The organism is Segetibacter sp. 3557_3 (assembly GCF_004354985.1).
Classification (GTDB): Bacteria; Bacteroidota; Bacteroidia; order Chitinophagales; family Chitinophagaceae; genus Segetibacter.
This window is the reverse complement of the sequence record NZ_SMSK01000004.1, coordinates 173,014-403,699: the sequence shown is the minus strand read 5'-3', so window position 1 is coordinate 403,699 and position 230,686 is coordinate 173,014. Positions and strand designations below refer to the sequence as shown.

180 protein-coding genes, 1 tRNA gene and 1 pseudogene (2 of these 182 running past the window's edge) are annotated in these 230,686 nt (G+C 44.9%); 64 read left to right on the top strand and 118 right to left on the bottom strand.

Annotated features, from left to right (window positions below):
* A protein-coding gene (locus EXU57_RS09600; protein ID WP_165958091.1) for an RNA polymerase sigma factor crosses the window boundary here: on the bottom strand, nucleotides 1-401 show its 5' portion. It extends 190 nt beyond the left edge of the window; only the first 401 of its 591 coding nucleotides appear in the window; the start codon lies at nucleotides 399-401; the stop codon falls past the left edge of the window.
* A 248-nt stretch (nucleotides 402-649) separates the two neighbouring features.
* Here EXU57_RS09600 and EXU57_RS09595 point away from each other — a divergent pair, with 248 nt between their 5' ends.
* A complete protein-coding gene (locus tag EXU57_RS09595; RefSeq protein WP_133267970.1) occupies nucleotides 650-1,249 on the top strand; it encodes an NTP transferase domain-containing protein in 600 nt (199 codons plus the stop codon).
* 20 nt (nucleotides 1,250-1,269) lie between these two features.
* Here EXU57_RS09595 and EXU57_RS09590 read toward each other — a convergent pair whose 3' ends face one another.
* Both EXU57_RS09590 and EXU57_RS09585 read right to left on the bottom strand, forming a co-directional pair.
* Nucleotides 1,270-1,503 (bottom strand): hypothetical protein, encoded by a 234-nt coding sequence (locus tag EXU57_RS09590; RefSeq protein WP_133267969.1) that lies wholly within the window; start codon nucleotides 1,501-1,503, stop codon nucleotides 1,270-1,272.
* Nucleotides 1,504-1,581: 78 nt separating this feature from the next.
* Nucleotides 1,582-2,574 (bottom strand): ROK family protein, encoded by a 993-nt coding sequence (locus EXU57_RS09585; RefSeq protein WP_133267968.1) that lies wholly within the window; start codon nucleotides 2,572-2,574, stop codon nucleotides 1,582-1,584.
* Nucleotides 2,575-2,877: 303 nt separating this feature from the next.
* Between EXU57_RS09585 and EXU57_RS09580 the strand changes: the two genes are divergently transcribed.
* A complete protein-coding gene (locus EXU57_RS09580) occupies nucleotides 2,878-3,243 on the top strand; it encodes a methionine-R-sulfoxide reductase (protein ID WP_133267967.1) in 366 nt (121 codons plus the stop codon).
* A 137-nt stretch (nucleotides 3,244-3,380) separates the two neighbouring features.
* Here the strand turns inward: EXU57_RS09580 and EXU57_RS09575 are convergent, their stop codons facing one another.
* The 3 genes from EXU57_RS09575 to EXU57_RS09565 form a co-directional block, all read right to left on the bottom strand.
* Nucleotides 3,381-4,007 (bottom strand): chloramphenicol acetyltransferase, encoded by a 627-nt coding sequence (locus EXU57_RS09575; protein ID WP_133267966.1) that lies wholly within the window; start codon nucleotides 4,005-4,007, stop codon nucleotides 3,381-3,383.
* Entirely contained in the window at nucleotides 4,004-4,693 is a 690-nt protein-coding gene (locus tag EXU57_RS09570; RefSeq protein WP_133267965.1) for an HAD family hydrolase, read from the bottom strand. The genes EXU57_RS09575 and EXU57_RS09570 overlap by 4 nt, the downstream gene beginning before the upstream one ends.
* A gap of 323 nt (nucleotides 4,694-5,016) precedes the next feature.
* Nucleotides 5,017-6,174: a metallophosphoesterase family protein gene (locus tag EXU57_RS09565; protein WP_133267964.1), complete on the bottom strand. Its 1,158-nt coding sequence runs from the start codon at nucleotides 6,172-6,174 to the stop codon at nucleotides 5,017-5,019.
* A 336-nt stretch (nucleotides 6,175-6,510) separates the two neighbouring features.
* Between EXU57_RS09565 and EXU57_RS09560 the strand changes: the two genes are divergently transcribed.
* From EXU57_RS09560 to EXU57_RS09550, 3 genes are all read left to right on the top strand, one after another.
* Nucleotides 6,511-6,810 (top strand): hypothetical protein, encoded by a 300-nt coding sequence (locus EXU57_RS09560; protein ID WP_133267963.1) that lies wholly within the window; start codon nucleotides 6,511-6,513, stop codon nucleotides 6,808-6,810.
* A gap of 368 nt (nucleotides 6,811-7,178) precedes the next feature.
* Nucleotides 7,179-8,144 carry an ABC transporter ATP-binding protein gene (locus tag EXU57_RS09555; protein WP_243745556.1) on the top strand — a complete coding sequence of 322 codons (966 nt, stop codon included), beginning with the start codon at nucleotides 7,179-7,181 and terminating at the stop codon, nucleotides 8,142-8,144.
* 527 nt (nucleotides 8,145-8,671) lie between these two features.
* Entirely contained in the window at nucleotides 8,672-10,327 is a 1,656-nt protein-coding gene (locus tag EXU57_RS09550; RefSeq protein WP_133267962.1) for a serine hydrolase, read from the top strand.
* A gap of 154 nt (nucleotides 10,328-10,481) precedes the next feature.
* Here EXU57_RS09550 and EXU57_RS09545 read toward each other — a convergent pair whose 3' ends face one another.
* The 3 genes from EXU57_RS09545 to EXU57_RS25585 form a co-directional block, all read right to left on the bottom strand.
* Complete coding sequence (locus EXU57_RS09545; protein ID WP_133267961.1) at nucleotides 10,482-11,381, bottom strand: DUF1186 domain-containing protein; 900 nt, start codon at nucleotides 11,379-11,381, stop codon at nucleotides 10,482-10,484.
* 317 nt (nucleotides 11,382-11,698) lie between these two features.
* Nucleotides 11,699-12,829, bottom strand: coding sequence for an MFS transporter (locus EXU57_RS09540; protein WP_243745558.1), 1,131 nt, complete (start codon nucleotides 12,827-12,829; stop codon nucleotides 11,699-11,701).
* 32 nt (nucleotides 12,830-12,861) lie between these two features.
* Complete coding sequence (locus EXU57_RS25585; protein WP_243745559.1) at nucleotides 12,862-13,029, bottom strand: hypothetical protein; 168 nt, start codon at nucleotides 13,027-13,029, stop codon at nucleotides 12,862-12,864.
* Between the two features lie 437 nt (nucleotides 13,030-13,466).
* On the opposite strand from EXU57_RS25585, the gene EXU57_RS09535 reads away from it, so the two are divergent.
* Both EXU57_RS09535 and EXU57_RS09530 read left to right on the top strand, forming a co-directional pair.
* Nucleotides 13,467-14,732, top strand: coding sequence for a PAS domain-containing sensor histidine kinase (locus EXU57_RS09535; RefSeq protein WP_133267960.1), 1,266 nt, complete (start codon nucleotides 13,467-13,469; stop codon nucleotides 14,730-14,732).
* The gene (locus EXU57_RS09530; protein WP_133267959.1) at nucleotides 14,729-15,787 is read left to right on the top strand and encodes a response regulator; all 1,059 of its coding nucleotides are present in this window, start codon (nucleotides 14,729-14,731) and stop codon (nucleotides 15,785-15,787) included. Before EXU57_RS09535 ends, EXU57_RS09530 begins: the two co-directional genes overlap by 4 nt.
* A gap of 85 nt (nucleotides 15,788-15,872) precedes the next feature.
* Here EXU57_RS09530 and EXU57_RS09525 read toward each other — a convergent pair whose 3' ends face one another.
* The 3 genes from EXU57_RS09525 to EXU57_RS09515 form a co-directional block, all read right to left on the bottom strand.
* Nucleotides 15,873-16,385, bottom strand: a complete 513-nt coding sequence (locus EXU57_RS09525; RefSeq protein WP_133267958.1) for a hemerythrin domain-containing protein — start codon at nucleotides 16,383-16,385, stop codon at nucleotides 15,873-15,875.
* A 96-nt stretch (nucleotides 16,386-16,481) separates the two neighbouring features.
* Complete coding sequence (locus EXU57_RS09520) at nucleotides 16,482-16,883, bottom strand: hypothetical protein (protein ID WP_133267957.1); 402 nt, start codon at nucleotides 16,881-16,883, stop codon at nucleotides 16,482-16,484.
* Between the two features lie 47 nt (nucleotides 16,884-16,930).
* Complete coding sequence (locus tag EXU57_RS09515) at nucleotides 16,931-17,143, bottom strand: hypothetical protein (RefSeq protein WP_133267956.1); 213 nt, start codon at nucleotides 17,141-17,143, stop codon at nucleotides 16,931-16,933.
* 213 nt (nucleotides 17,144-17,356) lie between these two features.
* Here EXU57_RS09515 and mscL point away from each other — a divergent pair, with 213 nt between their 5' ends.
* On the top strand, nucleotides 17,357-17,752 hold the full coding sequence (mscL, locus tag EXU57_RS09510; RefSeq protein WP_133267955.1) for a large conductance mechanosensitive channel protein MscL: 396 nt from the start codon (nucleotides 17,357-17,359) through the stop codon (nucleotides 17,750-17,752).
* 91 nt (nucleotides 17,753-17,843) lie between these two features.
* On the opposite strand, the gene EXU57_RS09505 is transcribed toward mscL, so the two are convergent.
* Both EXU57_RS09505 and EXU57_RS09500 read right to left on the bottom strand, forming a co-directional pair.
* A complete protein-coding gene (locus tag EXU57_RS09505) occupies nucleotides 17,844-19,076 on the bottom strand; it encodes a PQQ-dependent sugar dehydrogenase (protein WP_133267954.1) in 1,233 nt (410 codons plus the stop codon).
* Nucleotides 19,077-19,322: 246 nt separating this feature from the next.
* The gene (locus tag EXU57_RS09500) at nucleotides 19,323-20,306 is read right to left on the bottom strand and encodes a DUF1028 domain-containing protein (RefSeq protein WP_133267953.1); all 984 of its coding nucleotides are present in this window, start codon (nucleotides 20,304-20,306) and stop codon (nucleotides 19,323-19,325) included.
* A gap of 346 nt (nucleotides 20,307-20,652) precedes the next feature.
* On the opposite strand from EXU57_RS09500, the gene EXU57_RS09495 reads away from it, so the two are divergent.
* From EXU57_RS09495 to EXU57_RS09485, 3 genes are all read left to right on the top strand, one after another.
* Entirely contained in the window at nucleotides 20,653-21,102 is a 450-nt protein-coding gene (locus EXU57_RS09495; RefSeq protein WP_133267952.1) for a (2Fe-2S)-binding protein, read from the top strand.
* A gap of 11 nt (nucleotides 21,103-21,113) precedes the next feature.
* Entirely contained in the window at nucleotides 21,114-23,267 is a 2,154-nt protein-coding gene (locus EXU57_RS09490; RefSeq protein WP_207955445.1) for a xanthine dehydrogenase family protein molybdopterin-binding subunit, read from the top strand.
* 331 nt (nucleotides 23,268-23,598) lie between these two features.
* Nucleotides 23,599-24,474: an FkbM family methyltransferase gene (locus EXU57_RS09485; RefSeq protein ID WP_133267951.1), complete on the top strand. Its 876-nt coding sequence runs from the start codon at nucleotides 23,599-23,601 to the stop codon at nucleotides 24,472-24,474.
* A 179-nt stretch (nucleotides 24,475-24,653) separates the two neighbouring features.
* Here EXU57_RS09485 and EXU57_RS09480 read toward each other — a convergent pair whose 3' ends face one another.
* The 3 genes from EXU57_RS09480 to EXU57_RS09470 form a co-directional block, all read right to left on the bottom strand.
* On the bottom strand, nucleotides 24,654-25,148 hold the full coding sequence (locus EXU57_RS09480) for a ferritin-like domain-containing protein (RefSeq protein ID WP_207955444.1): 495 nt from the start codon (nucleotides 25,146-25,148) through the stop codon (nucleotides 24,654-24,656).
* 405 nt (nucleotides 25,149-25,553) lie between these two features.
* Entirely contained in the window at nucleotides 25,554-28,553 is a 3,000-nt protein-coding gene (locus EXU57_RS09475; protein ID WP_133267950.1) for a glycosyl hydrolase 115 family protein, read from the bottom strand.
* Nucleotides 28,554-28,745: 192 nt separating this feature from the next.
* Nucleotides 28,746-29,921: a T9SS type A sorting domain-containing protein gene (locus EXU57_RS09470; protein WP_133267949.1), complete on the bottom strand. Its 1,176-nt coding sequence runs from the start codon at nucleotides 29,919-29,921 to the stop codon at nucleotides 28,746-28,748.
* 880 nt (nucleotides 29,922-30,801) lie between these two features.
* On the opposite strand from EXU57_RS09470, the gene EXU57_RS09465 reads away from it, so the two are divergent.
* Together EXU57_RS09465 and EXU57_RS09460 are read left to right on the top strand one after the other, a co-directional pair.
* Complete coding sequence (locus tag EXU57_RS09465) at nucleotides 30,802-31,173, top strand: hypothetical protein (protein ID WP_133267948.1); 372 nt, start codon at nucleotides 30,802-30,804, stop codon at nucleotides 31,171-31,173.
* A gap of 247 nt (nucleotides 31,174-31,420) precedes the next feature.
* The gene (locus EXU57_RS09460) at nucleotides 31,421-32,038 is read left to right on the top strand and encodes a phosphatase PAP2 family protein (RefSeq protein ID WP_133267947.1); all 618 of its coding nucleotides are present in this window, start codon (nucleotides 31,421-31,423) and stop codon (nucleotides 32,036-32,038) included.
* 181 nt (nucleotides 32,039-32,219) lie between these two features.
* Here the strand turns inward: EXU57_RS09460 and EXU57_RS09455 are convergent, their stop codons facing one another.
* From EXU57_RS09455 to EXU57_RS09435, 5 genes are all read right to left on the bottom strand, one after another.
* Nucleotides 32,220-34,238 (bottom strand): TonB-dependent receptor plug domain-containing protein, encoded by a 2,019-nt coding sequence (locus EXU57_RS09455; RefSeq protein ID WP_133267946.1) that lies wholly within the window; start codon nucleotides 34,236-34,238, stop codon nucleotides 32,220-32,222.
* 294 nt (nucleotides 34,239-34,532) lie between these two features.
* Nucleotides 34,533-36,290, bottom strand: a complete 1,758-nt coding sequence (locus EXU57_RS09450) for a RagB/SusD family nutrient uptake outer membrane protein (RefSeq protein WP_133267945.1) — start codon at nucleotides 36,288-36,290, stop codon at nucleotides 34,533-34,535.
* 20 nt (nucleotides 36,291-36,310) lie between these two features.
* The gene (locus EXU57_RS09445) at nucleotides 36,311-39,556 is read right to left on the bottom strand and encodes a SusC/RagA family TonB-linked outer membrane protein (RefSeq protein ID WP_133267944.1); all 3,246 of its coding nucleotides are present in this window, start codon (nucleotides 39,554-39,556) and stop codon (nucleotides 36,311-36,313) included.
* 1,468 nt (nucleotides 39,557-41,024) lie between these two features.
* Nucleotides 41,025-43,502, bottom strand: a complete 2,478-nt coding sequence (locus tag EXU57_RS09440; RefSeq protein ID WP_133267943.1) for a bifunctional YncE family protein/alkaline phosphatase family protein — start codon at nucleotides 43,500-43,502, stop codon at nucleotides 41,025-41,027.
* A 606-nt stretch (nucleotides 43,503-44,108) separates the two neighbouring features.
* Complete coding sequence (locus tag EXU57_RS09435; protein WP_133267942.1) at nucleotides 44,109-44,768, bottom strand: DUF1579 domain-containing protein; 660 nt, start codon at nucleotides 44,766-44,768, stop codon at nucleotides 44,109-44,111.
* A 247-nt stretch (nucleotides 44,769-45,015) separates the two neighbouring features.
* On the opposite strand from EXU57_RS09435, the gene EXU57_RS09430 reads away from it, so the two are divergent.
* Nucleotides 45,016-45,309, top strand: coding sequence for a hypothetical protein (locus tag EXU57_RS09430; protein WP_133267941.1), 294 nt, complete (start codon nucleotides 45,016-45,018; stop codon nucleotides 45,307-45,309).
* 455 nt (nucleotides 45,310-45,764) lie between these two features.
* Nucleotides 45,765-46,649, top strand: coding sequence for an EamA family transporter (locus EXU57_RS09425; RefSeq protein WP_133267940.1), 885 nt, complete (start codon nucleotides 45,765-45,767; stop codon nucleotides 46,647-46,649).
* A gap of 114 nt (nucleotides 46,650-46,763) precedes the next feature.
* Here EXU57_RS09425 and EXU57_RS09420 read toward each other — a convergent pair whose 3' ends face one another.
* The 6 genes from EXU57_RS09420 to EXU57_RS09395 form a co-directional block, all read right to left on the bottom strand.
* Nucleotides 46,764-47,915, bottom strand: coding sequence for a glycoside hydrolase family 88 protein (locus tag EXU57_RS09420; protein WP_207955443.1), 1,152 nt, complete (start codon nucleotides 47,913-47,915; stop codon nucleotides 46,764-46,766).
* A gap of 803 nt (nucleotides 47,916-48,718) precedes the next feature.
* A complete protein-coding gene (locus EXU57_RS09415; protein ID WP_133267939.1) occupies nucleotides 48,719-49,633 on the bottom strand; it encodes a bestrophin family protein in 915 nt (304 codons plus the stop codon).
* 21 nt (nucleotides 49,634-49,654) lie between these two features.
* Nucleotides 49,655-50,173, bottom strand: a complete 519-nt coding sequence (locus EXU57_RS09410) for a hypothetical protein (RefSeq protein WP_133267938.1) — start codon at nucleotides 50,171-50,173, stop codon at nucleotides 49,655-49,657.
* A gap of 110 nt (nucleotides 50,174-50,283) precedes the next feature.
* Complete coding sequence (locus EXU57_RS09405) at nucleotides 50,284-51,648, bottom strand: sensor histidine kinase (RefSeq protein ID WP_133267937.1); 1,365 nt, start codon at nucleotides 51,646-51,648, stop codon at nucleotides 50,284-50,286.
* A complete protein-coding gene (locus tag EXU57_RS09400; protein WP_133267936.1) occupies nucleotides 51,632-52,342 on the bottom strand; it encodes a response regulator transcription factor in 711 nt (236 codons plus the stop codon). The genes EXU57_RS09405 and EXU57_RS09400 overlap by 17 nt, the downstream gene beginning before the upstream one ends.
* A gap of 591 nt (nucleotides 52,343-52,933) precedes the next feature.
* Nucleotides 52,934-53,860, bottom strand: a complete 927-nt coding sequence (locus EXU57_RS09395; RefSeq protein WP_133267935.1) for a LysR family transcriptional regulator — start codon at nucleotides 53,858-53,860, stop codon at nucleotides 52,934-52,936.
* Between the two features lie 86 nt (nucleotides 53,861-53,946).
* Between EXU57_RS09395 and EXU57_RS09390 the strand changes: the two genes are divergently transcribed.
* The 3 genes from EXU57_RS09390 to EXU57_RS09380 all read left to right on the top strand — a co-directional run bounded on the left by EXU57_RS09390 (nucleotide 53,947) and on the right by EXU57_RS09380 (nucleotide 58,499).
* Nucleotides 53,947-55,602, top strand: coding sequence for a peptidase domain-containing ABC transporter (locus tag EXU57_RS09390; RefSeq protein WP_133267934.1), 1,656 nt, complete (start codon nucleotides 53,947-53,949; stop codon nucleotides 55,600-55,602).
* Between the two features lie 16 nt (nucleotides 55,603-55,618).
* Complete coding sequence (locus EXU57_RS09385; protein ID WP_133267933.1) at nucleotides 55,619-56,962, top strand: HlyD family secretion protein; 1,344 nt, start codon at nucleotides 55,619-55,621, stop codon at nucleotides 56,960-56,962.
* Between the two features lie 142 nt (nucleotides 56,963-57,104).
* Nucleotides 57,105-58,499, top strand: a complete 1,395-nt coding sequence (locus EXU57_RS09380) for a TolC family protein (RefSeq protein ID WP_133267932.1) — start codon at nucleotides 57,105-57,107, stop codon at nucleotides 58,497-58,499.
* A gap of 85 nt (nucleotides 58,500-58,584) precedes the next feature.
* On the opposite strand, the gene EXU57_RS09375 is transcribed toward EXU57_RS09380, so the two are convergent.
* Nucleotides 58,585-59,154, bottom strand: coding sequence for a GNAT family N-acetyltransferase (locus EXU57_RS09375; protein WP_133267931.1), 570 nt, complete (start codon nucleotides 59,152-59,154; stop codon nucleotides 58,585-58,587).
* Nucleotides 59,155-59,811: 657 nt separating this feature from the next.
* On the opposite strand from EXU57_RS09375, the gene msrA (EXU57_RS09370) reads away from it, so the two are divergent.
* Nucleotides 59,812-60,315: a peptide-methionine (S)-S-oxide reductase MsrA gene (gene msrA / locus EXU57_RS09370; RefSeq protein WP_133267930.1), complete on the top strand. Its 504-nt coding sequence runs from the start codon at nucleotides 59,812-59,814 to the stop codon at nucleotides 60,313-60,315.
* 169 nt (nucleotides 60,316-60,484) lie between these two features.
* Here the strand turns inward: msrA (EXU57_RS09370) and EXU57_RS09365 are convergent, their stop codons facing one another.
* From EXU57_RS09365 to EXU57_RS09350, 4 genes are all read right to left on the bottom strand, one after another.
* Nucleotides 60,485-61,165: an SGNH/GDSL hydrolase family protein gene (locus tag EXU57_RS09365; protein ID WP_133267929.1), complete on the bottom strand. Its 681-nt coding sequence runs from the start codon at nucleotides 61,163-61,165 to the stop codon at nucleotides 60,485-60,487.
* Nucleotides 61,166-61,360: 195 nt separating this feature from the next.
* Nucleotides 61,361-62,437, bottom strand: coding sequence for an SO2930 family diheme c-type cytochrome (locus tag EXU57_RS09360; RefSeq protein ID WP_207955442.1), 1,077 nt, complete (start codon nucleotides 62,435-62,437; stop codon nucleotides 61,361-61,363).
* Nucleotides 62,412-63,587, bottom strand: a complete 1,176-nt coding sequence (locus EXU57_RS09355; protein ID WP_133267928.1) for a parallel beta-helix domain-containing protein — start codon at nucleotides 63,585-63,587, stop codon at nucleotides 62,412-62,414. Before EXU57_RS09355 ends, EXU57_RS09360 begins: the two co-directional genes overlap by 26 nt.
* Nucleotides 63,588-63,892: 305 nt before the next feature.
* Nucleotides 63,893-65,353, bottom strand: a complete 1,461-nt coding sequence (locus EXU57_RS09350; protein ID WP_133267927.1) for a S8 family peptidase — start codon at nucleotides 65,351-65,353, stop codon at nucleotides 63,893-63,895.
* Between the two features lie 511 nt (nucleotides 65,354-65,864).
* On the opposite strand from EXU57_RS09350, the gene EXU57_RS09345 reads away from it, so the two are divergent.
* The 14 genes from EXU57_RS09345 to EXU57_RS09280 all read left to right on the top strand — a co-directional run bounded on the left by EXU57_RS09345 (nucleotide 65,865) and on the right by EXU57_RS09280 (nucleotide 84,636).
* Nucleotides 65,865-67,295 (top strand): amidohydrolase family protein, encoded by a 1,431-nt coding sequence (locus EXU57_RS09345; protein WP_133267926.1) that lies wholly within the window; start codon nucleotides 65,865-65,867, stop codon nucleotides 67,293-67,295.
* A gap of 91 nt (nucleotides 67,296-67,386) precedes the next feature.
* Nucleotides 67,387-68,163: a DNA-formamidopyrimidine glycosylase family protein gene (locus EXU57_RS09340; protein WP_133267925.1), complete on the top strand. Its 777-nt coding sequence runs from the start codon at nucleotides 67,387-67,389 to the stop codon at nucleotides 68,161-68,163.
* A gap of 350 nt (nucleotides 68,164-68,513) precedes the next feature.
* On the top strand, nucleotides 68,514-69,896 hold the full coding sequence (locus EXU57_RS09335; RefSeq protein ID WP_207955441.1) for a DUF6055 domain-containing protein: 1,383 nt from the start codon (nucleotides 68,514-68,516) through the stop codon (nucleotides 69,894-69,896).
* Nucleotides 69,897-70,811: 915 nt separating this feature from the next.
* A complete protein-coding gene (locus EXU57_RS09330) occupies nucleotides 70,812-72,044 on the top strand; it encodes a PmoA family protein (RefSeq protein ID WP_133267924.1) in 1,233 nt (410 codons plus the stop codon).
* A 50-nt stretch (nucleotides 72,045-72,094) separates the two neighbouring features.
* Nucleotides 72,095-73,495, top strand: a complete 1,401-nt coding sequence (locus EXU57_RS09325) for a Gfo/Idh/MocA family protein (protein WP_133267923.1) — start codon at nucleotides 72,095-72,097, stop codon at nucleotides 73,493-73,495.
* Nucleotides 73,496-73,502: 7 nt separating this feature from the next.
* Nucleotides 73,503-74,270 (top strand): cupin domain-containing protein, encoded by a 768-nt coding sequence (locus tag EXU57_RS09320; protein WP_165958090.1) that lies wholly within the window; start codon nucleotides 73,503-73,505, stop codon nucleotides 74,268-74,270.
* 62 nt (nucleotides 74,271-74,332) lie between these two features.
* Nucleotides 74,333-75,694, top strand: coding sequence for a putative oxidoreductase C-terminal domain-containing protein (locus tag EXU57_RS09315; protein ID WP_133267921.1), 1,362 nt, complete (start codon nucleotides 74,333-74,335; stop codon nucleotides 75,692-75,694).
* 120 nt (nucleotides 75,695-75,814) lie between these two features.
* A complete protein-coding gene (locus tag EXU57_RS09310) occupies nucleotides 75,815-77,752 on the top strand; it encodes a sialate O-acetylesterase (RefSeq protein ID WP_133267920.1) in 1,938 nt (645 codons plus the stop codon).
* Nucleotides 77,753-77,935: 183 nt separating this feature from the next.
* Nucleotides 77,936-79,282, top strand: coding sequence for an FAD-dependent oxidoreductase (locus EXU57_RS09305; RefSeq protein WP_133267919.1), 1,347 nt, complete (start codon nucleotides 77,936-77,938; stop codon nucleotides 79,280-79,282).
* A 297-nt stretch (nucleotides 79,283-79,579) separates the two neighbouring features.
* Nucleotides 79,580-79,813: a hypothetical protein gene (locus tag EXU57_RS09300; protein WP_133267918.1), complete on the top strand. Its 234-nt coding sequence runs from the start codon at nucleotides 79,580-79,582 to the stop codon at nucleotides 79,811-79,813.
* An 11-nt stretch (nucleotides 79,814-79,824) separates the two neighbouring features.
* Nucleotides 79,825-80,181: a hypothetical protein gene (locus EXU57_RS09295; protein WP_133267917.1), complete on the top strand. Its 357-nt coding sequence runs from the start codon at nucleotides 79,825-79,827 to the stop codon at nucleotides 80,179-80,181.
* Between the two features lie 112 nt (nucleotides 80,182-80,293).
* Entirely contained in the window at nucleotides 80,294-81,538 is a 1,245-nt protein-coding gene (locus EXU57_RS09290) for a hypothetical protein (protein ID WP_133267916.1), read from the top strand.
* A gap of 223 nt (nucleotides 81,539-81,761) precedes the next feature.
* A complete protein-coding gene (locus tag EXU57_RS09285) occupies nucleotides 81,762-83,453 on the top strand; it encodes a serine hydrolase domain-containing protein (RefSeq protein ID WP_133267915.1) in 1,692 nt (563 codons plus the stop codon).
* A gap of 427 nt (nucleotides 83,454-83,880) precedes the next feature.
* Complete coding sequence (locus EXU57_RS09280; RefSeq protein ID WP_133267914.1) at nucleotides 83,881-84,636, top strand: DUF4241 domain-containing protein; 756 nt, start codon at nucleotides 83,881-83,883, stop codon at nucleotides 84,634-84,636.
* A gap of 191 nt (nucleotides 84,637-84,827) precedes the next feature.
* Here EXU57_RS09280 and EXU57_RS09275 read toward each other — a convergent pair whose 3' ends face one another.
* Together EXU57_RS09275 and EXU57_RS09270 are read right to left on the bottom strand one after the other, a co-directional pair.
* Complete coding sequence (locus EXU57_RS09275) at nucleotides 84,828-85,088, bottom strand: hypothetical protein (protein ID WP_133267913.1); 261 nt, start codon at nucleotides 85,086-85,088, stop codon at nucleotides 84,828-84,830.
* A 115-nt stretch (nucleotides 85,089-85,203) separates the two neighbouring features.
* A complete protein-coding gene (locus EXU57_RS09270; protein ID WP_133267912.1) occupies nucleotides 85,204-85,656 on the bottom strand; it encodes a DUF4440 domain-containing protein in 453 nt (150 codons plus the stop codon).
* Between the two features lie 173 nt (nucleotides 85,657-85,829).
* On the opposite strand from EXU57_RS09270, the gene EXU57_RS09265 reads away from it, so the two are divergent.
* Together EXU57_RS09265 and EXU57_RS09260 are read left to right on the top strand one after the other, a co-directional pair.
* Nucleotides 85,830-86,327: an RNA polymerase sigma factor gene (locus tag EXU57_RS09265; protein ID WP_243745555.1), complete on the top strand. Its 498-nt coding sequence runs from the start codon at nucleotides 85,830-85,832 to the stop codon at nucleotides 86,325-86,327.
* Nucleotide 86,328: 1 nt separating this feature from the next.
* Complete coding sequence (locus EXU57_RS09260) at nucleotides 86,329-86,928, top strand: hypothetical protein (RefSeq protein WP_133267911.1); 600 nt, start codon at nucleotides 86,329-86,331, stop codon at nucleotides 86,926-86,928.
* Nucleotides 86,929-87,325: 397 nt separating this feature from the next.
* Here EXU57_RS09260 and EXU57_RS09255 read toward each other — a convergent pair whose 3' ends face one another.
* A complete protein-coding gene (locus EXU57_RS09255; protein WP_133267910.1) occupies nucleotides 87,326-87,547 on the bottom strand; it encodes a hypothetical protein in 222 nt (73 codons plus the stop codon).
* A gap of 547 nt (nucleotides 87,548-88,094) precedes the next feature.
* On the opposite strand from EXU57_RS09255, the gene EXU57_RS09250 reads away from it, so the two are divergent.
* Nucleotides 88,095-88,514 carry a response regulator gene (locus EXU57_RS09250; RefSeq protein ID WP_133267909.1) on the top strand — a complete coding sequence of 140 codons (420 nt, stop codon included), beginning with the start codon at nucleotides 88,095-88,097 and terminating at the stop codon, nucleotides 88,512-88,514.
* Between the two features lie 622 nt (nucleotides 88,515-89,136).
* Here EXU57_RS09250 and EXU57_RS09245 read toward each other — a convergent pair.
* The 3 genes from EXU57_RS09245 to EXU57_RS09235 form a co-directional block, all read right to left on the bottom strand.
* Nucleotides 89,137-89,532, bottom strand: a complete 396-nt coding sequence (locus EXU57_RS09245) for a cupin domain-containing protein (RefSeq protein WP_133267908.1) — start codon at nucleotides 89,530-89,532, stop codon at nucleotides 89,137-89,139.
* Between the two features lie 90 nt (nucleotides 89,533-89,622).
* A complete protein-coding gene (locus tag EXU57_RS09240; protein WP_133267907.1) occupies nucleotides 89,623-90,834 on the bottom strand; it encodes a glycoside hydrolase family 88 protein in 1,212 nt (403 codons plus the stop codon).
* Nucleotides 90,835-90,976: 142 nt separating this feature from the next.
* Nucleotides 90,977-92,161: an alginate lyase family protein gene (locus tag EXU57_RS09235; RefSeq protein ID WP_133267906.1), complete on the bottom strand. Its 1,185-nt coding sequence runs from the start codon at nucleotides 92,159-92,161 to the stop codon at nucleotides 90,977-90,979.
* A 706-nt stretch (nucleotides 92,162-92,867) separates the two neighbouring features.
* On the opposite strand from EXU57_RS09235, the gene EXU57_RS09230 reads away from it, so the two are divergent.
* Nucleotides 92,868-93,812, top strand: a complete 945-nt coding sequence (locus EXU57_RS09230) for a DUF808 domain-containing protein (protein WP_133267905.1) — start codon at nucleotides 92,868-92,870, stop codon at nucleotides 93,810-93,812.
* A 36-nt stretch (nucleotides 93,813-93,848) separates the two neighbouring features.
* Here the strand turns inward: EXU57_RS09230 and EXU57_RS09225 are convergent, their stop codons facing one another.
* Nucleotides 93,849-94,289, bottom strand: a complete 441-nt coding sequence (locus tag EXU57_RS09225) for a hypothetical protein (protein WP_133267904.1) — start codon at nucleotides 94,287-94,289, stop codon at nucleotides 93,849-93,851.
* 335 nt (nucleotides 94,290-94,624) lie between these two features.
* Between EXU57_RS09225 and EXU57_RS09220 the strand changes: the two genes are divergently transcribed.
* Nucleotides 94,625-95,527 (top strand): NAD-dependent epimerase/dehydratase family protein, encoded by a 903-nt coding sequence (locus tag EXU57_RS09220; protein WP_133267903.1) that lies wholly within the window; start codon nucleotides 94,625-94,627, stop codon nucleotides 95,525-95,527.
* A 970-nt stretch (nucleotides 95,528-96,497) separates the two neighbouring features.
* On the opposite strand, the gene EXU57_RS09215 is transcribed toward EXU57_RS09220, so the two are convergent.
* Nucleotides 96,498-99,578, bottom strand: coding sequence for a beta-L-arabinofuranosidase domain-containing protein (locus EXU57_RS09215; protein ID WP_133267902.1), 3,081 nt, complete (start codon nucleotides 99,576-99,578; stop codon nucleotides 96,498-96,500).
* Nucleotides 99,579-100,179: 601 nt separating this feature from the next.
* On the opposite strand from EXU57_RS09215, the gene EXU57_RS09210 reads away from it, so the two are divergent.
* The gene (locus tag EXU57_RS09210) at nucleotides 100,180-102,138 is read left to right on the top strand and encodes an SBBP repeat-containing protein (RefSeq protein WP_165958089.1); all 1,959 of its coding nucleotides are present in this window, start codon (nucleotides 100,180-100,182) and stop codon (nucleotides 102,136-102,138) included.
* A gap of 268 nt (nucleotides 102,139-102,406) precedes the next feature.
* On the opposite strand, the gene EXU57_RS09205 is transcribed toward EXU57_RS09210, so the two are convergent.
* Entirely contained in the window at nucleotides 102,407-102,901 is a 495-nt protein-coding gene (locus EXU57_RS09205) for a DinB family protein (protein ID WP_133267900.1), read from the bottom strand.
* Nucleotides 102,902-103,385: 484 nt separating this feature from the next.
* Nucleotides 103,386-105,827, bottom strand: coding sequence for a TonB-dependent receptor (locus EXU57_RS09200; protein ID WP_133267899.1), 2,442 nt, complete (start codon nucleotides 105,825-105,827; stop codon nucleotides 103,386-103,388).
* A gap of 339 nt (nucleotides 105,828-106,166) precedes the next feature.
* On the opposite strand from EXU57_RS09200, the gene EXU57_RS09195 reads away from it, so the two are divergent.
* Nucleotides 106,167-108,056 (top strand): rhamnogalacturonan lyase, encoded by a 1,890-nt coding sequence (locus tag EXU57_RS09195; RefSeq protein WP_133267898.1) that lies wholly within the window; start codon nucleotides 106,167-106,169, stop codon nucleotides 108,054-108,056.
* A 291-nt stretch (nucleotides 108,057-108,347) separates the two neighbouring features.
* Here the strand turns inward: EXU57_RS09195 and EXU57_RS09190 are convergent, their stop codons facing one another.
* The gene (locus EXU57_RS09190) at nucleotides 108,348-109,328 is read right to left on the bottom strand and encodes a gluconolaconase (protein ID WP_133267897.1); all 981 of its coding nucleotides are present in this window, start codon (nucleotides 109,326-109,328) and stop codon (nucleotides 108,348-108,350) included.
* Nucleotides 109,329-109,330: 2 nt separating this feature from the next.
* The gene (locus EXU57_RS09185) at nucleotides 109,331-110,539 is read right to left on the bottom strand and encodes a PQQ-dependent sugar dehydrogenase (protein ID WP_133267896.1); all 1,209 of its coding nucleotides are present in this window, start codon (nucleotides 110,537-110,539) and stop codon (nucleotides 109,331-109,333) included.
* Between the two features lie 355 nt (nucleotides 110,540-110,894).
* Between EXU57_RS09185 and EXU57_RS09180 the strand changes: the two genes are divergently transcribed.
* From EXU57_RS09180 to EXU57_RS09150, 7 genes are all read left to right on the top strand, one after another.
* On the top strand, nucleotides 110,895-111,932 hold the full coding sequence (locus EXU57_RS09180; protein ID WP_133267895.1) for a bile acid:sodium symporter family protein: 1,038 nt from the start codon (nucleotides 110,895-110,897) through the stop codon (nucleotides 111,930-111,932).
* A 351-nt stretch (nucleotides 111,933-112,283) separates the two neighbouring features.
* Nucleotides 112,284-112,706, top strand: coding sequence for a hypothetical protein (locus tag EXU57_RS09175; protein ID WP_133267894.1), 423 nt, complete (start codon nucleotides 112,284-112,286; stop codon nucleotides 112,704-112,706).
* Nucleotides 112,707-113,142: 436 nt separating this feature from the next.
* The gene (locus tag EXU57_RS09170; RefSeq protein ID WP_133267893.1) at nucleotides 113,143-115,566 is read left to right on the top strand and encodes a TonB-dependent receptor; all 2,424 of its coding nucleotides are present in this window, start codon (nucleotides 113,143-113,145) and stop codon (nucleotides 115,564-115,566) included.
* Between the two features lie 346 nt (nucleotides 115,567-115,912).
* Nucleotides 115,913-116,383 (top strand): DUF4625 domain-containing protein, encoded by a 471-nt coding sequence (locus EXU57_RS09165; protein WP_133267892.1) that lies wholly within the window; start codon nucleotides 115,913-115,915, stop codon nucleotides 116,381-116,383.
* Nucleotides 116,384-116,471: 88 nt separating this feature from the next.
* Nucleotides 116,472-117,155, top strand: a complete 684-nt coding sequence (locus tag EXU57_RS09160) for a hypothetical protein (protein WP_133267891.1) — start codon at nucleotides 116,472-116,474, stop codon at nucleotides 117,153-117,155.
* A 30-nt stretch (nucleotides 117,156-117,185) separates the two neighbouring features.
* Nucleotides 117,186-117,929 (top strand): DUF4625 domain-containing protein, encoded by a 744-nt coding sequence (locus tag EXU57_RS09155; protein WP_133267890.1) that lies wholly within the window; start codon nucleotides 117,186-117,188, stop codon nucleotides 117,927-117,929.
* Nucleotides 117,930-118,290: 361 nt separating this feature from the next.
* Nucleotides 118,291-119,529: a hypothetical protein gene (locus EXU57_RS09150; RefSeq protein WP_133267889.1), complete on the top strand. Its 1,239-nt coding sequence runs from the start codon at nucleotides 118,291-118,293 to the stop codon at nucleotides 119,527-119,529.
* A 225-nt stretch (nucleotides 119,530-119,754) separates the two neighbouring features.
* Here EXU57_RS09150 and EXU57_RS09145 read toward each other — a convergent pair whose 3' ends face one another.
* From EXU57_RS09145 to EXU57_RS09100, 11 genes are all read right to left on the bottom strand, one after another.
* Nucleotides 119,755-120,936, bottom strand: a complete 1,182-nt coding sequence (locus EXU57_RS09145; RefSeq protein ID WP_133267888.1) for a family 16 glycosylhydrolase — start codon at nucleotides 120,934-120,936, stop codon at nucleotides 119,755-119,757.
* Between the two features lie 21 nt (nucleotides 120,937-120,957).
* Entirely contained in the window at nucleotides 120,958-122,241 is a 1,284-nt protein-coding gene (locus EXU57_RS09140) for a glycoside hydrolase family 2 TIM barrel-domain containing protein (RefSeq protein WP_133267887.1), read from the bottom strand.
* A 158-nt stretch (nucleotides 122,242-122,399) separates the two neighbouring features.
* Complete coding sequence (locus EXU57_RS09135) at nucleotides 122,400-123,863, bottom strand: glycoside hydrolase family 30 protein (protein WP_133267886.1); 1,464 nt, start codon at nucleotides 123,861-123,863, stop codon at nucleotides 122,400-122,402.
* A gap of 310 nt (nucleotides 123,864-124,173) precedes the next feature.
* Entirely contained in the window at nucleotides 124,174-125,634 is a 1,461-nt protein-coding gene (locus tag EXU57_RS09130; RefSeq protein WP_133267885.1) for a glycoside hydrolase family 30 protein, read from the bottom strand.
* Nucleotides 125,635-125,645: 11 nt separating this feature from the next.
* On the bottom strand, nucleotides 125,646-126,398 hold the full coding sequence (locus EXU57_RS25365; protein ID WP_207955440.1) for a carbohydrate-binding protein: 753 nt from the start codon (nucleotides 126,396-126,398) through the stop codon (nucleotides 125,646-125,648).
* Nucleotides 126,399-126,412: 14 nt separating this feature from the next.
* Nucleotides 126,413-127,510, bottom strand: coding sequence for a glycoside hydrolase family 5 protein (locus EXU57_RS25360; RefSeq protein WP_207955439.1), 1,098 nt, complete (start codon nucleotides 127,508-127,510; stop codon nucleotides 126,413-126,415).
* On the bottom strand, nucleotides 127,507-128,733 hold the full coding sequence (locus tag EXU57_RS09120) for a multiheme c-type cytochrome (protein ID WP_133267884.1): 1,227 nt from the start codon (nucleotides 128,731-128,733) through the stop codon (nucleotides 127,507-127,509). Before EXU57_RS09120 ends, EXU57_RS25360 begins: the two co-directional genes overlap by 4 nt.
* A 141-nt stretch (nucleotides 128,734-128,874) precedes the next feature.
* Nucleotides 128,875-129,798 carry a hypothetical protein gene (locus EXU57_RS09115; protein WP_133267883.1) on the bottom strand — a complete coding sequence of 308 codons (924 nt, stop codon included), beginning with the start codon at nucleotides 129,796-129,798 and terminating at the stop codon, nucleotides 128,875-128,877.
* Between the two features lie 13 nt (nucleotides 129,799-129,811).
* Nucleotides 129,812-130,906 (bottom strand): PKD domain-containing protein, encoded by a 1,095-nt coding sequence (locus tag EXU57_RS09110; RefSeq protein WP_133267882.1) that lies wholly within the window; start codon nucleotides 130,904-130,906, stop codon nucleotides 129,812-129,814.
* 188 nt (nucleotides 130,907-131,094) lie between these two features.
* Nucleotides 131,095-132,609: a RagB/SusD family nutrient uptake outer membrane protein gene (locus tag EXU57_RS09105; RefSeq protein WP_133267881.1), complete on the bottom strand. Its 1,515-nt coding sequence runs from the start codon at nucleotides 132,607-132,609 to the stop codon at nucleotides 131,095-131,097.
* Nucleotides 132,610-132,627: 18 nt separating this feature from the next.
* Complete coding sequence (locus EXU57_RS09100) at nucleotides 132,628-135,747, bottom strand: SusC/RagA family TonB-linked outer membrane protein (protein ID WP_133267880.1); 3,120 nt, start codon at nucleotides 135,745-135,747, stop codon at nucleotides 132,628-132,630.
* A 215-nt stretch (nucleotides 135,748-135,962) separates the two neighbouring features.
* On the opposite strand from EXU57_RS09100, the gene EXU57_RS09095 reads away from it, so the two are divergent.
* Nucleotides 135,963-138,857, top strand: coding sequence for a triple tyrosine motif-containing protein (locus EXU57_RS09095; protein WP_133267879.1), 2,895 nt, complete (start codon nucleotides 135,963-135,965; stop codon nucleotides 138,855-138,857).
* Nucleotides 138,858-139,049: 192 nt separating this feature from the next.
* On the opposite strand, the gene EXU57_RS09090 is transcribed toward EXU57_RS09095, so the two are convergent.
* Nucleotides 139,050-139,256 carry a helix-turn-helix transcriptional regulator gene (locus EXU57_RS09090; protein ID WP_133267878.1) on the bottom strand — a complete coding sequence of 69 codons (207 nt, stop codon included), beginning with the start codon at nucleotides 139,254-139,256 and terminating at the stop codon, nucleotides 139,050-139,052.
* Nucleotides 139,246-139,638, bottom strand: a complete 393-nt coding sequence (locus EXU57_RS09085) for a hypothetical protein (RefSeq protein ID WP_133267877.1) — start codon at nucleotides 139,636-139,638, stop codon at nucleotides 139,246-139,248. The genes EXU57_RS09090 and EXU57_RS09085 overlap by 11 nt, the downstream gene beginning before the upstream one ends.
* A gap of 345 nt (nucleotides 139,639-139,983) precedes the next feature.
* On the opposite strand from EXU57_RS09085, the gene EXU57_RS09080 reads away from it, so the two are divergent.
* Nucleotides 139,984-141,096, top strand: coding sequence for a hypothetical protein (locus tag EXU57_RS09080; protein WP_133267876.1), 1,113 nt, complete (start codon nucleotides 139,984-139,986; stop codon nucleotides 141,094-141,096).
* A gap of 346 nt (nucleotides 141,097-141,442) precedes the next feature.
* On the opposite strand, the gene EXU57_RS09075 is transcribed toward EXU57_RS09080, so the two are convergent.
* The 3 genes from EXU57_RS09075 to EXU57_RS09065 form a co-directional block, all read right to left on the bottom strand.
* Nucleotides 141,443-141,997: a dihydrofolate reductase family protein gene (locus EXU57_RS09075; RefSeq protein ID WP_133267875.1), complete on the bottom strand. Its 555-nt coding sequence runs from the start codon at nucleotides 141,995-141,997 to the stop codon at nucleotides 141,443-141,445.
* A gap of 161 nt (nucleotides 141,998-142,158) precedes the next feature.
* The gene (locus tag EXU57_RS09070; protein WP_133267874.1) at nucleotides 142,159-143,049 is read right to left on the bottom strand and encodes an alpha/beta hydrolase family esterase; all 891 of its coding nucleotides are present in this window, start codon (nucleotides 143,047-143,049) and stop codon (nucleotides 142,159-142,161) included.
* Between the two features lie 230 nt (nucleotides 143,050-143,279).
* Nucleotides 143,280-143,813: a GRAM domain-containing protein gene (locus EXU57_RS09065; protein ID WP_133267873.1), complete on the bottom strand. Its 534-nt coding sequence runs from the start codon at nucleotides 143,811-143,813 to the stop codon at nucleotides 143,280-143,282.
* 428 nt (nucleotides 143,814-144,241) lie between these two features.
* Between EXU57_RS09065 and EXU57_RS09060 the strand changes: the two genes are divergently transcribed.
* Nucleotides 144,242-144,535, top strand: a complete 294-nt coding sequence (locus EXU57_RS09060) for a hypothetical protein (RefSeq protein ID WP_133267872.1) — start codon at nucleotides 144,242-144,244, stop codon at nucleotides 144,533-144,535.
* 872 nt (nucleotides 144,536-145,407) lie between these two features.
* On the opposite strand, the gene EXU57_RS09055 is transcribed toward EXU57_RS09060, so the two are convergent.
* The 7 genes from EXU57_RS09055 to EXU57_RS09025 all read right to left on the bottom strand — a co-directional run bounded on the left by EXU57_RS09055 (nucleotide 145,408) and on the right by EXU57_RS09025 (nucleotide 151,384).
* Nucleotides 145,408-146,067: a DUF305 domain-containing protein gene (locus EXU57_RS09055; RefSeq protein ID WP_133267871.1), complete on the bottom strand. Its 660-nt coding sequence runs from the start codon at nucleotides 146,065-146,067 to the stop codon at nucleotides 145,408-145,410.
* A gap of 184 nt (nucleotides 146,068-146,251) precedes the next feature.
* A complete protein-coding gene (locus EXU57_RS09050; protein WP_133267870.1) occupies nucleotides 146,252-146,983 on the bottom strand; it encodes a heavy-metal-associated domain-containing protein in 732 nt (243 codons plus the stop codon).
* A 74-nt stretch (nucleotides 146,984-147,057) separates the two neighbouring features.
* A complete protein-coding gene (locus tag EXU57_RS09045; RefSeq protein ID WP_243745554.1) occupies nucleotides 147,058-147,633 on the bottom strand; it encodes a helix-turn-helix domain-containing protein in 576 nt (191 codons plus the stop codon).
* A 446-nt stretch (nucleotides 147,634-148,079) separates the two neighbouring features.
* Nucleotides 148,080-148,595, bottom strand: a complete 516-nt coding sequence (locus tag EXU57_RS09040; RefSeq protein ID WP_133267869.1) for a GNAT family N-acetyltransferase — start codon at nucleotides 148,593-148,595, stop codon at nucleotides 148,080-148,082.
* Nucleotides 148,596-149,024: 429 nt separating this feature from the next.
* The gene (locus tag EXU57_RS09035; RefSeq protein WP_133267868.1) at nucleotides 149,025-149,378 is read right to left on the bottom strand and encodes a hypothetical protein; all 354 of its coding nucleotides are present in this window, start codon (nucleotides 149,376-149,378) and stop codon (nucleotides 149,025-149,027) included.
* Nucleotides 149,379-149,841: 463 nt separating this feature from the next.
* Nucleotides 149,842-150,297 (bottom strand): hypothetical protein, encoded by a 456-nt coding sequence (locus EXU57_RS09030; protein ID WP_133267867.1) that lies wholly within the window; start codon nucleotides 150,295-150,297, stop codon nucleotides 149,842-149,844.
* A 268-nt stretch (nucleotides 150,298-150,565) separates the two neighbouring features.
* Nucleotides 150,566-151,384: an aminoglycoside 6-adenylyltransferase gene (locus EXU57_RS09025; protein WP_133267866.1), complete on the bottom strand. Its 819-nt coding sequence runs from the start codon at nucleotides 151,382-151,384 to the stop codon at nucleotides 150,566-150,568.
* Between the two features lie 657 nt (nucleotides 151,385-152,041).
* Between EXU57_RS09025 and EXU57_RS09020 the strand changes: the two genes are divergently transcribed.
* Entirely contained in the window at nucleotides 152,042-152,413 is a 372-nt protein-coding gene (locus tag EXU57_RS09020) for a winged helix-turn-helix transcriptional regulator (RefSeq protein ID WP_133267865.1), read from the top strand.
* Nucleotides 152,414-152,814: 401 nt separating this feature from the next.
* Here the strand turns inward: EXU57_RS09020 and EXU57_RS09015 are convergent, their stop codons facing one another.
* From EXU57_RS09015 to EXU57_RS08990, 6 genes are all read right to left on the bottom strand, one after another.
* Nucleotides 152,815-153,363, bottom strand: a complete 549-nt coding sequence (locus EXU57_RS09015) for an alpha/beta hydrolase (RefSeq protein WP_133267864.1) — start codon at nucleotides 153,361-153,363, stop codon at nucleotides 152,815-152,817.
* 115 nt (nucleotides 153,364-153,478) lie between these two features.
* Nucleotides 153,479-154,231 (bottom strand): DUF1835 domain-containing protein, encoded by a 753-nt coding sequence (locus EXU57_RS09010; protein WP_133267863.1) that lies wholly within the window; start codon nucleotides 154,229-154,231, stop codon nucleotides 153,479-153,481.
* Between the two features lie 341 nt (nucleotides 154,232-154,572).
* Entirely contained in the window at nucleotides 154,573-155,013 is a 441-nt protein-coding gene (locus tag EXU57_RS09005) for a DUF5990 family protein (RefSeq protein ID WP_133267862.1), read from the bottom strand.
* A gap of 274 nt (nucleotides 155,014-155,287) precedes the next feature.
* The gene (locus tag EXU57_RS09000) at nucleotides 155,288-155,896 is read right to left on the bottom strand and encodes a dihydrofolate reductase family protein (protein WP_133267861.1); all 609 of its coding nucleotides are present in this window, start codon (nucleotides 155,894-155,896) and stop codon (nucleotides 155,288-155,290) included.
* Nucleotides 155,897-156,175: 279 nt separating this feature from the next.
* Complete coding sequence (locus EXU57_RS08995; protein WP_133267860.1) at nucleotides 156,176-156,697, bottom strand: GNAT family N-acetyltransferase; 522 nt, start codon at nucleotides 156,695-156,697, stop codon at nucleotides 156,176-156,178.
* A gap of 223 nt (nucleotides 156,698-156,920) precedes the next feature.
* A complete protein-coding gene (locus EXU57_RS08990) occupies nucleotides 156,921-157,949 on the bottom strand; it encodes a hypothetical protein (protein WP_133267859.1) in 1,029 nt (342 codons plus the stop codon).
* Between the two features lie 444 nt (nucleotides 157,950-158,393).
* Between EXU57_RS08990 and EXU57_RS08985 the strand changes: the two genes are divergently transcribed.
* Nucleotides 158,394-159,359: a fasciclin domain-containing protein gene (locus tag EXU57_RS08985; protein ID WP_133267858.1), complete on the top strand. Its 966-nt coding sequence runs from the start codon at nucleotides 158,394-158,396 to the stop codon at nucleotides 159,357-159,359.
* A 330-nt stretch (nucleotides 159,360-159,689) separates the two neighbouring features.
* Here the strand turns inward: EXU57_RS08985 and EXU57_RS08980 are convergent, their stop codons facing one another.
* From EXU57_RS08980 to EXU57_RS08970, 3 genes are all read right to left on the bottom strand, one after another.
* Complete coding sequence (locus EXU57_RS08980) at nucleotides 159,690-160,970, bottom strand: amidohydrolase family protein (protein ID WP_133267857.1); 1,281 nt, start codon at nucleotides 160,968-160,970, stop codon at nucleotides 159,690-159,692.
* A 441-nt stretch (nucleotides 160,971-161,411) separates the two neighbouring features.
* Nucleotides 161,412-162,494 carry an alpha/beta hydrolase gene (locus tag EXU57_RS08975; protein WP_133267856.1) on the bottom strand — a complete coding sequence of 361 codons (1,083 nt, stop codon included), beginning with the start codon at nucleotides 162,492-162,494 and terminating at the stop codon, nucleotides 161,412-161,414.
* A 760-nt stretch (nucleotides 162,495-163,254) separates the two neighbouring features.
* Nucleotides 163,255-163,797 (bottom strand): hypothetical protein, encoded by a 543-nt coding sequence (locus EXU57_RS08970; protein ID WP_133267855.1) that lies wholly within the window; start codon nucleotides 163,795-163,797, stop codon nucleotides 163,255-163,257.
* Nucleotides 163,798-163,972: 175 nt separating this feature from the next.
* On the opposite strand from EXU57_RS08970, the gene EXU57_RS08965 reads away from it, so the two are divergent.
* Nucleotides 163,973-164,905 (top strand): winged helix-turn-helix domain-containing protein, encoded by a 933-nt coding sequence (locus EXU57_RS08965; protein ID WP_133267854.1) that lies wholly within the window; start codon nucleotides 163,973-163,975, stop codon nucleotides 164,903-164,905.
* A gap of 335 nt (nucleotides 164,906-165,240) precedes the next feature.
* On the opposite strand, the gene EXU57_RS08960 is transcribed toward EXU57_RS08965, so the two are convergent.
* The 13 genes from EXU57_RS08960 to EXU57_RS08900 form a co-directional block, all read right to left on the bottom strand.
* Nucleotides 165,241-165,555 carry a hypothetical protein gene (locus EXU57_RS08960; RefSeq protein WP_133267853.1) on the bottom strand — a complete coding sequence of 105 codons (315 nt, stop codon included), beginning with the start codon at nucleotides 165,553-165,555 and terminating at the stop codon, nucleotides 165,241-165,243.
* Nucleotides 165,556-165,973: 418 nt separating this feature from the next.
* Nucleotides 165,974-166,699: a hypothetical protein gene (locus EXU57_RS08955; RefSeq protein ID WP_133267852.1), complete on the bottom strand. Its 726-nt coding sequence runs from the start codon at nucleotides 166,697-166,699 to the stop codon at nucleotides 165,974-165,976.
* A 616-nt stretch (nucleotides 166,700-167,315) separates the two neighbouring features.
* Entirely contained in the window at nucleotides 167,316-167,774 is a 459-nt protein-coding gene (locus tag EXU57_RS08950; RefSeq protein WP_165958088.1) for a cupin domain-containing protein, read from the bottom strand.
* A 170-nt stretch (nucleotides 167,775-167,944) separates the two neighbouring features.
* A complete protein-coding gene (locus EXU57_RS25355; protein WP_207955438.1) occupies nucleotides 167,945-168,292 on the bottom strand; it encodes a hypothetical protein in 348 nt (115 codons plus the stop codon).
* 560 nt (nucleotides 168,293-168,852) lie between these two features.
* Nucleotides 168,853-169,467 (bottom strand): MBL fold metallo-hydrolase, encoded by a 615-nt coding sequence (locus tag EXU57_RS08940; RefSeq protein ID WP_133267850.1) that lies wholly within the window; start codon nucleotides 169,465-169,467, stop codon nucleotides 168,853-168,855.
* Nucleotides 169,468-169,541: 74 nt separating this feature from the next.
* Nucleotides 169,542-170,414, bottom strand: coding sequence for a helix-turn-helix domain-containing protein (locus tag EXU57_RS08935; RefSeq protein ID WP_133267849.1), 873 nt, complete (start codon nucleotides 170,412-170,414; stop codon nucleotides 169,542-169,544).
* A 473-nt stretch (nucleotides 170,415-170,887) separates the two neighbouring features.
* Entirely contained in the window at nucleotides 170,888-172,309 is a 1,422-nt protein-coding gene (locus EXU57_RS08930) for a TlpA family protein disulfide reductase (protein WP_133267848.1), read from the bottom strand.
* Nucleotides 172,310-173,307: 998 nt separating this feature from the next.
* A complete protein-coding gene (gene arr / locus EXU57_RS08925; protein ID WP_133267847.1) occupies nucleotides 173,308-173,754 on the bottom strand; it encodes an NAD(+)--rifampin ADP-ribosyltransferase in 447 nt (148 codons plus the stop codon).
* A gap of 592 nt (nucleotides 173,755-174,346) precedes the next feature.
* Nucleotides 174,347-178,111, bottom strand: coding sequence for a glycoside hydrolase family 2 TIM barrel-domain containing protein (locus EXU57_RS08920; RefSeq protein WP_133267846.1), 3,765 nt, complete (start codon nucleotides 178,109-178,111; stop codon nucleotides 174,347-174,349).
* A gap of 196 nt (nucleotides 178,112-178,307) precedes the next feature.
* Nucleotides 178,308-178,595 (bottom strand): glycoside hydrolase family 2 TIM barrel-domain containing protein, encoded by a 288-nt coding sequence (locus tag EXU57_RS08915; protein WP_133267845.1) that lies wholly within the window; start codon nucleotides 178,593-178,595, stop codon nucleotides 178,308-178,310.
* A 442-nt stretch (nucleotides 178,596-179,037) separates the two neighbouring features.
* Entirely contained in the window at nucleotides 179,038-179,229 is a 192-nt protein-coding gene (locus EXU57_RS25880; protein WP_133268006.1) for an NAD(+)--rifampin ADP-ribosyltransferase, read from the bottom strand.
* Between the two features lie 157 nt (nucleotides 179,230-179,386).
* Nucleotides 179,387-180,112 (bottom strand): LytR/AlgR family response regulator transcription factor, encoded by a 726-nt coding sequence (locus EXU57_RS08905; protein WP_133267844.1) that lies wholly within the window; start codon nucleotides 180,110-180,112, stop codon nucleotides 179,387-179,389.
* Nucleotides 180,102-181,115, bottom strand: coding sequence for a sensor histidine kinase (locus EXU57_RS08900; protein ID WP_133267843.1), 1,014 nt, complete (start codon nucleotides 181,113-181,115; stop codon nucleotides 180,102-180,104). Before EXU57_RS08900 ends, EXU57_RS08905 begins: the two co-directional genes overlap by 11 nt.
* A 140-nt stretch (nucleotides 181,116-181,255) precedes the next feature.
* Between EXU57_RS08900 and EXU57_RS08895 the strand changes: the two genes are divergently transcribed.
* Nucleotides 181,256-182,764, top strand: coding sequence for a S41 family peptidase (locus tag EXU57_RS08895; protein ID WP_133267842.1), 1,509 nt, complete (start codon nucleotides 181,256-181,258; stop codon nucleotides 182,762-182,764).
* Between the two features lie 1,079 nt (nucleotides 182,765-183,843).
* Here EXU57_RS08895 and EXU57_RS08890 read toward each other — a convergent pair.
* From EXU57_RS08890 to EXU57_RS08805, 18 genes are all read right to left on the bottom strand, one after another.
* Nucleotides 183,844-184,191 (bottom strand): nuclear transport factor 2 family protein, encoded by a 348-nt coding sequence (locus tag EXU57_RS08890; protein ID WP_133267841.1) that lies wholly within the window; start codon nucleotides 184,189-184,191, stop codon nucleotides 183,844-183,846.
* Between the two features lie 193 nt (nucleotides 184,192-184,384).
* Complete coding sequence (locus tag EXU57_RS08885; protein ID WP_133267840.1) at nucleotides 184,385-185,383, bottom strand: alpha/beta hydrolase; 999 nt, start codon at nucleotides 185,381-185,383, stop codon at nucleotides 184,385-184,387.
* 154 nt (nucleotides 185,384-185,537) lie between these two features.
* Nucleotides 185,538-186,038 carry a helix-hairpin-helix domain-containing protein gene (locus tag EXU57_RS08880; RefSeq protein WP_133267839.1) on the bottom strand — a complete coding sequence of 167 codons (501 nt, stop codon included), beginning with the start codon at nucleotides 186,036-186,038 and terminating at the stop codon, nucleotides 185,538-185,540.
* A 36-nt stretch (nucleotides 186,039-186,074) separates the two neighbouring features.
* Nucleotides 186,075-186,401 (bottom strand): hypothetical protein, encoded by a 327-nt coding sequence (locus EXU57_RS08875; protein ID WP_207955436.1) that lies wholly within the window; start codon nucleotides 186,399-186,401, stop codon nucleotides 186,075-186,077.
* Nucleotides 186,402-186,663: 262 nt separating this feature from the next.
* The gene (locus EXU57_RS08870) at nucleotides 186,664-187,224 is read right to left on the bottom strand and encodes a GldM family protein (RefSeq protein WP_165958086.1); all 561 of its coding nucleotides are present in this window, start codon (nucleotides 187,222-187,224) and stop codon (nucleotides 186,664-186,666) included.
* Nucleotides 187,225-187,658: 434 nt separating this feature from the next.
* Entirely contained in the window at nucleotides 187,659-188,489 is an 831-nt protein-coding gene (locus tag EXU57_RS08865; protein WP_133267837.1) for a helix-turn-helix domain-containing protein, read from the bottom strand.
* A 6-nt stretch (nucleotides 188,490-188,495) separates the two neighbouring features.
* The gene (locus EXU57_RS08860) at nucleotides 188,496-189,311 is read right to left on the bottom strand and encodes an oxidoreductase (protein ID WP_133267836.1); all 816 of its coding nucleotides are present in this window, start codon (nucleotides 189,309-189,311) and stop codon (nucleotides 188,496-188,498) included.
* 265 nt (nucleotides 189,312-189,576) lie between these two features.
* Nucleotides 189,577-190,362, bottom strand: coding sequence for a serine protease (locus tag EXU57_RS08855; RefSeq protein WP_165958085.1), 786 nt, complete (start codon nucleotides 190,360-190,362; stop codon nucleotides 189,577-189,579).
* Nucleotides 190,363-190,600: 238 nt separating this feature from the next.
* Nucleotides 190,601-190,969: a hypothetical protein gene (locus EXU57_RS08850; protein ID WP_133267834.1), complete on the bottom strand. Its 369-nt coding sequence runs from the start codon at nucleotides 190,967-190,969 to the stop codon at nucleotides 190,601-190,603.
* A 236-nt stretch (nucleotides 190,970-191,205) separates the two neighbouring features.
* Nucleotides 191,206-191,550 (bottom strand): hypothetical protein, encoded by a 345-nt coding sequence (locus tag EXU57_RS08845; RefSeq protein ID WP_133267833.1) that lies wholly within the window; start codon nucleotides 191,548-191,550, stop codon nucleotides 191,206-191,208.
* Between the two features lie 182 nt (nucleotides 191,551-191,732).
* The gene (locus tag EXU57_RS08840; RefSeq protein ID WP_133267832.1) at nucleotides 191,733-192,404 is read right to left on the bottom strand and encodes a hypothetical protein; all 672 of its coding nucleotides are present in this window, start codon (nucleotides 192,402-192,404) and stop codon (nucleotides 191,733-191,735) included.
* Between the two features lie 136 nt (nucleotides 192,405-192,540).
* Nucleotides 192,541-193,188: a hypothetical protein gene (locus EXU57_RS08835; protein WP_133267831.1), complete on the bottom strand. Its 648-nt coding sequence runs from the start codon at nucleotides 193,186-193,188 to the stop codon at nucleotides 192,541-192,543.
* Nucleotides 193,189-194,161: 973 nt separating this feature from the next.
* A complete protein-coding gene (locus tag EXU57_RS08830; protein WP_133267830.1) occupies nucleotides 194,162-194,464 on the bottom strand; it encodes a hypothetical protein in 303 nt (100 codons plus the stop codon).
* A 323-nt stretch (nucleotides 194,465-194,787) separates the two neighbouring features.
* Nucleotides 194,788-195,267 (bottom strand): Imm27 family immunity protein, encoded by a 480-nt coding sequence (locus tag EXU57_RS08825; RefSeq protein WP_165958084.1) that lies wholly within the window; start codon nucleotides 195,265-195,267, stop codon nucleotides 194,788-194,790.
* A 936-nt stretch (nucleotides 195,268-196,203) separates the two neighbouring features.
* Nucleotides 196,204-196,458: a hypothetical protein gene (locus EXU57_RS08820; protein ID WP_133267828.1), complete on the bottom strand. Its 255-nt coding sequence runs from the start codon at nucleotides 196,456-196,458 to the stop codon at nucleotides 196,204-196,206.
* Nucleotides 196,459-196,680: 222 nt separating this feature from the next.
* The gene (locus EXU57_RS08815; protein WP_133267827.1) at nucleotides 196,681-197,232 is read right to left on the bottom strand and encodes a hypothetical protein; all 552 of its coding nucleotides are present in this window, start codon (nucleotides 197,230-197,232) and stop codon (nucleotides 196,681-196,683) included.
* Nucleotides 197,233-197,424: 192 nt separating this feature from the next.
* Complete coding sequence (locus EXU57_RS08810; RefSeq protein ID WP_133267826.1) at nucleotides 197,425-198,231, bottom strand: hypothetical protein; 807 nt, start codon at nucleotides 198,229-198,231, stop codon at nucleotides 197,425-197,427.
* 184 nt (nucleotides 198,232-198,415) lie between these two features.
* The gene (locus tag EXU57_RS08805; RefSeq protein WP_133267825.1) at nucleotides 198,416-199,027 is read right to left on the bottom strand and encodes a hypothetical protein; all 612 of its coding nucleotides are present in this window, start codon (nucleotides 199,025-199,027) and stop codon (nucleotides 198,416-198,418) included.
* Between the two features lie 1,512 nt (nucleotides 199,028-200,539).
* Here EXU57_RS08805 and EXU57_RS08800 point away from each other — a divergent pair.
* A complete protein-coding gene (locus EXU57_RS08800; protein WP_133267824.1) occupies nucleotides 200,540-209,128 on the top strand; it encodes a right-handed parallel beta-helix repeat-containing protein in 8,589 nt (2,862 codons plus the stop codon).
* 106 nt (nucleotides 209,129-209,234) lie between these two features.
* Here the strand turns inward: EXU57_RS08800 and EXU57_RS25055 are convergent, their stop codons facing one another.
* The 3 genes from EXU57_RS25055 to EXU57_RS25050 are packed head-to-tail and all read right to left on the bottom strand — an operon-like array spanning nucleotide 209,235 to nucleotide 211,766.
* Entirely contained in the window at nucleotides 209,235-209,558 is a 324-nt protein-coding gene (locus EXU57_RS25055; protein ID WP_317130025.1) for an ABC transporter permease, read from the bottom strand.
* Nucleotides 209,559-209,578: 20 nt separating this feature from the next.
* Complete coding sequence (locus EXU57_RS08790; RefSeq protein ID WP_133267822.1) at nucleotides 209,579-211,576, bottom strand: ABC transporter permease; 1,998 nt, start codon at nucleotides 211,574-211,576, stop codon at nucleotides 209,579-209,581.
* A 19-nt stretch (nucleotides 211,577-211,595) separates the two neighbouring features.
* Entirely contained in the window at nucleotides 211,596-211,766 is a 171-nt protein-coding gene (locus EXU57_RS25050) for a hypothetical protein (protein ID WP_165958082.1), read from the bottom strand.
* Between the two features lie 317 nt (nucleotides 211,767-212,083).
* On the opposite strand from EXU57_RS25050, the gene EXU57_RS08785 reads away from it, so the two are divergent.
* Both EXU57_RS08785 and EXU57_RS08780 read left to right on the top strand, forming a co-directional pair.
* Nucleotides 212,084-212,416, top strand: a complete 333-nt coding sequence (locus tag EXU57_RS08785) for an ArsR/SmtB family transcription factor (RefSeq protein ID WP_133267821.1) — start codon at nucleotides 212,084-212,086, stop codon at nucleotides 212,414-212,416.
* A 359-nt stretch (nucleotides 212,417-212,775) separates the two neighbouring features.
* Complete coding sequence (locus EXU57_RS08780) at nucleotides 212,776-213,549, top strand: metallophosphoesterase family protein (RefSeq protein ID WP_133267820.1); 774 nt, start codon at nucleotides 212,776-212,778, stop codon at nucleotides 213,547-213,549.
* Between the two features lie 2,448 nt (nucleotides 213,550-215,997).
* Here EXU57_RS08780 and EXU57_RS08775 read toward each other — a convergent pair.
* The gene (locus tag EXU57_RS08775) at nucleotides 215,998-216,297 is read right to left on the bottom strand and encodes a GIY-YIG nuclease family protein (protein WP_133267819.1); all 300 of its coding nucleotides are present in this window, start codon (nucleotides 216,295-216,297) and stop codon (nucleotides 215,998-216,000) included.
* Between the two features lie 76 nt (nucleotides 216,298-216,373).
* Complete coding sequence (locus EXU57_RS08770; protein WP_133267818.1) at nucleotides 216,374-216,754, bottom strand: hypothetical protein; 381 nt, start codon at nucleotides 216,752-216,754, stop codon at nucleotides 216,374-216,376.
* Between the two features lie 1,864 nt (nucleotides 216,755-218,618).
* Between EXU57_RS08770 and EXU57_RS08765 the strand changes: the two genes are divergently transcribed.
* The gene (locus EXU57_RS08765) at nucleotides 218,619-219,878 is read left to right on the top strand and encodes a hypothetical protein (protein ID WP_133267817.1); all 1,260 of its coding nucleotides are present in this window, start codon (nucleotides 218,619-218,621) and stop codon (nucleotides 219,876-219,878) included.
* 142 nt (nucleotides 219,879-220,020) lie between these two features.
* Here the strand turns inward: EXU57_RS08765 and EXU57_RS08760 are convergent, their stop codons facing one another.
* Nucleotides 220,021-221,067: a two-component regulator propeller domain-containing protein gene (locus tag EXU57_RS08760; RefSeq protein ID WP_165958081.1), complete on the bottom strand. Its 1,047-nt coding sequence runs from the start codon at nucleotides 221,065-221,067 to the stop codon at nucleotides 220,021-220,023.
* 407 nt (nucleotides 221,068-221,474) lie between these two features.
* On the opposite strand from EXU57_RS08760, the gene EXU57_RS25755 reads away from it, so the two are divergent.
* Together EXU57_RS25755 and EXU57_RS08755 are read left to right on the top strand one after the other, a co-directional pair.
* Nucleotides 221,475-221,597 carry a hypothetical protein gene (locus EXU57_RS25755; RefSeq protein ID WP_262708548.1) on the top strand — a complete coding sequence of 41 codons (123 nt, stop codon included), beginning with the start codon at nucleotides 221,475-221,477 and terminating at the stop codon, nucleotides 221,595-221,597.
* 108 nt (nucleotides 221,598-221,705) lie between these two features.
* Nucleotides 221,706-221,972, top strand: a pseudogene (locus EXU57_RS08755) (zincin-like metallopeptidase domain-containing protein); the annotation flags it as partial.
* Nucleotides 221,973-222,341: 369 nt separating this feature from the next.
* On the opposite strand, the gene EXU57_RS08750 reads toward EXU57_RS08755, so the two are convergent.
* The 4 genes from EXU57_RS08750 to EXU57_RS08735 form a co-directional block, all read right to left on the bottom strand.
* A tRNA-Ser gene (locus tag EXU57_RS08750) sits at nucleotides 222,342-222,429 on the bottom strand.
* Between the two features lie 191 nt (nucleotides 222,430-222,620).
* On the bottom strand, nucleotides 222,621-223,007 hold the full coding sequence (locus EXU57_RS08745) for a response regulator (protein ID WP_133267814.1): 387 nt from the start codon (nucleotides 223,005-223,007) through the stop codon (nucleotides 222,621-222,623).
* Nucleotides 223,008-223,063: 56 nt separating this feature from the next.
* Entirely contained in the window at nucleotides 223,064-225,163 is a 2,100-nt protein-coding gene (locus tag EXU57_RS08740) for an endonuclease MutS2 (RefSeq protein WP_133267813.1), read from the bottom strand.
* A gap of 329 nt (nucleotides 225,164-225,492) precedes the next feature.
* Nucleotides 225,493-225,897: a PPC domain-containing DNA-binding protein gene (locus tag EXU57_RS08735; RefSeq protein ID WP_207955435.1), complete on the bottom strand. Its 405-nt coding sequence runs from the start codon at nucleotides 225,895-225,897 to the stop codon at nucleotides 225,493-225,495.
* Between the two features lie 231 nt (nucleotides 225,898-226,128).
* On the opposite strand from EXU57_RS08735, the gene msrA (EXU57_RS08730) reads away from it, so the two are divergent.
* The 4 genes from msrA (EXU57_RS08730) to EXU57_RS08715 form a co-directional block, all read left to right on the top strand.
* The gene (gene msrA / locus EXU57_RS08730) at nucleotides 226,129-226,785 is read left to right on the top strand and encodes a peptide-methionine (S)-S-oxide reductase MsrA (RefSeq protein WP_133267811.1); all 657 of its coding nucleotides are present in this window, start codon (nucleotides 226,129-226,131) and stop codon (nucleotides 226,783-226,785) included.
* 264 nt (nucleotides 226,786-227,049) lie between these two features.
* The gene (locus tag EXU57_RS08725) at nucleotides 227,050-227,733 is read left to right on the top strand and encodes a hypothetical protein (RefSeq protein WP_133267810.1); all 684 of its coding nucleotides are present in this window, start codon (nucleotides 227,050-227,052) and stop codon (nucleotides 227,731-227,733) included.
* Nucleotides 227,734-227,964: 231 nt separating this feature from the next.
* Nucleotides 227,965-229,665: a M1 family metallopeptidase gene (locus EXU57_RS08720; protein WP_133267809.1), complete on the top strand. Its 1,701-nt coding sequence runs from the start codon at nucleotides 227,965-227,967 to the stop codon at nucleotides 229,663-229,665.
* A gap of 21 nt (nucleotides 229,666-229,686) precedes the next feature.
* On the top strand, nucleotides 229,687-230,686 hold the 5' portion of the coding sequence (locus tag EXU57_RS08715) for a polysaccharide biosynthesis C-terminal domain-containing protein (RefSeq protein ID WP_133267808.1). Its footprint extends 494 nt past the window's final position; only the first 1,000 of its 1,494 coding nucleotides appear in the window; it begins with the start codon at nucleotides 229,687-229,689; its stop codon lies beyond the right edge, outside the window.

The following is a 230,686-nucleotide window of genomic DNA, read 5'->3' as shown; positions in this document are numbered from 1 at the left end:
ATTCTGCCGGGCATCTTTTGAACCTCGTCGAACACAACAGCTTTCAATTCTTTAAGTTCGAGGGCAGTGGCGGGCACACCACTTTCGTATACCGGTATGCTAAATTGTTGGGTTACAAACGCAAGCCGAACTTTATTGCGGCTATAGAAATGAAGGATTTTGTTTCGCAGGGCGGTAAAAAGATATGGCCCGAGATGTTCGTCAACGGTTACCGTTTCAACGTTGTTCCAGAATGACAACCAAACATCCTGAACGATGTCGCGAGCGTCTTCGCGGCTTTGAAGTTTTTTATAAGCCGTTTCATATAGCGGATGCCAATACCGGTTAAACAATTCTTCAAACGCCCAGGCCTCGTGTTGCCGTACGGCTTCTAAAAGTTGTTTATCGTTGAGATCGGTCAATAAGGGTAAGTGAAAATGTAAAATTATAAATGTAAGCGGTAAAACAACCGGAGCAAAAACATAAGACAAAGTGGAAGTAAAAAGTCAAGATGTAGAAAGTAAAAAAGTAGAAAGTAGAAATGGGCTACAGTAAACTGGATCATCGTTACCAGCAAGCTGTTCAACTATTCATGGATTCGTTAATCAACATGTCAACCTATCAACTAATCAACCTATCAACTTCTACCTGATACATCAACACCGTCCTAATGACCGACCTCAACATTATTATTCTCGCCGCAGGTAACTCAACACGAATGGGGCGACCAAAGCAGACCCTGCCCTTTGAAGGTACCGGGCTGTTGGAACGCACCATTATGGCTGCTAAGGAAGCAAACGCTGAAGATATTATTGTTGTTACGGGCGCACATTACGATTTGGTTGAACAACGACTGAACGAACTACAGGTTTTAACTGTGTTCAACCCAGATTGGTCATCGGGTATGGCAACGTCGATAAGTGCCGGGCTTACCACGTTGCTCGAAAAAAAACCCTTGGTTCAATTCGCAATTTTTGCCGTCTGCGATCAACCTTTTATATCGGCTGCAATCTTTCAGGAATTGGTCCGTAAGCACCTGTTATCGGGCAAGGGGATTATTGCGGCAGCCTATCAACAATCGAAGGGAACACCCGTACTCTTTCAGCGGAATTACTTTACTGCATTGCTTCAACTACAGGGTCATGAGGGCGCTCGCAAGCTACTTTCGCTTTATGCACAAGATGTGGAAAGTGTCGTATTTGAGAAGGGATACATTGACATCGACACCCCCGAAGACTATAATCGCCTGGCCGGATTGGCCGAATTTTGAAAACAGCAATCGGTAACGGTCTAACGCAGTTGCTGCCGGAGTGCCCGGAGTTCCTCGCGTATCTTGCCAAGGCTATCAAGAATGGCCGCATTTTGTGCCTTCATACTGTCATACATTTCTTGCTGAACACTTTCCAGTTTTATCGACATCCTTCCTTCGGGTGATGACTCCCTTCCACATGATACCAGGGTAGTGGCAATCAGGCAGCCAATCACTCCGGCGATGCTGATTTTGTTGATCCGGGTACAAGACATAAAAACGATTTATAGGTTTTAAAAATGGCCCTATGTATTCCGCTGGGTCCAGGAGGCCTGAGACCATCTTTAAAAGGATCAAAGTGAGCTTCTAAAGCGGCTGTCTTCATATTTCATTTCCCAAACAAGGGCACTGGCACCAAGTATCGCGGCATCCGCTTCTTCTAATTCGCTAAAGATAATCTTGACCTTATTTTGAAATACGGGAAGAAGGTTCTTCTCCATATATTGCTTTGTTGGTTCCAACAAGAGATCACCCGCTTTAATTACACCACCAAAGAGGATGATGGCTTCAGGTGAGGAAAACATTACAAAATTGGCCAACGCTTCCCCCAGCACCTGCCCGGTAAAGCGGAAAACTTCCCGGGCAAGTTTGTCCCCTTTCAAGGCAGACTCGAATATCGTTTTGGAAGTCAGTTCATCGTTCAGGTCACGGAGGAGACTGGGTTCAGCTGAGTCCCTGATCATTTCTTTTGCCGTAACCACGATCCCCGTTGCGCTTGCATATGCTTCGAGGGAGCCAAGCAGGCCTGTGGAGGGATGTTTGCGCCCACCATAACGCACGATTGTATGGCCAAGCTCACCAGCAAAACCATCTTCACCATAGATCAGCTGCCCATTTGCAACAATACCGCTACCCACACCGGTGCCAAGGGTAATCATGATAAAGTTTTTCATTCCTCTTGCAGCACCATAACTCATTTCGCCGACCGCTGCTGCATTAGCGTCATTGGTAATCGAACAGGGAAGTCCAAACCGTTCACTCACCATCCTGGCAAACGGGATCACACCTTTCCAGTTCAGGTTTGGGGCATGCTCTATTGTACCATTGTAGTAATTGGCATTGGGTGCGCCTATGCCGATACCTTTTAGTGCGCCCTCCCCACTATTCAGGTCGACAATAGGTGCAAGCTTTTCATACAACGCATCAATGAATGGTTCGACCTTTTCGTAGATGTCGGTTTTGAGCTCGCCCTTTTGTAAGATGACTCCACGATGATTTACTATTCCATATTTCGTGTTGGTACCCCCGATATCAATTCCAATAGCAAGCTCGTTCCCGTAGTCCATGTTTCAGTTGTTTGAATTACCAGATAAAAACCAAAAGAAGGACACCAAAGTACGAAAATAGCTTTATCAAAGCCTATAGCTTATTCCTGAGTATAACAAGTTGCGCAAAGTGCCCGTGTACTCCTGCCCGACTTACCCTATCGGGGCTGGTCACATGGGCTTCCAGGCAACCCTTTTTACCATCAGGGCAATAGAAAGCCTAAGTATAACCTTGAAGCTCGAATTCAACGACTGCAGTACCCGGCACTAAGCTCTTTTTGAACCAAAACACTATGCTGTTGTTACCTTTATAAAAACATCGATATGAACTATAATGAACTGACACCGGAAGAGGAAAGGATAATTGTACACAAAGGAACAGAACGCCCTTTTTCCGGGGAGTACAATAACACCAAGCTTCCTGGCACGTATGTATGCAGGCGCTGCAACACACCTTTATATCGTTCAGCCGATAAGTTCGACTCCCATTGCGGCTGGCCGAGTTTTGATGACGAAATACCGGGTGCCGTTAAACGGGTACCGGATGCGGACGGCAGAAGGGTTGAAATTGTTTGTGCAACCTGCGATGCACACCTTGGCCATGTGTTCGAAGGCGAGCGCCTGACATCGAAGAATACCCGCCACTGCGTAAATTCTATTTCGATGAAATTCATCCCGGAACAACAGTAATTGCAAGGTGTTCCAAACTTGAAAACAGTCTAGACTTTGCCGGTGCACAATATGTGCTCCGGCTTTTTCTTACCAGCGTGTAAATCGGCAATCGTATATCAATTTACCGGGCGGCGATCCGAATACTTACCCCTACTTCAACGCATTTGCATCAAATCCTGCAACAGGTCAAGAAATTGCCCAACGTGAAAACCATCCATGAGTGCATGATGCACATGAACTGAAACAGGCATCGTTTTCCTGCCATTAACATCAACCATCTTACCGAACGAGACCTTTGGGATACTGTCTTTAAAACTGAAAGCCCGTGCATGTGAAATCGCCGTGAAACTGACCCATGGTATAGAAGAAAAATGGATCACATTTTCACCGGAGACTGCAGGCACAAGGCCCTGGCTGTTTCGCACCCGATCAATTTCGAGCAGGGCATGGTGAGCGAATTCGGTAAAATCGCTATGATAGTCGATATAAGAAAAACCAAATGTACCATCTGGCCGGTTGATCGTGGGTGAAGCATTTACCTGGTCGTACACCGCAACACTGTTGTCCACTATACGATACCGAAATGATTCAATACTGTTTACTGCGGTTAATGTTTTGTGCAGGTACGACAGAAAAAAGGAATGACCCAGCAGTTTGGATTGGTCATAAGCTTCGGTACAATCAATAGAGGATGTCAGTCCGAAAAATGGTTCTTCAAATTTGCTGAAAAAGTTGAAGTGCTCTTTTCGACTCCACTTTTCCAGGTCAAGAAAGTGTTTCATTTTGATAACAAAGGAATTAGTTCCCTGATGTTGGTGAGTTGCCTGAAGTTGTCGTGTTCAATTGCGTGTTCTACGTGTTCATGTGCCCAGGTTGTATGATATGGTATATGGTAGCCATAACCGCCCATTGCAATCACCGGCATAACATCCGACTTAAGCGAATTGCCTACCATCATAAACTCTTCCGGACGCACGTCAAGGTGCTTGATAAGTTTTCGGTAATCTTTTTCTTTCTTGTCTGACATGATCTCGATATGGTGGAAATGATGTTCTATGCCGGAATTTGCAAGCTTTCTTTCCTGGTCAAGCAGATCGCCCTTGGTTGCAACAACCAACCGGTAATCCTGTTTTAAAGCAATAAGAACATCTTCAACACCGTCGAGCAGTTCAATGGGTCTAGCCAGTAAGGCTTTGCCAAAACCTATTATTCTTTCCACCGCAACAAGGCTGATCGTATTTTCGGAAATCTTCATTGCTGTTTCAATCATTGATAGTATGAAGCCTTTAATACCATATCCATAAAGGGGTAAGTTCTGGACCTCTACCTGCAGGAGCTCACGAAGCGCGGTATGCCGCGGTAGATATTCCTCCATCAGTTCGCTAAACTTGTGTTCAGTTTCCTGGAAGTACGGCTCATTGATCCATAAAGTGTCGTCAGCATCAAAAGCTATTACTTTAATATTCATCGGCTCGTCTTTGGGTTTATGATTGCGATTCTAATATGCCGGTTAAAAAAGGTTCCAAAGATAGCATTTGACGGGTATTCAGGTAAACTGGTAATGAGGTATATGCTATGGGCAGGAGTGATCCAGACGCGTGATCACTTGAAGAAAGTTTTAACGGGCAGCAAATCGTTAACCATTTTGTTTAAGCCTTTCGGTCTGGCATCGCTACTTTGAATAGTTGAGTGGCTAAGAAGTTGGCTTGACCCCACCAGTAATACTATGTCGTTAGGTTGCCGGGCCATTGATGTAGTTCGATACGAAGTATCATAAATAGTGTAAGTTTTCTAATGTGCACTATTTCCCGGATGGTTAATTTTATTCACTTCAACTTCAAACGCATCAGTAAGTTTTGCAGACAGGCTACCATCTTTTAACATGGAATGCGGCAGAGAATAGTATTCGCCGTTGATGGTCAGACCAGTGCCTGATTTTGCTATGGCAATCTTTAAGAACCCATGCCGGTGGTCACAATACTTTTCAAGGGCAACGTTGTCGAATAAGGGACTGTCCTCATCGTAGCCCGGGTTACCTGGTTCGGCTATGGGATGTAATTCGTCGTAACCTCCCCCACCGGAAACAATGAAGGGCACCACCTTACCGTCGGGATACTTTTTACTAAACCTCTGGTAATTGTGGACATGTCCACTAAATACAATGTCGGGTTTTGCCCTGGCTTCGGAAAATACCCCTTCAAGCAAGTCAACGAGATAGCGACTGGAGCCATGGTTGACATCAGCGGAATACGGTGCATGATGTAAACATAATACCACGGCTTTTTCAATGTCTTTACGCGCAGATTGTAGCTGCGATATGAGCCAATCCCTTTGCTCAGGCGTGACAACCCCATACTTCGGCACATTGGTGTACATGCCGATTATCGTTGCGACAGGGGTCTGCAGGGTCCAATAAACGTTTGGCTGAATCATACTCCTTCGATGGGTTTCCGCGGCCAACTCGATTTCATGAGGCTCTTCACCACAAAATACGCTGGTAAAAGCATCGAGACTTTTATATGGTTTGGGGTTTAATGGGTTGATATCGCTATCATGGTTGCCGGGTATCGCAAATACCGGGTTTGGATAATTTTTGTAAGGTTCAAAAAACTGGCGGTAATATTCCTCGGCTTCGCCATACTTGTAAACCAGGTCGCCAAGGTGGTACAAAAAAAGTGGTTTATCTGCGGGATCCGGCGCCGCTGTAATTTGTTTGACCATCTGGGCTGAAACAAGGTGTTGAAATGTTGGCTCACGCACACTGCCCGTATCACCAACCATGTGGAAGACCAGTTTATTATCGTCCGGAAGTTCAAGCACCTGTTTGATATCGAGCGAATATGGCCAGTTGCCACAAGGAGCTGGCAAGGGTTGAAACTTGTGGTTTTCATCGGGAAAAACCTTTTTGAAAACCGGTTTTGTACGTATCTGAATATCGGTAGCTTGCATAGCGGTGTTGTTTACGAATAAGGCAATGCCGGTAAAGGGCATATAATCAAATGGCAAAGCTCCGTTGTAAAGGGTACAAGGTAATCAAATTGTATTCCCTGGTACACAGGCCACGCCGGGAACACAGGTGTGTCCGGGGCTTCTGACTAGTGACCTGCCCGAAATTAGTGGACAGTTAAGGTTTTTGTTCCCGTTTGTTCATCCAAAAGAATTCCTAAAAAACTTAAGCCCCCAGGTGAACTTAACCTGGTTCATTTCGTTTTATTTACCTGCCATTTTCGCGGACCGCAAACTTCAACCGGCGTTTCCAGAACAACCCGGCGAACCTAAACAACGATGAGCGATTTGCTAGATACCTATAAAAAACTCATTAATGTTGAACTTCCGCAAAAGTACCAGCATCCGGTGAGGTATAATCATTGTTTTGCACGTATCATTCTCGACTGGCTATTTGATGACTGCTGGTACAACCATCTCGACCGGAAGAAAAATGCCGGTGCTCAACTTACGGATGAACAGCTGCAACGGGCAATAACAAGAATGCAGTTGTGGCTACAGACGCATGACGTGTTAATCAGCGACAACCAACAATCACTCGTGCACCGGAGAAAATACGCGGACATAAGAAAGGCTTAATAACAACATTACACCCCATTGGCTTATGAAATTTTCAAGGATGTCTTGCTGGCCTCCAGCTCGAGCTTTTAACCCTTTACGAATGGCAAAGCGAAGGGAGAAGCAGCCTTCGAACGGGTAAGGCTTAATTCAGCGACCCGGATTCTACTATTGCTATAACCTTTGCAAACAATACCAGCTATAGGTCTTCAGGATTAATCTAACCCGGCAATGCCTTCCACAGGTTCAAACGGGTGAATGGCAACAAATGGGTGTCCAGAAGGCTTTAGGTTCAGCAAACAATCGCAAAAAAGAAAAAGAATTCCCCGGATTTATGCATTCAATCCTATTTTTAGCGCGAACAGCTTAGTTAGCAAAAGCGATAAAATGTGACCATAGATTTCTTAAACGTTACCGGGATCAGCAAAAAACAGGCGGGAACCGATGTCCTCAGCGATTTTTCCTTGAACCAGGAGGCACACCAAAAACTTGCGATAGCGGGGGAAACCGGTTCCGGCAAAAGCAGCCTTCTTAAAGTGATTGCCGGTTTGATGCAGCCCGACGAAGGCCAGGTTTTTTTTCTTGGAGAAAGGGTACTTGGTCCTGAAGAACAATTGATCCCGGGGCACCCCGGTGTAAAGTACCTGTCGCAGCAATTCGAACTCCCCCGGTTTTTAACGGTTGCACAGGTGCTCGAATATGCAAACCAGTTGAGCGACTATGAAGCCGCCATACTCTATGATGTATGCAGGATCAGCCACCTCATGGATCGCCGTACAGATGCGCTGTCTGGTGGTGAACAACAGCGTATTGCAATTGCAAGGTTGCTGGTTACCTCACCGAAATTGCTAATGCTAGACGAACCTTATTCAAACCTCGACATGATCCATAAACGGCTGCTTAAAGCTGTTATTCACGACATTGGCGAACGACTAAAAATCACGTGTATCCTCATCTCCCACGACCCGCTTGACTTGTTATCCTGGGCCGACCACATAATCGTGATGCGTAGTGGACAATTGGTTCAGCAGGGAACACCCCGGGATATCTATTATGGTCCAAAAACCGAATACGTGGCCGCCCTATTTGGAAACTACAACCTGGTCAATCCACTTTTATTCAGAGGTATCAGTGAAACCGCGGGCAGTGTTTCGAAACAGAAAATGTTTGTACGACCGGAGCATTTTGAAGTGGTCAAAAAACGCGAGCAAGGGGTGGAGGCAGAAGTAATAGAAGTGCTGTTCTTAGGAAGCGCTTATGAAGCCGAAGTTATGGTTGGCTCTGAGTCGTTTATCGTGCGTACGCCCATACCCGTAAAAAAGGGCGAAACAGTTTTCATATCGTTAATCGGGTAAGAGAAATCATTAACCTTACCAAGGTGTAACTAAGGATTGCAAGTGTTGATCCAGGTGAGTTGCTATCGCCTGGTACTATCGGCACCACACTCCTATAAAGGTTCGACTTATCACCTGTTCACTTTCATTCTCAATATCTGTATCAATGTCGTCTACTTAAGCTTTTGCAGTGTATAAAAGCTGCCTATTGTAGCTATAGTACAAGAGTGCGACGCGCGTTCAACTGGCGGAGCCGGGCGGGCAGCGATGCTTAATAGAAACAATAAAGCTGAGCCCAAAAAATATTCTTATCAAACGACATTGATCGCAGTTTATTTAATGCCACAACACTTATTATCCAACCATTTACTTTATTCCCGGTAGCCGGATAGGCTTTGTCAAATTGGCTCAATTTACTACCTCAAACTGACCTTCCTTTTATTTGCATTTACCAGTATTAAAGCGTAGCTTAACATAGGCAGATATCTCCACTCTCGAAACTCCCTGCGTTAGAAGTTTATTCTTTCTACATGTCTTAATTTATTTTTATGAAACGGCTGTTTTGTAAATGGCTATGCTGTGCCGTAACCTTGTTACCCGCACACTTAACACTATACCCGCAAATTTTTGCACAAGGCTTTTCACCAGCAACAGAAAATCGCCTGCAACAAGTTTTTGACAGTTTTCAATATAACTCAACCCCGGTTTTTGTTGGTGAAATGGAGGTTGTAATTAATGTAGACGGTCTTGCCAAATGGCGGGGTACAACAAGCTTAGCCGCGCGTACAACGCACGAACAAAATAACCTGCTTCGCGGCGAAAACCAGTTTACCGGCTTTTCAATTTCCGGCTTATGTGCTATGACGACAACATTTACCGCCGCGCTGGTACTAGAACTTGCCGAAGCCAGGTTGGTAGATCCCGATGCCCCACTAAGCGACTATTTTCCGATGAACATTGTTAACCCTCAACTGGTGCCATCCGTTACGCTCCGGCAATTACTTGCGCATGAGAGCGGCTTTTCCGATTATACAACGGAGCCTGCACTGCAGGTCGCCGTGGCCGTGGATCCCAAGCACCAATGGAACTTGTACGAGGCACTTCCTTTTGTTAAACAGGTAAACCCGCCAGGACTTGCACGGCGTTATAGCAGCACAAACTATATGATTCTTGGCGCCATCATCGAAAATGTGACCGGCCGGAAACTCGGGCAACTTTTACGGGAAAGGTTCTTTGATCCACTAAAGCTAAAATCAATGGATCTCGTTGCGCAAACGTTGCAGCAAGGTGCCGCCCCACACGACGATTTCAAGCTACTTCATCCGAGTCTCAAGATGAGCAGCCCGCCTGCTTTTCCTAACACGCATAACAACATCACCCGGTTAAGAATGAACGCACTGGTGTCCCTTGCATTTGCCGGTGGAGCAATCACTTCAGATGCAGATGATCTTTCAGAATGGGGCAATGCTTTGTTTGGAGGCAGGGCAACAACGGCGTCAACAACCGAAACGATGTTGAACTCATTATCGTCATTACCAGACCGAAACGGGAATCACCTGGGCTATGGCCTTTGGTCGAACCACAAGATCAGCAGCACTGACTACTTCATCGGCCACGAGGAAAGTGTTGCAGGCTATAGCTCCTTGATGATGTACCAGCCTGATCGTAAAATGACCATTGCTGTAATAACAAATGCTTCCGGGATTGATCCTTATGTTATTGCCCAAAAGCTCTACGAGGTTTTACCCCTGTTTTCATGCGGCAACGCCAACAGCAAAGGAGATAAGCTAATGCTTTCTAAAGATGGCAGAGACCTGTGTGTACCCAGGAATGCAGCCGCCGTTCATATTGGCAACGGTGCCTTCCTTGGATCCACCCAGGCCAATGGTCGTCCTGACCTGCCCTTATCAGCGAATCGTAAAATGCGGGAAAAATTAAGTGATATCGTCAACTTAAACGTATTTCCAAACCCCATGCGCACCCACGCCACTATAAGTTTCATTGCACCCATTAGCGGACTCACCAGCGTTACACTTTTTGAAATGCAGGGTCGAACCACACAATCGATCTTTGCAGGCGTTCTTCAGAAAGGTGAGCGAAAACAACTCTCCATCCAACCTGCGGGATTGCCTGCTGGTAGCTATACCTGCCGGCTGCAAACGGCTGCCGGTATAATTTCGAACCAATTTGTTGTAAGCCGTTAGCATGCGACAGTCCATAGTGGCTGAAGCCGCAAAAAAGAAGAGCATACTACGCCACAACAGTAGAGTCAGAAAGAAAAGTCAGAACAGGGCCGCCCGGACCCATGATACCGACTGGCAGGTCTGTACGCGCTCATCACCGGACATATGGAGTTGCTTAACCTGTTCCGGATGAGCCCTTCGATTTCGCTTTTTCCTGGTCAAGAAACTTTAAGGATTCAATCACTTCAGGATAGGCGTCATCCGCGCGATCAAGTCCGCTCGCGGGGGCAGCTGCCTCCCGTTCTGCATAGTGCTCCTTCCGGGATTTAACCTGCACCTTTCCGGGTTCAGGTGCTTGTTCGGCATAGGAATATTCTTCAAAGTTGCTCAGGGTGTAATCTTCATACAAGGGCAGCTGATGCTCCTCTATCAACGGGCGAACCTTGTCTATCAGCGACTTGGAGTTCAATTGCACGATAATCTGCAGAAGATGCTCAGTAACCTCTTCAATAAACAGATCGGCCGCACCGACCCGTGTAGTAATAAAATTGACCAGGTTGTTCAGGCATTCCTCTACTGCAACCTGGCTTTCCGGATCGCGAACGGCAATTTGATGGAGGGCTTCCAGAATGGCAAACCTGACAACGAAGTCGTTTTTCCTGGCCTCGAAAATGTTTACAAGCATTGGTAATTGCGTCCCGAAAAGCGACGCGAGCAAATCACGAATAAAATCCTCGGGTTCGTCGCCGAGATAAAAATGAATAAGCGCTTCTTCCTGCTTCAACAGTTCTGCAATCAGTGCTAAGCTATGTGTGGTACCCAGGTCCTTCAACAGGAAAAGGGCATGCCATACAAACCAGGTGTTTGCCGGGGGCAATTGTTGCAAATCGTCATAATAGCGGATGGCATGACTAAGTACAAGCTCAAGATCATCAGTAAGCGTATCACGATCCTGTTGCAAAAGCTGCTGGTAGACGTCGTTCGGCAGATTTATGCCATAGGCATATAGTGCTGCAACAATTTTTATCCGGAATTCCGGAATGTGGTTTACCGGATATTCTGCCGCTGTTTCCATAACGCAAATTTCGGCAGAACGCATTGTATAACCAGCAATCTGGATATTTATAAGCGGCTTAAATAACTTATGCTAATATCAATTTCGTTTACTTATGGAAGTAAAGATGGGCGAGTCTCAGGTTGCAGTCTATAACATCATTGCCCTTACGGGTCGCCATCTTAACGAGCAGTCGAAAGTGCGTCGAAGTTCTTTAAGTCAGGTAATGCTATTGATTGCGCTCTTCCCTGCCCTTCTTCAAACGACAAGCGTAAGTTCATTGATATCTATAAATCGAATTGGTTTTTAGCAAGCGGGATGAATAATGTGATTAGCAGCTACACGGTAGTGTTTCCCTTATCCGCAAGGTCCACTTCCCTATCCATCAGCGACGTTGCCTTTGTGTCGCGGATGAGCGCATAAGTGACGAGCGAGATGAAGATGCAGCCCGTAACATACCAATAGAAATACGACTCATGGCCCTTATCTTTAAACCATAGCGCAATGTATTCTGCAGTGCCGCCGAATAACGCGACCGTTATTGCATAAGGCAGACCGACCCCAAGTGCCCGGACTTCTGAAGGAAACATTTCAGCTTTAACAACGGCGCAGATAGAAGTATAACCGCTAACAATTACGAGCGCGGTAAGGATAAGCACGAAAGCGCTCCATTCCGAATCGGCGCTGCTCAGCGCAGTTAGTATGGGTACCGTACAAAGTGTTCCCAAGATGCCAAACCCAAGCAGGAAGGGCTTACGGCCATAGCGATCGCTTAACCATCCGAACAAAGGCTGAAGTGCAGCATAAATTAACATAAGCCAAAAAGTAATGATGGTTGACCTGTCCCGGCTAAGGTGTACGGTGTTGACAAGGAATTTTTGCATATAGGTGGTGTAGGTGTAAAACGCAAGCGTACCCCCCAGGGTGAGCCCTACAACCTGTACTACTGCCAGCGGATGTTTTTGAAATAGCACCCTGATGGAACCCCGTTGCTTAGCTGCAACAGGGGTATTGCCCGGCACAACTGTTTCTTCCATATTCCGCCGCAGGTAGTAAGCTACAATGGCGAGGATGGCCCCAAGAAAAAACGGTATCCGCCAACCCCATTGTTCCAACTCGGCCGCACTTAAGAAAACCCGCTGCAATAGCAACTGTATGCCCAATGCGATCAGTTGTCCACCGATTAAGGTCACATATTGAAAGCTGGAATAAAAACCACGACTTCCAGGCCCGGCGATTTCGCTTAAATAAGTGGCAGAAGTTCCATATTCGCCACCTACACTCAAGCCTTGTAACAGGCGTGCAAGTAAGAGCAGGGCGGGTGCGAAAATGCCGATTTTATTGTAAGTAGGAGTGATTGCAATCAACAAAGAACCAAACGACATTAGCAGTACCGAAATGGTCATTGCAGTTTTGCGGCCCCGCCGATCTGCAAGCGTTCCGAATAACCATCCTCCCAGTGGCCGCATAAGGAAACCGACGGCGAATATGGCAGCCGTGCTCAGCAGTTGAACAGTTGTATCGCCTTTGGGAAAAATACCGGGGCGAAGTACAAGGCGAATGCAGCATAGGCATACCAATCGTACCATTCTACCAGGTTACCAATGGAACCACAGAGCAACCCTTTGAACCTTACCGCTTTGTTCAGTTCAGCATTCGTATACGCCATCGCATCAATTTAAAGTTTTGTGTGGAATGTAATGTTACATTAAAATGGGTATTGAAGGGTTGATGTAGGTTTGGGGTATTGGGTATTGAGGTATTGGGAATTAAGGTATTGAGGAAGAAAGTTGAATGGTTGATTGGTTGACAGGTTGATTAGTTGAAACATTGATTAGTGGAAATTTCCGTATTACCTGCCGGTCGGACTCACGATAGTTGCACCAGCCCCTTTTGACTTTTTACTGTTGACTTTTTACTTTTGATACCTTTTATCAACCTCAGTTATGCACTTACCGGCAAGGCCGCTAGTGTTATCCAATCGTTGTTGTTCCCATACATTTTGCTGAATGCTAGTACCACCGCACAAACTAAATCCAATAACTTTGGCCGGCTAAAGAACGGGTAAAACGAGTAGCTGATTTGCCGGTTCAGCCAAGGAAGTTTATGGAAATTACCGATACCAATTACAATAACGCCCACCAGTTTCAGGCCCTGTTTAACTACGCTACCATTGGTATCGTCGTAACCAATCATACCGGCGAAATTATCAACTTCAATAGCTATGCAGAAAGCCAGTTTGGTTACCCTAAAGCCGAAGTTATTGGCAAAACCGTAGAGGTGCTCCTACCTGCTGCGGTTCATAAAACCCACGTGAACCACCGCGAACAATATTATCGCGACCCAGCCCCACGCTCCATGGGCCATGGTCGCGACTTGTATGCGCAAAAGAAAGACGGCTCTACCTTTCCTGTTGAAGTGAGCCTTAGCCACTATGCCGTTAACAACCAGATATTCGTAATTGCCTTTGTAATCGACATCACCGTACGCAAGTCGCATGAAAGCATGATGCTCGAACAAACCCGCGAACTGGAGCGGGTAAGCACAGAAGTAAAAAAGTTAAATGCCGACCTTGAGCAAAAAGTAGCCGACCGCACCAAAATGCTCCGGGAGGCGCTTACCGAACTTGAGCATTCAAAAGAAGAACTCAGTGTTGCCCTTGATACAGAAAAAGAGTTAAGCGAACTGAAGTCCCGTTTTGTAACAATGGCCTCACACGAATTCAGAACTCCTTTGAGTACCATCCTTTCTTCTACCTACTTGCTTGAAAAATACCTTGGCGACGACCAGAATCCAAAAACCGAAAAACACCTGCAACGCATACGGGGAGCAGTTGCAGGTATGAAAAACATCCTTGAAGATTTTCTCTCCCTCGGTAAACTTGAAGAAGGTCTTGTTCAAACTAGAATGGAACATATACCCGCCGGCACCCTGGAGAAAATGCTTACGGAATTGCTGCAGGAGTTTGAACCCATGCTATTACCCGGACAAAAATTACAGCTGATCAGCAAGGTTGACTGCGCCGTTTATACCGACGTACAACTATTGCGAAATATCCTGATTAACCTGGTGTCTAATGCCATCAAATTTTCCCCATCGCAAGTACCCATCATCATAACGGCAAGCACTTCGGATAATGTGCTCGAAATAAGTGTACAGGACCAGGGTATCGGGATCTCGGTTGATGACCAGCAACACCTTTTTGAAAGATTCTTCCGGGCGAAAAATGCCGCAAATATCCAGGGCACGGGCCTTGGCCTGCACATCATTTCCAGGTACCTGGATTTATTGAAAGGAACCATCAGGCTAAAAAGCGCGCTAAACCAGGGTTCCACTTTCACCATTACATTACCCAATAACCAAATGCAATGAAGAAAAAGATCCTGATTATTGAAGACAACCTCGAGGTGCGGGAAAACACCGCGGAAATTTTAGGGTTATCGAACTACGAAGTTTTAACCGCCGAAAATGGCAAGCTGGGTGTAGAACTCGCCATCAACGAAATTCCCGACCTGATTGTCTGTGATATCATGATGCCGGTCCTGGATGGTTATGGTGTATATCACCTGCTTAACAAGCGCAAAGAAACAGCTGCAATACCATTTATTTTTCTAACGGCCAAGTCGGAGAAAGCAGACTTCCGCAAAGGCATGGAAATGGGTGCCGATGACTACATCACAAAACCATTCGATGGTATCGAGCTTCTGAATGCAATTGAAGTACGGCTAAAGAAAAACGATCGTATCAGGGAGCAGCTTTCCGGAACCGAAGAGCTCAACCAGTTTATTACCGACGTAAGGTTATCGGCAAAGGTGGAACTGTTGTCGGATGAACGCGAGGTTATCACTTACCAGAAGAAACAAGCTTTGTATAAACCCGGGCAGCGACCGCGCGCCGTGTTTTATGTAATTAAGGGTAAGGTAAAAGCCTGGCGAACAAACGACGAAGGCAAAGAGTTCATCACCAACATCTATGGTGCAGGCGACTTCTTTGGTTATGCACCCATCCTGGAAGACAGCAATTACACCGACGAAGCAGAGGTACTTGAAGCCAGTGAACTAATGTTGATACCTAAAGAAGACTTTATCCGGTTTATCTCCCAGGATGTTCATACCGCAACAACTTTTATTAAAATACTCAGTAAAAGTGTCGCTGAGAAAGAAGAACGATTATTTAACCTGGCGTACAACAGTCTTCGAAAAAAGGTTGCCTATGGCCTGGTTCAACTTCTGGAGAAATACAGGCAGCAGGATCCTAAGGCAACCGTGCTCAATTTATCAAGGGAAAACATGGCGCAAACCATCGGAATCGCAACAGAGTCACTGATTCGTACACTTGCCGACTTTAAGGACGAGAAACTCATCGATATTCAACCGGGTAAAATTGGTATCCTAGATGAAAAAAAACTACGCAACCTGCCGTTTTAATTAAAAATTAGCGTCAGTTAAACAGCGTTTCCTTTCTAAGCATATTGCCCAAAATCATACTTAAACCCGGTTGAGAAAGTCCTGCTTATTTCCGAAGCCAAAATGGCTGTTGCCATGGCACTTCCTGGGTTAGGGCATGTTCACTTTCAAGCTGTGCGCCAATTGCTTCAAGCTGGCTTTCTGTAAGCATTTTTTCAAGGTGTGGAAACAGTATCCGCTCTTCAAAGCGGATATGATCATCCAGGAGCATTGCAAACGCTTCCGCTAACTTGTATCCGTTCTCCTGAATGTTTTCACCACCCTCAGGGATCTTTCCCGCTTCCCGTGCTAAATGCCGTAATTGGCTGTGCTGTGCCTCTGCCGTTAACTTTAAAGCATCATCAGCGGGCAATGCACCAAACAGCTGGTTTTCTTCAATCTGGAAGTGGGGTTCAAGATGGTGCCTGAATTCATGGCGCAGGAAAGCGAGGAGGGTATCAGCGGCAACATGATTGGCCAACCCCTGTCGTAACTTCCAAACAACCAGTAATCCCTGGTGATGGTCCCTCGATAAAACCACCAGGTGTTTACTTCTTTTCAGGGGAGTAATTTTTTTCATGATTAAAGGTAAGCATCCCGTGGGCCACACTGATATTGCAGCTATTGTTTTACGATCTCATCCATCCTGGGAATACATCGTACACCTGCAATCCTCCTAAGCAGATTGGGAAAACTGGTGATCGGCCATTTCTTTAGATATAAATTCACCCGCATTGTTTTGATTGCCCAGGGTCCAGTTATCTGTCAGGGAAATTGTATTCCAAACATTTCCGGACTTACGCGAAATTTTAACCCGCATTCCCAGTAATGTCTTTATATCCTGCTCAAACTCGGCCACGGTTCTGGTACTGGTTACATCAAGTTTAACGGGGAGCTTTCCCGGGCTCAGCTGGCTGATGGTATTACGGGGATTTACAGGTGTAGTTTTAAGGTTGGGTAAGGCATTACTTGCCCCGGTGAGCTCGATTTTTAGATAAGGATAGTACAGGTTAAATGCCCGCTCCACATCGATCACTAAACTATTCTCCCTGATAACAATCTCATTACCGTTTTCCATATTACTTGTATTTACCGGGTGATTTCAACCTCTCGACATTGGTGCCGTTATGAATCAAGATGGCCGGCTACACCTGCAGGTCTTGTTACCGCTTCAATAGGAACCTTTGTCTCCTGTAGCTTGCCTTCAACAATTGCATAGATTTTTCCGCAGTGAGCATTTTGTGTTCCTGTTTTGTTTGCGCACCTGTTACAACAATGCTGCTCTCTTTGTTCAGGTTTGGTGTAAGCACTTACAATTGCTTCTTCAAGGGTATCCATAGCTTTCTGTTTGTGTGTATGAAAGCAAAAAGACTAAGAATATCATTGCCCGAACATGATCTTAATCAATACCATACAGGAGATTAGTCAGCTAAATTTCCCATGCCCAAAATAGCAGGCGTGAATACGGGCAATAGCTTTCAGGTTATGGTACACCCTGCTAAACAGATAAAAATTATTGTATACTTTAGTAGTTCACCAAAAACGAGCTAAATGGGAGTAGTCAAAGAATTCAAGGAATTTGCGCTTAAGGGCAACGTAGTAGAATTGGCGGTTGCCGTAATCATCGGCGCTGCATTTGGTGCCATTGTTTCTTCCCTTGTAGAAGACGTAATTACACCATTATTGCTTCAGCCTGCTCTTGATGCCGCAGGGGTAAAAGACCTTGATAAACTTACCTGGGGCGCAGTAAAATATGGCAACCTGCTGGCCGCTATCCTCAAATTTGTGATCATAGCACTTATCCTGTTTTTACTCCTGAAAGCCATCAACGCAATGAAGCGCAAGAAAGAAGACGCCGTCACCGAACCCGAGGCGCCTGTTTACAGTTTACAGGAAAAACTGCTCATGGAAATCCGGGACTCGCTTAACAAACCCCGATCAGTTTAGCTTCAAACGCATAGAATATCAAAGGGGCACTGCATGCGTAAGCCTGCCGTGCCCCTTAACTTTTTAAGTCAAATACCGATCGTTGTTCTGCCTATTTTCTGCTGATCCGGTAGAGTCGCCCTTCATCAGTAACGGCATATAAAGCCCCATCTCTGCCTTGCGTAATATCCCTGAAACGCTGCCCTTCCCCGGCGAGCAGGCGCTCCTCTCCAACCACTTTATTATTTGTGATCACCAACCTTGCAATGTGGTTGCTGTTTAATCCTGCAACAAACAGGTTATTTTTCCATTCCACCAGGGTATCGCTGCTGTAGAAAGTCATCCCGCTTGGCGAAAGCACCGGGTCCCAGTAATAAACAGGTTGTTCCATCCCTTCCCGGGTCGTAATACCTGAACCTACTTTTTGTCCGCTGTACTCCAGCCCGTACCCGATAACGGGCCAGCCATAATTTTTCCCAGGTAAAACCAGGTTGATCTCATCGCCTCCCCTTGGGCCCATTTCACTCTCCCAAAGATCACCGGTCGCCGGGTGAAATGCCAGCCCCTGAACATTCCGGTGCCCATAAGAATACAGTTCCGGCCTTGCACCGGCACGACCCACAAAGGGATTACCAGCTGCTGGCTGCCCGTTTTTGTCTATCCTCACCACTTTGCCAAGGGCAGAGTTAAGTTCCTGGGCCTGCGGCCTGGTCTCAAGGTCCGAGCGTTCACCTGTACTTACAATAAGATTGCCCGACTTATCAACAAGTATGCGTCCGCCATAGTGCATGTTGTTAGGATAGGCCGGTGTTGCCCGGTATATGATTGCGGCATTTTCAACACGCTTTTCATCTGCCGATAATGCCCCCTTAGCAACAGCCGTCAGGTTTCCCTGTGGTGTACTTTCAGAAAATACCCAATAAATCATTCGGTTGCTTGTGAAGTCAGGATCTACGGTAATACCAAGCAAGCCACCCTGTCCACCGGAATTTACAGGTGGTATTCCAGTAATGGCCTCACTAAGCTGACCTGCAGGTGTAGCTATTCGCATTACACCCTCTTTCTCCGTTATCAACAATCGCCCATCGGGTAAACTGGTTATTCCCCATGGTCTTTTCAAACTCCGGTTTATCGCAGTGCCTTCATACGGGGTGGTCGTCTTTACACCTGCCACCCGGGTCTGGCCGGCAAAAGCAGGCTTATAATCCGAGTTGGGCTTCCTGGTTTCAACAGGTCCTCCTGCGCTGTCCCCACCCGACGCGGTGGTTCCATCCATAGAAGAATTTGATCCGCACGAGGCGAATATGCAGGTATACCCGATCACGAGCAAGGCTAATCTATACATGTTGTTGTGTTTAAGTTTATGAATGTCGAACAGGAAAAACTATACCATCCATACAATAGCGGCCATTACCTGCAGTGCTCCGGAATTTATTTCACGCTAAGCACCGCACCAGGGTCAATAAGTTCGCCGACCAACACCAACAGCCTGGTAGCGAATACAACATATCAGCTACCAGGTTGTTCAAATTAAACCCAGGTACATATTAAGTCATCCGAATGCTGGCATTACCAGTATGCGCAACCCTGGTTACAGTTTGAGTATTTGTGCAAGTTCATGTTCTGGCACGGTCAACAATCCAACCGCCGGCAGTCGCCTTGTCAGCTCTTTCCAGTTTTTATCTGCACCAAAAATGGTTTTAAACATAGGCATGGCCTTACCCAATTGCTTGTTGTTTGCCAACGTAACCGCTGTCCAGTATTTCATTTCAAGATTGGCGGGAAACATTTTCATAGCTGCATTATACTCATCCATAGCCAGCTGCATATTATTTTTTTCTACAGCAAGATCGCCATTGTTCATGTGCAGGTAAGCAAGGTGCACATTATACAACCTCCTCAATTCCTTTAGGGGTAGCGGGTGATCATCCACGCGCAGGTCTGTTGTGCGCTCATTCCAGGGTTCACTGGTGGTTTCCGCCTTTACCACAATCAAGGCAGCAGCTTGTTTTCCCCTGATGTCGCCACCCGCCTTTTCAGCCGCTTCCATTGCGAGCAATACCCGCTCAGCAATCGGTTTGCCGGCCGATTGTTTAAAAGCAGCATACATATAGTCGTTAACCTTGTTGCCCAGCATCATATTGCTTTGCACACTAAATCCATCACCAACCAGGTGCGATGCATATTGAATGCACTTTTTGCCCGTGTGCGCTGCTATGTTTCCTTTGCTGTCCACAATCGCAACCTGCCGAACGTCTCTTCCTTCGTCGGCAATCAACAGGCTATCAAGCACCTGCCGGGCGGTCATACCCTTTTTTAGTAGTGCGAGCCCTTTTGGCCCATACGACTTGTCAACAAACGACTGGGTGGCTACGGCACCAACCCCCGCTTCGGCCCAGGGTACCGCTGTGCCTACACTAAACCAGTGGCTCTGCACACCAATCGCCATTTCACCAGTTACACTATCCCGGGCAACTATCGAGTAAGTATGGGCCAATGGGGCTGATTTCTTGTACACTTGCCCCTGCGCGAACATTCCAATTACTGTAAAAACCAGGGAAAACATCTTTTTCATAATAGTCACTTTGCTCTTATTAAAATTAGGCTGCACAACATTCCCGTGAGTAGAATTTATTATTGTCTTTTGGGCGTGCCCCCCAACAGGGGTTGGGGGTCGGGCTTTTGTTCCAAGCCGCCCACTCGTGCCTCGTGTGCGGGCTTTCCACGCAATCCCTCACGCAGCCTCGTGCGCCATTAAACGATTACTGCAAGGGGCATTGGTGGCATTGCTGAGCAGTTGGCGGAAACACGCAAATACGCGCACTTCAATCAACGGAAGCATTGATCCCCCAGATTGAACCCGGGAGCAGATAGTTTTCAAATGATGTTGTAAATTCACTTGCCGAACAAAAGGTCAAAACATGGTTTTACATATCAATGGCGTAAAGCAGGAAGTTACAACTGATGCGGACGTGGAACTGCTTAGTGTTTTACGAAACGAACTCGAACTTACCGGTACTAAATATGGCTGTGGCGAAGGTGCCTGTGGTGCATGTACGGTGCTCGTAAACGGGCGACCAACTAGGTCGTGTATAACACCTGTTAGTGCAGTTTCAGGTAAAGAAATCATCACAATCGAAGGTCTTGCTAAAAACGGCAAACTGCATCCTGTCCAGCAGAGCTTTCTTGCTGCTGATCCATTCCAATGTTCCTACTGCGCATCGGGAATGATTATGTCGGCAGTTGCTTTATTGAACAGCAATCCCGCTCCCACTGAAACCGCGATTGTAAACGCTATGAATGGCAACATCTGCCGCTGCGGAACATACCCCAATATCGTAAATGCAATCAAACTGGCATCAAAGCCATAAAAAGTCTGGCAATGGAAGACCCGAACAAATTACCACATCCCTACGAGCCATTCGCCGGGGAACTCCCGGAACAGGCTGCTGTTCAGTCCGTCATTGACCGGCGTAAATTCTTCAAACTTTTTGGCGGCGGCCTTGCAGTCGCATTTGTATTACACGACCTGTTTTCATTTGCTGATGAGGGCGGAGTGTCTATGCCGCCATCGGTACCGGCCAGCCAGGTTGCGGCATGGATCCATATCGGTGAAGATGGCAAGGTAAACGTGTATACCGGCAAAGTAGAAGTGGGCCAAAATATCCGGACTTCTCTTTCTCAAATTGTTGCCGAAGAGTTGAAAGTACCCATAGCTTCTATCACCATGATCATGGGCGACACCGATCTCGTACCCTTTGACGCAGGAACATTTGGCAGCCGGACCACACCACAAATGGGAACACAGCTACGCAAAGCTGCTGCAACAGCAAGGGAAGTCATTGTTGATATGGCTGCCAAATCATGGAACAGTGAAATAAAATCCCTCCGGGCCGAGGACGGCTTTGTGCTAAATACCGCAACCGGCAAAAAACTTGGCTTCGGTGAAATCACCAAAGGTCAGCAGCTGCTCTTACCCATATCCGACCAGGCCCAGGTTACTGCAGCAAAAGACTGGAAGGTAGCAGGCAAAACAGTTCTTAAGGTTAATGGCGAGTCTTTCCTCACCGGCAAACACCAGTACGTTTCAGATATGAAGCTGCCGGGGATGTTATATGGAAAAGTATTGCGCGCACCCTCGTATAATGCAAGGCTTGTTTCCGTTGATACGAAAAGCGCAAAGGCAATAGCGGGCGTAACAGTCGTACACGAGGGCGACTTTGTTGGTGTAGCCGCCACCGACCCGGTTACTGCACGAAAAGCCCTTCAAGCGATCGATGCGAAGTGGCAGGAAAATCACGAACAGCCCTCCACCGCTACCGTTTTTGATTACCTCGTAAAAACCAGTCAACCTGGCGGCGGCAGGAACGCACCAAACAGCAAGGGAAACATCCGTGATGGGTTGCTTGCGGCCGACTTTACACAAGATAGAACCTATCATATCAATTATATTGCCCACGTTCCTTTGGAACCCAGGGCAGCACTGGCCCGGTGGGTCGATGGCAAACTTACCGTATGGACGGGTACCCAACGACCATTTGGGGTGCAGGACGACCTTGCCGGTGTATTTAATGTTGCCAAAGAAAAGGTTCGGGTAATTATGCCCGATACGGGCTCCGGTTATGGTGGCAAACACAGTGGCGAAGCAGCTATAGAAGCGGCCCGCATTTCCCGGGTAGCCGGTAAACCGGTCAAGCTTGTCTGGACCAGGGAAGAAGAGTTTACCTGGGCCTACTTCCGGCCAGGTGGTGTCATTAAGGTAGAAAGTGGATTAAAGGCCGATGGAACGATAACAGCCTGGAAGTTTCAGAATTATAATTCCGGCGGTGCCGGTCTTAGTACCCAATACAACATCGCCAACCACGAGATCGTGCATTTCCCTTCCGATTCACCATTGAAACAAGGCTCCTACCGTGGCCTGGCATCAACAGCAAATGTATTTGCCCGCGAGTCGCATATGACAGATATGGCCAGGCAGGTAAAAATGGACCAACTGGCGTTCAGGTTAAAAAACCTTGATGACGTACGGCTTAAAGCTGTTTTAGAACTGGCTGCAAAACGTTTTGGCTGGGGTAACACAACAAAGACTACCGGTCAGGGTTTTGGCCTGGCCTGCGGGTACGAAAAGGGTGGTTATGTTGCCACCTGTGCAGAAGTATATGTAAACAACGACAAAGAAGTTAAGGTTGTCAGGGTTACCCAGGCATTCGAATGCGGCGCCATTGTTAACCCATTACACCTCGAAAACCAGGTGATGGGGTCCATTGTACAGGGGCTTGGTGGAGCCCTGTTTGAAGCAATTGATTTTAAGGAAGGTAAAATTTTAAACCCGGACTTAACGGGTTACCGGGTTCCACGATTTAGTGATATGCCCAAGATTGAAATTGTCACCATTGATCGTAAAGATCTTCCTTCAGCCGGGGCGGGAGAAGCCGCTATCCTGGGTATAGCACCCGCTATCCGCAACGCCATACTCGATGCTACCGGTGTGGCACTAACAAACTTACCCCTTGTTCCTACGGGTAGTTTGGCGTAACGTATTGGGTGTTGAGGTATTAAGTATTGGGGTATTGAGGTATTGGGGTATTGGGTATTAAGGTATTGGGTATTAAGGTACTGGGGGAAAAAGGAATGACTTGTGAAAACGAGGGAGTCTTTGGAGAAGATCGGAAATCGATATAGCGGCTCCCAATTTCGCGCTCAGCCGCATAGATTAGAACATAACAAGCTTTGAACAAGCTTTTTGATTAGTCTTAACACAGGCAGCTAAAAAGCATGCAAATCTATCACAACAAAGCTTTAGCCGCTTGCCGGTAACTTAGCATAATATCCTCTTTACAAATGCTTTAAAGCTCACCATAAACAACATGATCAGTAAGATTAAGGCCAAGGTTAAAACTGCCCTGGGTGGAATATTGGCGCAACATCAGCAAGACTATTCACAGGTTCAACAGGTGCAACTGGCCAATCAATACCGGTTGATGAAGAAAACCTTATCGGCGGCAGAGATGCCGCGGTTTACTGATGTTGGCTTCAAAGTGTACTCGCAGTTTGAAGAAGATGGAATCCTCTTATACATCTTTTCTGTTATTGGCACAACCAACAAACAGGTAGTAGAAATCTGCGCCGGCGATGGTATACAATGTATGGCGGCAAATCTTGTTATCAATCATGGCTGGACCGGCTTGCTGTTTGATGGCGATGCCGCTGCTGTGGAACAAGGCAATCGCTTCTTTCGCTCGAATCAATCCACCTGGCTGTACCCGCCGGCTTTCAGGCAGGCATGGATTACCCGTGAAAACATCAACCAGCTTATTACCAATAATGGTTTTATGGGCGAAATCGATCTGCTCAGTCTCGATATCGATGGGAACGACTACCACATCATGGAGGCCATTACCGTGGTTAAACCACGCGTAATTATTTGCGAAACTCATAATGTCATACCCGCACATCTCGCCCTTACGATCCCCTATAAATCCGATTTTAACATGAGCAGTGAAGTGCACCACGAATTTCGGGGTGCGTCGCTGCTGGCTATGCAAAAACTGCTGAAGACAAAAGGCTACCGGCTCGTAGGTGGGCACAGGTACGGTTTCAATGCCTTGTTTATATCAGAAGGGGTAGGCACCGAATACTTCCCCGAAGTAAGTGTAGCAAGCGTATACGATAATGCTTACACCCGCCACCGTATGTCTACTGCGTGGCCAGGGATAAAAGATCTGCCCTGGGTAAGTGTTTAATCACTTGCTTCTGCTACCAACCTCAGTCACGGTAACTAACGTAATCCTTACCAGTCGAATTTGCAATACCATGGCACGATCACAGAAGCTCTTCTACGATTGAAATTGGCCATAAAAAAACCATTCTTGTGCAGAATGGTTTAAAAGATACATGTTCAAATCACAACAAAGCAATCCGCTTAGGAACTCAATTCTGCCTGGATGTTTACCGTTGAAACAGCGAGCGTCGTCAACAACTCGTCAGCGCGATATTCTTCATCTAATGTTTGCTGAAGCAAACGGGCCGCCTCAGTTAATCCGAGTTGCTCAGCATAGGTACGCGCGGTACCATAACTTGCTATTTCAAAGTGTTCAATTTTCTGGCTCCCGCCAATAATAGCAGCATCCATAACTTCATCTTCAAGGTTTTCAGCCATCACCTTCTGGCCCTCTTCAATCAGTCCTTCCATTCCTTTGCATTTGGTGCCGCCCATTACCGTTGCAAGAAAACCAGAATATTTGGTTACCGACTCCGGTTCCGCCCCAATCAAATCCCTGACCTGTTCTATACGTCGCAGCTGGTTCTCCGTTACGCGCAAATGTTCTTCGAGCGCCTGTTTCAAAGCAGGGTTTGTTGCGCGCGCAGCCATTGCAGGCATTGCCTCAACCAACTGCTTTTCAGCTGAATACAGCATCTACACGTCGTGCTGTAACAAGGCTTTTAAATCCTTCATTTTTTCCATAAAATACTTTTTTGTGGTATTTCATATAATTTAAAATAATTATACCTTTTTTAGTCTTTATCGAAAAAGTGGTGACTTGATCATCGATTGATTTTGGATCACCGGGCTTGCAGTAGGCCTGAATTTTCAAGATATTGGCTCACAGTATCTTACCGTTCGCACCTTTTCTTCAATACTTATCATGGAAAAAAAGACAGGTTACGTGCCAGTTGGCAGGTATCTTTCACCTGTTGCAGAAGCTCTACATAGATCCAAAAATATGGTGGTGTTTATTAACCCGGCTGTTTAGTCAACTAACATGTTTTTTCCATTTTTTTCCTGGTGCGCATTAAGCCGGATTAAAGCCCGACAGGTTCATCAACGGCTGGCCTGCGGAGCGTTCCTGATGTTGTGGTTCGGGATCGTCTGCGGGATTGCGCTATAACTTCCATGATAACCACCCAAGTTGATGATGATCCTGTCCAGCACAACACCCGGGTCAACAGCGTGGATCTTTAAGGTGTGTTTACCCCTGTTGAGCTTGCCTAGAGCGACCGTTTTCGATGCGGTATTACGAAGTACATTTTGCTTCCACTCTTCACTCCTCCCTACTGTTCTAAAATCAATGATTTTAATTGGGCCATCATCCAGCGAAACCGCGTAGCGCATACCATGATTGTTGTTCAAGGGGTGCGTCGGCAAAGTAAATACGATCAACTCTGCGTTGTTCTCGCTGCTAACACAGAAGTCATATTCCACCCGGGGGCCGCTGTTGATTTCCAGCTTACCAGATGTAGCTGCTGGTGTAATTAGTGGCAAAACCTGCAGCGACTTCCCGGTATACCCCAATCCATCAATTATTTGCCAGCTCAACCGGCCCGGGTTGGTTTGCCTGGTAAAAGCTGATGCATAAATTGAAACGTAGCCATTCTGCGCTACAAAACTCCCTGATCCCATAAACGCACAAGCCTGATTCCCCGTTTTTACCTCAACCTTAAACTCTTTGCCTGCGCCGACAAAAGTGATAAAGCCAGCCGGCGCCTCCTGGCTGGGCGCATTTTTCCAATCTATACTCACCCATACCCGAACTTCTTTTTTCCCAAACAGGGTTGTAAGCACCCCGTTCTGCTTGCTAAGCTTGATCCAGTTAGCCGATGTTTTTGCCGACCAGCTAACGGTTTCTTCGTCCTGCAAAAACAGGTCGATAAAGGATCGCTGAGGTTGCCCCCTGTCAAAAGCAGGTAGCTCCAGCTGAGCCGCAGCAGGTAAGGTACTATCGCTCGTAGTTAATCCTTCTGTTACAACACCCCACCTGCCACCCTTGTTGATCTTGATGCCGGGCAGCACCGGCGGCTGGTATACCGGCAATGCTCGTGGTGCCATAGACATCATATTTTTCCACTTACCACTCGCGATCCTGTTGTTATAGAAGTGCGTCTCCGAAACTATGCTATCATAAGCAGCTTGCGACATACGTGCAAAATCAAGAGCACTCAACCGGTTTTGAAGCGAATAGAGGTAAGCTTTATCGCGGTAAATGAATTTTTTATTCATCAGGGATGCACCAACTACCGGGTAATAAACGAGCTGAAAAAAAGCATCCTGGTTTTTTTTGCTCACCTTTTCCCTGAGCGCCTTTACCTGCTGCTCAAGTACCTCGTAACGGTCGATCCTTTGCTGAGCCTCGTCGCCATACGAATAATGATTATAGGAAGTGTAATGGGTCCTGGTGGTAGGTTCGGTTTGGCTCCATCCCATGAATTCCGGCCGGCGTTCAAATGCGAGTTGATGGTACTTCCATAAGATCTCGCTGATGCTAGCTGCATGTTTTTTACCAAAGGTGTTAGTCGCCCAATTGAACAGGTGGGTTTTGGAATACCTGCTGTCGCGAAACGGAGTGACATCAAACGCCATGTCCATAAACATTTCGATGTTGTACTCCAAAGGCTTGATATCGCCAACGTTCAACACCCATAGCCGGTCAGCCTTCATCTCATAAGCCTTCATCATCTCTTCCCTGATCAGGGCCGGGTGGGTACTGCTTAACCAAAGGTAGTCATGCGGACGACCCCAATACGAAGCATGGTAATACACTCCCGAGCCGCCACGTCGCTGCTGTTCCGAAGCGGTACTCAGCCGTTGTATGTATCCATAGTTATCGTCGGGCCAAACGAGCGTTACATCGTCCGGGATCTTGAGGTTATTGTCGTAAATGTCGAGCACTTCTTTGTAAGCCGTAAATACCTGCGGAACCGCGGTAACATCTTTCCCGACAAATTTTTCAAGCATCGTGCGCTGATCCCTGATAATGCGTTCCAGCAGTGGCACGGCTTCCCCGGGTGTTTTCACTCCTTCAATTCCACTATCATGAACGCCTCGCATACCCAGGGTATATATAGCATCATTACCGCTGCTCTCTTTTACGCGTTCTTCCCAATACCTGTGTACGCTATCCCGATTGGTCAGGTAGTTGAAGTGTCCCATTGTTTTTTCGTTCCACTCTCCTACGTTGTTTCGCAGCATTGGTTCGGCATGTGATGAACCCACGACAATGGCATAGTCTGCTGCTGCTTTTTTGTTGCCGGGGTAATGATAAAACGGCTTTGTGCCAGGGTGCATTGCCGGCCATATCAGGTTAGCCTTTAACCTGAGCAATAGCTCAAAAACCTTTGCGTATGTTTTCGGACCTATGTCGCCTGCTTCAGGCTCGAAGGTGGTAGCTGCCCAGGGTCGAAGTCCCCAATCTTCATCGTTGATAAAGATACCCCGGTATTTCACGGATGGAGGGCCAACAATATGCATTCCTTTAGTTACAAAAAGCTCCTTCCGGGTTTCAGGAACAATATCGGCCCACCATGTAAAGGGCTGCACCCCAAGCATGCGGGAAAGTTCGAAAATTCCAAAGGCTGTTCCACGCGGGTCACTGCCGGCAACTACCAGCGCCTGCTGCACATTTGGCATCGGGTTATCAATCACCGAAATGCTAAACGTTTCCCATTTGTTGCGGATGGCGGAAACATCAAGTTTCTGGTTTTGCACGAGCTGCCTTACCAGGCTACTGTGTTCAACTGAACCAAAAATTAATGCATAACCTTTTACGGCACCTGTATTGATCGAAGGCGACAAACCGGAGACCTGTGCAACATCAGCCTTGAATGCTTCGGCAGCGATTTTAACGACAACAGCATCAGCACTATCAACATAAATGCCGGCGGCAACGCTAGCAGCAACAACGGGAAAAGCACCTGGGGTTTTAGTGTTTAAAATCGCAATTTGGCTTTGCCGCATAGCCTGCGCTGATCCTGCTAGGCTGGCAGCAAACAATAGGATGGTAAGCAGACTGGATAATACAAAGAAGACGCTCTTTCCAGGATTCATTTATGGCCGGATTTAACCGACAAATTACTTACTAAAAAGGACAAAGCTGTTCCGGGCAGTTGATAGCCCTGGAAGGCGGAATGGTATACCGTGCTTTGCTTAAGTAATCTTCTTGCGGCGCAAATTTTAATACTGAAAACATAGCGCGTTTGTACCGCAATGTATTCGTTTGAGCCATGGTATTGCTGAGCGCTACTTGATCAGGAGTTTTTCAGTATATACCTTTTCGCCGTCCTGGACACTTAAGATGTATTGCCCCGAACTAAACCTGGAAACATTCAGTTGTACCTGGTTTTCACCTTTAACCAGGTCGCGGCTGGAAGAACTATATACCTTTCCTGTAACGTCAAGTATTTTAAAGCTAACCCTGCTGCCTTGCTCAATTGTAAGCGTAATATTTACTACATCTGTTGCAGGAACAGGATAAAGAACGAGTAGTGGAGACTTGCTGGTGCAGGTTGTTTTTGCGACGCCGGAGTAGCTAAACTTTCCGTCCTTATCTATTTGTTTCAAGCGGTAATAGCCAGGAGCAATTGGAGATGGGTCAACGTATTCGTATTGGCGTGCTGTAGCACTGGATCCTGCTGCCGGGCGACTTGCGATGAGCTGCCAGTTTATTCCGTTGGTACTCCGCTCAATCTCGAAGTGGTCACTGTTTTCTTCGCTTAGCGTCTGCCAGCTGACGACCGCGAAATTCGATGAGCAGGTTGCTTCAAATTTGGCAAGTGTTACCGGGAGGGATCCCGAGCCTAATGGAACAGGGTTATTATAAGAAAGTGAATTAACAACAAATTCGTTGGCATTAACATTAGCAACCGCATAAGTCGGGAAGGGTCCGGGCGTACCGCCTGCGCCGGAGTTGATGATTACATAGCCCCCTTCAGGTGCAGTAGTACCCAGCGTCCATAGGGTAACTGTAAACACATCTATCCAGCCTGTAGTAAGGTTGATGCCTGTACCATCCATTGTACCAACAGTTCTCCTGTCGAATGTTTGGCCACCGGCAGTTTGGGTAAACGTACCGCATTGATTTACGGTCGTAAAAGCAAACCCGGCGCTGGCAAAAGCAGGAGAAACGCTGACATTTGCGGGATTATTTACCACGTTACAGCCCGGGTTGCCCGGGATCATGGCAAAAGCGGATTGATAGCTCCATCCCATGGAGATCGTGTTTACATTATTGATCGTACCCGAGACGGTGTGTAATTGGATGGTAAAAGTTGCTGATCCCCTTGCCGGACCAGCACCATCTGGATCAGCAGTACTGTACGTAGGATTTACAATCCGCCATTCGCAAACCTGTGCCTTTAATTGCCCGACAAATAAGATGGCTGATAAGAACGCGGCAAGGAATAGCTTTTTTCTCATACTCTGTATAGTGTGAAAGGCGGTTAATCCAATTGACCCACCCGAAAAATTAGTTGAAGGTGTATCTACCAGATATTCCCAGGTAAAGCAAGGTGCTCAATCTGCGCATCCCAAATACCGGCCTATTGAACGATTGATGTTGCCCTTTCGACAACCTGGTAATAATCAAAGCCCATTGTTATGGCAGCAGTAATTGGTTGAACCTTGTTTGCAAGGGTTGTGCTATAAAAATACTCTAATCGGTTCAATCAGTCTCCACCTTCAGAAAAGAATTTGGGGTACCTGGCCGGGATTAAGGAGAAATTAATTTAGGGAGGATAACCCGACGATCACCGGATGGTACAACAAAATGGGCTTAGCACCTGCTGAATTATAACCAGACGTGCATCCGGGTGGGTTTACAAACACTGCTACGATCTATTCTAGCAGCTGCTCTTTTCATTTCTTTAGGACCATTTTATGTTGCACCTAATGCTGCTCCTATGAAAAACGGCAGTTGAACCGAGCGTGGCAACGATGGTCCACAAAGTGACCCTGCTGGTCACCAAAAAAATAGCTGAATTTTGCAGCACTAATCTAAAGCTCCAGTCGAAACCGGGCTGCTATCCCGCTGGGTTAACGGCAAGGCTCTCTTTTTAAACGTATCAAACCTTTTCCTCAAAATGGCCGTCCTGACCTGTTTTGGTCAACGCAAACAGAACTATAATTCGCAGGAGTTATGCCTTTTCATTCCTTAAGCAGTCGATTATTCCAAGGACTTTTTACCAACACTTGTAATTGCATTTAGCCCCCATGACTAAAATCATGTTCCGGGATTACGACGGTCATTTATGGGCGGCGATGTATTGCTGAGCTTTGTGTCATCAAAAATAAATACACTATGTCACAAGCAATCACCACCCCGAAAATCACCAACGTTCTTAATCATGCAGCAGCCGGTCGTGCTGAAAAAAATATATTGACTGCCTTTCTCTCCTGGTGTGAGCAGCAGGAAGACAATCGCTTTCTTTGGTTAGGCATCACCTTCTTTGGATTGATTGGCATTGCAGTACCGGGGACGCTTTTCGCGGTACTCGTATTTGGCGCAAACAACTTTAATTTATGGATCCTTACCTGTGCACTTAATTCACCGGTTCTTGCAATAACATTAGCTGCACAACCAACTAAGGTAACGTTGCCCGCCTTATTCTTTGCGTTATTGGTCGATGCCATCATTGTTGTTTCATGCGTAATTACATACCTTCTTTTTTAGCCAGATACAAACGCAGATTGTGATTCAGCAGCCACCCTGGTGGCTGTTTGCGTTATAGGGATATGTTGAATCGAGTATGGATTTTAAGCGTAACTGCACCTGCTTTTTGGCACTGATGGAAAGCTTCGAATAACAAAGTCGACGATCAATAAACGACCTTTATTTGGGTTCATTAACTTTTTGCTATCAAACACAAGGTGCTGGGTTATGGCTAAAAGTTTGAACCACTACACCCATAATTTCTGTTATGGGTGTTATTGAGTTTCTCGACGAAGCGGATCAACAACTATTTATCCTGATCCATTCTAAAGCAGCTTTCACGTTCCTGGATCCGCTTATGTTGTTCCTGAGAAAACCTGAAGCATGGATCCCTTTATATGTAGCCCTGCTGGCCTGGATCGTTGTAAAAAAACGGGGGATGGCACTTCCTTTCATCCTCTGTTCGTTACTGACTTTTGCTGTCACTGATTTTGGATCAGCCTCCATATTTAAGCCCATCTTTTACCGGCCACGACCTTGTTACGATGAAAACCTCAGGATGGTAATGCGCAGCCTGCTGAATTGCGGAGGCAGGTTTGGCTTCCCTTCGTCGCATGCATCCAATCACTTTGGACTGGCGTGTTTTTGGTTTACAACCATCGAACTTTTAACCGGACGCAGATGGTTCTGGCTATGGCTTTGGGCTGCCCTCATTTGTTATGCGCAGATCTATGTTGGCAAACACTACCCGCTGGACATTGCGGCGGGCGCCCTGTTTGGAATGATTACAGGTTTTACGGTTCACCTCATCTTCGGTGCATGGATGAACCGCAATAACCTTTTTTCAAGTCATTCGCGACGCAAATTTAACAGGGGCGCGATTTGATGTTTCAGGATTGATCCGACTGGGCCCGTGCTCACCAACTCTAACGGGTTTTGATTTCCTGCGCTTATAATAACGATCGGGTTTGATCGCGATGACCAGGGCAACGGGTGCACCCGGTATGACTGCGCTGCAATTCAACGGGCCACAAGGAACGCCTAAAAGTTAATTGTTTAAAAGACGATTACAGTTGTACTTCAACAGAAATCCAGGCACTTCTTCCAACCCCATTTATCCCCGAACCGTGCGTACGGTAATCAACATCAAAAAGGTTAAGTGCACCAAGCCTGAACTTCAGGCTGCCAACATTATAACCGGCGTACAGGTTCAAAACTTCCCATCCGGGAGTTCCACCCTTTGGTATCCGGTTGTCATCTTTATCACCCTGCGCAAGGCGATCTTGTTTCATCGCATATAGCATTTCTGCAGAAAGAAACAGTTTTGCACCGTTGTAGGTTGTCATTAACCGGCCATGCATTGGGGGGATGCGCCGAAGCGGTTCTTTCTTACTCAGGCTTTGCCCAAATTGGTAACTAACGTTTCCGCTGACATTCCATTTACCAGAGAGTTGGTAGAGTGCTTCAGCTTCTGCTCCACGGATGTAAGCATCGTCAACATTTTCTTTACGGTATACAGGGTATCCGTTAATTACTTCGCCATCAATTTTGCTGCGGGTAATCAGGTCGCTTAAGTGCATGTAAAAGCCCGATAGCCTTCCTGAAAACGCCGCTGTGCGCACCTTGTAGCCAACTTCGAAGTTGGTTGACTTTTCGGGTGCAAGATCATTTGAAGGCAATTCATAACGAAAGTCAACAATTCCCAATGTGCCCATATCATCAATATTTGGCGCACGATAACCGGTATTGAAGGTTGCATAAAGGTTGTGGCTAGCACTGATGTTGTACAATACCGAGCCGTTATAAACAAATGAAGATGGCGTAATCCTGACGTTGCCCAGGCTCGTATCCTGCAGGCTTATTGCAAAAGTATTGTAGCGAACTCCTGCTTCGATGCGCCATTTATTTAATTCGAAGTGATGTAGTGAATACAGGGAGTAATTTCCGTAGCGGGCATCATCGGGGTAGAGTCCGCGCGAACGCACCCTGTTGCCATTGTTGATGTTGATGTCGTCCTTTATGCTGTTTACTTTATCGTGATAAAGTTCGATACCGGAGTTGGCGGTCCATATACCGGAGAAAGCAGAACTGATATCAGCCGTAAAGCCAATTGTATTTACCTGATCCATTTCCTTTCTTAAAGTGCTGCTTCTGTTTTTCTGGCTGTTTCTTCCTTCTTTGGTTTGCTGCCAGGAGGCAATCAGCTCAACCTTATTGAGCATTGGACTTTGTCCTTTTATGTTTAGCCGCGCGTAATTCAACATACGCTGTTGGGGGTCGAAATTGTTGATCGCAAAATCTTCTAAGACCACCTTGTGATACACCGGCACATCCTGCTGTCGTAATAGCTGGTGTGCAATTGTTAATTCAATTTGCTCTTTTAGAAGAAACTTCGCTTTTGCATCAAAGGCAAGTTCTTTATATCCTGATGGCGACTGGCGACCGGTGGTATCACCCCCGATGAGGTCGGCAAAATTCCGATAAGTGGCCCCAATGGTAACTGCGGCCTTTTTTGATGAGTACCCGCCTTCTGCCCTCACGGTCTTTTCCATATCACCGGTCATATACTTTGCCAATGCCCTACCCGACCACTGCGATCCTTCGGAAGTTAACCGGGGCTCGCGGGTAAACACCTGTAATACTCCACCTATGGCATCAGAGCCATATTGAACAGAACCGGTCCCTTTTACCACTTCCATTTTTTGAATGTTAAATGCATCCAGCGTATTCAGGTATTGATTTGGCCCGTAGCGGAACGTTGAATTATTCAGCCGTATTCCATCAACCATCAGCAAAGTTTGATTGCCCGTCAGGCCACGTAAAAACGGTGAACCACCCCCGTGGTTTGTCTTTTGCACAAATACGCCAGTTATACCCGACAATGCTTCCGGTGTTGTTCGTGGACCATAGTGTCCCAGGTAATCTCCATCAACAACCTGGGTGCTGTAAGGAACATAAAACTGGTCTGCAGGTTTACGCTGCGAAGTAATGATGACTTGTTTCAGGATACCCGTTGTTGTATCTTCCTGTGCATGCACAAACCTGCCCATTGAAAGGGCAAGCAGGATTAGAGTAACTCTTTTCATGAAGCGGTTTGGCTATATTGATGTATGATATATCTGCCGTTTGAAACGACACGATAATGGTCAAATAAAAGGAATAAATTTTATATGGATATAACGGGCATTCTTGTACTCACCGATTTTTTGCCCTGTTTACAGCTACGGAAAACAGGCCGTTCCTGCAACCATGCAGGTTCGGCCTGTTAATCTGTATAATGGATGGCGTGCCTTCACTTAAATTGACTCCTGTTTCAAAATGCTCCTCTTGTTTCCTGACACCGCCAACGGGAGTCTATATGCTCCTTAATCTTACCTGGGTTACTGCCAATTTGGATTTTGCTTTAGATTGGGGTTCAGCAGGAGTTCCTGGGTTGGAACAGGGTATAGGTAATCGCGTTGTTCGTTGAATTTTTTGGGAATGTTTCGGTTCACCACGATATTGCCGCCGTTGGTATTGTTTTCCAAATCAACTTCGCTACCCAGCTTAAGGTAAAACACCCCGGCTTCTGTTGGCTTGGTTCCGGTATAGATATTCACGTCAGCTTTACCATCTCCATCTAGATCGTATCTGCCGGGACCGGGAAAATACATCCCTTTAAAAATTTCTGTAAGTAGCCTTCCTTCTTTCCAACGCATAAGGTCGTTCCAGCGAAGGTTTTCCATCACCATTTCTATCCGCCTTTCGCGACGTATCTCCAGAACTACTCCTTTGTTAACCCCTGTAACATTCCTATACTGGTTTGCGAGGTAAGTATCAGGATTTGCATTTGCGGCTGCCATATTCAACGCGGGTAATTGTACCCTGTCGCGGATCTTATTAACCGACTTGTCTAAGTCAGCCTGTGACAAGGTGCCCAGCTCAGCTTTTGCTTCAGCATAGTTGAGCAGCACTTCAGCAAAACGAAGTATGGAAAGGGGATTAAATGACTTTGTAAAACTGTCATCACTTTCGCCTGTTACGTATTTGGTAAGTTGGTACCCGGTGACCGTAGCACCAAAATCCGGGGTTCTTTTCACCGTACTTCCGATACGGGTATAACCAGGTATACGAATGGTTTGCGCAAGCCGTGGATCACGGTTTTTTGTTTCGGTGTAAAACTGCATGGTGTCGTAGCCCGGTATATCGGTGAACCGGGTTCCATCTTTCATCAGGTAACTGTTCACCAATCTTTTCTCCAGCCCCGGTTTACCGTAAGAAGAGGTGATTGTATAATAGTTTACGTTGTGAAAAACCTGCAGGGTGCTGGAATATTGCCTTGCTAAAATAATCTCCACCGAATTGACGGCCTGGGAAGAAAAAAGATCGCGGTAAGGTTCGGCAGAGCCTTTGAAAATCGAATAGGGTCCTCTTGTAATTAACTCATCTGCAGCCTTTACACATTCCTCCAGAAACTTATTGGCATCGGGCAGGTTAAATTCGTCATGATATTTACGAAATGTTCCTTCAAACAAGCAGATACGCGACTTCAGTGCCAGTGCTGTCCACCTGGTTACCTCAGCAGGACTCTTTTCAGTTGGCGCATTGGCAATAGCAAAGTCCAGGTCGGCTAAAACCGAGTCCAAGACCAGCGTTCTTGGATCGCGGGGTTTCTGCAAAGCGGCGCTATCATTGGATTGAATTACGGCAGAATACCAGGGCACGTCACCAAACCTTGCGACCATATTGTAGTAAAAGTATGCCCTAAAAAAGCGCGCTACAGCGAGGTACTTATTTGCAACAGCTGCATCAACTCCGCCATTGCGGTGATTTTGGATAAAGTAGTTAACGTTTCTGAGTTCGCTCCAGTTCCAGCCGCCGCCTGATACGGGAATGGTCCTGTTGCCGGTAAGTTCATTTGGAAGTGAATTTTTCACAATGTTGTCAACCCCTTCGTTGTAGAGGCTAAAACCCCTGTCGTCGTTGTCGGCATTTGGCAACATCCGGTCGTAGAACGAGCGAACGTAGAGTCGAAGTTCGCTCTCTGAACGGAATGCAGTAGTTGGTGAAATCTGCGAAAGGGGTTGCCTGTCGAGGAATTTACTACAGGAGGTTAGCACCACGAGTACAGGGATAAGGCAATAATAGCTGCTTTTCATTATGATAAGTAGTTTGGAATTTAGAAAGTAAGATCGAGGCCGAATGCAAATGTTTTCATGAATGGATACACGCGACCATTTGTTTCTGCTGATGCCTGTTCGGGATCGATATATTTCGTTTCAAGTTTCGTGGCGGTCCACAGGTTTTCGCCGCTGAAGTATAGCCTGCAGCGGGTAACTTTAAACCTGTTCAGGATTGCTGAAGGGAGGCTATAACCGACAGTTAGGTTCTTAAGCCTGATATAAGCAAGATCCTGGATGTAGCGGTCGTTTGGATCGGTAAGCGAACCACCTCCGTTAAGCGCTTCATAGCTACGCAGTCTTGGGAAATAAGCATTTGGATTTTCTTCGCTCCATATTTTACCAGGGAAATCTTTAGGCGTAAACGAGTAATATGCCCTTGAGTACGGACCCCAGAATTTATCTGCGTTGGTACCGGGATACCAGTTTTGTTTTCCTATGCCCTGGAAGATGAAAGCGACATCGAAATTGTTCCAGTTAGCACCACCGTTAATACCAAACGAATACCTTGGCAAGCTGTTCCCAACCACGCTGAGATCGCCTGGCTCGGCAAGCGTATTTTTTCCATTGTTGACGACACCATCACCATTCAGGTCCTTGAACTTGATGTCACCGGCGCGGGGCTTGCTCCATTCGCCGGGGGAGTTTTGTATCTGGCGGTTAACAAAACTTTGGTTGATGGGCCACTTGGAGGCTTCGTCGTCGGACAGGAAATAACCATCAAGACTGTACCCCCAGATGTCGCCGACCTTTTTGCCTTCGAAATGGTTGTTCAATAGTTTGTTCGGGTTATCGAACCGGGTGATGGTACTGGTATAATCCGAGAGTACGGCACCGATGTTCCAAGAGAATGCCCGGTTTAGCAGTCGTCCATCGGTCCGCCAGTTTAAGGATGCCTCAAATCCCTTGGTCACCAGGTCGGCTGCATTTTGCTGCGGCGAACCTGCGCCAAAAACTGCCGAGAGTGTTTTTCCGTTGGTGAGCATATCCATGGTGTTTCGCCTGTACCAATCCAGTGAGCCCTGCAACCTGTTTTTAAGCAGTGCGAAGTCGGCCCCGATGTTTGAGGACACCGTTCTCTCCCAGGTGAGGTTTGGACTGATTGGAGACGGGACACTAAGGAACTGTGTTCTTGTATCGTTGATGATATAGTTGCTCTGACCACTACCCATCACCGGGATCGAAGGGTAATTACTACTGGTCAGCTGGTTACCCAATGATCCATAAGATCCGCGCAATTTTAGTTCTGAGAAAATGATGGTTAACGGGTCGAAAAAGTTTTCCTTACTTATTCTCCAACCGGCGGAAACCGACGGGAAGAAACCAAACCTGCTTTCCCTGGGGAACCTCGATGTACCATCATAACGACCATTAACCTCGAGCAGGTATTTTCCATGAAAGTCGTAGTTGATTCTTCCAAAAAACCCCAGCAGTGCCCACTCACTCGCATTGCTCCCGGCAGCCTGTGCACCGGTGCCAAGATCGAGTTGGTTCAGGTCGAGTGAAAGCAGGTCTGCCTTTTCACCGCGAAGGGTCTTAAATTTCTTTAGTTCCTGGTTGTAACCTGCGGTAATTTTAATGGCGTGGTCGCCAATTTTTTTGTCGTAAGTACCATAGGCATTGATCACATGGTACTGGTCGAGGCGCATTGATTCGGTAAGCTTGTCGTTTCCAACAAAGCTTGTTGTGCCTGGAAAGACCGACCATGGTGCAGCTGTACGTCTTGTAAAGTCAGCATACGGATTTAGATCAAAGGTGTAATTCCCCGTAAGCACAAGGCCATCGGTTACTTTGTAATTTGCCCCTATTGTATTTGTTAGTTGAAAATTGTTTTGCTGTCCTTTCGACTTTCCATACAGCAGGTCGGCATAAATTCCGTCTCCAATCGTGTAGTTGTTTAATTCGGTACGATAGGTAGCGGTGCCATCAGGATTTACCGGTATATAGGAAGGCAGTGCATGAACGGTGATTGATACGAAGTTGCTGTTGATCCCCCACCCCGGGTAAGTGTACTTATCGGCGCTAAATTGGGTGTTGGTGTAAAGTGTCAAAGCCGGGGTAATGTGTGCATTGATCTTAGCCCTGAAATTATAGGCGTTGTATTTATCCTGGTTAATGCGCAACATACCTTTCTGCTCGAGAAACCTGCCGGAAACAACAAAATCCACTTTCTCCGTTCCACCAGAAAGGTTAATCGAATGTTGCATTGCTGGCTGAGACCTGCGGAACATGGTATTCCACCAGTCGGTATTGCCATAATAGATATACATATCCTTACCATTGCGATTATCTATGACTACAGAAGGCAGCGACGGATCAGTTTGCCGCTTCTTCAATTCCTCGTAATCCTTGTCGCTGTACCGTGTATAGGTGTTGCCCGTTGCACGTTTAAAGGCTTCATCCATCATCATGGCCATATCGTAGCCATCGGTATTGAAGTCGGTGCTTACGGTTGGTGTTTGCGAGCTGAAGTTGTTGGTATAGCTAACCACCATTTTGCCCAGCTTTGCGCGCTTTGTGGTAACCAGTACCACCCCAAATGCAGCCCGTGCACCATAGATGGCCGCCGCGGATGCATCCTTTAGCACGGAGATGGTTTCAACGTCCTGCGGATTGATCAGGTTGATGTTACCCGGAACACCGTCGATCAGCACAAGCGGAGCCGAATTACTCCCTGAGTTGATGGTGGCATATCCCCTGACGTTTAACGAGCCACCACTCCCCGGGTGCCCGTCACCAAATGTTACATTCAGTCCGGGAACGGCACCCTGGAGTGCCTGTGAGATATTGGCGACCGGCCGGTCTTTGATGGTTCTTGAATCCACCTGGCTGACAGCTCCGGTAAGGTTTACTTTCTTTTGCGTACCATAACCTACCACTACAACTTCATTCAGGGCTTCACTCGAAGGCGTCAGCACTATAGCAAGAGCGTTGCCGTCCGTGCGCTTAAGGTCAACACTACTTAAAGTCCTGGTGGCATAGCCAACATAAGAAAAAGTAACCGAGTAGGCCTTTCCCTCGGGCAGACCCGGTATAACAAAACCTCCGGATGCATTGCTGACTGTGGAGCCCAGTGATGCCCCACCCTGTTGCTGAACAGTTACCGAAACGCCTTCGAGCACCGTTCCTGTTTCGCTTTTAACCGTTCCCCTTAAGGTGCCCGTTTGCCGGGCTAACAAAATGGTGCTGACCAGTAACAGCATGAAAGCAATGGCTGCTTTCATGAAGATGTAAACGTGTTTCATGTTTTGGTTTTAATATTTTCATGCGGGCTCGCCGCAGTGCCAGTGTGTAAGCGGAAGAGATAGATATGTTGACTTCGCGGGCTTGTTTTACCATGCCGGGGCGAAAGTATCTGTGGGCTGTTAAGTAATTGTTAGTTGACGATTACCGATTTGTTATAGGTTGGGAAGCGGGGATGGGTATTAGGGGGAGAAGTTGATAAGTTGACTGGTGGGAATTGGGTATTGAGGTATTGGGGCAGTTGGTTGGTAGGGATTGGGTAATAAGGTATTGAGGTATTGGGGGAGAAGTTGATAAGTTGAATAGTTGATAAGTTGAATAGTTGATAAGTGGCGTTTTTGCTCAGAAATTAGTTTGCAGCTTTCGTAACACCATTCACTTAAACTATTTTGAATTTTTACTTTTGAGTTTTGACTTTATCGCGCACTGCACCCTTTTACATTTTGCATTTTGCATTTTACATTATTGATAATGCATTTTGCATTAGCCCAGGATACCTCCACGATCGGGAACTATTTTGAATTTTACATTTGACTTTTGAATTTTATCGCGCACTGCACCCTTTTACATTTTTCATTTTGCATTTTGCATTTTCCACCGCAGACAATGGGAGAAGCGGAGGTTACGCAGAGGAGGGTATTGAGGTATTGGGTATTGGGGTATTCAGGGAAGTTGATGGGTTGGGATTAGGTATTAAGGTATTGGGGGGAGTTGATTGGTGGGGATCGGGTATTGAGGTATTGGGTATTGAGATATTGAGGGGAGAAGTTGATAAGTTGATAAGTGGCGTTTTTGCTCAGAAATCAGTTTGCAGCTTTCGTAACACCATTCACTTAAACTATTTTGAATTTTTACTTTTGAGTTTTGACTTTATCGCGCACTGCAGCCTTTTACATTTTACATTTTGCATTTTACATTATTGATAATGCATTTTCATTAGCCCAGGATACCTCCACGCTCGGGAAACTATTTTGAATTTTTACTTTTGACTTTTGAATTTAATCGCGCACTGCACCCTTTTACATTTTGCATTATTGAAAATGCATTTTGATTAGCCCAGGACACCTCCACGCTCGGGAACATATTTTGAATTTTTACTTTTGACTTTTGAATTATATCGCGCAATGCACCCTTTTACATCTTTCGTTTTTAATTTTGCATTATTGAGAAGGCATTACCATTAGCCCAGAACACCATCCACGCTCGGGAACTATTTTGAATTCTTACTTTTGACTTTTTTCGCGCACTGCACCCTTTTACATTTTACATTTTGCATTTTACATTATTGATAATGCATTTTTGATTTGCCCAGGATACCTCCACGCTCGGGAACTATTTTGAATTTTGACTTTTGACTTTATTCGCGCACTGCACCGTTTTACATTTTGCATTTTGCATTTTACATTATTGAATGCATTTTCCATTTATCGCGAACTTTATCCAGCGCTCAAACACTATCCACGCACCACGCTATTTTGACTTTTGAATTTTTACTTTTGACTTTTCTTCTTCTTCCTCCTCCTCGTCGTCAACCGTTTTTACAAATGCGCTTCGGCGTGGGGCCGGCATTTCACTGTGTTCGCCACGAACCGCTTTCCAGATGATTTGGCTAAACAGCATATCGGGCACAAGGTCTTCTTTGCTCAGGTCTATCTGGTCGCTAAGCAGAGCCGTTGCATTGGTAGCAGTATTCTTCTCGTTCAGGTCGATATTGGAGGGCAGGGCAGTAAAGCCGGAATAATCCGGTGTGGCCATAAAACTTTTGTACATCGGCATCGCTGCAGCATCGTATTGACTCATGGGCGGCAATCCCAGGATCAGTTCCATCGTCCGCAACATCGATGAGGTTGAATACATCGTCTTGTCGACAAATCCCCTTTTTACAAACGGGCCTGCAACATATGCAGTGGTACGGTGCGCATCTACGTGGTCGGAGCCGTTCTGTGCATCGTCTTCAACGATAAACACCGCGCTCTCTTTCCATATCGGGCTCTTCGAAAGGTGTTCCATAAAAAGGCCCACAGCAAGGTCATTATCTGCAACATGCGCAAACGGGGTGGGACTACCCTTTTTCAAACCTTCCGTATGATCGTTGCTGAATCGAATGGTATTTAATTTGGGAACAGCGTTCACCGACACAAGGGAATCGAATTCGCGTTGCCAACGGTTGTAGCGTACCGTATCGCGCACACTCAGGTTATAGCTCGGGTAATAGGGGCAAAGATGCCCCTCAAGCGCCGGGATGTTGGCCTTGCCGTCGTCGGCAAATTCGCCATAAGTACGATAGGTAACGCCCGCGCGTTTGGCATAATCCCATATAAAGCCCCGTTTAGGATTTGCAACTTCACGCTGGCCTTCACCAGGGTAGGTACCCCCACGGCCGCCATAACTGGTGACCCAGTTTTTTTCGAGGAAGTCAGTAGCATGTGCTGAGGTGCTCCAGTTGTGTCCGTCGGCACTCACCTCGCCATCGGCATAAAAATTATCCAGCAATACAAACTGTCGGGCAAGCTTATGCTGGTTGGGGGTGATGCGTTCGCCAAATAAAACGATGCTGGTATCGCCATTGCCTTCCGGCATATCACCAAGCACCTGGTCGTAGGTCCGGTTTTCTTTGATGATGTAAAAAACGTATTTGATGGGCGACTTATCCCCTACCTTCATCGGGATCGGGTTGCCTTTATCACCCACTGCATTTAACTCGCCCGCTTTGGAATAAGGTGTGTTTTTGTAAACGGTCTTTGAATAGATCGCCAGGCTCGCGTCAGTTGGTTGATCAATCACCGACATGGTACCCTTCATCAATCCACCAATATAACCGGGACGTACCATCGCCGATGTGTCTCCAAGGTGACGCACTACAGTTTGTTGCGCCTTAATGGGGTTTGGCCCATCAGGGTTTGGAAAAGAAGAAAATCCTTTTCCGTTTGAAACAAAGATCTTCCTTCCGATCACCTTGATGTTTGTGGGGTACCAACCTACCGGTATAAAACCTTTTGACCGGCTCTTACCTGCGGTTTCTACATCAAACACGGCGAGGCAGTTGTTATTCGCATTGGCTACATACAGCGACTTACCATCAGCGGATAACGCCAGCCCGTTTGAACTTGATCCTTCCGGGGCATCCGGATATAAAGCCGCGTTGAGTACTTCCAGTACTTTGCGGGCTTTAATGTCAATCACCGAAACACTATTGTCATTGGCATTGGCGACGTAAAGGATATTACCCTTTGCATTCAGTAAAAGCTCATTTGGATTATCACCCACGGGCACCGCAGCGGTAATCTTGTTTTGTTTGGTATCGAAAACCAACACCTTATCGCCTCCCCATGACGAAATGTATAATTCACTTTTGTCGGGAGACAGCAGGCAGGCATATGCTTCATTGCCCAGGTCCAGCGTTTGGCTAACCTGCTTTTCTGCCATGTTCACAACGTACAAAGCATTGTTCTCTTTTGTAACCACGTACATCACCTTGCGCGCATCATCAATCTCGATACCGGCCGGAGAAATTTTTTCTGGCCAGGGTTTTCCAAGTTTTATCGTATCCCTTAGCTGAAGCTGGTTATTTACAATGGCATATTGAAGTATCCAGTTGTCGTTTCCGCCCGAAGCATAAAGAATACGCTCGTCGCTGCTAAATTTTAAGCCATACCACGACTTTGGAATAATCACATTATGAAGTACCTTTTCCGTCCGCGGATCAATGAGCTGAAGGCTTTGTATGCTTTGCCCGTTGTTGGTAACGGCCATATATTTTTTTGATGAAGAAACAGCAATGTTCAGCGGCAGATCACCAAGTGGAAAAGAACGACCCGCCGGCGACAGGTGCCACCCATTCGGCAGCTTTACCCTTTTGTTTTCAAGACTCTTCTCCAACGAAGGTTTCTGGGCGCACAATTGCAGCGCGGAAAATAACAAACCTATAGCGATACCAACTGGTTTCATACCGGTAAATTAATTGAGGGTGACGACTGGGTAATATGATCGTTTGTACAATGCCTGAACACGTTAATCTCGTTTGCAGTGATACCAGTCATGGTTTTCGCGGAACTGCATTACACAATGCATTTTACAAGCGGGCACGAAAATAAACGAAATGAAATATACTGCCTTCCGCTGATATTAATTCAATGTTATGCTTCATGGAGGTGGTTAAACATGCAGGCTCAGACAACGCGAACGGCACGTACTGCTATACCTTGCGCAGCAATGTGCCGATAGTAGTAAGGCTTTTTATGGTACCGGCGGAAGACCACAGATGGAGCCCGGCTGCGCCACTCGGACGGGCGACGCTCCTTTCAACGGCAACAAGGGGTTCAACTGTGTCCGCAGTTATGTCGTGTTCATAGGTTGTATACCTTTCCCCTGAATTTACAAGTCAGCGTGTTTGACAAATTCACCCTTGCTCCCCAATTGACCCAACAGCAATTTGGTTTAGTTGAACCGAGTGCCGCCAGCACTTGGGCAGAGCTTATACAACATGGCCGCACCATAAGCCGAATCAAAAAGGCCGCCTAACAAGAGACGACCTTCCAAAAATCACATGAGCAGTTATTTGTTCCTGGTAAATTTGATTTCCATGTTTTTGTATTCTTTGCCTGTTTGCATGTCCGGACCATACATCTCCATCATATGCGTGTTATCGTCCACAATCCTGTACACCTCGCGCATTTCACATTCTTTACCGTTTGCCGGACAAAGCATTTTACCCTTGAAGTTGATTGTCTTTGATGCTTCATCCCAGGTACCTTCCATATTCATCATGGCCGTACTCATATTGTCCATCCAGGTAGTAAAATACACCTTTTTTGCTTTGTCATAACCTGTCGTGCTCGTTCCTTCAAATGGCATTCCCATCATATCTCCTTTAAACGATGTTTGCTGGTATCGTCCACCATAAATCATCTTATTAACAACCGTACTAGTTGATGTCATAGGTGGTGCTTCCGGCGACATCCACATCATCATTTGAGCGTTCCACTTGCCATCGCCTTTGGCGAGCATAGCATGCTGTTCGCCTGGTGTGCCAACCTCCATCATTGTCCGCATAGCTGTTGCCGAATCAACCGGAACCCATTCATCTGCCGTCGCGGTCGCCCCGGCCGTATGTGTTTCTGCTTTTGATCCGCCGTTTGCTGTGGTGTTCTCATCTTCGCCGTTACACCCAAATAAAACTGTAGCGGCGCAAAGCACAATTAGTAGTTTTTTCATGACGTTTTTGTCAACCAATGTACAAAACGTCTTAGAAAGATGCAACGGGCAGGCAGTATGGACAGGGCTGGTTTTGTCCGGTATATTTGCCGGCCATATGTACACTTAAAAGAACCATGCAGGTTAGCGAACCAGCACCCACTAAACTAACTTGCGATATGCTTGTATTAAGTAATTGTTACATAGCCCGAGTTGCCATGCCTTTTGCTTAGATTTGGTAATACATTCATCATCTAAAAATTGCGCAATGCCTGAAACAAATAAGCCGGTTCCTGAAACTGGGGTTAACAGCAACGGGTCTGAAACCATCAGTAACCTGGCGCATCGACACCTGGCTGATGAAAACCATGTTACAACTGACGAAGAGATCAGGAACGCCACCATCGAAGAAGCTGAGCCCGTGCAGGTTGATGAGGAAAACCTTTATGAGGTTGACCATACAACCCTTGTACCAGCTATACCAAATGAACCCAGCATAGAAGAAGACGATCAGAAGGATGAAAAAAGAAGTCTTCCAAATCCGTACGACGTATTGGGTTAATGCCTGCCAAACATGAGATCCGCGGAGGGCGCATCACTAAGGTGACCGGTTTTTAGCGCTCCGTAATACCTACATTATCAAATAGAATAATCCGTAATACTCAATGGCACTGCGTGTTGTACGTTAGCATTATTGCAAGGGCTTTCACTGCCATTACTTTGTCCCACGGGACTCACACGACCTGCTTTACCAACTATACATCCTCCCCATAGCCGTTTTTCATTCGGCAATACTTGCCCCAGCCGTGGTTGCCTGTCGGCGTATTGTTAACACTTTCATGAGGGTTCATTTAAGATACCCCTCCCATATAAGCCGGGCGCAATTGCCTGCTCAACTCATCCGGAAGACCATTTCCACAACATGGGTATGCTATCGTTCTCTGACGAAGGTTCAAATGAGTCCGTGACCTACGCTCGACAATTGATGGTACATTTGGCAAACCTAGATAGATACAGTTGATTGAAACCTTACTTACCGCAGCAGCTGTAGCTGCAAGAATTATTGCCAACCCGTTTGGAAATGTATTTCAAAAACAACTCACGGCCAACGGCAATCACCCCCTGTTGGTCAATCTTACTACCTACCTGATATTGTCGATCGCCTGCCTGGCGCTGGTAGTTCGCATAACATGGTCGACATTAAACGATGACTTTTGGATCTACGCTATCCTTGGCGGAATCGCGGGTGCGGTGGGGAACGGCTTTCTTGTGAAAGCATTACAGCAAGGTGAGCTTTCCGTACTTGGACCAATAAATTCCTACAAGTCGGTGGTGGGCATGCTGATGGGAGTTCTACTGCTTGGCGAAATACCAAACGCATGGGGTTTATTGGGTGTTGCCATAATCATCTACGGCAGTTATTATATTTTTGATGCGACTGAAGATAAGTTTACGTTCAGGCTGTTTCGAAAAACGGAAATACAGTATCGTGTTTGGGCAATGATACTAACCGCTGTCGAAGCCGTATTCATCAAAAAAGTTATCCTTGCTTCTACGCCAACCGCCGCATTCATCAGCTGGTGTTTTTTCGGCGCCCTCTTTTCATGGTTGCTCATGAAAGTATACCGGGTGAAGCTTCCCAATCCATTCCAAGGTGCAGCCAGCAACTTACAGAAATATCTCCTGTTAGGATTATGCATTGGAACCATGCAATTCACAACCAACTATGTTTTTAAACAACTGGAAGTTGGGTATGCATTGTCGCTTTTCCAGTTGTCGACCATTGTAAGCGTAATCCTGGGGTACAAAATCTTTAACGAGCAGGAAGTATATAAAAAATTGATCGGTGCTGCAATTATGATTGCAGGTTCTATTGTAATTATTCTATTCAAGGACCGGTAACGTGAGACCATTCTATCGTGTACCGTTATACCAGTATCATTAGATTAGTATAAGCATTTACAGTAAATGGCTTTAGTTCATTCCCTTAAACCGGCTTCCGAAGATCAACATTGATTAGGGTTTATCAAGGTACCGGTACATCTCGCATGCAGCAAGCAAAAAAGCACCAACACCAAAATTTGCCGTAGCGTTTACATCTACCACCTGGCCAGGTATTGCCCGCTCTCCTATCGGCTGCACGTACCCGATTTTACCACCTGGCTGAAGGGCGGTTTTCGTAAGATAGTTCCAGCCCTTTGCCGCAACAGGCAGGTATTCTTTCCGATCCAGGTACCCATTGTTTATGCCCCATAACATGCCGTAGGTAAAGAAAGCGGTGCCACTAGTTTCGGGTCCGGGTGCATGTTGCGGATCAAGCATACTTCTTGTCCAGTAGCCCGCTGCCTGCTGCGAATTTTTGATTGCCTTTGCCATCCCCTGGTATTTGGCAATGTATTCGTTCCTGTGGGGATCATTTGTTGGCAGGTCCTTTAACACCTTCGCCAAGCCAGCGAAAACCCAGCCATCTCCCCTCGCCCAAAAATCTTTCTTGCCATTTGCACTTTTGTGTTTGGGATAAACATATTTGGCATCCCGGTAATACAACTGCGTTTCACCATCGTACATAATGCTGTTTGCATATTGAAAATATTGGTGCAACTTTTCAAGGTACTGAGCATTACCCGTGGCTTTGTAGAGCTTGGTCATTAAGGGCATCACCATATAAAGTCCATCCGCCCACCACCAGTAATCATTCCTGTCGGTGCTCATCTGGTATTCCATTACCTCCCGTGCCCGTGCTATTTTCTTGTCGTACTTGTCCAGGTTATATAGGTCAACATAAGTTTGAAAGCAAATCTGCCAATCGCCGAAAAGCACGTAGTCATCCTTTTCTCCATAAGTATATTTCCACTCCGCTTTGTTGGTCGATTTTGCGCCCATCCACCGGTTGTGTTCCGCCCATGCTTCTGAATACTGTTTGTATACCGGATTCTTTGTAACTGCATAAGCTTCCATATTGCCGGTGTGATATGCCGCCACGTCCCAAAACGCTCGTGCAGTTGGAGGATTGTTTGTTTGCCAGTAACCATTTACTTTATCGATTATTTGCAGCACTTCAGCTTTTGAAGTTTGAATAGGTGCTTTGGTCAGCCTTCGGCTACTACACGCGGAAAGCAGTAGGACAACTGCAAGCATAAATAATGTGAAATGGTGTCTCCTGGTCATTAGTAATTTATTTCGGTTATGTATCAAAAAGACTTCCGCAATCAACAAAGCTTGGCAGTGCTGAAACAAGGTAATCGGCGGACAACTTCAAAAGTATAACGGGTAAATTTAATGAACCGGATAAAGTATGGTTGAACCCGATTTCCTTAGGTGTATAATGATTGGGATTCTAAACCCAGGTACAGGGGACAACACCTGCAAGTGGCAAAGGATGGTTGCAGGTGACAACACCTGCAACGGCGCATGACGACACCTACATGGGCTAGTGGATTGCAGGTGACAACACCTGCAACGGCGCATGACGACACCTACATGGGCTAGTGGATTGCAGGTGACAACACCTGCAACGGCGCATGACGACACCTACATGGGCTAGTGGTGTTGCAGGTGACAACACCTGCAACGGCGAGTGACAACACCTGTATGGGCTAGTGGATTGCAGGTGACAACACCTGCAACGGCGCATGACGACACGTGGTGATGCAGGTGACAACACCTGCAACGGCGGGTGACAACACCAGCATGGGCGGGTGGATTGCAGGTGACAACACCTGCAACGGCGCATGACGACACGTGGTGATGCAGGTGACAACACCTGCAACGGCGCCGGGTGGTGGCTGCAGGTGACAACACCTGCATCGGCAATCAAAAAAAATCCCCAGCAACCCGTTTAACAACGGGATTGCTGAGGATGCCGGTGATTACAGGCGCTTTGATTAGCGCTTGTAACAACATTAATCTTGAAAATGTCTCTGTACAGGGCTGACCTTTTTTGGACCTGCATTATGCGCATTCCTTTAATCCTAAAGCAGGTAGAATTCTTTTTTGTTTTTTGGAACTGCAGACTGGGCAGTTTCATTTATCACCTGCTTAAGGTCCCTTTCAATTGTTGCACAGATTGCGGTCATAGGCGTATCCGTTGGTTTGTTCTCAAACGGATCCTGTAAATGGATGGCCATCTTTTCGATCAGGAAAAAAACTGTAGCTATTGCCACGAGTGCAGGAATAAAAAGCAGGACACCAAAAACTTCTATTAACGCAAAGGGTAACAGCGTAAAAAAGAATATCAGCGAAAAGTGAATGTATAAGCCATAGGTTGCGGGGAATATGGTGTTTTTAATTCTTTCACATTTTCCCATCGCATCACAGAGCCGGGTAAGTGTTTTGTCGATCTCCACCTGCTGGTATTCGTTCACCCAGCCATTTTCAAGCGCCTGCTGGATATCATGTCCATGCGACTCGAGCAAAGCCATAGGAATATTGCTGTAGTTTGATATATGCTGAGTATCTCTTTTTGCCAGCAACCGGTCAAGGCCTTCTTCAGCATTTTGGTTGCGAAGCGTTTTGCATAAGCTGTAACACCAGGCGATCTGCCTTTTGATAAAACGTTGTTTAAAAAAGAACAGGTCATCGCCCTGGTACGCTTCTTTGCTCAGCGTTTTAATTTGTCTGGCCAGTGTGCGGCTGTCGTTTACGATAGCTCCCCATACGGTTCGCGCCTCCCACCAGCGGTCGTAAGCCTGGTTTGATCTGAATGCCAGCAGAAGCGAGATTACGGTACCCATAATCATCGGCACAGACAAAGGCAATACAATACGCGAAAGGTTGAAATATTCATACAACGCAGCAATGGCGAGTGCATAAATGGTTATGGTCAATAGTTCAACCTTTATTTTACCGATGATGTAGTGAATCGGAATGTTCTTTCTTAATAACATACAAAAGCTTTTTGGTTAGCATTATGCCGGAACAGAAACAAGATTGTCAGCGGTGGTTTTTTGGTACTCACCGCTTAATAGCACCGACAGGTTAAGGTGTTTTGCAGAATTTTCTTCTCTCAGTGATAGTTCATGAACAGGCACTTTTGATTTGGTGAGACAAGTTGCAAAATCTACCGACTCAGCAAAAGGGCGCCTGTAATCGTAATTGACAAGCTTATATACCGCTTCTACATGGTTTCCTTCGATAAAGTTGCGCAGGTATGCCGAGGTGTTGCAATAGATAAACCGCAGGCCGATCAGGTTGATGGTTCCGCGGTACTTATTACGAAAGACCTGTAAAGCCTCAGAAAAACTTTCAGATACCTGTGCATAGTACTTGTCTTCGTTCAAGAAGAGAAGATCATTGATTGATGTCGGCAGCCTTACGAGGTGCACCAGGTGAATCTTTACCTGTTCTTGTTTCGCATCCTTAACAATCTGGTGAATGGGCCATAGTGATTGGATACTTAGGTCGGTTGGCAGTAGTACATTTTTCATAATGAATTATTTTAAAACAAAACTGCCTCAACCAGGTAAGAGCCGGGTTAGGATGAAGTAAGAACATTTTAAAATTGTGGTAAGAAACCGGTAAGAATAAACAGGGGTGCTTAGGAATGAAGTGGAAACTTTACGAGCACCTCTGTTCCTTCCGATTCACGGGAGGTAATTTTAATTGAGCCGTGGTGCAACTGAATGATGTTTTGTGCAAGTGGCAGGCCTATTCCATAACCCGTGGAGTGTTTTACGTTGGAGGCCCTGAAGAAGGGATCGAAAATGTGCGGGATATCTGCGGCAGGGATCCCAATTCCTTTGTCGCGAATTACAAAAAGTACATGTTTATCGGTTACGCCAACAGCGAATGTTACACTTTCACCTGTAGAATATTTACAGGCATTCAACAATATATTTGAAATGCATAATTCGAGAAGGTGAAAGTTTCCCATTATGGAAATGTCCTGGATGTTTGCAGGTTGAACGCTGGTATCATTTACGATTTTACAATCGGGATAAATGCTGCTGGAAACTTTTAAAACGTTTTGTACCAGTTCCGATATCTGCACCCATTCAAAGGAAAGGTTGCCCGAAAAACCTGATTGCGCCAATTCCAGCAGGCTCTTTACAATGTTTTTTAATTTCTCGGCCTGCCCAAGAACAACCTTTAAACCTTGTTGGTACTGTTCGGGGCTCCGGGTTTTAGACAAGGCATATTCGGCTTCGCCAATGATAGCAGTAAGCGGGGTATTAAGCTCGTGGGAGGCGTTGCTTACAAAATTGTTTTGGGTTTCAAAAGAGGTTTCCAACCTGGCTAACATGCGATTGAATGTAGCCCCAAGTTCAGAGATTTCGTCTTTGCCAGGTTTAACCGCTAACCTGTTGTGCAGCGAAGTGGCATTGATGTCTTTAACGGCCTGGTTGATTTTTCGGATTGGTGCAAGAATATGACTGGAAAAAAAGACACCGATTCCAAACATCAGAAAAGGGCAAATGAGGTTTGCCGCAAGCAGGATGGTTTTTAAATTTAGCAGGAAGTTTTGAGCATAACTATGAATAGCCGTTACAATGATGGCAAATTCACCTTTGTTATTGTGGTAGTAAATACCTTTATAAAACTGGTATTCGTCGCGGTAAACTGCGTGTTTATTGGTGGTAAGATCTTCCACGAAACGCCTGGGTAAACTTGCGGCAAGGGTGCCCTTTGCATTTTTTTTCAGCGAGTCTGCGGGAACAATAAATTCCTTTTCGTCGGGGAGCTGTTGAAGTACCTGGTAGCGGACCTGCTCATAAGCAGTTTTACTTAGTGTGTCGGAGCCAAGGTTGGCTTTGGCGGCAATATTAGCCCTAAGTTCAAGGCGTGCGTAGAAATCCTGAAATGCTTTTTCGTTTGCGTATAGATAAACGGCAAGACTCAACCCAATCAAAACTATCGAACAAACCAGTGTAAAAATCAGTGCAATCTTAATCTGGACCTTCATTGTATACTTCTTTTAGGATATACCCCATCCCGACCACTGTGTGTATGAGTTTAGGTGCATCGCCCCGGTCGATTTTTTTTCGAAGATAATTGATGTATACATCTACCACTTTGGTATTTAGGTTAAAATCGTACCCCCAAACGTGTTCCAGTAATTCCATCCGCGAAAGCACTTTACGTTGGTTCTTGAGGAGGAACTCGAGCAAGCGGTATTCCGTAGCAGTAAGTTCAACCGGAACATCGTTCCTGGTAACTGATTTTTCGTCGGTGTTTAATACGATATCGGCAATGGACAGCGTATTTTTTGCCGTTTTCACGGGGGCTTGTAGAACAGGCTGGTGCCTGCGTAACAGGGTTCGTATACGGGCCTGAAGTTCGGCCAACTTAAAAGGTTTGGTGAGGTAGTCGTCGGCCCCGCTGTCGAGACCCATTACAATATTGTCGGTTGCACTTAGTGCAGTCAACATCATTATAGGTGTGCTGATCCCGCGTTCCCGGGTTCGCTTACTAAGTTCGATGCCATTGATACCTGGCAGCATGAGGTCAAAAATGCAAAGGTCGTAATGATAAGACTTGAGGTACTCCCAGGCCATGTTTCCATCCATCGCTACCGTAACCTCGTAGTCATCCTCTTCGAGGGCCCGCCTGATAAACGATGCTACGTCTGGTTCATCTTCAACCAATAAAATACGCATGTGTTCTACTTCTTAAGATTTTACAGCGGCAATCGTTAGCGCCCCCGTTTTCTGCCGATACCTGTATGTATAAGCCGGTGGACGCTGAATTATTTACATGGGCAGCACACCCGATCAATGCCCGTGCACCTGAACAGGATAAAACCACCACGGCCAAATATTGTTCACAGATGAGCTGAAGAAAATATAAACTCACCGGCTTTGCCCGGGGTCGACCAAAGGTATATGGCCGCGCATCAAAATCGCGCCATCTCCCCTGGTGTGGCTAAGACAGGTATTGAACAGTGCAAACTTCAACACGATGAAGAGCGGTTGTTCATTTCGTACCGGAGGGGGAGTTTTAAGCTTGCAAGAGCAAGCGTGAGGGATTGGAGTGGAAAGCCCGCAGGCCCCCCAATGTTGTTTTTGGGGGGACGAGGACTTGGAACGGAAAAGCCCGACCCATTCCCGTCCGCAGGCGGGATGGGGGCACGCCCAAAACCTTCCGGCAGCGAAGGCAGACAAAGTGGTTCCTGGTAAAGGGGCTCTTTTCACCTGGGAGGGGTATACCACAAGGACTTTCCGAAGAATGTGGCACCGTGATCAATCACGCTAATACTGTTCTATCCAGGAAAAGTGATCCTTGTAAATTGCTGATTTTTGTTGCCTGGTATAGTCCAGAAATGCCGAGGCTACTATGGACATCTTTTTCTGCTTCAACCATATCAATCGCCAGTTCTCAGTAAGCGGTAAGCCTTTGACCGGGATGATCTTGATTTCTTCCTGCTTTAACTCGTTCTTTATACTAAGGATGGATTGTATAGAAAAGCCAAGGCCGGCGAGAACGGCCTGTTTAACGGCCTCGCTGGAAGTAAGTTCAAGTTTTATGGTTGGCACCACGTGAACTTCGCGGAAGTACTGTTGCATGGTAACTCGGGTACCCGAGCCTTCTTCGCGATAGATAAGTGGAATTTTACTGAATACGGATTCGTTTAGCTTGCCGGGTTGATCAATGGTTGTATCGGCAGCAGCGGTGAGATAAAGTTTATTTGGCAGCAAAACTTCCTGTTCGATCTCCAGGTGTTCGGGCAAAACCGATACGAGCGCAAAATCAACTTCATTGTTTGAGATGCTTTTAATTACATGGGTTTTGTTGGTGACGTCCATGACCAAATCAATGTCAGGGTAAATTTTAAGAAAACCTTTAAGGTAGTAGGGCATCACGTATTTGCCCGTTGAAGCAACCGATATTTTCAGCTTACCCGATAACATGCCCTTAAAGCTCTGTGTGCGATAAGTAATATTGGCCAGTTCCTCCACCACTTTTATGGCAATGGCGTAAAGCTCATGACCAAAAACTGTAACATATAACTTTCGACCAATCACCTCTGTTAGTGGAATATCAAACTGTTCCTGCAGATTTTTCAATTGGATCGATACGGCAGGTTGGGTCATGTTTAACGCTTGCGCCGCCTTTGTTATACTTTTGTTATCCACAACCGCGATAAACACCTTGAGTTGGTGAAAGGTGTAGTTCATAAAGGATGTTTATGCCAAACATAAGAAGTATAAATGTATTTTATGTATACCCAGGTTGATATTTGCGTTTACGAATAAAATAATCAATGCCTACAAATAGTTCTGCCTCTATATTATCATCATCGGGAAAATTGCACAGGCTGTTATTACACGACAAGCAGGACATCATTGCCGTTTATATGCTTGCCGTACTTGCAGGCGTTGTTCAGCTTTCACTGCCTTTGGGTATTCAAACCATCATCAGCTTCGTGATGGCGGGATCGATATCAACCTCCATTATTACACTCATCCTGCTGGTAGTGCTTGGCACGTTCATCAACGGGGTTTTGCAGGTAAGACAGCTGGAGATAATTGAGAAACTGAAGCAAAAGATTTTCCTACGCTTTGGCCTGGAGTTTAGCAACAGTTTGCCCAGGCTTAACCTGGTAAAACTAGACGGCTACCATTTACCGGAGTTGGTAAACCGGTTTTTTGATACGATCTCATTGCAGAAAGGTCTTGAGAAATTGTTGCTTGACCTTCCGGCGGCTTTTATCCAGATTCTTTTTGGCCTGTTGTTACTATCTTTTTATCACCCCGTATTTATCGCCTTTGGCGCCTTACTGATTACCATCATCGTACTGATCGTTCGGTTTACTTCACCTGAGGGATTGCGGCTTGCTTTAAAGTCGAGTGACTACAAGTACAAAGTGCTGTGGTGGTTGCAGGAGACTGCCAACCTCACCAATTCGTTCAAATACTCGCCGGGCAACCTGCACATCACCAAAACCGATGCGCTTGTGGCTGGTCACCTCGATGCAAGAACCCGATACTTCAGGGTGTTGCTGGTGCAGTTTTGGAGCCTGATCAGCTTTAAAGTAATCATTACGGCGGCGATGCTTATTGTAGGTACAATACTGCTGGTGAACCAACAAATCAACGTGGGACAATTTATTGCGGCCGACATTGTGATCATCGCAATAATTGCCTCGGTAGAAAAACTGATTGTAAGTCTTGATAAGGTTTACGACGCGCTGGTGTCGATTGAAAAACTTGGAAAGATTACAGAAGCCGAAAAGGAAACCGGCGGAACAGCAATTATGCAATCTGGTGGCAAGCCCTTATCCGTGCGCTTTGAAGAGGTTAGCTTCGGGTATCACAATGGCGATAAGGTTCTTGAAGATGTAAGCTTTCATATAGAGCCGGGCAAATGGGCCCATATTGCGGGAAGGTCGGGTTCGGGCAAGTCTACCCTGTTGCGATTGCTTACAGGAAGCTATAAAGACTTTACCGGTAATATCGTTATTGATGGCAAGCCAATCAATAACTATGAACTCGATACGCTGCGTGCATCGACCGGGATACTGCTCAGTAGCCAGGAAATTTTCGAGGGATCATTATGGGAAAACATCACCATGGGAGATCAAACGATTGCTCCGGAAGAGGTGACCCGGCTTGCGGATAAAATCGGGCTCCTGGAATTTGTTCAGTCCGATCATAATGGATTTGACATGCAGTTGAACACGGTAGGTAAGCGACTGCCAAAACACATCAGGCAAAGAATACTTTTGGTTCGTGCCCTGTTGGGTAAGCACCGTTTACTGTTACTGGAAGAACCTTTTGAATACCTTGAGCCGGTTGCAATTGAGGCCGTGGTGGAAATGTTGAAGAAAAATAACAATACAACCGTAGTTATTGCCGCGGAAAACCCGTTGATCTCTGATTATTGTGATGTGGTGATCAACCTGGGCAAACAGCGCTAAACAGAACTATACAGCAATGAAAAGTTTTTTATCCATCAATATAGAACAGCAGGCACTTGAAAGCCGGTACCATTCGTTTGGAAAAATCTATAAGATCAGGAAGAAGGGACATGTAAAAACATGGACCTGGACGATGATTGGAATATTTCTGCTGACCTTGTTTTTGCCGTGGACGCAAAACATTCGCGCGAAGGGCAGTGTTACCACCTTGCGGCAGGAAGAAAGGCCACAGGAATTAAACACGATCATTGCGGGAAATGTAAAGAAGTGGTATGTAAAAGAAGGCGACTTTGTAAAAGCGGGTGATACGATTTTACAACTGGGAGAAGTAAAGGTTGACTACTTCGATCCGCTACTGCTCGACAGGACCCAACAGCAGATCAACGCCAAACAGGAAAGCATGCGTGGCTACCAGGGCAAGGCAGGCACCGCTGAAGTACAGACAGGGGCCTTGTTGCAGGCTCAGCAACTAAAGCTGCAATCGCTCGACAACAAGCTACAGCAACAGCAACTGAAAGTTGCAAGCGACAGTGCCGACATTGTAGCCATTCAAAACGAACTGGAGGTTTATAAAAGACAACTTGATGCGGCAAGGGTAATGCTCGACAGCGGCGCAATTTCCCTGGTGGATTTCGAAAAGCGACGGGTGAATTTTCAGCAGGGCACTGCCAAAAAGATCAGTGCTGAAAATAAGTACCAGCAAGGCAGGCAGGAATTGCTAAACCTTAGAATTGAAAAGAACAGTACTGTACAGGAATACACCGACAAGATATCAAAAGCGGAAGGCGATCGATTTTCGTCACTGGCAACAATCGCCTCTACCGAAGCAGACGTGGCAAAATTACAAAACCAGTTTGCGGGTTATGATGTCAGAAACAAGCTGTACTATATTACCGCTCCACAGGATGGCCAGGTAACAAATGCCAAGAAAGCGGGATTGGGCGAAATGTTGAAAGAGGGAGAAATGATCGCGCAAATTGTGCCTTCTACCCGGCAATATGCTGTTGAAATGTTTATTGAACCGATGGACCTGCCGTTGATTAGCATCGGCCAGCAGGTAAGGTTGGTATTCGACGGCTTTCCCGCTATTGTTTTTAGTGGATGGCCGCAAAACAGCTATGGTACGTTTGGTGGCAAGGTTTCAGCGGTAGAGTCATCTGTGAGCACTAGTGGTAAATTCAGGGTGCTGGTGGTAGAGGATCCTAACGACCGCAAATGGCCGCAGCAATTGCGGATGGGCAGCGGCGCAAATGGAATTGCCTTGTTGAAAGACGTGAAGATATACTATGAGCTATGGCGGAATATTAATGGCTTCCCGCCTGAATACTACCAGATGAAACCAGAGAAACCGGCGAAGTGAGTTGTTTAGAGCTTTTTAGGGATTGGGTATTGAGGTAATGGTATTGAGGTGTTGAGGTATTGATGGAAGTGTAATTGGTATTATAAATTAAATATTTCTAAGGGATCGTTAACTATGTTGGCGAACTGTTTATCAAGTGACCATGAGACTTAAGCACGCCTGTTTTGTACTGTTGTTACTTTGCGTACAAGTTGTTTATGGGCAAACAGAACAAACAAACATCCTTACCCTGGACCAATTTATAACCCGGGTAAAACAGTTTCATCCTGTTGCCAAACAGGCAGCGATACAGGTTGATAAAGGTATGGCGGAGCTGATGGCGGCAAGGGGTGGTTTTGATCCCACAGTGTCGTTTGAGGCAAGCCGTAAAACTTTTGCCGGCACCAACTATTATCAATACAACATCGCAGAGTTTGGCATTCCATTGCCCGTTGGCAACCTGAAAACAGGGATACAAAACAATGGGGGCAATTATTTAACCACAGAAGAAACAAAGGGCCGCGCAAGTTATCTCGGTTATGAGTTACCCCTTGGCAAGGGGCTGTTGATCGACAATCGCCGGGCGGTACTGCAACAGGCAAGAATATACCGCGACCAAACTGAACAGGAACGGCGACTGATCATCAACAACCTGCTGTATGATGCGTACAGTACATACTGGCAGTGGGCAGGCGCATGGCAGCAGTACGCCATTATGTCGGGCTTTGTTAACGTTGCTGAAAGACGGCTTCGGCTGATGCGGATTTCATTCCAGAACGGCGATCGTGCACAAATGGATACTACGGAAGCATTTGCACAATTTCAGCAATACCAGATGATCCTTGAAAGCACCAGGCTTGCCTGGAACAATGCCAGTTTAGAACTCGCCAATTTCTTATGGCAGCAAAACGAAGAACCCTTGGATTTGCCGGAACAAACCTTACCGGAAAACCGTGAGGCAAATGCAGCACCCTTACTTCAAATTCAGGCTTTGTTAAACGAGTCGTCGGTACTAAACCCCGGACTGCGGATCTATGGCTACAAGATCAATAGTCTTGAAATTGAACGAAGGCTAAAGTTCCAGAGTATGTTGCCCTACTTTTCGGTTAAAGCCAACCTGCTGAGCAAAGATTATTATGCACTCAAAAATATGAGTACCGCCTATATCGGCAACAATTACAACTGGGGAGTTGATTTTCGCATTCCCATATTTTTAAGAGAAGCCCGTGGCGACTACCGGCAGGCACAATTGAAGGTCAGGGAAGCCAATCTCGAACTAATCGATAAACGTTTGCAATTAAAAAACAAAGTACAGTCGTACTACAACGAGTACGTCACCATTTCGAGCCAGTTGAGAATCATCGAAAATATGTATGCCAGCTACCAATCGCTGCTGCGCAACGAGGAACTAAAATTTTCACAGGGCGAAAGCTCACTTTTCCTGGTAAACAGCCGCGAGATAAAGGTTATCGAAACACTGCAAAAGAAAATTGATCTTTCTATTAAATTGAATAAAGCCCGGTATGCCGTGGAGTGGTCAGCAGGTTTGCTGCAATAATCTTCGGGTTTCCTTTTTATGCCGACGCCCCGCCCCTGCTGTACCTGCAGGTGAATAAACCAGCTCAATCCATACAGCAATACCCTTACCCCCGCTTAAGAAAGTAAAGCTGATAGCCGAGGTTAAGCTCTGTATAAACGTTAAATCCAAAGCGCTGGTACCACGGTAAATTTGTTACTGTTGAGGTTTCCAGGCAGATGATCCGTTCTAGCCTTTTTGCCTCTGCAATAATCCCAATCATCAGTGCAGTTCCCGTTCCGCGGTGTTGTGCCTGGGGCTGAACCCCGATAAACCAGAGGTAATACAAAGGTGTATCCGGCTGAAGTTTTTTGATTTTCGATTCTCTTAACATGGCCTTACCTGTGTTGGAGATTCCCATGCAGCTATACATCAGTTTAATATCCCAAAGAATCGATCGCAACGTAAATCTTTTCCTGTCGGGCAAAACAACCAGGGCACATCCGGTCTTGTCATCCGATAACCAGATCTCTCCAAACCTAAAGCAGGTGTCGAACGAATAGCTCATCAGGTTACGGATGCGCCTCAGCCTCTTGTGATCCTGCTTTACAATGTAGTTGACACTTTGATTTTCGGCAAAAGCGCAACTGAGTATGTCGATTACAATAGCTTTATCACTGTAGTTTGCCCGTTGCATGATTGACTAATTTACAACGCGAATGTAGTAGAACCGGGTTGATGCCAAGGCAAGCTTCACGCCAGCTGAAAAGCGGGTTGCGGAATGTGCGAATAGCCTCTCGCTATGAATTATGTTTGCGATCAAAGCGTACACAGCATCAGAACCAATATCGAACAATGCGGCACTCGCCAAAGTAGCCGCAGCGCAGTAAGCAGCCTTTTTTTGGACCCGGCAGAAGCCTCTCCGATGGTGCTGCCGTTGCGTCGCACTCTTGTACAGGATAACCCCAGGGAGCAAAACCAACGCATTGTATATGCCGGTGTTTAGACCAAAAAATTAAGGCGCAAACGCATGCAAATCCAGCATTAAGCTGCAATGGTACAAATGTTTTGCTGGGTGTAAACAGCTTATCGCCAGGTCCTGCTGAGTTATCTTCTCACCGTACAAGCGAGCGTGGCAACGGCTGCTAAATAGTAGCACAACTGCTTAGTACAAAAAAAATATCATGCGGGCCGAAAAAGGGTTGGCTAACACGAAAACCGATCTCCATCTTAGTGCTAACCTTCAATTACAAAAATGCCTCTTCAACGGGGCGAATTGGTTGAGCCAACAATTGTGCGGGTAGGAATGTTATTAAGTACTTTTACAAACAGAACAAAGCAAAATATTAAGTATATGAAAATCGAAAAAGCCATACTCGCCGGGGGCTGCTTCTGGGGAGTTGAGGACCTGATAAGGGATCTGCCGGGGGTGATTGATACCGTTGTCGGCTATACAGGCGGCGACGTAAAAAATGCCACTTACCGTAACCATGGCACGCATGCAGAAGGTATTGCTGTAACCTTTGATTCGGATACGTTGAGCTACCGAAAACTGCTGGAGTTCTTCTTCCAGATACACGACCCCACCACGAAAAACCGCCAGGGTAACGACCGCGGAACATCGTACCGTTCGGCGATCTTTTATGCAAACGAAGAACAGCAGCAAGTTGCTACCGACCTGATTGCCGAAATGGCCCTTTCTAAGAAATGGCCCGGCGCAATTGTAACCGAAGTAGTGCCCACCGGAGATTTCTGGGATGCTGAAGCAGAACACCAGGATTACCTGCGAAAAAACCCGGGTGGTTATACCTGCCACTTCATCAGGCCCGACTGGCAACTGACTAAGGAGAAAGCTTAAACGCTATGGTACGAGCTGACCTGGGTGATGAACCATATTGTGGTTTAGGTAGCAAACCGTTGACCCAACATGCCAACGAAAAAAAATAATGCTACAACAAAATGACCCGCTGATTGGCGGGTCATTTTGTTTCAGTAAAAATTGCTTTGGCTCCGGCACAGCCGGCCAGTCATCCGTGTTGTTTGTCTTTGCCTTTTAGAACCTGTTTACGCAGGTGTTTCCAAACCCGATCAGCAATCTCCTGCTGTCCACTTTCATTTGGATGAAGCCCGTCGGCATAATTGGGTTTAGCGACAACATCCAGCAATGAAATAAATTGCACATCTTCCTGCTTCGCAAGAGCCCGGTATCTTTTATCGAGGAGTTGAAGGGACTCATGGGTGTGCACATTGTACATCTTTTTCACGTTAACTTCCGACATGGTTTCAACATTGATATCTGCGGGAGAGAGAACAATGATCTTTGCCCCGGGTGCAGTTTTACGAATTTGACCAATCATCCATTTCATGTTGTTTACACAGGTAGTTACCATCGAGTCGTTACCATCTTTTAAATCGTTTACGCCCAGGAAAATGAGGTAGTAGCCTGCATCAGGATACTTGTCGAGTACGGGCAACAGTTCTTGTTTATCAGCAGTTTTTCTTCCACTTCTGCCCGCATTAATAAAGTTTATGGATGGGTTCGCCCGCGATAACAGCCATACCCAACTGTGACCGTTTACGTTTGCACCATAAGTTATGGAGTCTCCAAAACAAACAACTTCAACCTTACTTTCCTGTTTAAAACTCATCCAGATCAATCCGCTTGTTACAGCAAGTAGCGAAAGGCAAACGCGCTTATTTCTGATCATGCAATACAGTATTTGTACACCCGCACCAACGTGGTGAGAAGTGATATTCTTAAAAGGTAATCAACACGGAAATTACAGACTTCCCTGTTCCCGGAAACTTTTTCAGGAAATCATTTGAATATAGAGGTGGAGAATGTAGAAGCTAAGGCCAGCTGTGGCAACATGCCAGCCTGCACCATTTTTTAACTATGAAGTTTATTTCATATTGTTGATCCAATCACGGATCAGCGCAACACCTTCTTTATGCACCAGGCTTTTACCAAGTTCGGGCATACGCTCCCCGGCGCCTTCGGCTTGCATCCGGTACCAGAGAATAGATGAGTCTGCGCTTCCCGGTAAAATGTCCACGAGCCTGCCGCCTGATCCTTTGCCGGCAGCTACAGGTGACTTGTGGATGCCGAGTGCGGTTTTGTTGGTTTCCGTTTCGGTAAGATAGAGGCCTGACGTACGGGCAGGTCCCTGGGGCGAATGACAATGCGCACAATTTATGGCGAGGTAAGCACGGGCCCGGCTTTCAAGATCACCGCTAGCAGGATCGTTCCAGACCGGGGTTTTTGAAACTGTTCGCAGCTCGGGCAGACCGTTCAACATGCCCTTTAATTTCCAGTAGCGCAATTGATTTTGCACTCCCGACTGGTACAGGTAATTGCGGTTAAGCTGGGCCGCAGTTGGGCCTATAGGCAGCAGCATTTCATTTACGTTATGACAACCCTTGCACTGGTTTTGATTTGGTATCACGTAACGGAGTTCTTTAGCCTCGCCATCGGAGTTTACAAAGCGAACGAGGCGGTCTTCACCTGCGATTTCCAGGAAGGCATCTGTTTGCTCCTCGTTCCAAACATAGGTAAGCGCCTTCCATTCAGCAGCTTCTTTTAACAAGAGTCTTGTTTCAATGAGCTGTTTGTTTTGCCCTGGTTTTCTAAGGTCAGCTGAATAGTAAAAGGTTTTAATGAGTAATGCCCCTGTTGGAAATGCTAAAATACCCGAGGAAGTATATTCTACCGACGTACCCCTTGGCAGGCGTATAAACCTGGCCTTTTCAGCATAATCGGAAAACAGCGGGGTGTTGAGATCGAATGGCACTACCCCAGGCTTCGGCATAAGCGAGGCCATATTCGCATCGAAGATTTGCCATTCAGACAATCGCTCCGGGTATGCTTTACCGTTGTAGGTATTACCCGAATAAGCTACTAGAAAACCGGAGCCGATAAAAGCCACAATCAGGATTATGCTTAATCGCAACATATCAATTAGCACACTTAAAGGCATCATCCGCACGTGCGATATTCTTAAAGCCGTTTTGAACGTCGAGGTTAGCGATTGATTGTCCTTTGTTATTGGAGATAGAAATACAATTACCTGCCGTCCATTCACCCGCACCATCCAACAATGCAGGATTTTTGAAGCCATCAAAAAAGATGTGCGGCACCTGTTCACCGAAGGTTTTGCCCACAACAGTTGCTATCGGATCAGTTCCGACCGGAGTTCCCGGCTTTCTTTCATATACATTATCGTATATCCTGATGGCCGAGGGAAAAGGATCGTAGGCGGTATCCTTTACCTGCTTGCCCGTGGTGAAATAGCTTACAATCGCGGTTCCAAAACTCTGGTTGTTGAGTATCTGGTTTTGGTACACCTGCACATTTTTCGTGGCCAGAATCATCAGGCCTGTTCCACTCGGTACCATTGCAACGATATTACCTTTCGGCGCAAAGTTCACGTGGTTATTATCGTGCACCTTATTGCGATAAACCTTTATCTGACCTCCGCGTTTCAACACCAGGTCTGGCAGGTCGAACACCAGGATGCCGCCGGTATTTTCAAAAGCTTCATTGTCGTAAACTTCTGCGCGAAGCGAATTTTCAATTTCAATGCCGGCAACATTTCGATAAGCTTTTGAGTTCCTTACGATGATATCCGCTGACTGGCCCACATATATCCCTGCATCTGAGGCACCTGTTGCTTCACAATGATCAATCAGCACCTTTTGGCACTGCACAGGATATAAACCGTACCCCCCGTTTTCAGCCTTGGGATCACCAGTCCAACCTGCTTTTACCTTGTTGAAAGAAATACCGTTGACACTCATCGTTTTTATGCCGTCCCCTTTCGAATCCTGTACGGTAAAAGACTCTAAAACAATGTCACTGCCATTGCTCACCCGGATACCTTCAGCGCCGTCGGTCTGGTTTTTAAAACTTAAGATGGTTTTATCCATCCCCTTTCCACGGATCGTTATGTTGTTTTTGCCTTCAAGCGAAAGTGTGTTTGTTAAGGTAAATGTGCCTTCTGGCAATTCAATAACGGCGCCTGGTTCAGCAAGAATAAGCTGGGATTGAATCTTCTTTTGGAAATCTTTCTGTGCGTAGCCTGCACCAGCAAACCAGGCGCAGCCCAATAAGAGCATTATGTACTTTTTCATAAATAAGGGTTTAGTCGAGCGGACGGCTTGCTTGCTCGTACTAAGTTATCAAAACATTTCGACGGTTCCTATACCCGGGGACGTTCCGCCATGTTAAAAAACAGGGCGGTAAACAGGATACTAAGTCACCGTGGTCCCTGATCGGGTTAGTACAGAAAAGGATGGAAAAGCTGCTTACACCACTTTTGAAACTGACTTTGCCGTAGTAACTGGTATTCGTCGAAAGTGCCCTCCGCTGTGCTCTATAATATAAAACCGAAAGTCCCCTTGCAGGGACTTTCGGCACAGTTGTGTGGTGTTTTTCTTTATTGCTGAACGGCGTTTCCTGCATTAACGTGGCCTCTTCCATAGTAGTCGTCGTTACCCGGGGCTCCCATGTCCACGGCTGATGCCTTCATCTTGTTTTCTACCGATACCGGCGAAATGTTGCCGCCGTGTTTTCCTACGATAAGCGCAGCAACACCGGCGGCTGCGGGAGCAGCCATACTGGTGCCCGACATAAACACGAACTCACCCGTTTTACCATCGCTCACTACCTCGTCGAATATCCAGACTGGCAGGGTCAGCCCACCTATTGTTACAGGGGTATTGTTCTGTGGCAACTTTGTATTGCCGCCGGGGGCCGCAAAGTCAATCAGGCTGGTTCCGAAATTGGTATAAACAGCAGGCGGAAAAAGCGATGTGTTTTGGTCGGTGCCCCAACCCAATGGGCCCGTTGCTGATATTGCAATAACATTTACACTCGATGCAGGAAGGACGGTAAGTTGTCCCTGCCCATTGAAATCCAGGGAAGAATTGCCTACTGCAGCAATGCTGACGACACCTTTCTGTTTGGCATATTGGAATGCCCTGTTCAGCGCAAGGAAATCCGGAGTGAAAGTATGGTCGTTCCTTGGGAAAAATCCACCAAGGCTCATGCTAATAATATCCGCACCGTTGTTGGCTGCATAGTAAATCCCTGAGAGAATAGTGCCCAGGGTTGCCCAGCCATCATCGGAGAGCACCTTAACCAGCATCAGCTTTGCAGCAGGAGCAATGCCAACAATACCATAATCATTGTCAGCAGCGGCAATAATACCGGCTACGTGGGTGCCGTGGCTAATGCCGGTCGGGTACTTGTACTGTGCGCTTTCACCAGGGATAAAACTTGTAGCTTTGTTCACCAGGATATTCGGTGCGAGGTCAGGATTATCCATGTAAAAACCGCCGTCGAGGACCGCTACAACCGCGCCCGCACCTTTGTACCCCGAAGCAAAGGCCGCATGGGCATTTACCGCCTTTAAATTCCATTGTAAAGGGGCAATACTGTTTGAACCTGTTAGTCCTGGAAGAGACAAATGCGAAGTTTGCGGTGCCACTGCGCTTGCCGAAAAGCGATGTGCCTTATCTGACTGCCAGGTATTAACAAGCATGTCGTATTCCAAATCCGGAACCACGCTTTCAACCTCGTTTACCTGGCTGATGGTGCTGGCAAAATCGGGATCAGTCGACTTAGCGAGCACCACGCCGAATTCCGCAAGTGAACGGGTGACGGTGCCGATTGATTGTACCTGGTCCAGAACTTTTTTAGAGACAGCGGGTGTTTTGCAGATGACCAGGTAATTGCCGTTTGCGGATCCCCTGCTTGAAGTGCCGGCCGCCGCTGATCGGGCAGTTGAACCCGCACCATTGGGATTACTGTAAGCAGAGGTAAGTTCGGTTTTTGTGCAACTGGTTACCATTAGAAAGATTGCCAGGGTTGCCAATGTAGTGTTTTTGAAGTGCATACAAAGGGTTTTATAGATGATGGAAAAGTGCTTGGGTAAGTGGGGTTGAAAACCTCGTTCGTGTGGCTACTGATTTCACTTCAAAAATCAACCATCATGGCAAGACCAGCAATCACCAGATCTGGTGAAAAATGTGAACCAAATTTCATCGTAAAACTGCCGTCTCATCTTACCTGTGGTATGGCACATTTTTCAACGTCCTAACCACTGATAACAAACGACAAAGCCTTCCTTCAAGCAGCTTCTGTTGAGACGCTAAACAGCATGAGCCCTTTTTGGTGACGGGCGGTTGATTTGTAATGGAGCGGTGGTTGCCCGCCCGGGCTGCGCCAGTGGTACGGGCGACTCCGTTCAACGACAACACTTTATGGCGGCAAGCTTTCTGTTTCCTGATTGAACTTTAACTACTATTAGATTAACAGGATCCGGGGAGGGTGGATATTATTGCTAAAACCTATATTTGCCACTACCCCGGTCCCCAACAATTCCTACAATTAAATTCTCTCCCCACATGAAAACACTAGTTGCTACGCTGCTCGGTTTATGTATGACCTATACCGGTTTTTCGCAGCCGAATAAACCTCAATACACGCTTGTAATTACTAACGCAAACATTGTAAATGTCGCCGAAGGTAAAATTGAGTCTGGGCGGCTGATAGCAATTTCGGGCAATACGATCCAGGCAATAGATGATACCCGCAAATCGGCGCAATATAAAGCTGCACGTTCCATTGATCTTGGCGGCAAATACATAATTCCGGGACTCTGGGATAATCATGTACATTTTCGCGGTGGGGACAGTTTAATTGAGGCCAACAAAGCCCTGTTACCTCTTTTTCTTGCCTATGGTATTACTACAGTGAGGGATTGTGGCGGCGACATCACGCCTGCGGTGATGGACTGGAAAAAACAGATTGAAGCCGGTACCCTGGCCGGCCCGCGAATATTTTCATCAGGGCCAAAGATCGACGGGCCCGGAGCCACCTGGGCGGGTTCATTGGAAGTCACGACACCAGGAGAAGTATCCAAAGCACTTGACTCACTTAAAAAACTGAAAGTTGACTACGTAAAACTGTATGACAGCAAAGTGTCGAGAGAAGCCTTTTTAGAAACCATCAGCCAGGCTCAACAGCAGGGAATGAAAACGTCAGGACATATGCCATATACTGTCAAGTTAAGGGAAGCTGTTGACCGCGGTCTTGATGGGTCAGAACACCTGTATTATGTGATCAAAGCGTGTTCAGCAAAAGAAGACAGTATTACCAATGCAATCATACAAAGCGAAAAGACCACAAAACCTATCGGCTTGTTTGCTGCCTTGCCGACGATATATGATACCTATGACCAGCCCACAGCAGATAAGTTATTCAGGCACCTGGCCGAAAAGCGGGTTTCTATAGTACCCACCTTGTTTATTTCCAAAACACTTGGTGAAATCAAGGAGACAGATCATACTGCGGACAGCTTGCTGCCGTATATCGATAAGAAGATACAGGCAACCTACGCGGGGCGTATAGCAAGCGCAAAGCGTCAGTCAGACGAAAGCACCCGGTTCTCTAAGCAGTTTGCAGCAAAAGCGGCTTCCCTGGTTCCCCAGCTTTTCCGAAGCGGAGTAAATATTATGGCAGGCTCCGATTGTGGCGCATCCAACTCGTATGTTTACCCGGGCTCTTCCCTGCACGAGGAGATCAAGCTTATCGCTGCATCCGGACTTACACCTGCACAAGCATTACAAACTTCCACCATCAACGGCTCCAAATTTTTCGGCGTTGAAAAGACTTATGGCAGCATACAAAAAGGTAAGTCTTCTGACCTTGTTGTACTGGAAGAAAATCCACTGACCAACATCAATGCGATCGACAACATCAACATGGTGCTTTCCAACGGAAAAATGTATTCGAAAAAAGAGCTTAACGATTTACTGCATGCAATAAGAAAGTAAACGTAATGTAGTTAAGCTTTTTTGATGTTTGTTTAGCCCTGAAAGTACCCTATATTAGTTGCACGAGATTTACACTGAAAATTTGTAACAAATGCCAGAGATCCCGGACATCGAAGTTTTTTCCAGCAATATAAAATCACGTTTTTCAGGCAAGGTGCTGACTAAAGTTACCGTTATCAACGGAAACAAATTGCAGGATACACAGGAAGCTTTATCAGCTTCATTGGAGGGCAAAACACTTGAAGATGTTTTCAGGTCAGGAAAAGAATTACGCTACCAATTCTCGAACGGAACAATGCTCGGTATGCACCTGATGTTAACGGGTGATATGTTTCCGTTCGAGCAAACCAATAAAAACAAGTTTACCATTGTCGAACTTCATTTTGATGATGGTTCCGGTATTGCGCTTACCGACCGGATGAGAAATGCGAATGTTAAACTCAACCCTGTGGACAAAGACGGGATTGATGCACTGGATAAGGCGCTTGATTTTAAATACCTGAAGAAATTACTATCGCGTAAAACAGCGATAAAAAATATCCTCCTTGATCAAAACCTGATACGTGGAATAGGTAATGGCTATAGCGATGAAATACTATGGGAAACAAAGATTTCTCCCTTTTCTCATGCTGATGCGATACCCGACGAAAAGATAAGAGAGTTGGCTAAAGCAATCAAAAAGGTGTTGACCTCAGCAACCGAAAAAATTAAAAAGGCTTACCCCGGATTGATTACCGGGGAAATAAAAGAATTCCTGAAAATACATAATCGCAAGGTAAAAGAAAGCCCCACCCGCTATCCTGTGAAGATTGTAACAAATGGATCGAGGAAAACTTTCTACACCGACGAACAAGTACTTTACACCTAGTTCGAGCTAAATACTACAGCATCCACCTAAAGAGCGGAAACTGCGCCTTTACCGGGTTCCATAAGAGTTAAATGAAGGCTGTCATGCTATTGGGAACCATAATGCACACCCCGCACATTCCTACCGGTCGAAACAGCAAACGAATAATACAGGCATTTCTCCATATAAAAAGCTGCCATTGGCGTCACCAACAAGATTTAATTGCAGGTAAACCCCGCACCTACTAAATACGAATTACCCAATCCATTGCAGATTTTAACACATTCGACCTGCGGTAATCCAAGCGGTACGAAGAACGCATAAATTTACTTCTCTCGAAATCAGTTGTTCACTTACAAAAAATCGCCAAAATGTTTGTCAGCAAAGGCCTGCTCGCAGCAGTAGTTCTGGGGTTCAACATTGCATGCACTTCTGCAACTGCCCAAACGGCTCCCACGATCCAGCAGGCTCAACACCGATCAGGCACAAAGGAGTTATACCTACCTGCAAAAGTGAACCGGGTGCCTGATGGCAACGACTACGCTAAAAATGAAAGTGAATACAGTTTTCAGCGGATGGTTCAGGGAGATGACATCGCCATTTTCTGGCACAAAGAATTTGGTGACGATCCTACCACGAATGCCAACGAGAAAAAAAGGTTTAACCCTGCGGAAGCACTCAAAGAACTGGAGCGCTTTTACGACTTCTACGTAAATAACCTGAAGCTGGTTGAGAAGGGCAAGTCGCTAACGGATAAATACAAGATGGTACTTTACGTGTTCAGTGGTGAAGGCGGAACAGCATTTGGTGGCGGCAGCGAAAACAAAGTAGGTATGCTCTGGACCCCACCGGGAAGAATGAGCAAGATGCCATATGGAACACTTGCGCACGAACTGGGACATTCGTTTCAATACATTATGCGGGCTGATCATGGCACCGGGCCGAGAGGGGCGATTTCAGAAATGTCGGCGCAGTACCTTTTATGGCAGGTATACCCCGAATGGATGACCTTCGAAAATTATCACCTCGTTGATTTTATGAAGAAGACGCACTATGCATTTCTTCATCCTACCAACATGTATCACTCTCCGTATGTATTTGAGTACTGGTCGAATAAACATGGTATTGAATTTTTTGGGAAACTCAGCCGGTTAACACAGCAAGGCGAGGACCCGGTAATGACTTACAAAAGGATAACCAATTTAAACCAGGAGCAATTCAATGATGAGATATTCGATGCATGCAGACGTTTTATCACCTGGGATATGGAGCGAATTAAACAGGTAGCCGCACCATATGCAAACCAGCATACCACTACGCTGAATGCTGCTGCCGACGGCTGGTACAGGATTGCAAAAACACACTGTCCCCAAAACTATGGTTACAACGGGATCAGGCTTGCGGTGCCAAAAGGCGGAACAAGGATCAGGCTAGAATTTAAAGGTTTGGCCGGCAGTGAAGGCTTTACCGCTGTTAAAACCGATAACGCAGGATGGCGTTATGGCTTTGTTGCGCACAAAAAAGACGGAAGCAGGGTTTACTCGGATGCTTTTAAAAAAGCCGTTGGTTCTGTAAACTTTAAGGTGCCGAAAAACACGGAACATCTATGGCTGGTGGTGATGGGTGCACCAACTGAACATTGGCCGGTTAGTGCGCCGCGGCAACGAACCGAAAGCAGTAACAACCAGGAAGAGCAATGGCCCTATCAAATTAAGTTAACGGGAACCGGCATAGATGGTTCCATGATCAAATAAATCAACCATTCGACAATTAAAATTGTCCTGTTCACAAATCGGGCAGTGTTCTGTTGCAGGAGGAGCTGATATTACTACGATATGACAGCTGTTGCCACGACCATCGTATGGGCAACAGGGTGTGTTCACTGGTCGCCATAGTCATATCCACCGCCTTGCCGGGTCACCCAGCCGACATGCACATAAGTTGGTCAAGCTAACTATTGGATGTTTGAAGACCATGCGAGTCGTCGCGCTTTAGATTGACCAAAACTCCCTGCTTTACATCGTCTTAGCCGGATTAATGAGTACGGTGCACATGGAGCATTTGTAAAGCCGAAAGGTCTGCCGGCATACTTAGCTAAGCGCGTGTGTAGCCCCGACAATTGTGCGCGGCTAAGTGGGTAATGCTTTAGCTGGAGTTATCAACTGCCGTCCTGCAGACAGCTGTATCAATTCACATCCATTTTGCTTGTTCCATTTCTGGCCAGGCTTCATAGTACTGCAAATGGTACGTTTCAGGCTAGTTTTCTTACACCTGTACCCTTCCGGGTTGCGCTCACTGCACTAAGGCATAACCCCGTCATTAGCCGGTGTGGGTTAAGCCTGATTTCTTGTTCAAGGTATTCAATAAGGATAGGCCTCGTAATTCCACCTGTAATTGCTCCCCGATCACCAACTGAGGCTACATTGGGTTGCAATCAAAAGATTGCAACCGGTTACATTATTAGATTTTTGTTATATTCGTTTTGAACCGGCGCGGGAAAAACCTTCCGTTCCTATTTGACGAAAAAACTGAAACCCAAAAAGCGCTTCAAAAAGTTTAAAACTTTCGAGGAACGGAGGCTTTCAGTAGAATATTATCCCAAACATCAAAGCTTGATTCACCCGGAGACTCCGGAAATCTACTTTGGTAATACAGGACATACGATTGATATGAAAAAGCTATTGATTATAGGACTATCTCTTGCATGTTCAATATGCACTGTTGCGCAAAAGATAGCCTCCTTTGAAGTACAGCCGGAACGCGCGCACATGCTTAGTACGCCTGCAAGTATTAATCTCGATGAGATCAGCTTCGTTCCCGACTCCGCATTAACACTCCTGCAAGTTGAAAATGGTAAAAAAACACTCGTTCCTTTTCAAATTCACCATGCAGGTCAACGAACACTAAACTGGACCATTGCACCTGGCAAAAAACGCTATATCTATGAACTGGTGAAAGGCGCCGGCTCAGCTGCGACCAGCGACATAAAAGCAACTTTGAACGAAGGGGCATTAGTTGTCCGAAATGGTCAAAAGAACCTGCTGAGCTATCATTACCAAACGGTTTACCCGCCCACAGGTATCGACACGAACTTCAAGCGTAGTGGTTTTATACATCCGTTGTGGACGCCCAACGGACAAGAACTTACCCGCATACAGGCCCCCGACCACTACCACCATTATGGCATTTGGAACCCCTGGACGCATGTATATTTTGAGAAAGACACGGTTGATTTCTGGAACATCAAAGGCAAACAGGGAACGGTACGCTTTGCAAAGTTTGCCTCTGTAACTGATGGACCGGTGTTCTCGGAATTTGAAGCTTTACACGAACATGTTGTATTCAAAAAGGATGGTTCCGAAAAAGTAGCACTAAACGAATTGCAAACGGTGCGCGTATACAAACCACAGGAACAGGACAAGTACTACGTTGTAGACATTACGTCGAAAATGAACTGCGCCACCGCGAGCCCGTTTTTAATTGTTGCATACCGTTACGCCGGAATGGGTTGGCGTACAACTGAATACTGGAACAATCAAAATTGCGAGGTACTGACTTCAGAAGGAAAAACACGCAAGGATACTGATGGCTCAAAAGCGAAGTGGTGCATTGTTCAGGGTGCGCTACCAGGCAATGACTCAGGTGGAATAGCTTTTCTCTCGTACCCGGCCAACTTCAACCATCCCGAACCCATGCGCATATGGACCGAAAATACAAACGGAAGGGGCGACATGTTTTTCAATTTTGCGCCTACAAAAGACAAAAACTGGTTGTTAGAGCCGGGAAAAACCTACACCTTGAAATACCGGTTGGTTGTTTTTAATGGAAAATTCGATGCAGCAAAAGCGGAAAGCGCCTGGCAGTATTTTGCAGCCCCACCAAAAGCAAAAATGGTCAAATAGCGACAGCAACTCTTAACTAAAAGTCTTAATTGCCATCAAATACAAAACTCATGGTCGAGCAGACAAAATCAACAATCAGCCGGCGGCACTTCCTGAATAATTCTGTAAAGGCCGTATTAGGCACCTCGCTAGCGGTTGGCTTTCCAGCTATCGTGCCTGCCACCGTTTTCGGAAAACGCGCACCAAGTAACCGTATCAACATCGGAGCCATTGGCACTGGTCGCATATCGCGTATACACGACTTGCCAGGTGTATGGCAGCATGATTACGCACAGGTAATTGCCGTGTGCGACTTCGATAAAAAAAGGGCTCAGGAAGGTAAGGAATTGGTAAATGAGTATTATACGAAGAGAGATGGAAAACCGTATGACGGCGTAAGGGTGTATCACGATTACCGTGAGTTGCTGAAGAATAAAGATGTCGATGCAGTTATCATTAGTACACCTGACCATTGGCACGCAAAAATCGGCGTCGATGCTGCCCGCGCAAAGAAACACATCTACATGCAAAAACCTGCTTCGCTTACCATTGCTGAAGGGCGAATGATGAGCGACATCATCGGAAGCAGCGGGGTCAAATTCCAGATCGGCAGCCAGCAACGATCATCAGAACAGTTCCGGTACGCAGCCGAGCTGGTTCGTAACGGAAGAATAGGTCAATTGCAAACCGTTTTTGTTGGTCTACCTGGCGACCCTGCCGGTGGCGAGGAGAAAGAAATGCCCGTGCCTGCCGGGTTGGATTACGATATGTGGCTGGGCTCTACACCAAAAGTTCATTACACCGAAGATCGGGTGCATCCGCAGAATGGATACGGCCGGCCGGGCTGGTTACGTTGCGAGCAATTCGGCGCCGGTATGATTACCGGGTGGGGTGCTCATCATGTTGACTCTGCACATTGGGGAATGGGTATGGAACGTAGCGGACCAATTGAAGTCTGGGGCACTGCACAATTTCCTACATCTGGTTTGTGGGATGTACATGGGATATTTAAAACGGAAGCATTGTACGCGAATGGCGTGCGAATGGTTGTGAGCAATGAAATACCAAATGGGGTGAAGTTTGTAGGAAGTGAAGGTTGGATCTTTGTTTCAAGGGGTGACTACCAGGCAACGTCAAGCGATCCGGGAGCAGGAAGCACACAAGCAAAAAAGTTAGATGCCAGCGATCCCAGGATCATGCAATCGGTTATTGGGCCCAATGAGTTTCACCTCCCTGTAAGTAAAGAACATCACGGTAACTGGCTGGATGCCATAAGGGACAACAAAACCCCGATTGCACCCGTAGAAGAAGCACACCGCTCCTGTTCTGCCTGTTTACTACACCATATCGCTATGAAACTAAAAAGAAAGGTGTACTGGGATCCTGCAAAAGAGCAATTTAAAAATGATGACGAAGCAAATAAGATGGTCAGCAGGGTACAAAGGGAACCATACGCTATTAAAAAAACTTAACGACAGTATGCGTGTTATTTTCATATTGTTGTTCGTTTTTCCGATTGCTGTTCCGGCACAAACGGATTCTATATTATCGGGAGTTTACAATTGGAAGGTTCCGCCGAAACAAAGCAGTAAATCGATATCGTCTGCCATCCTGTTTCAAGGAAAAGCATTTGACTTGCAGTGGCTTCAGGTAAGCGCCAATCAACTTAAGGCGGTAAAAACAAAGATTGATATTCAAGTCCCAACAGACGAGGAGCAGCTGTTAATTGTGAAGTCAGGCAGGATTTCGTTGGAACTAAATGAGTCGACGCATACAGTTGGCGCAGGAACAGTCGCGCTACTAATTCCGGGTCAAAAGTATGCGTTGGAAACGCAAAAAAATGAAGCATGCACCTACTACCTGATGCGGTATCGAAGCAAGCACGAAAAGGTTTTGGAAAGCGCAAATACTGCAGGAGGTTCGTTAATTACTGACCTGGACAAAATAGCTTTCAAGCCTCATGACAAAGGCGGCAGGCGCGATCTGCTTGAACGACCAACGGCTATGTTCAGGCGTCTTGAAATACACGAAACCACCCTGAAACAAGGGCTTAAGAGTCATGAACCACATACACATAAGGCTGAGGAGATTGTACTGGTAACAGACGGCCGAACAGAAATGGAAATAGCCGGCAAATTATATCCAGGTGGTACCGGGAGCATCTATTATCTCGGCTCAAATGTGCCCCACGCACTTAAAAACAACGGCAACACAAATTGTGTCTATTTTGCTATCCAATTTGAATAGCGGCTCAGGTTTGAGGCCAACGCTAAGCTTATCGCTATTCACTGCTTCATAATGAAACTTATATGAAACACCTTACGATATTCCTGTTTTCTTTTGCTTTAACACTTTTTAGTATTGGACAGCCCACGTCTAAAACAGTCCGGCTCATCACCCTTGATCCCGGCCATTTTCATGCTGCGTTATTACAAAAAACGATGTACCAGGATGTTGATTCAGTTGTACACGTTTATGCTCCTGAAGGCAATGATCTTAAATTACATTTGGACAGGATTAATGCGTACAACACCAGGGCAGAAAATCCTACCAGCTGGAAGGAACAAGTTTATACCGGGGAAGATTTTTTTGAAAAGATGATTGCAGAAAAAAAAGGAAACGTGGTAGTGCTATCGGGCAATAACCTAAAGAAAACAGAATACATATTGAAGTCTTTACAAGGCGGATTGAATGTTTTAGCCGATAAGCCAATGGCAATAAACACGCAGAATTTAGCGATGTTAAAACAGGCGTTTGAAACGGCAAAAAAGAACAATGTCGTTTTATACGATATTATGACAGAACGTTTCGAAATCACCACTGTACTACAAAAGGAACTTTCAAGGCTAACCAACGTATTTGGGGCTTTGCAAAAAGGCACAGCTGCAAACCCGGCTGTAACCAAGGAAAGTGTCCACTACTTCTATAAAAATGTTTCGGGAAATATACTTACCCGACCATTCTGGTTTATGGATGTTAGTCAGCAAGGGGAAGGCATTGTTGACGTGACTACCCATCTTGTTGACCTGGTGCAATGGGCATGTTTTCCGGAACAGGTTATCGATTACAGCAAGGACATTCAGATGGTAGCTGCAAAACGCTGGACCACACCAATGCGCTTAAACCAGTTTACAGCAATCACGCGTGCGGCTGCATTTCCCGACTATCTACAGAAGGATATTACAAGTGATACAGTGCTGAATGTTTATAGCAACGGAGAGATAAATTACAAATTAAAAGGTGTGCATGTAAAGGTGTCGGTTGTGTGGAACTACCAGGCCGAGCCCGGTGCCGGCGATACCCACAACTCGATCATGCGCGGCACGAAAGCAAACCTTGTTATCCGCCAAACAGCCGGGCAACAGTATAAGCCCGTTTTATATATTGAGCCGCTTACAAACAACGCGAACTTCCGAAGTGCATTAATGCAGCAATTTAAGGCAATCACCGCTAAATATCCGGGAGTTGAATTGAAACCCTCAAAAGCAGGTTGGGAAGTTGTTATCCCTGATCAATATAAAGAGGGACACGAAGAACACTTTGCAAGAGTTGCTAAAAAATATCTTGAATACCTGCGCAATAAAAATATGCCTGCCTGGGAAGTACCAAATATGCTCGCTAAATATTATACCACTACGAAAGCGCTGGAACTCGCAAAGCAACAGCAATAACCTGGCAAGACCGTCCGCTCGTTAACAATAGCCCGTAGATTAGCGGCAGATGTGGAGAACATCCACATAAGAGAATTTGACACATCAATTAAACCAATGATTAACACCCCAAACTTGATAATGAAAGCTTTCCTTTTTATCATTTCCATGCTCCTCCTGTTTACAAGCCGGATTTCGGCACAGGTACGGCTTCCGCAGCTGGTTAGAGACAGCATGATCTTACAACGTGACCAAAAAGTTAATGTATGGGGCTGGGCGAAAAGCGGCGAAAAGATTACCGTAAGCTTTGCAGGAAAAAAGTACAGGACAACGGCCAGAGATGGCCAATGGCGTATTGCCCTTGCACCTTTGAAAGCCGGTGGGCCCTATACCATGAACATCGACGCTTCAAATCATATTACCCTTAAAGAGATACTAATTGGTGATGTTTGGTTTTGTTCGGGTCAATCTAATATGGTGCACCAAATGGAACTGCATAGCGTTCTTTATGCAACGGATGTTGCGAGCGCAAATTATCCCCAGATACGGCAATTTTGGGTACCCAATATCACAAGTCTGCAGGGTCCTGAGGATGACTTACCATTTGGGTTCTGGAAATCGGCAAACCCCAACGATGTACGGCAGTTTTCGGCAGTTGCTTACTTTTTTGCCCGCAAGCTCTATGATACATACAAGGTACCAATCGGGTTAATCAATGCAAGCTGGGGTGGAACCCCGATTGAGTCATGGTTGAGCGAGGATGGTTTCAAAACGTTTCCGGCAAACCTAACCACCATCCAAAAAAACAAGGATACCGCATACATCAACGGCCTAAGCAGGAGAGCTTCCGCTTTTGTTTCACCACCCAGGCCAGACGACAAGGGGCTAACCGGGTCGACAAAGTGGTTTGATCCTACATATGTGCCAAAAGGTTGGCGTACGATCAGCGTGCCGGGTTATTGGGAGGACCAGGGTGTGAAGGACCTTGATGGCACCGTATGGTACAGGAAAGAGGTTGATGTATCCGGTTCGATGGCCGCTGCTGCTGCAAAGGTTTTCCTTGGGCGGATAGTGGATGCTGACGCGCTTTACGTAAACGGTAAACAGGTTGGAAATACCACTTACATGTACCCGCAACGCAGGTATGCGTTACCCGCAGGTACGTTGAAAGCGGGTAAAAACTTATTTGTTGTTCGTGTTACCAACAACGGAGGCAAGGGAGGTTTTGTTCCTGATAAACCCTATCAATTGATTGCAGGGAACGACACCATTGAACTAACCGGTTACTGGCAGTACAAAGTCGGACAGGTTTTTACCCCACAACGTGGGTTTGGGGGTGGGGGTATTGCCCTCCATAACCAGCCAACTGCTTTGTTTAACGCTATGGTAGCTCCTTTTGTAAACTATTCCGTTAAAGGTTTTCTATGGTACCAGGGTGAAACTAATGCAGGGCGACCTGACGAATATGCAAAGCTGCAACCCGCGCTGATTGATGATTGGAGAAGCAAATGGAACCAGCCCAACGCTCCCTTTTTATATGTTCAGCTTCCAGGCTATATGGATATGAGTTACCAGCCAGTGGAAAGTCAATGGGCAGCTTTCAGGGAGGCACAGGCGAAGTCCTTATCGGTGCCCAATACTGCTATGGCTGTTGCCATCGACCTTGGTGAATGGAATGATATTCACCCGGACAGGAAAAAAGAAGCTGGTGAACGTTTAGCCCTCGCAGCTCAAAAGACCGTTTATCTTGAAAAAGACCAGGCTTACTTAAGCCCCATGTATAAGTCGGCAAGGGTTGAAGGGAACCACATTGTTGTAGCCTTCGATAACGTTGGTGCGGGATTAACAACCAACGATAGCGAAGAGCCCGGAGAATTTGCCATCGCAGGAGCAGACAAAAAGTTTGTTTGGGCGAATGCAAAAATTGAAGGTGACCAGGTAGTGGTTTCAAGCGAAAAGGTTACTGCTCCAATGTATGTTCGATATGGCTGGGCCGACAATCCTGTGAACCCGAATGTATACAACAAAGAAGGTTTACCCCTGGCGCCATTTCGGACAGATAGTCCAAACGCAAAATAGAAGGCATAACAGGTTAACCCTGTTACCGGCGGCAAGTCAGGTTTTCAATGCTTCTCACCGATTACGGAAGTAACGGGTTCAACCCGGTATCGCTGGCATTTATGCGATTGACCTTTACATCTCAGGCTTTTAACTGATGCCAAAAAAATGTACATTAGGGTTCCTGCAACTGAGATAGCCAGCATGAACACAGCATATACCAGCCCTAAAAAACATGCAATTGTAGCAGGCGGAAGCCTTGCCGGTTTGTTGGCCGCCAAGGTCTTGAGCAAGCACTATTCATCGGTCACTATTATTGAAAAAGATAGCGTTCAACGTAAACCCGAAGCAAGAAAAGGACAAGCACAGGCATACCACCTACATGCCCTGCTTCCTGCAGGCTTACAGGTATTGTCGCATTACTTTCCCGGCTTTTTGGATGATTTAAGTTCGCATGGTGTGAAGGTGCTTGACTTTGCCAGTTCTATGAACTGGTACTGCTATGGCGGTTTTAGAAAACGTTTCCCCATTGGCATTGAAGTTATAATCGTGAGCCGTGCCCTGCTCGAACACGTTGTTCGCGAAAGAATACTGGCAATGCCAAACATTCAACTTGTCGATAATACCCTGGTAAAACAGCTCACCACTACGGATGATAAACAGAGCATCACAGGGATTGTAACAGAAAATAAAAACACCGGGCAAACAAACCTGGTTTCAGCAGACTTTGTTATGGACACTTCCGGACGCGGATCCCGGACAGCACAGTGGTTAAAAGAACTAGGTTATGGCGAGACCCCTGTAAGCGAAGTGAAGGTTAACGTTGGCTACACAACCCGTATTTATACAAGAGATCCCGGGGATGCGCATGGAGAAAGCTGGATCATCTCTACGCCCATAGCCCCCGGACACAAACGTTTTGGTGCAGCCTTCCCCATAGAGAATAACAGGTGGATGGTTACTGTTGGTGGCTGGCACAACGATCATGCACCAACTTTAGAAACGGAATACCTCGAATTTGTGCGCGGCCTGCCGAACCCGGCCTTATACGACGTCGTCAGCACTAACAAAGCCGTCGGCGACTTCATTCAATATAAGTTCCCGTTTAGCCTGCGGAGACACTATGAAAAGTTAAGACGGTTTCCGGTGGGTTTTCTCGTAGCAGGCGATGCATTCTCAAGTTTTAACCCGATTTATGGACAAGGGATGAGTTCTGCAGCGCTGCAGGTTGAACTGTTGGACAAACTCCTGAACGAGCAAGTACCTGACCAGGACCTCGCAAAAACATTCTTTAAAAGGAGTACCAGTATCATTGATGTTATCTGGTCGATGGCTACGGGAGAAGACTTCAGGTACCCGCAGACTTCAGGTACCAGGCCACCCGGTATTAAACTGGTAAATAAATATATTGAACAGGTACATAAGGCAACCACCAAAGACGAAGTTGTTTGCGGTGCATTCCTGAAAGTTATTGCGCTGCTCAAACCACCGACCCATCTTTTCCAGCCCGCGATCCTCTGGCGGGTATTACGACAAGGTAAACCAAAATAGCGCGTTAGCACCGCGGTTGCGCCTCGACGAAATGTCCGCCACCACGTATCACTACGTTGCCAACCTATGCCGGATGCTCCCAGAAAGGGCAATAACACGCACCGATATGCTGCCGCTGAGAACGGAAGCCTTTCGAAAGGCAACGGCGCTCCAAACTGTCGTTAACGCGCGTTTCAGCCGGTAACAAACTCCAAGTATAATGTGATCGTGTAGCTGAAGACTACCTGGAAAAAAAATATGTAGGTACTTTGCATAACAAAGTGCTTTTACATTAACTTTGAACTGCAAAGTACTTTTATGTCTACTAAAATTTACGATCAACAGCTTACCAAAATGAGCGACACTGCTGGTAGAAAGAAGCAGGTAATTGCAGTTGTCTCAATCTTAATCTTAGTATTAGCACTTGCGTTTACCAGGTGGCAGCAATGCAAAGGCCCTGCAACCAAAACCAGTCTTGAACCATTTAGCAGCGCGGGCAAGATCTCCTATATCGGTGCAAGAAATGTTACCGCGTTTTTACAACACTTTTGATTATTCACTTTATGAAACCAACAAACCTCCTGTTATTACTCCTGCTATGTTTCATAGCGTGCAAAAACAAACAACAGGAAATCAGGCCCGAGAAATTTGATCGTGTGAAATGGATGGAAACGAACGGCCTGGAGCATCCGTACCGGGAACGGATGCTCCAGGACCTGATTGATAATTACACCTTAAAAGGCCTGAACGCGAAAGAAGTGTTCAACCTGCTTGGTGAGCCTGACCGTACCGATGACGGCCATCTGTTTTATACTGTTGTTAAAAAATATTTTGCAAACGTATACCCTATTTATACCCGTACGCTGGTGATTAAACTAAGGAGCGATAGCACCGTAGAATGGAGGAAAATACATGGATAAGCAAGAGGCAGAAGTGAAGAAATACAAAGACACTACGGGATACCGGCTGATCAAATCACCAATTAACGGCCAGGTAAATAAACGCACTACTGAATAGTTATAAAAAACAGATATGAAAGAAGAAATCCTGATGAATATCGATAATCCGCGGCAGCTTGAACAATTGTACCGGGTAGATAAACAAAGTTTCAGGCAAACATTTACGACGCTTTACCCGAATATCAAAGACAAAGCCCTGGCTGCCTTTTGGCATGAACGCCTGAGCTTCACCAGGCAAGATGTTTTGTTTGGCAACAGGAAAGAACTTGCCCTTGTAATTATTGCCGCTATTCTTGCAGGCTTAGTTGCAAAATTGCCTGCGATATTCTCCTTAAAGGAAGATGTTTTCTATCAACGTAACATTGGCTTTATTGTATTCCCGCTTTTGTCGGCCTACTTTGCCTGGAAGAATAGATTGTCGGCCATGAAGAGCGTTGGCATAACCAGTACAATATTATTTGGAGTACTTTTCATTAATGCATTTCCCAATAAAGCTACCAGCGATACTTTATTGTTGTCCTGTGCTTTTTTATTGCTCTTTCTCTGGGCCATTCTTGGATTTGCCTTTGTTGGAGGAAAGCAAAACGACCATGAGAAACGCCTCTCATTCTTGAGGTATAATGGGGATCTCGTGGTGATGACAACCCTAATCCTGATTGCAGGTGGTATCATGAGTGCGATAACCGTTGGGCTGTTTGGGCTGATCGGGCTTAAGATCGAAAAAATATACTTCTCTTATGTGGGTATATTTGGCCTTGCAGCCGCACCAATCGTAGGCACTTACCTTACCCAAAATAATCCGCATCTAGTTGGGAAGGTTTCGCCGGTAATTGCGAAGATATTCAGCCCCCTTGTATTGCTTATGCTCGTGGTTTATCTCGTAGCGATGGTTTATTCCGGCAAAGACCCTTATAACGACCGCGAGTTCCTGATGATCTTCAATGCGTTGCTGGTTGGGGTAATGGCAATTATTTTCTTTTCCGTTGCCGGCACATCTGCAACTACCAGGAACCCAGCTCAGATATGGATACTCTTCCTGCTTTCAACTGTCACCATTATCGTAAATGGGATCGCACTTTCCGCCATCTTGTTTCGCATCTCATCTTTAGGAATCACACCCAACAGGGCTGCCGTGCTTGGAAGCAACGTGATCATCCTGGTAAACCTCTTCCTGGTAACAGCGACTCTATTTAAAGCAGTAACCAACAAGGATGCACTAAAGTCAGTAGGAAGATCCATTTCATCTTATTTACCTGTATACGTGGTATGGGCCATAATTGTAACCTTTATTTTCCCACTTGTATTTGGCTTCAAATAAGACGCCCAAGGCATCTAATACTTACCTGAAGCGCTAATGTAACCTGTCCGCTTCAAAAGAGACAGTTCCGAACCAAATGCGGCCTGTCCTTAAGTTTCAACTACAATCAGCTGATTTTTAAAGGTTGTGCGGAGCCCCGGTGCTATCCTTGAGCATATAGATCTAAACCTCTAACTCTTCCCATAAACGGACAAAGACATCAAACAATATAATAGCTAACACTATGGAAGTACGTTATCAAAAGGCCATTGCTGGCACCAGGAATATGAAGCAGGATATTTTACTGAAGCTGGCCTACTTTGTCCTTTCCTTTTCTCTTGTTGCTCATGCATTAGCACAAGACAAAACCACTGAGGTCGACAAAATGTTTGGATGGGCCAAGCGATCTACCGCGGGCTGCGCCTGTGCTGTTGCGCAAAACGGCAAAGTGCTGGTGAGCAGGGCCTACGGTTCAGCGGACATTGAGCGCAACGTTCCGATAACCAACCAAAGCGTATTCGACATTGGTTCAACAAGAAAACAATTTATCGCAGCAGCCGTACTGCTGCTTGTAGAAGAGAAGCGACTATCGCTCACCGAAGACATTCACAAATACCTGCCGGAGTTACCGGCTTACGGTCACAGGATAACCATTGACCACCTGCTTACACATACTTCCGGTATTCGCGACTGGACCGGGATTCTGCCACTAGCCAACGGCGATCCCGACGCCTTATCCCTAATTCTTCGTCAACGCGGACTCAATTTCATTCCGGGTGAAGAATGGGCGTATTCGAATAGCGGCTACGTGCTGCTGGTTGAAATCGTTGCGCGTACCAGTGCTATGTCGTTTGCCGATTTCGTTCACAAACGCCTGTTTGCACCCCTCGGCATGAAATCTACAACCTATGTCACGGACATGACCCAGGTTGTTCCGAACCGGGTTCTGGCCTACGACCGTGTCGGCGATCTGTGGAAGATTGATATGTACATGGGTAACGATCGTGGTGGCGGTGCAATACTCAGCACAGCGACCGACCTGCTTACCTGGAACGATGCACTGTTAACCAAACGCCTTGGTGGCTTTGTTACCAGCAAATTACAGGAACCGGCAAAATTGAAAAACGGCAGAAAACTAGGTTATGCCCGCGGACTATTTTTAGAAACTTACCGGGGCATCCATGAAGTGGCACATTCGGGTGGCGCTGCAGGTTATCACTCATGGCTTGGCAGCTACCCTTCGCAGCGCTTATCAATCGCTGTATTGTGCAATTCAGGTTCGATGGAAGCGACGCAATTAGCTCGTCGGATAGCTGACCAGTTTCTACAGGGAGCAGGCTCACGGGAACCTGAAGCCGGACCGCCACCTACACTTACCGGCGACACCCTTGCAGAAGCAAATGGCAAGACAGGTGTTTTCTTTAATGAGCGTACCGGAGAGCAGATTCGTTTGGCTGTGGATCGTGGAAGGTTCAGGGTAGCCAACGGGCCGGGTTTGGTTGCACTCACCAAAAACCGCTTTCGCCGTTGGGGTGCATTCGTGCAATTCATGTCGCAGGATGCCTTTGAGATTACCTTTATCTCCCCAGATGAGTTTGAATTAAAATCGATGGAAGGCAAAACTAACCGTTATCGTCGTGCCCGGCCGTATGCACCTACGACAGAGGAACTAAAGGGATTTAGCGGCCGCTACCATAGCGACGAGCTCAATGCCTTTTTCGACATCAGTCCGGGCAAGGAGAGCCTGGTTGGCCGGCTGAATGGTAAAGGCCCGGGTTTGGAGGTAAAGCCGATTGACCGCGATGCGTTTCAGTTAGCGGGTGTTATCGCCAGGTTTGTTCGTGATAAAGCCGGTAAGGTTGTGGCACTCAACTACAGCAACCCGCTGGCGAAAAACATCAGGTTTACGCGTTTGACCAATGCCAACAATCGTTAACAATCAGGTGTCGTTGTAAAGTATATGGGGTGATTGGGATTGGGTATTGAGGTATTAAGGTATTGGGTATTAAGGGCAGATGTCTTGATTGCGGATTGCGGATTGGAGATTGGGTATTGAGGTATTGAGGTATTGGGTATTGAGGGTAGATGATACGGATTGCGCATTGCGGATGGGGGATGTGGTATTGAGGTATTAAGGTATTGGGTATTGAGGGCAGATGTCTTGATTGCGGATTGCGGATTGCGCATTGCGGATGGGGAATTATGAGGTTTATCGAATGCTGGTAATTGGGGTGGTAGCCCCAAAAAGCTGCTGGTAATAATACATCCGGTAAGTTGTCGCAGTGGAAACAATATTGAACGGGAACTTAGACTAGACAATTTTGAGGCGAAACAATTGGAACTATTAAAACCAAACAATAAACATGAAATACATATTCATTGCATTTACCTTTTTTGCCTGCAACATTTCCCCAAAAAAAACAACGCCCATCTCAACCGAGGTACTCGACACCATTACCACCCCGGCGCCCCCGATAAACACCACACCCGCGCTGTTTGAAACAGCTTTTATCAAAGGCACCACGCAGAAGGGTAAAAGCGCGACCGTAAACCTTTATGGCATCACCATTGGAAACATTAATATTGTCAGCGGGCAGGTAATCGCATGTGACCCGCTGCATGTTGATGAGTATGGCATACCGTTTACGCAAACCTTTCCAACGGGGGCATACCCTGTTCAGTTATCCATTGCAAACGTGGGAGGCGAAGAAACTGTTGCTTTTGCAAGGATAAAGTTTAACGATGAACCCGTTACCCGGTGGCAACTTGCATTGCTCGCCGGACAAGAACCTTTGCCAGTTGGCGGAGAAAAGATCCATGGCTATGGTGTTGACGCAGGGATAGGAATATTGATGGATAAGGCAGCCATAAAAGCTATGACCCAGGAGCAACTTACCCAAATAGAAGAAGGTATTTATGCCGACATTCTTAAACAAATGGATCAGCACTACCATTACGATTGGAAATACGCCATGCATACATTAGGCGAACACAAAATAGCCGCTTTTACTACCGGAGTTGGAGATGGCAGGTACGCATCCTATATTGGCTTCGATGCCACGGGGCTTCCTTGTAGATTGGTGATCGACTTCGGGCTATTCAACTGGAAAGAAAAATAACCGTAATGGAGGACCGCTAATCGTTGCGTATAACCTGTGAGCGGCAGGTGATATTGCAAACCCTTTCTGCCCCAAACCAAGCCTACCGATTTATACATTTGCTGTGTAAATAGAACAGGCTGCATAAGGGTTTAACAGGGAACGAAACAACAGGAGAAGTCTTTTACAAATTGGATACCATTTTGGAGAGGTCAGCTGCCGCTAAAGACACGTTCCAGGGTCTCCTGCCCTTCTTTCTGCCTGCGGATGCGCTGTTCCATACCATTGAGTACTTCTACGAAGCCCGCATATAGTTCTTCTTTTTCGTCAACAGAGTTGGGTAAGGTATTGATTAAGATGAGTGTAATATTCTCAAGGTATTTGCGGCCACCCGGCTTGCGAAAAAAATTTTCCACCACGGTGGTATCACCCTTACTAATGATGCGGATAATATCCCTGAAATGCTCATTCATGCTACAAAGATCGGAATGCTGAGGAGAAAAGAAATGTTAGTGTTTACGCTTGAAATCAGCATGGGTCTTAACTTCCTTTCGTGGGTAGACTAGCCGGTTAGGCAAATCGTTTACATCAATTCGCAGCAGGTAACATGTTTCTGATGGCAGCAATCTTCCAGTTTTTTTTCTCCTTTCCTATCATGAAGGTGCTCCACATCTTACGAATGGTTCCACCTGTATCCCTGATCTCATACCGGCAATCAACGGTGACACAGTCGACTCCCATCGTTCGCATTTTTTCAATTATCAGGGTTCTTGTGCCGGGGCGATTTGCGGAACTTTTTATCATCTCCGACACTGCGGCATCTATACCGTATCGCCATTCACCTGTTGAAACCAATTGATCAACATCTTTGGTCATAATACGCCTGAGTAAAGCGGTGTCCCTTTGTTCCCTCGCCAGTGAATAACTGTCAATCAATGCCGAAATTTGATCCTTGTGCCGTTGATTGGGCTGTGCGCTTTGTGCACCCACGAGTGTACTCATCCATAAACCAGACAGCAGCAGCGACAATCGAATGATCATAAGCGTAAATTACAACATAAAGGCCCTTGAATAACCTGGCGGTTTAGCAAAGGCCTGTTTGGAACGGTGCCCGGCTGGTAAATCGTATCGGGCTTTTAACAGGCGTAAAATAATCAGCTAACTTTTTGTAACAAAACAAACCATTTTACGACTACTTATACAAAAGAAAGACATTGCACAAACATGAGGTAGAGAAGCAGTTTGAAAAGCACATCATGGAAAATGAACTGCTGATCTATAAAGTCTGCCGGATATACGCCCGCACCGATACTGAAAGACAAGATCTTTTCCAGGAAATTGTTATCCAGCTTTGGAAAGCTTTTCCGGCCTTTAAGGGACAGTCGAAAGTTAGCACATGGTTATACCGTGTGGCTATAAATACTGCGATTACCGGTTTGCGAAAACAAAAGGACTTTATACAAAGTTATGAGCCTTCTGCCCTGCCCCACCAAACTGAAGATGAGCATACGCCCGACAACGAAGAGCAGCTAAGCCTGTTGTACAAAGCAATAGAACAACTGAACCAGGTAGAAAAAGCTGTTGTGATGCTTTATATGGAAGATAAAAGTTATGAAGAAATGGAAGAAATTCTCGGTATCACACAGGGGAATCTGCGGGTAAAGATGAACCGGATAAAAGACAAATTACGTCAGCTTACAAAAAATGATTGATATGGATCTTGACGCATTAAAACAGCAATGGCAACAAGCCGACACAACAAAGCAACCCTCCAACCGAAATATTATGGAAATTATACAACACCAAAGCACAGGACCGATCGCAAAATTAAAGCGATCATTCAGAAAGCAAATGATTGCCATGATTGCAGTACCCATTGGCATTCTGGCAACCAACATTCATCACATCGATAAAACACTAACCAGTGCGCTATTCTGGTTTTATATCCTGTTTTGTATTGGCGTGATCTTTTTTGCAAAAATGAACTACAACCTGGTAAAGAAAATGGAAGTTATGGATGGCAGGGTTAAAACCAATCTTGAGCAGCAGATTTTCTTACTCGAAACAAGGCTCAAACAAAACTTGATAGGCATACGTGTTGCACTATTACTCTTTATCGTACTCACCGAAATACTGCCCTACTTTCAGCACTTCCGCATGTTGAATACCTGGCACGCACTGCCAGCATATACCAGGTTTGGTGCATATGCAGCACTCCTGTTGTTCCAGTATCTTGTAAGCCGTGCCGTAAGTCATCGTAAGTTTGGAAAACACATCGCTTATCTTAAAGAACTGGTTAGCCAGATGCAATAACGGGGCATCCTACCACTAACACAAAACAAAGGCCCCGTATCAACACGCCAGGAAGCGTAACAACACCTATTCATCCTTCCGGATTTTTCTTTGCAACCTACAACACTGAAGAGGTCTTTCATCGGTTCATTCATCAATTTTGAAACGCTGATCCATTGGTTCATGTTACACCATTAATTAGTCACATACAAGTTTATGGTGATTATGTATCGACGACTACATCAATTCGTGGCGACTGTTCTAAGCTAAATAGAATGTCAATAATTCCGGGGCAAATCAATCAGGCACTAACCCGGACAGTTCATCAAAACAACAAGGCAGTACTTTTGGTACTGCCTTGTTGTTCTAAACGGGCTGAACCGGTCAGGCGTTACTACACCTGCATCCATCCCGCGAATTATCTTTGCGTTCCAACACCAATATCCTGGCACAGGTACCGCCGCATTAAGGTTTTAAATCGTTGTTCTGCTAATTTTAACCGGTGATAAGCCAGCCGGGTTGCCGCAATTTGCTCGTCCTGTGTTTTCGAATCGCTTCCTGCCTCTAATGCCCGCTCCAGCAAAGTGGTTCTAAGTTCGAGAATGTAAAGAGCGTTATCAATCTCTTTAAGTGTAAGCATAGCGCCAGGTATTAAAAGCCAGGAATTGCCACAGATCAAACAAGCCGCATAATAAAAATAGCTAATATTTTACTCGAAAAAAAGATTTGGGTAAGTTTTTTATGCACCAGGTCAGGCATCCCGTTTAGGGTTAATAGGCCTTCAGAATAAGCAACATTGCAGTAAATTTTAGAAGCGGGCCGGAACTATATATCAATATACTGCGTGGCAACTTGCAATCAAGGCGACCGTTATATCAATCCATTTTTACCGGGGAGTTTGCGTATGGCGGCGCGCAAAAATTTATAAATCATTAGGGTAAAGATTGACATTTACCCATAGCCCCTAAACGGGAACTCCTGGCATCCCGGCTTTACGCAACACAATAAGTACCCGGGAAAACGCACATGCTGTTTTAGTACTCCAGCAACCTTTGTCAGAGCAGGATAGGTTGGAAAAAACACAGCGGAGAATAAAAAAAATCAGGCGTGAAAGATACTTCGTGGCCTGAGTACATTAATTTGTTGTTCATTTTTATACTGCACATCCCTTTTACTAAATCTTGAAGATGACTAAAGGACCAATTGTAATTGTTGACGACGATAAGGATGACCAGGAAATTTACATGGAAGCTATCCGGGGTCTTGGGATAGACAACGAGTTCCGGATGTTTGATGGGGGGCAAGACGTACTTGACTACCTCTTGACAACCGAAGAGCAGCCCTTTATCATCCTGTCTGATGTAAATATGCCGCAGATGAGCGGCCTTGACCTGAAAAAGAAAATCCAGGAGGATCCCTACCTGGTATCGAAAGGAATTCCATTTGTTTTTGTATCCACCAGTACAAGTGCCATTTCTGTGCGTCATGCACATGCCTTAAGTGTTCAGGGCTACTTTCAAAAGCCCTATGGCATTGATGAGTTAACGGCTATGCTGCGAACCGTATTCACTTACTGGGAGCTTTGCAAACACATCAACAATACTTAGGTGTTGATCGTACCATTATTCAGCGTTTGTTCCGGCACAAGTCCCCGATCTGCTAACTAGCCTGTTCAGGTATATCACCGAAACGGCGAACCAACATCTTTAAAGTGTATTGATCCTGGTTAGCGCGGTCCGAATGATGATCCGGCACTTTGCGGGAAGTTTTTAATTGCGTTCGTACAATTGCTGAGCAGGCACGTTTGCGCAAGGGATTGGCAGTAGTAGCCTGGGGCAGGGTGGCTAATGCGGGTGGCACCAGCTACTACAGAAAGCCCGGCCCGCCATGGCAATTCTGCGGGCTGCGCCCTAATATCACTCAGCTGTAATGGAGGTACTACTATTCAATTTTCGCAGCGGTTGAAATCAGCGCTTCATGGTTCGATTTCAGTGATGCCGGTGCACCTGGAGAATTTGCTTCGCAAGCAACAAAACCTATAACCGGATTCTAATATCACAAAAATCAGCGGGCGTGTATCTTTATGACTCTTTTCTCATTGTGCTTTTTTGAGACCGCCTAACCGACTCATTAGGCGGTTTTTTGTTGCCCGTTTTTAGACATTTCCTGCCCTTGCGCACGCAGCATTTCAACTTGTTAAACCCTGTTAGACCGATAATTGGCTGGCTTTTATTTGCTCATCGCAAGCGTAAGCAGGAAAAAGGAAGCGGTTTGCGCTGTAACACTGTGGGTTACCCCTTCGGCCAATGCGATCATTTGTCCCGTTGCCAGGTTTACCGTTTTGTCGGGCGTGCTGAATTTGATTTCACCTTCGAGTACCTGAACGCTGATAACACCATTGGCATGATGCGGTTTGAGTTCTGCGTTTGCGTGCAGGCCAAGCAGAACTATACGCATGGTTTCAGACTTGAAAATGGTAATGGAGTTCCGGTCGCTTTCCTGCCAGGTAGTTTCCTCTTTAATTTGCCGGATGAAAGCATCCAGGTCCATTTCTACCAGGGATGCGTTTAGCAGACGATCTCCTTCCGGACGTTGCGATGTGGCACTGTTCGATTTGTCTTCCATAAAATTAAGTTTATAGGTTAAGGTTATCGTTGGTATCCGCACCAGAACGAAGCGGCCCAACTACCCTGGTGGTAACTGCTGCAACCTAGCCTACCTTGAACCTTTTGCTTTTGCAGCTTTACTTTTGTTTGACTTTAGCTTACGGCTTCTCAACAAAGCTTCCAGGTAGTAATAATCGGCATAGCTCAACGGCACGTCAACTTCACTTTTGGCGGGTGCGGAACCGGTGCTGTGCAATAAGAGAAAGCCCTTATTTTCTCCGATGCCTGAGCGGTAATCCCTCGTAAGGTTTTCCATGATTCTATCTGCAGCAGCCCTGTATATGGTTGCGTTGTTGCTAAAGGTGCTTAACTCGTATAAGGCGCTTGCCATCACGGATGCCGCTGAAGCATCGCGCGGTTCGTTCGGTATGCCGGGAGCATTAAAATCGTAATAAGGCACCAGGTCGGCCGGAAGATTCGGATGGTTCAATATGTAAGCCGCGATCTTTTCAGCCTGGACCAAAAAGCTTTTGTTCCCGGTTTCGCGATAGCACATCGTGTACCCATAAAGTCCCCAGCTTTGGCCCCGCGACCAGGCGCTTTCGTCGCTATATCCCTGGTGTGTGGTCTTTTGCAAAATGGCACCATTGGTCGTATCATAATCAACAACGTGGTATGAACTAAAATCTTTCCTGAAATGATGTTTCATGGTAGTATTGGCATGGCTAACGGCGATGTCATAAAACTTTTTGTTACCAGTAAGCTTTGTTGCAGCAAACAGCAATTCGAGGTTCATCATATTATCAATGATGACCGGGTACTTCCAGCGGGTACGGTTGTCCCATGACTTAATTACGCCAGCGGTTGCATTAAAGCGGGTTGCAAGTGTGGTTGCCGCTTCGATAATAACCTGTTTATACCGCGGTTCACGGGTGAGGCGATATCCGGTTCCGAAACTGCAATAAACCTTAAAGCCCATATCGTGTGTTCCTGCGTTTGTTTTTTCCCGTTCAATATAAGCGGTGTATTGTTCCGCTGCTTTCTTCCATTTATTGTTGCGGGTGTACTCGTATAAAAACCATAGCTGGCCCGGGAAAAAACCACTTGTCCAATCGCGCGATGCAACCAGCTTCAACATGCCACTGTCCAGCGATCTTGGCGAAACAAGTTCTGCGTTTCCTTGTTTGGCCAATGGAATTTCGCGGAGCATAACTTCAGTTTGCTGCCCCGCTTCCGCAAACACCTTCGACATGTTTATCTGTTGGCTTTGCAGGGCCAAAGCCGGTACAAACATTAATACCATTATCAGTAATCTGGTCATAAGCTGTTTAATTATTTAGCGCGATAAGTTGCAAGGTAAATGATCACCACTTTAGATGAGCGAAGATGAGTAAGCTACCGGTTAGCACATTCGATCCTGTTTGCTGGTCTGCCGACCAAATTGTAAAATTTTAAATCATGGCCTACTCTATCCAAATCAGCGGGTTGCGTACCGGCAGGTTCCTGATTACTTCTTCCACCGATGGGTCGTGCTCCAGTTTTTTCCAGGTATTGAGCCATTTTTTATTGTTGTAAGCCATGGCTCCGAATAAGAGAAATGGTTGAGCAACCGGCCATTCCTGCCAGTACATAACATCTGCTGGCAAGGGCCATTTGGCCTTATCCTGCACATAAGGATAGAGGTACTCAATGCCTTTCCGAATCGACTTCACATCTGCCGTGGTATAGTTCCAGAGGTTGTTGGCGGGGGTTGATAAAATGTGGCAAAGCATGGTCATTGCGTCGAGATTGAAGATGGAGTACCCATAAGGCTTGGTTCTTCTTAGTTCTCTTGGAAAACTTCCGTCCACCTCCATTTGATTGGGCAATAAAACGGTTTTATACCTGTTACTGCAAAAGTCCATTACGGCCGTATTGCCGGTGAACTTTGCAAACGAAGCCACCTGCATGGCCCAGCAGGTACCATGGTTATTTTCAGCATTCATCTCGTCTTTGCCATATCTATGCGTAGTAAGCCAGGTAATGTACTGCTCAAACCAGCTTTTTATTGGCGCAAGTTCGCTGGCGGAGATGACGCCTGATTTTTCGAGTGCCAACAATCCCTGCACCACCTCCATCAATTGTATGGTATCGATTATGCCAATACCCCGTCCCGTAAACCGTCCCTTTATCGCCTGGGCGTATAGCAAGTGCGGGTTCATCATCGTTGCCCGGTCTGCAAACCAGGCATTACAATGTTTTAGCACCTGCTGTACATATTGCTTATCACCCGTTAGCTTATAGGCAGAGGCCAGTGCACCCACAATCCTGCTCAGGCGTATCATTGCGAGCCGGTGCGCCACAAAGTTGTCCGGGTTGGTCAACCCATCCTTTTGAATGTAAGGGCTATCGGCACTGAGCGGGTTGGGCCACCAATAATCGCCTTCACTAAAAAAATCATGTATACCACCAGCGCTTCGGGTCGATGTTTGCGCCGTAACCGTTACAGGCTCCTGTTGCATGGCCCAGGCAGCTTGTTTAAGCACCTGCCTGCGTAATACATTAGCGACTTCGCTTTGTAACGGCGTTAGCCCGGCTTTTTTTGCGTATGAACACGCAAGCGTACATAACGCAACCAGCAAAAGCCCGTATGTCACTTTATACCCCATAGCCATATACTTGTAAATGATCGAACAATAACTGCACGACAAAAATTACGCTCATGCCAGGATTTTTTTGGTAGCCAACAGTTGTTTTTTATTTAAACATCGTTGTGTCACTCTCTTGTACGACCGGTAATCCTATTCAGCGGATCGTACCCCAATTATGAGCAAACACTTAATGTAAAGCCTATGCACAGGCAGGTTCAACAACCCTACCATCCTACGCATTTTGAAAAGCCTCCGGAGAGCCATCCCCACCTCATGGGCTTTCAGGTTCTACAAACGCTATCGGCACCCCACCTCCCCTCGTAGTCGGTTGAGCCCGCATGTATGTGGCCGATTGCACTGCAAAAGTGCAACATTACCCTCCGGCACCTGGTTTTAGTTCAGGCCATAATGGCCCGGCTTACCGCAGCCCTGAGTGCGCAGCAAAGCAAGCCTGAGCGCTTACGACATGCCTCTCCGCAAATGCAATAATGATATTGATCCTTGTTGAGACCATAGGGTAAAACAAACTTGCCAGGGCAAAGTGGCTGTAAGTAGTACCGGCTAAAGCGATATTCTTTAAGATATAAGTTTAAGTTTGCCGCGAAAAAGCGTTCATCCGTGTACCGCACTCGCACAGGCTTGTGCGTGAGCAACATGGATGGATAACGATAACAAGAATACGTAAACAATTATCACCAGCAATCAACCAGCTAACTTATAAACTATGCCTTCAGGATTTTTTGCTTTATTGGACGATATTTCGGCGTTGGTAAAAGCAAGTGCCGCCAGCTTAGATGATGTGCCCGCCCAGGTAGCGAAAACAACCGGAAAGGTTTCAGGAATTGTAATCGACGATACGGCGGTTACCCCCAAATACGTTGTCGGCCTCAATCCGGCCCGGGAACTTTCTATCATTTTCCGGATTGCGAAAAAGTCGCTGATCAATAAGGTCCTGATACTAAGCCCGGCTGCTTTGCTGCTGGGTTTCTTTGCCCCATGGGCCATCACACCTATTCTAATGTTAGGCGGCTCATACCTGTGTTATGAAGGTTATGAAAAAGTGCATTCCATGTTCAGCAAGCACCACGACGTGCATGTTGAGAGCGAGAACCTAAAGGTTATTACCCCCGAGGAACTGGAAAACGAGCGGGTTACCAGTGCTGTCCGCACAGATGTGATTTTATCAGCTGAAATTATGGCGATTGCCTACAGCCAGGTAACCGGCGATCCAATCGTAAACCAAATTGTGGTGATGCTGGCTGTTGCGGTATTCATCACCGTAGCAGTATATGGGTTTGTGGGACTTATTGTTAAGGCCGACGACATCGGGGTACACTTTGCGCAGGACAAGTACAACCCGACAACCCGCAAATTTGGTCGGGGCATTGTCAAGTTCATGCCCCACTTCCTTAGTTTCCTGAGTTATGTTGGTACGGCAGCAATGCTTTGGGTTGGGGCCGAAATTATTGCTCATGGCATGCCGCTAACCAACCATTTATTACACGATTTGGAACATGCTTTGGCCAACATGCCGGTGCTGGCATGGTTCGCCAAAGCCCTTGCCTGTTTAATTGGTGGTCTCCTCCTGGGTTTTATCATCGACAAACTGGTGAAGCTTGTGAAACCACTTTTCTCGAAGAAAAAGCAGGCGAGTGGTTCACACAGTTAAACGGGATGAAGTAAGGCTGTCATGGCAGAAGTAACATCAGAGGCGGATGCCATAACAGATGTATCCCCCGGGGATCGGTTTACCCGCAAGCAAGCCGGGCGAAAGCCCAATCCTGAACATCGATTGTTTCCGGTAGTAGCGGTAACCAATGTTCAAACTCGTGTACAGCGTCTTAACAGAAAAGTTGGGGTAAACAAATGAGAAGCCCCTTTGATCATCACTGTTTTCGTTAACCACTAAGTATTGCAAATCTGCGCCAAGTTCAAGAAAGCGGTCCTGCTTACCAGCCAGGTAATAAACACCACCGCCAATTGTTTTAGCATTAAGATACCTGCCGAAGTTTGAACCGGCAACTATCCGGAAACCAAAATTGCCTGCTGCGGGTTTGTGGTCAAATGCCAGGTTGTAAACCAAGCCCGTTTTCCCCAATTCGAAACACAGCACACTATGCTTTAACGCCCTTGTTGATTGAGCCAAACAGCATGAAATACAGAAAAGAAGAGCAAATGTGGTGCACAATAAAGGCTTGATGATCACGGGCCGGGTGGTTTAGGCAATGTTTCTGTAATAACAATGATAAAGTAATGCGGGCTTTGTTTAATAACGCAATCGATGTAATATATTGTTACTTTGGAGCTGGTCCGGCATTAAATCCGGGCGGCATCATTTTTTATCGGCAAGTTGCAAGTCCTGGAGAACATACCAGTAGAAAAGGTTTCGTCCCGGTTGCATGAAGATCGATGGAGTACCAGCACGCTGCCTGCACAATGCATCAGGGAACGGGATAAGCATAACTTTAAAAAGGAGATTACATGACCAAACTACGCATACTATTTACCGGTGGATCCGGTAAAGCAGGCAAGCACGCCGTACGTTACCTTCTTGACCAGGGACACCGGGTGATGAATGTAGACATGGTGCCATTGAATTTACCGGGTGTAGACAATCTAATCGCTGATATTACCGACTCGGGGCAAATGTTTAATGCCATGAGTTCATACGCCGGCTTAGATGAGTTAGAACCGGGTAATGGGGTGCCTCGTTTCGATGCGGTGGTCCATTTTGCCGCAGTGCCCAGGATACTGATCAGACCCGATAACGACACATTTCGTGTAAATACTATCGGCACCTATAATGTAATTGAAGCTGCTGTAAAACTTGGCATTAAAAAGATTATCGTTGCTTCTTCCGAAACTACTTATGGCATCTGTTTTTCGGACGGTAAGACTAACCCTAAAGTGCTTCCTTTAGAGGAGGACTATGATGTTGATCCGATGGACAGCTATGGATTATCGAAGGTTGTAAATGAAACCACAGCACGTAGCTTCCAGCGACGGTCGGGTTTTGACATCTATGCTCTTCGTATTGGAAATGTGATTGAGCCGCATGAATATGCAGAACTGTTCCCCAATTACTTCAAAAATCCCGAGGTGCGTCGCAGAAACGCTTTCTGCTATATTGATGCCCGTGACCTTGGCCAGATCGTAGACCTTTGCTTGAAGAAAGATGGCCTGGGTTACCAGGTTTTCAATGCCGGAAATGATCACAACGGCGCAATAATCCCATCAAAAGAATTAGTTGAAAAGTTTTATCCAGGTGTGCCTTTAAGCCGTGTATTAGGTGAACATGAAGCCCTGTTTTCGAATCGGAAAATTCGCGAGGTGCTCGGTTTCAACGAAGAACACAACTGGCGGAAATACGTGAAGGTGGACTAATCGAAAGACAGCACAATTAGGAAGTGTTTATGTGGCTTAGGTTAAAAAGGCATGGTGCTGCACCTGGCATTAATTGTAAAAGATGTCCATTCTCCTAATCATTGCTAACCGATTTCTTTATTCTTTATACGATAACTCATGAACATCAAAAAGCTTTCTGTGCTTGTCGTGTTTAATGTTGGGATCTTATTTTCTGCTTTTAACCCAGGGGTTTCTGCTCATTTTCCAGGAGGTGTAAATTGCTGGAAACTTGACCTTCTGAGAAGCAAATCTTAAAGTATTACGTCAACATCAGGCGCCCATTGGAACCTATGCAGTGGCAGTAAGTTTTGATGTCAATCACGACGGCAGCATTGCCAATGTGCTGGACACTTCTTCTTAGCAGCTTAACAAATGGAACACGGCTGACAGGGATAAAACGGATAGATACGTTTTATCGTTCTGCGAAGCAGAAAATCTATTCATTTTGTTCAAAGCCCTAGCAAACGGATTGTTTCAGAAGATGGTTTGCCGAAATCCGATTAAGATCATTTCAATCCGTGTTATCCGTGTTCCTATACCGATGTTTACACTCGCAGGTACAAGGGAGTGACACCCCCGTCCGAAGCGGTTCACCCGGGCGGGCGTCCAAGCAGGGTTTATCCGGGCGGGCAACCGGAGCCTCACCCGTGATTCTACTGCCGGTGCCATAATCTTTTTAGTCAACGAACAATGGTTCGTAATGTCGTTACCTATTTCTTAAAAGCCGGTAACATGCAGGCACGAAGCACCCTGAGCCGTGGCCAGGTTATTCGACAATACTGATTGATCCAATCCTATCATGTACAACTCATAGCATTTAGTTGGCTCGCTTCGTTGACTGGAGTGGTTGCATATGGGCAGGCGTTTTCCGAACCATCCTTTATTATTCCTGCAAAATGAAAAAGGTCGCTGCTGTACAGCAACGACCTCAAAATCTATCAACGATATTTTACTTCAGGTTCACGTCAAGATATACCGAATGACGGCCGTAGGTTTCATAAAATGGTTTGAAAACAACGTCACCAATCGTGAACTGTAGTTGTTGTGGATCACCCTTGATTGACCTGCCCAGATCATCAGCATCCAGGGTTACTTTGCGCCATTCTTTTCTTGCTTCGGGTTCCTGTGCTGCAAGCAAAATCGGGCCGTAAAACAGGCTTGCAATGTTCTGCTGATCCATCACCGGATCAAGGTGAAACTGGAAAGGCATCTTCAATTCTATTACATCTCCATCTTTCCAGCCGCGGTTAATTTTAAGGTAGCTGCCCGGCTGTGCCTGTACAGTTTGTGCTTTACCATTGATGGTTACAAAAAATCCTTTGGTGGCCCAGCCAGGCACACGCACATTGACATCAAATTTTCCGCTTCCTTTAATCGTCAAACGGGTATTGTCTTCCTTCGGAAAATTGGTTGTTTGCTCCACCATAACCTTCCGCTCTGTCCAGTCCAGCGTTGAGGGCACGAAAAGATTTACATACAGTCCCTTGTTATCTTTACTTTTAAAATAGATGGAGTTCTGCAGCTTGGTACTACTTTCTATTGCCGTACCGTTGCAACACGTAAAGCCAGTCATATTCGCGTTGCCGAACTGCTTTACCGAGCCTGGCCTGAGCGGCACATGATAGGTATTGGCAGGCGTATTTTCTGCTACCGAGGCCAGGATATGGTTGTACAGGGCACGCTCGTAATAATCCATTAACTCTCCACGCTGATCAAACAAAAACAGGTTGCTGGTTAACTTGAGCATGTTGTACGTGGCGCAGGTCTCGTTTTGCCCACCGGCGGAAAAACCATTTTCGTAAAGGGTTCCCGGCTGGCTGAGAAAACATTCTGCATTGTTTGGATTGCGTGCGCCAGCAACCCCTCCGATGCTGTACATATAATCATTTACCGCTTTGTGCCAGAAGTTATCCGCGATCCGGTAATATTCAGGATTGTTTGACGCCCTGTATTCTTCGATACTCCCGACAACCTGCGGTATGTGTTGGTTGGCATGTAAGCCCCGAAATATGTCGACGTTTTTAGCAAGTCCATGCGAGTGCGAAGTATCGCCAAAGAATACCCTGATATTATCAAACAACTGCGCCGTTTTCATGTGCTCAGGCTTATTGGTCATGCGGTACATACGGGCCATTGCCTCATTCATTCCTCCAAACTCACCTGCGATATAGGTGTTCCACATCTTAATGAGTGTATCTGTTGGCACCTGCGCCAGACGGGCATAAACCCAATCACCCATCCCTGCAGCTGTTTCAAGCGCCTTCTTATTACCGCTTACCTCGTATACATCTAACAGCCCGGCCAGTATTTTGTGCAACGTATAATAGGGCGCCCAGATCTGGTTTTTTTGACCGCCATACTTGGCGCCTTTTTCCAACATAATAAACTGGTCCGGGGGATAAGCACTAATAAAGCCTTTGCCCCAATTCCAGTAATCGTTGCGGATACTGCTGTCACTCAGGTCGGAGTCATAGCTTGTTTTACCCGGGCCCATTGGAACCGCTGTTGGATCTGTTACTGCCGGGGCGCCTGCTTCTTTCGACTTTCCGGATAATTGCGACAGATCGTACAGGGTATTAACCATATAATCCATCTTCTCAGCGAAATTATTCTGCAATACTTTGTCGTACCCGGTGCTTGCAAATGCCTGGGCGATTGCCGTCAGGTAGTGACCTGTTGCATGTCCCCGCAACTTGGTATCGCGGCTGTCCCAGACACCAAGCGGCTTTGCACCCTCAGGTTGTTTCTGCCCAAAAGCATGGCGGAACATATATAGAAAAGCGTTGGGATCTGTTTTCGCCAATGTTGTAATAAACTTATTGCGGTTTTCCACGAACTGGGTTTCGTGCCCATGCGCATCGTTCTTCAGTGAAACCCGGCTTAACTCAAATGCTTCCAGTTTTGAACCCGGGGCAGATGATTTTTTCGCCGACTTTACGGTAACGATGGCTTTAGGTTTAAGCGTGGTACCCGCCACCCGTCCGGTAATCGTATATGTGCCGGGTTTAAGCACATCGTTATTGTCGGTTGGAGCCGGCCAAATCACCCGCACCTTAGGCGCCCTGCCCTTTAGCTCACTCTTATAAGTGCCCGGCAAAGAACCCGGTAAGCGTGGCAAACTGCCAACTTCGGTTTCCACTTTCACATCGGCCACACTAACCAGGTACCTGGTATAGAGCTGCGGCTCGGCTGGGGAATACTTAGGAAGGTCATCTTCAACCTTCCGGCCGGTTGTATTTACCTGTCCTTCATTCAGCCCCTTGCCTCTTTGCGCATTGGTATAAATTCCGGCGACCTGCCTGCTACTCAGGGGCACACGATAAATACGGAAGTCGTGAACGAGTGCATTTAGGTTGGGGTCTCCGGACGTAAGCGACTTTCCGATATACAGCATTTTTTCACCTGGTTGCTGACCGAATACCTCACTCAACTCACGTGGAATTTCCTTTGCTTCTCCAACAAGCTTACTGTCAACATAAGTCGTCATGGTTTTCGACGGTACGTCGATAACAATAGCCAGGTGTACCCACTTGTTTGCTTCTATTGCAGGTGCTACGGCTCCTTTGTTGTCGCCTTTTGCAGCTGTTATCAACGCCTGAAGGCCCTCCTGCCCTGTTGTGCCCGCGGGCGCTGCAAAGAATCGCCTGGTGGCATCTTTTCCAAAATCAAAAAAGCGTTGTCCTGGCTGTTTCGAACGCAGGTTTATCCACCCTGAAATACTAAGCGACTCAAGGTCGGTAAGTGCTTCACCGGGAAGGGTGATAAAGGCATTACTTTCACCTGAGAGCGACAACACTTTCCCAAAGCGGGGGTCGGAAACAAAGGGGGCCTCGCCACCCTGGTATTTGCCATGTAAATTGTTCCGCGACCAGTCTTTCAGATCTCCGTTAAAAATATATCGTGCGATCATTCCGGTTTCACCAATACCATCCAGGATCTGGTCACCGCTTTGTGCCCGGGCCGAATCTACGCCCTGGGTGAAAACAGCAACAAACAGGATCACACGCAGGAAGACTTTGTACATTTTCATATTTAAATCGTTTTCATCAATAACCCTACAGCCATCACGAAGAGTGACGGATAATTGAAGATAAAACTATGAAGAGTACATGGGTCGCTATAGGTCTATTTTAGCTAATATTCAGATGATATTAACAGGTGTTAGCCGGAAAGCAAGATCACCTGGCCGCGCCCTTGGCTTTGTGCGTTGGCCCGGATCAACAAAGTCAATTACGATCGACTAAGCAGCGTTTTGGACCCCATTTAAGTACACCAGCATGCATCCTGTTCCACCAAATCGCCACCCTCTAGCTCCAACACCCGGATCAACCCGGCCAGATAGTTTGTCTTAATAGTTCCTTTGTACGAGTCTGTTAATTGTCCAATCACGTTCTGCAAGAAGGAGACATTCTGAATAGCTAAGGATAGGTTATAAGGTGCTGGTCAGGTAACGACGTTTTCACCTAGGGCTTACCCTGCGGTTGGTGCGGAATGTCGAAACCCTCGTCCGAAGTAGCAACCCCCTTGGGTAGGTCCCTTAAACTGAGATCGAAGTCGCAGCTTCTTGAATGATTGTTATGGAAAAGTCTGTCGGAAAGATGTTAATTTGTAACTATCCCAAATCCTGCCCTATGACCAGAACTTTACTAATTGGCACACTACTGCTAATATCTTACCTGGTGCAAGCCCAGCCCAGTTTTAACTGGATGAAAAGCATAGAAGGTACAGCCTACCAGAGTGGCAGCTTTGTAGATACTGATAGTGCTGGAAACGTTTATACTACCGGCCAGTTTACGGGCACGATAAGTTTCAGTTCGTCGGCTGTTTCAAACAGTCTTACAGCAGCCAGTAGCAATGATATCTACATTGCCAGGCTGGATGCGTCGGGAAACTTGTTGTGGGCAAAAAACATCGGTGGACCCGGAACCATCACCGTACATTCCCAGGCAATCGATCCAAATAGCAACCTTTACCTGCTCTGCCGAATTCCCCAGGGCTCGGCAGATGTCGACCCCGGTCCCGGTATTACGCTACTCACCGCTACTGCCCAAAACATCATCATAAAATTAGACTCTGCAGGCACACTAATTTGGGCCAAAGAAATGGCGGTAGGAAGCGAAGGAATTGCCGCTGACAGGTCAGGGGTTTATTTTTCTGGATTTTTCCAGGGCACCCCCGATTTTGATCCCGGACCGGGTGTGTTCAACCTGACCGCCGGAACAAGGTTTAACATGCACATCACTAAACTGGATAGTTCCGGCATGTTTGTGTGGGCAAAAAACATGGGAAACGGATCTCAGGGATTTCTCTCGATAGCTGTGAACACTTCCGGCATTTATACCTCCGGAACCTACGAGGGAACTGCCGATTTTGACCCGGGACCCGCAACAGTTAACCTTACGTCTTTGGGAAGAAGAGATCTCTTCATTACTAAGTCTGACCTGCAAGGCAATCTTATATGGGCAAAAACGAGTACGGGATCTAATGAGTCGTCGCCTGCGTTTACACACATAAGAGTAGCTCCTGATGGCGACATTTACGCTGCGGGCACCTTTACCGGAACGATCGATTTTAATCCTGAACCAGAAACAACTTATTCAACCAGTAATGACGGTATTTTCATGTTGCGATTCGACAGCTCAGGAAAACTTCGCTGGGGAAGAAACCTCCCGGGCCCGAGTGCAAGGCTACGTTCAATCGCTGTAGACGCTTCAGGTATACATGGTACTGGCTGGCTTTTTAACACTGAAGATTTTGACCCGGGGCCAGGAGTCAGCACATTAACATCAGCCGGATCATCCGATTTTTTTATTTTTAAGTTAGATGGCACCGGCAACCTTGAATGGGCAAAAAACATTGGTGGCCCACTTGCCGACTGGTCCAATTCAATCGTGCTGGATCGTTCGGGCGGCATTTTCGTGACAGGTTATTTCAGCGGCAGTGTTGACTTTGACCCCAGAACCGGTACTAATATTGCCACCTCCGCTGGTAACGAAGATGCGTTTTTACTAAAGCTACAGCAATCTGTTACCCTACCGCTTCGATTAAGAAATCTTACAGCAAGCCTTAACGGCTCACAAGTAGTGGATTTAAGATGGCAAACCCTTGCAGAGGTGAATACAGCCCGGTTTGTTGTGGAACGCAGCTTAAACGGACGCATCTTTAGTACTGCGGGTTCACTTAACGCTACAAGCAGTCCTCTTTTAAATGATTACGAATTGGCAGATCATATTGCCGCTATACCTGCCGGGACTCAAACGCTTTTTTATCGCCTGAAGATGGTGGACAAAGATGGCTCTTTTACTTACAGCCCGGTGGTCGCGGTAAGGTTAACAGGCAACGAAATATTGTTGCAGATTTTGCAAAACCCCGTTGCTGACCACCTGAACTTACAGGTAGCAGCGAGGGGGCAAACCGTAACACTTTCCGTTGTTGATAACGCAGGCAGAATGTTGAAACAAAGTACCCTGAAAACGACCGGCGCAACCTTCTTATCACTTGACATCAGCTCACTCCCGAAGGGGAAATATTACCTGACGGCAAGAAGTGAAGATGGGGAACAGCAGGTAAAAGATTTTATGAAATTCTAGCAGCATCAACCAGGCCGTTTCGCTAGGGGAATGATTAAATGATTAACCGCGCCGCTTCACTAAATTAGTGAGGCGGTTCTATAATACAAACCCAGCGGATTACAAGACGGATCACATGACGTTGATGCATCACCACTGCTCTCTAATGTGATAATTGCTAAAAATCTATCGGCGTTCATACCGGAACTTTCTACAAAGTACCAAGGTCATGCGTCCGTAGTATCCGTATTTCCTGCGTGCCTGAAAGCTCTTCTTTAAAAAAGCATCCTTATTGATCCTCGTAAGTAGGGCCATACAAGCCCGGCACCTTATTACCTGTAGCCCGCAGGTACACGATCATTTCACCACGGTGGTGATAAATATGGTTAAAAAGAAATCCGCGCGCAACAATACCCCTTGGCATGGGACCAAGAACGACACGGTCACCCACTTTCATTGTCCAATGGTCCTGCAGTTTTTGGTCAGTAAGGGTGCTTAAAGCATTTCTTGCCTGTTGCACATTGCTTTCGAAAAGCGCCAGCGTAGCCTCGATGTCATTCACATCGCCCCGCTCCAGGCGATCGGCAGCTATATCGTATTCATCATGGGTTAGGGTACCCACATACCAGTAGTAAATGGTAGCAATATGTTGAGCAAGCTCGCCCATCGTCCACGATTTCTCGGAAGGCTTGTAGCTAATATCCTTTTCAGGAATGGCCTGTAACAGCTTGCGTGTACTTTTTACTTCGTGTTCAAATTCCTGTAGAAGGGATTGCAATAGCATGTCTCAATTGTTTAAATGGCAGATGACGTACAAATTGTTTTCAATCTGAAACTACAATCACTAGCGGAGTAATCCAACTCCCATGAATTAATTGTTACTACCTATCACATCAATGCGGGCCTCGTTAGGTAGCATTATATAACAAATGCATTCGCCGGTCTGTTTTGATGTGTCGATGGGGTCTTTGCCTCTCTGTTAAAATCTTCAGGCAACCACGTTACCAGACCGCCATGGTCGGACAGATAATCTTGTTTACTCAAGCCACTGTTACTATCGATGAGCCCGGTTGTGTTAGGCTGTACGGGAGTGGAACACCCTTTCGAAGCGGGTTCATCCGGACGGGTGTACACACAGATCTCTCGATTGATTGTTCAAATACCAGTGTTGGTTTTCTATGGAGGCACGGCCCCGGTCGTCCGGGATGAATTTATCAACAACAGGATCGCTTAACGCGCAAATCACGAGGTGAAAACATGGGTATGTCTTAGAATTCCACCTTATAGTTCAACACCGGGATCAGCCCGGTTTGGTAACTGGTATTAATCGTTCCTTTGTACGAGTCAAAGAATTGTCCAAAGATATTCTGCCGGTTGGTGGCATTCTGGATATCCAGTGATAAGGTGCTGGTCATATGCCTGCGATTCCATTTCAAACTTACCCGCAGGTCCGTACGAAAATAAGCCGGGTTCTGCATGGTGTAAGCCTCCTTTTGGCGATATACGGCATAGCCAGCTGTCTGCGACCGCGCCAGGTCGATCGGTGTGGTACGCAGTCCCCCGGCATATATTGTCTTAATGTTTATGCCAAAGGTTCTTCTTCCATCAGGGGTCACGAACTCCTTACCTGCAACCAGGTTCATAACATAGTTTCCATTAAAACGGGTATTTCGTTCTATGCCGTCAAGTGCCTTGTATTTTGACTCATACAGCGACGTGCTGGCGGTGTAGTAAAAATGATCATCAAGATAACGTTCAAGCGACAGCTCGACACCATAATTTCTTCCGGTGCCTTTGTTGGTTAACGGATCCGTTACATATTCACTCGCTATATTCAAGGTAGACAGTGTAGCTGTATCGTATACGCTTACAGGTACGTTGTACAACTGTTGGTAATATGCTTCTGCCTTAAAGGCGAGTTTCGGCTGGAAGAAGTGCTGCCAGGAAAGCACATAGTGGCGGGCCCTGGTTAGACCCAGGTCTTTGTTTGGCAAGGTGACAGTACCATTTGCATTTTCAAGTTGTGCAAAATAAACGCCAAGCGGCTGGATCTGGCTGTGTTCGCCATAACCAAAAGCAAGACTGTTTTTGCGGTCGGCCTGCCATTTTACCGAAGCCCTTTTCTCCAGTGAGTTTGCGTTGTTGTACAGTAGCTGAAGGTAATGCAGGCCGGCGTTAAAGGTAAGGTTCTGCATTGCCTTATATTGCCATTGCGCAAAGCCCTGCACCGTATGCGTGCTACCATTGGTATTAATTTTTTCCTCTAAAGGAGCAGACTCGTTTTCTTTCGAGCGCTGGTGGTAGTTGAATTGAATGCGGTTTACAATTGTTCCGGCACGTAGTGTGCTCCGGTTCGAGAACTTATGGTTTAATGTGGTGGTTAACGTTTGCTTAGCCGTTTTAAATTGATCAATGTAATCATCGCGTAACGACAGGTCATCGTTGATGTACCGGTAATTGTCTTTGATGATGTTGTACGAATAAGCAAGTGCGGAACGAAGACTTGTTTTTCTGCCTAATAAGATGGTATGCGTTAACCCGGCAACACCCGTATTGGAGACAAACTTTCCGGTAAAACGGTCGGAACGGTCCTTCCATTTGGTAGAGTCGAACTCGGGACTATCGTCCTGAGAACTCAGTCCCCCAAAGCCAAACAAGGTAAATGTTCCAAAGCGATTGGTAGGCAGGTAAACGTTGAAAGAAAGGTCCTGGAAGTTGGTAGCGCCAACCACCGGCACCCCTATCTTATTGAGCAAACCCAGGGTCGAATACCGATAGTTGACGAGGTACGAGCCCTTGTATGAAGGCATGATGGGGCCCTCTGCAGCAGCATTCAATCCAAGTACACCTGCCTGTAGTGCGTACTCTTTTTTCTCGGTATTACCCTTTCGCAATTTCAAGTCGAAAACACCACCCAGAGCGTTGCCATACTCTGAAGCAAAAGCTCCTGTTACAAAGTCGGAGTTGGCCAGTAATTGTGTACTCAGGATAGAGATACCCCCACCACTGCTGCCAGTGCTGCCAAAGTGATTAGGGTTGGGTATGTCGACACCTTCCATGCGCCATAGCAGCCCGGTTGGTGAATTACCGCGGATGGCGATGTTGTTGTTACCATCGTCCGTAGCTACCACACCCGGGAAACCCATAGCCATCCGGGATGGATCATTTACCGCCGCCGCATACTTTTGTGTTTCCTCAACCGTAAAGGCTCGGGCACTTACTGCACTCATGTCGTTTAAAGGTTTGTTCCTTTTATTGTTCGCCTTTACGAAAACGGTATCGTTCACCTTAAAATCAGTTTCCATCGATACCGTTAGCACCGTTTCTTTTCCGGCGTTCACCGTGATGTTGTCGACCAACGCTTGCCTATAGCCAATGCTGCTAACCTGTAATTGAATCGTGCCTACCGGTACATCTAAAAAGCGGAAAGCACCTTTGCTGTCGGTAGCTACTGTTTTATTTTGTTTCACTAACAATACCGTGGCACCAGCCAGCGGAGTTTGCAATACCTGGTCAACCACGATACCCCTTACCTGCTGCACAGGCATCATGTATTGCGCATAAGATTTCGTTGATAACAGACACAAAATGATGGCGACTTTTATTGCTGCACCTAGGGAATAATGAATACAGGTGGCACCTTTTATTGCTCTAAATTTAAATGTCCTTAGTTTGTCGTTTGCTTTCTCTTGTTTATGTATGGTCCTCATAATAGTTTATTTAATCAGGAAGACAAGCTTGTAGTTGTTTACCCCTATGCCGAAAAAAAATTATTTATTTCAACACCTGTTAAACACGAAAAATCCTGATTGATGATTGCTCAATGAAAAAACAAAAGAGACGGACGAGATGACTAAAAAGGAAACATTAAACGAGAGAACTTTACCTTAAACCTGTTTTTAGTAGAATAAGTATTAACCTCGTGTTCCGGGTACTTTAATGCATAAATTTACTTTTACTGTATCATTGGTGTGATCGGTAATTGCATTCGCTGGCACGGTCAATGATGCTGATTTTTTAGCAGACCCTATATGTAAAAGCACCATTTTATGAAAAAACAATTGTTTTATCTACTCTTTTTATTGCTCACCAGTTCGCTGCAGGCGCAACGACTGATGGAGAAGCTTGACCGTGGGGTTGTTGCCGTTCGTCATGCCCCGGATTCAGTTTTCATTAGCTGGAGATTGTTGGGCACGGAGCCGGAAAACCTGCCCTTCAATATTTATCGAACAACGGGGAGTGGCAAAGCCGTAAAGCTGAATGGACAGCCACTAACCAGTGGCACAAACTGGATCGACACAAAGGCCGATCTCACACAAAGCAACACCTACATCGTAAAAGCAATTGCAAGTGGGAAGGAAAGTGGCAGCCATAAACCTTTTGTTCTGCCAGCCAATGCCCCGGTGCGCCAGTACCTTTCATTACCGCTTCAAACTCCTGCGGGCTACAGGCCGCACGATGCATCCGCCGGCGACCTTGATGGGGATGGCGAATATGAGCTCATTCTTCACCAGGTGGGGAAAGGTCTTGATAACTCTTTTAACGGTTTAACGGACATCCCCGTGTTACAGGCATATAAACAAAACGGAACCCTGTTGTGGACCATAAGCCTGGGCAAAAACATTCGCGAGGGAGAGCATTACACCCAATTTATCGTAATTGATATGGACGGTGATGGTAAAGCTGAAGTGGCAATGAAAACTGCAGACGGCACCATCGACGGCCAGGGAAAAGTGATTGGCGACTCTACTAAAGATTACCGAAGCAAAGAAGCCCGGACACTTGGAAAGGTACTGGAGGGACCAGAGTTTTTTACCATATTCAATGGCGAGACCGGTGCCGCGCTTGCGACAACAGACTATATTCCCTCCCGGTATCCTATTGATGGATGGGGCGGCCCCGGCGGGAATGGCGGCAACGACAATACCGGCAACCGGGTAGACCGTTTCCTGGCCTGTGCGGCCTACCTCGATGGCAAGCTGCCCAGTGTGGTGATGTGCCGTGGTTATTATGGCAGAACAGTCCTGGCAGCCTGGGATTACAGAAACGGCAAGCTAACCTCCCGATGGGTGTTCGACACTAAGGATGGCAAGAACCCCTTCTCCGGCCAGGGTAATCACAACCTTACCGTGACAGATGTTGATGCAGATGGCAAAGACGAAATCGTTTATGGTGCGATGGTGGTCGACGATAATGGAAAGGGCCTTTTTACTACCGGTTTCCGGCATGGCGATGCTTTGCACGTAAGTGATCTCGATCCCGCAAAACCTGGCCTTGAGGTTTTTGGCCCGCACGAAATTGAGGACCACTCGAAAGGCGACTCAGGTTATGTTAAAGACGCCGGACCCGGCGTTGCTGTTTATAGTGCCCGTACCGGGGAAGTCTATTTTAAAGGTGCAATCGACACGGATGTTGCAGGTGGGGTGGCAGAGAATATCGATCCGGATAATCCGGGTGCCGAAATGTGGTGGTCGGGTTCAAACGGATTGCACTCGATGAGCGGGCAAAAGATCGGTCCTAACCCAACCGGCAACTGGCCAATCTGGTGGGATGGCGATTTCACCCGTGAGTTAATGGCGGCGGGCAAGGTTAACAAATATAAAGGCGGCATCATCTGGAGTTCACCCGGTGCAGAAAGAGGTAACCAAAGAGGGGGTGCAAACCTGGTCGCAGACCTTTTTGGCGATTGGCGCGAGGAGATGATAGTAAGCGGCGGCACGAATGAGTTGCGTATTTACACCACCGTTATTCCAACAACCCGGCGGCTTTATACCCTCATGCATGACCCGCAATACCGGTTAAGCATTGCCTGGCAAAATGTGGCCTACAACCAGCCCCCGCACCTGAGTTTTTACCTCGGCGACGATATGAAAAAAGCGCCAAAGCCAAACATCGTTTTGGTAAAACAACCGGTGAATGGAAAGGTAGCGTCGAAGTAGGTTGCTACTGGGCAAACAGTCGCTTACCCCGGCAAAAGCAAGATCCCCTTGGTGTTTCGATAAATTAAGAAAGACCTACCAAAAGGGTCATTCTTTCCTGATCTACGTTGAAGTACTTGCCTGCCCGCCTACCTTCCCATGGGCTCATTTCAGAGCACGATATTGCGGGCGTATGTTCAAGCTTTCTGTTTGATGTTTGCAAGCAGGCACCAAACGAGCGGCAATAAGTGACAAATGATCCGTTTGAATCACTTAGAAACAACCCGGCTAAATTCCGAGTACGAGATCATCTTACTCGCTGAACTTCTTTGGAACCGGCTTAATGACCGCTTTTTGAATCGCGAAGTTCCTGGTATGAAAAGCAGTACTGTCGTTTAACTGGTGAAAGTTGGCATTCATTACCCATATTTCGTCGCCTTTAAATGTGGCTGTTGCCGGGTAGGTAAAACGGTCAACTATCAATGTGGTGCCCGAAAGTTTTACAGATGCCCAGTTGTCTTCGGTAGAAAGCTTCATAACCTTGTCATTACCCCCGTTTACCAATATGGTAAGGGTATTTTGATCGTTCAACAACATCCCGTCTGCGCCAATAAAATACATGCTGCTTTTTACAGGCTGCACATTCTGCCCGTTATTGATATCCACCTTATACAACGTGCCTTTACCCGTGCTATTCACCAGAAGAAAACCACCAGGATGGTAAACCAGTCCATTCAGACCAATACCCTCAGACTTAAACAGGGGACTTTTGCTAAACACCGAAGGTCTACCTGCCGCATCCACTTTAATGATTGCGTTGGAATAACTATCGGTTAAGTAAAGATTGCCTTTATCATCAAACACCAGATCATTTGCAAAATGTTTTCCCTCATAAAGGTTTGCGAGGTTAATGTCGGCAACCTTGTTGCCGGTTGCAAGATCAATTGAGATTAACCGCATCATTTTGTTGCGTGTATCAGGCGAAGTGTATTTGCTGTAATTGGCATCGGAAGCACATACAAACAGCCGCTTGCCGTCCGGGTGAATCTTCATACCATAGGTTGACTTCAAACTTGTATCGCTATGAAGGACCGTATAAACACCTGATGGTGTAACCTTGCCGATTGTTCCCATACGTGCCGAGGAAACATAATAAACATCAGCAGCTTTATCATAAGCAATGCCTTCCGGAAAAGCGTCCGGGGCGGTGAAAGTAATGCGTTGTGTGGGACGTACGGAAAGGCAGCCAAAATGAATAATACTCAGCAGGCCGATATAAATAGCAGATCGCATGATTAAGATTTACGTTTGATAGCATAGATGACACCATTGGCATCGTCTGATAAATAGATTACACCCTTTTCGGTAATGGCCAACCCCGTTGGCCGACCCAGGTATGCCTTACGGCCAAACACGGGAAAAGCAGGCTTTAGAAAACCAGTTACAAAATCTTCTGCGGCAACCGCAACACCATCGCGAAATCGGATCCGCTGTACCTTATACCCAACCAATTTGCTGCGGTTCCATGATCCATGATATGCTACGAGTGCATCGCCGTTATATTCCGAAGGGATATTTGCCTGTCCCTTAAAAAACTTAAAATCAATTGGGGCCATATGTGCCGGTAAATCCAACACCGAAGGCACCGTTTGCAACGCAAACACTTTTTTTATTTCGCCGGGAGGATCATCTTTATGTTTGTCAATTTCCTGTTTGCCATACACGAAAGGAAATCCGTAATTCCCGTCTTTTACAATGCGATTGATTTCTTCGGGCGGCCACCTGTTGCCCTTGCCATCGCCACCATTGTCGGCACCCCAGAGTTCACCTGTTTGGGGGTGAAAATCGATACCGATGGTGTTACGCAAACCTGACGCAAACACGGTATGCTTCCAGGTCTTTGGATCAATTTGCCAAACCGCAGCTACACCGGGATCCACTTCTTTACAGTCGTTGCAAAGCGTACCGATTGTCATATACATCATCCCATCCGGGCCAAAAGCGATGGTGCGATTAGGGTGTTGTCCGCCGCTTGGCATATCCGTTTTCAGCACCTCCATGGTGCCCAACATACCATCGGGGTTAATCTTATACCGGCGAAGCTCATAGTTACTAACGAGGTACAGGTACCCGCCTTGCTCCAGGACACCATGTACCGAGCGGAAAGGATATTCTATTGTTTTTACTTCGTCGAACCGGTTATCACCTGTAGTGTCGCGGAGCAGCAGTACATCCATCCCATCCCGGCGGGTAACATAAAGATCCCCATTGGGCATGGGTTGCATCATTCGCACTTTGCCAAGACCCGAAGCGGCTACGCTAATCTCCCATCCGTCGGGCACCTTCAACAGTTTAACCATAGGGTTTAAAAAGTCGAGGTGCTGCGGCCACTTGGAAACCAGCTTCGACCGTTCTACATGGCGTGGAGGCACACCCCTTTGGGCAGATGCGGGTCCGGCAACAACCAGGACCAATAAAAGAGATAAAGGAAAAAACCGGTGCATGCAAAATGTTTCGGGGATAACATCAATTATAATACCCCGCAACCAGTGGGTAAAAGATGGTCAGGCAAATGCAGATTGGGGAAATAAGTAGCACAACAGTTTGCACCCTGTATCTCGAAAGCATAAGAAAATGATGAGCAATAATGCACGTGAACAAGAATGCATTCCGGAACACATGTCGTATGCGCTTGTCACACTTTAGTCATAGCAGGGGAACCAGTCGCATCGCTTGTTAAACATGGTGGTTCGTTTCTTGCTTCCCCCTTTTTGCCCTCGCTTCATCAACAACCATACAGCGACAATGTTTACATCTGTAAGCTCATTCGCTGCCATTTGGCAACTATAACTTTGACGCATGAATACTGGAGATCTACAAAATCAAAATGAAGGGGTATTGCCAAAACCAGGCTTCCTGAGCAAAATCGGGCTGGATACGTTTGTGATTCTGTTACTGGCAATGATCGTTTTGGCCCGGCTTTTTCCGGGCCCCGGTGTTTATGAAGGCACATTTTCGCTGGCCAATATCGCCTCGTGGGGAGTTTCGTTTATTTTCTTCTTTTACGGTTTACGGTTGAGCCCAGAGAAGCTAAAGGCCGGCTTAAGCAAATGGAAGCTTCACTTACTTGTTCAGCTTACCATCTTTGTGTTATTCCCGGTATTGGTATTTGCAGCCATGCAAATCTTTAAAAATGAAAGCAATCAATATCTGTGGCTGGGTGTATTTTTTCTTGCGGCATTACCGTCCACCGTTTCTTCATCTGTAGTAATGGTTTCAATTGCGCGCGGCAACATGCCTGCGGCAATCTTCAATGCCAGCATTTCAAGTTTGCTGGGCGTATTTATTACACCGACCTTGATGGGATTGGTATTGGATAGTGCCCCTGGTCAGTTTGACTTAACAGCGATAATAATAAAGCTTGCCCTCCAGGTGCTGGCGCCGGTTGTCCTCGGTATATTACTACATAAGAAGTGGGGAGACTTTGCCGAACGAAATAAAAAGCTATTGAAAAACTTTGACCAATCTATAATCCTGCTTATTGTATACACATCTTTCTGCGAGTCGTTCGAACGTGATATGTTCAGGGATTTCAGCATTCAGGATCTGCTGTTGTTGACAGCATGTATGGCCGTGCTGTTTTTTGTTGTTTTTTTTATCGTTAAGGCCTTTTGCAGATTGTTGCGGTTCGACCGGGAGGATACCATTACCGCCCTTTTTTGCAGTTCTAAAAAGTCGCTGGTACATGGTACGGTTATGTCGAAGGTACTGTTTGCAGGCAGCGAAGTAACAGGGATTATCCTGTTGCCCGTTATGCTATACCACGCCTTACAACTGATCATAGCGAGTATTATGGCACAACGTTATGCCGCGCAAAAAGATAGGGGTTCGGCGTAAACGAATGGCAACCGGCGAGAAACAATTAAAACGAAGCATCACATGGTTAACCGGTCTCTGGGGGGGTCGCCTCCAATTAGCTAAACCAACGGGCTTGCAACCCTGATTCGCGACCAGTCAGATTGCGATGGCAGAAAGAATGTTTTAACTGAATATTTGCTACAGGCAAATCCGATAATGCCAGCGAGCGGCGGCGATATTGCTAAAACGTATCCCGTACGAACAGCCAATATAAACAGGATAAAAGAAACCTGGTGGCGGACCTGGTAGCAATGGACATCATTTTTCCCCTCCACCGTAATTGTCATGCCTACTATAAACGCAGCATCACGATCCTGTCTATTAGATTGTATGGCGAAAAAATTATCCCAAAAAATTGCTTCTAAAAAATTACATCATTGTTGCAAAAATGGTAAATACCGCTATATTTGCACCGTGCAATCAACACCAACAAACTTTTACCAGAAGATCATTTCACTTCTCCTATTGGGATTGTTTGTTATTGTACATGGTGTAAAGGTGTTTCACAGTCACACTTCAAAAGAGTCTACAGCTACCCTTAAAATTAAAGTAGACGGAGCCCTCATTAAAACAAGTGACAAGTGTACCATTTGTGATTATCATCTTGCTAACGGTGCTGTGCCAGTCACCAATACCTACACCATAAAATCGCCTGATTTTAAAACCTCCATAAAAAAGACGCAATCGTCTTTTGCTGTTATTACCTCCATTGGTTCCGTCGCTACCGACCGCGGCCCTCCTTCGCTCGCTTAAAATCCTGCTCTGTAATCTGCCATGTGTTTGCAGTATTGCACTGCCGTGAAAACGGTAATCTATTGCAATATCAAATTTGCAACACCCACATGTAAATGTTACAGCATCAGGTACACCGGCTTTATGTTGACATACCAGCCGGAGCCGACGAAATAATTTCTTATCTCTTCACCTTTACGCCTGTAATTTTCTTCATCTCTTAACTGGTGTGGTACTCTTGTATGCGAAGCCAATCCCCAGGCTAATGCTTACACGTTTGCTAAAGCAGCCTGCCAATCAGCATATGTTGAGCCAGGCTCATCAGTGCACCCTGGTGTACAAATGAGCCTGATGTACGACACCGTACACGTGGTGACCGGCAGCCCAGAAAGTTTAACCAAAACCTTGAAGGAGACACAACGTAAAGTGTGAGCTACACCATGCAACCAGCACCCCGATGCGGCACCCGTATTTTATTATTCTACTAAGCTTTTGCTTACCTCCAAACGTTTATTCGCAGGCCGGTAAACTATCCGGTGAAGTGGTCAACGACAAACAGGTTGCCGCTGCAGGTGCCTTAGTAAAGTTTCTTGATCGCCCGGGAGAGCAGGTGACAGACTCCACCGGCCGTTTCGTTTTCGTCGGTCTTATTCATGGGCACTATAGGGTTGAAGTATCGTATCCTGGCTATAACCGGCAAACGGTACACCTTGACATACATCAGGATAGTTTGTTTGTAACCATCAGCCTTAGCAAGGTCGACAACCTACCCCATGTTACTGTTCGGACCAGCAACGTTGCCTCACGAAAGGAGCAAGAGTCACTTAATTTGGAAATTATCAAAAGCGAGTTTATCCAACGGAATCTCGGAGGAAGCTTGATGAAAACCCTTGAACGCCTGCCCGGAATTAAAACAATCGGAATTGGTTCAGGTCAATCCAAACCACTTATTCGGGGACTAGGCTTTAACCGGGTTGTAGTAGTAGAAAAAGGGATTAAACATGAAGGGCAACAATGGGGCGCAGATCATGGGCTGGAGATTGACCAGTTTGCAGCAGCGGAGGTAGCGCTGATTAAGGGTGCTGCTTCGTTTGTGTACGGCTCTGATGCAATAGCAGGGGTCATTGATATCAAGCCTGCAAATGTACCTGGTGTTAACACGATTGGCGGCTCGGCAGACCTGATTGGCAAAAGCAACAATAATTCACTGGGCACTTCTGTTAACTTTTTCAAACGTCGAGATCGATGGTTCTTTGATGCCCGGTTTACCTATCAGAACTATGCCGACTATCGCGTGCCTGCCGACACCGTTTATGTATACAGTTATGCCGTGCCGTTGCACCAACATTATTTGCGCAATACTGCAGGACGTGAAACGGGGCTTCACCTAAACACAGGGTATATTGGTAATCATTTCAGGTCGATATTCTATTTAAGCAATACTCATAGCAACAGCGGTTTTTTTGCAAATGCACATGGGCTTGAACCGCGCCGGGTAAACACAGCCCTTCACGATGGCTCTGCCCGCGACATAATGATGCCGAGCCAGGAAGTCAATCACTTCAAGGTTATTAATCGTAGCACCTATACTTTTCAGCACCATAAGCTGGAAATGGACCTGGGTTACCAACGTAATTACCGGCAAGAGTTCAGCCATTATGTAAACCATGGCTATATGCCGCCGGTTTACCCTTCAGAAATGTCGGCTCCACAAAACCTGGAAAGGGAATTTAACAAGCATGTATTTGCTGTTAACTTAAGGGACATTGTTACATCAGGGAAGCACACCATTACATCAGGTATAACCAGCGAATACCAGCACAATAATATAGGAGGATGGAGCTTCCTCGTGCCAGCATTTAAGCAGGCAACAGCAGGTGCTTTTATCTACGACCATTACAAACTAAACGAACAAACCAGTTTACACGCTGCCATTCGCTACGACTACGGGAAGTTGCACATGCATGAGTATACCGACTGGTTTGCGTCGGATGTTACAAGCGGGAACAATACACTATCGCAAAAACTAACCCGGGCAGAAAACCTGGTGCGCCGTTTTAATAGTTTGGTATGGTCAGCAGGGATCAATTACAACCCGGAAGATTTCAACTTTAGAATAAATATTGGCAAAAGCTTCCGGATGCCCATAGCCAAAGAACTATCGGCCAATGGGGTAAACTACCATTATTTTAGCTACGAACGTGGCAATGCCAACCTTTCGCCGGAACAATCCTACCAGGCTGATGTTGGCCTGGGATGGAATACGGAAAAGTGGTTTGTTCAGTTCAGTCCTTTTTACAACTACTTTCCCAATTACATCTACCTTAATCCCACATCAGCTCACGATTACTATTACGGCGCAGGTAACCAGGTTTTTAAATATGCCCAAAGCAGGGTTATGCGTTATGGTGGCGAAGTTCAGGCGAGGTACCACGTTTTAAAAACGGTTAGCGTTGAACTCCTGGGTGAATACCTGTATGCCAGGCAACTATCCGGCGACAAACGAGGATACACATTGCCATTCTCCCCACCACCATCCGGTCTAGCCAACATCACCTGGTCGCCCGCTATAAACAACACATTCTCAAAAACCTATTTCTCGCTGGATTTCAGGCGTACCCTTAAACAAGACAACATTGTACCGCCTGAGAAAAAAACACCCGGCTATTCAATTATCCACCTGCAAACCGGCAGCGAAATTAAGATTGCCAAACAGGTTGTTCAATTGAGTTTGCAAGTCCAAAATTTACTAAACACCCGTTACCTGAATCACACCAGCTTTTACAGGTTAATCGAATTACCCGAAGCGGGAAGAAACGTTGTACTATCTCTTAAAATTCCATTTAGGATACAATCAGCTGTTAACCTGAACCAGCCATAACAAACAAAGCAAATGCAATCACACGTGTACAAATCACCAACAACATGAAAACATCAGAACTAATTGCAAGCTGCCTTTTAGTGGCTGCAATAGCTATGTTTTTTAAGAAACTAATGTGAAGAAGTGATAACACTAATTAGTGGAGCTATGGGCAAGCATGAAGTGCCAGTGACATCGCAGCACTGCCTGGTTATTTGCTGCAGGCAGTGCATGCAGAGCACTACGGGATCAGAAAGCATTAAACAACAAACTCAATACAACATGTCGGCATAGCCGGTACTATTTAAACATGATTTAGAACACTGCTATACTCCTACATCATCTTAAAACATCAAAATTTCATCACATGAAACAACTACTATTTTCCACCTTAACAGCGCTCGTGATTTTTATAGCAGGGTGCAAAAAAGACGGCGCTGTTATCGATACGGAATATCCTGTAATCGACATCAACTTTGCTGACGCCTTTCCCAAGCAATGCAGCAGCATCACCCGCGGACAAACCATTTCGTTTAAGGCAAGGTTTAGCGATAATGTACAGTTGGGCGGTTACGGCATAGATATCCATCACAACTTCGACCACCACTCCCATAGTACAGAAGTTAATCAGTGCAGCACAGAACCCCTTAAAACAGCCCTCAAGCCTTTCGTGTTTATCAAAAGTTTCGACATTCCGGCCGGACTAAAGACTTATGAGGCAAGTGCCGAACTCACCATTCCAATGGACATCGATCCTGGCGATTATCACTTCCTCATCCGCCTGACCGATAAAGAAGGTTGGCAAACCATAAGGGGCCTAAGTATAAAGCTACAGTAGTCTTTAACAATCTTCTAAATCTGCACCATTAACCCAGATCAACTATGCGTAGAACAATTATTCAAACCCATAATCAAACACAAACCAGATGAAGAACACATTTGCAAAGTCGATGCTTTTTACAGCAATAATCATGACCTCCTTAGCAGCCTGTAAAAAAGACAACACGGGCCCGGCTGAAAAGCCATTTGTAGTTACCGACCATTATGTGGCAGGAACAATTACGCCAGCAAACAATGCCTACAACAGCGTTTATATGATTTCCCTGCTGGAGAACAACAAGGCAGTATTTATCAGTTCGGGAAACAACTTTACAGGCGATTATACGCTTACCAAAGACTCGCTTATTGTTATTATCAGCGATCCTGCAAATTACCGGGTAGCGAAGTTTGCCATCAATGAAAAACATGAGCTTACCTCAGCATACTATAGGGCGCTCACAACTGAATATAAGGCTACCGGTAAGCTATTGGAGATTGAAGCCACCAATCAATTGGCCGGCAAAACTTTTAAGGGAGAAGAATTTAAAATGGGACCTGTGAGCTTTAAAAAAGACCTGGTCTACAAATTCAGTTCAACAGGCACCACCTACGGTTCCGGTACAGATCCACAGACCATTAACGACCAGTCCAACGCTTTCGAGCTGATTAACAACAGCGCTTTTAAATTCAAAAGTGGCAGCAATGTGGAAATGGGGTTTTATACAAACAACCAATTAACCGTTTTCCGGCTGAGCGGCCTTTATTATTTCGGCACCTATACCCAGCAGTAATCATATCACATCGCTTGTAAATCAATTATCATGGTAACAGAAAACTTACTTAGAAAAAATAGCGACAGCGCAAGGTGGGCATTAATCATTTTTATTGTTTCATGCGGGTTTGTAGCCTGTAAAAAGGAAAGTGCTAATGTAGCAATGCCCATACTCAGCAACCTGGAAGTTGGCACCAACAACAACAAAATAGCCTATCCGGGGCACGACTTTCATTTAGAAGCAAGCATTGTTGCATCCGGATCCCTTGCTTCGATTAAACTCCAGATTACCCCTGTTTTATCCGGCCGGGGATGGTCCTATACCAAAATTTATACAACAGGATATGCAGGACTAAAAAACACCACCTTTCACGAACACCTTGATGTACCTGCGGACGCCGTCGTAGGTGATTATGACGTGTTGCTACTTGTAACGGATCAACTGGGTAATAAATCGGAAGTAACGGGCAGGTTTAAAGTTGTTAACGACCCTACCCTGCCATCGATTACAGGTTTGCAATTGACCCTTAACCCGAACGGTGATGCTTTGAAATTGACCGGGGTGATTAATGCTCCCGGAAGAATAGCGAAACTCGATGTAAGGGTACAATCAACAGCATGGACGAAGGTCTTCAGCTTTACGGATGCTGATATGGTTGGCTATACTACACACAATCTGAATAGAAGCATTGACCTTTCCGATGCGCCGAAAGGCCACTACCATATCCATTTTACATTAAGCGACCAGGTAGGTAAACAAATCGGGTACGAGTACCACTTCGACAAAAATTAACGCAGACACATCATTGTTATTGGACAACCTAAAATTTCGCCCATCTATTCTGAAACGTTGTTTCGGTAAAGCCCGTCGCGAATGGAGCGTAGTAAAAAGGCCACCACCCCAGCGCAGCATTGCAGCTTGTACAAATGGATCGCTCTGTGCTTATGCAGGGATAATCAAGCGGCAATACCAGGCTGCTTTACGTGATCATTGCGCCAGGGATTGAAGCGGCTACCCCCCCGCGATCGCGGGGGAGTAGTAGCGCAAAGCCCGACCCCTTGCGCAGCTTGGGGTGGCGCCCAAAACCGGAACATCAAGCTTTACACAACAGCATTACTACCATCGCAATTCATAAAAATTAAACCATAAAACCATGTACTTTAGAAAAACACTTCGAAATCTTTGCCTTGTTCTTACCCTTGCATCCGCATTTACGGCATGTCGTAAAGACACTGCTGATCAGCAACTCGACGGGCATGAAGACCCTACCCGTGAATATAAATACCTTCGTTTGCTGGTCAGCGATGAGGTGAGCAACAAGATCAACCTGGTTGAGCCGTTTTCGGGTAAAATAACTGCCTTTGATGCTAAGTATCCACTCTCAAGTCTTTACGGTACAGCCTCGGGCAGATTTGCCGCCGTACTATACCAAAATCAGAATCTCGTTGAAGTGTTTGACGGCGGTCTTCAATCCCATGTGGATCATATCGACGTGATCCGTGAGCCCGGTTGGAGCAACATTACGGCTAACGGATTAAAACCATCGCACTTCAAAAGTAAGGGTGTCGAGTCGCTTATTTTTAATGATAACGATGGCACGTTAAGCGTCGGAAATGAATCAGACTTCAACAAGCCCGGTGCAAAATTTTCCGTGATCAATGCGGGTCTGTTTCCGCATCATGGTGCAATGACCCAGTTCAATAATGGCACCTATGCGGTTACGATTGCCCCGTCTGCCGGCGCTTCGCCAAACCGGGTTCAGGTGATCAACCAAAGCGGTTCCGTTGTTCATGCTTCCACCCTCGAAACAGGGGCAATACATGGTAACGCCAGCGACGGCAACGTTGCGGTATTTGGCGGATTTACCTCATCAGCAGCAACCGAGGGAGCGGTACTTGTTGTAAAGGCATCAGGCGAACAACGGCTCATTCCTAATCCTGCGGGCTTTGGCGCTTTTCGTTTGGCGAATATTTACTATGCGGGATCTGCAAAAAAGTTTATCGGCTATGTTGCTACAAAAGGGGCATACCTGGTTGATGTTGAGGCAGACAAGATCACTCCCATTTATACCGGCAGTGATGCCTTCCAGTGCAAGGTTGATTACGCTGGCAAGAATCTCCTGCTGCTAACACTTGATGGCAAACTGCGGATCTATAATCTCTCAACCGGGGCACTAACGAAAGAGGGTAATGTAATTACAGCTGTCGCATCATCCGATACGTACAAGCCTGTTTTGGAAGCTACTGCCCGGTATGCTTACATCGCAATGCCGGCTTCCGGCGAAGTTCACCAGGTTAGCCTCCAGGACTTCAATAACATTACCAAACACAAAGTTTCTTCACGCCCTGTGAGGCTTACGCTGTTTGGTTTTGAGAGTAGCGCTGACCACTAACGATTTTACTCCTAATAAACTAAAAGGCACCTCCTGGAAGGTGCCTTTTGTATTTGCCGGATATTGTTATCCCCTTGTGTTAAGTACCCCATCTGTAAAGCATTACCCTATGCATTGCTCATGAGCGTTTAGCGCCAGCTTAAATACGCAAAGCAGGTGTGTCTCCAGGAAAACAGGTAACTTTCAACTGTTCCTAAACGAGCCCGTTTTACAGCTTCAGGAATCTTATTGGTACACCCTTACATAATCAACAATCATCCATTGCGGAAAGGTTGTTGTTGCATCAGGATTTCCCGGCCATTGACCACCAACAGCCAGGTTTATAATAAAATAAAACTGCTCGTTAAAAGGATAATTAGTTGATCCAAAGTTTGCTTTCGAGGCCGTGCCAAATACGTTACCATCAACGAGCCATTGTATCTGGTCCTGCTTCCAATCCAAAGAAAACACATGGAACTCGCTGCTGAAATCACCCGACGGTAAAACAAAGCTTTTGTTGATTTGCGTACTTCCGGGACCGGGTCCATAATGTAGGGTGCCATACGTCTTGTTTGGTTCATGCCCCAACAGTTCCATAATATCTATTTCACCGCTCCTGGGCCATCCACCATATACGCTGCTCTCAGGCATCATCCACAACGCCGGCCAGATACCTTTGCCCTTTGGCAGTTTTGCCCGGATATCAATGCGCCCGAATTTAAATTTCTTTTTACCTGATGAAATAATCTTTGCAGACGTATAACTGCTGCCTTCCCTACGTGCCTCAATGATCATTTTTCCATCCTGCAAAAACAGGTTATTCTCGGCATAAGTTTCCAGTTCATTATTACCCCAACCACATAAGTTCGGACAACCATTACCATTTTGAAAACTCCAGTTCGCCATGTTCAGGCCCGAGCCGTTAAATTCGTCACTCCAAGCCAGTGTGTAGCCGGGGTATGCATTAGGGGCATCGTAACCAGCATTGCTAAAGGCTATTTTGGTATCATCGTTTATAATCGTGCCGATAACTCCTGTTGAGGGAGCTTTGGCATTAACCGCCTTTGTAATCGTGAAAACAAAAGTTTCGTCGGGCTCTTTTATATCGTCGGCTACTACACTTACATTTATTTTCTTGCTGGTTTCCCCTGGCTGAATAACCAAATTCTGATCTGCAATGGCAACGAAATCCTCAACCGCTTTTGCACTCCCTTCTTCCACTGAATAAGTGATCGTAACTGGTTTGGTTGTAGCACTGCTTAGTGTTACAACAAACTCAAAATTAGTTGTGCCCATATTTCCTTCTACCTGGGTTACAACACCAACCGATAAAGTGGGATCAGGTGCCGGCATGGTATCGCCCGAACTTTTACTACATCCGTAAACCACTGAAACAGCCATGATGGCGACAAGTACTACTCTTTTCATTACAATCAGCTTTTAGGATTTTTAATTTTTTACAAAGAAGGGAATGTTGGCCGTAGCCACTTTATTGTGTCCATCGCTGATGTATAAAAACAAACGATAGGCGCCTTCCCTGCCAGGCGTATTTAGTATTGCTTCGTTATTTGCTTCGCGTACCGAAGCTGGAATTGGCTGGGGCCGGGTTTCGCGATCACCACCGGTTTTCAGATCCGTGCTTTCGGGCATTAGTTCCCACCGGTAAGTTAACTTATGCTTATCGGGATCGCTGGCTGAAATCTTCAAAGGGTAAGCTTTTGCCTGTTGGAGATAAATAGTGTCGGTAGCAGTTTTGTTGTTGAGCAATATTGAATCGATATGCGGTGCACGGTTACGGGGCCACTTGCCCGTCCACAAATACTGCATAACATCTACAACCTCCGACTCCTCTCCTTTTTCGGTAAAAAGGCCATACCAGGTTGGGGTTCTTTCCTGCTTTTGGCCCCACAAAAAAACATATGAGCCAATGCACTTCTTATCCCGTTTTATTGATGCCTCGTAGCGGCTTTTGTATACCATAGCTTTCTGGCTGCTGGTTTCTTCTATTGCTGCTTTCCAGGGTGTTTGCCTGCTCTCCCAATGACCGGTTGGTCCCCATTCCGTAACCATATACGCACCATTCCAGCCGGCAGAAGCAAGCTGTTGGGGTACATCTGCCAGTCCTCCGTAAACCTGTACAGAAATCAGGTCAAGCGCCGGGCAACGTGCTTTAAAGTAGTCGATCTCTTTCCTGTTTACCCCAGCCAACATCGTGGTTACCGGGTGATTTGGATCTTCATCATGAATCATTTCGGCAATCTCATTTACGGCATTCCAGACTTTCGGATTTTTATATTCCAGGTTAAGTTCATTGCCTATGCCCCACACGAGTAATGCCGAATGGTTCCTGTATTTGCGAACCTCCAAACGTAATTTCTCCAGCTGTGCGTTAACGGCACTGGTATCATCGTAATTAAAGCCATGCCTTTCCCGTGCAACGTTTAATCCCATAGTAACGGTTAACTTTAATGCTGCAGCCTTATCCAGGATGTCAGCCCCGTTCCCGGAGTCCCAGGTGCGAATTGAATTTCCACCATATCGCGCCAGCCGATCAATATAGCTGGTGCCACCCGCACCTTTAATAAAGTATGGCTTGCCGGCTCTTAGTAATACAAACCCATCCTTACCCGCTACAACCTGTGTTTTTACAACCGCTCGGGATTGCTGCGTATGGCCGACAATCGCGGCAGCAACGAATATTATGCTTACGATAATTTTATAGCTGCCGTTCATGAGAAACAAGTTTGTACATAAATCAATTTTTTGGATACCAGCTTTAGTTTTTTATAGCAACATCCTTGCGTCGCAAGCACTTCATCGGCAAACCATTGGGCAACTTTAGTATTCCCTATGAAAAAGCGCAACCGATTCAAAACGAATACTAAATCAACTCACCATACAAAAGTTCCAACGGCTCCGCCTTCAAGACCAGTGACCACAGCCTTTTCTTTAAATTTTATATTAAAGCTTTGAAACGTGTTGAATGTATTTAAAACGATTAACACCTTTTTACCTGATGGTGTAACAAAGGCAACGTTTGGCAGGTTGTTGGGCATATTACTCTCCACCCGGTAAGAACCTGCAGGTACCCATTTTGATGCATGGGCGATAATGTAATAGGCTACATTCCTGGTGATTGAAGAACCAATCGTTAGCGCTCCTTTACAAGTGGTACAGCCACCGTTTGTATGTGGCCCATAGTTCGGGTCGTTGGCTAGGTTCCACTCAAGAACGTTGCGACTCCAGTTGCGTGTTGCACCAACAACCAGGTTATTGATGTGCCAGGAAAGGTCCCCCCCGAAATTGCCGGTAGACGCTGTATACTGCTCAGTAAAGTAGATGTGTTTATCCGGAAAAGCGGTATGAACCTGTGACAGCGCGCTTATGTTACCGGCATATAAATGAAAAGCAGAGCCGTCGATATACTGCCTTGCTGCCGGATCGCTTAATACAGCCAATGGATAATCCGGCCTGTCGGCATTATGATCGTAAATAATGATTTTGGTATTGAGGTTAGCTGCTTTAAAAGCTGGTCCAAGATTATTCTTGATAAAGGTGGCCTGCTCTGTGGCCGACATTTCCAAACTTGGATTATTGCCGGGATGTAGGGGTTCATTTTGTGGTGTAATGGCGTCAATCGGGATACCTTCGGCTTTCATAGCCTGCAGGTACTTCACAAAGTAATTTGCATAAACACCATAATACTCGGGCTTTAGTTTTCCCCCGATAGAACTGTTGTTGGTCTTCATCCAAACTGGTGCGGTCCACGGGGTAGCAACAATCTTAATGGCAGGATTGATCGCAACTATTTGTTTAAGCAACGGAATAAGATCTCCTTTATCGGGGGCCAGGCTAAACTTTTCGAGATTAACATCTGTTTGCCCCGCAGGCACATCATCGTACGTAAAAACCGATTGGTTAAGATCGGATGCACCAATGCTGATCCGCAGATAGCTTATACCAATGCCATTGCCTTCGGTGGTAAACAACTCTTTTAAAAGTGCTTCGCGTTGTGCCGTTGATAATGCGGCGTTTATCACCTGCGCGCTTCCTCCGGTCAATGTATATCCAAATCCATCGATCGACTGAAACAACTGTGTCGTATCAACTGTGATGGTGCTGTTTTGATTGGAGAGGTTTATAAAGCCTAACACGACTGCTTGCTTTGCAAGCAGTGCACTTTGATCGGCTTTGGTTAGCCAAAATTCCATGTCGTTTGATACCGCGACCGGAGGGGTAACCGGACCCGGGCCGCCACCCTGCGAACTACTTTTTTTAGAGCAGGAAAGAAAGCAGCCAATCGTAAAAACCAGGATTGCTGATTTGAAAAGGCTTATAGAAGAAGTGTATTTCATTTATTATACTTGAAAGTTTACGAGCATCGGAGTAGGTTAGAACACATTAGCTCGAACCAGGTTTCAATAACATCCCCGACGTAACAACCTGCTATATTCAATTCCAGTAAGTTAAGCTATTTGTTTAGTAGACCTGCCCAGTCGTTCAATGCGGAACAATGGATATTAATTCAATGTCGTTTAGTTAAGCCGATTTTGTAATTAGTTTGCCCAGCTACTTCCAATCGTACAAGAGTGCGACGCAACGATGTCCTATAGAATTCCTGTGGCCTGGTCCATAAAAATTTGCTTAAGTAAACGGCATTGGATTTTAATTGATCATTATCGTTGCGATGGAATGTGGAAGACTGGTGGTACTTGCAGCTTTCCCGCCAATACACAGGTTATAGTCTAGCTTATCGTCACTGGTATTCATCACCACCACGGCCAGTTTTCCATCTGGATTTATGAAGGAGGCAACCAGCAGTTTATCCCTGTTTGAAGAACTGCTTACGCGCCTTGCACCCGGGCGAATAAATTTTGAAAAGTGCCCGATATAGTAATAAGCGTTTGTATAGTGCAGGCTTCCGTCACGCGTGTCGGCAATAATCGGGGCAAAGCAATAATTGCCTTTATGGTTGGGTCCGCCTTTCTCATCAAGCAATATATTCCAGTCGGTCCATCCAACGGTTCCACTGTTGAAGTCGTTGATCATAGACCGGCCATATCTTTCACCGAGGTCCCAATCGCCTATGCGGTTGAAACTAAAATTTTCAACACAGCCTTCGGTAAAGAACAAGTTTTTTGTCGGGAAAGATTCTGCAACTCTCTTAAGATTGTCGAATTGCATGGCTGAACCTGTCCAGGTTTCATACCAATGATAACCTATTCCCCATACGTACTTGGCAGCACCCGGATCATCCAGGATGGTACTTGCCCTATGGTATAGCAGGTCGCGGTTATGATCCCAGGCGATCAGTTTTTTTGCAGCCAGTCCCGACTGTTGCAAAGTTGGTCCGAGGTATTGTTTTATAAAGTCACGTTCTTCTTCGGCGGTAAATATGCACGACTCCCAGCGTTGCTTTGCCATGGGTTCATTTTGAACAGATAGCCCCCATACCGGCATGCCTTCCTTTTCATAAGATTGAATAAACTTTACATAGTAATTCGCCCACGACTGCCTGTATTGTGGCAACAACTTGCCTCCCTGCAACAGGCTATTATTATCCTTCATCCATGCGGGCGGACTCCATGGACTTACGTATAAGGTTAGCTTATTACCGGCCGTAGCAATGGCCCGTTTGATTAAGGGTATTTTGAATTGCCTGTCGTGTTGTATATCAAAAGTCTTCAAATCTTTGTCGCCATCCTTTACATAGGTGTAGCTTTCGGTTGAAAAGTCGCAGCTGTTGATATTCGTGCGCGCCAGGGTATAACCTATACCATCTTTAGCATCGTAGTAAGCTTTCAAAAATTCCTGCTGTGTACTTTTTGGAAGTTTGGCAAAGGTTTCTGCCGAAGCATCGGTTATGGCACCACCAACACCTACCATAGTTTGAAAACGATGCGATGGATCAACAAATACACACACCTGTGTTTCCAGGGGCTGGGCAAAGTCAACAAAATTCAGGGTTCCCGTTGAGGCAAGTTTTAAGCCCGATTTATCGGTGGTGTGGACCGTAGCTGTTTTGCCATCCAGCTTAAATTTGTTTGCCCGGCTTTGCGGAACCCGGTTTTTATTGCTAAAACCGGTGAGTACCAGGATAATTAATCCAAGCGTAATTTTCTTCATAGTAAGTTTTTCTAATTGCGAACGTAGGTCCTGCCTATAGATTTTTGTTGCCGTTTACTTGACGCCCTTTCATTAGAACTAAACTGCAGATAGTTCAGCCTGGCCTCACCCGCAACTGCCGCAAGCCTCAGCTTGTTCAAACCTTTACTTAAGCGAACATTGCCAATCGATATCGTTTTCCAGGAGCTATCACTATTGCCCTTATCTACAACGACAGCAGGGATAACTGCCTTGCCGTTTGCGCTTAAACCTATCGCTGTACCTTTTACCAGCGACTGAACCCTGATGCTTACTTTAAACTGCGCTGCAGAAGGCGCCATTACAGTGTACTGCATCCACTCGCCTGCCTCAAATGAACTTACCTGGTAACCATTGGTTGTTTGGTCGGAGCACCTTTCTATATCAACTCCATCATTCCGATAGGTTCTACCTTTGTTCCCGGGTGTATTTTTACCTGTTGACACATGGTAATCTGCAGTGTCCTTGTCATGGTAGGCTTCGCCATTTCTTCCAAGATCATAATCCGTAGCGAACACGTTAACGTTACCACTAAGAACATGGTTTGCAAAGGGAATGGTAGCCGTTGTTTGAACCTGCCGGAACATGGCATCGAGTACATCTTTATGAACGAGGGTATTCTCCGCCTTGATGTTTTCGGTGAGTTGCATTAATGTACGAAATGCCTCATCCCGTGATGGTTGCTGACCCTGTCCTCTCATATAGTTCAGCAGCGCCTGGTAATTTTGGTTGTGCTGAATCTCCATTGGGTTATTAAAACCTAATTTTTTAATGGCCACCATGCCCAGCCAATATCGTTTTTCTCAAAGAGTTCAATTGCGTCCCTGAACCAAACATTGGAGTTCTCACCGGTTTCCCCACACCAGATCGGAACATTCTGTTCATCTCTTATTTTTATGAAGTTTTGTACAGCAGCCTGGTTATTATAGTTCCAATACTTATGAAAGCTAACAACCATGTTCTTGTCCCATAAAGGAAATATGCCTTTGTAGTTATTGCCCCAACAATTCCCTTCTACTACGATCAGGTGATTCTTGTCAACGGCTCTTATGGCTGCGGTGATATCGACCGACAACTTTCTCAGCGGTTCATTTCCTTCTTCGGCACAACCATTTTTATCTTTTGGGTCTGCAAAACCCCAGTTCGTTTCATTGATTAAATCGTATCCACCAATCCATTGTTCGTTGGCGTATCGCCGCGCAAGCCGTTGCCACAGTGCTATTGTCTTCTGCCTGTTTGCTTCGCTTTGCCAGAGGAACGGTTTTGAGGTATCTCCATCCGAGATGGCAACATCACGTCCCTGGCCACCCGGAGCAGCATGCAGGTCAAGTATCAGGTATATGCGATTGGCCTTACACCAGTTTAAGAGACTGTCTACCATGTCAAAGCCCTGCGGTAGCCATGTATCTGCGCCGGGTACGGGCTCTTGTTCGATGGGTAAAGTAAACAGGTTATAGTGCATGGGTAATCGTACAGAGTTGAAGCCCCAGGCTGCCATAGAATCAATATCCGGTTTCCGGCAGTGATTGGCAAGCCAGGCCTTATAGAAAGTGGCTGTATTTTCTTTTCCGGCCAGGCTTTCAATTTTTGCCCTGATCTCGTGTTGATTGCCGGCAATACCGTTGAAGCGCAACATGTAGGGCTCTTGCAACATCCAGCCGCCTAGTCCCATTCCCCTTAATAGTACCGCGCCTCCATCATTAACGATCTTTTTTCCATCAGCTCTAAGAAATCCCTGCGCGATAATCTGCTCCGTAAAAAACAAACAAAACAAAAGAGCGCCGGAAACGACACACCTGCTCACCGGGGCGGGATAAGCCAAGAGCCGGTACCGGAATTTTTTCAAGTTATTTATCATCGATGTTTGATGGTTTTAGCCCCTGGTGCAGTACTGTTACCGTTGTAAATGGCAATTCTATGCGTGCGTAACGTGTAAGCGGATTGGAGTTTGCTACCGGCTGTTTGAAACGTTATGGCCCGGGACTCCTGCGCAGGCATGTGGCAATTGATGCAATTGGTTTGTAAGTTATTTGCCGAAACTGCATCGTTCTTCAGTGCACTATGATCCGGATTGGTGTGACAACCCATACATTTTGCAACGTATTCCGTAGAATTGGTGCCGGCATTTGTATGTGGGTCGTGGCACGTGGCACAAGTCATTACCTTGCTGCTCAAAAAACACTGGCTCTGCGCCAGGAGGTTGTACTGATTTCCATGAACATCAAACGTTGCCGAATTTGTTGTCCGGCTTGCTGCAGGTAGAAAAAAGTTGGCCAGTGTATCACCCATTTTAAAGTGAAAAGTGGATATCTCTTTCCTGATATCGTTACCTGAATGACATACTGCACACGCATCCAATTGCTGCTGCCTGCTTAAGTATCCGGCAGTTACCATGTATTTTGCCGCTTTAACTTCCGGGTAAGCGAGGTGATAGTTTACGTGGTTGGCTGCAGGACCATGGCACCTTTCGCAATCAATGCCATTGATCAGGGAACGTTTGTCTAAAGCCTCCTCATACCCTCGCTTTCCCATAACCAGTTTGCTTTTGATATATGAACTATGGCACTCGAAGCAGCCACCGCCGATTAGCCGGTTGAAGTTTAACACCGAAGGGTATGCAGGACTGGATGCCCAATTTTGGATTTCAGCATAATACGAAATCGGTAACTCATATGCTCTGTCACCTTGCCAGTACAAAAAGGTTTGTGCATGCTTGGGCCCAAAGGTTATATCCATGCGATGCAATTCCTGTTGGTTTCCGTTTACATATAATACCTGGAACAATCCACTGTCCCGATGCTCCATCCGGATGTTAGTTATGCTATCTACCACATAAGTGTTTTGTGGCTGCGTGAAACTTCCTAAAACTTTACCCGGTAATGTTGTTTGGGTACTATTGAAGTGGGCAGTTGTTAGGTACGCATCGTAAACAGATTTATGGCATTGCTTACAGCTTTCAGCACCTATGTACATCTTACCCCGTGGATCATTGCCAGTTTCAGTGCCCCGCATACACCTGCTTAAAAATGCAACAAGGCTACTGATGACAAGTATCAGGATAAATGCCTTTTTATTTTTCAAGTTTCACGACTGTTGTTGTTACATCACGGGCATTCTCTAGGTATAAGCGTGCAACGGCTTGCCACTGTAAAAAATGATTTACAGTCCCCGCCTACGAACGCATAAGAACACCAGTACCTGCCTTAATACCCTGGGCCAACATTAAGTTGTTTTAAGTCGCAGGTACCATGCGTTACCCGTTTCGGTACCCTGCACCCTCAGGTACATGGTAGTTGCATTAATAGAAATGATCTCGTATTCTTTCTGAACTGCACCGTATCCAATAAAGGTGTTATTGCCACCCAGCTGAATAGCTGTTTTTGTTGTACCTGTGGCAATACCTGAACCGGCAGGTACGAAAGAAAACGAAGATGTTCCGCCGCTGTACGGATAACAACCCTCACTGCCCGATGCAGGTATGCCCGGCAAGCCACCAGCTAATGCACCGGTTTTAGTAAACGCACCCTCGGGAGTGGTGGTGGTGATGGTGTAACCGGTAGCTGTTTTGGTGAAAGTAAAACTTGCTGAATACATACAATTGCAACAACCTGCTTTTTCATTCGGCGCAGCGGCATACCATTCTGGTGTCACCGATGTTGCACTCCATGGACCAACCCCAAAGTGGGCCGCCAGGTCTTTATCTACCTTCCAGGTTTTTGAGCCGGTACCGGTAAGGTTTGTTACAATTGTTGCATCGGGGGTAAAGTTGCTTTGCACCTGGATGTCTTTTGTGACCGTTGTTGCGGTACCGCCAGGGCCATAAGCCACAACGGTGATGCGGTATGTATTCAAACCGATTTTAGTGTACTTTCTGGTAGTCTTTGCTTTTTCAAGAAATACCATACTGATGCCATCAGCTGCATCATAATCGATATTATATGATAGTGCATTTTTGCCGGTGAGTGTAATTTCAACATTGCCGGATCCATCGCCATTCGGATTTGCAGCATCCTGTCCTGCAATTTTCGTATTGATGGTAACTTCTGTCGGGGCAGTGAGGTCACCCATACTATACTCACTCTTTTTACAACTACCAACTACCAGCAACAAGAATAATACGAAGCAATATTTTATAGATTGTAGCATACGATATTTTTAATTAGTTAGTAAGTCTGATATTGTCAACATATATAACAGCCCCGGCGCCATCGGTGGCATCGTTGAAGCGTAATACAAGTTGTTTGAATTTTTCATTTGCAGGTATTGCAGAGATGGCACCAAAGTCGAACACAAGTTCTTCCCAAACACCTGATGTAGTGAACGCCGTTTTTACAACCGCAACGCCGTTGGCAATACTGGAGCCATTTTCAAGCTCCACATTTAATCTTCTGCCGATTAATGCAGCGTCGGGATTGTAAGCCAGTACCCTTATTTTTTTGCCTGCTGCCATATCTATGGGTGTATTTAGAGGACTGTATGTTCCACTCCACGACTCGGTGCCACGGGTAAACCTGCCAACCCTTGCACTGGTATTTAAACCCGAGGGATTCGGATTTGCAACAACAGCAAATTGTTGATTGCCACCAAATGTGCCGAAGAAATAATTAACGGTTGTTTGATCAAATGTGATGGGCAAACCAAATGGATCGTAAATCACCACAGGAGTTATCTTTTCCGCTCTTGCGGCTCCGCCACTTAGTGCGACCACCCTTACGTTATAAGTTCCGGCTGTTGCATAGGTATGCGATACTTCAGCTCCCGCAGCCAGGGGTGTACCCACCTCGTTGGCCACATCGCCGAAATATACCAGGTAGGATGCAGCATAAAGTGCAGTTGCCTTCACCTTTAGGAGGTAAACGTCAGATGTGGCAGTTACATTAATATTCTCAGGTGCCCTGTAGGTTACCTGCAAGGGGTAAGCAACTTCTGTTTCTTTTCCGGCAAGGTCTTTCGACACGATTACTACCGAATAGGTCCCTTCAGGATAAACATGTGTAACGTTGTTGCCGGGCATTACCGTAGCAAGTGCTGATGTGCCTGAACCGTGACCGAACCTGACCACGAAAGCCGATGCACCTTCCCCGGTTGGCGTAATGGTAACCCGGCCGGAATTATCGTTACTGATATCGAAAATTTTATTGGGATTACTTACACTTGTTGTGTTCAAAAAAGAGGTATCGTCATGAATACCATCTTTTGTACATGAGCCCATAATAGCTGTTATAAAGCCAATAGCCACGGTTATTTTTTTCATACTTAATGGTAGTTTAGTATCCAATGTCGTTAAGAAAATTAGGGGTTGTTTTTGCCCTGCGTAGAAAGGAGATCGTACAAGAGTGCGACGCCCCGTCCGAACCGGTTCATCCGGGGCGGGCAACGATGCTTCATAGCATAACCAACGCTGGGTCCAAAAAGAAAGACTGCATTATTAAACGGCATTGGTTAGTATCCAGGATTTTGCACCAATTTAGTTCCCTGTAGTTCGCCTGCCGGAATTGGAAATACTTCGTGTTTACCCGCTTTGAAACCCCTGCTTCCTAACACCGCTGGCGCATCACCCCAGCGTACAAGATCAAAGAAGCGGTGACCCTCACCAGCGAGTTCGAGCCTGCGTTCTGTTTTGATTGCATCGAGGGAAACGGGAACAGATGGCAGCCCGACTCTTGCACGTACGGCATCCAATAGAGCCTGTGCCCTTGCACCCGTAGCGCCCAAAGCTTCGGCCTCCATTAAATAAGTGTCGGCCAGCCGTATGATGTAATCGTCTTGCTGGAAGTTCAACTCAACAGCTCCACCGCCCGTACGGATATCTGATCTTTTTGGAATGAACTTCATCAGAAAATATCCGGTGTTCTGGTAGCCTTCTATGTACTTGGCCTCACCAGCGGCTGCAAGTGCTTTCAGGTCAAGAACAGTGGCGGGAAAACGCGGATCGTTTTTTATGAGGTCGTAAAAGTTTTGGGTCCATACATTAAAACTCCAACCTGAAGTATAAATATCAGGGGCATTCGGACCCACTTTTGAATAGCTTCTCGGACCCACCATTTGTGCTGCTGAATTTCCTTCGTCGGCGCTACCACCCCAAAAGCCCCAGTCTGAATTGGACTGGTTAGAGTGAGAAGCCTCAAGAATGGACTCCGCATTGAATTTATTGGTGAACACCCATAAGTCGGCAAATTGTGGCAACAGCCTGTTACCATACTGGTTTGGCTGACCAGGTGTGGCACCATTAACAAGGGCCAGTTGGGTTGCAGCTTCTGCTTTCTTGTTTTGATACAGGTAAACTTTTCCCAGCATAGCCTGGGCCGCCACTTTTGTAAACCTTCCGGCCTCAGTTGATGGAACGATATTGCCTGGTAATGCAGGGATCGCTTCCGTAAGGTCCTTTTCTATCTGGGCATAAACCTCTGCCGGAGGGGCCTGCACAACGTTATAAATGTCAGCGGTTTTTAGTGGTTGCAACAGCAATGGAATGTTTCTAAACATTCTCACCAAGTTGAAATAGTATGTTGCACGGAGCGCTTTTGCCTCTGCGGTAAAGCGGGCCTTTTCTGCTGCATCCATGTTTACGCCGGCAAGTTTTTCGAGTAACACGTTTGCCCGGAAAATGCCCTGGTAGTGATCGCTCCAGAAACTACGCGGAACCGTGTTGGGGTTGATGGTATAATTGGAAAAACTTTGAATACCGATGCCATCTGTTGCACCACCTCCTCCGGCAAAATTGTCGTCGGATCCGGCATTCATCATCGTCATCATGTTTTCGAAGCCGCCGGCATTTTTACGCATTAGGTCGTAAACTGCCACAAGCCCGGTAAAAGCCTGCTCGCGATTTGCATAGTAGTTTTCGGTAAGGAATTGCCCCGTGGGTGTGATCTCAATGAAGCTTTTTTTGCATGAGCCCACCACGAGGACGAACGCAATTGCTGTTAATATTATATTGACTTTAGAACTTTTCATGATTGCTGTTTAAGTAAATCAAAACTGAAGTTGAATGCCACCCAAAAATGCGCGGGCCTGTGGATATTGCCCCCTGTCGATACCAAATACGCCACCGCCTACTTCGGGATCATACCCGCTGTAATTGGTTAGCGTGAGCAGGTTTTCGGCAGTGACATATAACCTAACCCTTGAAAGGCCGATTTTATCCAATACCCTATTTGGCAGGGTATAACCAAGCTGCACTACCTTAAGGCGCATGTAGTCGCCGTTTTCAAGATAGAAATCAGACATTTTGCTGAAGTTGCCGTTAGGATCACTGTCGGTCAACCTTGGAAATTCCGTAGAAGTTCCCTCTCCACGCCAGCGACTAAGGGCCTTTGTCGAATAATTTGATGTGAGGATATCCAGGCGGCGGAGGCCCTGGAAAATTTTGTTACCCGCTACTCCCTGCGCAAACGCCATGAAATCGAACCCTTCGTAGCTCATATTAAGGGTAACGCCGAATGTATACTTTGGCAAATTGGTACCCAGGAAGGTTCGGTCGAGGTTATCGCTGGAGATAACGCCATCACCATTCAGGTCTGCCCACTTGAAATCACCGGGGCGTGCATTGGGCTGGATGAGACCACCATTTTTATTTACATACTCAAGGATTTCCTGCTCATTTTGAAATATACCAAGCCTGCGATAGCCAAAAAAGCTGTTGTACGACTGGCCTACCTGTGTACGGGTAACTGCACCCATCGACTGGAAACTCGCATCTCCACCTATAAAGTTTGTGTCCTGGGCAACATAGGTAACCGTATTCTTTGTGTAAGATCCGTTTGCATTAACGGAAAAATTGAACTTACCGATACTGTTATTATAGCCCAGTTCCAGTTCGAGACCGGAATTCTTCATATCCGCAACATTGCTGGTTGGATTGGAAGACACCCCAACATAACCTGGAATAACAAGCGGCCTAAGGATACCGGTAGTCTTTTTATTGTACCAGTCGAAAGTCAAGCTGAAGTTGTTGAACAACTGCGCATCGAAACCGATATCAGCAGAACTCGTTTGCTCCCAATGTAAATCCGGATTATCAAGTGTAAGCGGCGCATAACCGGTGGTAATTACCCCGGAGTTGCCAATAGCATAGTTGTAACCGCCATTTACGATTGACAGGTACCTGAAATCCGCACTTGCATCGTTACCGACAACGCCATAACCTCCGCGGATCTTTAATGATTTTACAAGGCTGTTGGTGCGCCAGAAGTTCTCGCGGTGAACATTCCAACCCGCAGAAAACGAAGGAAAGGTGCCGAATTTCCGGTTTGGCCCAAACCTGGTTGACCCATCCCTACGAACAATACCCGTGAACAGGTACTTATCGGCATAGGAATAGTTGACCCTGCTAAAGAGTGAATAGATTTTGTGTTCTACAAAGTCACTTGCATAACCATCGCGGTTTGGTAAACCCACGTCAAACCTGAATGAAGCATCCTGGTAATTGGTGATGGGAAGATTATACATCGTCAGGCCAACACTACCGCCGATATTTTCGACGTAGGAGCCCTGGCCTACCAGGACGGTAAAGTCATGATCGCGGAACTTTTTGGCGAAGGTGGCGGTGTTTTCAATATTCCAGTTGAACGACTTGTTCTCATTCTTGTTATAACTGTTCTTGTTGGAAGAAACCGTAGAACTGAGGAGATATACAGGGGTAAAACCGATGTTGCCGTAATAGGCTCTTTTAGCGCCTACGGTGGAACGCAGTTTAAGCCCTTTTACCGGAGTCACCTCGAGAAAGGCATTGCCGACAAAATCATCGGACCAGTTGTTGCCACCCAGCCTTGTTTGGATGTATGCAATCGGGTTGGTCATTTCCTGCCCTACATAGTTGGAAATGCCATATGGATTACCCGCAGCGTCCCTGATTATGGTGGGGTTGGTATATATCGTAGCATTGGGTTGGCCAGCTGGATTGTCGATCACGAGACCTGTAAGCGGATCAAGGTTTATCGCAGAACTCAATGGTCCGCCAAATTCGCTGTTGGTATTACCCAGGCCGGTGCTTTTTTGGTGGGTATAGCCAAGCGTTTGACCAAAAGTGACGAAATCAGAAAGTTTGTGGGTTGAGTTAAGCCGAAAGTTTATCTTTTTATACCTGGATATGTCGGTTGCAACAATACCCTGCTGGTCCTGGATACCACCGGATACATAATAAGTTGATCTTTCACTTCCCCCATTGAGGCTCAGTTCATGCGAATACCTGCGTGCAGAGTTGTTGAAGATGGCTTTTTGCCAGTCTGTTCCTTTGCCAAAAGCGGTAACATCCGGAAAAACAATACCCTTACCTGCTGCAACAGAACTTTCGTTGCGCAATACAGCATATTCAGTGGCATTTAAGAGCTCAAGCATTTTTGAGGGAGCAGAAGTGCCATAAAAACCATTGTAGTTGACAAAAGGCTTTCCTGTTCTACCCTTTTTTGTGGTAACCAGTATAACACCGCCGGCAGCACGGGTACCATAGATCGCGGACGAAGAAGCGTCTTTTAATACTTCGATAGACTCGATATCTGATTGGTTAAGATACCCGATACCACCAGCGTCTATAACCACACCGTCAACAACCCACAAAGGGTTGTTGTTATTAAAAGTGGTGATACCCCTGATCCGGATCGTGGAAGGGGAACCGGGTTGACCGGAGTTTTGCATAATGGTGACCCCGGATACACGGCCCTGGAGCGCCTGCTCGATACGGCCGTTGGGCACATTTTCGAGGTCCTTTGCTTTAACGCTTGAAATAGATCCCGTAATTACACTCTTCCGTTGGGTTCCATAACCCACAACAACTACCTCACTCAAGGCGGCAAGAGAAGGTTGCAGGGTAACATTGACAACACCGGAGCTTCCGGCAACTGCCTCGAAGCTGGTCATACCAACAAGAGAAAAGACGAGGACGGCGTTTGAAGATGGCACGGCTATCTTGTAGGTGCCGTTTTGATCGGTGCTGGTTGTTGCAGATGCACCCCCTTTTACAGAGACGGTGGCGCCAGCTGCCGGCTCACCCGAAGCTGTGGTCACCTTCCCGGTTACGTTTATTCCCTGGCCGTAAAGCACCGGGCACGCAAGCAGGTAAAATACAAAACACAAGAACGTAGTTCTGATACTCATAGACAAGCAATTTTTAATGAATTTTTGGCAGGACAACTTCCAGTCGTTAGTTATGGAAGTCTTGACAAATTTGTGGTATATCAGGCCCCCTACCTAATTTTTCACTACTACACTACTACATCATGGCAAAAAAAGGGCGATCTTTTAAGGTGTTTTGCTACTTCATAGCTACTACAAACCACTTTTCTGCTACATTCGATGTGAATTGCTGATGTATGAAAAGCGTGCTTCTTCTTTTCTGTGTGATCTGTGTCGCTCTTGAAAATTTGTCAGGCCAGGACGCTATTGGCCTCTCGGAAATTACCAATTACAGCAAACTGACCTATGCTGCCGCTGCCCAAAACTGGGATGTTAAACAGGATGCTAATGGCATAATGTACTTTGCAAATAATGAGGGGCTTTTGACCTTCGATGGTTCTTACTGGAACATTCATCACCTGCCCAACCAAACTGTGGTTCGTTCACTTGAAGTAAAAGGCGAACGGATATATGTGGGTGCCCAAAATGAAATCGGCTTTTTTGCACCTGATGAAACCGGGAAGCTTGCCTACACATCTTTAAAGTCGTTGTTGCCCCCGTCGGAGCGATCTTTTCCCGATGTCTGGAACATTGTTTCTTTTGGAAACGACATCTTCTTCCGGGCTACCAACAAGATCATGCGGCTGAATGGCAAAAAATTCGAGGTTTACCCTGATTACGACTGGCGCTTTATGGGTGTTGAGCAAAACCGGCTGCTGGCGCAGGACCATTCAAATAACATCCTGGAATTCAGAAACAACCGCTGGATAAGAACAATAAACCAGGATGGGCTTCCGCCAAATTTTCTCGTTACGTCCATTAACCCGTTTTCTAAAGACACCTCCCTGGTAACTACGCTTAAAAACGGGGTCTTTTTTCTTTCGAAGAATTCCATGGCTCCATTTCGTACCGCGGATCTGGACGCCATTAGTAGAAAAAACATTTATACGTCAATGCCGCTTGATCGCCAGCACATTCTGCTGGCTACAAGTTTAGGGGGATGCTTCATCGTAGACGTTAAAGGCACCTTTGTTCAGAAATTTTCTACACAGGAAGGCTTACAAAATAATAATGTGCGACACGTTTTCCTGGATCGAAACCGCAATTTGTGGTTAGGACTGGATAAAGGCATCGACCTGATCGCTTACGATAACGCGGTAAAACAAATTAATCCTGACCGGCAAAATGAGGGGGCAGGTTACACGGCCCTTGTGCATGATAGCAGGCTATACATTGGTACCACTAACGGGCTTTACTATACGCTGCTGAATAACGCCAAAAACCTCAGCCTTGTAAAAGGCAGCTTTTTGCCAGTAAGCAATTCCCAGGGACAGGTGTGGAGCCTTTCAGAAGTAAACGGTGAACTTTTGATGGGGCATCATGAAGGATCTTTTATCGTCAGGAAGAATACCACCGCCAGCCTCGATCATTCAACAGGCTTCTGGAACTTTTTTCCCCTGTACAAAGAACCCTCATCAGTAGTAATTGGCTGTAACTATCATGGTGTCAACTTTTATGAGTATGTGCAGGGAAAATTCCTAAACAAGAACTTAAATGCCCATTTTGAGTCTGCAAGGATCATTGCCCTGGACAGCAATATTGTATGGGTTGCCCACCCTTACAAGGGCATCTTTAAGGTTACCTATTCGCCAGGTAATAGTCCGCTTGTTCAATCGTATACCCCTGACAAAGGGCTTTCTTCAATCAACCACTACCTGGTTTATAAGATCAGAAACAAAATCATCTCCCCCACAGAAACAGGCTACTACGAATACAATCGGGTTTCCGACAGGTTTGAACCATCTGTCTTCTTCCAGAACTTATTTGGTAAAATGGCGGTAAACCATCTTAAAGAAGATCGTTACGGGAACATCTGGTTTGTGGCGGAGAAAAGTTTAGGCGTAGTGGACTTTTCAGGGTCTAAACCCAGGATTATTTATATACCTGAACTAAAAGGCAAGATGGTTAGCGGCTTTGAGTTCATCTATCCTATCGACATAAACAATGTACTTGTAGGTGGTGAGCGCGGGTTTTACCACATCGACTACGACCAGTACAGGAAAACAAATTACCAGTTGGAAGTATTGATCAGAACGATCAAATCAGTAAACGAACCGGGCAACCTCATCTTTGGTGGTTACCCTTCTCCCAGGCAGAAAAGCGGTGATCTGCCTTATCGCCTTAACTCACTTCATTTTGAGTATGCATCTACTTTGTACGGGCACCAATTGAACCTGGAATACAGCTATTTTCTAAAGGGATTCGACAAAGACTGGTCAGCCTGGTCAAAAAAAACGGAAAAGGATTATACAAACCTTCCGCATGGCACTTACACCTTCCAGGTAAAAGCCCGGAACAATCCTGGTAATGAGTCTACCCCAGCGCGTTATTCATTCGTGATCCTGCCCCCGTGGTATAAGCATCCAATTGCCTATGTGGTATACTTTGCACTGGCGTTTTACCTCGTGTACTGGTTATATAAACGACAGCAAAGAAAGTTCAAGGAGCAGCAACAGAAACATGAAGAAGAACAAACCCAGCTACAGTACCTGCACCAGCTGGAGATTGACCGTACTGAAAAGGAGATTGTAAAACTCAAGAATCAGAACCTTGAAGCAGAGATCAATTTTAAAAACAAAGAACTGGCGGGGGCGACGATGAACCTTGTACAGAAGGGAGAATTGCTCGGAAAGATCAAAGAAGAACTTATGAGGCTCCTCAAAAACATCGGTGATGAGGAGTCCACCCGGAACTTCAGGAAAGTGATAAAGATGGTGACCGAAGATGAGAAATTTGAGCAGGACTGGGAGCACTTCTCGGTGCATTTCGACCAGGTCCATGGTAATTTCCTGTTGGCACTAAAGCACAAATATCCAAATATCAGTTCATCGGAACTGAAACTTTGCGCGTACCTCCGTATGAACCTTTCAACCAAAGAGATGGCGCAGTTGATGAATATATCGGTTCGGGGAGTGGAAGTAGGAAGGTACCGGTTAAGAAAAAAGCTGCATATCCCGTCGGATGCCAACCTTTTCGACTACCTGATCGAATGCGTGAAAGATGTAAAGGTGAATGAAGAATTGAAAACGTAATTGTTGCGGGGATCAATTCAGCGCCCGTGTTCGCAGATTCCGCTGAACCATACGAGTTAGATTTCCTTTACCCTACCTGCAGCCGCAAAACATAAACTTAACAGGCTTTCAGGAGTGTCATGGGTGGTTCGGCTTTTAACGTTTGAAGGCTGCTATCCGGCTGGCATGAATTGTATAGCATTTACGCCTATGTTACTTCCAATCCATTTTCTCCAGTTGAAAGATGTTTTCGACGGTCACCTTTAAAGCGCTTGCAAGTTTTAGCGCCAGGAGGGTTGTCGGCACGTATTGACCTTTTTCAATGGATATGATGCTCTGCCTGCTTACTCCAACGGCTGTGGCGAGTTGTTCCTGCGTGAAACCGTGCTGTTCCCGATAGTGCTTCAACTTATTTACCATTAAACAAGCCGGCTTTTAAAACATAAAACATCACCACATATACTGCGATTTGCATGATCAAAACACCAAATGAACTATCTACAAGGTTGCCGCCTAATGTTCCAAAAGCATCCTGGAGAAAGTAAATAACTCCCGCAATCAGCGCAGTCCGGAAAGCTCTCAAACGGCAGAAATCAACGAATTCATCCTCCACTTTCTCCCTCGACAGCATAAATAACAGCAGACCAAATAACATGATACTGTTGGCTACCTGACGCCTGAATGCTGTCTGCTCCCACGGCTCTTGATTTATGAGTCCTAAAATTATTGGTACCAGAAAAGCAAGAGAAAATAGCGTTAGACCAACAATTTTGTAAGCGCGTCGGAGTAGCCTGGATTGCATGATGTAAAGTTTACTTTACGTCAAATATACTTTACATTCTACAATAACCTAATCCCTGTTGAGTTTTAATTTCCTGATGTAAAGGCAAGTGAATTCAATGCATTTACCGATATAAACGGAGTAGATAGCAGAAAGGGCTTTAATGGTAGAATAATCCGAATCGGATTCCAGTAGAACCTCACAAGATCATCTTATTCGATATTGTTCCTGATTACCGGTGGTACAAATAAGTGTTGGATTAGCCCAATACAACTTCATTTATAACAATTTATACAACTCGTCCTTAATAACGCTTGCCGGCAGATATAGCTTTATCCAACAATAATCATAATATACTGATCCCTTATGAATTTTAATAACGCCTTCCTTTTCTGCAGTCTAATTATTACGGTGCTCTGCTCCTGCGAGAAGAATAATATAACGAATAACACAAACAGCGGTGGCAACGGAGCTGATATTTCAGCAGATGTAACATTGATCGCCGGCTCCCCTACCGAGTTTGCCTCCAGGGATAACAGCAACCCGCTAAATGCCCGGTTTTATGGCCCTACAAAGTTGCACTGGCATGATAAAACCAAAGCCTTATATATATTTGACGCATCCGGCACAACCTATTTACGCAAACTAGACCAAAACGGTGTTAGCACAGTTGCACCATACACCTTTGGTCTTCATAGTGAAGCTTTTGATATTGCAGAGGCCCATGATGCTGCAAGCTCTTTACTTGTGACAACCAGTTTAGGTAGACTGATGAAACTGGATCCCGCCGCACCTGTTAGTGCAACCAATCCGTCTACCATAATAGATTGGAAAAACAATCACGATGTACCGAAGGCCGAAAACGCAATCGGGAGTTTAAGTGTAGCAAGCATTGATGGTGGTTATGGCCTCGCAGTAGCTGATGCGAATACCCTGTACTTTTCGTCAAGTTATCTTAAAACCATTCGTAAGGTGCATTTCCCAAATGCGGGCAATGAGGTAACGGCATTTGTTGGTAAACCAACCAGTAGTGTAGCTGCGCCGGCATGGCCCTTTGCAAATGGAACAGGGCTGGACGCAACATTCGGAGAAATAAACGACATGGCGTCGGATATGCATGGTAATATATATGTAGCCGATCCCGGTTACGTTGTTGTGCGTAAAATCACCCCTTCGGGGCAAGTCAGCTCCTACTTAACGCCAACTTCCAATACACAAAGCTTTTACAGGGAACAAGATGGCACCTTAGCAACGGCGAAGGCAAATAATGTAAATCATGTTGCTGTTAGCCAGGATGGCAAACGTGTATTTTTCGCTACCCCCGGATCGCTGCGACTTGCACTTCCTGATGAAAACCGGGTAATCACCATTGCGAAGTTTAAAGAAAGCATCGGTGGTATCTGTACTACCAGGGACGGCAAAACGGTATATCTATCCAGTGGCTATGGGATATACAAGGTGGAAAATATCAGGTTTTAATGGTTGGTTTGAAGATTACACTATTGGTATAATCATCCCAATCTATTAGGAAAAGTGAATAAACAGGCCGTTAAGTGGACCATACCAAAAGTAATAAGAAAGCTAAAATAAAAATCTCTTCGTTCAAGAGAAATCCCGGATCCCACGAGAAGGCAAGACAAAACGTCTTTAGGTTAGGTGAAAAAAACTTACCCCGGCACCGGTAAGAATATGGTATTACGTATAGGCCAGTGCAGCTTTATTATTTACCCGGCACGGCTGAAGTCAGGCTACCACAAGCTTGTGTTTCCGATTAATGCTATAAGGGATGGACCGGGCTCGCTCCAGGCTCCATACATTTTAACAGCTAATTAGAAATGGGCTCATAATAAAAAGCAACTACACCACACCGAAACGTTTTTGTTTTTAGGAGTTTAAGATTGATCCTGTTGCTTATGTTCTTAAATAAGAGAAGACCCTTTCCTGCAACGATTGGATGAACACACAATTGGAACTCATCCACGAGCTTATGGTTCAGGAGGGCCACGATTAAACTCGGGCTCCCAACCAGGATGTCTTTACCTGGTTGTTCCTTCAACGCTGACACTTCTTCTTTGAGGTCTCCGGTTGCAAGCTTAGCGGTTTTCCATTCCAGGTTTTTTAGCGTCCGGGAAAAAACAACCTTGGTAAGGTTGTCGATGAGTACGGCAAATTCATCCGTTGGTTTGTTGCCAGTCGGAAGTTCGACAATGGCGGGCCAGTAACTTTCCATGAGTTGGTAAGTCACTCTTCCATAAATAAGCGTGTCGGCTCCTCGAAGCAGCTCATTATAATGCTGATGGGTTTCATCATCTGCATTCATCTCCGTATGATCACAAAACCCATCAAGTGTCATGTTCATTGCGGCAATTAACTTTCTCATAGCAATCGTTCAATTCAGGATTATTAACATTGACTGGATCAGGTGTAAACTTTCAGCGTAATCAACTCAAATGGTGACCCCACGTTTAATTACGCGAGCCGGTTACTCCATTAAGAATACTACTGCAATCATAGTCTCAGGCCTGCTTAATAAAACCTATTTTAACGACCGGTACGCTCCTCTCTTTTAATCTCACGTTTAAAGAAGGCCCAGGACTCTAAAAAAATGTCCAGGTCTTTCGGAAAGGCATGCTCACCGCCATCAACTTGCAAAAGTGTAACTTCCGGTTTACGGCTGTTCCGGTAAGTATACCTCGTGATCGCTTGCTTGTTTGTGGTATCAGGGTCCGGCATCTTTTCGATTAATGGTTGGTCTTTGTATCCGGCTAACCCGGCCCAGTACTGGAAAGAGCGTTGGGTTGAACGAACATCACCCCAGGAGGCTCCGGACATGATCATCGTTCCACCGCTATACGGGTTAAGCGGGTCAGCGGTCCCATTTGCAATCATCACGGCAACCGGAATCTTTGCCTCGGCACAATCCATGTTTGTTTTATCGGGTAGGTTTGCAACTACGGAACTAATGCCCTTACAAGTCTCCGGCAATGTCATGGCAAGCTTGTAGGCCATGTGTCCACCGCCGGATAAACCAATCACAAAAAATCGCTTATCTATTACCTGGTAGTTTTTCCCAAAATACTGCAGTATGGCCGTAAAAAAAGCCTGTTCGTTGATGTCGATCCTATTTGCCGTTGATGTTGCCGCTCGTCGGCATTCGTTCCAATATCGCTCAAAGCCATCCGGATATACCAACAGGAGTTTCTCGTCCTCGGCAATGGCCTGCAGGCTGGCAGCGGGTTTCATCATGCCCTGGCCATCTCCTCCGGAACCATGAAGGATAAAAATCAGGTTGCGTTTGTTTGTTTTAAGCCTGGGTTCCTGAAAACGAAATGTTCTGTAATGACCATCTACTAATATGGAATCAATCCTGGCCTGGCTATATGATTGATATGCGATGGCTATAGCAATGATGAACCCAAGTACAATTTTCATGTAAGTCAATTTAAAGCAATGGGTGTTGTTGATTAGCATTATTGGGGTGTGTAGTAGCGACTTTGGCAATCGTCACCTATCACCCATGATTAAGACGAATGTACAATTTCCCGGCACCGACCCTAACAAGTTAGGCGCTGATTGCTCGCTCACCATTTTTGTTTAGCGCTCAGCGGCATCCGGCAGCAGATCTAACCCGAATACCTAGATATGGCACAAAGAAGGAGAGATTACCCGGTGGGTGAGTCCTTTACTGTAGCATTGAGCCGAACAAGCCATTGCCTACCCTTTTCAACAACAAAGCTATAAGTCTCATTTGAAGCTGTATGCATCGTAAGTCCGTTCTCGATAAAACCGAACGTGCGAAACATGTCGCAGCGGTCCAGCTCTCCCAACGCAATAGAAAACTCCCGTATATGCGGTTCCTGTTTATGCGTTTTGAACATCACCCGCTTGTTGGTTAGAAAAAGCTTTCCACTAACAGGTTCCTTCTCGTTGGTGTAATTGGCTGGCGGTTGAAACTGTATCTCTTCATCCCGTTCAGTAGTGATGGAAACTGCATCAAGTACATATTTAGCAACAGCAAACCTGTAAAATAGGATACTGTTAAGGACTCCGACCAATATCCCTCCAACAACTCCGGTGACCAAAGCTTTTAGAAAGGAGTTTCCATTGATACTATGACCTATCAAGGTGATTATGATTACAAATAATACCCCCTGAAGGAGTCCATAGCCGGCTATTCGCTTAACGTAACTATTCATGTAATTTGATTGGTATTCCTCAGTTTGTTAAAGCCTTACAACTTAAGATCATTGTGCTTGCCGGCATTCAAATAGCTGCTGTTTACAACCACACTAAATGTTGAAGTTTAGCCGTCAAAACCGTATCCAGCGGACTTCATTTTTCTTCAACCTGGGTCAGCATTTGTAAGTCTTGACCATTCGTGAGTTGCCTTCCTCTCCAACTGAACAGCGGATACCTCAGGTTAGTGTATAGACGAACGATTAGCGATATTTTTCTGACCACGCTGCTGCAAACAACGCTGCCGCAGCATTTGCTCACCCCGCCCTATTGGTTCAGCGATGTTACAAAATTTTCGCTACCGTTTCCCCGATGGTGTTTGCTTTTAATTGAGCCCGTTCTCCGCCGTTTTTTGATTGCCCTGATTATCCGCGCGGCTGAAAATACAATGGCAGCCAAACCAACTACGCCTAAAATAGCCAAAAGGGCACCTGATGCACCACCAAACGCAAAAACGAATATACCCAAGCCGAGCATTATCGACACCAGGATGGCAAGTACAACCACCAGTATTATCGATCCTCTATTTGCGCGCTTTGGTTTGGCGCTAATTCGATCGACAAACGATTCCGAAAAAGATGCTTGGTCAACTTTCGGTTTTGCTGGTGCAGAAATAATCATGCTATTGGTTGAGTCGTTCCCCGGGCTAGGTGGATTTGAAGAAAGACCAACAAATGCATGACTATTGAAACTGATAAGGAGGATTGAAAGAAGAATTCTAAACCTAATCAAACAGGGCTTCATATACTTGATCATATTTTTAAGAGGCAGACTACCTACCCGCAGAAACGACTGATGCCAGGGTTATGCGATGCCCAGGCACTAGCATTCCAAATTACAATTAAGGTATAGCATTATGTAGGATAAAACAAAAACTTCATAGCTGTTTGTTGTCCCGGCCCGCCCCAGGCTGGTGTGGGCTGAATGATCATTGTAACACCGATGTCGTTTAGTTTAGTCCCTTGCTGGTTTATTACTCGGTGATGGTAAACAGTACAAGCCTCCGCCCGAACGTAGTTCATACGGGCGGGCGCCCGGCCAAAGCCGTTCGGACGGGAGTACGACTCACCAATAGATTGGGGGCAAGGCGCCCGTCCGACTGGCGCAGCCGGGCGGGCAACGATCTACAATTATAAAATGGGGACTTGATCCAAGAACAACTGCTTAACTAAAAGACATCGGTTACAGCACGGATAGTACCGGGCGGTGAATGCCGTATTTTTTTGGAGTTTGGCGAAGCAGGAAAGGTGATGATGGCTCATGTTGCCTGGGCTGCAAGCGACCATACAGTCAAGCTACTGTACCTGGTACGCTGAGGGTTCAAACCAATATGCTGTGTTAGCCTTCAAGAACAGCTTTCAGGTTTTTCCCAGGCAAATTGTCCCATCCCCATTCAAATCTTTCTCTTTTAAGATGCGCATCCTTTGGGAAACTGTCTAAACAAGTTTGCGTCACCGTGAGCCGGGTTACAGGCGCTTAAGGCATTGCAGTAAGCTTTTGTAAGGCTCTCTGCAACTTGCCGCGCGTGTTGTCTGTGCTCCTTAACGCTTAACCTTATTTCTGGTTCTTATCCAGCCACCCTTTCAGCCAATTAATCTCTTTCGTTTGAGAATTGATGATGTTTTGGCAAAGGGTGGTCAAACTTGTTTCTTTACCATATTCAAGATAAGCTTTCGCCATGTCTACGGCACTTTGGTGATGGGGTACCATTTGAGCGGCATAATCACGATCAATGTCATTGTAAATGGTTGTATTAGCAGCCATCATTGCGCTCATAGATTGGCTTAAGGCTTTCTGAAACGCAGCTGAGTTTGGCGACGTAGCTTTCGGAGCCTTCGACATGAAATCCTGCATAAATCCAATCTCTTTGTTCTGGTCCGCAATTACCTTTTCAGCAAATGTTTTGAGTTCTGCATTGTTGCCCTTATCCAATTGCACTTTCGACATTTCAACGGCACCTTTATGATGTTCAAGCATCATAGCTGCAAAGTCTATGTCATTATTGCCCGTCGGTTTAGAACCATGCATTTCATGCATCATCTTAGTCATTGTTGCGGTAACCGGGTTAACCTGATTTTGATCTTTTGTACCTGTACCTGCTTCATGATGCGTCGCATGATCTGACGTATCATTAGTAGCGGTACCGTTATTTGAATTGGTATTACAAGCAAGTACAACCCATGTTAAACCTGCAAGTAAGAAAGTCGTTTTCATAATTAGTATTTTAACATGAACAATAATCTAATTAAATTCCTGTATTGACTTGTCGCGTTTTTTATATCGCTGGTGTTGTCACCATCAGCAAATCTTTTCTTTCATCCTTCCCCTACCTTGCTGCTATAATATGTGCGGCTCCCTGATTTGAGCAGAAAATGCTACTTTAATATAAGGTAACAAGTTATACCCCTCTTAAGAGCATTATAGCCGACATTAAAATCATTAGACCATCTTCGATAACCGTTACTGTGCTCATTGGCAGATTAAATACCGCGCCTAAACATGCACATTGAATTTTTCTCTTGTTAAGTACACTTTGTAGTACACCTACGATGCTAATCCCCATTACCACTAAGGTCACCGCATTTGTTATAACCGGGTTGAAATTTACCAGGAATGCGATACCCAGGCCAAGTTCGATAAAGGCATACACATAACCCCAGCCAGACCATCTCCTGGCAATAAGGTCATACGACGAATAGCTTTCCGCAAAGCCTTTCAGGTTCAGAAATTTAAAGAAAGAAAATACCAGGAAGAAACCTGCCATGAAATGCTGCATCCAGGTGTGCCAATCAAAGCCATTCCTGGCTAACGCTATCAACAATGTAGCCCCGGTTATATAGGCGCCAATCAACAAGACGGGTTTATACGTTTCCAACGAGGAGCCGGACTCTTCTGTACGCAGGGTATGGTGCATCCCCCCGTCCGCCTCTGTAATGGTGTAGTTGCCTGCTTTGTTTAACGCATCCTGGAGCGTTGTTACAGGAATATGTTTTTGCATCGTGATGGTTGCCTGCGGTGCTGTCACCTGTACATCTGCTTCCGATACATCTCCCAACATCAGGAGTTGGCTTTTTGCTTTTGCCACGCAACTACCGCAGGTCATGCCCGTGATATGATATGTATGTGTCATAGGTTTGCTTTTACAACACAAAACTACCACTGCAACAGGCCTGTCCTGTTACAGAATTATGGATAAGAGTTACATCATTTTTGCCTTCCGATTTCATCCAGTGACTTCCTGCTTTGGAGTCCACGTTGTTTGAATTGTGAGGGGGTCAGGCCTGTCAACTTTTTGAACTGGTTCGAGAGATGGGCAGTGCTGCTATAACCCAGGTCTACAGCAATACGGGATAGCGATAATTCGTCGTACACAAGCAATTCTTTAACTTTCTCAATTCTTTGATTAATGATGTACTGTTCTATAGTAATGCCTTCTACTTCAGAAAAGAGATTACTGAGGTAAGAATAATCGTGGTGCAGGTGTTGGGAGATAAGTTCACTGAAATTCTTTTTAGGTTGTTCGTCTTTATAGTGGATGGTATCGATAACGAAGGTTTTGATCTGTTCAATAATCAGGCTTCTCCGGTCATCGATGAGCTCAAAACCCACAGCCCTTAAAGCAACAGACAGATCGTGCTGCTGTGCTTTATCCAGTTCTTTTTCTTCTATCACAACTTCACCAAGGGCGATATCAACCGGGTGCAAATTGAGCTTTTCCAATTCTGATCTTACAACCATCTTGCAACGGTGGCAAACCATGTTTTTGATGTAAAGTTTCACGCTGATTGTGCTTTGTCGAATGCTAAAGCTATTGATTATTTGACTTGCCTGCGTGCAGGGCTCCCCAGTGTGTGATGATGACGCAGGGGACATGGTACTTAGCTTGCGGTGGATATGAATGAGCGCCATGTGCTTGAGCCGGCAGTAACAGGTTGGAATTGCTGCATTAAAGCTTTACATGGTCCAGGGTAACAAAGGGCTTACTCCCAACCTTGGGTTTTTGCGCCGGTGGTTTAAGCGGAATGATGCCCACCCAACATCCGGGGCAACTGTGAAGGGCGCTATACCAGATTTAATGCTGTACTCAGGCTAGTGCAAAGCTTGCGTGTTTATTAGTATTCAATGCAACGAACCTGTATTCTCCACCGGCGATAGCTGTAGAAAGCCAAGGTTTGCGCACAAGCCACCCTACGATGAAAACTGGACTAAAGGCTAGGGGCTTTATCCTATTGTCGTTTCCGTTCCCACCTCCAAATCAAGCCATCATCCGGGTCATTGATTTCGCCAACCTTTTGGAAACCACATTTATGCAAAACCTTTGTTGAAGCGTTATCCTGGGCAAGCGTGTGTGCAATAATTGCCTTTACCCGATCGTCTTTAAAAGCATGCTCAATTAACCCTGCTGTCATTTCAGTCGCAAGTCCACGATTACGATAGTTTGGCGCGATTTCATATCCGAGTTCAACTGTCCCGTCCGTTGTCGGCCTACCTTTATACCCGCCACTACCTATAAGTGTATTGTCCTGCTTATGAACTGGAAAATAGGTCCACCAATTACGCTCCTCCTCGCTGTCGGTTACTTTATCAAGTGAATACTGCAATGCAGCCACACCAAACCCCGTCCAATCGTCTTGAACGGTTACATCGAGTTTTCTGGCAAGCGCGGAATTTCCTTCTATCGCAGACCTTAGTATTTCCGGGTCGCATGAGATGAGCAGTAGGTTGCTGGTTTCAATCATCATTCTTCGTCTAACAATTTTGTTGGTGTCTAAGTTTTAATGAATGCTAATAGATGAGGATCTCAAGTGCAGGCATGTGGAATAACAATGGGTCTAATCACCACCTGCAGAACCAGGCGCTCCATGTAAACTACCAAACCCGACGAAAAGCCTTGAACACAGGTATCAGTAATCTTGTCCTATCCATTACAACTTCGCTTAGTCAAAGGATTTTTATGGACCAGGCTCCAGCTCCATTATTAAACATCCTTGCGTCGCACTCTTGTACCTTGGGTAATACTATTGAGCGCAATTGTTCCTGGCCCTGATTAATCGACATCAATCACAAAGGTCATTGCGAGTCATCCCGGTTCGACCTATGCTCGTAAATATTAATGCCGATTGTCACCAGGATGCAAATGACAACAAATAATATAGACCAGGTGCGCATCGTCACGTTGATACGGATTTAAAATATTCTTTAAAGCTTTTTGAAAAGTTTAGGTGGTAAACCGCTAAGGCATAGATCAGTACCATAACAACTAAGGGGATTTTACCTGCCCCGGGTGCGTTGCTAAACAAGGATAATAAGGCTGTGATAGAACCGACTAAAAATAGAAAAGTAAAAATTACAACTGCCCATTTTTTACCCCTGAAAACAAAATACATTAGTAAAAGGGTAAGGCAAAATCTAATCACCTGCTGAACCAGCTTTTTGGTTTCTACATGTTCCACTAATATGTTGTACGAAACAATGGTGTAGATAGAGATAAGCAATACACTGGCGAAGATTCGAATTGTACCCATCTTTCCTTTTTTTGCTAATGCGTTCATGGTCTCTCATATTTTTAGGCGCTACAATTACGGTTGAAAATACCTTAAGTAGAAATCTACAACTACCTCCGCATGGCAGCTGTGGCAATGATATTTGGATGGTTCGCTGCACCCTTTTATTCCCATAAGTTAATACAAACTATGATTACCGTAGCAAGATTCTGTGTTGCAGGTGCTCTCTCAAAACAAGGCACTGTCTTCTATAGCTCACCCGACTTCCGCTAAAAGGCAAGTGCTGCGACAAAAATTTGAGGATGGCGCAACCTCATGATCAAACTTTGTCCCTTGGCAAAACAGTACAACTTTGAACAAACATCCGTCAAATTGCACAATACTGTTCTGAAACAATATCAATCAGGTAAAATAATTCGGCAACAAACACATCAAGGTACAAAGCTTCTAAGTTCGATCGTGTAAATTTGAACTAAAGCCCTGTTCAAGAAGTCTGATTATGTTTACTATACAGTTGTTTTTTAATTTCAATTAGCGTTTGAAGATCTTTTTCACTGTGATAACCTTTTCCATATAGTAGCTTAGCACTTTCGATAAGATAGGGATTGCGTCCAAGTATCCAACCACCGGTCATCATTACTCCCTGCGTATTGGGACCAAAAAAATTGCCCATCATATAACCAGCTGAATTAATGGTCAGCAAAAATCTGCCTTGTTTATCATCCTCTGTGCTGTTTGAAAACCAGTAGCCATATAGGAACTTGCAGTTCCCGGTATTGTAAACCTTTCCGACACAAGTAAAGCTATATCCCTCGTTATTGCGCTGGTTTTTAAAAACTATTCTTCCAAATTTTTTCTTAGTGATGGTTACTGTTTCATCAACCCAGGGTAATTCATTAAATGCTTTAGGTTCCCACGATGAATACCATTGTCCTACCAACTTAAATTGTTACTTTCTTAATTCATGGTAATTCAAAATAGGCGAAACGATGTCTCTAATGAATGATGGCAAAAAAAGTATCAGCGTAGCCACGCTCGAACCGATCGCAATTATCACTTCCAGGTTCATTTCGAACAAAAATTATTTAAGACTTAAATTCGTTAGACTATTTCGATCAACCTGTCCAGGTGGCGCGATAATATTCCCTTAGAGTCACATGCATGTTAACCCAGGTTATCGCGTTTTAGCCCTCGTTCCCCTACCCTGCTTATGTCAAGCAGCCCTCAGTCGTAAGCTCTCCGTAAGGAGAATTGCTGATTTGTTCAAAATAGTTCATTACTGCTCCTTCTGTCTCCGTTTGCAAGATTATCGTTGCCGGAAAAAGCGCCTCCCGCAATTCCCGGTATAGTCCTACTGAATGTTGTAAGCTGTCCAACAACCCGCTTTTACAATAGGTGGGCAGTGTTGCTTTTAATCCTGCAAAATCATTCAAAGGTAATTGGGTCTCCACTTTGCGAACACCCCGCGGCAAGTTCCCGTTTTTAATGTGCAACAAGGGTCCAAGTACAACCATTCGCAAAAAACCAAAAAAGTCAAATGCTTCAACGTATTCGCCACGGCCGATTTTAAGCAGGGCATAGTGAACCCAAATCCAGAAACGGTCTTCAATCCACTGGTAGTCGGGGTAGGGAAACTTCGGCTCAGTCTGTTCCAGAATGCTCTTCAACTGTCCCTCCTTGTCAAGCAGGAGAATAGGGGTTTCAATACGCTCGCGAAACTCATCAACCGTTACAAACTTGATGTCTACATGCAAAAGGGGATCTTTGTAAAGGCAAATCAAAACCCTTGGTTCCCCCACATGTTCGCCTGTAAAGCCTGAGAGAAAGTGTCCGAAACGCTTTGCGTAATTCAACATCTTGTATTTGTCATCACTTATCCTTTCGTTAGCAACAAGAACTAAGTCAAGATCAGAAAACGCATCTATTTCACTTGTCAACCATGAACCCGCAACAGCAAGCCCAACAACGCTTTTATCCAGCCGGATCACTTCAACTACCCTGTTTGCAAACTGTTCCTGTATGTTCATGTGTCGTGTTCTTACCCGGCAAAGTTTCACCCTGGTTTGCCGCTAACGAGATGGTGTCTATAAGGTTGTAGTATTAGAATACCCTCATTACAATTAACCCCAAAAGCAAAATAGTAAATTATAGCCGAATGCGTAACCTTGAGCCTAAATTTATCAATAGCGTGTTAGCAGTAAATTTAATCATAGGGAGATCGCATCAGCAAAGCCGCTAACTTGATAGGGTTACGTATTTGCAGTTTGTGCGGCCTGGCTTTTATTAGGATGGTGAAGTCGGCTTTGAAGATCATTTCCTTTTTGCTGCTTCAGATAATCGAAGCTAAGCGTTAGATGTACCGGTCTTTGTAGTTCTGTTTGCTCGTGCCCGGCCGTCAATCTTCACACACTTAGACACCGTGCCATTTCATCCGGTTGCAGGCGACATCTTCGTTACGCGATGCTGGTGAGTTAAAGGCACGAGTGCCCGGTCAAACATCATTGCGATAGTTCGCACCAATGTTCAACCAGGCACCGCACAATTTATAATCTTGTTCCATGTGTACGATTCATTTAGGTCAAAATTGATACATACCAGCATTACGTACAAGTACGGAGCAAGGATTCGCATAGGGATAAATTATTCCCTATTGCACGATTATCACATTAAATTATTTTTGGATCATGTACGAAAGAAAGATCCCGTTGTACCTGAATTGCGGGCTTGACCTGATTGGTGAAGTGCTTTACGGCAAATGGAAAATCCGTTTATTGTGGTTTATCCATGAGGGGATCCAGCGTCCAAGCGAATTGCACCGAAAAATTGCTGATGCATCACGAAGGGTCTTGAATATACAGTTGAAGGAATTGGAAGAGCACGAATTGGTTTCAAAAATCATCTATCCACAAGTTCCGCCAAAAGTTGAATACAGTTTAACGGAGTTTGGTAAAACGTTGATACCGGTCATTTCAGTTCTGGGGCACTGGGGTGATAAAAATCAGGAACGTTTGCGGGACGTCATCTTGCGTAGTTCAAAGAATATACCTGTCGGGTAAAAGCTAAGCGTAGTTTACCTGTTTATAAGGAGATTTCGAAAGTGGTCGCTAACTCACGGGCTTTATGACCATCCAGACCAATCAGTAATCTTTGAAATTGATTGGAGTTAATGGAGTGTCTTATTTGGGCCTCTGGATCAATTCAAGCACAAATTCCGAAATGTCGTACGATGTGGACTGTTATATTTGGTAGACGTGCTATAAAAGCTTCTAAAGGACAGAAGGTGTCCGGGAGGGATTGTACTACGGTAAACTTCTATCAGCGAGGTATGGGGAAGCGGTCAGATTAAGGTCACAGGAAGAGCAAATAGCTGAATAATTGCGTGATGGCCCAATTCCACAAACACTGATAGCGGTGCTTGTATTGCTCGCTTTTTACATCTTTTAACTTCGTAACGAAACTACTTCAATGACTTGATGTCCTGAGCAACAAGGGTTAGGTCATTGTTGAATTGATGTCCCCCATTTTCTAACTCACGAAAAGTCGCTTGAGTAACTTTCTGCTTATAATACTCCAGGTGAGAAAGAGGTGTGACTTCATCGTCTTTGCAGTGGTAAAAGAAAAACGGAACGTCGTGGGGTAGCTTGTCGCAAAAATTTTCCTGCAACTTCAAACCTGTTTTCCAATCTTCATTACCACTCCAAAATGGCGTAGCAATAAGAAAAATGCCTTTGATCTTCTTAGCTAGGGCGTTCTCTGAAAGATATTTTAGAAGCATCGAAGCACCTAATGAATGTCCAACTATAACAGGTTCTCCTTTCGTATTCAAAACGGTTTGGTTGATTTGCAGGGGCCATCCAAAATCAGACAACTCCTCATTAGACTGTATCACCGGATAGTATATCCGGTAATCGTCCCCTAGACTTGCCTGTAGCGAGTTTACTAACGCTTTGTCGGCTTCATAACCATCGTCACCTCCTCCCTGAATAAATATTACTGGCTTATCCATATAGAGAAAGAATTTCTGCAATTAATGTTTAAAGCTTAACTGTTGTTAGTTGAATGCAAACCCTTTATAATGGGTAATGTGCCGGTAGGATATTTACAGCAGACCGATACTAATGTCAGCGGTGGTGGATTACTTTATCATAAAGATGTTTCAACTGAACATCACCGAAGCCATATATACTCTCTCTTTGCCAAAACTCTTTAAATACCTGATGAAAGTCCACCGAGATATTTTTTAATATGTCTTCTATAACTCTTTCAGGCCTCCCTTTTGTACCGTCTTTTGGAAAACGTTCGACGTGAGCTTCAATTACTTCTGGTAGATATGGAAAAGAAGAAGATCGATGCCCTGCAAGACGAATCAATTCTTCAAGGTCGGCTCCTTTATAAGCTTTCCATAAGTCCTGCCCAAGTCGTAGATCAGTAAGTTCTAAAGGGACTCTGCCGGCAAAACATGATCTAAGCTCACTTGTACTTGCTCGTCCAAAACCATTCCAGAACTGTTTACTGGTTCTATTTAAGTGGGATGTATATACCGCATAAACTTCCTTTTTTATTGATAAACGATTTATTAACGAAATAACGAACCACATATTAACCTGACAGAATAAGTCATATTCAAACCAAAGGTTGAATTCAGCGTCGTCCGACGCATTCAATATTTTCTCAAATTCTTGTACAACCTTTTTGTGATAATCTTCTTCTGTCAATTCCATGTATTCAGCCCTCGAATGCCAAAAGTCACGGAGATTGTCGCCTCTCACGGTTCCATCTACCAAACTTTCTCTAACAACGATTATGTCTCCCGCAATTCCTGTGTCAGGAAAACTATAAGCAAGCGAATCTCCGTTTAGAATATGATAAACCATAATTGTTATGTTTTAGTATAACCCCGAACGGCCCGGGCTATCGTGGGCTGCTTTTATTGGAAACTTACAACTGCTAAACGAAACCGTCATACCGAAAGAAGAAACCGCCCAAGCGGTTAACAAGTGTCTCAAGCTTGCGTTTTCTTGCCTGGCAGATAAATGATACCGAAATAATGCTACACCATTGAAGAGGCTCATAGTATGTGGCTTAAGGTCGGACATTGCAGTTACGCAGGTAATTGGATTTCCGAAAGGAAACTAATATAACTAGTATACATGTTGCTTTTAACATGGTATCATTCCCTAAGCCCGCGTGGGGGTTTACAATGCTATGTGGACGCTCAGTCGGGAAGCCTGCACATAAACCATCCGCCAAAAGGTTTTACAGTTGCAAAAAGAGGCTTCCCCTCGGCGGTGCTACCGGGGACGTTGCAGGACCAGCAGTACTGACCGCCGTCCGGAAACGAATTTTGAAGAATGGTTTCAGGAAGGGGCACCTTCAGGCGGCCACTCCATCGTGCTCCAACTTGTCCTGCATAGGTGCCTATGTCGATGTAAACAAAACGGTTTGTTGGCGTTCCCTGCACAAACGGACCACCAAGTGAAGGAACCATGCCGTTTGCTTGCTTTAACTGAACAAGAAAATCAAAGGTTAAGTCCTCGCCTCTTCCAATTTGTGCCTGCACGGTTTTATAATCAGCACCTTTGCCTTCCTGTAAACCATACATTGTTCCATCGGCCGGATTTTGAAGCAATATTCTTAGTCTGACATCTTTCATCATAGATCAAAGTTGAGCATTGAACTTAGTCGCTTAAATTAGTTCGTATTGCGGAAGCACAAACGTCAATTGTTGCAATACTCAGTTTACACGGGTTGCCGGTTAGACGTTCAGTTAAGTTACAATTGTCAGCCCGTGTCTACCTAACACAACCCGGTTCGTAGAAACGAATAGCTACCAGGGATGGCGATATTGGCAAACGCTGGCTTCTAAAATGGTTTACCTTTTTTAAGAACAGATGTTGATAGTAATATTTGTGTTCGATTACTTTTTAATTCTATCCTTTGGAAAAACCGTCAGCAATCTGGGTGTATTGTTTTTCGACGCTGTAATTCAGTTCAGTTACCCCACCAGCAAACCGGGACGTTGTTGGTAACAGATTCAATCTGATTTTGTCTGTGACATTTGCAAACAAAGGAATGCCTCGCCCGAGAATAATCGGGTTGACAAACAGCCAGTAGCCGTCAATCAGGTCCTGTTGAATAAGTGAGTGGGTTGCCGTGGGGCTACCAAAAAGTAGAATCTCTTCATCCACCCGGCTTTTTAATTCATTTATGTTTTCGGTTAGGTTATCGCCAATAATGGTAGTATTAGTAAAATCTTTATCTTTCATTGTGTTTGAAATAACCACTTTGTGCGCCTGCTTATACCATTGTGAATGTTCAATCTCGTACCTTGTCCTGGTGGGCTTATCTCCTGCATCGAGCCAGTACGCCTGCATCATGTCGAAGGTAACTCGTCCGTACAATGCAGTGTTGCCTCTTTTAATCCGTTTACCGATATAATCAAAAAGTTCCGCATCAGCTTCAATCCAGTCCATCTCTCCTTGCGGCCCCGCGACAAAACCATCAAGGGATATGTGCATGAATGAAATTACTTTGCTCATTATATTAAGAATTAGCTTAAGTCTCAAAATTCCGTGTTCAACCGATAAAACAAGCGGTGTAAATGCGACGTTTTACAAGGTGAAATGCGCCAAAAGGATAAGGAGCTCCGGAAAGGCACTTGCGTAACCCCGCCACGATTGATGCAATGCTTATTCTAAACCGGTGGCGGATAGAGACGTCAAGGTTAACTAACCACAAACGCTCTAAGCCAATTGTCCCTGAGGACTTAACATCCAGCCGCAACTTGAAAATACATCTTACTTAATCGTTTGGCTTCCTTACCGCGCCGTCAATCGAAATATTGTAAAGGTCTCGTCATCGACCCTATGCCGTTTAAAATTTAATTTCTCGAGGAGGCTTATTGAACGTACATTATCAGGGTGAGTATATGCTTCTATGGAATTTACTCCGACATATCGAAAGGCAAAGTGCAGTACTTCTGCAATTGCTTCTTTCATTAGTCCTTTTCCCTGTAAGTCAGGCAATAGTTCAAAACCAATTTCTACTTTAGAATAATCCCCGGAAAAGTTATATAAGCAAATTGTTCCAATTAGTTTGTCCGTCTCGATGATTGTGATTGCCCAGTAAAGGGAATTTGCGTTTTGAATGTTTTCCTGGATGGATGTGATAAAATGCCTTGCATCATCCATTGAATCGCTTGGCTTCCTGTTAAGATATTTGTTTACGTTGCGGTTTGAACGTAACGCAAAGATTTCTTTATCATCACTGCTTTTAAGTTGCCTCAACGTCAGCCTGGCTGTCTTCAATAATGAAACTGGTGGCAATTGTTTGCTCGTCATATCTACAAGATAAACTATTCAGCTTTTGTAATCGATACAGTTCCGTCTGTCGTATTTAAGCTCTGCGAAACCCGGGTGTTTAGCGGGGCGCTACTTCAACTTTACGCATGAGGTGATAAGCGACTAAAAGGTTGAATAAATTTTGCCGGCATAAATCTCCTAAACCCGCTGCGTCGTTCGGCGCTTTTTAAACATACCACCATAGATCTTACTTAATCGATAATTATGGGTGTCTTCCTGAATACGCACTTTTTCTTCTATTTAGCGTATAACTGAAATCTTCGTTTCCTACCAATAAGTGCCCAGTGGTATCGATGAAAAAAAGGATGTTGTTATTACCGTTGAGCAGATTAAGAGAATGAGCCCAACTATCATTATCCAATTGATAGATAATCCTTCCTTCTTTGTCTTTTACAATTTGCCATTTACCTCTGGCCATTGTTTCCTTTCTGTAACCAAACCCACCCATGAGAAAGTAAGATGGCTTGTTTGTAAGAGAATCGGAATATGAAAGAAAGTACCATTTCATCTTGTTGCAAGCCTCGCTGGTATTTATGCCAAGGATTTTTGGCAAGTCACCACAAGGGGTTCTTCCCTCATAAACAAGCGGGTTTTCAATAACTGTATAGCTGGATGGAACGTTGATTGCATCTGTTTGAACGGGACTCGTACTATTTAAGGCACAACTGTATCCGCCATTTCCAGCAAGCATTGAGTTGTCTTGATCAAGAAGATGCAGCACGTTTGCATTCACCCCCAATATCGAGAGGGGCTTGCCTTGATGTTTTAGATAGTAGTAATTGCCTGATTTTGTTAGGCCTCCTTCGAACGTAACACGTTGTTCATTTGAGAAACCAGGTATTCCCGGAGCTGCCAAACCATAGTGGCACTGTAGTTTAAATTTCTGCTGATCCACTCCCAGGTTCCACCGAATAAAATCAATAGAATCGGTTAAAGATATATGCAGAAAACTCCTTACGATATCATGAGGTGGGGTACTTCCAACAAAAACTCGTGTCTGTGCTGAGCAGGAGAAGAATAGCAGCGCAAATACAATGGAGAACAGGTAACCTTTCATAACTTTCTTATTTATGTTAAACAAAAAATGCCTTGGTAAAAAGGATAAAACAATTGCAGAGATTGCATCAATAAGTACTTGAAGCATTGCATACCACCAAAACGCAATTATTAAGTTAGGCCCATTTGTTAGTGTAAGTTCAATTTGCAACAAAGAGAGAAAGCGCTCTATCATTGAATATTGCACGTTGAGGCACACGCTTTAAAATACAATAGTACTTGCTGTTTTTATCCCCTTGCACATAAACCTTGCTCAGAAGGGCATTACAACTTCTGTTACTTGATTTTCCTGTCTCTGCCTTCCACGCCTTTCGAAACTGTTACTCCTACACCATATCCGCTTTGCCATTTTGTTTAACATTGATGTTGATTTACGTGCCACAGCCCAGGTGTTCTGGTGCCGGATAGCGCCGGGCAGATGTTGTTAGCAGGCTTTGAAACGACTTAGCTTCATTGACCTCCTTTGTTTAACCTCATTTATAATGGTCCGAACAAATGATTATACAAATCCGTTTCTTAGGCGAAATGGAAAAAATAATACAAACAACCATAAACTTTTTTTCACCTTGATCGGTTAATAGTAGCCAAACATTTCATTTCATAACTAAAAGATCAGAACATGAAATCAAGACTATTTACGCTTTGTGCAACAACTGTTATTAGTACATTCATTGGGCTATCAATTGTATCCTGTAACAAAGATGACGACAATACTACACCCGCAGATAATACTATTACCGGGAAAGTAGTAGATGGAGCCAACTTTACCGTGCTGGAGAAAGCAGTAATTAAAGCAGGGCTTAATGGTACCTTATCAGGCACAGGTCCTTTTACTGTGTTTGCCCCTGACGACGCTGCATTTTCGGCCGCAGGTATCACCTCGGCTAGCATTGATGCTTTAAGTGCTGATCAATTACAAAGATTGTTGCTGTATCATACCCTTCCCTCAAGAGTTCTGGCAGCTGATGTACCTGCCGGACCGAATGCAAAAATTTCTACTGCCAACTCCCCTGCCGATTCGATTTTTGTAACAAGGAATGCCAACGGTGTATATGTAAATGGTGTTAAAGTGGTAACGGCAGATGTAGCGGCATCTAATGGTGTGATACACGTGCTTGCTAAAGCATTAAATAAGCCGGCAGGAAACATAGTTGCTACAGCCCAGGCAAATCTTGGTGGTGATAACGGGCTTGACTCATTGGTAAATGCAGTTGTAAGAGCTGGCGCGGCTTCTCCGGCACTTGTTACCTTAGTAAATACTAATGTGCTTACGGTATTTGCACCCACCAATAAAGCGTTCAGAGATTTGCTTCCCACGCTTGGGGCTAGTAACATCAGCCAGATACCTATTGCTACCCTGACGGCTGTTTTATCTTATCATCTGAGAGGTGGAAGGGCATTTTCTTCTGATTTGTCAAATGGCTCCCTCCCAATGTTTGCAGGCGGCAATACCACCATAAATTTGTCTGCAACAGGCGCGACCATCAAGGGAACTTCGAATACAACAGCTTCGAATATTCTTGCAACAGATGTGATGGCTTCCAATGGCGTTGTGCATCTGATTGACAGGGTTTTGTTGCCTTAGATGATCTATTATTAATCAATGTCGTTTACTTAAGGTGAGTAGCAGAAATTGGTGAATAAAGGGATGCGGTACAAGGGAGTGACACAACGATGGCAAATAAAATTACCACAGCTGGTCACCAAAGATTTCTCTTAATTAAACAACATTGTATCATTAATTCAGACCTGCTTAATAATGTGGCATCAACGGCATACAACTTATTTGTATTACCGTTGATGCTTTTTCTATGGTAGTATGATCAATACAGGTTTTCTCTGCCGCATTAAACAGTTTGATTACATGGACCCCTGCCGGCTACGTAGAAACTTTTTTAAAAAACACCTTTTTAATTTACCTTACGAGTGCATCAAGGCTTGTTCTGTCGAAGACTTTCCCATTAGAAAATACCATATTGATATTTGTTGTATTTGTAATATTTTCTAAAGGGTTGGCGTTCAGTAATACTAAGTCGGCCCGCTTACCCTTCTTTATAGAACCCATTTCATTTTCCTTTTTGAAGAATCTTGCCGGATTAATGGTTGCTGTTTGTAAGGCCTGAAGGGGAGTAAGTCCCCCCTGCACGAGTATCTCCAATTCTTCATGTAGGCTACTTCCCGGATAGGCATAAGGAATACCGATGTCAGTTCCTGCCAACAAGAGAACGCCTGCACTTTGCAGTGTCGAAGTTCGTTGTAGCATAACCGGCAAAAGGCTTTGCATGTATGCAATCGTGCTGCTAACATTATCTCCCCAGGCTTCTGTTTGCTTTTGCCAATGCTGCTTTAATATAGTTGATAAGTGGTTTAAGCGCTTGTCATTGCGTAGCGAAGAGTCATTATAACGAGCAATCTTATCTATTATCAATAGATTAGGGGTAAAATATACGTTGGCATCTTGTAACAGAGCAATAGTTGTATCGTTCAAATCAGGTGTACTCAATAGATGCTCGATGCTGCTTTGCCCAGCTTTGATAAGTTCTTGTGTACTTAGGGCAGCGGGCTTATGTCCGACGAACGAAATTTTACGTTTTGCAGCTTGGTCGGCCAGGGCCAGGTAAGCGTCTTTTGAAATTTGTTGATGCACCTTGATAAAGTCTACACCCAGACCTACTAAAGAATCAACGGCGTTCCGTGCTTCTGATGGCGTATTAACAGTGACACGCAGTTCATTGGTGAAAAAAGGGCCGTCGATAATTGGACCAGAAGCAATAATGTGCGGACCCGTTTGTGTGCCTTGTTCAATTTCATTTCGCCATTGCTTTATCGAATCAAAGGAATTTGCACCCATGTCTCTGACACCAGTAACTCCGTAAGCAATGAAGAGGGGAAGCGATTCCTTTGTGGCCAATTCGAGATGCACATGCATATCCCACAGACCCGGCAGAAGGTACTTACCGCGAGCATTAATAATAGATGTACCCGCTTCAATTCTCGTGTTCGAAGCCCTTCCAATTTCAATTATTTGATTGCCACCAACGACTACAGTTTGATTTGGATAGAGGCTGCCATTTATTACATCAACTATTGCAACATTCGTTAAAGCTATTCTTCCATGAACAGTAGCCTTCCGAACTGGAGAACAAGCAACAAAAAAGAGTAAAGAAAGCAGGAAAAAGTAAACTATTCTCATCATCTACATTTTAAGTTTATCTCGACAAAAAACCATTCCATGTTTTTAAATGGTATTTTTGTTTTTCCCGTTTCAAATCAGGTTGCAAAGGAAGAATTACCTAACAGGGTTCGGGAGCTTCGCGATCGGTTGGCGACTTATTGAATATCCTGCCCCGGACAAAAAGATGTATTGTTTACAAAAAAAGGCTTTATTCATTGGCAGACATAAGTAGAACCATGTTATCGACATCTTACCAGAGAAGGACACGTAGCACAATCGGCGGGTATTCTTATCTTACTCGAAGTTCAATCCAATTGTCAGCTGAATTGATATTTAGATATATTTCAGCATAATTTTGTCGCTCTTGCCTCACTAAACAATTTACGCTCGCCGGCCAAACGCAAACACCATGTTGGTGGGAGTTTTGTTTCAGTTTTCGAATTCACATTTTTCACAATGATGTCATTTTGCTTTATCGTATTTCCAATCCTTGTAAACAAATCGTAGTGCATCGTAATATGCAGGAATTGGTTCTGTCATGTGGTCTTCAGAAGGATAATATTTATACTTGTGTTCAATTGTTTTCAATCTAGCATGGTTTAACAGCTTATCGAATTTCAACAAATCGCCTCGAAAAGCACCTCCTTCATTTCCTACACTGTAAAAGAACTTTTTATTACTCATTCTTAACCCTGGTAACCTTTGTTCCGCCAATCGTAAAATATATTTATTGCCAAACCATAGTGAGGGGCTTATTGCAATATAAACATCAAACATATCTGGGCGCGTAAGCATGCAGTTAATGGCTGTAAGACCACCAAACGAATGTCCGGCAAATATTTTGAAAGGACTCGTTTTGTAATTAGCCTCCATGTAAGGCATCAATTCCTGGTGAATAAAGGTAAGAAACTGCTCATTGCCGCCTGATGTCTTATACTTAGAATCATCTTTACCGTCAAAGTCAATTAAGCTATTAGTAGGTGTAAGGTCTTTTACACGGTCCACACTAACAATGCCTACTACTATTATCGGAGGGATAACCTGCCAATGCCTTAAGTACTCTATATATGCAGAAAGAATGTGAAAGTGATTCTCCCCATCTAAGAGATACATTACGGACAATGCCTTGTTTATATCCGCCGAATCGAGTTTTGGAACATGAATGTATATCCGGCGGTCCTGATTTAACACCTCGGAATGTATTACATGCACATCATTCGAAGTATGATTGTATAATTTTGGTGTTTGTGCTATTACCTGTGATGTAATAAATAGAAAGAGTACTAGGAAATGCTTCATATCAATGACGAAAACTCCGGTAATGTGAATAGATGTTGAAATGCCTGGTTTAAAAATGCCACCCGCGAACAAGGCTTGCTGCTGTGCTGGCATAATAGGGTCCAGCCCGGAACTGAAGCCCAAAAGCATGACTAATGTTGAAGGTAAGCACAAAATCGACTGGAAAGACGGAAGCTGGAACCGCTGCTGAATATCGAACACCGAGATGAGTATATATTTATCAGCCAGCATAGCTGCAAACCCCATGTGGTACCCCGCTGTTTCACTTCTGTCAGGACTAGTTACTGTTAATCTGTTTGTTATCTCGCACTTCCAAAGTCAGCGATGGTCACCCTATCAAAACTATGCATCCCGCCTCCGGATCCAAACCAAATACTTCCATCGCTCGCTCCCAACATCCCCAAAAAACCTACTCTTCCCCCCCAACTTAATTTCTGTTGCAGTCGGCATTTCATTGTCCAGGAATACACATCATACTCTTAAAGTGACCGGACCTTTGGACTTACTTCACCGGTACTCCGGATGTTTCCTTCTTTATCTTGGATGAAACATTACACATGTTCCCGGTCTTGTCTTCCATGATTGTATTGATATCTTTAATGGAAAGTCTGTCTTTTGTTGTTAGATTTTAGAAAAATACCCCATCGTACCGGCTTACTACCTCCGGTTCCGAACCAAATACACAATCAAAAAGTTTCCTTTTCTCTCTTGTTTTACATTCCGAACCATACTTATAGGCACCTTTGAGGTAGCCAGCTGTTTGCGTTGCGACCAGGAGTATCCATTTTTTCCGGACTTAATATTCTGGTGAGTTGGTTTGGCTTTGTTCACAGAAGGTGTGTAAAACAAACGAACAAGTACAGGTGAAATAACCTTGCTGGTTTTTTCATCTATCTTCTGCTATCGGGTAAGTTAACGAGGAAAGTTTCACCGCGGAAGTTTCCAGAAAAGTCATTTCTGGCTCTTTTTACCTTTAAATTCCGCAACGGTCTTTCGACAACTTCGCTCAGCAGCCGCCTTTACGAGGAGCACGCTTATAAATTATTTTACCATCTCGTTCTACGTAGTCGCCTGCTAGTATTGGATATGCATACTTGGGCGCATGCGATACATTATGACTCCTTAGAATTATTTTGTCGGCCACTTTCAGGGTTTGCAATTTCCGAAAGTCACTGTTATTACCCGACCCAAAACTGAGAATATAGTCCTCACCATTAATCCTGACCATCACGCCAAAACCTAATCGTGAGCCCGGTGGAAGAGAAAGATTGGTTACAACAGCCTCCATATTGGTAAAAGCACTTATCTGCTTCCTGATTTTGGCTTCAGCGGCATACACTTTCTTACCTGCGGGAGACACTTCCCATTGTTTAAACTTTATACCATCAGGTGTAGCCTCCCATTGTTTCATTGCGGCCTCCCTTTCAGCAGCAGAGAGTGGCTTTGGTATTGGTTTTTCAGCCATTTTATCTTTGATTTCGCGATTGGCAAATACCAGTCCGCTTACCACAACCAGCGGCAGGATCAGCGCATAAAAAACTGTTTTCATATATTTTGTAGTTTTAATTAACAAAGACTAATTTCTTACTGGATCAAACCCGTTTAAAGCAGCCATCTTACCCGTCTCCTTGAAGTTGGGCCATAAAAATACGCTGATGGTGTTCAGACGGAGGAACCTGGATTGTAATTAATAGTGTAAACTTTGTAAATAAACTCTTGATAGCATGCTTGTTAGAAGAAATGTGTGGGCAGACAAACGAAAACACCTGGGCGGATTGTTCATGCTATTGTTTATCTCCATAATCGGCGTGGCTTTCAGCATGACGGGTAATGATGACTTTAACTTTGCCAGAAGGGAAATTTTGCTTCGCCGGATCGGACATGAAATACTCCTTCAGTCGGGCGACAGTACGTCGCGGGTACTGCCAGTAAAAAAAATCGCCGAAAATGAATACCAGATCAGTTTTGAGAATGCATTTACTTTTCAACCCGAAGCCCTGGTGAATACCACGAAGCGTTTGTTAGCCAAAGACCCGCTCGGGAGCGATTATGTGGTCAACGTAGTTAACTGTGCCAATCATAGTATAGCCTATGGCTTTGCTATATCAAAAAACAAGAAAGATAATATTGTAGCCTGTATAGGAAGAAGGCAGCCCGTAGGGTGTTACATGATTAATCTCAAATTCGGCCCTAAAGGAATGATTACAGCAAAGAATGGATATCTTTTGGGCGGGCTTGCAGCTTTAGCTTTGATTGGATTTATTCTTTTGCGGTCTCCTAAACCCCCTGGTGTTGTTCCCGGAAATCAGTCTGATGCACCCGAGGATCATCCTACCCCGTTCTCGCAGGCGTCTACAAGCGTATTCACTTTAGGGTCGATGGCGTTCGACACGGAGAGTCGTAAACTCATGATAAATGGGGAGAGCATAGACCTGACCAGAACTGAAACCCGTGTACTCCGCATTTTCGCGGCCTCTCCGAACGAGGCTATAGAGCGCGCCCGGCTCCAAAAAGAGATATGGGAAGATGATGGTGTGATCGTAGGGCGCAGCCTGGACATGTTCATTTCAAAACTTAGAAAAAAGCTGGAATTTGATCCGAACATCAGGATTGTCGTCATACGCGGCAAAGGATATAAGCTTGAAATTAGCGCCTGAGAAAACATTCCCGCACCGAAGGCAGGTTATCAAAATTCTCTGAGCGTTCATAGAAGGCTGCAGTGAGCTACGAATGTGGTATCGTTAGAGGTGGGGTACAAAGATAAGACCTGGCGTGTGGCGGACTTCCGCGACTGAAGTTTAAGAATACTACGTTAAGCCTTGTACATAAATTCATAATAACACTTTACCCGCCATATTTCCAAACCGATCTTAGCAGTTGGGCACTCTCTTGTTGTTCATTTCACCTGTTCTTAAATGGCTTTTCCAAGCTGTGAAAGTGATGTTTTTAGACTATGGTGTAAGTCATATCTTACTTCCATGTTCATTAATCGTCAACCTGGAACAGAAGGTACTCCAATTTCCAGGTTTCCTGTGCCTTTGGCGAAAGTGATATTAAGATAAATAGTTCTTTCCTTTTTAGGATTGGATTTCAGATATGCCGACTTCTGAACTCCTATGATTTGTGTTAGTTCGTCATAAAAGCAATCAATTTTGTATTCCTCGATTTCTATAGTCATACTTAAGGAAATATCTGAAAAGATATGAAAATCGACAATGTCCCCGTATCTGGAAACCACATGCCGAATCTTATCAATTGCAACGGGTCTTTCATCATTACTATATCCTATCCAAAAGATATTTTCCAATAGATTACCTGTAATTTGTTGATTGTTTGTCTTCTTCTATGCTGACCGCAAGGGTTGAAGGGTTTATGTGATGCCGGCATCTGTGTTAACCAGGTTTGCAAACATCGTTAGTCGGATAAACAGTTCAGCGGAGGTTCTTCGGCCAGCATTGCATGAACACTGTTATGGGCAGTTGGTCAATCATCGAAGATTGTTCCATCCGGCGATAAGGTCAGTAGAAAGATTGTCTTCATCATCCAGAAGATTAACTAGTCTATTCCGAAGTAGTCATGTACAAGCCGGATTCGAAATCCCCAGATACGAGATCAGTCAATGTTAGAAAAGTTATCTTAAATTTTCCGGAAGCCGGTGAGCTGCTTTCCTGCCCCAGCTACGATTTTATAAACACTGTTAGCTGATGTCATTGTACAGATCCCTTTTAATTTACTGGTTTAGATAAGTTTATGTTGAAGAGTAAACCTATACCTAAATTAAACGGAGAAAAATCATAATAGTAGTTATATCCTCCTCCTGATCGTATTAGCGGAAGTGTTGCACAAAACTGCCCTGTAATCTGTAGAAAATTAAGAAGATTATAGCGGAGAGTTACAGCTCCTTCTGCATAGATATGAAAATTACTTAAGTCTTTATAGTCAGATCTTGTGTTATCAACGATGTTAGAATAGTGCACACCTAATAATCGAGGAGATAAGGCATGTTCAAGTTTCTTTTTTGTATTCCCAAAGTCTGCCTGAAGAGCAAAGCGGTTATAGCTGGCTTTCCCGGACAGTGATTTACCTGTACTATCTGGCCTTATTCTGGTACGTTCAGATGTTCCTTTTCCGACCATAAGAAACGCTTCCCGTATCCTACCTGTTTCTCTTTTTTGATAAAGGCCGGCCCCGAATTCTTTAAACGAATGCTTATTGAAGTAATTATTATTGCTATTTTCTATTTTAGTGCCCATATCACCGTAGTTAGCCAAAACCGCAAGTTTTTTGGTGAGTGCATAAGCCGCTTGTACCTCCAGTCCGCTAAAACTGTTATGACCGCTGATTTGGGTATGGCCTTTCTGTTGCAGTAAAGGAGCATTAACCACATTTTGACGATATATGCCGCATGAAGAAAGTCCCATAAGCAAACCTAAAAGACCATAGTTAATCATGTCAATTGGTTTAATAGTGATCGAATCAAAGACGATGATTGCTTAAAAGGTCTCTTTTTTTGTAAGCATACCTTAATGTGTTCATGCTGTCACGCTGTGCTGGTTTCCGTGTTAGTTAAGCTTGCACACGACTGCTGTTCGACAAAGATCAAAAGTTTAGGCAATATTTTAGCCAGAGTTGCATGAACACACTGTTAAGCGATGGTTCTTTTTGAGCAGACCTGGACGATTAACGTAATTAACCCTAATACTATCATTATGATTCCTAAGTAAACACAAAATAAAACAAAGGCAAGCGCCTCCCTGGCAAGAGAAACGCTCAAAAGCGTAAAAATTAGCGAAGTCATGTATACTACGAAAAGTATAATCATACCGGTTTCTGGCTTCCGCAATCTCCTAAGCGTGAACAGAAAGACCAGGAAAATAACAGTGCAGATTACATGAAATACTATTAAGTATGCTGACTCGGTCTCCATTTTCAAGAAGCCCTATGCTAGTTTATGCTTTCTCATGTATTGACGTTGAAGAAACATGGCCTAACGATCGGGCTTGGCGTAGGCTGGTGAATCCCAATCGGCAAGCCTGGTTTGTGCACTAAGTTTAAGCAACTCTTTTGTTATTGATCGGCTGGATAAGTATCATGCTGGGCCATCAAAGAAAACAACTTGCCCATATCAGCAGGCGGCCAGGAAGGTTCATTGTTGATTAATTCCTGAACATCAAGAAAATATTGCTCCAGTCCGCCAGGACTGAACCAAACCTGGAACTTAACCTTATCAGTAGCAATGTTTTTAAACGTATGTACCGAGCCTTCGGGAACGACGACCAAAGTGCCGGAAGGAGCGTCAATTGTTTTTCCATCCAGAACAAATTGGAGCGTTCCCTCAAGAACGTAAAACATTTCTTGTGTTTTTTTGTGGTAATGCGGCGGCGGGCCGGGAAGAAAAGGAGGCAGCAGGTATTCTATCATCGACCAATGCCCATTGGTCTGCTGCAATTTGGCTTTCAGGAAAATTTCTATTCCATTTGCCGCTATTTTTTCTCCCTCACCCGGTAACGAAATTAATGGCTCCATTGTACTCATGTATTGTTGTTGATAGAAATGACACTACGTTTGAAAAATGATAAAATAAAGACAAGTTTCATTGCAACTTATAGCTGAATGAAAAATAGGAAGGTATGTAGTTGCGACCTTGTTTGTCCCATGGCCATAGCACAAAACCGATATTGGTAGTATTTTGTTCGTCACAATGTTTCTTCCAGCTGTTTTGCCTGCATGATGAGGTAATGGCGTATCTCACGATGACTTTCCGTCTTGAGCCGCCTGTGAATGTCAATGTATTTGTCACAACGGCTCTTGAAGTCGTCTGTGGCAATAAGGTTATTCAGCCATTCACTAAAATCGGCAAGCTCAGCTTGTCCACTTGAGTACTCCAAATATGCTGTGTTGTCAGGCCCTTCCAGGCTGGAGCTTTCCCATTTGTCAACTTGCGTGATGGGTCTGCCGAAAACTTTGTCAAACAGGTACGTGTTGGCGCAAAACGTTCTAAAGGCTTTGGTAACTGCTTCTTTGCGCTTGCCACACTTGAACAAAATAATTGTCCACTCAAGAAAAAAGTCGGGTAAACCGATATCATCAGGAAAATTCTTGCTGAACCATCGGAGGTAGGTCAGTCCACCTTTGTAGTCCTTAAGCTGAACAAAGTCCTTAGTCGGCAGGTAACGAAGCCCCGGCTGTCGTCATGACATCCAAACTTGCGCTTTTCACCGGCAAGTGTCCTTCTAGTGTTAAAAATCCTCGTGCGAAGCCGCTCTGTTTGTTTCGGTGTCACACTTTGAATTTAAAATCGCTACCTACGTTCAGGCATTGCCGAACAGCCGGAACTGGCTTCCCGTTTGCTTGCGTAAGTTAGAAGATGTTGAATAAAGAACAAAATGCCGAATGATTGTTTATCAGCCGGGATTTTAGTAATGCAATGTTGTGTCTAGTGCGTCCGTCAATTTAGCGTAATTTTTTCGCCGTCTCCAGGTATTAGTAACTTATCTGATGCAATTTTCGCTTCGTCTGCTGTTCTCCGTAATGAAGTTCTTGTGGTAAGGCAATGGTCCAGCGCCCCCATGTGTGTTGCTAATACTTTGGCATTGCCACTAGCTTAAACTAAAGTCACTGTTTGCTCTTCGTTCAATATGATGAGTGTTCCTACGAAGCCTGGCATTTCTGCCCCACCTGAATTGGTAACAATATAATCTGGTTTAAAATGCTGTATTGACTCCTCTACTTCGTTAATCCAAACGCTGTCCCCTACAATGTAAATGGTCGGCTGGTCTTTCGCATTCAGTACAAAGCCGGAAACAGTACCCATCAGCTGTAAAACCTTACCGCTGCCGTGCTCACCACCAGTCCTATAGATTGTAATACCATCCCAAACAATGTTATCGGTTATCGTTTCAGCATTGGTGAAATTTGCGTTGCTGAAGTAATCTTTATCCGCTGGCTGATTAAAAAGTCTGATAGACTTGTCTAATGCTTCCATCGCCACTGGATCAAAATGGTCGGGATGGGTATGTGTCACTAACACCGAGTCAATGTCTCTAATGATTTCTTCAACAGAAATAGGCAACTCTACCATAGGGTTACGTTCTTTTCCTGCAATTGGGTCAAACGTCCCCTTGGGAGAGAACATAGGGTCTACCAATATTTTTCTTCCGTTGTAGTGGAGAATTAATGTGGCATTTCTGATGAACTGAATGCTTGCACTTGTTGCCATAGTTTTTCAATTGTTACGTTAATAAGATGAAGGCAAAGGTCGAAGTGCAAGACTGTTTAGTGCCTACCAAAGCATTACTGAATGCTACCATTTTGATAATTAGCCAGAAACCCGGCAGTCGTCTGCCCGGTTTGTGTTTTAAATAACCGCAGCAGGTGGTTGGGTTCGGAAAAGTTGAGTTTGTTAGCTATTTCAGCAACAGTGAATTGAGAATGCAGAAGAAAGTTTTTAATTTCAAAGAGCAGACGTTGCTTTAGCAAATGGCTGGCTGTAGCGCCAAACTGAGCTTGAACAGCTTTATTCAACGTTATTCTGCTAATGCCTAAAAGTGATGCATATTCACTTACCCGTTGCTTCTGGTTGATATGCAACTCCATTAGCTTCTTAAACTCATAGGCATAATTGTTCTCTGGTTTTTCCAACGGCAGCTTGTTTGTTAAAGCATAGTTCCGGTTAAGCTTAAGCAGTAAATAGTAAAGTAATGATCGGATAATATGCTCACTGTCCAGTTTTGTTTGCTTTAGTTCGATGCTAATTTCAGTAAGAATGCTGCAAGCCCTTTGAATATCCTCATCTGTCACCGCCATATTAAGCGAAATATCTAACTGGTAGAAGAATAATAAGCGGAAAGTGAATAACTTATCTGAAAAGAAGTCGTTGAGAAAGTCTTCCTGGAAGATGAGAAAGGTAAAGTCAAACTGGTGAGGACTTAATTTCCATCGGCGTTTTTGAAAAGGTGAAATAAAAACTATGGTGTTGCTTGAAATGGTGATCTTTCGATGGTTTAATACAAGGTAGCCACTGGCCGTTCTAAAAAATAAGATTTCAAAGTAGTCGGTCTTGTAGACATCCGTATCTAAGTAGGCTTCCTTAACCTCATCGCCTAAACCGACACGCAGTAAAACTTCCACGCCACACTGGGTTTTATCAAATCTGATGGTCTTCATCCAGTATCAAATTACGCAACGTTAAATTTGGGGGATCGCATTACAAACAAGCTTAAAGTCTAGATGAAGTTGTGGGATTTGTGCTACCACAACTCACACATAACTGGAGCCTTATAGAGTTAAGTAGTAAAGGAATGTCCTGCCAGCATTGCATGAACACACTGTCGTAAGCCGTCTTCCACTGCCACACCAAGACGTTAACTATCATAGCAACTTCCTTAAACTTAAAGAAATGAATATACTGATGTTGATTGTTTGCGTAGAAGCAAAAACAATGCTTCTAAGAAGCATATTTTTTAGCACTATGATTTAAATAGATGTTTTAATCAATCTGTAAACACCATATACCACCAAAGCAAGAACCATAATCATTATCCATTCAAAAATGCCCGGCATCCCAATGAGTAAAGTCATGCTTTTAGTTTGAAACTTGACGATGTTTGAAAAACATTAAGTCTGTGGTAAACAGTTCACTATTCGTTAGACATTTGCATTAACGTGTTGTAAGTGGTTTCATCAGAAGGTCGAGTGGCATCGAAACGAACAATCTTTCCCATTTTGTTTAGGATTACATACCTGGGAATTGGTCCCAAATTTATCATCTTAGTTAACCCACTCTTTTCAGGATTGACAAGTATTACACTATATTCGCCATTAACCTTATACTTTTCTCTTGCTTGTACCCAACTACTAAAATCCGTGTCTACTGATATGTAGAGCATCACTATGTTTTGCTTTGCCAACCTTTCTTTCAGGGCATGAGAAAATCGCATTTCTTCTATACATGGCTTACACCAGCTTGCCCAAAAATCAACATATACTACTTTTCCTTTCAGACTTGAGACTAACTGATTAAAGCCAATTTGGGACTTATTTGCTTTCATTAAAACCGCTATATCACTCCCTTTCAAACTCACATCGCCTTTTCGCAACATATAGTTGTTCTTTACTTTTTGATTGTAGATTGGATCTTTGCAGAGGGAATAATAATAAGCCAATAACTTGTCAGGCTGCTTAAGTCCTTCCATTTTGTCAACGACAAAGCTGGACAAAAGAAAATCCCGAGCATATCCCCTGGTCAAAAATGATATTGTGTCTATGAATGGATATACTTTCAAATTGCGAAAGCGAAGCCTAAAGACCTCTTTTAAACCTAAATTGAAGCTTGGTATATTCCCGCACTCGATGCAATTCATCATACCACTCCATGTTATGAGAGAGTCCTGGTAAAATTTAACCAGTTGTGATTGCAAGGTGGGATCGATCTTACGACCCCCAAACAACTTATCCGAAATCATGCTCCCAAGGTAAAAGCTCTTAAATAGACGCCCAATCATGGGGTCTATTGAATTGTTGACGCAAAAGGTTTCAGCCGTATTTATATAAGGCCAATAAAGGCTATCTAATATGTAATCCCTCCTTTTTAAAACGGCACTTCTCCAAAGTTGTTTGAATAGTTGAGCATTGTTACTTTGTCCATATAGAGCATATAACGGTGTGGTAGCTACGAAGTCGTGGTGTTTCTGGGCAAAAGACAGTTCATTAGTTCTAGTTGATGAGCTGATATGGGTAATGAGCGGCTTATTTTGCCTGTTCAGATTGATGAGTAAAGTATCATTAGGCTTGAACAAGAAGTAGACTCCATCGGGTGAGCCATATGGACCCTGAGGCGGAACAACGACAACCCCCAAAATCATCGGGCCTACGTCCTCCATAGGTATGTTTTGAAACTCATGTGCATTCGTATCTAATGTATAAGGATATGAGCCAACTTCTAAGATGGTTCTCTTTTGAATCATTATAGGCCTGCCAGTTTTGTTTTGAAAGTAAATTTTACTTTGTCCACTTAATTTTAAATAGAAAAAGGTAAGTAATACCAGGACAATAGATTTCATGATCAAAAAGTAGTTGTTTAAACTAAAGTGCGCACAACGGAAGGATATTTCAAAGTAGCGGAAGGCCGTATTACGTTAGCTTAAATTATTTATAAAGATTTATAGTACTTATTTACTAACTCTTATTCTTAAGCCGGATTAACAAATAGCATCTTGTGCGTTCGCGTTTTGTCACTCGATTTGCTGTGCTTTTTTACAGGAACATGAATTTTGCCTCGAAACCATCGTCCACATCCTTATACGCTAAACTTCTTCAAGCCCAATCAAAACTGTAACGCCAATCCACTTTAATGATGAACAATGATCTAGTGAAATAAAGATCCGGATACAACCAACCGAAATCATCTATCTGTTTAAACAGTTGGCCAAACACGAAACCAAAGTCACAAACAGCAACCAACTAAGCAGTTGAAATCTCTATTGGGTCACTTTGCTTAATCAACGCAGCAACTTTCAGTCGGCGATAATACTTGTCAACAGGGTCCAGAAAGGCTAAGTCAGGCTATTCGTAATTGGTAATATGTCAAAAGTCTTCCAAAGCACCATGGACCATTGTGTCGAATAGGTTCTTCCTTTGACACTCTAAATACTTATCGTCCAGATATGGAATGCTTTCGAGGCTAGTGTCTCACGTTCGTAAGCAGTAATTCGGCACACATCTGGCCGGGTCATTTTGAGTATGTCCTCTTCTGCATACCCAGAGCTAAAGAATGTTGCAACAACGCGTCGCAATGTGGCAATTTGTTCTCGGATACATTCAGCATAAAGGGTGCTGTGTAAAGTGACGCACAACGTTCAAGTCATAATGAAGATGTAGGAATTCTAAGAATTAATTCTTACGTAAACACAACGCCAAAATAGCGATGGAAAGATGCTTAACGTCCAACCACCATTTATAAACACGCTGTTAGCGGTTGTTGTTCGCTTCTGTCGCTGATTGCCTATGTGTTCACAGCAGTCTTCTTGTGTTGATAACCCTCACCCTTGATGATCAGAACCTAATCGTTTAACGAAGTGATACCTTGTTCGTTAAGGTGTTTGAGGTGGTCTTTCATAACCTGAACTTGTTCAATAGGATGCCCTTGCCAATTAATGACTTCTGCAACGACCTTGAATGGATGGGTTGAACGGTACGATTTCGTCGGATTACCTGGAAATTTTTTATCTGTTAAGTCAGGGTCATCTTCAAGTGGCCCTGTTGGCTCTACAACATAAATTCTTTCACGGCCTTCGCCAAATGCGAGTTCGGCACCCCAAATTGCAGCATCCAGTGTTGCTGTTAAAAAAATATACTTTGCATTTTTCCTTTGTCCATAGTTGGAATTAAAACCAACCTCGATTAGGCTACCCACCTTCAGGTCAACTCTTGTACCGTGAAAGTAAGTCTGAGCGAATGGGGTTGCACGCTGACCATTTGATTTCGGGCTTTCAATGTTACTTTCCATAGCTATAATTCTTATTAGGAATTTGTTGTCGGTGTTGGGGTATTTCTTCAATGCCCGCGAACGGTAAAGTGTTTATAAGGTTGTGGCAATTGGAAAACGTCAGCACCAATTAATAACGAAAGTAAAACAGGGATTTATAATTGAACGCTTAACCTCCAGGCACAATTTTATAAACACATTATCAATAATCGCTCAAGCATAGTGTGCCTATTTCAATTCGCTGTTTGCTTTCTGGCCGGCACGTCGATGGGCACTCCAGATAGCCTCCCAATGCTCAGCAGTTCTATTAACGATACGATTTCTGCTTACCTCTAAACCAATGTGGTAAATGTAATGCTTAAGACTGGGCTCATTAGTCTCAGCCGTGTCTGGTTCGGGACTTTGTGTTTAGGCCATAGGCTCGGCGTGATGATAGTACATTACTTCATTGGTGCGCCATGTCCCTGCCCTTTACCCAGGATTAAACACGAAAACACGGCGAGAACCTGAAAAGTAGTCCGGGTAGCAATCCTAACACCAACAAGTTTATTGGCTTTACTTCTATACTGAGTTTTTACATTACTGATACTTCAGTCTTTAAAAATTATAAGGCTTACTTATTGATTTTAAAAGGTTTTATCGAACTTGTAAACTTTATAGTTTGGGGAAGAGTTTGATATTTATCAAGCACCCCAATTGCCGTACATCCTACCCCTGTAGTTTGGTAATCGAAATTGAATGTTACACCATCCGATTTGATGAGCTGATAGGTGTATTTTGCCTTTGACAGATTTTCAGTGCTGTAATTATAGCAATTGAAATTAAAGGGTTCAGTTGCCGAAAACTCCATTCCAACTCCTGTAGCATTTGTCAGTCGTACATAACGGTTGTCGGTGCGCAAGCCACAATCCTGAGGCAGCAAATACGGTACAAACATCGCATCGACTGTCGACTGATAATGCCCGATCCGATAGCCGGTTTTGCGGTCTGGATAATTCTCCTGCGGCCCACGGCCAAACCATTCTACATTTTGCATTTGGTCATTGAAAACCCATTTTGTTCCGATACGTGGCAACGACATGGGCATCTTTCCATTCGGATTGATAGTGTGCTGCAAACTAATTTCACCGTCAGGCGAAATGGTATAAATCATCTCATTTTCAAAGCCGGCGCTGTTTGAATTTCCAAAAAGAGCAATTTGACGAATACTGACAATTGTATTTCCAGCCTTATTTTCAACCCGAAATGTTTCAACTTTTGACTTCATTTTATCCATACCGATGGAATACCATGCAGCGGCAACCATCCTTCCGTAGCCCTGACTTGTAGGAAATACGTTTACCGAAGGAAAGGTCCAGTCATCCTGTTCGTTCGCCAGAGGGGCACGCCAAACATTTAGCTGCGCTCCCTGTTTTAGCAATTCTGTACCCATGTATTTCATGGAGTACAATTGTCCATCGGCTTTATTAAACGCATAATCGAAATTTACTCCGGATACAACCAACTGTTGCTCACTGTCTGTCACTTTTAAAGGATTGGTCTGAGGCTGTACCAATTTTTCCCCGGCAGGTACAATCCATGGCAATTCCAATTGATCCCAACACAGTTCAAAACCCTTCGGCACCAATTGTGTCGCTTCTTTCGAATGAAAACTAATCGTGGCCAAATAGGTTGCACCAGCTTTTAGCTGAGGCTTTTGAATAGGAAGAACGTAGGTTTTTTTTGCTTCCGGTTCAACATCGACTTCCAACTTTCCGGAAGCTATCGTTATCCCGTTTTCCTCCAGGTTCCAACGTGCTTCAAAGGCATTCGTATTGGTAAAAAAGTTTCGGTTCTGCACTTCAATTTCCATTTTTTCGGAATCGCTCCACTTTACAGAAACGGGCTGAGCCGACTTTTTCATCTGGTACATTTCCGGCTCCGGAACCCGATCGGGCGAAATACTTCCATAGGTACGTGCGCCAATTCCATAGCTGAAAAACTCGCCTTGTTTTTGCTCCTGTTCAAAATCGAGCCACAAAGCTGCACGACTTTTTAAGTCTGGTTTTGCTGCAAATAAGTCATTGACTTGAATCGATTTTGGGAAAATACCCACCTGGTCGATAATGGCATCGCACAAATAAACCGAGGTGTGCTGCCCATGTGTCTCGACATTCTTGCCTACGTTAATGGGAAAAGGGAAATTCGTAATCTTCCCGGTGACAGGAGATTCAGCCACCTTTTTGCTATCTATATATATTGATATCGACTTCCCGTCGTAGATGCCTGCCACATGGTGCCAGTTCTGTGTCCAATTTTGAGGTAATGCACCACGGACAACTGTTTTTCTATTAGTATAAATATAGAAATCCAGCGAGCTGTCACCTACCTGCTGCAAACCAAATTGATTGTTGCCTTTCGTGAGCAGTGTGCCACCCATTTTCATTAAATCGCGTGGAAATACCCAAAATGAAACCGCTAGTTCATTACCGGACATTTCGATATTTCTATCCTGATAAACTTCCACCCACTGATCGTGACCATTCAGATCAATACCTTTTCCATCGTGGCCGGCCACCAGTTTGGCGCGTCCCATGATGTAAGTTGCTACATTGTTTGGTGAAGAGTCTGCCAATTTGCGAACCGGCTCGCGCAATCCCGGACTCACGAAATCCCAGATAGCTCCGCCCATGATGCGTGGATACTGGTAAATCACATCCCAATATTCGTCCAGTCCTCCACCGGCATTTCCGGCCACCGAAAGGTATTCGTCCAGGAATGATGGACGACTGTCAACACTTTCAGGAACCAGCGCTACCTGGTTTTTGAGGTCAAAAGGGGTTGGGTAACGTGGGCCGATAATCTCTTCGCAACGCTGCGCAAAAGCATTTCCACCATACATCCAGGAGCGGGTAGTATCGTATTTCCTTCCCTCTTCAATCACTGCACAAATATTTTTTCCTTCGCCACTTTCGTTTCCGGCGCTCCAAAACAAAATGCTCGCATGATTACGATCGCGAAGCACCATTCTCCGAACACGTTCACGATACATGGCCTCCCACTCATCCCTGTTGGACAAATATTCAGTTGCATGAGCTTCATCACCGGTTTCATCGATAATATAAAACCCATACTCGTCCGCCAATTCCAAATAGCGTGGTACCGGCGGATAGTGGGATATGCGTATACAGTTTATATTATATTGTTTAAGTATTTCAAGGTCTTTCCGGATGGTTGCTTCGTCCATGGTGTGCCCTAAATCGGGATGTTGCATGTGCGTATTGATGCCGTTGAGTTTTATGGCTTTTCCATTCAGATAGAAAACCTGATGACGAATTTCAGTTTCTTTAAAGCCAATGCGACCGGCGATTACCTCTTCAGTTTTACCTTCCTTGTTGATTAATTCCAACGTTAACCGGTAAAGATTCGGCGTTTCAGCGGTCCACTTTTTAGGATTTAATACATCTGATGAAATATTAATGATTTGCTTGTTATCAGCCTTAATTTGAACTGCATCAGAAATAAAATTCTTAACCAACGCATTGTCTGAACTAAACAGCGAAGCCCGAACTTTGTAGTTCTGTTTAGCGGTTTTCGATTGATTATTCACCGTAATCTGCACATTTAATTTCGCGTTTTCATAGTTTTTGTCCAGGTCGGTAGTGGCCTGCCAGTCGAAGATATGAACATCCGATTTTGCATACAGCCAAACATCATCGAAAATACCAGCCAGGCGCCAATAGTCCTGGCTCTCGAGATACACACCATCTGAATATTTAATTACGTTTACGGCAATGGTATTTTTTCCTGGTTTCAGGAAACTGGTAACATCATATTCAGCAGGCTCCTGCGCACCTTCGTTGTAGCCAACTTCCTGTCCGTTGATCCAGACAAACGATGCCGAAGCAGTTTTTTCCATGCGCAAAAAAACGCGTTTGCTTTTCCAATTAGCCGGTAGGTTAAATGTTTTTCGATACGAGCCAGTGGGGTTGTATTCGCGAGGCACAAGGGGCGGATTGGAGCGAAACGGATGTGCAACATTTCGAAAAAAAGCATCGCCGAAACCCTGCATTTCCCAATTGGAGGGAACCGTAATTTCAGACCATTTCTGATCATTAAAATTCGATGTAAAAAAGTTGTTGGGTGTACCTTCCGGAGTATTGGCAAAGTGAAATTTCCACTTTCCATTTAACGAAAGCACGTTACCTGACTTCGATTCCCGAAGGTTTAATGCTTCACCAACCGATTCAAAGGGAATACAAACCGTGTGACCTTCAGTCTGGTTGACTTCAAATACCTCGGTATTTTCGATGAACGAATAAATGTTTGCAAATTTCGATTGCTGTGCTGAGCTTGTAAGACTTGCCAGAGTGATAAATAAACCAACTATTTTTTTCATGCTCGATTACGTTTTTTTTTATGTGGGCAATCTATCGTTAGGGTAATTGTAGCCTAACAGGTCAACAGCCCCGATTTAATGTCGTTTAGTTAAGCAATTTTTTGGACCAAACACCGGTATACTGGCCTACCATCCTTGCGTCGCACTCTTGTACTGTTGACTCAATACGCACCTTTTCGGTATGTGATAAGCATAACTAAACGGGATTGATCCCCGATTCAACAATCTTATTGCCAAGGCCGGGTTCGTTATTACCTTTAGTGATTAGCCTTGTGGTATCCAAATCGTGGATAATACGGGCAAGCTCGCGGGCTATACGTGCCGCGCTGGTATCTCTGTGCTCGGGTAATTCATTTCCAATACGCCATATGATCACCGAAGGGTGGTTCCTGTCGCGCAGTACCCGGTCTGGCAGATCGCGTTTTGTGCCATTTTCTAAACAAACCGTCGTAGACGCCGCCCAGGTTAAACATCCGGTTTTCATCGTAATCCAAAACCGATTACCCGATTTGCGAATGCACAGCACCCGATAATTTGATTAGGATAAACAAGCAAAATAGACTTTTTATTTTGGCTTTAGACATTCAGGTGTTAGTCCTGATCAAAACTAGATTTTCGTCAGACCAAAATTTGACAGAAAAAGACTATTTCTTGCGTTTGTTAGCGGCAGGACCGGAAGATGACTTACGTTCAACTACTAAAAGATGTGACCACGGAGTAAAGCATAAAATCAGAAATCAATGTCGTTTAGTTAAGAAATTTCTTTTGGACCCAACTCCTGAATTGCTATCGAACATCGTTGCGCCGTGCCCCCAATTTATTAGTGGGTCGCACTCTTGTACTGCAGAGCTTTATTCAGCTAGTCAAGTGACAAGCAACTTAACTAAACGACATTGAACCGGAACGCCAAATGCGAGTTCGGCACCTCAAATTGCAGCATCCAATGTTGCTGTTAAGAAAATATATTTTGCATTTTTCCTTTGTCCATAGTTAAAATTATAACCAACCTCAATTAGGCTACCTACATGCAGGTCAACTCTTGTTCCGTTAAAGTAAGTCTGAGCGAATGGGGTTGCGCACTGACCATTTGATTTCGGCCTTTCAATGCTACTTTCCATCGCTATAATTCTTGTTAGGGATTTGTTGTCGGTGTTGGGGTGCTTCTTCAATACCCGCTAACGTTTAAGTATTTATAAGGTTGTGGCAATTGGAAAACGTCAGCTCCGTCTAATTACCAACTTCTACTCCCTTACAATACAATGAACAATGCTCCGATCAGCTATCGTCTTCTGTCCGCCTTCGTAAATCTACAAACCCACTCATAAATGATTTTTTATAGGTGTCACCAATAGGAAGGAAAACGTCGTCTATGACTACTTTGCCTTTACTTACCGCAGTGATCTTATCTATACTAACAATGTAGGATTTGTGTATGCGCAAAAATTTGTCTGCAGGCAACATTGCTTCCATGTTTTTTAGGTTTTCTAAGGTGAGCATTTTGCCTGCCCATGTATGAATAGCAATATAATCGCGTAAGCCTTCTATATAACGAATAGAAGAAAACTTCACTTTTTGTAATCTATTGTCAGTTTTTACTAAGATATAGCCCATTTGGACCGCATCGTCACTTTGGCGATTTTCTGATATACGCAGGAGCTTTTGAATAGCGGTGAGAAATCGATCGTAGGTTACCGGCTTCAACAGGTAGTCTACCACATCATATTCAAATCCATCTATCGCATATTCGGTGTAAGCAGTTGTAATGATGATTTTGCAATTGTTCCAAATAGCCTGCATTAACTGTATACCTGTCAGTTCCGGCATTTGTATGTCTACAAAGATCAGGTCGACACCGCCTTGCTGCACGACTAATAACGCTTGTATAGGACTAGTGGTTTTGTAGACAAGTTCCAGTTCAGGTGTTTTTAGTACGTAATCGGAGATTAGTTCCATCGCCCAGGGCTCATCGTCAACAACCAGGCACCTGATTTTACAATCCATGATGAATTGATAAACGGATGAAGAATTGGTTGTTTAATTTCCATATTTCGAGTTGGTGCTTATCAGGATACAACAGCATTAACCTTTTTCTAATATTCTCTAAGCCAATTCCCCCGCTTGATCCCTTTTTATCGTCGCCTATTGTATTTACACAAGAGAAAACTACTTCGTTTTGGTTGCACTCAATTTCTACCGAAATCGCATTTTCAGTATTGGTTAATGCTGCATGTTTGAATGCATTTTCAATAAATGAAATAAACAGCAAAGGTGGGATAAATACATTGGCAATATCGCCTGTTACACTGAATGAAATGTTTTTAGGATCTGTGTAACGTAGCTGTTGCACCTCAATGAATTTACTAATGTAAGTTATTTCATCCTTAAGCAATACGAGGTCATTTGCATGGTATAGTGAATATCTGAGCAATTCTGATAATCCTGCAATTGCTGGTAAGGCTTTATCCGAATGATGGTAAACCAGCGAGTATATATTGTTCAATGCATTGAATAGAAAATGTGGATTTAGTTGCGATCGAAGAAAGGACAATTCTGTTTGGCGGGTTTGTATCAGTAAATCTTTTTCTTTTATTTCCTTGTCATAAGTATACCGGATAAAATAAAAAATCGCACCGAACAAGGTATAGGAAGAAAAGAAGAACAAATGATTAGGAAAGTAAAAGGTTAAGCGATACACCTGCTGCTCAATAAACTGCTCGGTAAAGAAGTTTAAAAAGAAGCAAACAGCCAAAGCGACAGGGAGTAAAAGGATGATCTGCAGTAGCTTTTTTCCAGGATAGAAATAGCACAGTATGAGATAAATACTTAGGCAAAAAAGAAAGCCAAGTAAAATTTCAGATAGCGTTAAATATGCCCGACGCAAGTCGGTGGGCAACCATGGCGGCCTTAAGTAACCAGATAGTAGGTCGGGCAGCGTATTGGCAATATGAATAAAATAAAAAAAGAATATAAAGCATATGAGGAGTGTTGGGAGCTTGAGCTTCATGTATTGAGGGTTGATTTAGCAGCCAATCGCACGCTTTTCGCCGAGCTTTTACAAAATTCAGCTGATTCCCGTTTCTTTCTGGAAATAGAATTCGATATACCTGCCTGTTTGCAGAGGCAACAGGGGCGTTTGCAGATTACATGTTTCATTATAATATTCGGCACCTAGTTTACACCCAACATAAACCGAGAGTCATGAAACAAATGCATTTTCAGCGTGTTCTTACCTGTAAATTGTTCACTAATTGCTACTTTCTGCGCAGCTTTCAGCACTTAATCCTTATTTTTTTGCTAAATACGTTGGCCGGCCTCAATTACGGTTTTGCACAGGAACATAATACTCGCTGGCATGCTTCGCTAGTTGACTCGCTATGTAAAAAGCTTTCAGAAACATATATCTATCCTGAACACGCTAAGCAAATGTGCGTAATGCTGAAAAAAAACTTACGAAAATACTCCGGTATCAGTGATCCCGCAAAACTCGCAAATACAATTACTATTGATCTGCAGAGTATCAATAATGATAAGCATCTTTCATTGTACTACAATCCTGCGGAAGTGGCGGAACTAAAACAAAAGCGAAGTGATAATGCCGGTAACAGCAAAGTACAGGCGCGCTTACTCGCTGCACTTAAAGAGTGGAACTTTGGATTTCGTGATACCCGAATATTGAATGGAAATATAGGCTACTTAAATCTAATGGCTTTTACTGAGTTTGTCGATGAAGCGGACGGAACGCTTACCGCTTCCATGCAATTTCTTCAGAATACAGATGCGATCATTATTGATCTGAGGAGAAATGGCGGCGGTTCGCCTAAGATGGTGGCACGGGTGGCCAGTTATTTCCTGGAAGCTGGTATTCACCTTAATTCCATTTACTCACGTATTTCAAACGATACAGTCAAAACGTTTACATCCCAACATATCAGTGGCAAGCACCGTACGAAAGTGCCTCTGTATCTACTGGTGGGAAAGAATACAGTTTCTGCTGCGGAAGAGTTTAGTTATGTTATGAAAAATTTAAAACGTGCAACGTTGGTAGGTCATATCACCAGGGGCGCCGCTAACCCTGCCACCGACTTTCCCGTCGGGGACTCATTCATTATTAATGTGCCTTTTGGTAGGGGTATAAACCCCGTTACCGGTACTAACTGGAGTGGTGTTGGTGTACAGCCCGATATTGAATGTGCGGAAACTAACGTACTTGAGGTGGCACATACAGCAGTCTTAAAGGAGCTCGGTACGAAAACAACTGATCCTTATGCAAAGCAAAGCTTATCATTCTATACACAAGTAAACCAATTCTCACTCGACGGTGATAAAATATATGGTTGCGAGCGGTCAGGCGATAGTGTAAGATTTACTTTCAACCCCAGGGAATATTATCTGCCTTCCCAAAAGATAACCAGTATAGCCGTAATTAGCCATTTCAGCGAATGGAATCCCAGCAACAGGCATGGACGGATGCAAAAGGTCGGCTCTACTTACTCGTTAACAATACCAAATGATAACATGGGACTGGACGACTACATACCTTTTCAGTTCGTTGTTAATGGAAACTACTATGTAACGCCACCTTTAAGAGCCAAAAACAAATTGTTGGCGGGTCCAACCGGCAAGGAACCTTATTTATACGTGTTGAATAACTAGTAACATCCTGGACTAATAAAAAGCTGTTCTCAGACGTCTTAATATGCTTCCTTGCTAAAAGCTAACACCCAGTCATCAAGGATCAACTGTGCGGAAACGGGAAGCGCAGTAAAACTGAGGCTGAGAAAAATGATAGCCTTTTAGTAAAGTCATAACTGCTGTTTTATTGAAAAGCGCTTGAATTGCATACAACGGAAAAATGTTTAAGCTACGCTGGACTCCATGTTACTTCAGCCTCCAGACTACCACAGTCTGATAAAAGATAAGCGTCTAAAAACATGTGCATCCGCCAGCATTTCATACGCACTATTGCATGCAAAAAATTATCTCGCCGGGGGCCATGTCACATAAATAATTGGTTCCATAACCAGCAATTTCCAGCTTAAATCTTTGATTATCCTTTTAACTGTTGAATCCACCAAGTATGACGGCTTATGTACAGTACGTTCATCGTTATAATAAAAATGTATTGGGACCACTATCCTGAAAGCCCCATCAGCGAAATGGCTGCCGCTTTTGTTTATATGTTCAGTTAATATTTTATTGTCTTCGTAGTTATAACTGCTATCTGATGAATAAAGTGATTTCACTTTTAAGGAGTCTTCGGATTTATAGATTTGTATCAAGGCTATGCCGGTACGGTCACAGTTTTTACAGTAGGGCGGAACGATACCGCGCTGGATAGGTCTTCTCAAGATTGAATCATAGTAATGGATGCTATGCTTTTGTGCATAACTTAGGATTGAAATAATAAGAAGTAAAAATGATAAGAAACCTGGTTTCATTGTCTTGTTCAGATTGATTGCAGCCGACGTGCAAGTATTGCCGAAAGGCAAGGACCTGGCATTCCGAAAGTTAAAAGTTGATTACTACAAATTATTCTTCAGCCCAAGCATTGGGTCCACCTTGCTTTGCGCAATACCAAGTTGGCGATAGTTTTAAGTTCAGTTGAAGCGCTGTTAGCCGCATTCAGTTGAAATTTTACAAGTAGTTTGTAATCAAGAGGTCCAGTCGCCTGCCAACATGTATGTTAGGTTCCAATACCAATCACTTACTACCACTCATTGCTTTGCTCTTGATTATGTTTTAACGACAAAAGCTTTCAACTCGGCCATTTTGCCGTCGCGAAACCGCCATACATCACAAACCGAGTAGTGAGTCTGCTTTCCATCTTCGTCCTTTAATATTATGTCGCCCAATAAGGTAACGAAATCACCCTCTGCGATTAGGTTTTCGACTGTGAATTTAGACGGTTCTGTGTACGTCTTTGCGATGTAACGGCGAACGGCTTCTTTGCCATCAAGAATTTGGTCGCCCACATACGTCCATTTCGTATCCTCAGTACATAACGACAAAAATCCTTCAAAGTCACCTTTCGCGAAAGCTGCATTTGCCTTTTCTAATATTGCCTTATTACTCTCAATCATCTGATATCTCTTTATGGTTACATTAAGTGAAATTGGATTTTTTGTTCAGCACTAAGCTATCAGCCACAATATTGCAAAACCGATGTTGTGCCCAGGTCTATAATTTGGCGACAACTATTGTTATGCGAGTCGGGTTCCGAATTGCGCTTATCACTGTCTGCCCTGCTTCTTCTGTCTTTAGCGGCTCGGCTTTCTAATTTGATCTCATTTTTATTGTCCGCAACCATCTTATAACCAGGTTTTCCCAATCAGCTATTGGAAGTTTATTCCAATCTGGATTGTCAAGTGCTGTTCTGTTTAAACCAAATGCGTGTCCACCTTCTGCATAAATATGGTATTCGGTTGGCACACCTGCTTTTTTCAGAGCGATATAATAAACCAATGAATTTTGAATAGTATCAATTGGGTCGTCTCCTGCTTGCAGAATAAACATCGGAGGAGTGTTGCTGTCAACGGGAAGTGTATTGTTGAGGTCGTATGGATGTTTTGTATGCACAATCATATGACCTGGAAAAAATGATAACCCAAAATCAGGTCTGCAATTGATAGTATCAATATCGTCGGTTATGGAGTAGGCTCGTTTCTTGTAATTAGTACTTACATCCGCAACTAAATGCCCCCCTGCTGAAAATCCCATTACACCAATCTTGTTAGCGTTGATATTCCATTCTTTGGCTCGGAAGCGAACCAAGCTTACTGCCCTTTGTGCGTCTTGCAACGCAAGGGGTTTAATTGGGGCTTTTCCGCAATCACAAACTTTGTCGTAATGATGCCCTGACGCTGGAACCCGGTACTTTAATAGTATTCCTGTTACTCCGATTGAAGCTAACCATTCACATATTTCTGAACCTTCAAGGTCAATAGCAAGTTTATTGTAACCTCCACCTGGAAATACAAGGATCGCAACTCCGGCATTATTTTCTTTCGGAGAGTAAATTTTTACAGTCGGGTTGGAGACAGTATCTATCATCCCGTCATTATATGTTTCTGTTCCTTTTATAAGTTCAAAGTCGGGAATGTTTTTTGTCCAAATCGAAATCTCTTTACTTACTATTGAAACATTTGTTAGTTGAGCGTTACGGCCTGTTTCTTGTTTTCCTTGTCCATTTTGGTTACAAGAGATCAAGTGAATAATAATTGCTAAACCAAATAAAACATGTCTGATGGATATTTTGGTTTTCGGCAGTTTCATTTATTATGCAAGTTTCAGATAAGATGACCGCTAACGTAAAAGTGCCTATAAAATTGTGGCATTTAAAAAACGTCAGTTTCAATTAACCACAGAAGCAAAATAACGATTTAAAGCTCAATGCTTAACGTACAGCCCCGATTGTATAAACAACCTGTTAGCGGCTCCCTTGTTTGTCATTCCGCTGATACGCTATTATTTCGTGCCACGCTTTTTTCGGTCTGTTTGCAGGGTAGCGATTTTCAATACGATATTTTTTTCGTTCTTCGGTAAAGTCCCACCACGTTTTTGTCGTGTCATTTGTGTTTGCAAAGTTCACTACCAATCTGAACTGGTCTTCAACGCACGGGTCCACCCAATAGCCTTTTTTTCGTTCGTATTCGTCTGTTAGTTTTGCTCCGTCTTTATTTTTTAATTCGCTCAGTGAATAATAACCTAAGAATACCAGGTCTTCGGCAAATTTTATTCCGATTGACGGAACGGTTTGAAATTCTGCTAACGCGTAAATTTCTTTCGCTCGTTCAGCTGTAGAGCTTAACAAGACTTCAAGTTCGTCATTTGCGAAGTCAAGGATGTTGGCAACTTTGATTTTGTTTTTTCTCAAATTTGCTTTTTCAATGTCCGTCAGCGGAAGCTTTATGTTTGTCTTACTTTTCATCTTCTACAAAAGTTAGCAAATAAACGTTATTATCTTCTATTGAAAATTTCTGTCGCACCGTAAAATGTTTTTATGTCCTTCAACCACTTTCAAGCCGTGTTTTATTTGGTCAAAGAATTTCCCGATTTCAGTTGTTTGAATATACAAAAGCAATGAGCCACCGGTTTGCCTAGAAATCGTTGGCAAGTCATTACCTAAACTTTCAAATGTTTGAAACAAAAAAGTTCGATTCCGCAATTCATCATTGCCCAAAATGTCTCCTTGTTTGGGAAGTGTCGTAACTACACCAAATCCTAATTGTTTGTAAACGCCAATCGTCTGTTTCATGCCGGCTACAAAAATGTTTGGTGATAAATTGTCCATACTTCCTTTGTTTCGTTTCTTTGAGGGTTGTCGTCTAAGGTTGCCGCTAACGTTGAACGTATTTGTGCAGGTATGGTATTCAGGGAACATCAGCCTGAACAAATGCGTGGCTAAAGATACTGTGATGAAGATTACAAACTACAGCTTAATAGATATTCTTCCGACCGAACAAAAGCACAAAAATGAACAGTAGCCAAAGCTATCAACATCCTCCCACACTTGCATAAACACGCTTGTTGCCTGCAGTTTTAGTTTACGTATCTTATTGAATTTTGACTTTAAAAGACGGCAAGGCTTTCGGACGAAACACGGGTGAAATACCAGCTTTAATGTTATCAAAAACAAGTTCATCCAAAGACGATAAATTTTTGATTGCATTAATCATTCCCTCTGACAACTTGTTGCCCGTAGCTGAAAAAACCTTTTTCTCACCATTCCTTTTAATCACTAAACATTCAAAGGATTTGACCACAATCTTATTGTTATAAAGGCTGTTGGGAAATTTAGATGTAACAAACGGATTTGCAAGTATTCTATTTTTGGTTATGATAGTGTCAGATGTGAAAGCTAATTGAGCAATAGGGTCGCTCAATTTCACAATTCTATACCCTCTGCTTAAAAGAAGTTTGCTTCCTTTAAACAATCTTAATGTGTCAACACCTTCGTTGATTGCTGGCAGAATGCTGATGAAACTGTTTTTCTGAATATCAATCTGAGATTTTTTTGAGGAAGTTACCCGTATTCCCGTCCAGTTGTTCTGTCCCACTAAAGTCAACCGATTTTCTGTCCTACCGTATAATAAACTTGTATCAGGATTAGTCAAGTCGATGTTTATGAGCTTGATTTGTCCAATTACAAGTATAGGCAGACAACAGACAATTCCAAAAATTAGAGACTTCATAAAAAATGGCGGCTAACGTTGAGCGGGTTTGTGATGGTTGGGAACTTGGAAAACTGACGTTCAGCTAAGCTCCATAGGTCGATTCTTAACTTATGTTCCAACAATAGGTCATCTGCCCAACTTTCAGAAACCCGATGTTGTGTGCATGTGGCGAGAGCCATTGCATACAACGGACAGGGCTTTGTGCAGGGGGGGGTAATAAGGTTCCGGCTGCCCGGAACCGCTGCTACAATCTAGGAATGTGAAATTCATTGTTTATTCTGTTGCTCAATGCAGTTCGTCACGCTGGAACTGAAGGCGGGGCTTGTACATAGCTGATGTCACAACGTCATGCCCCACTTACACAAAGCGCAATGTTAGCGGCTGGTATTCCTCTTTTGTTCTGTCAACTGGGTTGGTGTCACCCCAAATAGTCTTTTGAAAGCAAATGAAAAGTGAGACTGGTTTTCAAAACCAACTTCCAAATACACATCTGAGGGACGCAGGTTTTTCTTTAAAATGAAAAAGTGGGCTTGCTCCAAACGCTTTTGTTGTAACCACTTTTCGGGTGTTGTTTCAAATATCTTTATAAAATCCCTTTTAACGGTGGAAAGGCTACGTCCGGTGAGTTTAGCAAAAGATGATAGGGGAATGTTATACTTATAATTATGGTTCATATACGCCTCCAAATCTATCTTATGCGGGTTGTGAAAATCAAACAAAAAATTTCGAAAGACATCACCTGTTTCAAGCAACAACTCAATTGCTTCACAGGTTTTAAGTTCCGCAATTTTTGCGGTAAGTTTTTTCGGATGATCAAGATATGGCAACAGTGAGTCAAAAAAACTTTTCAAAAACAAATTTCCTGTTAGGTCAATCATGGGTCTATCTTTATACGCTCCTTGTTTCGGGATACTATTTTCTGCTGCGTATTGGCGTAAAGAGTTTTGGTCAAGAAATATGCTGATTAACGCAATTGGTTCACCATTTGAATCCAGGTTTTTAAGCTTTTGGAATAATTGGTTTCTACGCAATAAACAAATTGCACCTTCTTTCATTACAAATGTTCCCGCGTTTGTAAAATATTGCGACTCCCCTGATAACATTATTCCTAAAGCGTGCTCGGGAAAGTAATGTTCGGTGCTTTTTATTTTTTGATCACTACGGGAATACAGGATATTATGTTGAAGACTAATTGTGCTTTCCATAATATATTATTTTATCTGACTCATTATTAATTTATCCATTAGCTTATCAGATAAAATCTTTCTTAAGAACAACAAAGACTTTGAGGCTATTTGATTAGTCGTATATCTTGTTTTTGGATTTTTTGCTTCCATTCCCTTCTTAATGAGTTTTGCTATAACTATTGGTTCCACTACATTACTGGATAATTGGGTAAATACTTTATTCGTTTTAATTGCTAAGTCTTTGTAGACTGTATGTCCCGATACTTTAATCAAACTATCAGTAGCAATATTCCCCCATTCTGAGTTAGTAGCCCCCGGCTCAACAACGATTACGTTAATGCCAAATTCTCTGACTTCATTTCGAATACTATCGCTCAAAGCCTCCAATGCGAACTTGGTTGCATGGTACCAGCCACCTAAAGGAAAAACAATCTTACCACCAACAGACGAAATGTTTACAATCTTACCGTATCTATTTTCCCGCATTTTTGGCAAAACAAGTTGTGTCAAACGCATTGCACCAAATACATTTACCTCCAACTGATAACGTGCATCTTCCATTGAAACATCTTCAATCGAGCCATAAGAGCCAAAACCTGCATTGTTTACCAAAATATCTACGCTTCCCGCTTCTTTTAAAATTTGGCTTATACAACCCTCAATACTTTCATCTTTTGTAATGTCCAATGTAACAGGTTTGATGCCATAGGTTTTGAGGTCTTGCATTTTTTCCATCCTGCGTGCAGCACCATAAACATTGTAGCCGTCTTGTGCTAAATAAATTGCGGTTGCTTTGCCAATTCCTGCTGAAGCTCCCGTTACTAAAACTGTGTTTTGCATTTCTATAAATTTATAATGCAAAGGTCGTTTAGGCTTCCAATGGGTGTTTTGTTTAAAAGTCCAAGTTTAAATGCTGAAAAGGTCAAATGTCACATACTTTGTCTGAGAAGCACGGTCTTTTATACTTGCCCATAACGTTAAAGTGTTTATGCAGTACTGGGCTCTGTGTTACGTCTGCTTGCAAACACGTGCAGCCAAATTAAAGAATAAACGTTGAAATTATGTCCTCCCGCCAGCATTGCATGAACACACTATTAGCAACAGGTTATATACTTTGAAACCCTATGTCACCCAGTTTTTGTCCACTTATTATTTCGTCTATCACACTTGGTTTCCAAACTATTCCTAATTGTGTTTGAAAATTATCCTCTGCACCAATTCTTCCAGAGTAAATACCCGCGAACAGTCTTATTACACCCAAAAGCTCTTTTCCCGTCATTTCCTTTCCATTGAAACCATGAAAACCATTCCGCTGCATTATTACAGGTGAACCGGACATCCCTGAACGTGTAGCAGTATCAACTAAAAACTTAGGAAGGTTTTCAATGTCAATCACTGGTTCTGTGGAGATTGTACCTCTTTTCCAAATTGGCAATTCTTTTCCTCCTGTTATATCGAAAGGATAACCTAAGATAAATACATCATCAGCTATCTCAATGTCAAACTGATTGTTAAACTCATATTTATTTATCGGAAATAGTTTTACATGCTTGGGAATTTCTGCCATGCTTGCAAATGGAATAGCAATAACGTCAACCTTATAGCCATGTGTTGGGTGAATAAACCACTTTGGCTTTAAAAATTCATCATCGTCATATAAGTCTATGTCAAAAAAGTCAGATGCTAAGGCGTTGGGATTGTCTTCGGAAATGATTCTGGCCTTTGTTTTAATTCTAATGGGAAAAGCTATACTATTAACTATCCTCATATTTGTGTCAGGATTTACCCTGGTTACATTATGTCCGTTGGTTATGAGGTATAATTTTGAGTCATCTTCATATACAAAACCAGTTCCCGTTGACATCACCGTTTCCGAGCCAAAAGGTATCATTCTCAAATAATGAGTCGATAGTGATAAACTGTCATTTTGGATGCCTTTCGTGTTCATAACTTGTTGCTAACGTTAAAGTGTTTATGAAGTTGTGGCAATTGAAAAACGTCAGTTTCAATTAACCACAAAAAGCAAAATAGCGATTTATAACCGAATGCTTGACGTCCCGCCACAAATTTATAAACACACTGTTATGCGTTCGTACTTGTCAAGTTGAACCATAAACTTGACTGGAAGATTAATCACGTAAAAATTTCATAGCTACAAGTCCAATCATAATTGCCACAATCAGCGAATATGCAATGAAATAGTTTATCGTTTTCTCAACCTGCTCTTTCGTTAAGTCGATGTCCTGAATTTCTTTTTCCTTAATGAATATGTACAAAAATAAAAAACTGATTATTACATATAATAGTCCAAATAAAGTGGAATTCACTTTCAGGTTCAAATACCATTTATAAAAGTCTGGAAAAATAGAAAAAGCAAATACTGCAAGTAAACCAAAAGTCATGAGGAAATAAAAAGATGCAGCACAAACCGCAACAATATAGCTACCCCCTTCAATTCTGTTTGTTGCATACTTATTATTTGCATAGAAAACCTTCATCACATATTTCAAAATTCTAATCATCCTTGTGCCTTAAATCATCGTTTCAGTATGACGCATAACGTGAAAGTGTTTATGCAGTGCTGGACTCTGTGTTACTCATGCTTACAAACAACTGCGCTCAAAAAAAGATATTAGTTCAGAGTACGTGCAATCGCCAGGATTGCATGAACACACTGTTAGGCGAAGTATTACCGCTCTGAAGTGTTGTAAGTAGATTTACCTTCCTCGTTATCTCACCGCGGTTTGTAAACCACCAATCCCAAAAGTGACATTCCTAATGCTCCTAACATTGCAAACGCTAGCAGTCTAAGTTCCGATAATAGCAGCAACAACAGGATGGATAATAAGAATAGTGTTCCAAGCCAGACAATCTTCTTCCGAAATACCTTCACAGAACTATCAACCGTGCTCTTATCAATATTGTAGTTTTTGATAGTAAATGCACCAACTAACGGTGACAGGAGAATTGTCACAAAGGGCAGCCATCGGATTAAAGTTTGTCCACCGTATTTGACGCCAACAAGCACCACAACTAAAAGAGCAGTGAAATATGAAATGTAATTACTATCTTTTTTCATTTTTTTAGCTGTTCCTGCATTTTCGCCTAACGTTAAAGTGTATATGCAGTGCTGGGCTCTGTGTTACGTCTGCTTGCAAACAACTACAGTCCAATAAAGATAAGTAGTTCAGGATCTGTTCTTCGACCAGCATTGCATGAACACACTGTTACCTGCTGTTTTAGTCCGCTTGCACTTAGACGCTACCAAAACTTCCACCACGGCTTCTGCTCTCTTGCGTCATTGTCATTCCTGTACTTTTCTGTTACATTTGTCGAGACGGTAGCTTCAACTTTATATCCGGTCGGTTGCTTTTCGTCTTCTGTTCGATTATCAATGTACTCATAATGATAGTACTCGTCTTGAAAACCTGTCAAAACCACTTTATCACTTTCTAACCAACTAATTGCCTTTTTGATTTCGTATTCAATTTCCGGGTAGAAGCTATTGAGTAATTTTTGTTGTTGTTCTGCTGTTAACTCCTCCCAACTGTCTGCTTGTGGGGGAACTTCAACTGCTAAACCATAGCCGAGACCTAAATTGTCAAGAAAGCCGTAACCCTTACAATAAAGGTCGTAGAACCTTCTTAGGATTTCGGGCAGGTCATTGTCCCTTTTTAGTGCTTTACGCAGTAACTTTAGAAGTTTCCACTTTTCGTACTCGCCCTTATCAATATGCTTTTCCAAGAGCTTATATAAACCGTATTTTACTCTGTCACCCTTGTAGCCATAAGAAATTAAATCCAGATAATCTTCCGCCAACAAAGCACTCTCAAGTCGTTTGTCTGCATAAAGCCATTGCTCAAAATCCAACACGCTTTTGTCACCATAAAGTGTTTCGAAAAATGTTTCCTTTATGTCAGCAGGGAGTGTCATTTTAAAAATAGCAGGTAACGTAAAGGTGTTTATGCAGTGCTGGGCTCCGTGTTACCTCAGCCTGCAAACAACTGCAGTCGGATTAAAGACACCAGTCCAAAGTATGTTTTGCCGCCAGCATTGAATAAACACACTGTTAGCCGCCTGTACTTCGTGATGGATGTGTTAGCTGAAATATTGAATCCGCCTCAAGTTCTTTCTTTAGCTGATTTGAGATTTGGTATTCCTTTTTACTGATGATCTTGATTTCACCTTGAATAATTGCCTGCAATATTTGTTCAGCGATTGGCTTTAGTTGCTGGTGATAGTACTCAATATCTTTTAAGCTCTTTTCGTATTCTACCTTCCAACTGTCTCCAAATGTAGTTCTTAGATACCCTTCATCAATCCAAAAAAAGTAATTCAATCCCAGGTTCCCCAAAAATCGATAACCAGTTGTCAATTCTCCTTGTCGGTTGTAGGTACCAGAGTACAGATGATAAACCTTATCCAGAAGATCTTTTGCCTTTTGGGGATGATTGATGAAGTCTTGCAGTAGCTCCGTAAGCTTCCACGTCTCAAACTTACTTTCGGAAATGACCTTCTCCAAGATGTAGTCTTCTACGTGATTAGCTGCATATTTATCCTTGTAATCAAACGTGAGCAGCTCAATGTATGTATTAGTTCCTAAGTCTTTTTCAAGGTCTATAGTCTGCGAAATGAAAAGTTCCAATTCAGAAAGCGGCAACTCACCTTTTAGGAACTTGAGGAACTTCGCTTTATGATTTAAGCACAGGTCGGTCATTGTATGGCGGCTAACGTAAAAGGGCTTTACGAAGGTTTTGAATTAGAATTCCAAATGTTCGCTTGGCCGTAACTTAATTCTAAAAACGGCCAAAGTACAACTGTTCAATAGTGTTCTATTGTCCAGGCGCCATTGCTGAAGCAAAACTTTCGTAAAGCCCATTGTTAGAAGCCGTGCCTCAAATGTCAGCAACTGTCACCCAGGACTGAAGATCGGCTATATTATACAGTCAGCCTGGTGCAGAACGGCCATTATCTCGCACCAATATAAAGATAAAATGCCTGGCTATGCGCCCGCGGCGGCATGGCTGCTAACGTTAAACGGGTTTGCGATGTGGTGGTATTCCGTGATCCATCATCTTCAATTTGTGATGAAGTTGAATGGCATTCTTTTTCCAGCACTTATTTATCAGCCACCATATTGCAAAACCGATGTTATACGCCGCCTATCCGTCCGAGAGTTTTAGAAGAAGCAAAGTGTAAGGTTCAATGATGGTCGGTATCATTCTATAGTAAACCCGACAGTAAAATTTTCTTTGATCACCTTTGCTGACCATAGGAAGGGACTCGATAAAAAACCGTCTCCCCACCCTTTTCAAAATTCGGTTATGGTGACGTTCGCTTTCCGCGTCTACAGAAGCTTAACATAGGCTGGAAACTAGCTTGTTCAAATTCGGTTAGGTAATGGTCGCAATTCTTATGACCAGGAACGTGACTAGGATACTAAGGCGACAATGCCGAACTTGCTCCCCTCGCGTTCGCTCCCATCCTTTTCAAAACGCTTGTGATCTTGGGAGCAAGACTGAGCTGAATTGCTACGTAAGGTGGCGTATAACGGTAAAGTGTTTATGCAGTGCTGGGCTCCGTGTTACGTCTGCTTGCAAACAACTGCCCTCCAATAAAGCTCCATCGTCCAAACGATGTTCTTCCGCCAGCATTGCATGAACACACTGTTAGTAGTAGCCACTCATCTGTCAGTGTTTGAATTCCTTTATGTTTACGTCGATCACCACACTGTCGGAACTAAGCCCTATTTCCAGGTTCTTTAAGTAAACCGGGTCAATATCTCGTCCGTATTCTGTAACCACGTTGTAGTAAACTGTGTTTGGGTTAACGTCTGAATAATCTTCAGGCTCACCTAATAACTCAACAAGTTGTGTATAGGTTAATCCTCTTAGCCGATGATTGTTCATGATGTCTTTCAGCATTTTGTCTCTGTTTGGATAGATACCTAGATCCCCCTTTTCGTTCCAAGCTGACTTTTCAAATTTTTTCATGTCTTGATTACAAGAGAGAATGAAGAATACAAAAATGCCAAATACAATAAATTTCATGTTGATTGCTAAAGGATTTGATCCATATTTACCAATACCGCTCGTCTGTTAAAACCTCGCTCAGATAAATCTAAATAGGTACTGTCACCAAAAAGGAACCACATAAATAGTTTTTTCAAACTGTAGGGACGTCATATGGTTACTGCTAACGGAAAAGTGTTTATGCAGTGCTGGGCTCCGGGTTACGTCAGCTTGCATACAACTGCCGTCCGATAAAGTTCCGCTGTTCAAAATGTGTTCCCCGCCAGCATTGCATGAACACACTGTTAGCTGCTGTACTTCTCCATGTCGTCTAGGAGGTCCTTTGCTTTAAATGCAAGGTGTTGATAGTATTCTGAATCTTCTTTGATCTCGTTAAAACGTTTACCGACTATGTTTCTTCGGTTCATTGGGTCAAGAAGATTAGTTTTTGAAATAATTATCCTCAACCTGTCTCTTTCCGCTGATGAAGAGTTAACTACATCGGTTTGTAACATTCGGGTTATTAACCTGTCTCTAAAATCCTCTTTATCGTTTTGCTCCCTTTCAGCGAGTTCTTTTGAAGCTCCAATAACATCGTTCAAATCCAAAGATGTCATTGCAAGTTCTATAAGATCTTCACATTTAAGTTCAGGAAGCCTTTTTAAAACAGGTGATCCTCCCCCATGGTATTCAGAGTTGAATTGAGTTAACACCCACGCCTCATTTGAAGTTGAATCATAATAGTAGTGCATCCAGCCGCTCTCATCTGAACGTTTCAGGACCAAGCTACTGAGTTTACTTTTAATTTCGTCTTGATCACAGATGAAGTATCTACGCATTTGTAAGGGTATAGCAGCTAACGGTCAGGTGTTTGCGCTGGTGCGGTACTAGTGTTGCTGCTGCCTAGTTAAAGATATAAAGCTCAAATGAAATCTCATGATCAGCTCTTTTTCCTCAGCCGCGCTAGTGCAAACACCATGTTATGCCCCGCCTGTCTGTCCGAGAGCCTCAGAAGAAGCAGATCCTACACTCAACCAGGCTTGGTGCAAATCAACAGTAGACCAGTTTGCACCAATTCGCTTCTATAACGGTCGCTCTCCTTGTCAATTGGAAGTTAAGTAACAGAGAAACGGTCTCTTCAAAGTTGCTTTGTTAACAATCGTGCTCGTGCTAAGTTGAACTTTCCAAAAACAGTGATTACAAGGTCGCAGCAATGAAGACTGCTGTCTTTCTAAGCCGGAAACTTGATGGGAGCGATAAAACCTATATTGCGAGCTTGTTGGCGTGATGGTATCCGCTGATTTCCGCGGAGTCATTTTCAATAAGCAAAACGGCAATTGATTTTTTGCTTCGAAAATGTTCGCTTCTGCTTTCACCGGAAAAGTTTTTCGGACCCCGAACATGTTTTTGCGAGTTCGGTTCAATCCATTCGCACACGTAATACCACGACACGATTGTTAACCTTGTAGCAAGATTGAACTTAAGGTCTTCGCAGGTGGGGCATAACGTTGAAGTGTTTATGCAGTGCTGGTCTCGGTGTTACTTCTGCTTGCAAACGACTGCCGTCCAACAAAGCTCCTGAGTTCACGCCGTGTTCCTCCGCCAGCATTGCATGAACACACTGTTATGCGCTTTGCAAAGTGTCTGTAAGATGCCTTCCGCGATAAAATGAAGCCTCGAGAACGACTGTGATTTTGGTAAAAAAACTTGTTTCACAAACCTTAAACCCACTTAAGTGCTTTATAAAACTCAACCAACTCATATTTGTGGTCATAGATACTAAATTCTACTGTGTTATTCTCCTCTTGAGTAGTTTTGATATATTTCCTTACGCTGGTTATACCCTCAAAGACTAAATATACTGATCCTTTGGTCGATAGATATACTTCTCCTTCAGTCGTCAAAACATGTCCAGTTGCACCGTCGCACATCAATAGCGCAAATTGTCCTTCTTTCAAGGTGGGACCTTCAATCATTTCTATGGTTTAAACTAAACAAATGAAGCTTCGATTCTGCTAACTCTCTAAATATTTGGGGTGATTGCTGCAATTGCGCATAACGTTAAAGTGTTTATGCAGTGCTGGACTCCGTGTTACGTCTGCCTGCATACATCTGCCGTTCAACAAAGCTCCATAGCTTAACGTATGTTCTTCCGCCAGCATTGCATGAACACACTGTTGGCTGCAGTTATACCTGCGTCACATGTTATGCCTCGAATTAGTAAGGACTTCAAAAACTTTCCTAAGACCGGTAAGTTCACCTTCAACAAAATGTCTTTTATCGTTCGTTAACCAATCTGCCTGGTTTAGTTTTCTTTCACTAACGTCAATCTCCTTCTCCAAAAAGAACTTCAAGTTTTCAAGCTGTTGATAATACTTGTCTACGACTTCATGCTCGTCATCACGTTGCTTTATCATCTCATTTAAGAGGTCAACATAATCTTGCTTTCGATATTCCAGATCTTCCCTTATGATCTCGTCGCAAATGATCTTAAAAACCTCTCCAGCGATGCCTGTTGCTTCAAAAACGCTGCGGTTATGCTCCTCACGATTTTCTACAAACAGTCCGTCGTTCTGGTACTCAATATCGTCAAAGTTTATCGAAGCTAATTCTTCGCAGTTGATCAAAGTATACTTAACTACAGGAAAAGTCTCAATGTTATAAATGTGAGTGAAGTCTTTGTGAAATGTAATTTCAACATCACTCCCTTGAATTGTTTTGTTCTTAAAGAATAATGTGTGATTCTCCATTATAATTGCAGCCAACGTGGACGGCTTCACGCAGTACGGAAATTTCATGTCCCGTCTGCCCGGCGGCCGGTTACAAAGTACTAACTTAAAATTGAAAGTTTAAGGCCGGGGTTCTATCGCTGGGTCAGAATTCCTGTCGATCTGGATCTATTCTGTCGCCCGTATTGCGTGAAGCTGATGTTGTGCGGCGTGCTATGTCGCACTGACTGTTGGACGCTTCACTATTAATCTAATCAAATCAAAGAAGATTAATGCTAAGCAAATCAAAGTGACGTAAAATCCTGCCTTCTGACTTACAAGTCCTATGATTAATGCGACTGCAGTTAAAATCTCTTTTAAAAAATTGATTTTCCTGAACTTTGTTGCTATTTCCTGTTCCTTAATAAAAGAAACAATTGAAAAAAAATGCAATAATAACAAAAGAGAAAAAACAACTATCCTGAAAGTCGGATAGTAAATACAAACAATAAACAATACCATAAATATAAAATCCACAACTAACATTACTGTTTGATTCGTCGAATGTGCCTTTTTTTCGCCTTCCTGTCTCTCTTTAACAATACCTTCTTTAAAAGAAAGTTTGTCATTTCCTTGCACCGCATATTTGCGTTTTACCAAGAGAATCCCAATGACCGAACCTAGGATGCCTAGTAATGGAGCAACTCCGTTGAATTGTAAATCTAAAGTGGAACCGAATAGCTTTCCTCCAATCAAAGTATATACTATAACTCCCAATGCGAGAGCTATCCAAATAAAAAACAAGATTAACCCGGTCTTAAATCTATTGTTGGGTGCTATTTTGGTACCCAACCATACAAACGCCAGTGAAATAGCAAAAGGTGTTAGCGCTCTTTCTGGAAGTTGTGGATATGGACTTACAAACTTTGACAAAGTTGTATATAAAACAAAATGGAGAATAACTGTTGACAGCAATCCGGCAGCGATTGCACCTGGCAGCACACATATCCACCTTAAAGTCGTCGTCAATTCTCGTTTCATATAAATTTTACAATTTCTTAGGTTTTCTTAGAGCAAGGATAGCATGCCGCACAACGTAAAAGTGTTTATGCAGTGCTGGGGTCCGTGTTACTTCTGCTTGCAAACAGCTGCCGTCCAAAAAAGCTCCATAGTCCAAAACATGTTCTTCCGCCAGCATTGCATGAACACACTGTTAGCGGCTGTTTTATATCACGAGCCATCCTTCTTTGAAAAAAGTCAGGGAGGCGCCGATTATGAACTCTGTCAATTCCGTTTTGTCTGTGGCATTTTCGTTGGTCAACTCAATAAAACAAGCGGTTGGGTTTGCAGATCCCTTTCGCCAGAGCCGAAGTTTAAATCGTTTATATTTTGGAGAATTACTTAGAAATTTTAGTTCTTCAAAGTCTGAGATTGTCAAGCTGTCAGTGCGTGTCATATTGTAAAAAACTTTTTCTGCTACTGAAAGTGTGTCTTGTTCAGCCTGACTTTTAACTACAGATCTTGTGTCGCCCGTGATAATGTTAGGATAGAATATGCCACTTGAAAAAACTGTTTTTAAATTTTTTGGTGTGTTTATAACTACCAAAGTTTTGTCGCCGAAAATGAAACCGTCTCCATTTATAACAATGTCGCTTTTGAATTTATCGAAATGTGTTTTAAAGTATGTCTTTTCAAATAATCGATAGGCCCAATAGTCTTCCTGTTCGCCTTGGCTTTTGAATTCTTTCTTGCTTTGACCTTTATTGTCGGCGGTTTGTGCGTCTACCAAAAACGAAGTAAGGGTCAGTGTGGTCAGAATAAGAAAATGCAGGTTCATAACGGGATGTCGTTTGAAATAGCCGCTAACGTCTTATTATACGAATGTTTCTGCTTTAGGCCAAATAGATCAAAAACCGCTTAAGGGTTTCATTTTCATAAAAATGCATCCGCGTTTTTCTTGTTGACAAAAAGCCCGTATTGGCCCTTCCGGTTGAAACGGTCAACATAAAAAACGCGGAAATGGTTGTTACAGGTGTGGCCTGTCTGCAGGCCTTGAGCCAGGGCTAAGGACTTTGTGGCTACATGAGTATATGGAAGGCTGGTTTTAAGCTCCTGCGTCCTAAACCTCCCGGATGTAGTGAGGTACCCATAGAATAGTAGTGTATATGGGTGGCGGAAATATGGTGAAGACAAAACATGTTTTGTATTTGTAATCCTACTCTGCCTTTTTCGCAAGGGCGAACAACTCCTGAACGCATCGGGCAAGCTATGGCTATTACTACCTTTCCATCGTAAAATGAGGATTGGTCGTTAATCCTTCTCTTGTTTCAAATTTTAGGTGGGTTTACCTAAAACTTAGGAAATTGGATCGAGTTCCCATTACATAAGGGGCTTACTTACAAACAACGTTTGGGGCAACCCACTAGCGCCAGGCCCGGGTGTGCGTAGCGGGAGATCAGGAAATGGCGAGGCCCCCCCTCAGTCACAGAGGATAGCTATGCATAATACAAAAAAACGGCTGAATTGCAGCAATTTACTCACCGCCTTTGGCCTTTGATTTACGAAAGAATAAACCCAATATATCAATGAACCGGCCATGCTACAGAAAAACGAATTCGGGTGTTCCCTGCTGGATTGTAAAAGCTCGCACTGCCCTAAACAGCCTCGCTGATTGAACCGCCCCACTCGTTGTAACCGACAATCCCTCCCGGATTGCTTTCCCACTAGCAGCGTGTGCCTTCCTTAGCCTGCTGTCTCCTCGTTCACCACACTGGTGTTCGGGCTTTTGCGTTCCTGGATCGTTTGCATCGATCGCAGCTATTGCTGCCCAATGATATGCCGATGAACGGAATGCGACGCAACGATGTCGCCATAAAAACCAAAAGCCGGTAGCCAAAAAAATCATTTTCCCGGCACTTAACAGCTATTTATCGTGGGTGCTTTGATGCCCTACCATAATAGGGTAACGGAAAGCACAATGCCTGCACGACTAACGCCGCCCGGCGAATAGAACGCGCAATCACTGTGACCATAACAGCATCAGTTTATCGCAGGAGCTATTGTAACTAAACGCCGATGATAAAACAGGTTGCGCATAAAAAAAGGCTTAAATTTTAAAATCTTTTTAAGTAGTTTTCCTCACGCTTTTTAAACCGGTTATACAAAGTAATCGAAGGACCGGCAGATCAAAGAGACTTAGCGCTATCGACCTGTTAGTATCAGGCAGGCACACTGTACCCCGATATTCTTACAATCAACCCCGGATCAGCGTTCAACAACAGGAGTTGCTTAGCAAGCAATAACCGATTTACCCTTCCTAGAAATCGCCAGGGCTCTGGCAACAACATATATGCAAAAAATTACAGGAGCCTGCTCCCACCCTATCGGCAGAATGATCGTTGCGCTGTTACTGTTTATTCCAGGAGGATTCATTGGCAAGGCTTTTTCGCAGACCACCACCATTACCACGGAGGGCACAGGATTTAACGGACTCGACTCGATACGTACACAAGGCGCCGCTCACCTGGCCTTCCTGGTAGACAACTCGAACTTTGTACCGGTTAAATTTACCGGGGTTTCGAATTACATACAGCCACGCGACAATGACGCTACGTGGACACTTTTCTACTCTGCTACTTCAACGACAGGTCCTTCGCTAATCCCATCGTCTGACTGGACCGAGGTAGGCACTTCAGGAGCTGTGCCTGTTTCGTACCCGTCCATTACCCCCATTTTTCAAGGGTTAAATGTTATTATTCCGGCGCGCACCGCATACCGGTTTGTGCTTAGGAAAAATGCAGGACCCGGTGTTTTAAGGCTGAGTAACCTGGGTGCAAAGGTGTTTATACAAAACAACTTTTTAGCTAGAGGCGTATACCTGAAAATTGGCAATTTTAAGCCAACGGAATTTACCTCAACCGTTGGGTTTGTTGGCGGAAGCCCCGGACTGGAATATGGTACGGGTCATTTTACGGGCAGTATCACTTTTGACGAACCACCTGCATGCACCGCTCCTGCCGTTCCGCAAATTCTTTCGTCCTCCTCTACCGTATGTATAGGCCAGAGTTTTACCCTGAAGCACACCAACCCCGAAAATGGTCAAACCTTTCAATGGCAATCTTCGGACAACAATGTGAACTGGAGCCCGATTTTTGGCGCCACCGGAAACACTTATACCATTACACAAACAACTCCGAAGTATTACCGCATGGCTGTAACCTGTGGTGTTACCGTTTTTTCGTCACCGGTATTCGTCGGCGTTCCTGCTCCCGTTTCGGGATCGTTTGTTATCGACAGCAGGCAAGCATCTTCAGGCAGGACGTTTAGAACTTTTAGTGAAGCCGTAAATCAACTATGTAACATTAACGGGCCGGTGGTTATTGATGTCGCGCCCGGCAGCGGCCCCTATAATGAGCGGGTAGTATTCGGCGAGATTGGCGGCACTTCTGCTACTAATACCCTAACGGTTAGAGGCAATGGTGCTACCCTGTTCTATAGCGGACCCACCTCGGATCAAAATGCGGTGCTCACCTTAAATGGATCTGATAACCTGGTGATCGACGGCCTTAATTTAAACGCGGGTGAAAGCGCCTACGGTGCCGGTATTGTTTTGCAAAACAGGGCCGACAATAACATCGTGAAAAATTGTTCGATCGTGCTTTCCAAAACTGCAATTGAGACAAATTCTATTGGAGTACTGGTTGACTTGTCAGCGGGCAATAAAATAACCGCGAACATGGTAACGGGCGGCAGGTATGGCATATACATCAATGGAAATTCATCCGTAACTGCAGGCAATAACGAAATAAGGTTGAATACGATTTCAGATTTTTTCAACTCGGGAATATTTTTAAATGGTAGTTACAACGCTTTGATCGAAGGCAATGATGTAAGCCGGCCACATCGCGACATGGGTGGTTTTAGTGTATCCGGAATATTTCTGAATTTTAACGAAGTAAGGGTCAGGATCATTGGGAACAGGGTACATGACATCATAAACAATTATACCGGCACATCGTATGTATACGGGATCAGTTTGTTTTCGTCTGGTGCCAGTGCAGGAAACGAAACTGTTGCAAGCAATAACCTTATCTATCGCCTGAACAACACCGGAAACTTAATAGGACTTAGAAATTCATCAAGCTACGCGAAGGTTTTTCATAACACGATTTCGCTGGACCACCCTGACAGGAACTCCGGCAGTTTCGTCCGTGGCTATGAGCAAGGCAGCAATATTGGTGTTGAATTTAAAAACAACAACATTAGTGTGACTACCAGTGGCGAAGGAACCAAGCACGCCGTTTTTGTTAATGCACTCACGGGACTTAATTTAAACTTCAACAATTATTATGTTGGTTCTACGGCGGGATCAAACTATGTTGCCGGCACGACAAATGCAAATTTTTCGCGGCTACCTGACTGGCAGGCTGCCAGTGGCCAGGATGCTTACTCGGTTGCTTTAAATCCCCTTTTTATAAATCCTGCCAATGGGGATTATTCGATTTCCGCTCCCCTTTTGAAATCCAAGGGCACGTTTGTGGGTGTAACTGCTGATATCAACAATAAGCTAAGAAATACAAAAACTCCGGATATCGGTGCATTTGAAAGTGAAGGTCTGGCGTGCAGTTCGCCAATGATACCGGGTTCTGCAACTTCGTTAACAACTGCGGCAGTATGCCCGGGAAGCCCTGTGAAATTAAGCCTGATCAATTACTCGTCGGCCACCGGTCAAACCTACCAGTGGGAAACTTCAACTTCAGCAAACGGCACCTACAGTGCGGCAGGTAATCTTATGCCTTACCCCGATACTACTGTAATGGCTACAGCGGCACTGTATTACCGGGTTGCGATCAGGTGTTCAAACGAGGTACAATATTCCGAACCGGTGGCCATAACCGTTAGCAGCGGGCTTGCCGGAGGCGCTTATACCATCAATCCGGCGCTACCTACAGGAAGCAACAACTTTCAGCGTTTTAGTGACGCGATCGTTGCATTAAAATGCGGTATTACAGGGCCTGTTGTTTTTGATGTAGCGGCGGGCAGTGGTCCTTACAACGAGCAGGTAATATTTGATAGCATTACCGGTGCCTCAGCTGTGAATACGATTACGATAAATGGTAATGGTGCTGTTCTAAAATACAGTTCGTCAAACCCCGACGACAAGGCGGTAATTAAGTTGAACAAAGCGGATTATGTAACGATCGATAGCCTGGTGATTGATGCGACGGGTGCAGGTAGTGATCAATTTGGCGTACAGCTGATTAACAATGCCGACTTTAATACGGTAAGGCGGTGCACGATCATAGTAGACAGTGTTATTTCTTACAACACAAACTTTGCAGGCATTGTCGTAAGCGCAGCGGGGAACAATGCAATAGCGTCGGGGGCTACCAATTGCGACAATAATACTTTTGAACGAAACAGGATTTCGGGAGGTTACTATGGCATCACAATCGTTGGAGGTGCTTCAGCATTGGTAAATGGTAATAGGATAACAAACAATATTATTACGGACTTTTTTGCATACGGCTTATTCGCAAGCTATACGAACAACCTGTTAGTGGAAAGCAATTCGATAAGCAGGCCGTATCGTACGCGGGTGGCTAATTTTGAAGGTATCTTCTTTCAATCGACAACCACCGCCGCCAGGGTTTCGAAAAACCGGTTATTCAACCCGTTTGGAGGAAAACCAGGTGCTTTCGATCAGTTTTATGCCATCCGGTTTTCAAATGCTTCGGGGACTGCCGCAATAGACAATGTTGTTGCCAACAACCTGGTATATGATGTTAAAGGGCAAGGATCCCAGGCGGGTATCTATAATGAAAGTTCTTCGTACCTGGCTTGTTATCATAATACAATTGTATTCGATGATAGTGCGAGCAGATCAGGCAGCATTGGCTTTTATTCAGGAGCAACCAACCCCATCGGGGTAAAATTCAGGAATAATAATATCTACATCAGGAAGTCGCCGGTTTCAACCAGCTATGCGCTCTCTCTTTCTTCTTCCAGTGTTGCAGCTAACATTACCGAAAGCAACAACAACCTGTTTACCTTAGATCAGTCGGGCAAAAATTATATACTTCGTTATGGAAATGCCCAGTACGCAACCCTGGCTGCTGTTCCCAACGGCCTACTTACCAACACGGTTGCAATTGATCCCTTCTTTGCTGATCTTGCTGGTGGCAATCTTAGGCCGACATCGATTTTGTTGAACGATAAAGGTGTTAATGTAGGCATTGCTACTGATTTCGCAGAACAGGTGCGTAATACAACGGCGCCGGACATTGGGGCCTTTGAATTTACAGGTGTTGGATGTTCTGCACCCACAAACGGGGGCGCTGCATATTTCACCCGTGTGGACTCGATCCCCTCCATTTGTTTAGGAACCCAGGTGCGCCTGAACGTAAAAGATATATCAACAGGACCCGGAATGATTTACCAGTGGGTAAACGCACAACAAATCGATGGTTCTTTCTCCGCTATAACCAGTTGGGGCCCTATGCCAAACACATCTTTTTACGTGGTTAGAAGTGGTTTTTACAAGGTGGCTGTGGCATGCGGGGGGGAGTTCCTGTATTCGGAGCCCGTGTTTATTGAAGTGCCAACCACATCTGCCGGAGGCACATTTACCATCAACTCAGCCCTGCCAACAACGGGTAGCAATTTTCGAAATTTCAGGGATGCAATTAAGATGATCAGTTGCGGAATTTCCGGTCCTGTTACCTTTAACGTGGCGCCAGGAAGTGGTCCATATGATGAGCAGGTTATTGTAGACTCCATTAAGGGAACATCGGCCATCAATACGGTTACTTTTAATGGTAACGGAGCGCTGATCAGGTTTAATTCGTCCAGCACAAGTGAAAGAGCCGCTATCAAGATCCGCCGGGCAAAATACATCAAGTTCGACAGCCTGGTTGTTGACACCAGGGGGCAGGCTACGGGGCAAATGGGTATCCAGCTAACCGGCAATTCAGATTATAACACCGTCAGGAGATGTACTGTTTATTTAGACACTTCCGATGTTAGCACAAGTTCAGCCGGGATCGCACTAACATCAACTATTCCTTACGACCCCGTAGCCGGATCGTTTAATTGCGACTTTAACACAGTGGAGTTTAATACGATCACAGGCGGTGATAATGGTATAAGCCTCGTTGGAGATGGGAATCTTATTATCACAGGCAACCAGATCAGGTACAACACCATCAAAGATTCCTATTTGAATGGCATTTCCGCTTTATATCAAAGGGATCTACTGGTGGAGGGTAATACGATCTCGCGTCCACTGCGCTCATCGGCATCCGCCTACCAGGTTTATGGTATTCAATTACAAAACAATCGAAGCGTAACCGTTGTGAGCAATCGCGTTCATTCTTCACTAGGATCACCATTATCACCGGTTACAACTTTCACGGCCATACAAATATCGTTTGGCGTAGCAGGAGCCGACAACCTGGTTGCCAATAACCTGATATATGATATCAGCTCAACCCGCAATGCAACAGGTATTGGTCACGGATCATCGGGCAATATGACGGCGCACCACAATACTATTGTATTGAATCATGCATCAACCGCATCACAGTCGTCAGTTGTGGGCTTCTTGCTTTCCGGCGACAGGGGCACTAATCTTTTAAATAATAACATCGTTTCCATTGCCGGTAATGGCAATGGCTTTGCTACCGGAATTGTATTATCGGGTGGAACGTTAAAACCAGGGTTTATCGGAAACAAAAACAACTACTTTATTGAACGAAAATCCAATCACTTTATCGGATCGGCTGCAACGTCGGCAATCGCCAACACCCGTGCAACAACCCTTGAGGAGTGGCAGGCGCTTACGGGGCAGGATGCACAAACGTTAACCGTAAATCCACAGTTTGTTGATCCCCTTGCCGGGGACTTCCGGCCATCATCTGCAGTTCTGGATGATAAAGGTATGCCGGTTAACATATTGACCGACATCAGCGGGCAGCAGCGAAACGTTTCAACACCTGATCCCGGCGCCTACGAGTTTACAGCCCAACCATGTGTAAACCCTCCAACAGCGGGATCTTCGGTTGTTTCGGCTATTGGTGCTTTCAACGGCTGTTCGGGTACCGAGGTGCGGCTTTCTTTATCGGGCAACTCATATGGAGCCGGACAAACTTATCTATGGCAGAGGGCAACAGATGCCACCGGACCATATGTTGAAATCGGCAATGAAAGCATGGATCCGGATACCACGATCTCTGCTTCAGGGAACTTTTATTATCGTGCACGGGTAGGCTGCGGAGGAACAGTTGCTTATTCTACGGTAAGTAACCTGGCGGTACCAACACTACTGTCTGGCACCTACACGGTAAATAGGGAAGCCATTACAAGTGGGCGAAACTTTCAGACATTCACAGACGCGGTTAATGCAATTGCTTGCGGCATAGACGGACCAGTTGTTTTTAAAGTGGCACCTGGTATCTATAACGAGCAGCTCGTGTTCAAGCCAATGCCGGGTGCTTCGGCCACCAACACGGTGGTATTTGAGCCGGCGGATGGAAACCGCAATTCGGTTGAAGTTTCTTTTATGACTTCGGCAGCCAGTCTATTTGTTTTAAGGCTCGACAGTGTGCGTTATTTAACCTTGCGGGCATTGAAGATCACTTCAAACATGTATACCACACCTCAATATGGAAGGGCCATCGAATTCAACGATTGCAGTAACGATAGTATAATTGATTGCACGATCAAAGTACCCGAATCAACTGATCCGACAACCGGCTTTTTACTTACCGGAATATATGGCATGGTATCAAATGGGGTATTTTTCAATAACACGATTACAGGCGGGAATTTTGGGATGTTGCTTTCGGGAGATGACATTGCCATACGCAATAATGTGATTACATCCAGGTTAAGTGGTGCAACGGTATCCAATTCAGCAAACCTCAGGTTTACGGGTAATACAGTTACCTCCAACGGTACGGCAGGGGCAAGTGTCAACCTTATCAATTGCGGTGGTTCATATGAAATCCTGAACAATTCGGTTAGCGGAGTGGTAAAGAATGTTTCTGCAAAAGGTATGGCCATTTACAACGCGCTAAGCACAGCTCAAAACCCGGGGATTGTCCGCAACAACTTAGTAGGCGTAGGTAATGAATCCTATACTTTTGGTCCAAACCCGGAACCAAATCTTACTGCCACAGGTTTGTTGATCAGTGCCAGCCACAACGCCTTAATCACCAATAATGTGGCGTATATCACCAATGCATCTGGTGGCAGCCAAACGGCATTATCCTGCTCGGGGACTAACCTTCACATCTACAATAATTCGGTACGTTCAACCACTGCTTCCGAAAAACTGGCGACAGGCGCCGTAATGACTGGTGCTGATATCAACGGCAATGATATTATTGTAAGAAATAATATCATCTCTCATTCGGGCATCGGCCTGGCTATGAAAATCGGCAGCGCTGTTTCCAGCGACTACAATAACCTTTTCTCGCCGCAGGGCAATCTTGTGCAATCAGGGGCCTCATCGACGATTTACCAGGATTTGGCGTCGTGGAGAGCAGCATCCGGAAACGATAAACATTCTCTTTCAATCAGGCCGGCTTATCTCAACTTTACCCCCCTTGTGCCCGATACTACACATCCTGAGGTTTGGGGTTTGCATGGTCACGGTATCCACATACCAGGTAATGATAAAGATAAAAACGGCAACCCTCGTCCAACCACACTTGCCGAAGGTGTTCCTGATCTTGGTGCTTATGAATTTACGCCAAGGGTTGCTCCTCCGGTTGCAACTGCTTTCCCTGAAAAGCCTATTGCCGGCACCACGCAAACATTTCTTTTTGCAACAGACACCATTGCTATCATCAGGTGGGCGCCGGATGCACCAGTACCTGCTTCCATAATGGTGAGAAGGTATTCGGGAGTACGTCCCCCATCGCTGCCAATGGGTTCACCGCATATGTATTTTTACGACAGCATCAAGGCCGAAGGCGGGGGAGCATACAACTACGACATTGATGTGAAATATAAAGATGTGTGGCTCGGAACCATCACGAACGAAACGGGTCTGAAGCTCGCGCAAGCTAACCCCGCAGGCAATTGGAACACGCTTGCCAGTAGCGATCTAAATACAACGACCAATACGATGTCCGCCCCCGCACTCAACAGCTTTGGGTTGTTTACGGGTCTAACAAATGCGGGGACAATAACCTTTAGCGGCAAAGTTTTTCTTCAAGGTGCGTACAATTCGGCTACCGGTATCATGAGCAATTCACTGAATAGCCTTGGTATACTGCAGGAGAAAGCTGCTGCTCAACCTTATGCTACGGAAGTGTTTAAGCATTACGCCAACGAAGGGGTGCCTCCGGGGTTTTTCGCGGCACATAGTGATATTGTTGACTGGGTGCTTATTGAGCTCAGGAGCAGTTCCTCACCGGGTACCGTAGTGGCGCGAAGGGCAGCCTTTGTAAAGCGGGATGGTACCATTGTAGAAATAGATGGCACGACCAACCAGGTAACCTTCAATGGAGTAACACCTGCTGGCTATTTTGTATCCATCCGTCACAGGAACCATTTGGGAATTCGTTCTGCAACAATCCTTGACTTCAGCGGCGGAGCTGCCCATCATGATTTTACAACCTCATCCGGCAACGCTTTCCAAAGCCAGGCTTACACGTCAACCCTTCAGCTCGGAACCATTTGGGCCATGCGTGCGGGCGATGCGAATGCAAATGGGAACGTGCGCTATGCAGGCCCGGGTAATGACCACAACCAAATTCTTAACCTCTCATTAGGCGGCTCCCTGGCCACGGTGCTAACAGGTGTTTATGCAGCTGATGATATCAACATGGACGGCAGCATAAAATTCAACGGACCGGTAAATGACCAAAACTTTTTATTAAACCTTATTTTAAGCGGGTCGCTAAGCACCATCCTTTTGCAGCAATTGTAAAGCGGGGTGGACGTTACATAAAATGAAATCAGGTGTGGGTAAATGGCCATTGAAGATGCTGCTTTTCAACTGTTAATAGAAGCAGGTATCAAATGGCTTCTGTTCGTTATTCGGTCCGAAGATTTTTTACCGGGTTTGCAACAGCGATTTTAAAAGCGTGGTAGCTGGTCGTAACCAGCGCTGCAACCAAGGCAAGCATGCCGGCCCCAACAAACATCCACCAGCTAAGGCTAATACGGTAGGCAAAATCCCTGAGCCAGATTATCATGATATACGCACCCACCGGCGTGGCAATTATAATGGCAAGTAGTACCAGCTTCAAAAAATCTTTTGAAAGCAGGGAAACAAGGGTGCTAACTTCAGCTCCCAATATTTTGCGAACCCCAATTTCCTTTGTCCGTTGTTCTGCCGTGTACGCCGCCAGGCCCAATAAGCCGAGGCACGATAAGGCTACTGCAAGCAGGGTAAAACAGGCAATGATTTTAGCGGTTCCTTGTTGCGAATTGTACTGCTTGTCAAGCGCCTCGTCGACAAAGCCATATTCAATAGGCGACTCGGGATCGTATTTTTTGTATAAACGTTCAATACGTGCAATGGTAGCAGCAGCCTTGCCGGGCTTTGTTTTAACCAGGAGGTTGAAGTGCCACTCTTCGGGGCGGTACCGAACACCATGGGTTGAATGGAAGTGGTCAGCGCCTGGTAGTTAAAGTCCTTGAGGATGCCAATGATGGTTCCCTCAGTGCCCCAAAATGTTAGTTTTTTTCCTATAGCATTCTTCCACATACCCAAACGTTCCGCTGCAGTTTTATTTACCAGGTAAGCGGCGGAGTCAGCTGCTACCTCACTTGAAAAATTGCGGCCTTCCAACAACGCTATGCCAGTGGTTTTCAAAAAGTCGGCATCCACTGTCATTTGTGTCATTAAAAAATCATCGCCAGGCTGCATGCCTTCCCACTTAATTCCATTGCTGCTGTTGCTTACATCTACCATGTTCGCCGTAGATGCAGTAATGCCGGCCACGTCAGCTTGTTGCTGAATGTCAGATTTAAACAGCCGGTAGTTCTTTTTTATATCAGGTGCCTTCAACCGCACATACAACAATTGGGAACGATTGAAGCCCAGGTTTTTGGTACGGAGATAACGAAGCTGGCTTGCCACCACGATAGCCGCTATGATCATAACTACTGCAACAACAAACTGTGTTAATATGAGTGCTTGTCGAAACCGGTGCCGCCTGGGTGCTACGATAACACCTTTCAACACTTTTACCGGTTTAAACGAAGAAAGATAAAACGCAGGGTAAGAACCCGCCAGCAGCACGGTGGCGAGGTAGAGAACGGCTAAGCCCATACAAAAAGAGGCATCATAATCCTGGCGAATGGGTTTGCCATACAACGTTGAAAAAAGAGGAAAAGCCAACTCAACAAGCAGGAAAGCAAGAAGCACAGCGGCACCACACAGTATGGCTGCCTCAAAAAGAAATTGCGACACCAGCTGTACGCGCGATGCGCCAATGGTTTTGCGGAGGCCAACTTCTTTAGAACGTGGCACCGTTTGGGCGGTGCTGAGGTTTATAAAATTGATGCAGGCCAGCAGCAGGATCAGTATGCCTGTGGTGATGAAGATGTTGACATAGCTGCGATTGCCAACAACACCGAGTTCCGAATTGTACGCGACATTCGAATTCAGGTAGATGTTCGTTAACTGCTGTAATTGCAAGGTCGTTTCGGAACCAGGCCGGTACGTGGCTATCTGCGCCTTTACCTTCTCTGCAAACCGGGCTTCATCAGTTCCCGCTGCCGTTTGCACAAATGTATAGTACGAATAGTAACCCCATTGTTCTGTTGCATTGTCAAACTTTTCAAGAAACGCAAAAGGAACCAAAAAGTCAAACTGCAGGGTCGATTGTACAGGAATGTTGCTCAAAACCCCCGTAATGGTAAACGTGTATTCGTCCTTTCCGGCTTTCGCTGACAATTGCTTGCCAACAACGCTTTTGTTCTGCCAACCTTGGCCAAAATATTTCTCCGCCGTTTGTTCGGTAATCAGTATCGCATCTGGCCGGAGAAGTGCCTGTTCCCTGGTGCCTTTCAGCAGCGGGAAAGAAAAAACAGACAGGAACGACGGATCAACTGCATAGATGCTTTTTTCTTCAAATACCTGGGCTTCCGACTTGAAGTTTGCCCACCAGCGCCCTACCCTTACGGTATGCTTTACTTCGGCAAAATCCTTGCGGAGCGTTGCAGCCAACGGAGGTGGAGTTGTTGCTACAAGAGCCGTCTCGCCTGAATTTTTTTGAATGGAGTTGACCCGGTAGATGTTGCCGGCATTTGCATGGAACCGGTCATAGCCGAGCTCGCTTTTTACATAGAGGAAAGTAAAAACAGCGCAGGCAATCCCTATGCTCAGCCCGGATACATTGATAAATGTAAACAGTGGCCTTCGCATCAGGTTGCGGATTGTGACTTTAAAATAATTCCGGATCAAGTGAATGTGTTTTAGGTTGTTTGTCTATCGTATTTGAAAACGCGCCCTGTTTAAAACTTTGAATTTGTTCATCGGGTGTAAACAAAATTTCAAGTATTGCCTGCCGCCATGCTTTCGGATCCATTACAACTTCAAACAGTAATCCACTCATCTAATATCTTAGAAATCAGACATTTAATAAACCGATCTGCAATTAGGCTGTTCATTTGTGTACAAGAAATGTCCGGTTTCGAAACATAAGCAACACCGAAATAGCTGTTAAGTTGGTAAGCCGGTGGGTCAATGTGCGGTGCACCCGTTGCGCCGGGAAACATTCTTGGGCTCTATGCATCAAAAACGAGGTACTCCCTCCGGGAAGGCTACAAGCCTTTTGTGGATCACCGCAAGGGTGATCTACCATACCTTTTCCGGTAAGATTTTGAGTTAGCTGATCATCATTCCAAATTGTATCGTAAAATTGCAATTGATATGGGAGTCACGAAGTCAGAAATATTTACCGAGAAGCAAAACAAATTGGCAGTAATGCTTAAGGCATTAGCTCATCCTGCCCGTATCGCGATTATCGAGTACCTGGTTAATGCTCAAACATGTATTTGTGGCGACCTGGTAGAAGAGTTGGGACTGGCACAGGCAACCATATCACAACACCTTAAAGAGCTAAAGAATGCGGGCTTAATCAAGGGCACAGTTGATGGAACAAGTGTTTGTTATTGTATTGATGATAAAGTTTGGAAGCAATACAGGCAGGAGATGGAAAAATTTTTTGTGGGGTACGAGCCTAATAATACTTCTTGTTGTTAGCCCCTTTTTTTATTTTCGATTATCGTTACATTGCAATAAACCAATTACGACTTACTAATATTACAGTAGTCCTATGAGGTTCTCAGCCATAACAACAATGGGGCATTTTCGAGTGGGTTATTTCAGCGCAAACGGTACCAGGTTCGTCAGCACTTTCGTCTACAAGCTGGGGGTAACTTTGAATTTGCCATTGGCGTTGCTAGAGGACTCGTTGGGTTAAAAAGCGAGCAGGCTCTTACGGAGTCATATTTCCGTCTGCTGGTAGAAGTGCCGGCCTTATAGCCCTGGTAGATGTTGCATGCTGGTTGTAGAAGAGGTGGTACTCAAACCCTCGACTTAAAAGCATAAAATCCTACTGCATGAGAATTGCATTGTTTAGTGATATACACGCGAACCTTCCTGCATTGGAGGCTTGTTTTAAGAGCATAGAAGCGCAAATGCCAGACGCCATTTACTGCCTTGGTGATTTGGTTGGCTACAATATTTGGCCCAACGAAGTTATCAACGAGATCAGGAAAAGGTGTATTCCAACCATTGCTGGAAACTATGATCAGGGTATTGGCCTATTGAGCGACGAATGTGGCTGTGCCTATAAAACCGACGTTGAACGGGACATGGGAAAAATTTCGATAGCCTACACAAACACGCTTGTGAGACCCGATGAAAGAAGATATCTAAGAACCCTACCTGCTCACATTAAACTGGAATTCCAGCTCAATAACGACAAGCTAAACCTGTTATTGGTACATGGTAGCCCGCGTAAAATAAACGAGTACCTTTTTGAGGATAGGAACGAAAAAAGCCTGCTCAGAATCATGGAGCAGGCTGATGCTGATATCCTGTGTTTTGGACATACCCACAAACCCTATCACCGGGTTCTCCCAACTGCGCCAACGGAAACTCCCCGTTATCGTCATGCTATTAATACCGGCTCTGTAGGCAAGCCCAAGGACAACAATCCAAAGGGCTGCTATGTCATGTTGACGATAAATGCCGAAAGTTCGATTTCAAACAAACACGCTATCCAGGTCGACTTTGTGAGGTTTGAATATGATGTAGAAAAGGCTGCTAAGGCAATCGAGGAAAGTCCCCTACCCGATGCATACGCCGAAATGCTTAGAAAAGGATTTTAGACAATCTTAACGTATTTTCTGATGGACAAAGATGACAACCAAAAATCTACACCGGCGGACCAGCCAATGACAGACGGATATCGCGTAAACCATGGTCACTACTATCCACTTCATATTATCACCGACCAAAGTAAGGCAGTCAGCAAAGATCTGTTGAAAGTACGCAAGCGGTTGCTTAAAAAAATAAGGAAGCCTGTTACACGATTTACAGCAAAGTGATTTGATTTTTCGTTTTATTCAGCACCGGTTTGTTTGGCTTTTTTGGTGACCAGCATTTGTTCACTGATTGAACATCCTTGCGACGCTCCGTTCAGGTGCATCGCCCTGGTCAACATCTTAACCGATCTGAGGAGGTCCCTCAATCAGAAGGCGTATCTCGCACCAGGCGTTCCCGTCATTGCAAGGCACGAAGCTTTCCCGTCATTGCGAGGCACGAAGCAATCCCTTCTTGTAAAGTTGTGATCGTCTCGGAGTCGGAAGTCAACGAAGGCGTTGCTTAGGCGAAAGCATAAAAGTTTGCCGAACCATATTCGGAGCAACAACGTTCCCGTCATTGCGAGGCACGAAGCAATCCCTTCTTGTAAAGTTGTGATCGTCTCGGAGTCGGAAGTCAACGAAGGCGTTGCTTAGGCGAAAGCATAAAAGTTTGCCGAACCACATTCGGAGCAACAACCGTTCCCGTCATTGCGAGGCACGAAGCAACTTGTTGTAGCGTTGTAAACGCTTCGCAGGTCGGAAGTCAACCACGTCATATCTTAAGCGAAAGCATAAACCCTAGCTAAATTCATATCTGCAGCAACCAGCGTTAGGGTCATTGCCAGGCACGAAGCAATGCCTTGTTGTAGCGCTGTCATCGCTGGCAGGTCCGAAGTCAACCAAACCAATTGTTAAGTGAAAACCTAGTCGTTTGCCGTATCACCTTCGGAGCAACCACCGTACCCGTCATTATTAGGCACGAAGCAATCCCTTGTTGTAGCGTTGTCATCGCTGGCAGGTCGGAAGTCAACCACGTTTATATGTCAAACGAAAGCATCAACCCTAACTGAATTCACATTCGAAGCAACCAGCGTTCCCGTCATTGCGAGGCACGAAGCAATCCCTTGTTGTAGCGTTGTGGTCGTTGGCAGGTCGGAAGTCAACGAAGGCGTTGCTTAGGCGAAAGCATAAAGGTTTGCCGAACCATATTCGGAGGAACCAGCGTTCCCGTCATTGCGAGGCACGAAGCAATCCCTTGTTGTAGCGTTGTAAACGCTTCGCAGGTCGGAAGTCAACCACGTTTATATGTCAAACGAAAGCATCAACCTTAACTGAAATCACATTCAAAGCAACTACCGTACCCGTCATTGCGAGGCACGAAGCAATCCCTTGTTGTAGCGTTGTGATCGCTGGCAGGTCCGAAGTCAACCAAACCAATTGTTAAGTGAAAACCTAGTCGTTTGCCGTATCACCTTCGGAGCAACAACCGTTCCCGTCATTGCGAGGCACGAAGCAATCCCTTGTTGTAGCGTTGTAAACGCTTCGCAGGTCGGAAGTCAACCACGTCATATCTTAAGCGAAAGCATAAACCCTAGCTAAATTCATATCTGCAGCAACCAGCGTTAGGGTCATTGCGAGGCACGAAGCAATGCCTTGTTGTAGCGCTGTCATCGCTGGCAGGTCGGAAGTCAACCACGTTTATATGTCAAACGAAAGCATCAACCCTAACTGAAATCACATTCAAAGCAACCAACCTTCCCGTCATTGCGAGGCACGAAGCAATCCCTTGTTGTAGCGTTGTGATCGTTGGCAGGTCGGAAGTCAACGAAGCGTTGGTTGGTGAAAGCATAAACGTTTGCCAAACCATATTCGGAGCAACAACCGTTCCCGTCATTGCGAGGCACGAAGCAATCCCTTGTTGTAGCGTTGTAAACGCTTCGCAGGTCGGAAGTCAACCACGTTTATATGTCAAACGAAAGCATCAACCCTAACTGAATTCACATTCGAAGCAACCAGCGTTCCCGTCATTGCGAGGCACGAAGCAATCCTTTGTTGTAGCCTTGTAAGTTTAAACGAGGCAAAAATCGCTGTTGTACAGGAAAGAGACGGACTCCCATTATTGAAATGGCGAGCTTCAAATGATCAGGCTGGTGGCTTTTGAACGTCTCTGCACTAACACAATTCGGTTGGCCTCAGAAATAGAACCCGGTCCTACTTCCTGAACATGGGATTGCTTCGTGCCTCGCAATGACGATGTTGCTTTATAATTGTTATTGCACCCAAACAATTCCGTTGGCTTTCGACGTCGGAATTGGTCCTACTTCCAGAACATGGGATTGCTTCGTACCTCGCAGTGACGATGCTTTGCAAGTGCTACTACTTATCATCTAGATTTAAACGATTACGCATCTAATCATGTGGAGGTCTTACCCGCATGTTTAAACGTGTTTAACATCATTACGCAATAGTAGATCACCAGTTATTGACTACATCTGATAGGTCTTTCCATTCGGGATTAATTGCATTGATCATCTTCTCTTTGGCAGCTCTGCTGCCGCCTTTAACTTGCTTCTCTCTAGCTATTGCTTCTTCTATCCTATTGAAAGTTTCATAGTAGACAAGTACGAAACAGTTATAGCGTGCTGTAAAACTTTTGTCGTAGTCCTTTTGTGTGTGTTGATATAATCTCTTCTTGAGATCTGATGTGACCCCTGTATAAAGTACTGTGTAATTTTTGTTTGTTAAGATATAAATGCAACCACCGTATCTCATCGCCTTATCGTTTTACTCTACTAGCTATCCCCAAAATAAAATATTCAAGGGGCATTTCAAAGGGTAACGATTTTCTTTAAATGTTACAAGGCGCTGCCTGTTCGAATTTTTTCTGGAGAGCCCTCACCTTCCCGTCATTGCGACGTACGAAGCAATCCCTTGCTGTAGCGTTGTGATCGTTGGCAGGTCCGAAGTCAACGAAGCGTTGGTTGGTGAAAGCATATTTGTTTGCCGTATCACCTTCGGAGCAACCAACGTTCCCGTCATTGCGAGGCACGAAGCAATCCATTGTTGTAAAGTTGTAATTGTTGGCAGGTCGGAAGTCAACAAAGTGTTGTTTAGGCGAAAGCATATTTGTTTGCCATATCACCTTCGGAGCAACCAACGTTCCCGTTATTGCGAGGCACGAAGCAATCCATTGTTGTAGCGTTGTAAACGCTAGCAGGTCGGAAGTCAACCAAGTGTTGTTTAGGCGAAAGCATATTTGTTTGCCATATCACCTTCGGAGCAACCAACGTTCCCGTTATTGCGAGGCACGAAGCAATCCATTGTTGTAGCGTTGTAAACGCTAGCAGGTCGGAAGTCAACCAAGCCTTTGTGAAGCAAAAGCATAAACCATAGCTGAAATCACATTCAGAGGAATAACCTTTCCGTCATTGCGAGGTACGAAGCAATCCATTGTTGTAACATCGGAAGTTTAATCTTGCAGAGATATTGTTGGCCAGAAGAGTGACGGACTTCATCATTGCAAGGGCGAGGTGCAAATGATCAGGCTGGTGGTTTTTGAACGTCTCTGCACTAACACAATTCGGTTGGCCTCAGAAATTGAACCCGGTCCCACTTCCCGAACATGGGATTGCTTCGTTCCTCGCAATGACGATGTTGGTTTTTACATGTTACTGCACCAAAACAATTCCGATGACTTAGAAATTGAACTCGGTCCTACTTCCAAACATGGGATTGCTTCATTGCTCGCAAGACGATGTTGCTTTTTAATTGTTACTGCACGAAAACTATTCTGTTGACTTCACAAATTAAATCCGGTCATACTTCCAGAACATGGGATTGCTTCGTACCTCGCATTGACGATGTTGCTTTTTACATGTTACTGCACCAAAACAATTTCTTTGACTGTAGAATTCGAAATTTGGTTCTTCTTCCAGAACATGGAATTGCTTCGTGCCTCGCAATGTTGCTTCAAAAATTATTACTGCAAGACAACAACTTCATTGACTTAGAAACTGAACCCGGTCCTTATTCCTGAACATGGGATCGCTTGTCTTTGCAATGAGCTTTATATATTGCAATGGGGCAGAAACCAAACTATACCATTTTATTCGAGTATGACTTACCGGGTAATCTCGATCACCTTCCGTGTTTTGTCCGGAGCTGTTATTTGCAACGCATTGCTGCCTCGACCTATGTGTGCAGGAAGATTGATCTTTTCAGCACCAGCTGATCAGCTGAAACATTGGTTGTGATTGTAATAGTGTGGGAATTGCGAACCGTTATGCTTCCGGAATGGTGGTCTGGTACCGAGACGGCGGACTCCCAGGCCAGGCTGTCTAAAGAACTCTGCCAATGGGCTACGTCATTCCAGTTGCCTGTACTAACCGTTCTAAAATGAAGGCCGTCAGGCGGGTTTGTAGCGCAACCAGCAGGCATGACCGCCGTCATTGTCCTGGAGTATAAGTGGACCCGTTACAAGAAACCCTTTTTGTTGATTACGAAAGTATTCGTAATATTGATTATAAATCAAGATTAATGTTCCAAAACACCAGTTGAAAACAATTACCTGGTAAACGGAAAATCACTCATGTAAACGAAAATCGCGAGTAGTATATTCAACGGCATTTGATCCTCAAATTCGAGATTGTGATTATCGGGTAAACCCCATTTTAACGTAGCGGACAATTCAGCTACACCGTTTATTGTTCAAACTTGGAAAGTAGCGATAACAGTGCCTGGTACTGCATTAAATATCTAAAGCGAAAGAAAGGTTGAATGGTGCGGTTGTAACAGTTGCTTATATAGGCTAAAGGGTTATACATACTAATTCAGTTTCGTTTACTCAAGCTCCTTGCTGGGATAATTTGCCCGGTAGTGGTATACGGTACAAGCCCCCGTCCGAACGTAGTTCATACGGGCGGGCGCCCGGCTGATTGCGTTTGGATGAGAGTGCGACCCACCAACAAATTTGGGCACGGCGACCGTCCGACTGGCGCAGCAGGGCGGGCAACGATTTACAATTAAGAAACAGCGGCTGGTCCCAAAAAGAGAGATTAGCTAAACGACATTGCATAATGAGTTAAAAAATGATGATGAGAAAAAGAGTTTTTTTGATGCTGGCGACTGCTATTTTGATATACGGGCCCAGCTATGCCTGTACAATTTTCGGGTGTTCTCTACATGGAGAAGTATTGATCGGTGCCAACGAGGACAATTACAATCCATTCTCTAAAATCTGGTTCAACCCTTCTACAAAAGATCGCTTCGGGTCTGTTTGTTTTGGTTTCCCGGATCTGCAGGCACAGGCAGCCATGAACGAACATGGTTTATTCTTTGATTTTACGGCACAGTATGATATTGATCCGTCTAAACTTGCCATAAAGTACCCGTACTATGGGGATTTATTTTTTGAAATAATTGGCCGATGCAAAAATGTAGGTGACGTTCTTGATTTCCTGAAAACACACAACTATGCCTTTGGCTCGCAAGTGCTGATTGCGGATGCACAAGGCAGATCTGCGGTGATTAATGCCGGCACCATTGTGGAAAAGAAAGGCGCTTATCAGATCAATACGAATTTCAACATCAGCAGGTTGCCGGCAAAGGATTATCAATGTATGCGTTTCGATATAGCCGAGAAAATGCTCACTGATGCAAAAACCGTTTCAGTATCCTTGTTTAAGGATATACTTTCCCGTACCCGCCAGGAAGGCGAGTTGTCCACCCAATACTCGCAGATATTCGATCTTAAAAGGGGGATTATTCATGTCTATCTCTTCCATGATTTTCAGCATGATTATGTGATCGACCTAAAACAAGAACTAAAAAAGGGATACCGGATGGAAAACCTTGCCGACCATTTTCCGAAATCTTTTGCTTTCGATTATTATGTGACCCATCATCCCGAATATCCCCGGGAATTAATGCTGGAAGAAATCAAAGCAAAGGGTATTGATAAAACACTCAGCAAATACCAGCAGTTTCAAAAGGATCAGAAAGCGACCGACAGCATTAATATGATTTATATGGATGCAGCAATGGTTCTCCTGAAAAAGGCATACAATGCGCACAGTAATGGCGGCTGGCTTTCATATTGGCAAAAATTTCCGAGCAGTTACTTTCTATGGCGATCAAATGATGAGAAGATACACGCTTCGCTGGAAATCTTAAAGGTCTTGCAGAAGGAAGGGACCTTCAAAGATCCATTCTTTACAGAATTGCTCGCCTATGCAAATCTTGTTGCCGGAAATAGGGAGCTTGCTAGAAAGCATTATAATAACGTAATTATCACCGCTAAGACAGAAAGCGATACTTATGTACGAGCGCAGAACATGCTTCGACTGAGTTTTTAGTTGTCCATTGGATGCTAAAGCTGGATTGCGCTATTGATTCGTTCCTGCTGACATCATAGCTAGTTATTGGTTGATCGTTGGTCACAACCGGCAAACAAGTAGGAACCAATGTATCGACTTTTGACATCTGCCCTACCCCGCTCTATTTTGTTCGATACACAACCAAGCCTGTATGGACAGTTCCCAACCACAAGTTGCCAAAACGATCCATGGCCATGGCCTGGATGTTAGATCCACCTTCGGGAAGGGTGAAACACGTACCCTGCGTTTCACCATACCGTGCTAAAGAATTGCCACCCACCCAGATCTTATTTTGGTCCAGGAGGATTGTCTTTAAACCTGTCGAGCAGGAAGGCTCATTTACTTCCATCAAAGTGCCACCAGTTAGCTCTACGACTGTTTTGACGGACGTACCGCTTAACACGGCATACACGACGTTAGTGCTGCTTACTGCAAGGCTATACGGAAAGGTAGAGGCGTAACCTAACACGTCCAGCTGAAAAAATGTCCAATCATCATTCTGAAATTTCCTGATCCTACCCCTGAATGCAAAGTGGTTAAAAGTGCCCAGCCAGAGTGCGCCATCCTTGTCGACGGTCATAGAAAGTATAAGTTCATCTTCGGTTTCATCAAAGTGTTTCCATGCATTATGCTTATCGATACTGATCAGCTCTTTTTCTGTACCTACCCATAACTTATGATTTTTGCTATCATAGGTAAGGCACATAATGCCGTTATCCGTCATTAACGAATTGCTTGTCGTATAGGTCTGCCAGCTTGTTCCGTCATATCGCGAAAGGCCTTTATCTGTGCCTATCCAAACTGTGCCATCTTCCCCTACAGCCAGGGCGCGAATAAAAGAAGACGGCAACGGCGAAGTTGCTGTTGTAAAAATGGTCCAGGTAGAATCTGCGATCCGTGCTAACCCCTTATCGGTGCCGATCCATTTGACATTGGTGTTGTCGATTGTTATAGCCGTTACCTGGTCACCCGGCAGTTGAGCATTGGTTTTATTGTAGACGGTCCATGGCCCGCTATTGCCGCCCGGTGTTTCCCCCGGGTTCCGCTCTTTTTTACAAGCGGCACCTATCATAAGTACGAGCATCAGCAAGTATAATTGCGGCTTCACAGTATAAGGCGACTTTAAGCGTTGTTTAATGATGGGTCCTATTGTTTGTTCTGGATCCACACGACTATGTTTGGTTGTTTGCTTTGAGGTTGTAAGTAGGTGCAACATCACCGGTAATATCGTAGGCGATGAAGAAAACCCTTGCCAACGCAGTAATTGGTCTAAGCCAATGCCGTTCAACAATGCCGGGTCAAAGATGGGTCTAAATCAGATCAGGAAAAACCACATACTTGTGCGGTTTTATCAATGTAGGAGATGTAAGACGTGATATTTTATCTGCTTCCGGGAATTGTCTTGCCCTATCCTCGGTTGATACCTGGTCGTGATTAAACCCTTATGAAACGTCGACAGATCATCCGGAAAAGAAAAAATATTAGCACATGAGAAAAGAAAAAGGTACGATGTAGATTCATAGGTGAACTGCAGCCTGGCGAAAAGAAACGGGATCTCTTTTTGACTTGTAGCACATGTCTTCGTCGGGTAAGGAGCTGGCGATGCCTGAAATCAACAGTAAAACAGCCACCAGGTTGATCCGAAGAATTCATACCGTCTTCAATTATGATGAAGCCGAAGCAGTGGAGTTGCAATAGGTCGAAAAGGGAATTCTAGAATGTTTACCCCATTTCGGGTTGGGAAGAAATTATTGGAGCAATGCCTTACAAACTAGCCATTAGCGCCGCGAGAGACCAAGCTTTTATCAACCTGGAGCTAACTGGGTCACAATGCCTTCAAGGGAGCTATTTAACTCAGAAGAAGCATACTATGCAACCCTCTATCACGAACTGGGGCAAAGTACAGGATGCGCTCCAGACACAATTACCCGGAAGTCATGCAAACTGGCTTTGGAGGTGAACTATTCTAAAGAGGAACTTACGGCCGAACTTACCGCGTCGTTTCTTTGCGCAATTGCCAGGATCAGGCAGCTAACGTGCAAAAATCTGCAGCCTACATTCAGGGATGGCTGAAGGCATTGCAAAAACGATTAAACGATGGTGTTTAAAGCTGCATTTCAGCCACAGAAAGCAGGTGATTACATTTTTGCCCAATCGAAGACAAAAACCCCGAAGAGGTTTGAGCTTAGTAATTAGTTCATCAACCTTTTGGTGAAAAGCTTCAAATTGATAACCCTTCAAACGAATAGGTTGAAGAAAAAAATCTGCGGCGTGTAACTATGCAGAAAGTCACCCTAGGAAAACAGCACCTGGGAATATACCTTACGAAACATTTAACTCACCACTTTTTTGAGAAACGGTGAATGTTTTGAGCACCTCCCCTAAGTAAAAAGCCCACAAACATTGAGTTTGCGGGCTTTTGATTCAGTTTGATATGCTATCTGGCGGAGAGAGAGGGATTCGAACCCCCGGACCTGTAACAGTCAACGGTTTTCAAGACCGCCGCATTAGACCGCTCTGCCATCTCTCCGGCGCAAAAATACGTTTTGAGTTATATCCACAAAATAAACTTTGGTCTTTTTTGAAAATCGCTCATGAAGGCACATGATTTCACGAACAGGCACAAACCTCCATGGCCTTGTACACCATAGAGTAAAGCAGTGCTAGCCTGGACCAGCCTTCCGGCAGGATCGACGTACACGCACCGGGTAAAAAGAATTATCAGGGAATGCGCTCCAGCGAATCGCGGTTAAGCGGCTTTAAGATAAAATTTTCTACAACCTCGTAAGAACGGGCCTTTTTATAATCTTCAGGATCAACCGTGGACGACAAGATGAAGATCCTCGGTAGCTTGCCTTTTGCTTCAAGCCTTACCAATCCCTCCAGGAAACCCCAACCATCCATCACCGGCATATTGACATCGAGGAAAACAATGTCTGGCATCTGTGTACCATTCAACATTAATGACTCAAGGTGCTGCAAAGCAAGCTCACCATTTTCACAGGACTTAACCTCGGCGGCAAAATCATTCATACGAATGATCCGTTCACACACCAACATTGTTATTGGATCATCTTCTACCAGCAATACGCTTTTGTACCTTGCCATAACTTCCGGTTAAGTGTTTTAAAAGAATAATGGATACTACTATCGGCAAACGTTCGTCATGCAGTCTTTTCTTCAACCACCACCAGGTCGGCAAGATCAACACTCATAGGGATCAGACCCACCTGCACAATCGCCCGCTTTCCCCTGATCTCCTTTACTTCGCCAACCTGGAAATTCTTCTTTAGCTTAACAGAGGCGCCCACCTGGATATCGGCATTCACCTCTTTATACTTTCCTTCCACTTTCTTCGCCAACTTATTGTTTACCCCATGTTCTTTTTTCCTGAACAGGAGACTTTGCATTTGCTTGACCAGCTCGTTTTTATCCTCTGTCTTCTTCCAGTCCAATACAATCTGGCGGAGCTTACGGTCCATATCTTTCAGGTAGGCAATCTGGTCTTCCTTAACCTGGTTTTGCTCCTTTAGTAGTTCTACCTGCTGACGATGGCGCTCTTTGTCCATTACAACAGTCATCTCCTTTTTGAGGCGTTCATTTTCCTTAACCAACCTGGCCAGCTCTACCTCCTTCTTTTCAAGTTCACGAAGGTCCTGCTCGGTGCGGTTGAGCAGTTTGTCGAGCCGGAAGTGGTCCTCATCAACAAGCTGCCGGGCCTTTTTAATCAGGTTTGGGTTTAGCCCTATACGCTCTGCTATGGAGAAGGTATAGGAACTTCCGGGTTTACCAATTACCAGCTTGTACATAGGCATGAGTTTCTCTTCATCGAACGCCATTGCACCATTCATGATACCTGGCACCTTATTGGCCATCACCTTCAGGTTAAGGTAGTGGGTTGTAACAATACCAAAAGAGTGCTTAAAAGCAAGCTCTTCCATAATCACTTCGGCAAACGCACCGCCAAGGTTGGGGTCACTTCCACTTCCAAGTTCATCGATAAAGAAGAGCGTTTTACCACTTGCCACTTCCATAAAGTGCTTCATATTCCTGAGGTGGCTGCTGTAGGTGCTCAGTTCAAATTCAAGGCTCTGGGTATCCCCGATATGGATCATCAACTGTTTGAAAACACCCATGGTTGAGGTTGGATGCACGGATACCAGCAAACCCGACTGCATCATAATCTGTAACAGCCCAACCGTTTTAAGCGTGACCGTTTTACCACCGGCATTTGGCCCGCTGATCACCAAGATGCGATTCTTGTCATCTAAGTTAATCGATACCGGAATCGTATTTTTACTGGAATTCTTATTGTACAAATACAATAGTGGATGATAGGCGTCAACCAGCGAAACATGTGCCTTATCGATGATGGTGGGATATTGACCGTTTATATCGAGGGCAAACCTGGCTTTCGCCTGGATGAAGTCGTATTCGCCTACGATGTCCTGGTAGTTGCCAAGGAGGTGAGCGTAGACGGAAAGGTCGGCAGTAAGCTTTCTTAGGATGCGCTGAACTTCTTTTCGCTCCTCGTTTTCGAGGCTGAAAATTTCATTATTCAGGCCAACTGTTTCCTCGGGTTCGATAAACGCGGTTTTACGCGAATCGCTTTCGCCATGTAAGATACCACCCACCTGGCGCTTATGCTCCGAAAACACCGCTACTACCCTTCTGCCATTACTAAAGCTCTCTTCAATATCGGCGGTAAAACCTGATTTAGCAAGCCGGGCAATTACTTTGTCGAACATGCGACGCAGTTCGTTGCGCCGCTTGTAAAGACTCATCCTGATCCGTTGCAAATCTTCCGATGCATTATCCTTTACATTACCTGTTTCGTCCAGCACCTCATCAATCATTTCCAGAACAGCCTTCTCAAAATAACTTTCTGAGATCACCTTAGCCATAGCAGGGTATGCCAACCTGCGTTCATTATCGAACCACCTGAAAATGGATTGAATACTTAATGCAAGTTTCCTGATTTGCACAAACTGTTCGCCCGACAATACAGCGCCCGGTATCGACAACAGTTTGATGTCTTTTTGCAGGTTTAATACATAGTCGTTAGGAAAGTGCATTGCATGCAGCAACAGTTGCTTAAACTCATTACTTTGCTGCAACTCAGTTTCAATAAAAGCAAGCCTGGTATGAATACGGAGGTTAAGCGCCTTGTGTTTCGCATACTCACTTTTGCAATGCTCATGAAGCAACGCTTTTACCTTATCAAACTCTAACTGAACGGCTGCAGATTCTGGAAATAATTTCATTTGACCTCCATTCCGCATAGCGGAATACGATTAATTTTTTGTGGTGCAAAAATAACGTCTCCATGCGGTATATAAAGGCTGTTCCATATATAATGTCGGGCAAAACTTCCCGCGTGAAAGCAGGCTGATACCTGGTAACCAGTACAATAAATAAAACCCGTATGTCAGTTGGCCCATTTTAACACCACTTTTGGCACAACAGCAATCGACTAGTCTTCGCTAACACGGTCCACAAGCGACAACAATCGCAATATTACGTTAGAAATATCAATGGAAAAAGTGTTTTGAACAACATGGTTCAAATAGGATCACAATGGGCTTTACGTTGATCACCGGGGTTTTACCTGTAGTTCCTCCCACGGTGTTGAGCCATCGTTTTCACGGGTGAAGATCCATTCGTGCGACTCCTGGATGATGATTTCGGCAGTAGTATAAACAAGGTTATCGTCGAGAAGGTGCCCGCCTATTGTTTTTCCTGTACTGTCGGCAACGGAGATGTGGATATGTGAGCCATTAACCGACAGCGTACCGCCAAGACTAACCACTTCAAAGTGGCCGGTAGCCCTCGTGCCATCAGGTTGGTTTGCAAAACGAATGTTGTATTGCGTCAGGCTTCCAGCGCAGGTAACGATCCAACCTGCACGTATATCCTGCGACTGCACGAAAGCAGCAATAGACTTTTTAATATCCTGCCCGGGCTTCAGGCGCAGGGCAAACGATTTAGTTGGGTTCACCTTATTATTAGTTTTTGTTGAACACGCGCTGACAAGCAAAAAAACGAGCAATCGAAATAAATAGCGCATATTTAAAAAATGGTTTAACTACCGGATGTACCCATTAATGAAGCATCTGTGACAGCATACCGATGTTTCCTTTATCTTTTTCTTAACGCGATCCGGTTAACTTTATGAATTTTATATTGGTAACTAAACCGAATTTCGGCCCTTACGCTAAAAGTTGCTTTTATGAATGTAATTTATACAGCCTTATTCGCTTTTAATCTCATTCTTCTTTCCTGCAACAATATAACCGATGTGGCAGCGGCAAATCAATCGAAATCTTCCGTGACTGAAACTAAAACAGATACGGCTACGCTTGGGGCGGGTTGCTTCTGGTGCGTTGAAGCAGTATTTCAACAACTCGATGGTGTGTTAAAAGTGTCCAGTGGTTACACCGGCGGCCATGTTCCCAATCCAACCTACGAACAGGTTTGTACCAAAACAACAGGACATGTTGAGGTTTGCCAGGTTGTATTTGACCCGGCGAAAATCACCTATGATGAGTTGCTCGAAGTTTTTTGGAAAACACACGACCCGACAACCCCAGACCAGCAAGGAAATGACCTCGGTCCACAATATCGCAGTGCCATCTTTTACCACAATAACGAGCAACGCCACAAGGCAGAGGGCTATAAAGCATCATTGGAGCAGTCTGGCGCTTTTAGTGCTAAAATCGTTACCACTGTTGAACCGCTTAAAACGTTTTACATCGCCGAAAACTATCACCAGGACTATTATAACAGCAACCCCAATCAAATGTATTGCAGGTATGTAATACAACCCAAGATGGAAAAGTTTGAAAAGGTTTTCAAAGACAAATTGAAGAAATCTAAGACAGAATAAAGTACGCTTTTTCGTGCGTGGTCAATCGCCGGGTATTGCTATATGTCGAAGGGCTGCAGGATGCAAAGGGTTTAGCCGCGACCCCCAAGGGCGCGGCCGGAGCGAAGCGCAGCCCGGCGCAGCCTGAACCATCGTCCAAAAAAGGACGTCTGCCGAATGCCCCTAAAAGCGATAATGTAATATTGAAAGTTCTTGCATACGCAGGAACTTTTTTTTATGTTTATAGCTTTACCGGCTTGCCAGAAAATACACCAAAACCAACTCATGAAAACTGTACTTTCCGGCATGCTTATCGTGCTGAGCATGGGCGTAGCTGCCCAAAAATGCGGGGTTTCGATCAACCTTCAACACGCATATGCTTCGGGCGACTTTGGTAATGTAAACCCCGGGCCAATCCCGGGGGCACGTTTAAATTTTACTTTTAAGCCTATATGGCAATTGCCGCTGTATACAGGCTTTGAGGTAGCCTACCAGCGCAGCCTCAACAACAGCACTGCATTTAACGGCGCCACTTTCGGAACAACTGATTTATACCGGCTGAAATCGAGGAACCGGGTGTGGTCGGCTTTAGCAAACTTCCGGATCAGTGTTCCCAATGAATCAGCGCTTCTGCGCCCGTTTCTTGAAGCACTTGTTGGCGGGAATAACTTTAGAACCATATGCGCGGTAAGCCAGGAAACGACGAACGGGTTTGCCAAGATCAATAATACGAGCAATGGCCGATTGGGATGGGCGTTTACTTATGGCGGCAGCGCCGGTCTTAATATCCGGTTGCAGCACGCTGGCAAAAGTTACCTCCAGTTCAAAACCTCTTACCTGCCCGGCTTCAAAAGCCGCTTCCTATCCGACCCATGGATCAATAACGACAATACCGCTAGCTTTGCCGTAAATAAGTTAACTACCGACCTGCTAATTCCCCAGGCAGGCATATACTTTAATCTTAATTGACCTTTGACTGTACCTGCCCGACAGCAGGCCGCTTTACATCATCGGGCCAGATGTTTATTAGCTTTGGGATACCCCGTATTGCCCTATGCACCACCGTGACTACAGCCAAACCGAGTGACCGGGCCCTAATAAGAAGCTGTTAGCATTCAATTGAGCCGTTAAAAGGTTCGCGGGTTTAGCCGTTTAGCTTGCGAACCACTTTGTTTGGCGACTAAGCTTTATTTTTAGCCGATGAAACGCAAGGGCAATCTATTACTTCTTGGCTGCTTACTTACAGTTCTGGTACAAGCGCAATTGGGTCCGGATAAAAAAACATTTACCAGCGACGATACCCTACGTGGTAGTTTAAATGTAAACCGAAACTGGTGGAACGTAACCAGCTATAACCTGAAAGTTACCCCAGACATTGCTGCAAAATCGATCGCTGGCGCCAACACCATACGGTTTGCGATTGACCAATCATCAACAAACAGGATTATGCAAATTGACCTGCAACAGCCCATGCAGGTTGATAGTATACAAACCCGCCAGGTTGCAAAAGCTCCGGCAAGCGGTCTGACTACGATCCATTTTAGTTTTAAACAACAAAACAACATCTACCTGGTCGACCTGCGCGACCTGGCGACAGACTCTATAACGATATTTTATCATGGTGTGCCCAAAGCCGCTAAACGTGCGCCATGGGATGGTGGTCTTGTATGGTCGACCGACGGCTTTGGGTATCCCTTTGTAGCAACGGCCTGCCAGGGTCTCGGTGCGAGTGTTTGGTGGCCCTGTAAAGATCACCAGGCCGATGAACCTGATTTGGGCATGCAGATCAGCATAACGGCTCCCGATACGCTGACGGCTGTTAGCAACGGAAGGCTTGTAAACGTAAGCCGCGCTGCAGGCAATACAAAAACATGGGTTTGGGCGGTCAAAAACCCGATTAACACGTATGGGGTTACCATGAACATCGGCAACTATGTTAACTGGACGGACACGCTAATGGGTGAAGGTGGGAAACTCGACCTTAGCTATTGGGCTCTCCAGGCGAATCTCGAAAAAGCAAAAGCACAGTTCAGCCAGGCAAAAGCAATGTTGCATTGTTTCGAGTACTGGTTTGGTAAATACCCCTTTTACGAAGACAGCTATAAATTGGTGGAAACACCCTTCCTGGGCATGGAGCACCAAAGTGCAGTGGCTTATGGAAATGGCTATCGCAACGGTTACCTTGGTCGCGACCTCAGCGGAAGCGGCTGGGGCCTGAAATGGGATTTTATTATCATTCACGAGAGCGGGCACGAATGGTTCGGCAACAACATTACCACAAAGGATATCGCCGACATGTGGGTACACGAGGGTTTCACCAACTACAGCGAAACGCTGTATACCGAATGGATGTTTGGCAAGGAAGCCGCAACGGATTATGTTCTTGGGATCAGGAAAAACATTCAAAACGATAAAAACATTATTGGCATTTACGGTGTGAATGAAGAAGGAAGCGGCGATATGTATTACAAGGCTGCAAACATGATCAATATTATCCGGCGGGTAACGAATAACGATACCATATTTCGCCAACTGTTACGCAACCTCAACAGCTCATTTTTTCATAAAACGGTTTTGACTAACGAAGTTGAACAATTGATCAGCAGGCAAACCGGTATTAATTTCGAAAAAACCTTTGACCAATATTTACGTACTACCCAGGTGCCTCGCCTTGAATATTACCCCGGGCAAAAGAATACGATATTCTACCGTTGGGCCAACTGCGTTCCTGGTTTTAATCTACCCCTGGTACTCGGCTCCGGTAGTGACGTCACCCGGATCTTTCCTGTTGAGAAATGGAAAAGCATAAAACTAAAGCCTGGCCAAAGCGACGATTTTTTACCGGCAGCTATAGAGCGCCTGTACTACATCGATGTGCAACAAGTAAAGGGCAAACCCTAATTTACACGCTTATCCCAATCAATGGCCAACATTCGTAAACAGGCGATCGTATCCAGCATACTTTCTTACACGGGTTTTTTAATTGGGGCAATCAACATTTACCTCTACACGCGGCAGGGTGTATTTACGGAATACGAATTCGGACTCACCAGGGTATTCTTCGACTTTGCACAAAACCTTTTTGCTTTTGGCAGCCTTGGCGCAATATCGGTGATGTATAAATTTTACCCGTATTACAAAGACAACCTTGCCGACCGAAACAACGACTTATTAACCCTGGTGCTGACGACTGCGGTGATTGGTTTTACCATTGTTTGCATAGGCGGTTATGTTTTTCAGCCGCTGGTGATCAGAAAATTTATCGAAAACTCTCCGCTGTTTCTCGACTATTACTTTTGGGTTTTCCCGTTTGGTATGGGGATGTTGTTCTTTTTTGTAGTTGAAGCTTTTATGTGGGCACTACATCGAACGGTGCTTTCCAACTTTTTAAAAGAAACGGGTATCCGTTTGCTTACCACCTTATTAATTGTGCTGCGTTACCTCGACGTGATTAGCTTTCCAACGTTTATAAAACTGTTCTCCTTTTTATATGTGGCGATCTTCCTTGCCCTGCTTTGTTATCTTATCTATATCAACAAGTTTCACATCACTTTTACCATAAGCAGGGTTACCCGTAAATACTGGCGATTGATGGTCTCTATGCAGGCCCTGGTATTTAGTGGTAACGTGATTAGGACCATTGGCCAGACGATTGATGGACTTCTAATTGCCAGCCTGATCAACCTTCCTGCAGCAGGCATTTACACCCTAGCGCAATACGTGTCTACCCTTGTACAGGTGCCACAGCGCAGCCTTGAGGCCATCAGCACGGGTGTGTTGGCCCAGGCCTGGAAAGACAAAAATTATGTTGAAATAAACCGGATATATCAGCGCACTTCCATAAACCTGCTCCTGATGGCATTTTTCATCTATGGTAATATTGTGTTGAACGTTTCAGAGGGGCTGACCGTACTAGGTATTA

What these genes read in the sequence shown, in the direction of transcription:
- EXU57_RS09595 (WP_133267970.1), top strand. Translation starts at nt 650, where the DNA reads ATGACCGACCTCAACATTATTATTCTCGCCGCAGGTAACTCAACACGA.
- EXU57_RS09590 (WP_133267969.1), bottom strand. Translation starts at nt 1,503, where the DNA reads ATGTCTTGTACCCGGATCAACAAAATCAGCATCGCCGGAGTGATTGGC.
- EXU57_RS09585 (WP_133267968.1), bottom strand. Translation starts at nt 2,574, where the DNA reads ATGGACTACGGGAACGAGCTTGCTATTGGAATTGATATCGGGGGTACC.
- EXU57_RS09580 (WP_133267967.1), top strand. Translation starts at nt 2,878, where the DNA reads ATGAACTATAATGAACTGACACCGGAAGAGGAAAGGATAATTGTACAC.
- EXU57_RS09575 (WP_133267966.1), bottom strand. Translation starts at nt 4,007, where the DNA reads ATGAAACACTTTCTTGACCTGGAAAAGTGGAGTCGAAAAGAGCACTTC.
- EXU57_RS09570 (WP_133267965.1), bottom strand. Translation starts at nt 4,693, where the DNA reads ATGAATATTAAAGTAATAGCTTTTGATGCTGACGACACTTTATGGATC.
- EXU57_RS09565 (WP_133267964.1), bottom strand. Translation starts at nt 6,174, where the DNA reads ATGCAAGCTACCGATATTCAGATACGTACAAAACCGGTTTTCAAAAAG.
- EXU57_RS09560 (WP_133267963.1), top strand. Translation starts at nt 6,511, where the DNA reads ATGAGCGATTTGCTAGATACCTATAAAAAACTCATTAATGTTGAACTT.
- EXU57_RS09550 (WP_133267962.1), top strand. Translation starts at nt 8,672, where the DNA reads ATGAAACGGCTGTTTTGTAAATGGCTATGCTGTGCCGTAACCTTGTTA.
- EXU57_RS09545 (WP_133267961.1), bottom strand. Translation starts at nt 11,381, where the DNA reads ATGGAAACAGCGGCAGAATATCCGGTAAACCACATTCCGGAATTCCGG.
- EXU57_RS09540 (WP_243745558.1), bottom strand. Translation starts at nt 12,829, where the DNA reads ATGCGGCCACTGGGAGGATGGTTATTCGGAACGCTTGCAGATCGGCGG.
- EXU57_RS25585 (WP_243745559.1), bottom strand. Translation starts at nt 13,029, where the DNA reads ATGGCGTATACGAATGCTGAACTGAACAAAGCGGTAAGGTTCAAAGGG.
- EXU57_RS09535 (WP_133267960.1), top strand. Translation starts at nt 13,467, where the DNA reads ATGGAAATTACCGATACCAATTACAATAACGCCCACCAGTTTCAGGCC.
- EXU57_RS09530 (WP_133267959.1), top strand. Translation starts at nt 14,729, where the DNA reads ATGAAGAAAAAGATCCTGATTATTGAAGACAACCTCGAGGTGCGGGAA.
- EXU57_RS09525 (WP_133267958.1), bottom strand. Translation starts at nt 16,385, where the DNA reads ATGAAAAAAATTACTCCCCTGAAAAGAAGTAAACACCTGGTGGTTTTA.
- EXU57_RS09520 (WP_133267957.1), bottom strand. Translation starts at nt 16,883, where the DNA reads ATGGAAAACGGTAATGAGATTGTTATCAGGGAGAATAGTTTAGTGATC.
- EXU57_RS09515 (WP_133267956.1), bottom strand. Translation starts at nt 17,143, where the DNA reads ATGGATACCCTTGAAGAAGCAATTGTAAGTGCTTACACCAAACCTGAA.
- mscL (WP_133267955.1), top strand. Translation starts at nt 17,357, where the DNA reads ATGGGAGTAGTCAAAGAATTCAAGGAATTTGCGCTTAAGGGCAACGTA.
- EXU57_RS09505 (WP_133267954.1), bottom strand. Translation starts at nt 19,076, where the DNA reads ATGTATAGATTAGCCTTGCTCGTGATCGGGTATACCTGCATATTCGCC.
- EXU57_RS09500 (WP_133267953.1), bottom strand. Translation starts at nt 20,306, where the DNA reads ATGAAAAAGATGTTTTCCCTGGTTTTTACAGTAATTGGAATGTTCGCG.
- EXU57_RS09495 (WP_133267952.1), top strand. Translation starts at nt 20,653, where the DNA reads ATGGTTTTACATATCAATGGCGTAAAGCAGGAAGTTACAACTGATGCG.
- EXU57_RS09490 (WP_207955445.1), top strand. Translation starts at nt 21,114, where the DNA reads ATGGAAGACCCGAACAAATTACCACATCCCTACGAGCCATTCGCCGGG.
- EXU57_RS09485 (WP_133267951.1), top strand. Translation starts at nt 23,599, where the DNA reads ATGATCAGTAAGATTAAGGCCAAGGTTAAAACTGCCCTGGGTGGAATA.
- EXU57_RS09480 (WP_207955444.1), bottom strand. Translation starts at nt 25,148, where the DNA reads ATGCTGTATTCAGCTGAAAAGCAGTTGGTTGAGGCAATGCCTGCAATG.
- EXU57_RS09475 (WP_133267950.1), bottom strand. Translation starts at nt 28,553, where the DNA reads ATGAATCCTGGAAAGAGCGTCTTCTTTGTATTATCCAGTCTGCTTACC.
- EXU57_RS09470 (WP_133267949.1), bottom strand. Translation starts at nt 29,921, where the DNA reads ATGAGAAAAAAGCTATTCCTTGCCGCGTTCTTATCAGCCATCTTATTT.
- EXU57_RS09465 (WP_133267948.1), top strand. Translation starts at nt 30,802, where the DNA reads ATGTCACAAGCAATCACCACCCCGAAAATCACCAACGTTCTTAATCAT.
- EXU57_RS09460 (WP_133267947.1), top strand. Translation starts at nt 31,421, where the DNA reads ATGGGTGTTATTGAGTTTCTCGACGAAGCGGATCAACAACTATTTATC.
- EXU57_RS09455 (WP_133267946.1), bottom strand. Translation starts at nt 34,238, where the DNA reads ATGAAAAGAGTTACTCTAATCCTGCTTGCCCTTTCAATGGGCAGGTTT.
- EXU57_RS09450 (WP_133267945.1), bottom strand. Translation starts at nt 36,290, where the DNA reads ATGAAAAGCAGCTATTATTGCCTTATCCCTGTACTCGTGGTGCTAACC.
- EXU57_RS09445 (WP_133267944.1), bottom strand. Translation starts at nt 39,556, where the DNA reads ATGAAACACGTTTACATCTTCATGAAAGCAGCCATTGCTTTCATGCTG.
- EXU57_RS09440 (WP_133267943.1), bottom strand. Translation starts at nt 43,502, where the DNA reads ATGAAACCAGTTGGTATCGCTATAGGTTTGTTATTTTCCGCGCTGCAA.
- EXU57_RS09435 (WP_133267942.1), bottom strand. Translation starts at nt 44,768, where the DNA reads ATGAAAAAACTACTAATTGTGCTTTGCGCCGCTACAGTTTTATTTGGG.
- EXU57_RS09430 (WP_133267941.1), top strand. Translation starts at nt 45,016, where the DNA reads ATGCCTGAAACAAATAAGCCGGTTCCTGAAACTGGGGTTAACAGCAAC.
- EXU57_RS09420 (WP_207955443.1), bottom strand. Translation starts at nt 47,915, where the DNA reads ATGACCAGGAGACACCATTTCACATTATTTATGCTTGCAGTTGTCCTA.
- EXU57_RS09415 (WP_133267939.1), bottom strand. Translation starts at nt 49,633, where the DNA reads ATGTTATTAAGAAAGAACATTCCGATTCACTACATCATCGGTAAAATA.
- EXU57_RS09410 (WP_133267938.1), bottom strand. Translation starts at nt 50,173, where the DNA reads ATGAAAAATGTACTACTGCCAACCGACCTAAGTATCCAATCACTATGG.
- EXU57_RS09405 (WP_133267937.1), bottom strand. Translation starts at nt 51,648, where the DNA reads ATGAAGGTCCAGATTAAGATTGCACTGATTTTTACACTGGTTTGTTCG.
- EXU57_RS09400 (WP_133267936.1), bottom strand. Translation starts at nt 52,342, where the DNA reads ATGCGTATTTTATTGGTTGAAGATGAACCAGACGTAGCATCGTTTATC.
- EXU57_RS09395 (WP_133267935.1), bottom strand. Translation starts at nt 53,860, where the DNA reads ATGAACTACACCTTTCACCAACTCAAGGTGTTTATCGCGGTTGTGGAT.
- EXU57_RS09390 (WP_133267934.1), top strand. Translation starts at nt 53,947, where the DNA reads ATGCCTACAAATAGTTCTGCCTCTATATTATCATCATCGGGAAAATTG.
- EXU57_RS09385 (WP_133267933.1), top strand. Translation starts at nt 55,619, where the DNA reads ATGAAAAGTTTTTTATCCATCAATATAGAACAGCAGGCACTTGAAAGC.
- EXU57_RS09380 (WP_133267932.1), top strand. Translation starts at nt 57,105, where the DNA reads ATGAGACTTAAGCACGCCTGTTTTGTACTGTTGTTACTTTGCGTACAA.
- EXU57_RS09375 (WP_133267931.1), bottom strand. Translation starts at nt 59,154, where the DNA reads ATGCAACGGGCAAACTACAGTGATAAAGCTATTGTAATCGACATACTC.
- msrA (WP_133267930.1), top strand. Translation starts at nt 59,812, where the DNA reads ATGAAAATCGAAAAAGCCATACTCGCCGGGGGCTGCTTCTGGGGAGTT.
- EXU57_RS09365 (WP_133267929.1), bottom strand. Translation starts at nt 61,165, where the DNA reads ATGATCAGAAATAAGCGCGTTTGCCTTTCGCTACTTGCTGTAACAAGC.
- EXU57_RS09360 (WP_207955442.1), bottom strand. Translation starts at nt 62,437, where the DNA reads ATGATGCCTTTAAGTGTGCTAATTGATATGTTGCGATTAAGCATAATC.
- EXU57_RS09355 (WP_133267928.1), bottom strand. Translation starts at nt 63,587, where the DNA reads ATGAAAAAGTACATAATGCTCTTATTGGGCTGCGCCTGGTTTGCTGGT.
- EXU57_RS09350 (WP_133267927.1), bottom strand. Translation starts at nt 65,353, where the DNA reads ATGCACTTCAAAAACACTACATTGGCAACCCTGGCAATCTTTCTAATG.
- EXU57_RS09345 (WP_133267926.1), top strand. Translation starts at nt 65,865, where the DNA reads ATGAAAACACTAGTTGCTACGCTGCTCGGTTTATGTATGACCTATACC.
- EXU57_RS09340 (WP_133267925.1), top strand. Translation starts at nt 67,387, where the DNA reads ATGCCAGAGATCCCGGACATCGAAGTTTTTTCCAGCAATATAAAATCA.
- EXU57_RS09335 (WP_207955441.1), top strand. Translation starts at nt 68,514, where the DNA reads ATGTTTGTCAGCAAAGGCCTGCTCGCAGCAGTAGTTCTGGGGTTCAAC.
- EXU57_RS09330 (WP_133267924.1), top strand. Translation starts at nt 70,812, where the DNA reads ATGAAAAAGCTATTGATTATAGGACTATCTCTTGCATGTTCAATATGC.
- EXU57_RS09325 (WP_133267923.1), top strand. Translation starts at nt 72,095, where the DNA reads ATGGTCGAGCAGACAAAATCAACAATCAGCCGGCGGCACTTCCTGAAT.
- EXU57_RS09320 (WP_165958090.1), top strand. Translation starts at nt 73,503, where the DNA reads ATGCGTGTTATTTTCATATTGTTGTTCGTTTTTCCGATTGCTGTTCCG.
- EXU57_RS09315 (WP_133267921.1), top strand. Translation starts at nt 74,333, where the DNA reads ATGAAACACCTTACGATATTCCTGTTTTCTTTTGCTTTAACACTTTTT.
- EXU57_RS09310 (WP_133267920.1), top strand. Translation starts at nt 75,815, where the DNA reads ATGAAAGCTTTCCTTTTTATCATTTCCATGCTCCTCCTGTTTACAAGC.
- EXU57_RS09305 (WP_133267919.1), top strand. Translation starts at nt 77,936, where the DNA reads ATGAACACAGCATATACCAGCCCTAAAAAACATGCAATTGTAGCAGGC.
- EXU57_RS09300 (WP_133267918.1), top strand. Translation starts at nt 79,580, where the DNA reads ATGTCTACTAAAATTTACGATCAACAGCTTACCAAAATGAGCGACACT.
- EXU57_RS09295 (WP_133267917.1), top strand. Translation starts at nt 79,825, where the DNA reads ATGAAACCAACAAACCTCCTGTTATTACTCCTGCTATGTTTCATAGCG.
- EXU57_RS09290 (WP_133267916.1), top strand. Translation starts at nt 80,294, where the DNA reads ATGAAAGAAGAAATCCTGATGAATATCGATAATCCGCGGCAGCTTGAA.
- EXU57_RS09285 (WP_133267915.1), top strand. Translation starts at nt 81,762, where the DNA reads ATGGAAGTACGTTATCAAAAGGCCATTGCTGGCACCAGGAATATGAAG.
- EXU57_RS09280 (WP_133267914.1), top strand. Translation starts at nt 83,881, where the DNA reads ATGAAATACATATTCATTGCATTTACCTTTTTTGCCTGCAACATTTCC.
- EXU57_RS09275 (WP_133267913.1), bottom strand. Translation starts at nt 85,088, where the DNA reads ATGAATGAGCATTTCAGGGATATTATCCGCATCATTAGTAAGGGTGAT.
- EXU57_RS09270 (WP_133267912.1), bottom strand. Translation starts at nt 85,656, where the DNA reads ATGATCATTCGATTGTCGCTGCTGCTGTCTGGTTTATGGATGAGTACA.
- EXU57_RS09260 (WP_133267911.1), top strand. Translation starts at nt 86,329, where the DNA reads ATGGATCTTGACGCATTAAAACAGCAATGGCAACAAGCCGACACAACA.
- EXU57_RS09255 (WP_133267910.1), bottom strand. Translation starts at nt 87,547, where the DNA reads ATGCTTACACTTAAAGAGATTGATAACGCTCTTTACATTCTCGAACTT.
- EXU57_RS09250 (WP_133267909.1), top strand. Translation starts at nt 88,095, where the DNA reads ATGACTAAAGGACCAATTGTAATTGTTGACGACGATAAGGATGACCAG.
- EXU57_RS09245 (WP_133267908.1), bottom strand. Translation starts at nt 89,532, where the DNA reads ATGGAAGACAAATCGAACAGTGCCACATCGCAACGTCCGGAAGGAGAT.
- EXU57_RS09240 (WP_133267907.1), bottom strand. Translation starts at nt 90,834, where the DNA reads ATGACCAGATTACTGATAATGGTATTAATGTTTGTACCGGCTTTGGCC.
- EXU57_RS09235 (WP_133267906.1), bottom strand. Translation starts at nt 92,161, where the DNA reads ATGGGGTATAAAGTGACATACGGGCTTTTGCTGGTTGCGTTATGTACG.
- EXU57_RS09230 (WP_133267905.1), top strand. Translation starts at nt 92,868, where the DNA reads ATGCCTTCAGGATTTTTTGCTTTATTGGACGATATTTCGGCGTTGGTA.
- EXU57_RS09220 (WP_133267903.1), top strand. Translation starts at nt 94,625, where the DNA reads ATGACCAAACTACGCATACTATTTACCGGTGGATCCGGTAAAGCAGGC.
- EXU57_RS09215 (WP_133267902.1), bottom strand. Translation starts at nt 99,578, where the DNA reads ATGAAAATGTACAAAGTCTTCCTGCGTGTGATCCTGTTTGTTGCTGTT.
- EXU57_RS09210 (WP_165958089.1), top strand. Translation starts at nt 100,180, where the DNA reads ATGACCAGAACTTTACTAATTGGCACACTACTGCTAATATCTTACCTG.
- EXU57_RS09205 (WP_133267900.1), bottom strand. Translation starts at nt 102,901, where the DNA reads ATGCTATTGCAATCCCTTCTACAGGAATTTGAACACGAAGTAAAAAGT.
- EXU57_RS09200 (WP_133267899.1), bottom strand. Translation starts at nt 105,827, where the DNA reads ATGAGGACCATACATAAACAAGAGAAAGCAAACGACAAACTAAGGACA.
- EXU57_RS09195 (WP_133267898.1), top strand. Translation starts at nt 106,167, where the DNA reads ATGAAAAAACAATTGTTTTATCTACTCTTTTTATTGCTCACCAGTTCG.
- EXU57_RS09190 (WP_133267897.1), bottom strand. Translation starts at nt 109,328, where the DNA reads ATGCGATCTGCTATTTATATCGGCCTGCTGAGTATTATTCATTTTGGC.
- EXU57_RS09185 (WP_133267896.1), bottom strand. Translation starts at nt 110,539, where the DNA reads ATGCACCGGTTTTTTCCTTTATCTCTTTTATTGGTCCTGGTTGTTGCC.
- EXU57_RS09180 (WP_133267895.1), top strand. Translation starts at nt 110,895, where the DNA reads ATGAATACTGGAGATCTACAAAATCAAAATGAAGGGGTATTGCCAAAA.
- EXU57_RS09175 (WP_133267894.1), top strand. Translation starts at nt 112,284, where the DNA reads ATGGCGAAAAAATTATCCCAAAAAATTGCTTCTAAAAAATTACATCAT.
- EXU57_RS09170 (WP_133267893.1), top strand. Translation starts at nt 113,143, where the DNA reads ATGCGGCACCCGTATTTTATTATTCTACTAAGCTTTTGCTTACCTCCA.
- EXU57_RS09165 (WP_133267892.1), top strand. Translation starts at nt 115,913, where the DNA reads ATGAAACAACTACTATTTTCCACCTTAACAGCGCTCGTGATTTTTATA.
- EXU57_RS09160 (WP_133267891.1), top strand. Translation starts at nt 116,472, where the DNA reads ATGAAGAACACATTTGCAAAGTCGATGCTTTTTACAGCAATAATCATG.
- EXU57_RS09155 (WP_133267890.1), top strand. Translation starts at nt 117,186, where the DNA reads ATGGTAACAGAAAACTTACTTAGAAAAAATAGCGACAGCGCAAGGTGG.
- EXU57_RS09150 (WP_133267889.1), top strand. Translation starts at nt 118,291, where the DNA reads ATGTACTTTAGAAAAACACTTCGAAATCTTTGCCTTGTTCTTACCCTT.
- EXU57_RS09145 (WP_133267888.1), bottom strand. Translation starts at nt 120,936, where the DNA reads ATGAAAAGAGTAGTACTTGTCGCCATCATGGCTGTTTCAGTGGTTTAC.
- EXU57_RS09140 (WP_133267887.1), bottom strand. Translation starts at nt 122,241, where the DNA reads ATGAACGGCAGCTATAAAATTATCGTAAGCATAATATTCGTTGCTGCC.
- EXU57_RS09135 (WP_133267886.1), bottom strand. Translation starts at nt 123,863, where the DNA reads ATGAAATACACTTCTTCTATAAGCCTTTTCAAATCAGCAATCCTGGTT.
- EXU57_RS09130 (WP_133267885.1), bottom strand. Translation starts at nt 125,634, where the DNA reads ATGAAGAAAATTACGCTTGGATTAATTATCCTGGTACTCACCGGTTTT.
- EXU57_RS25365 (WP_207955440.1), bottom strand. Translation starts at nt 126,398, where the DNA reads ATGGAGATTCAGCACAACCAAAATTACCAGGCGCTGCTGAACTATATG.
- EXU57_RS25360 (WP_207955439.1), bottom strand. Translation starts at nt 127,510, where the DNA reads ATGATAAATAACTTGAAAAAATTCCGGTACCGGCTCTTGGCTTATCCC.
- EXU57_RS09115 (WP_133267883.1), bottom strand. Translation starts at nt 129,798, where the DNA reads ATGCTACAATCTATAAAATATTGCTTCGTATTATTCTTGTTGCTGGTA.
- EXU57_RS09110 (WP_133267882.1), bottom strand. Translation starts at nt 130,906, where the DNA reads ATGAAAAAAATAACCGTGGCTATTGGCTTTATAACAGCTATTATGGGC.
- EXU57_RS09105 (WP_133267881.1), bottom strand. Translation starts at nt 132,609, where the DNA reads ATGAAAAGTTCTAAAGTCAATATAATATTAACAGCAATTGCGTTCGTC.
- EXU57_RS09100 (WP_133267880.1), bottom strand. Translation starts at nt 135,747, where the DNA reads ATGAGTATCAGAACTACGTTCTTGTGTTTTGTATTTTACCTGCTTGCG.
- EXU57_RS09095 (WP_133267879.1), top strand. Translation starts at nt 135,963, where the DNA reads ATGAAAAGCGTGCTTCTTCTTTTCTGTGTGATCTGTGTCGCTCTTGAA.
- EXU57_RS09090 (WP_133267878.1), bottom strand. Translation starts at nt 139,256, where the DNA reads ATGGTAAATAAGTTGAAGCACTATCGGGAACAGCACGGTTTCACGCAG.
- EXU57_RS09085 (WP_133267877.1), bottom strand. Translation starts at nt 139,638, where the DNA reads ATGCAATCCAGGCTACTCCGACGCGCTTACAAAATTGTTGGTCTAACG.
- EXU57_RS09080 (WP_133267876.1), top strand. Translation starts at nt 139,984, where the DNA reads ATGAATTTTAATAACGCCTTCCTTTTCTGCAGTCTAATTATTACGGTG.
- EXU57_RS09075 (WP_133267875.1), bottom strand. Translation starts at nt 141,997, where the DNA reads ATGAGAAAGTTAATTGCCGCAATGAACATGACACTTGATGGGTTTTGT.
- EXU57_RS09070 (WP_133267874.1), bottom strand. Translation starts at nt 143,049, where the DNA reads ATGAAAATTGTACTTGGGTTCATCATTGCTATAGCCATCGCATATCAA.
- EXU57_RS09065 (WP_133267873.1), bottom strand. Translation starts at nt 143,813, where the DNA reads ATGAATAGTTACGTTAAGCGAATAGCCGGCTATGGACTCCTTCAGGGG.
- EXU57_RS09060 (WP_133267872.1), top strand. Translation starts at nt 144,242, where the DNA reads ATGGCAGCCAAACCAACTACGCCTAAAATAGCCAAAAGGGCACCTGAT.
- EXU57_RS09055 (WP_133267871.1), bottom strand. Translation starts at nt 146,067, where the DNA reads ATGAAAACGACTTTCTTACTTGCAGGTTTAACATGGGTTGTACTTGCT.
- EXU57_RS09050 (WP_133267870.1), bottom strand. Translation starts at nt 146,983, where the DNA reads ATGACACATACATATCATATCACGGGCATGACCTGCGGTAGTTGCGTG.
- EXU57_RS09040 (WP_133267869.1), bottom strand. Translation starts at nt 148,595, where the DNA reads ATGATGATTGAAACCAGCAACCTACTGCTCATCTCATGCGACCCGGAA.
- EXU57_RS09035 (WP_133267868.1), bottom strand. Translation starts at nt 149,378, where the DNA reads ATGGGTACAATTCGAATCTTCGCCAGTGTATTGCTTATCTCTATCTAC.
- EXU57_RS09025 (WP_133267866.1), bottom strand. Translation starts at nt 151,384, where the DNA reads ATGAACATACAGGAACAGTTTGCAAACAGGGTAGTTGAAGTGATCCGG.
- EXU57_RS09020 (WP_133267865.1), top strand. Translation starts at nt 152,042, where the DNA reads ATGTACGAAAGAAAGATCCCGTTGTACCTGAATTGCGGGCTTGACCTG.
- EXU57_RS09015 (WP_133267864.1), bottom strand. Translation starts at nt 153,363, where the DNA reads ATGGATAAGCCAGTAATATTTATTCAGGGAGGAGGTGACGATGGTTAT.
- EXU57_RS09010 (WP_133267863.1), bottom strand. Translation starts at nt 154,231, where the DNA reads ATGGTTTATCATATTCTAAACGGAGATTCGCTTGCTTATAGTTTTCCT.
- EXU57_RS09005 (WP_133267862.1), bottom strand. Translation starts at nt 155,013, where the DNA reads ATGATGAAAGATGTCAGACTAAGAATATTGCTTCAAAATCCGGCCGAT.
- EXU57_RS09000 (WP_133267861.1), bottom strand. Translation starts at nt 155,896, where the DNA reads ATGAGCAAAGTAATTTCATTCATGCACATATCCCTTGATGGTTTTGTC.
- EXU57_RS08995 (WP_133267860.1), bottom strand. Translation starts at nt 156,697, where the DNA reads ATGACGAGCAAACAATTGCCACCAGTTTCATTATTGAAGACAGCCAGG.
- EXU57_RS08990 (WP_133267859.1), bottom strand. Translation starts at nt 157,949, where the DNA reads ATGATAGAGCGCTTTCTCTCTTTGTTGCAAATTGAACTTACACTAACA.
- EXU57_RS08985 (WP_133267858.1), top strand. Translation starts at nt 158,394, where the DNA reads ATGAAATCAAGACTATTTACGCTTTGTGCAACAACTGTTATTAGTACA.
- EXU57_RS08980 (WP_133267857.1), bottom strand. Translation starts at nt 160,970, where the DNA reads ATGATGAGAATAGTTTACTTTTTCCTGCTTTCTTTACTCTTTTTTGTT.
- EXU57_RS08975 (WP_133267856.1), bottom strand. Translation starts at nt 162,494, where the DNA reads ATGGGGTTTGCAGCTATGCTGGCTGATAAATATATACTCATCTCGGTG.
- EXU57_RS08970 (WP_133267855.1), bottom strand. Translation starts at nt 163,797, where the DNA reads ATGAAAACAGTTTTTTATGCGCTGATCCTGCCGCTGGTTGTGGTAAGC.
- EXU57_RS08965 (WP_133267854.1), top strand. Translation starts at nt 163,973, where the DNA reads ATGCTTGTTAGAAGAAATGTGTGGGCAGACAAACGAAAACACCTGGGC.
- EXU57_RS08955 (WP_133267852.1), bottom strand. Translation starts at nt 166,699, where the DNA reads ATGATTAACTATGGTCTTTTAGGTTTGCTTATGGGACTTTCTTCATGC.
- EXU57_RS08950 (WP_165958088.1), bottom strand. Translation starts at nt 167,774, where the DNA reads ATGGAGCCATTAATTTCGTTACCGGGTGAGGGAGAAAAAATAGCGGCA.
- EXU57_RS08940 (WP_133267850.1), bottom strand. Translation starts at nt 169,467, where the DNA reads ATGGCAACAAGTGCAAGCATTCAGTTCATCAGAAATGCCACATTAATT.
- EXU57_RS08935 (WP_133267849.1), bottom strand. Translation starts at nt 170,414, where the DNA reads ATGAAGACCATCAGATTTGATAAAACCCAGTGTGGCGTGGAAGTTTTA.
- EXU57_RS08930 (WP_133267848.1), bottom strand. Translation starts at nt 172,309, where the DNA reads ATGAAATCTATTGTCCTGGTATTACTTACCTTTTTCTATTTAAAATTA.
- arr (WP_133267847.1), bottom strand. Translation starts at nt 173,754, where the DNA reads ATGGAAAGTAACATTGAAAGCCCGAAATCAAATGGTCAGCGTGCAACC.
- EXU57_RS08920 (WP_133267846.1), bottom strand. Translation starts at nt 178,111, where the DNA reads ATGAAAAAAATAGTTGGTTTATTTATCACTCTGGCAAGTCTTACAAGC.
- EXU57_RS08915 (WP_133267845.1), bottom strand. Translation starts at nt 178,595, where the DNA reads ATGAAAACCGGATGTTTAACCTGGGCGGCGTCTACGACGGTTTGTTTA.
- EXU57_RS25880 (WP_133268006.1), bottom strand. Translation starts at nt 179,229, where the DNA reads ATGGAAAGTAGCATTGAAAGGCCGAAATCAAATGGTCAGTGCGCAACC.
- EXU57_RS08905 (WP_133267844.1), bottom strand. Translation starts at nt 180,112, where the DNA reads ATGGATTGTAAAATCAGGTGCCTGGTTGTTGACGATGAGCCCTGGGCG.
- EXU57_RS08900 (WP_133267843.1), bottom strand. Translation starts at nt 181,115, where the DNA reads ATGAAGCTCAAGCTCCCAACACTCCTCATATGCTTTATATTCTTTTTT.
- EXU57_RS08895 (WP_133267842.1), top strand. Translation starts at nt 181,256, where the DNA reads ATGTTTCATTATAATATTCGGCACCTAGTTTACACCCAACATAAACCG.
- EXU57_RS08890 (WP_133267841.1), bottom strand. Translation starts at nt 184,191, where the DNA reads ATGATTGAGAGTAATAAGGCAATATTAGAAAAGGCAAATGCAGCTTTC.
- EXU57_RS08885 (WP_133267840.1), bottom strand. Translation starts at nt 185,383, where the DNA reads ATGAAACTGCCGAAAACCAAAATATCCATCAGACATGTTTTATTTGGT.
- EXU57_RS08880 (WP_133267839.1), bottom strand. Translation starts at nt 186,038, where the DNA reads ATGAAAAGTAAGACAAACATAAAGCTTCCGCTGACGGACATTGAAAAA.
- EXU57_RS08875 (WP_207955436.1), bottom strand. Translation starts at nt 186,401, where the DNA reads ATGGACAATTTATCACCAAACATTTTTGTAGCCGGCATGAAACAGACG.
- EXU57_RS08865 (WP_133267837.1), bottom strand. Translation starts at nt 188,489, where the DNA reads ATGGAAAGCACAATTAGTCTTCAACATAATATCCTGTATTCCCGTAGT.
- EXU57_RS08860 (WP_133267836.1), bottom strand. Translation starts at nt 189,311, where the DNA reads ATGCAAAACACAGTTTTAGTAACGGGAGCTTCAGCAGGAATTGGCAAA.
- EXU57_RS08855 (WP_165958085.1), bottom strand. Translation starts at nt 190,362, where the DNA reads ATGATACCTTTTGGCTCGGAAACGGTGATGTCAACGGGAACTGGTTTT.
- EXU57_RS08850 (WP_133267834.1), bottom strand. Translation starts at nt 190,969, where the DNA reads ATGAAGGTTTTCTATGCAAATAATAAGTATGCAACAAACAGAATTGAA.
- EXU57_RS08845 (WP_133267833.1), bottom strand. Translation starts at nt 191,550, where the DNA reads ATGAAAAAAGATAGTAATTACATTTCATATTTCACTGCTCTTTTAGTT.
- EXU57_RS08840 (WP_133267832.1), bottom strand. Translation starts at nt 192,404, where the DNA reads ATGACACTCCCTGCTGACATAAAGGAAACATTTTTCGAAACACTTTAT.
- EXU57_RS08835 (WP_133267831.1), bottom strand. Translation starts at nt 193,188, where the DNA reads ATGACCGACCTGTGCTTAAATCATAAAGCGAAGTTCCTCAAGTTCCTA.
- EXU57_RS08830 (WP_133267830.1), bottom strand. Translation starts at nt 194,464, where the DNA reads ATGAAAAAATTTGAAAAGTCAGCTTGGAACGAAAAGGGGGATCTAGGT.
- EXU57_RS08820 (WP_133267828.1), bottom strand. Translation starts at nt 196,458, where the DNA reads ATGATTGAAGGTCCCACCTTGAAAGAAGGACAATTTGCGCTATTGATG.
- EXU57_RS08815 (WP_133267827.1), bottom strand. Translation starts at nt 197,232, where the DNA reads ATGGAGAATCACACATTATTCTTTAAGAACAAAACAATTCAAGGGAGT.
- EXU57_RS08810 (WP_133267826.1), bottom strand. Translation starts at nt 198,231, where the DNA reads ATGAAACGAGAATTGACGACGACTTTAAGGTGGATATGTGTGCTGCCA.
- EXU57_RS08805 (WP_133267825.1), bottom strand. Translation starts at nt 199,027, where the DNA reads ATGAACCTGCATTTTCTTATTCTGACCACACTGACCCTTACTTCGTTT.
- EXU57_RS08800 (WP_133267824.1), top strand. Translation starts at nt 200,540, where the DNA reads ATGCAAAAAATTACAGGAGCCTGCTCCCACCCTATCGGCAGAATGATC.
- EXU57_RS08790 (WP_133267822.1), bottom strand. Translation starts at nt 211,576, where the DNA reads ATGCGAAGGCCACTGTTTACATTTATCAATGTATCCGGGCTGAGCATA.
- EXU57_RS25050 (WP_165958082.1), bottom strand. Translation starts at nt 211,766, where the DNA reads ATGAGTGGATTACTGTTTGAAGTTGTAATGGATCCGAAAGCATGGCGG.
- EXU57_RS08785 (WP_133267821.1), top strand. Translation starts at nt 212,084, where the DNA reads ATGGGAGTCACGAAGTCAGAAATATTTACCGAGAAGCAAAACAAATTG.
- EXU57_RS08780 (WP_133267820.1), top strand. Translation starts at nt 212,776, where the DNA reads ATGAGAATTGCATTGTTTAGTGATATACACGCGAACCTTCCTGCATTG.
- EXU57_RS08775 (WP_133267819.1), bottom strand. Translation starts at nt 216,297, where the DNA reads ATGAGATACGGTGGTTGCATTTATATCTTAACAAACAAAAATTACACA.
- EXU57_RS08765 (WP_133267817.1), top strand. Translation starts at nt 218,619, where the DNA reads ATGAGAAAAAGAGTTTTTTTGATGCTGGCGACTGCTATTTTGATATAC.
- EXU57_RS25755 (WP_262708548.1), top strand. Translation starts at nt 221,475, where the DNA reads ATGTCTTCGTCGGGTAAGGAGCTGGCGATGCCTGAAATCAACAGTAAA.
- EXU57_RS08745 (WP_133267814.1), bottom strand. Translation starts at nt 223,007, where the DNA reads ATGGCAAGGTACAAAAGCGTATTGCTGGTAGAAGATGATCCAATAACA.
- EXU57_RS08740 (WP_133267813.1), bottom strand. Translation starts at nt 225,163, where the DNA reads ATGAAATTATTTCCAGAATCTGCAGCCGTTCAGTTAGAGTTTGATAAG.
- msrA (WP_133267811.1), top strand. Translation starts at nt 226,129, where the DNA reads ATGAATGTAATTTATACAGCCTTATTCGCTTTTAATCTCATTCTTCTT.
- EXU57_RS08725 (WP_133267810.1), top strand. Translation starts at nt 227,050, where the DNA reads ATGAAAACTGTACTTTCCGGCATGCTTATCGTGCTGAGCATGGGCGTA.
- EXU57_RS08720 (WP_133267809.1), top strand. Translation starts at nt 227,965, where the DNA reads ATGAAACGCAAGGGCAATCTATTACTTCTTGGCTGCTTACTTACAGTT.